Genomic DNA, 230,686 nt, shown 5'->3' with positions numbered 1-230,686 from the left:
TGTTTATTTCTTATTTCAAGATATAGAGAGTTTTTATTAGTAGAACAAAATAAATTTAAAGCTCTGCAACTTGCTATCAAAGAATCGGGTGGGGCAATTATCATGAGTGCTCTTACAGTAGTAGTTGGATTAGGTACCCTTTTACTTGCTCATATTGGTTCTTTCTATAGATTTGCAGTACCATTTAGTGTTGCTGTGTTCCTAATGGGGGTTGCCTCATTGACGCTTTTACCCGCATTACTAGCTATTTTTGGGAGAGTAGCATTTTTCCCATTCATTCCAAGAACAAAAGAAATGAATGAAGACTATGCTAAGAAAAAAAAGAAAACAATTAAGTTAAAGGAATCGAAAGGGTTCTTAAGTAAAAAACTTGGAGATCTTGTTATTCGTAAACCATGGACAATTATCCTGTTAACACTATTCTTATTAGTTGGGTTGGCTTCATTTGTTCCACGTGTCCAATATACGTATGATTTATTAGAATCATTTCCAAAAGATATGCCTTCACGTGAAGGATTTGATTTAATCTCTGATCATTTTTCACCTGGTGAGTTAGCACCTGTACAAATTGTTGTTGATACAAAAGGAAAAGATGTATCTGTCAAAGAAGAATTAACAAAACTTTCTTTTGTAGATCAAGTAACAGAACCAGTGCAAGGAAAACGGAATAATCAATTACAAATGTTTGAAGTTTCAATAAAAGATAATCCGTATTCTATTGAGGGGATAAATAAAATCCCCGAGTTAAGAAAAAGTTTAGAACAGGTAATGAAAAGTGCTGAAATAAGTGATGCTAATAATTACATATGGATTGGAGGAGAAACGGCTACATTATACGATACGAAACAAACAACTGAACGTGATCAAAATGTGATTATTCCTGTTATGATTGGTATTATTGCATTATTATTACTTGTTTATTTACGTTCTGTTGTGGCGATGATCTACTTAATTGTAACAGTGGTATTATCATTCTTCTCTGCATTAGGAGCAGGGTGGTTGCTACTTCACTATGGTATGGATGCTCCTGCAATACAAGGAGCGATTCCTCTATATGCATTTGTGTTCTTGGTAGCATTAGGAGAGGACTATAACATATTTATGGTTTCCGAAATATGGAAAAACAAAAGAAGCCAGCCACACCTTGAAGCAGTCAAAAACGGGGTGGTTCAAACAGGTAGTGTTATTACGTCTGCTGGTTTAATCTTAGCAGGAACGTTTGCGGTTTTAGCTACACTACCAATCCAAGTACTTGTTCAATTTGGTATTGTTACAGCAATAGGAGTACTACTAGATACATTCATTGTAAGACCACTTCTTGTCCCTGCCATTACAGTGGTTCTAGGACGATTCGCATTTTGGCCAGGTAAACTTTGGAAGAAAAAAGAGAGAACAAAAGTAAATGCTTGAGAATATTATAAATTTAAAAAACCAAGGAAAATTCATTTTCCTTGGTTTTTTATTAGAAATAAAATATGTATACAAAATAAAAGTAGTATCTAAATACTAATTATTTTTCAAATTTTCGTTTCGGGGTGTTCTTTGTCTTCTATATCAGTTTCAGGCATTCCGTACAATCCATTCATTGCTTGTTCTACTGGTTGAAGTCCAGTTATTGTAGTCTCAGAATTTAAGTTTTTTGAGTTGTTACTCTTTTCTTTTTTAGAATGTGGAAAATTCATTTTTATACCTCCAAACACTAAATTTTTTTAAAAATAAAAAACGTATGAAAGAGTTTGGCAGATAAACAAATGTATTATCTGTCAATTGAATGAACAATTATTTGAGCTATTAATGTAATAGTATGTTATCTTTTCTAGAAAATATGTAAGATGATAAAGCAAGATTTTAATTTAGATGTGTATTTAGGCCTCACCATATCAGTAAAAGTATTTATATTAGAAGATACCTTGTCTTCTGCAATAAAATCGTATATATCTAAACATCAAAAAGACACTTATCAATGAAGTGTCTTTTTGATGCGAAAGAACAATAAAGTCATTTTTATATAAAAAATAATACTCTGTATTAATTTTTATTTCAATATCCGTATCTCGCGTAGCATTGTGGTTATAATAAACATCGTTAGACAATCATTGAAAAGAATTGAAGTAAAAAAAGAGAGGGAAGGATGATATGAAACATTCATCTGTTAATCCATGGCTTGTCGTCCTCGGTACAATCATTATACAAATGGGCCTTGGAACGATTTATACATGGAGCTTATTCAATCAGCCTTTAGTGAGTAAATTTGGCTGGGATCTTCACGCTGTTGCTATAACCTTCTCAATCACTAGCTTTTCTTTATCATTTTCAACTTTGTTTGCGAGTAAATTACAAGAGAAATGGGGACTTCGCAAACTCATTATGATAGCTGGATTAGCCCTAGGAATGGGCTTAATGCTTAGCTCGCAGGTTTCCTCATTACCAATGCTTTATTTACTAGCTGGTGTTGTTGTGGGTTACGCAGATGGTACAGCCTATATCACTTCACTTTCTAATTTAATAAAGTGGTTTCCAGAGCGTAAAGGCTTAATTGCTGGTATATCTGTCTCCGCATATGGAACGGGTAGCCTAATTTTTAAATACATTAATGCAAAGCTAATTGATTCAGTTGGCGTATCACAAGCGTTTTTATATTGGGGCCTAATTGTTGCAGTTATGGTAGTGATAGGCGCGTGTTTTATACATCAAGCCGCAGAGCAGGATACAGTTCATGAAACAACGACTCATGACTATACAACAAGGGAAATGCTACGTACAAAAGAAGTTTATCTGTTATTTATCATGCTATTTACATCATGTATGAGTGGCTTATATTTAATTGGCATGGTAAAGGATATTGGTGTTCAACTCGTAGGACTTAGCGCGGCAACGGCAGCCAATGCTGTCGCTATGGTTGCGATCTTTAATACGGTTGGCCGAATCATTTTGGGGCCGTTGTCAGATAAAATCGGCCGTTTAAAAATTGTTTCGGCAACTTTTGTTATTATAGCTATGTCTGTTTTTGTTCTCAGTTTTCTGAACTTAAATTATGGTATCTATTTCGCCTGTGTAGCAAGCGTTGCTTTTTGTTTTGGTGGAAATATCACTATTTTTCCAGCCATTGTTGGTGATTTCTTTGGTCTAAAAAATCATAGTAAAAACTACGGAATCGTGTATCAAGGTTTTGGTTTCGGAGCACTTGCAGGTGCCTTTATTGGAGCACTTCTAGGTGGATTTAAGCCAACTTTTATGGTAATTGGCGCTTTGTGTATTGTGTCATTTATCATCTCTATTTTGATTCGATCACCTAATTGGCAAAAGGAAAAACAAAAGATTGATCGTGGAGCAGCGTAAGCATATTAATTTTTATTACATTCTAAAGAAAAGACTCATTTAAAATTTAAAGACAAAAGAAGAGGGATTTGCTTTTCTAATGAAAAGTAAATCCCTCTTCTTTATTCGTATTTATAAATATATATGATTTTTTAAATTTGATTAGTGTCAATTCACATACTTTCAGAATTTGCATCAGCTAATTCATTGATAATGGCATCTACACATTTTATTTTAATTATCTTTTAAGTCTTCAAATAGGGATAGGGCCGAATCAGTTTCATTTTGACCTTAAATTTTTAAAGTTTCTTGTACCTTTCGTCTAAATCTATATATTAAAATCTATTGAAATATATTATTATTTTAATAGATTGACATTTATAACACCTACAATATTATAATAATCGTTGAAAGAGGAAGGTTCTATGAAACAGAAAAAGATTTATAGCAAAGTATTTGTTCCTGTACTATCTCTATCACTGCTTTCAAATCTGTTTATCTCTACAACAGCTCAAGCAAATGAGTCAACAGAAACGAAGCAAGAAGTAGTCGTAGTATATAAAAACAACACTGGAAAGGAAAGAGTATTAGAAGACAGCATAAAAGTTGATCATGAATTCAAGACAGTTCCTGCAGTGTCTGCCACATTAACAACAAATAATATTCACGAACTAAAAAATGATCCCAATATTGCTTACGTTGAACCTAATGTGACATTTACAATTACGGGAAAAGAAGATGTTAAAGCAATGGTAAAAACAGCAGACTCTATTCCTTTTGAAGAGAGTCTTTGGAACTTCCAAACAGTAGATCCATATGCGAAATCATTTAAACAAGGAATTACTGGAAAGGGAGTAAAGGTTGCAGTAATAGATACTGGGATTTATCCTCATCCTGATTTATTTATCGAAGGAGGTACTTCGACTGTTGATTACACACCTTCTTATACAGATGATAATGGACATGGTACACATGTTGCAGGGATTATAGGAGCTAAACATAATGGCGTAGGAATTGTAGGAATTGCTCCTGACGTCCGTCTTTTTGCTGTAAAATCCTTAGACGGAACTGGGCGGGGGAATTTGGATGATGTATTAAAAGGAATTGATTGGTCAATTACAAACCATATGGATATTATTAATCTAAGTTTAGCAACTACATTTAACTCGCAAGCGTTGCATGACATGGTAGACAAAGCGAATAAAGAAGGTATTCTTTTAGTTGCTGCTGCAGGAAATGATGGTGAGGCAGTGAATTATCCTGCAAAGTTTGATAGTGTTATTGCAGTGTCTGCCATAGATGAAAACAAAAATATTGCTTCTTTTTCTTCACATGGGCCAGAAGTAGAGTTTACCGCTCCTGGGAACAATATAATAAGTACATATTTAGATGGATACTACGGTAAATTTAATGGTACATCACAAGCATCACCACATGTTGCGGCGATGCTCGCTTTACTAAAAGAAAAAAACCCTAATATGTCCAACTATGAGCTTCGAACAGAGCTTCAAAAATATGTTGAAGACTTAGGGGTAAAAGGCAGGGATCCATTATACGGATACGGATTAGTCAATTTTTCAGCATTTCAAGATCAAGACTCAAAGACGAATTCCCAAATATTTTCTGATGTACCAACTACCCACTGGGCTTATCCAGCAATTATGGATCTAGTAAACAAAAAAATTGTATCTGGATATGGTAATAGCAGGTTTGGTATGGGTGATCCAGTTACACGTGAACAAGTAGCGGCTCTTATTTATCGTGCATTAGAAATATCTCCAAAGGGAGAGTACCCTAATCCGTACCGTGATTTAAATGAAAATTCTACAATGTTTCTAAATGAAGTTTTAGCTCTCACAGAGATGAATGTTTTCAATGGGGATGAACACGAAAATTTTAGACCAAAAGATTCCTTAACACGTGAGGAAATGGCGCAAGTACTTACTAACGCATTCAAATTAAAAAATAAAGGTCAGCAAAATTTTAACGATGTAAATCCTAATTCTTGGGCAAATGAAGCGATTAGCGCATTACAGTCAAATGGTATTTCAGCTGGTACAGGTGAGGGTAAGTTCGAACCGAAAATGATTGTAACACGTGAACAGTTCGCACAATTTTTATACAAGGCTATGAATTTATAACTTGATGATGGTGCAAACGTTTCAGCCCTTTAAGAAAAATATAAAGTAATGTTTAAAAAATAAAATATAAACACTGTATGAAAGGACAAAAAATATTATGATGGACCAATACGAATTGAAACAAGAGCTACAACATATCAAAAATAACAATTACGCCGTCCCAGATGATGTGGACGCATATCCATATGCACAATGGATGCTTGACTATATTGGATCACCTGATGCTGAACTGCGTGATGAACTAATTTACAGTACGCTAGAACGCTGGATTACAAGTGGGATATTTAGACAAAAAGAACTACGCGGACTACTGCTGCAAGCTCTAAGTCCTGATTATTTGTTTTACCAAATCGATGAAAAGGGAACAGACTCTGTTTTTAAGCGTGCTTTCTCTATTTTAATCCCGCCACTTATTTTATCCGTTCATGAAAAAGAACCGTTCTTGTCTGAAGAACAGCTGTATAGCGTCGCAGAACAAGTTCTTGAGTACGCGTATCTTGAACAGGATGTAAGAGGGTATGTAGAAGGAAAAGGTTGGGCACATTCCACAGCGCATGTTGCAGATGCCCTAAGTGCTCTAGCGCGTACTATACGGAATCGCGAGTTCAATCATGCAATACTTGCTGCTGTTCGTCATAAGGTTCGTCTACATGATTACTTGTACATAAACTTTGAGGATGAAAGATTAGTGACTGCAGTAATGTCTTTACGAAACCAAAGTATCCTGTCCCAAGAGGAATGGGAAAATTGGCTTCACAGCTTTACAGTAATTGAGGCAGCGCCAGCTCCTCAAAATGATATCTTAGTACAAAACATTAAATCATTCTTAAGAAGCTTGTATTTCCGAACTTTAGAGCATGAGGAAAATTCTGCGTTTACAATTTCTGTACTGGAGACTTTAAGAGAATTGAAGAGATTTTAAGTATATATGGACCTTTGGACGCATTGTTCACATATACAGTTTCTCAATATGAATTTACAGTAACTCAATTAGAGAAAATAAAATAAGCGATTTAGAATTTTATAATAAAGAATCACACCGGGGTAAAAGTTTAACAGTTACGTACAAATGAAAAAGCCAGTACACTATTGATAGATAACTCAATTCTTCAGATTTTACCAAGAAGGATAATCTAAAAAATAACAGCCTTTTCTCAATATTCAGTTGGGAAAAGGCTGTTATTTTTTATCAGAAGATGTGATAAGAACATAACAGCCTTGCGTTTAAAATTTTGAACTTGTATATAGATACCATACATACGGTAAAAGAGGAAACAAGAGAGGCAAATTATAATTTGAGAATCGAAGCGATATTGTTACTAATAAATAGGTTTTTAATACTTTTTTAAAAATAGCCCTGTAAAATGCAAAATAGATATTCAAATACATTTAATGATGCAGGAGGTCATGAATATGGCTAAAATGGGAAACAAAATGATTACGTTATGTACAGTTGCTGTAGGAATGATTTATACAGCTGGATATATTACTACGGAATCTCCAAAAGCAGAAGTTGAACAACCTTCCCAAAATATAACGGAATCTACACCGCAACCTAAGGCACCTTCTAGCACTTCCGATATAACAACTAAAAAGGTTAAAAGTACTTATAAAGATGGGACATATAATGGTCAGGGTGCAAATCACATCGGTTCAGTAGCTGTAGCAGTTACAATTCAAAAAGATAAAATTACATCTGTACAAATTACAGATTGCACCACTTCTTATTCTCAATCTTACATTGACGACTTGCCTCAACAAGTCGTGGATCGACAAAGTGCAGATGTAGATGTAGTTTCCGGCGCAACAAGAAGTACGGAAGATTTTCAAGAAGCAGTTCAGAATGCTTTATTACAGGCAAAGCAGGCCAATGTATCTTATAAAACACAAAATACAGGAAGTGTGACAGGAAATGCATAATCGAATAAGAAAAACATATGAACAATCCGCCCTTTACATGGGAACAATTATCCATATCAAAGTAGTCACATCACACACAGAGAGATATATAAAAGAAAAAGTGGAAAAGGCATTTCAAGCATTTTACGCTGTAGAAAAAGTATGCAGCCGTTTCAATCATCAGAGTGAACTTCGACGTCTATGCACTCAAAGTGGTAAAGCAATTCAAGTCAGTCATATTCTTTTTGGGGCTGTTCGCTTTGCTTGGCAAGTAGCTGATTTAACGCAAGGAACATTCGATCTAACATTAGGGCATACGCTTGAGGAGTACGGATTTAACCGTCACTATTTAACAGGTGAAGAACTTGTTTCATCTACGGTAGTTCCTGCAAATTATCAAGATGTGATTCTAGATGAAGAAAAACAGACTATTTTGCTGAAAAAACCGCTGTTGTTAGATTTAGGTGCTGTTGCAAAAGGCTTGGCAGTTGACTTAGCTGTTCAAGAACTACGCGATTTTGAAGGCTTTGTCATCGATGCCGGTGGAGATCTTTTTGCTAGTGGTACGAATGAAAGGGGAGAACCATGGGTCATTGGTATTCAACATCCTTTCCAAAAGGAAAAAACAATTTGTAAAGTTCAGCTAACCAATCAGGCGGTTTGCACTTCTGGCAGCTATGAACGAAAGAGTCCTGTTCATATGAATGAGCATCATCTCATACACCCACATTTAGGAACGTCTCAGTCTAATATCGTAAGCTGCACTGTAATTGCGCCCTTTGCAATGATGGCAGATGCTTTTTCAACAGCAGCTTTTCTATTAGGCAGAAAAGAAGGAGCTACACTGCTGAAAAATGTTGATCTTGAAGGTATATGGATTACATCCTCTTTAGACATAAATATGACACAAGGAATGGAGGAATATTTGTATGAACGTGGATAAAAAAGTAAACGTAATGAGCGGGACGGGGCAAAAATATATTCGTACACCAAAAGGATATTTGATCGTGGACGAAACAAGAGAAAGCCGACAACAAAAGCGAAGCCATAAACCCTTTATGACTCCTAAAAGACTCGTCTTAGTTATGCTGTTTTTATTAATGTTAATAGCTCAGGTAAATATGACCAATTATACTGGTCTTGTTCATGTGGGAATTTCAGCTACAACTGCAATGTTCATAGATACTTTAATTGCTGTGCTAAAAAAACGAAAACTCACATTTCCTGATGGAGCTGCTATAACAGGCCTGATTGTCGCACTCGTATTAAGTCCAATGGTTTCCTCGTATATTTCAGCATTAACGGCAGCGATTGCAATTGTATCGAAACATCTATTTACAGTTAAGAAAAAACCTATATTTAATCCTGCTGCCTTCGGATTAATTGTTACAGCTGTTTTGTTTTCAAGCGGACAGAGTTGGTGGGGGGGACTATCTATGCTTCCTACTTGGTGCATTATGTTTGTATGTATCACAGGATTTTTTGTAACACAGAAAGTAAATAAATTTCCACAAGTTTTTTCATTTTTAGGTGTTTATTTTCTTATCCTTTTGATTATAGGAATTACAGGAACTGCAAATGTGGGAGATATGCTAAGGATCCCTTATATAAATTCAACCTTATTCTTAGCATTCTTTATGCTTACTGATCCACCTACTTCTCTAGGAAAGTATAAAGATCAAGTTATATTCGGGATTATTACAGCAATAGCAAGTATAGTTTCTTATATGATGTTTGGAGGGTTAATTTTTCTATTAGTAGGCATATTGATTGCAAATGGATGGAAAGCATTAAAAATTTCTAAAAACAAAAAAACAACACGTGCATCATCAGCTTCACCAGCTATTTAAGCTTACAAGCTGATCATATCCGTATTTTAAAATACTCAGTTCTATATCAATAAAGGGTGTCAATTTATAGGAAGTAGGTCCTTTTGACACCCTTTATTAGTTATATCGGAAATTTAATGGTAACACATGTCCCTTTATGCCATTCACTCCGTATTTTTATTTCTCCATTATGAGCGTCCGTAATCCACTTAGCTATGGACAGACCTAAACCTGTCCCGCCTTCAGAACGCGTTCTGCTCTTATCACTACGATAGAAGCGGTCAAAGATATGAGGCAGTTCTTCACTTGAAATACCAATACCTGTATCTTCTATTATGATAGTGGCAAAATTCCCATCCTTGTTGCATGAAACTTTAATTTGTCCATTCTTAACATTGTATTTCATAGCATTATCCATCAAAATAACGAGCAACTGATGTATCCGTTCTTTATCTCCTTTATACATGAGTTGCTTGTCGACATCTTCAGTGATTGTAATATATTGCAGCTCTGCAATTGGTTCAAATTGATGAATAATTGTACTGACTAACTCACCTATTGCAAACTCCTTCTTTTGAATAAGTAGCTGATTCGAATCCGTTTTTGCGAGAGTCAGCAGATCTGATACAAGTTTATTCATTCTCTTTACTTCTTGCAGTACTTTATAAATTGTCATGCTTTCTTGTTCAATTGTATATTGCGGATGACGGAATAATAATTCTAAGTGTGTCTGGATAACAGACAACGGTGTTCGAAGTTCGTGGGAGGCATCCGCTGCAAACTGAGTTTGTTTTTCCCAAGATTTTTGAATCGGCACAAGTGAACGATTTGCTAAAAACCATCCTATAAAGAAAGAAATAATTACCCCCGCAAAGCAGCCTCCTATAGTCAACATGAGCAAGTTTTGCAGTATAGTCACCTCAGAATCTATATTTAAGACAATCTCAACCGTATGAGCCGATTTCATCCCAATATCCTCCAAATAACGGGATGGTGGTTCAAATTTAAGGATACGATAACTATGCTTATTGATTGTTTGTGTCCATAGTTTGTTGTCCTGAAATCGAGAAGGGGAGAAATCATTAATATCGTTAGAAAAGACAGCATTTTCAGGTATACTTTTTATGAAATGCCCGTTTTCATCCCAAACTAAGTACACAGTTTTCCGTTCTGATTCTCGTTTGGATTCATGTTCTTTCAAAACATGTTTCATGCCTTCTTGCTGTATTTCTTCAGACACGCTAGCAAGTTTTGAATCAATCTCCGTATAAATAAAATGATTCATGTATACATACAAAACAACACCGAATACACATAAAATCAATGAAAAAACAACCGTATTTAAGGTAACAAGTTGCATCTTTGTTTTTTTAAACATCTTGGTCATTTCCTTTGAATATAAAGCCGACACCACGTACGGTATGAATAAACGATTCATCATGAAATGCGTTTAATTTTTTTCTCAGGTGATGCACATATACATCTACAACACCGAGCCCTACGTCAGAATCTAACCCCCAAATACGGCTGAAAATTTGATCACGGATTAAGATTTGTTCTTTATTTCGTATAAAATATTCAAGTAGTTCATATTCCTTAGTCGTCAAATATAATTTATTGCCGTCTATATACCCATCGTGTTCTTGTATGTGTAATTGGATAGGACCATAGGAAAAATTCTGTTCTCCGATCGTACCTTTTTCTCGTAAAAGTACGCGTATTCTTGCGAGCAGCTCTGGTACTGCAAACGGTTTAATCAAATAATCATCTGCGCCAACATCTAAGCCTTTTACACGGTCTTCTACACTATCTTTAGCAGTAAGAAGAAGAATAGGGGTCTTAACGGAAGCAGCACGTACTTCTTTCACAATTTCAAATCCATTCATTTCTGGAAGCATAATATCTAAAATAATAGCATCATAAATATTTTGCTTGGCCATGAATAATCCTTCATCACCAGCTACAGCGCAATCAATTTCATATCCTTCTTCTTGTAAAACTGCCATAACTCCTTCTAAAAGAGGCTGATCATCTTCAATTATTAAAATCTTCATTATTTCCATCCATTCCGTTAAGTTTTTAATCATATATCCCTTATTATATAGGAATCATGTACCAATGTATAAAGGAAACAGTCAGTTCACAATAAAGTCATCGATTTCAAACAAGTAAGAAGGGTGATAGTATGCTAGAAAATTTAACTACTGAAACTCGCAATAAAAAACAATAAATTTAGACGAAATTTCAGCCATAGATCTATTAGCAATTATGAACGAAAAGAATAACACTAATTTAGAACAAGGTAGATTAAAAGTAAACCCTTATAAATTACATACGAAGACAAAGAATTATTTTTATGAATAGAATACGAAATTTTTCAACAGAAAAAAGAATTTAATGTACAAAAGCTAGTAAATTCAATTATTAGTGATTCTAATATATATGCAGGTTTATCATAAAATTAAACATACAATACACATCGATGTAATCTACAAGTTATAAGTGTGTCTTTTTTACGTGTAAATTAAATGTACAATTCTTAAAACAAAATATATTTTAATAGAAATATTTCAATAAAAACATTTAAATTACTCTATAAAATTGGTAAAATTATATACGTTATCAAATTTTTGGAAGGAGAAAAATGATGAAAAAGAAAATTATTACTTGTTTACTTTCTACTACACTATTAATTCCAGCTGTTGCTCATGCGGAGGAGACTAAGGCAACTCAAAATACTGCTAATGCTTCTAAACCTACAAATGTAAGTATTGCTAGCCAAAAGCCAGGATGGGTACAAGAACGCGGATATTGGTATTACTATGACAAAAATGGTAATAGAGTAACGGGTTGGCTAAATAGCGGCGGAAAGTGGTATTATCTATATGACTATAGCGGTATTATGCAAACTGGCTGGACGGCAATCAAAGATAAAAACACAGGAGTTAAAAAATGGTACTATTTTGATAAAAACACCGGTGCACTGCAAACAGGCTGGATAAAAGAAAATAATCATTGGTATTACTCAGATAATAGCGGGGTACAGCAAACAGGTTGGCTAAATAACGGCGGAAAGTGGTATTACCTTGATTCTTTCGGAATAATGGAAACAGGAAGAGTGTCTATAAACAACGTATATTACTACTTCGATAAAAATTCAGGGGCTATGCAAACAGGTTGGATACAAGAATACGGTTCCTGGTATTATTATAACAACAATGGGGCTCAACACAAAGGCTGGTTATACCTTGGTGGAAGCTGGTACTATCTTGACTCTTATTCAGGTTATATGAGAACTGGTTGGGCATTAATTGATAACAAATGGTATCAATTCAATAATAACGGTGTTTGGATTGGATAATTTTATAATAAACAAAAAATAGGTTGCATTGCTTACTGCAACCTATTTTTTGTTTGTCTGGACAGGCTATAGAGTGAAAGAATCATATCCATTTATACTAGAATTTATATTTAAGTAAAAAATAAAGACTTTAGCATCTTTTTTTAGTTGCTAAAGTCTTTATTTTATTGATTATCTTTTTAATAGCGATAGACAGAACATTCGTTCTTTCGATATGATATAGAAGAAGATATACTCAATTTTTATATCTGTTGAAAGGGGATATTCCTAATGTGTAGACAGGGAAAAAGAAAGTCTAAATGCATGTTGGAAAAGGCCGAAATAATTAAGTTATACTTAGAAGGTTCTAGCACATCAGATATCGCAAACTTAGCTAATGTTTCTTCTAGATACGTTCGCATGGTCCTAACAGATAACAACGTTGAAAAGAGAGCGCGTGGAAGTTGGAAACGTAAATATGATTTAAATGAAGATTACTTTAAAACTTGGTCTAATAACATGGCATATATTTTAGGTTTTTTCGTTGCTGACGGTGTAATAGCAAAAAACAGTCATACAGTTAGTATTTCTCAAAAAGAAAAAGAGATTTTAGAAGATATGAAAAAAGAAATAAATTCAAGCCATCCATTATATAAAAACAAAAATACCGGTGTATATATGTTGAACTTAAATAGCAAAATCATGAAAAATGACCTAATAGGTTTACACGGTATTACTCCTTGCAAATCATATGATGTACAATTCCCGCATGTTCCAGAAGAATACTTACATCATTTTATTAGAGGATACTTTGATGGAGATGGACATGTTAATCCTAAAAAATATTTTGTAAGTTTTGTTAGCGGCTCATATCTTTTTATGAATTCTTTAAAAGAAGTGCTAACCGATCAGAACTACAAACCTAAGTTTATTAACAAAGAAAAACAGTATCGTATATACTTAAGTGGCAAAAACGAAATTCAACATTTTGCAGAATGGATTTATAAAGACAAAGAATTATTCTTACAAAGGAAATATGAAATTTTTCAACTGAAAAAATAAATTATCTTTCAGTTAGTGTACAAACTTTAAACAAGCACACTAACTGATTTTTTATTTGCAACAAGAAGATAAAAATAGGGAGGAATCAAATATAGAACTTACTTAAATTAAGTTAATTTATTTTTTCTAGTTGACATAATATAAATTATAGGAAGTCGTGAAATGAAAGGAGTTTCATATCTCTAAAACCAAGTAAACTATATATTTTGAGACGAAACGGAGATTTTTAAAACGATTTATAGCATGTTTAAATAAGCTTCGAAATTCCATAATCTCAAACAAGCCACAATGATTTCATTCGGCAAAATCCTTCACACACAGCCGGAGAAATTTCTTATTAAATGATCAGAGCCATAATTTATATTTTTATTGCACTTAACAGTTTATTTTCTGGCTGGTTTTTTTATTTTACATTCGATATTGATATCTTATTTTCTAAATATATACAGAAATGTGTTTTATATAAAAATCTTCTATAATCCCCTAAGCTCTGGCCTATTTTTTCTTCACTTAAGTTCAATCGCTCTTAGTTAACATAATGTATTTATAGAACAAAAAAATCCTCCCTTATTATTTTAGGAAGAATTTTAATAAATGACTTGTATTCTATTAGATAAAATCTTTTCTATAAAATGCGCATTTGTTATCTTTTCTGTTTGACGTATTAATGTAAAATACCGCTTTTTCCATTATGATAGATAACTTTGCGCTCTTCATTCCGATATATTTGCACTAGTAATACTCTTTCTAAGTTTATTCTCAAAAAGAGTATCGATTATACGATTTTAACTTAGTTTACTTATCTTCATTTTTTGTGCTGATGATGGACAAGTTAAATTATGTTCGTAAATTTTTTTATTAATCATTTCAACCATTGCAGCAAATTCTTCCTTCTCCATGCATGTATGCAATTTTTCCTTTAACGCATCAATTTCTTTCGAAAGTTCAATCCACCTCGGTAATATATGATTATCTTTCATCGTTTTATATAGTTGTTTTTCTGGATTATAAGAGAGACTTTTATCAATTTGCAGCGGCTTTCCTTTGCCTACTAAGTCATCAAATACGCCTTCTTTTTGAGCGCGTTTAATAATAGAGCTAATATGATCTTCGTACGTATATGACCATACTTTTTCATCTTTCACTAAAATTTCTTGTTTCTTTAATGCTTTATCTAAATCTTTTTCTCTATCTTTCATATGTTTTCTCCTCCCTTTTTATTATTTCATGGGTATTTTAAATTGTTGTAAGGATACTAATCCATGAGCAAACTGTTTATGCCACCACAATTCATCGTGACCACCAGGGAATTCAACATAGGTGATTTGATATTCTTTTTCTTTAAGTACTTGTGATAACCTCCTATTTGCTTCTAACAATGGTTTATTTTCCAGCTCCCCAGCGCTCATATAAATATGTAGTGGTAATGTGCTGCTTCTTTTAAATTGATTTTCGATCCAAGGGTGTGGTCCTGTGTAATTGTCTTTTTTCCAATGCACAGAACCAGACATTGATAAAACATTTCCGAAGAGATCTGGATATTCCAATGCCGCATAAAAAGCTGCTAAACCACCAAGACTGAATCCACCAATTGTTGTATGATATGGATTTGCATTAACATGGTATCTTTGTTGAATCCAAGGAAATAGTTCTTTTGTTAAAAACATATTCATTTCCTCATAAAATGTGAGTTCTGTAAATCGATCTACATGATCAATGCCAATTAGAATACACGACGGAATTTCTTTTGTATGTATAAGGTGATCTAGCGTTGCAGCTGCTGATAACGTCCGCAGCATAGAACTGCCATCAAACATGATAAGAAGGTCGTAAGGAGCTTGTTCAGGTGAGTAATTATGCGGAGTATATATCCAAAGTTGTCGTTCATTCTTCAATATAGAACTATGAAACTGATATGTTTCTACTTTTCCTTTTGGGATATGAGTTTGTTGCTTTGTTTTGTCAGTTTGTGACGATAGGCCTAACTCTAAAACAGATATTGGTCCTGCTTTATGCTCAAATATTTTAGAATTCAATGGATCACGCTTATAGTTTTCACTTCGCTTTGCCCAATCTTGTTCAAAGTCATCATTAATCGAAAAATAATACGTCGAAGCAAACTTTTCTTTTGTTCGAAACGTTTTAAACCATATGTTTGTATGTGAAAGCTTATCCATTTCATTCGCCGCTATATCCCAACCAGGAAAACTGCCAAATACATATGCATTTTCAGCTTGTTCATCACCTAACCAAATATATGTAACAAGATGGTACTCAGCATCAATTGGACAAGTCTCCACAATAGGTGTTTCTTGTTTCTTTATACTTTCTAAAAACAATGTAACAGCAGAAGGATTTCCTTGATTTAATTGCTTCGCCAAATCATGCATAATTGGACTCATTAGATTCTTCATTTTTTGCCTCCTTTTCTCTTTTCAACTCAATACTTAATACTTATTTCAGTACCAAGTTGATTGTTTCCTGGTTATTTACTATGGGTATAGTGTATATTTTGTGAACAAATTTTATATTTAAGACCGTATAGAATAAAGTATTAGACTATAAAAACTTTACAAACTAAAAAGGTGTTTTCTAGACGTGAAAACACCTTTTTTAACATAGATCCAGTTCCAAGAAATTAAAGTGTACTAACCCAACATGTTTCTATGTCATGTTCTTGATTTTTTTTCATAAGTGTTTGTACGGCAGCATCCGGCATGACTTTATATCTTTTCAAATTGTCTTCATTAGGTACAATCCAATAAAAATCCAGATGAGATTCTCTAGATTTAGGAGGTGTTTCCGCGTTTAGTTTATCACTGTTAACTTTAAAGACATGATTAATTTCATAATGTAGTGTGTCTCCATCTTTCCACTGATTTTCAATTACACCAAGGAATTTTTCGATTGAACAATCTGTACCTATTTCTTCTTCCCATTCTCGTATAAGTGCATTTTCAACTGACTCACCTAATTCAATATGTCCTCCTGGTAAAAAAGAATGATGCCCTTTAAAATGTGCTACCAAAAGCTTTCCATCTTTTATAAGTACACCCCTTACAATGTGGTGGAATTGAGTTCGCATCTCTTTATCCTCCTTGTTTACTTATCAGATATTAAATTCTAATGTAAGAAGGCAAATTCCTTTACCGATTGAATATAGATAGGTATCTTTAGAACTATTTAGTTTTATTCTGTAAAAATACGGTAAATGAAATTAGATTGAACATAAGTTGTTCAATCTAATTTCATGGCGCTGCTATGCTTTTCAGTACAATCGCCCAATCTTGACGACCATTTTAACAAAATATTATTTTACTTAATCCATTGTTTTAGCTGCTCAAATTGATTCTTCGCATCATTATAACCAAGTTCATATAAATGAACTAATCTTTCTTTATTCCGTTCTAATCCACCTGCTGGTAATTGAACACTTGGTTGTATAACAAAGAAGTTCTCTTTTTGTTTCTCTGAATAAAGATAAGATATAGTATTGTTATAGATTTCGTAATGCTCCACGAGGCGATTTGCTACATTAGGATAATGTCGATACAACCATTTCGCAATAGATGACAGCTTGTTTCGTTGTTTTTCAAATCCTGCTGGTTTCGTCATAATGACTACATTTTTTTGAAATCCATCAGCCTGTGCTTTCTGAATCGGAATTGGGTCTGTAATTCCTCCATCTAGCAACTTTTTATCATCGTATTCAACTGCCGGAGCAATAAATGGCACTGAACTTGATGCACGAATAATTTTTAAAATATCATTTCCATGTTCATGCTTATTGTAATACACAGCCTCTCCTGTCTCACAATCAGTCGTACCAATAACAAACTGTTCTGCTCCATTTAAGAATGTCTGAAAATCAAACGGAACAACTTTGTTAGGTACTTCATCAAATAAAAAGTCCATGCCAAACAATTCACGTTTTCGTAAAAAATTCCGAAATGATATATAGCGTGGATCGCTTACAAGTTCTGTATTTACTTTCTTATTTCTTCCTTTTTGACGAGATAAATACGTAGCAGCCATACAAGCCCCTGCTGAAACACCTATCACATAAGGAAAATAAAGATCTTTTTCCATGAAAAATTCTAATACACCTGCTGTATAAAGCCCCTTCATTCCTCCGCCTTCTAAAACTAATCCGATATTATTCATATATTATCCCTCTATCATATTTTAAGTTCATAATGTCTAAAAGTTCTTACACAAATATATTAGCATAAGATATTATGATGAAGTATTAAATTGTTTCATTGCAATTGAAAATTAATTCTTATATCGAAAAGTAAGAACCTGCTTTTCCGTTACATGTTACAATAAAAGAAACTTATTCTATACATAAAGGAGGAATTCATAATGGGTTTATTTAATGGTATTTTAGGAAATGCATCTGATGCAGATATAAGTAGCGTAGAACGTGATCTACAAGCGATTATGTTAGACGATGAGCAAGTAGAACACGCTTATAAGTTAATTCGTGATTTAATTGTATTTACAAATCGCCGAATGATTTTAGTAGACAAACAAGGTATGACTGGTAAAAAAACAGAATATCATTCTATTCCATATAAAAGTATTACACAATTTAGCATAGAAACAGCTGGTCATTTCGATTTAGATGCTGAGTTGAAAATTTGGGTATCAAGCATGTCTACTCCGATTACGAAAGAATTTAGAAAAGACGATAGTATTTACAACATTCAAAAAGCACTTGTAGCTTACACAACAAAATAACAATAATGTATTTTTATACAAAAATAAAAGTATTTACCCCGTATATCTTGGAACAACATACACTGATTTTGATTAAAAATGCAAAAAAGACTATCTCTATCACAAGATAGTCTTTTTTGCATTTTATCATATTATCTTTTTTATATTTTAAATAATCTTGTTCGGCTATTATGACCAACGTAATCTATTATTTACTAAAAAAATATTGTAGAAACTTTTTTTAAATGATACTTGTCCAAACCATATCTATTCTATTTCATATAATGATTCTAGTTAGATAATACTAACTAATAATTTAAACCCAATTTGGAGGGATATTGGAATGGATGATTTAAAAAAAATGATTTCTTCAACACTTAATGAAAAACAACAGAACGAATTATTGAATATAGTACTTTCAGATATTTTAAATAGAAATGGTATAACAGATTCATCTCTAAAAAAATTATCCTCAGAGAAAAAAGAACAAATCAAAAAAATCTTTTCTGAATTACAAAATCAAATTAATAATATTTTAGACTAAAAGGAGAGAGTTTATGTCTGGAGTTTGGTATCCAAATCAAGATAAAAAGTGGAACGCACTAGATTCTTCACAGCATCATCCATCATTCTACGATCCAACAATTTCAGAAGAAGCTAAGCAAAAAAATAAAATTTATCAATTATCCGAAGAATATATAGCGATTGTTGATTCCGCTGATGTTCAAGTTACTACAACAGATACAAAAGTGGCACTATCGATTCAAGCCTCATTACAAGCAGCAATTATTGCTATTTTAAGCATATCTATTGCAGATGGCGAAAAAGCTGATAAAATTGCACAAGAACTTTTTCAAAAATCTGCCATTTCACAAATTACTAAACAACGTACTGTTATTAAAAATTCTAGAAATGTTACAGTAACTACTACAGATACTGATATAGCAGTAAATATTCAAATCCTTCTTCAAATTTTACTAGCTTTATTAGTTAAACTAAACGTTTTATAAAGATAATTTAACTTTCCTAGCAAGGTTGTAAATAAAACACTTCCCTAATTTCCCTCCAATTGGGATTTTTCATTTGAAGCTTTGTTAGACTAACTAAACGTTTGTAAACACATCACATACAAAGAAAGAAAGATTTTTCTATTTATTTAGAGCAAATATATTATTAACATTATATAGGAATTAACAGTATTCTTATTAAACTATATCCATTTAGTTTAATAAGGACACTGTTAATTCAAATTTAAATAAATGCCTACTTAGGGGGAAGTAGGCATTTTAAATTTCAATTATTATAGGAAGAATCATTGGCTTTCTTTTTGTATGTTCGTATAAAAATTGTCCAAGTGTTTCTTTTATTTCTTTTTTAAGAACATTCCACTGGTTGATATTAGTTTTTAGTAAATTATTAATGGTTGTTACAGCTAATTGATTAATTTTCTTCATAAAATCTTCTGAATCACGTACGTATACAAATCCACGAGAAATTATATCTGGACCAGAAATCATTTTTCTATCTGTTTTACTAAGAGTTATAACTATAACAAGCATACCATCCTCTGCAAGCTGTTTACGGTCACGTAAAATAATATTTCCAACATCACCAATACCCAATCCGTCTACATATACATTTCCTGCAGGTATTCGTCTAGTTTGATAAGCAACTTGGTTCTTTATATCAACAACATCACCGTTATTCATAACATAAATATTATCTTTCTCAACACCAACGGACTCTGCTAAAAGACGATGATGGTGTAGCATTCTAAATTCTCCATGAATCGGAATGAAATATTTTGGCTTCATTAAAGTGAGCATTAATTTTAATTCTTCTTGATAAGCATGTCCAGAAACGTGCATTCCTGTTGAACTTCCCGATCCATAAATTACATTTGCTCCTAATAAAAATAAGTTGTCTACAATACGCGATACATTTCGTTCATTTCCTGGTATAGGAGTTGCAGCTAAAATAACGGTATCTTCCGGCAGTATATCTACCTGTCTATAGTTTCCGCTAGCTAAACGAGCTAACGCAGCCATAGGCTCACCTTGACTACCAGTACAAAGAATCGCTACCTTTTCTGGTTCCATTTGATTGATTTCATGCGCTTCAATTAACATTCCCTCTGGAATATTTAAGTATCCTTGCTCCAATGCAACAGATACTACATTTACCATACTCCTTCCAAGCAAAGCGAGTTTTCGATTTGTTTTACATGCAGCATCTACCGCCTGCTGTAGGCGATTCACATTAGATGCAAAAGTGGAAAGAATAACTTTTCTACGCGCTTTGAGAAATGCTTCTTCAATATGTTCGCCTACAAATCGTTCTGACGGAGTAAATCCAGAACGTTCTGCATTTGTACTTTCAGAGAGTAAAGCTAAAACACCATTACTTCCGATTTTAGCCATCTTATGAATATCTGGATATTGATTATTTACAGGAGTCAAATCAAACTTGAAGTCACCTGTATGTACTACTGTACCTTCTGGTGTATGAAAAGCAATGCCAAGACAGTCTGGAATGCTATGATTCGTTTTGAAAAAAGTTAGACTTATTTGTCCAAATTCAATTAACGATTCAGAGTCAATAACGAATAGCTCTGTTACATTTTGAAGTTTATGTTCTTTTAATTTAACTTCAATTAAACCTAACGTTAAACGTGTTGCATAAACTGGCACATTCAATTGTTTTAATAAATATGGAATACCTCCAATATGATCTTCATGTCCGTGTGTAACAACTAAAGCCCGAATCTTATCTTGATTTTCCTTTAAATATGTAATATCAGGGATAATCAAATCAATTCCTAATAAGCTTTCATCGGGAAACTTTGAACCACAATCAATTATCACAATGTCATTTGCATACTGTATAACATACATATTTTTTCCTATTTCCTTTATGCCACCTAAAGCAAAAATGGATAGTGTATTTTCTGCTATGTTCACAATGAGTAACCTCCTTTTTCAAACTTATATTGCTTATTAAAAATCTATCTGTTTATATATTTTCCAGCACTTACAAATTTATTATCTGTTACAAGATGAATAAGTATATTATTTACTTCTTTGACTGAACATAGTTAAAGGTGTTAAAAGGTGCATTTAGGAAACTAGGAGGTTCTAGAATTATGAAAGCTGTGACTTATCAAGGGCCAAATTTTGTTGAAGTTAATCAGGTGGAAGATGCAAAACTTGAAAAGAAAGATGATATTATCGTAAAAATTACCTCTACTGCTATTTGTGGATCTGATTTACATTTATATCAAGGGAACATGCCATTACCTCCAGGATATATTATTGGCCACGAACCGATGGGTATTGTAGAGGAAGTAGGACCCGATGTCACCAGGGTCAAAAAAGGAGACCGTGTTGTAATTCCTTTCAATGTTTCATGTGGGCATTGTTTTTATTGTCAGCACGAAATGGAGAGTCAATGCGATAATTCAAATCCTCACTATGATTCTGGTGGATACTTTGGCTATACAGAGAAATTTGGCAACCATCCAGGTGGCCAAGCTGAATATTTGAAAGTTCCTTTTGGAAATTTTACTCCGTTTGTTATTCCTGAATCATGCGAACTTGAAGATGAATCATTACTTTTTTATCCGACGTTCTCCCAACTGCATATTGGAGTGTAATAAACGCAGGTGTAAAACCGGGCGATACTGTCATTGTTCTTGGATGTGGACCTGTTGGATTGATGACTCAAAAATTTGCATGGATGAAAGGTGCTAAACGTGTCATCGCTGTTGATTACTTAGATTATCGTATAAATCATGCTAAAAAAATGAACAAAGTTGAGGTATTCGAGTTTACAAAATATCCTGATATGGGAGAGCATTTAAAAGAAATTACTAATGGCGGTGCCGACGTAGTTATTGATTGCGTTGGTATGGACGGAAAAAAATCACCTCTTGAATATCTCGAACAAAAATTAAAACTACAAGGTGGTACTCTTGGTCCTATTCAAATTGCTACGAAAGCCGTTCGGAAATGTGGAACTGTGCAAATAACGGGTGTTTATGGAGGAAACTACAATGTATTTCCTTTAGGAGCATTTTGGACTAGAAATATAAATCTTAAAATGGGACAAGCCCCCGTCATTCATCTTATGCCAGAACTGTTTCAAAAAATAACGAATAACGAGTTTGATCCAAGAGAAATTATTACACATAAAATGCCTCTTGAAGAAGCAAGTCATGGTTATCAAATTTTTAATAATCGTGAAGACAATTGCATAAAAGTCGTTTTGAAACCATAGTCACACCTATTTTATACAAATAATGTAGAGAATAAGACTTCTATAATCCTATTAAATAATCACTCATATTTAATTTTATGCGCATAAATAAAGCACTGCATTTGCAAATGCAGTGCTTTTAACTTTAAACTATATCAACTACTAAATGTCACAAAACATCTTTAAGTTCTGCTTCAACCATTGAAGTTCAAATGCATTTCAAATAGACGTAACCACAGCAAGCGCAAAGCCGTCATATCCTTTGGAACCAACAGTTTGGATTGCTGTTGCGCTCAAGCGTGGCTCAGTAGCGATCAACTCGTAGAATCGCCGTATCCCTTGAACACTCTGATCAACATTAGAATCTTCTATTACTGCACCATCACGTATGACATTATCTGCGATGATTAAAGTACCTGGACGTGAAAGCTTCAATGCCCACGCTAAATAATACGGATTATTTGGCTTATCAGCATCAATAAAAATAAGATCAAACGGTTCATGCTTTTCATTAACAAGTTGCTGTAATGTATTTAATGCTGGTCCAAGGCGTACCTCCACTATATCACTTAAATTAGCACGCTTAATGTTAGAACGAGCTACTTCCACATGCTTTGGATCTGCTTCTAACGTAAGAAGACGACCATCTTTAGGCAATGCTCGCGCTAACCAAATTGTACTATAACCACCTAACGTGCCAATTTCTAGTATGGTGCGTGCTCCTTTAATTTGCGCAAGCAGCTGCAGAAATTTCCCTTGATTCGGAGAAACATCGTGCGCCGGTAAGCCAGAATCTGCGTTAACTTGAAGTACCGTATCAAGTACAGGATCAGACAGAACCAGTAAATCAGTTATATAGCGATCTACCTCAGTCCATTTATTAGATATCCCCATATAAACTGTCCCCCTTTGCATTTCAACTGCTTAATTTAATTACCATCCTAATCGATCACGAAGAGAAGTAATGTGTGCAGTATGATGACGACCATGCCATGCATAAAGACCAATCGTTACACCTAATTTATTAGATCCTGATTCAGGATGATGAAACATTTTTTCAAAATCATTAGATTTCATAGATCGCAGCAAAGTAACCCATCTCATATGTAGCGATTCTAAAAGTGCTAAGGATACTTCTATTGGTAGCTGTGAATCAGGAAGCTCTGCCCATTTTTCTTCCATATACGGTTTAATCGTTGGATTATTTTCCGTCAACGCCAATTTAAACCGAATATAACTATTCATATGACTATCTGCAATATGATGAACAACTTGGCGCACTGTCCATCCACCAGGACGATACGATGTATTAAGCTGCTCATCTTGTAAATCCTTTATTGCTTCCTTTAGCTTCGCAGGAAGGTTTTCAATTTCTTTTATCCAGTTCTCTATTAAATCTGTGGTAGGATTACCTTCGTAAGTAAATTGACCGATCGGATAACGTAAGTCCATAATTGTATTGCTCTCCTTTTTTAGTTAGAATGTCTCCAAATATAATGGATAAAATCAATTTTTTCGCCGTGTAATTCTGCTATGTTTTCATCAATTAAGATACGCGAAAAATGGTTCTTTTCTAATACTTTTTGAGAAGCAAAATTATTATTTGTTGTTTTCGCGTGAATTTCAGTAACTTGATAGTTTGCTGCTTCATCTAAGAGGAGTTTTACAGCTTTAGTTGCAACACCTCTTCCAACATATTTTTCTCCTAATCGATAGCCAAGATACCCAAATCCCTTATCTTTCTCAATATCTACTAAATTGATTCGCCCGACAATTGTTCCTGCATGATTTCTTATGAGGTGAAAATATGAAATACCTTCAAATTGTTCTTTTAATAATTCATAAAATATCTTTTGAAACGTTTCATATGTATAGTAATCTTCACCACGACTAGGCACCATCTTTTCGAAAAAAGCCCTGTTACTACATTCAAAAGCAAATAATTCTTCTGCATCTTGTTCCTTTAACTTTTCTATGTAGATTTCCATTCGCTAACCATTCCTTTTCAAAATCAATCAACTATATACATTTGCTATTTCGTCACAGAATCCTGCTGAAAAAAGGCTACTTTCCTCGGCCCGTAAATATAGCGAACAGTACTTTAGGATGAAAAAGATGTAAAGGACTACGAATTAAGTTCATAACGTTAACCAATCGAATATAAATTTCCGGATTAAAAGCAGAAAGACGATATATCTTTTTGGTGTACCACTGTTTAAATGGTTGCATAAGAGGTCTGTCCCCTTTAATGTTCGAAACGCGAAATGCTTCTGTTGTAGTCATTTCCCACGGCGTTGCTATCAACTTCGAAATACTTTTATGAAATTTGTAGGTGAAATCTTTTTCAAGATGTTTATTTTCCCGGAGACACCTTTCCAACTCTAAAGCTTCCATTGCAGCGACTGAAATCCCTTGTCCAAAAACAGGATCAAAACGGCAATGAGCATCTCCAATTACTAAAAAACCTTCCGGAACATGCCTTATTAAGTCAAAGCGGCGACGCACTTGATAAGGAATTTTATGTATTCTTATATCTGAAAGAGGCTCTGCTATTTCAAGAAATCTTCGCACATCAGGGGCTGGTAATTTCTGAGCATAAGCAAAAAATTCTTCATCAGTTTGCGGAGCACGCTCATTTGCGTAACCGCTAAAAGTTACATAAAAACGATCGTCTTCAATTGTTTGAATAAGAGCACCATAAGGGTTTTCAGGAAAACTAGGAGAAACAAGAAGGTTACACCAATCTAGCCGTTCTTTTGTTTTTAGACGAAATATTCTAGTAGCATAAAATAGTTGAATCCATACTTTTTCCTCTTTAACCTGTATACCATGTGTTTGTAACCATTCTACACTTTTTGAACCAAACCCGCTTGCATCCACAACTACATTTGCATGAATTTCTTCTTCTGCACCTGTTTCAAGATTTTTCACTCGTACTCCGTATACTTGATTATGCTCTTCATCTATCAAAATTTGTTCAACCATCATTCTATATCTAGTTACAATATTAGCCACTTGATCAATTCGTTTTTTTAAATGCCACTCAAACATAGGGCGACTTTGTTGAACCATAGTTAAATACCCTGTAAATTGTGGTTTCCAATAGCCAAAATGATGCCACTTCACATCTTGTGTAAAATTATTTACAATACTTTTATCCTCGATTAATTGTGAAGTAATTTGAGGGAATAATTTCTCGATTGCTTCTTCTCCGCCTTTTAATAAAACATGTGGATGATAACTTTGCGGCACTCTCTTTCTAGGAGTCTTTTCCGTCCATTCTTCACCTATTTCTAAAATTATTACTTTCTGAAAAGAATGAGATAAAGCCTTTGCAGCAAGTTTTCCAGCAATGCTTCCTCCAATTACAATCGCGTTCTCCAATATGTTACCCCCTATCTACCTTGTTCCCTATTTCTCTATTAATTTTACTACTTTAAAATCTCTCAATTAAACATAACAGATTTAAAAATCCTGTATCATAATAGTAATACAGGATTTTAATTTTTAGCGATATGTCATTCATCTTTACTTTTCATAACAAGAATCGCATGCGCAAATAATCCACAAGCAATCCCAATAAAAATCCCGATGTTAGGCTTTTCTAATAACATTCCTCCTGCTAGACCCAACATAAAAAATCCTCCATACAATAACCTTAGTATTTTCTCATATTTTTTCATGTTCCTCCTCCCTTAAAATACACCAGTAAATTGTAAAATAAGAATAAAAAGTCCAAGAGCCCAAACATAGTACGCAAATGTTTTTAAAGAATGATGTTTTAAATATTGAATCATCCATGAGACGGCAATATATCCGAAGAATGCTGCAGATAGTGTACCAACAATAAGTGACGTATTAGAGATTGCTTCTGCTTTACCTTGAAAAACATCGACTAACTGTAAGAGAATTGCCCCGACAATTGCAGGTGTTGATAATAAAAATGAAAAATAAGCTGCTGTTTCACGATCTAACTTTCTCCAAAGTGCTGCGACGATGGTCATTCCTGAACGAGATATTGCTGGGAAAATAGCAAATGCTTGAAATGAACCGATAATAAATGCGTCTTTATATGTAATATCGTCCATTTTCTTCCGTCCGCTTTTTTGCTTCTCTGCCATATATAAAAATAAACCTGTAATCAAAAATTCCCACCCGATCGTTATACCCGTTTTTGAAATCTCTTCAAAGAAATCTTTAAATAGTAAGCCAATTACGACTGCAGGAATTGTTCCGATAATTAATAAATACGTTAATTTTGAGAACGGATTTTTTATTAAATAGAGAAATTCTTTTTTATAGTAAATAAAAACCGCTACTAACGTCCCTATATGAAGCATCGTATCTAAAAAAAGTCCTGCCTCATCTAAACCAAAAAGGTGTCTTCCTAAATACAAATGACCGGTACTGCTAATTGGTAAAAACTCTGTTAAACCTTGAATAATCCCTAAAATAAAGGCTTCTAACCAATTCATGATTGTCTCCTTTCAAGTTTGCTTGTACCAGTATATGTTTGTCTTTTTTTAGTTATGTAAAGTTACTCGTTTTTAATAGATTCTTATATTGGATGACAATTATGTGATTTAGAAAATAAAGTGATAACAATTGACAATGGAGAACCCTTAAAGATAATATAAATATATACATAAGAATATATGTTCGTTTTATAAGAATGAAAGTTTTTGTCTTTATATTTAATAAAAGGAGTGAATAGGAAATGGAAAACTCAAATCAAAAAATTACTACCTTCTTAATGTTCCCTGGAACAGCCGAGGAGGCAATGAAGCATTACACTTCTATATTTGATCAATCGGAAATCATAAGTATTTCTCGAAACGAAGCTGCTGAAGAGGGAAAAGTGCTACATGCTACATTTTCATTAAAAGGACAACAATTTATGTGTATTGATAATAGCAATAAAGATGTACATCAATTTACTCCTGCTATGTCACTGTTTGTCTCTTGTGATACGGAGGAAGAAATTGATCGAGTTTTTGATAAATTATCCCAAGATGGCGCGGTATTAATGCCGTTAACTGCTTCTCCTTGGAGTGCAAAATTTGCTTGGGTCCAAGATAAGTATGGTGTTTCTTGGCAGTTAAATCTTGCAAAAATGTAGGTTTGAAATAACTTTCATTCAAACCTACTTTTAAAACGCTCAAATTAAGCTAAAATAAAAGAATCCATTTTGAAAAAAGATTAATCAAAATGGATTCTTTTATTAGAAATCTGAATTTAGTGTTTATAAAAGGCTCTGTTAAAGAACAGTGTTGATAATATACCATCATGTATTATTTCTGAATCGTCTGCCACCATTTAGGAAGCACCGCACGCATTGAATAGAACTCCGTCTTTAGTAACCTTGCTTTAACAGCTGGATCGCCTTTGATAAGAGCATGAACTTGGTCTTCTTCCTCTACTTCAATAATTCCTAGCCCATACCCACCTTTGGGATCAAAAACGGGTCCGAACACAATGGCGATTCCCTTTTCAGCCTTGTCTGCCCAATAAGCTATGTGCTGTTGCATGATCGTTCTTTCTTCTGCTGTCATATCCTGTTGAAAAGTTGGTCTTGTCGAAAATGACTTTAAAACATAATGCTTTTTATCTTTCATAGTATTACTCCTTATAAAAATAATCATTTACATATCTTTTTACAGCCTTTACATAGTTTTCTCACGTTTTCTATAAAAATTTACCGAACTACAAATTATTCACCCAACCTTGGCTGTGCAAACCCCATTCTACACATTGACCAATTAAATGTTGTTTTTTGAATTTCATCACAAATATCCCACAAGTTATTTACTAAACGTAATTCAACATTACGTTTAAATAGTTCTTGAAATAAATCAACTACTTCCAATTTGGCAATTGGAAGTAGTGTTGTTTCACTTATATAATAGCCAGCATTCTCGTCTTGAAGTGTGAATTGCATTGTATCAAATTCATACAAGTATAATTTAGTATTTTTCATCGTTTCAAACCATTTGTTTTCAATAACTACTACATGTGAACATGATTTTGATGATATATATGTTTGCTTGTCGATTTCAGATGTATTTGGTCCAGTATGATAGCAAACACGTGGACAATTTCTGGGCGTTAAAAAGTTAGGTAAGCATTTATCATCAATTGCCCATACAAGCCCTTTAGTTTGATCTAAGTCCATTCGAGTAGGTATTCGGGGCTGAAACACTGGAATATGACTCTCTTCACTTACATGGAATATCCGCACACGCTTCCCTCCTTAAAACACATTACCTTACTCCTTATTTTCTTAATTTGAATACAATAAAGTCTGCGCAGTGTAAGTCCTCTTCAAACTGAGGATATTTTTTTAACATCTCTATAGAAGGCATCGGTTCGATAACATCTACCAAAGTAAACCCTACTCGGTGAATGGCTTTAAAATAGCTCGTCAATGTGCGATGATAGAATACGATTTTTTCATCTGAATCTATCGGAAACCTTTGATCATATACCCCTTCATAGAAATAACGTTGGATCTTCCAATATTGTTGATCGACTTTTTCATTTCGTATCCATCCACTATTTGGCGTGATAAAACAAGGATGAAGAATTGAAAAAATGAAAGTACCATCTTGTTTTAAAAGACGATACATCTCGCTTAATGCTGCCTCGTAATTTTCTAAATCTTGAAGAACCATATTAGAAACAATTATATCGTACTGTGCATCTGCTAAAAAATCGAGTTTCTCACAATTTCCTTGTTTGTATTGAATTGTTTCATCATTTTTCGTTCTTTGTTTGGCAATTTCGAGCATCTTTTCAGCATAATCAACAGCCGTCACAGTAGCCCCTTTTTTGGCAAGGATTCTACTTAAATAGCCTTCCCCACACCCAGCATCTAAAAGTTTTTTTCCTTTAACATCTTCTATTAATGAAAAAATCGCAGGATTTAATAATACCTCTCTATGGATGCCGCCATGCTCATCATAATTTGCTGTAAAACTTTCAGCATGTCGATTCCAACGCTTAATTGCTTCATCAGTCGTCATTGTTCTTTTCACTGTACGCCCTCTTTTCTATATTGGTCGTAACGTTACGTTTCTTGTGCACACTCTTATTTTTCCATATCCATAAAAAAAGAGATAGACTTATAATTCACTTTTTTATATCATGTAGATAGAGGCATGTCTCTTTGAATATTAAATTAAGCCAGTAATCCCTAATGGAGATTTCTGGCTTTTCTAATACCTAATTTCACTTTTTTAATGGTTTCTATTCAAATTTTCGCCTTAGATTAAATAGATAGTACCAGGATGATCCAACTAAAATGACCTCGGCACAATACCGAGGTCATTTTTCACAGAATTTTTTATTTAAAAAATACTTTATCTACATTATATTTCGCCTGAAGTTCATTAATAATATATGTTTCGTAAATTTCTCTTTCCATTGGATCTTCTACGATACATGTATCAATTCGATATACTTCATCTCTATGTGCTTTGATTGGTGAAACAGTATCTTCAAAATGCTTTTTAATTCTTTGTCTTAATTTACGTGCTTTTCCAACGAATAAAAGCTCATCATTAATATCATAAAACATAAAAATGCCGCCCTTATCTCTCGGAATTAAATGAAAATCAATAAACCCGCTAATCGGAGTTATTATTGGTTCATCACCTTTTATTACTTGCTTACGCTCTGTAATCGTAACGTCTGGAGTTGGTATCTCAATTTTGATCACTATAAGTCACGTCCTTTTTTGTTATAAAGGAAAATAGTATCACAATTATGTAAAAAAAACCATAATAATGTTATCCCATGTATATATAATATATGTGGGCTGAATAAAGGGCTCTCTCTTTTCAATGAAAACTCACGAATTATTTGAAGAATAGAATCTCCGGTCTCAGAAACATTCATATAACGTTTTTGTTTTGCTTCACCTTCTCTATCTTACGTTTGTGAGCTAACAATTTGATAAGTAGCTGTTATAAGGTTTCTTTTAGGATAGCCCCTTTCTTTTTCCTTAATCTCTTTCTCAATTGTTGATTCTTTACCAATGCTATATCTGAAGTTAAACTCAACTCTTCAATTTCTTTATTATTACACTTATCCAGACATCTGTCTGGTGTTTTCACTTTTTCAACGGATGCTCTGGGCAGAGTGAGGATACTTGTTCCAAGTATAAAGTTAACGACAATAACAAATGCTTGCGGTGTTGTTATTCGGTCTTTAGGTTTGGTAATCACTGAGAGTCACTTCCTTTCGTCATAAGCTATCTTTTGTAGCATGCGAACCATAAAATCTTTTTAACGAGATAAAGTAAATATTCAATGTGGGAGTAAATAATGAAGCAAATGCTGCCAAGAAACGCAATAGACGAAGAAGCGTACTAGAAATCCAACATTCATAATAATCTTCTGGTGATTGCAACAGCATATAAAGTGGAATAAAAAATATGATAAAAGCTTGTACAGACACTTTCTAATCTGAAAAGTAGGAAACAATCATGTTCCACATTTTTATCACCTTATAAATGTACCATCTTAGGAGCAAAATCCGAGAAATCTGGTATTTGCTTAATAAAAAATTCCTAAAAGATTAAAAAACAGAACGGTGAAACATTATTCTCAATCAGTACTGAATGAACGTTGGTTAACATTGAGACTTTCTGTCCTAAATTACGATTTTTAATTACAATTTGCTAAATATTATCTCTTTTTGCCTTATTTATATGCTCAAATTCAAATTATAAATAATATAAGTATATAATGATTGATACCTATTAAAGTAAAAAAGATGCTAGATAGCATCTTTTTTACTTTAATATAACTAACTATTTAGTTATATTTTTAGCTAAATTACTTTTATTTTTCCCGTACGAAATATAAACAACTAGTCCGATCAACATCCAAACTACAAAACGAATCCAAGTAATTTTAGGAAGACTAACAATAAGATACAACGAAAAGCAAATTCCAATTAATGGAATGTAAGGGACTAAAGGCGTCTTAAACTTCCTTTCTAAGTCTGGTCGTTTTTTTCTTAACACAATGATAGATGAACAAATTAGAACAAACGCCGATAACGTACCAATATTAACCAATTCAGCCACTTCACTTATAGGAGTAAAGCCCGATATAATCGCTGTAATAACCCCAATTATCACAGTCGGACGATGAGGTGTTTTGTATTTAGGATGCACTTTTGTAAACCATTTTGGTAATAATCCATCTCGACTCATTGCAAACCAAATTCGTGAACCTGCAAGTGTGAACGAAAATAAAACAGAAAGTATGCCTGTAATAGCTGCGGCAGAAATAAATAAAGTAATCCATTTTAATCCTGCATCACTAAAAATCTTAGCTACTGGTGCAGCATTATTCAATGTATGATATGGTGCCATCCCTGTAATCACTAAAGACATTCCAATATACAGACATAATGCAATAATTAACGATATAACTACAGCTTTTGGTAAATCACGTTGTGGATTTTTCGCTTCTTCTGCCGCTGTAGTTAATGTATCGTAACCAAATACAGCAAAAAACACAAGAGCCGCACCACTCATTACTCCACTAAAACCAAACGGCATAAAAGGATGCCAATTAGCTGAATCAATATAGAAGCTTCCAACAGCAATTACTACTAAAATAATACTTAATTTAATAATAACCATAAGGGTATTAAATTTAGATCCCCATTCCATGCCTAAAGTCAACAAACCGGCAATAGCAAGACTTACTATCATTGCAATTAAATCTATTCTATGACCCGTACCTGTACCTGGAGCCCCTTGTGCCCAAACAGGAATATGAATTCCGATTTGTTGAAGTAGTTCTTGCATATAACCAGACCATCCAATAGCAACTACTCCAACTACTAAAATATACTCAAGTAAAAGATCCCATCCAATTAACCAAGCTACCCCTTCCCCCAATACAGCATAACTATAAGTATACGCACTCCCAGAGACGGGGATAAGTCCAGCAAATTCCGCATAACATAATGCAGCTGCTGCACTAGCTAATCCGGCAATAATAAAAGATAAAATAACTGCAGGACCAGCATGCTTAGACGCAGCCACTCCTGTTAATACAAAAATTCCAACCCCAATAATTCCGCCTAATCCAATTGCAGTCAATTGCCATAATCCTAACACACGATTTAGTCCAGTATTTCTAAAGCCTTCCTTTTGCAAATGATCAATGGACTTTTTTCTAATAAAAGCATTCATTTTTTTCCTCCTGAGATCACATAAAAAATACAAAAATAATTATTTATTTTTATTCAATTGCTTTATCAGTACATGTTTACGTTAAAAAACACATATTCTATTACTTTAGTTAGTACACCTTTATATACGTGCCATTGGATCTTTTCATCTTTAAGTACATATTAAGTAAAAGTGCACAAAAAGGTATACTTTCTTAGATTTTATTAAAAATTGAATAAATAATCTAAACAGCTATAAATCCATCATTTGAGATTAAGAATAAGTACGAGTTCGTCATTGCAATTCCAAGTGTATCCGCTTCGCTTCAAAATAAAGAACCTGAATAAATCTTTTCACATCAATACGGGGAGGGGATGTTGGCTCATTATTCAATTCTGTCATTTTTCTCCTTACGGTTGTAAAATCAAAAAACCTAGAAGCGTAATTTTCGAACTTAGGGTTTAAAAAATCAGTAAGTCCAAGGGATGCTAAATGGTTTAATGATTGGTAAATCGCCCTCCGAATCCGTTGTTTGGAGGCTTCAATGGATCTTTTTAATTCGGCCTCTTCGATTGATTCTCCAAGTCTTTTTTGAGCTAAATTGACAAAAATCACTTTTAGAGAGGGAAACCCTTGTTCAAACGTTATATCTTGTTCATATTTATATAAATAATCCAACATGTCCATTAGATCTTTACTTCCGCTTTCAGTGTCTATCCCTAATTCAGATAGAAGAAAATGAACGGAATTTCGAAAATGGCTGGAAGTACTTATATGTTTTTCGTTACGGTATTTTTCCTGTGGACTTTGATAGTTATCCAATTTAAGCACAGTATTGAGTGATTCTTGAATGTTTTTTATCGATTTTTCCAATTGGATTCGTTCAATTACTTTCTGAACGACTGTTAATACTTCAACCCGGTTAATCGGTTTGATAATAAAGTATTCAACACCAAGTGAATACGCTTCAGCAATCAATTCTTTTGATTCTACTTGAGAAACCATGATGATTTTTCCTTTGAATGACGGTTTTATTTGACGAATCGTTTTTATTCCATCTTGAATCGGCATTAACAAATCGATAAATAAAATGTCTATATTTTTCAAGATTAGCATTTGTTGATCTACCAATGAGCCATTCTCAGCTTCTCCTGCAACCTCTCCAAGATCTTCATCCTCGATAATTTGGGCCAACATTAAACGAACCGCTTTCTCATCATCTACTATATAAAAATTCATAGAATCACCCTTTCCCAATTATGTGATCGATCCCTAATCTAATTATAAAAATCGAGCCTTCTCCTTCGGGTCTGTCCTCAAGCGTAACATCACCTTCAAGTTGTTCGACCATTTCTTTTACATACGATAGTCCGATACCTGTCGATGCGTTACCAGCAGCATCATATTTAGAAGTAAACCCAGGTTCAAAAATTGACTCTTTATACTTTGAGGAAATACCAGGACCGTTATCTCCTATTCGAAATTCAACCAAATCATGCTCTTTATTAATGTCAATTGTGATGGTTCCTATATCTTGGATAGCTTCTACAGCATTTGCAACGACATTGTTTATAATTGATAAAATTGTGTAAATATGATAATGAGGATGCGCACCATCAATCTTGTACACAAATTGGATGTCTTTCTCTAGTAAACGAGCATATTTCTCGTTTGCTCGTACGATGATGTTTATCAATTCATATATGGACATATAATCAGTAAAACTTTCATCAGAAATCAGCTTTGAAAGTCCAGCAAAAATACGTTGGTTATCCTTTTTTATTTCATGGACTTCACCAGCGATTTTCAATGCATGCTGCCGTAAATCCTCAACCTGAAATTTCATCTGGCCATTCTCTAAAGAGTCTAAACTTTTATATAAATCATAAGATTTTTTTGTTATATTTTCAGCATCTTGCAACGTTTTTTTTAAATGAACAGCATCTTCATATAAATTGGAAATGAGGATGAGCATGTGTTCATTTTGTTTTTTAATTTGCCTCTCCCTCGACTGTGCTTCATACAGTTTCATCATATTGAAAAAGCTTATAACTATAAAACTGTGGGAAAATGCGACAACGATTATTTCATATAGTGCTTCTGGTGTAATAGTTGTTTTTAATACGAAATATTGAATCATTAATTCCACACAGTCCGATAATATTTCGATGATGAAGCCAATAAGCCCAACCATCAATGGTTGGTGATGAAAACGTTTGATTTTTGCTAAATAAAAGAGACAAGAATAAGTAAAATAAAAGAAAAAACTAGGATATTGGATATGAAAAGAAGATATCCAATCCATATTCTTCTGTGTGATGAGGTCTATCAGGATACGAAATTCTACAACTGCTATTCCTGTTAAAAAACCCGGGAAAAATGCTGGCATTCGCCGAAATAATAACAAAAAAAAGAAAAATGTTGGTGCACCAAAGCTCATTCGAAACGTCTCATTAAAGGGGAAAAACTTTATTTCACCTGCTAAGGGTACTGTAAATATCATCAGAACCAAAATATAGATGTCTTTTTTTACTAAATTACTGAGATTCAAGATAATCACTTCCCAATTTTGACTAACAATCAGTATACAAACCCGTTGAGATTAATACAACACTTACGCTATTTTTTATAAATACTACATATCAGATACAAACAAAAGAATTGAACATTGTGAGTATTCTTGATATTATTCAACTTTAAAACAGTAAGATGCTATGTAACACAAAAATGTTCAGACACATTATACAGTCTGAACATTTTTGTGTTCGTTCTGACACCAAAACATACATGATGTTTTTTAGAAAATACTTAAATCCCATTCTTGTGCAATACGTTTCAATAACATAACTCCTGGTAAACTATTCCCATATTCATCAATTGCTGGTCCATAAATACCAATACCACATCCATCTGAAAACGGTAGTTCGCTCTTTAGCCTTGACGGGACGAGTGTCATTATCCCTCCAGACACCCCACTTTTAGCTGGCAATCCGATGAAAGCAGCAAATTTGCCAGATGCATTGTACATTCCACAAGTGAGCATTAAAGCTTTTGTTAATTTAGCTACCTCTTTAGGCAAGACTTGTTCTTTACGAATAGGATGATATCCATCATGTGCAAGTATAAGTCCTATTAAGGCTATGTCCTCTGTATTTATTTCTATCGAACATTGTTTCAAGTAAACCTCTAGTGCTTCCTCCACATCCGATTCTAAAAAACCATTCTCCTTTAAATAATGTGCCAAAGCTCTATTTCGATGTGCTGTTTGCCATTCAGATTCAAACACTTTTTCATTAATGGCTGGACGCTTCCCTATCATTTTTTCGATTAATGCATAAACATGTTCTAATTTTTCTTGTGCCGACGTTCCTGGCAGAAGCGAAGCTACCGTAATCGCTCCGGCATTAATCATAGGGTTAAACGGCTTTCCGGGTTTATGCATCTCTAAACGAATTATCGAGTTAAAAGCATCTCCAGTTGGCTCTACATCAACACGCTCTAACACATAAGAAATACCTCGACTTAAACAAGCAGCTATAAAGCCAATTACTTTTGATATGCTTTGTAAGGTAAAAGGTACCTTCCAATCGCCTGACTTTATCATTGTTCCATCTGGCTCTATTATACAAATACCTAATTGCGATAAATTTATCTTTCCTAAAGCAGGAATATAACTGACGTTTTGTCCTTTAGCAGCATAGGATCGATAATGTGCTACCCATTGATCTAAGCAAGCCCTCCTTTGACTCTCAACTTGAACGCTATACTCCTTTATCATTTAACCTTATTCCCCCGTCCTATTAATTTTATACAGTATACATTTTTCTTTATGGAGAATAGACAAAAAGTGCGAAAAAACACTGTCAAGACGGTCACCTTTCTATATAGATTGATAGGTAATAGCACATTCAAATTTTATATAACCTAACCAATTATAAGCTATATTGCTCTTAAGGGTAATGCAATGCGGCTAAATCAAAAACAGCTGTTTTTTCTTTTTCTACCGATATAAGCAGCTAAACATACTTAAACATACTTTTACTTAATAGAACTGTGATGTTTAAAAAATCATTTTAAAGGAATCGGCCATTACTTTCTCTGCTTTTCAGGATCCTCTATTTATGATCTTAATATAGTTGCAATATATGAACACCTTTTACTATTCTGCATCCGTTAGTTGTTAAAGAATCTGTTTCAAAACTCTTGAGTTACAACACTGTTTTTTATTGTAATCAGTTTTATTTGCACTAGAACCAAGAAAGATATTCAGACATATTACAGTCCGAATATCTTTTTTATTACATACTTTTCTTTTCAGAAGTTGAAGCATCCTGATAATGCTCCCAACATTCAACGTTTTCAAGCCCTTTAATGCTGTCTTTATAAAAAATAGGATCTTTACCCGCTTTTTTCTGTTTCATGTAATCATGTAACGCAGCAAAGGCTGTTTTTGATAGGAATGAAATAGCAATTAAATTTATGATAACCATAAAGCCCATAAATAAATCTGCTAAATCCCATACAAATTGGACCTTTGCTACAGAACCGAATACAATCATGGCTAACACGCTTATTCGATATACCATCAACCATACTTTACTATTGTTTAAGAATCGAATATTTGTTTCTCCGTAATAATAGTTACCAATTAAAGCACCAAATCCAAATAGGAAAACAAAGATAGCAAGACAGCCTGATGCCCAAGAGCCGATATGTTCACTTAATGCTGCCTGTGTAAGTGCAATACCAGTTAGCCCTGGTTGTTTGTATGCATCAGAAAGTAAAATAATAAATGCTGTGCTTGTACAGATAATCAGTGTATCCGTTAATACGCCAAATGCTTGAATAAGTCCTTGTTTCACCGGATGGCTTGTTGTTGCCGTTGCGGCAACGTTTGGCGCACTTCCCATACCAGCTTCATTTGAGAATAAACCACGTTTAACTCCATTCATAAGCGCTGCGCCGATTGAACCGCCCGCTATTTGTTTAAAGCCAAATGCGTTTTGAACAATAAGAGAAAGAACCTCCGGCATTTTTGTTATATTCGTAATTACAACAAATAATGCAACACCAATGTATAACACCGCTAGGAACATTACCTTGTATTCAGCCATTTTTGCAATACGCTGCACACCGCCAAAGATAATCACAGCGAAAGCAATTGCCATGATAATCCCTAAAGTTAAACGATCTGTACCAAATGAGTTCTGAAAAGCAAGTGTAACGGTATTTGATTGGACAGAATTGAATACAAGACCGAAAGTAATCGTAATTAAAATGGAGAATAATACTCCCATCCAACGTTTGTTTAATCCTTTTTCCATATAATAGGATGGACCACCGCGGAAACTATTTTTATCTTTCACTTTATATATTTGAGCTAACGTACTTTCAACAAAGCTGGATGCTGAGCTAATAATAGAAATAATCCACATCCAGAATACTGCTCCAGGACCGCCTAATGCAATCGCAATCGCAATTCCTGTGATATTTCCCGTTCCAACGCGAGCGGCCATACCAACACAGAACGCTTGAAATGGTGAAATTTCATCTTTAGAACCAGCTTTCCCTTCCATTAACACACGGACCATTTCCTTTAACATTCGAAACTGTACAAATTTCGATTTAAATGTGAAATAAACTCCGCAAGCAACAAGCATAATAATTAACAATTTAGACCACATAAAATCATTTGTTGATGCCAATAGATCCGACAAAAATTGTCCCATATCATCACCTCATATCAAAATTTAGTAACCCCTAATCCATATAAAATAATCTTATTTTTCCGACACAACTAAACTCGTCTCATATACACATGTAACACAGGTAAAAATTTTCTATGAAAATGGTATTTCCTCGATTATACGAATATCCGTAACATGTAACCGTACAGCTGACATCTTAAAAGGCCTGATACTTCTACATGTGGATGCTCTAGCTCCTCCTGCAGAAAATAGTTTTTATCCAGAAATGTTGCTGCACCATCATGCTTGTTCTGTATGCCGGATTTATAAATTTGAATTATATAGATCCTTTTTGTCTCTATTTATTATTTGCAAAGGGGATTAAATGAATTTTCTGAAAACTAAAGTAAATTCAAGCGCTTTCATATTTGTTCTAGAGTAATGTCTCTTTATTTTCTAATTAAAGCTTCTTAGAAAAGCACTTAACTGCTCTGGTATTCCCCTTCTAAATCAATACATGATATAAATAGATTTACTCCCTTCACTTTTCTTCAAATTTTCGCACCAGAACTTTCATTAATTTATAATCAACACTACAGAATCTAACCAAAAAGTACATGGTTTTACAAAAAAGATTTTTTAACTATCAGAAAAGTGATTTTGGTGCAAAAACTTCAAAAAATCGCAATCAATCTCTAAACCTTTAATATACTGAAACTATTATCCTGAAAAGAGTACATAATTAGTATGGAAAAATAAATCTTGTTTAGCTAAAGGTTTCCTTATTTGAGTAAGTTAGTAGAAGGATCGAATAATAACTAAGGAAATTAACTATTTTAAACTGAAATTAGTTTAACGTTGAAGACCCGTATTTTTCCGACATATCCCACAAAGAATTCAGCGTGTTTGTATCATTTTAAACAACTATATAGCAAAAAAATATAATAAGCCGACGGTTCCTTAGTGTAGGAATCATCGGCTTTCTAGCGTACGAAATAACGGATCTTAAACAAAAACTACACCGAAATCTAGTTCTCTATAGTAAAATTGCATAAAAAAGGCCACTTTTGTGAGTGGCTCCAAAAAAAGGAATGATCACCGCAATCATTAAGCGTACCAATATGAAAAGGAATAAGAACACTATAGGTTTTTTACATTCCCATCGGTAATCATTTTTTTAAAAGATTTTTAGAAATTTAAAGATGAAGTATTGTATACATGCAAGTATGACTAATAATGAAAAGTTGTAAACACTGAATTTGATTAAATACTTTTTGCTCTCTTTACGGTTAGCCTGAATGAATAGTTTATAGGAGATTACACTGGCTAAAGATGCGATAATTGTTCCAAGTCCTCCGATATTTACCCCTAATAATAAGGGTTTCCAATCAGAAGTAAAGTTTGACAGAAGAATCGAAGTAGGCACATTGCTAATCAATTGACTCAAAAATATGGAACTAAAAAAGATCGATGTTCCTCCGCTTAAATTGGCGCGAGCAAATGTGTCCATGGCATTTGAGTTAGATATATTTCCAATAAAAATAAAAAAACAGACAAAGGTTATCAGAAGAAAATAATCAATCTTAAATAGTAATTTTCTATTCAAAATAAATACTGTTATCAATGTGATTATTAGCGCAATGTAATAATTGATGACTCCAAAAATAGACGCGATAATAATGACAAGTATCAGGCTCCAGACTGTAGCTTTTTTTCGATCCTCTATCGTGATAACAGGGAATTCTATTTTTACTTCTGTTTTATGAAGCTTTTGAGTAAACATAAACAACGAACTGATGCCAAGCACAGCAAATAACAGGATTGAACCAAAAAATGGGATGAGCTTAATTCCATAGTAAGAATAGATGTACAAATTTTGCGGATTCCCCATAGGCGTCAAGCTGCTTCCGATATTTGCCGCAATTGTCTGCAGGATAATCGTATCCATCATATTCATTTGTGTCCTTTTACTAATGACAAGTGTTATTGGTACAAAAGTGAGCAAAGCGACATCATTCGTTACAAACATGGAGCAAATAAAGCATAACAAAATCAGAATAACTGATATTGATCTGCTGTTATTGCATTTATTCAATATAGCAACGGCAAGTTTGTCTAATAACCTTAGCTCTTCAAAGGCCTTTATGGCCACCATTAGATTAAATAAACTAACCAGCACTTCAAAGTTAATATATTCGATCCTTGGCGGATATATTAAACAACTTACAATTGCCAGCATCAGTGAAATGGTAAGCACTATATCCTTTTTTAAAAATACAAATTTCATAAGGATTCTTTTTTTATTTTGGACGAATATTAATTCTTTCACAATACACCACCTGTAAACTATGTTAGTAGAAAGAAACAGAAGAGCAATTCTTACCTAAAATAGGCATTCTCTAATATATATCCAACAAAGGCCATGGATTACAATAAATTTAATAGCTTTTCTTGTCCATTAGTTGTTCCATAATCTGACCCTTAAATGGAATAATATGACTAACGTTTTTAAATAACAACAATAAAATAAGGTATTTTTCATGTGTGGCTACTATCAAAAAGCATGCCTTATAACAGGCCCGATATGTCTAGAAAAGGGTATGTCACAAGGTCCTGAATGAGAATTTTGCAATATGTCATCCCTGCAAAAAACTTTATGACATATAGAAACAGTTTTTTAGCGTGGCTGAATTGAGGAATTTTTTCTTCTTAGAGCCCTTAACGTTGTGAATCCGCGTAATGTTGGCGGGACCCTATTAAGGGTTTAGTTGAGAAAAACTAATGTAGGTTTGTTATCCTAAGTATAATATCACATATAAACTAAATATGTTGCTTTTCGAAAATTCCGTAAAAGCAGGTTATCAAACCTTGATTTCAGTTACTGTGTACATGAAGTTTTAATTGTTTGGACTTGCAGCATAAGCTACAAGTCCGCTAGGAATATATACGCTTTATTCTCTTTTATTCTATCTTTGCATCAGAACCAATTTTTTTACTCGCTATTACTTACTTTAACGTTAATCAAACAAAGTGAATTATCGGTTAATCACTTCATCATCTGTTTGAGCATCTACTGGAACACGTTTTCCTATTCCAAAAGCATAAAAACTAATGACAACGATAGCCAGGAAAATAACTCCTACAATAAGTGAGATACGTGTGTCTTTATTAAACCACATACCGATTAATACCAAAATTAAATAGGCAATCGTTAAATAGTTTGTAACAGGCGCAAAAGGCATTTTGAATGGATGATTGTCCATTTCAGCTCCCTTTACTTTTCTGAATCGAATTTGGCTAATTAGAATGACAAACCATGGAATCATACCAGGAAGAACACTTGCACTGTATACATACACGAATAATTTTCCTGGTGCAATATAATTTAAAATAACGCCAATTGCTAAACCAATTAGCACACCAATCGTACCGAATAAAGGCACACCGTTATGGGAGATTTTTGTAAAGTATCTTGGTGCTTGTCCATTCATTCCTAATGTATAAAGCATACGTCCTGCACTGTAAATACCACTGTTACAGCCAGACATTGCAGCCGTGATTACGACAAAGTTAATAAGTCCAGCTGCTGATGTAATCCCAATTTTCGCAAAAGTTACAACAAACGGGCTGCCAATTGAATTTAGTTGATCCCACGGGTAAACAGTTACAATAACAAAAATCGCACCAATATAGAAGATTAAAATACGCCAAATAATACTTTGAATCGCTTCAGTTAACGTTTTTTGGGGATCTTCTGCTTCGCCAGCTGTAATCCCAATTAATTCAACACCTTGATAAGCTCCAACAACTAGTGATAGAGCAAAGAAGAACCCTGACCATCCACCTGTAAAGAAGCCGCCATTTTTCCAAAGGTTAGATAATCCAATTGCATCTCCTCCGTTACCAAATCCGAAGAAAATAAGACCAATCCCTGCAATAATCATCAATATAATTGTAACGATTTTAATTATCGCAAACCAAAATTCAAATTCACCAAATGATTTAACGGAAATTAAGTTCGCTGCACCAAGAATCACCATTGCGATGATACCTGGTATCCAAGCAGGTAGATCTGGAAACCAGTACTGCATGTATGTCCCAACTGCTATAATTTCTGACATTCCAACGATAACCCACTGGAACCAGTTACTCCATGCAGTCATATACCCTGCTAATGGATGTATATATTTATGGCCAAATGTCGCAAATGAACCTGTACTTGGCTCTAAGTACAACATTTCTCCCATTGCACGCATAATGAAGAATATAAAAATCCCTGAAATTGCATAAGCAAGCATTACTGACGGGCCTGTCCATTGAATCGTGCTCGTTGAACCCATAAATAAACCAACACCAATTGTACCGCCCAAAGCAATCATCTGAATATGACGCGCTTTCAAGCCTCTTTTCAGTTCTTCGTGTGCCATTCTATTTCCTCCCCTTACACTATTAATAGCCGAAATTTTAATCAAGATACTATAATAATACAGCCTCTATTCTGTATCGAAATGATGAAGCAAGCGTCCCTTTTTTGAGTCTTTTTTAAAACTCCCCCTAAACTCATTCTTCACTTCTTGTTAAACATTCCTAACAGTTAGAAAGATTCTTCATCTTCCTTTCGTTATTCAGTCGACAAATTACTTATTTATCGAATTGCACGATAAATAAGAATATTCCTCTTCCGTAATCCACTAAAAATGTAACCAGATACCCCCCTATAATAAATGGAAGTATCTAACCTAAACCTACCTTATGCATAGGTAGGAACTAAGTGAAAAAATTATGAATTACTTCAATGTGTATTCCAGCAGCGTTTAAACCATCAAATAGACTCACAATAAATTAACATCAACCTACCTTGATATACTTCCGACCTACCATTAAATGCATGATGTAAGAATGTTAAGAAAATTAAAGAGATAGCAATTGGATACAAGGTCATTAATACAGGGATTGAAACTGTAATTAGTTGTGTTAGTCCTATATTTGCTACAAGTGTACTAAACACAGACAAAATGAAAGCATTTTTTATAAGAGCTGGCTGGAAACAATTCATGAAAAAAAGAAGAACAAGCAGTGATAAGCCCTACACTTGTAGTCAAATATGCCGCTGTAATCATTAAACCTAATAAAATTGCACCTTAAGAACCAAAATAATAGTCCGAAACTTTTGCTAAAACTTTAGCGTCATTATCTAAACGAACTAGTTTTTCAACACTAGAAGCGCCCATATAGGAAAGGTCCGTATAAATAAGAGCTAAGATTGTGGCAACAATAACCGTCGATTTTGCACAAATAATCATAAGCTGTTTTTTAGTGATAACTCCTTTTTCTTTAATTGTATTCACAATAATAATTCCAAAAACAAAAGCCACAACTACGAGCAATTCGATAAATGCCAATTTAATAGGAGTAAAAAAATCCAACTAAATCAATAATTTTTGTAGGATTAAATGATAACAAGCATGCACCTATGAAAAATAAGACTGTAAATATGATTAATGCAACAGGACTTGCATCTTTCAAATGATACATTACCAGATCTAGGGATAGCGAAAAAAGGACCAATTGCTAGATAGAGAATAGTCATAAATACAATACCAAACAACGGATGTACACGTCTAGCTAAAGATTGTAAATTATTTTCACCCAAAAAAACAAATGCTGTGATACCTAGTAATGGTAATCCAACTCCAGTAATTAAAAAACCTGCATTGGCTATCCATACATTCGTTCAAGCTAATTGACAAAACTTAAGCGAAAAAATTAGATTTCCTGCTTCAAGTCTTAGCTTGATGGCGATGTGACGCTATCAAGCTAAGTTTAAGTTTTCTAGAAACCACTTTAATACTAAAAAAGTAATAGAAACTGAAAGCAAAAATAAAACAAAAGGGGCTTTGCATCTGACCTTCTACTTCTTATCCCCGAATCTGCCCATTTCCACGAATCACATATTTTGTGGAAGTCAATGCAGATAGCCCCATCGGTCCCCGCGCGTGCAGCTTTTGCGTGCTGATGCCGATTTCTGCGCCGAAACCAAATTCAAAGCCGTCAGTAAAGCGGGTCGAAGCATTATGATAGAGCGCCGCGGCATCGACGGACGTGAAAAACTTGTTGACGTTTTCCTCGTTCTCTGTAATGATCGCTTCGGAATGCATAGAGCCATAAGCATTGATGTGGCGAATCGCTTCTTCAACAGAGGAAACGATTCTGACTGCCAGCGTAAGAGACAAAAACTCTGTTTCCCAGTCTTCATCTGCAGCAGGTACAAGAGTAGAATCAATTGCCAATGCTTTCTTATCCCCGCGCAGCTCCACTCCTCTTTCCTTCAAGAAAGAAAATAGCTCGGTACCAAATCGCTGCGCCCAATTCTCATGAAGTATAATTGTTTCAATAGCATTGCATACAGACGGACGTTGTGTTTTGGCGTTTACGATAATATCGAATGCCATCTGTTTATCTGCTGTTTCATCAATGAAAATGTGACAATTTCCCGCACCTGTTTCCAATACAGGAACAGACGCTTCCCTCACTACAGTATCTATCAACTGCTTGCCACCTCTTGGAATAAGAACATCCAAGTACTCATTCAATGTAAACAGCTGCTTTGCGCTGTCTCGTGAATTGTCTTCAATGAGCTGTACACTTTCTGGAGGCAAGCTCGTTTGTTTGAGCGCCCGATGAATGACAGCGACGATGGCTTTGTTGGAATAAGCGGCGGAAGAACTGCCACGCAAGATCACTGCGTTGCCTGTTTTCAAGCAAATTGTGGCCGCATCTACCGTCACGTTCGGCCGCGCTTCGTAAATCATCCCGACAACACCGAGCGGCACGCGCATCTCCCGAATAGACAATCCATTCGGCCGTTCCCATGCAGCTACACATTCTCCGACAGGATCGCGCAATTCAATCAGCTGCCGGATACCCTCTGCCATATCAATAATGCGCTGTTCATTCAGCATGAGACGGTCGAGAAGAGAGGCAGACATTCCTTTCGCTTTACCTTGTTCGATATCCCGTTTGTTCTCCTCCAAAATATAGGATGTCTCTACTATCAATTGCTCAGCGACAGCCGCTAGTGCCTTATTTTTTTCATTAGTCGATTTGGTCACAAGCTCTCCCGCAATCTTTTTCGCTTTTTGTCCCTTTGCCAACACTTCATTCATTTTCGTTTCCTCCTTTTAAAGATTAAAAAGTATAAAATTTGAGACGTGTCCAACTCCGCCAACTAGGCACTACGATCCAAGGCTCTCCTGCATAGATGTTAGTTGAATCAATCAGACGCTTAGAGCGAGAAAAGACAAACAGCGCTTTTTAGGACGGAGGACCCTGTGTTCTTCACTTGAACGAGCCATCTCTCTATTCTTACAATGAAACCCAATTATCCCTATGAATGACCTCGTAGCTATGCCTTTCGCCTCGCGCTTGAATGTCGTGGCTCTGCATACCTTTTAACTCCCGCAATTCTTCTGCACTATATCTGCACTGTCCTTTCCCTATCACGCGTCCTTGCTCTGTGATGACCTCCACGACTTCGCCGGCTTGAAAGATCCCAAACACATCAGTAACCCCGGCAGGCAGAAGACTTTTTCCACGCTGAATGATGGCAGCGGCTGCTCCGGCATCCACTTCGACTTGTCCGCTGACAAGCGAATGCAGCGCGATCCATTGCTTGTTCATCTTGATCGCTTTTTGAGGCGTATTGCCGATATACGTTCCATCACCTTTACCCTTCAAAACATCTAAAAACTTCTCCCTTCCACGTCCTGTTCCAATGAATACACTCACACCGAGAGATAGTGCCGTCTTTGCCGCATCGATTTTCGATTTCATGCCGCCAGTACCAAGTTTGGAGCCAGCATCTCCAGCAAGAGAGGCGATTTCTTCCGTAACGGCAGGGAGAAAGTAATACTTTTTCGCGTCCGGATTTTTCTGGGGATTCCGGTCATACAAACCGTTCACATCCGTAAAAATCATGAGCATATCCGCCGAGACAAGCCCGCTTACTAAAGCTGACAGCATGTCATTATCACCAAACGTCAGCTCCTCCAAAGAAATAGAATCGTTTTCATTGATTATAGGAAGAGCGGATCGGTTTAGTAGCTCCGATAAAGTGGCGTAGGCATTGCTGTATTGTTCTTTTCTAGAAAAATCGCTTCTTGTCAGCAGAAGCTGCGCGGTAACAATCCCATATTTGCGGAATTCCTCCGTATACGCCTGCATCAACAGACTTTGTCCGACAGCGGCGGCAGCCTGCTTCCCTTTAATTGTCACAGGTCGGCCGGGATACCCTAGAGCGGAAAAACCTGCGGCGACAGCCCCAGATGTAATCAGCACGATTTCATGTCCTTCCTGTTTCAGTCGCGCCAAGGCGGCAACGTGATCTGAAAGCTGTTCGCCAGAGATGCCGCCATGATTTGCTGCCAAGGAACTGCTTCCGATTTTTACGACAATACGTTGTTTTTTCACTTTTGTACCCCCTAGTCTAAAATAAAAGTTTTTTGTATGTTGTGCTGCTTCTTTTTTCAAATGGAGACAAACTATTCTTCTACCACATGCAGTTTGCAGCAAATAACTCCTCACCAATGATGCCTATCTCGCAATAAAGAGCCAAATAAAAAAGACCGCTCCGCCCTTAAAAAAGGACGAAACGGTCATTGTTCCGCGGTACCACCTTCATTGATATAAACCTATATCCGCTTGTCGCCTGTAACGCAGGCATACGCCTAAACTTTCGTTTAAGACTCAGGGATAGGTTCGATAATTTCTATACGAGGAATCTTTCAGCCTGCGGATTCCACTCTCTGGCGCAAGAAAACATATGTACTAGTTCCCTTCAACGATTTTCACTTTAATTTTTATTTAGTATGCGATATAACGCATTTTTATGTCAAGAGATATTTTAGAAAATAAGGAAAGATAGTGATACGCTTATATTATCCAAAATTATTTAAAATATTATTGAGTGGTATATAACAAAACATATTAAATTATAGAAAATGTACTCGTTTAGCGCATAATAAAAATGATTTCTATATATTTTTTGTATTGCAAAAAGTAATGTACTCTCTTAAAATGTTTTTTTATACGAATCTCGATATAGTTTATAATGTCTATTTCTTCTGTACGGGATATGATTTATTTTTTTAGAATAGCAATTCCAAACCAATAAAATTTATACTAAAAGGAGCAAGAGCGAGTTATTATGAACAAACAAATAGGATTCATCGGATGTGGAAACATGGGTATCGCTATGATAGGTGGAATGATTAATAAAAATATAGTTTCTTCAGATAAAATAATTTGTTCAGATGTAAGTGTCATTAATTTAAAAAATGCTAGTGAAAAATATGACATAACTACAACTACTGACAACAATGAAGTAGCTAACAATGCTGATATTTTAATTTTATCAATCAAACCAGACCTATACTCATCAGTAATTAACCAAATAAAAGAGCAGATAAAAAACGATGTAATAGTCGTAACTATTGCTGCAGGAAAAAGTATTAAGAGTACTGAGAATGCTTTCGGCAGAAAGTTAAAGGTTGTTAGAGTAATGCCTAATACACCTGCTCTTGTTGGAGAAGGAATGTCTGCGTTATGTGCTAATGAAATGGTTACAGAAAGAGATCTAGAAGACATACTAAATATATTTAATAGTTTTGGCCAAACAGAGATAGTAAATGAAAAATTAATGGATGTTGTAACATCTGTAAGTGGTTCTTCTCCAGCATATGTATATATGTTTATAGAAGCCATGGCAGATGCTGCTGTACTAGATGGTATGCCAAGAGCTCAAGCATATAAATTCGCAGCTCAAGCTGTATTAGGTTCTGCAAAAATGGTACTTGAAACAGGAATACATCCTGCCGCACTTAAAGATATGGTTTGTTCTCCAGGTGGAACGACAATAGAAGCTGTAGCAACATTAGAGGAAAAAGGCTTAAGAACAGCTATCATTTCAGCTATGAAACGGTGTACTCAAAAATCTGTTGAAATGTCCAGTTTAACTAATAAGTAAGAAATTACGTTTAGAGGTAACGTCGCATCCATCAATTTAAGCTATCTTAAAGTTAAAATACAATTACTATTTTCTTATAGGGGTACCGAAACATGGTCATCAAGCTAAGAAATCCTTTACTCTTCACAACAAAAAAAGAATCTTACTTCTTATAAATAGTTGTAGAGAAGGAAATTTTTTGTTATGAATTATTTTATTTTTTAGGCTGATGGGTATGTAGTGCTACCCCTATATGTAATACATACTATTTCTCTAATTCTTTGGTTGCTCAATTGCCCCAGCTACATCATAATAACTAAGATCAAGTTCTGTCTGTTCACCAAGAGCAAGTTTCGCAAGCTCAGAACCTAAGTAAGGACCGGCTGTTAGCCCGGAAGCACCAAGTCCGTTGGCAACTAGTATGCCTTCGAAGTTAGGTAATGCACCAATTACAGGAAGGAATCCTGGTGTAAATGGTCTATATCCGACTCGCGTTTCAAGTACCGTGCTATTTGATAGACCTGGAGCAATCGATAACGCTTTATCGAATACTTCATGTAATCCACCTGCTGTTACTCGATAATCAAATCCAGTATCATTTTCATGTGTCGCACCTACTACGACACGACCATCTTCAAATGCAAGAATGTACTGGTCATTTGGCGGCATAACAACCGGCCAACTGTCTGTATTTATTTCTGGCATATGGAGATGAACAATTTGCGCTTTTTGGAATGTAACTAAGAAATTAACACCAAGCGGTTGCAATAACTCATTTGCCCAAGCACCAGCAGTTACGATCACTTGATCAGCTGTTAAAGTCTCCCCATTTACCTTAATGCCAATAACTCGATGATCTTCATGAACTAATGATGCATCTCCCTTGATACATACAGCACCGTGTTTTTTAGCTGCATTTACAAGAGACTGACGAAGTGCTCTACCGTTTACACGAGCAGCACCGCTAATATGTACAGCGCTATATTCTTCTGATAACGGCGGAAATAAGCTCTTTGTTTCAGAACTTGATAGACGCGTAATTTCACCGATTTCCGGAGCATCCTCACGTCGTTTATATGCCCGCTCTTCCATTTGATCTAATTTTTTCTCTTCTGTATGAAGACTGATCGCACCTACACGTTTATAACCTGTATCCGTTTCGCCATCTGCTTCTAATTGCTGAATTAAAGAATCATAGTAACGAGCCCCGCCTTTTGCGATTTGATACCAAGCCTTATTCCGACGCTGTGAAAGCCAAGGACAGACAATTCCTGCCGCTGCATCAGTCGCCTGTCCTAAATCTTGGCGATCGACCAATGTAACACGAGCCCCTGCTTTTGCAAGATGATAGGCAGTAGATGCTCCGAGAATCCCAGCCCCAACTACAATATACGATTTCATTTATAACACCTTTTCCTTTTTAATCTTTTATACGTTCCAGAAATTTGATCTATAAATGATCAAACACACCTTTTTCTTTAAGGTAAATTTCTTTATTCAGTATACTTGAAGGGGAGTTTTTTTCAACTTTTTCATACAGGCATTTATTGATTTTACATTTTATTCTTTCCTCATAATTCGATAGACGAATGACAATATAAAACGATAAATCCCCTACAGCAGTTTTACTTTTCCTATTCGAAACTCCTGTTTAATCTTGTATCATCTGATCGGTAAGTGCTTAAAAAATTATTCTCCCATAACTATTCCCGAAAGTCAGCGGTGTATCAACAACTGGTGGCATCACCTCAATGACTTGAATAAACGTTTTTCCAATCGATAACACCGCTTCTGTTGCACAATAAACCAGCGCTATAACAAATTAAATGCTTATATTTTCTGAAGTCTGTTCAATGTGTAACTTATTTGAAGAACGCATATTAAATAGAAAGAATAACACTCCTCCTGCAATAGGCATGACATAAGAAGGAAGAATATTTAATAGCGCTCCTGATGAAATCATCGCCATAGGAAGCATTATTTTCGCGATACTAATGCCAATGCTTAGCACTCTACCTCTATATTCATCTGGAATCTCTTTTTGCATAAAATAAGCGAGAGGGATATCAATAAGCGCTATGACTACCCCAAACAAGAACATGACGGCAATGAAAAAACAGGCGTAAACGATGGAATTCAGTTGTAAGCTTTTCAGAATAACTGGAACCCCTAATAAAACCATAAAAATCGATAAAGCAAAACTTAAATATTTTAAAAGAGTGGAATAGGACATCCTTTCTGTGATTTTCTTTACCAATAAAGCTCCTATAATCATCCCCACTGGGAAGGCCCCTTGGATCATACCAAACTCTTTTGACCCTAGTTTTAGAACTGTATTGATTATATACGGTAATGGAACAGTCACAGCAAAACCGAGAAAGAAATTAATTAAAATTAAGATCGTAAATGTGCTTTTAATACTCTTTCTTTCAAATAAATAGTTAAACCCATCCTTCATATCTCTTATCAAATGAATTTTCCTATTTGAATGATTTTCATTTGTTTCGTGATTGAAAAGCTTAAAATGAATAAACATCATTGATAATCCGGAAAGAATAAAAGAAATTCCATTTATGATAATAAAAGTTCTCATATCAAAGATTGCAAAAACAATTCCCCCTAGCATAGGTCCCATAATCGAAGAGATTGAGTCGATTATTCGACTAATAGAGTTGATATTCATCAACATTTTTTCAGATACAATGTTTGGCTTCGCTGCTTCTAAACCTATTCCAAAGAAAGTAGCAAACACTGTCAACAGGAACGTAGTAGCGTAAATGATAAGTAAATTCAATTCATATTTCATACATAATATATAAACCGAAACTAACAAGATTCCGCTAAGAAGATCCATACAAATAACTAACGTCTTTTTATTGACCTTATCTACTATCACCCCAGCAAACGGATTGATGATAATCATCGGAATAACACCTAATATGAGAGTAACTGCAAAGCTTAAGGCCGAACCCGTCAGCTTTAAAACGTATAATCCTAACGCAAAATTATAAATAGCTGTACCAAATATTGATACAGTCTTTCCTGCAGAATAGAGGAATAGGTTTTTTATTTCTTTTTTTCTCTTTTCATTACTTATACTCATTTGTAATGCATCCATAAATACTCCACCTCGCTTAACTTTTTATATAACAAAGTGTAAGCTGTGGGGTAAACCCGACAACAATAGGTGCAATCCATAAATTTTTAATGGAAAATGAAAAAAAGATAGGGTTAACCCTACCTTTTACCAAAAAATGAATATGAATATATTTCTTCACCCTGTACAAAGAAATTTTCGTACTTTCCACCTCGCTCAATATATTTTGAAGTCCTTTCCTCAAGAGGGATATACTCTAAACTGTTGATGTTTTCCTTAATTTTTCTAGCTATAAAGTTGTCTCTAAATCTAGCTTCGATTTTGCTTTTAGTGCTAAAATTTTTAAAAGCAATAAATGATCCCAACAAGTAACAATCAGATTTGAATAGGGAAACCACTTCACGAAGCAAAAACTCCTCATGTTCAAAGCTATAATTACTAGTACCTGAATGATCAATCACGATATCGACAGAGTATTCCTGTATAGGTATATCTAAAAAGTCAGCGCAAATAAAGAGAATGTTTCTTTTGAAACCAGTTCTCTCTAATACACCTTTTAAAAATCGATGCCGCTCTAAGTTGCGATCAATGGCAATATACAAGCAACTTTCCGGTAATTCCCGAAAAACATTTCGCAGAAAAAAACCAACTCCAGATCCTAACTCAAGTAATACTTTATTGTTTAAGTCTAATTGACTAAGTTTCCTCTTTGACCATTCTCCAACTTTATGGATATTTTCCAAATAAGCTGGATCAGTTACATGAATATATTCAAGAACAAATTCTTCATGATGAGAGCCAGTAGTCGCTTGAAATGAATTACCAACCTTTAAGATGCCTGATTCAACAAGATATTCTTCACCACAATTGCAAATTAACTTTCCCTCCATAATTTGATTTCTATTTATCATTCCATCTTGAAGAATAAGTTTTTCACTGCATTTTAAACATTTCAGCATATCGAGTACTTTTAAATCAATCCCCATCATTGAGCATGAACCTTTAGATTTTGCTGTTAACTCATCTAATTTCGTCCTTAAATTGTCCTTTATTTCTACTAAATTATTTATTTCCTGCTCAACCTGCTTGTATTTATCCATAAATAAAGATTGATAGTACGTATCATGTTCATAATCCGTAAATTCACCAAAATTTTTATACAGAAAAAATTTTTTAATCTCGTTTAAACTAAAGCCCATCCCTTTAAATTCTAAAATAATCTCTAAATCATTTTGACAGCGCTCATCAAAAAAATAATGCCCTCCCTTCTTTTCAGGTACAATTAACCCTAAATCCATATAATGCCTAATTGTATCAATACTCAATTGATTTACTTCTCCAAATTTACCAATTCTCACTATATCACTACCCGTACATATTATTTATTCATGAGTCCTTCTTTTCTTACACAAAACCACTTTTATATCTACTATACTTTTTCTATTAAACTAGAAGGTTTCCGAAATTTCGTCGCTTGTTCAAAAGCATAACCAATCTTAATTAAAGCTCCCTCACTAAAAGCCGTTCCAGCAAAAGTAATGCCAAATGGACGTCCGTTTTCCATATATCCTGCTGGCAAAGCAATTAATGGATAACCTGCTTTGGCAGAAAGAGTCGATCCTATATATGAAGGAAATAAGATTGCATCTAGATTATATTTTTGAATTGCAAAATCTATCCCTTCATCCAGCGAATAATAAAGGTCTTCTAATTTTGCCATTAAATATTCAGAGTTACTTAATGTATTTGGTAAAGACGCCCTATATTCAAGCATATTCTGTCCATATTTTAATGCCTTATCACTATGTTTCATATTAAATTCTATTAACTCATGGTCATTATGAATAAGAACATGCGATGGTAGTTGATACAGATAGTTTCCTAAACTATGCTTTATCTCATAAGTTGGCACTTCATAACTCCATTTTCTATGAAAAGAAGGGATTTCAATTTTCTCTATTACTTCAGCTCCCGCTTCCTTTAAGACTTGAATGACTTTATAAAATAACGATTCATCAAATTCACCCGGTAGAAAATTCTCTTCGGAAAATTGCTGGAACACACCGATGCGAGCGCCTTTTAATCCATTCTTATCTAAATACATTGTATAATCTTGTACAACATTTCCTTCGCAGCGATAAGTTGCTGGATCTAATTCGTCTTTACCACTTAATATACCTAATAAAAGAGCAGCATCTTCTACAGTTCGAGCGATAGGCCCGGCAGTATCTTGTGAATACGTAAATGGAATGATGCCGGTTCTACTAATAAGTCCAACAGTCGGTTTGATGCCAACTACAGAATTTTGTATTGCTGGACTTAGGATAGATGCATCTGTCTCTGTACCAACTGATAATACTGTAAAATTTGCAGCAACTGCAGCAGCGGAACCGGAGCTGGATCCGCCTACAAAAAATTCTCCAGGACCGTAAGGATTCAAAGTTTGTCCCCCTCTTGCACTATATCCGGCCCACATTTTTAACGACATGCCATTTGCTAGTTCTGTCATATTTGTTTTACCGAGAATAATAGCTCCTGCGTCCCGAAGCTTTTTAACTAGAAACGCATCTTTTTGACTCACATGATTTTCTAAAGCAAGCATACCAGCACTTGTATGCATTTTATCTCCTGTTTCTATATTGTCTTTCAGTAAAACTGGAATCCCATGAAGAGGCCCTCGTTTTCCCTTTTTCTTTCGTTCATGATCTAATGATTCAGCAAGAAAAATTGCATCAGGATTCATTTCAAGTATAGCGTTTATATTAGGTCCAGCTTTATCATACTTGGCAATCCGGTATAAATAATACATAACAAGCTCTCTTGATGTGAACTTACCATTTTCCATTGCTTCTTGAATCATTGTAATTGTTAGTTCTTCTACATCTATATTATGTAAATGAAATTCCATATAATAAACCCCTTTGTTGAATTGTGAAACATAACTTATGTTCGTTATCAAATATGAAATTTCCTCTTTTCCATAAAGGTGCTATAAAAAGTATACTCCTTGTATTTCCCGTGCTTTTTAGCCTTATCTATGTACAAATCCGCATTTTATAGTTATATTATGATTATTGAGTTGTTACGAAAATACAACTATCGCTTTATTTTATATCCATAAACTGTATGAAAATCCATTTGTCATAATGAATTTTATTCGGAAGGAGGTTTGCAGTTTATACGTGAGGATATAAAAGCCAGTTTTGTTTTCCATGACTGGTAAACATATAGGAGGCGAAATGATGTTTCGTACAATTTCAAACTTTATGAGAGTGACTGAGATCAGAAGGAAAATCCTTTTTACTTTAGCAATGTTAATTGTTTTTCGGATTGGCACATTCATTCCAGTTCCTCATACTAATGCTGAGGTATTAAAAGTACAAGATCAAACAAATATTTTAGGAATGCTCAATGTATTTGGCGGAGGTGCCTTAAAAAACTTTTCTATTTTCGCAGTTGGCATCACACCGTATATTACAGCTTCCATCATCGTGCAGTTATTACAGATGGATGTCGTTCCTAAATTTGCAGAGTGGGCAAAGCAAGGTGAAATGGGCCGTAAAAAATCAGCTCAATTTACCCGCTACTTTACAATTGTTCTTGCATTCATTCAGTCAATAGGAATGTCTATTGGCTTTAACAATATGGCAGGTGGACGATTAATAACTGATCCAGGTTGGAAAACTTATTTATTAATTGCTACCGTATTAACTGCTGGTACTGCGTTTTTAATGTGGTTAGGTGAACAAATTACTGCAAATGGAGTAGGTAACGGAATTTCAATTATTATTTTTGCAGGCCTTGTGGCAGGAATTCCGAATATTATGAATCAAATATACCTACAACAAATTCATAATGCTGGAGATCAACTCTTTATGCATATTATAAAAATTGCATTAATTATTTTAGTCATTTTAGCAATCATCGTTGGTGTAATCTATATTCAGCAAGCCAATCGGAAAATTCCTATTCAATATGCAAAAGCTTCTACTGGGAACAATCCGTATCAAGGAGCAAAAAATACACACTTACCTCTTAAGGTAAATAGCGCAGGTGTTATTCCTGTTATCTTTGCTTCAGCATTTTTAATGACGCCGCGGACAATTGCGCAGCTATTTCCAAACTCTGTAGTGTCCAAATGGATTAATACAAACTTGGATTTTACACATCCAATTGGAATGTTTCTATACGTTGGCCTCATTATTGCATTTACATACTTTTATGCCTTTATTCAAGTAAATCCTGAACAAATGGCTGAAAACTTGAAAAAGCAAAACGGGTATGTTCCAGGTATCCGACCAGGGAAAATGACAGAGAAATACGTAACAAAAATCTTATATCGTTTAACTTTTATTGGGGCAATTTTTTTAGGAACCATTTCTATTTTACCAATTATATTTACAAAAGTTTCTGATTTACCAGCTTCCGCGCAAATCGGCGGGACAAGTTTACTCATTATTGTCGGTGTAGCACTAGAAACAATGAAAACGTTAGAAAGCCAGCTTGTAAAACGCCACTATAAAGGATTTATAAAGAAAATAAATTAACACTTCATACATAAACCTCTCATATATCATTAAAAAATTGATATTATGAGAGGTTTTTCTTTTGTAGTAACTCTTACATCTCTTTTTTCAATAGCTTTCCTTGTCTCCAATACACCTCAAGTGTGGATCGATTCGCCATAAAAACACCGATTAAAATGAAACAAGCTCCAATTCCCATTTCTGGTTTAATTGGTTCACCTAAAAATATATATCCTGTTATAACAGCAATTAATGGTGAAACATAAAGCCAAGTAGATGGAAATACAGGATTGGTTTTGGATAATAGCCAATAGTATAAGCCATGCCCACCAATTGAACCTATAAATATTAAATACAGAATGGGCCATTGAACGCTCCATGAAGTTAAGACAGATAGGTTCGGGTGCTCTAATAAGAGAGAAAAAACAATTAGTAATAAACCTCCATAAAACATTTGAATTCCATTAATCAAAAATGGCGAGACATTTGGTAAATTTGATAAAACTTCCTTTGAATGGATCGTACCCATTCCGTAAAAAAATTCTCCTACTAATATAACAAGGCATGCAACACTCCACATATAAGAAAATTGCTGCTGTAAACCCGGTAAAGAAATGCACACTACTCCTATAAGAGCAAGTATAAGGGCAAAAAGTTGTTCCCTTCTCAATTTCATTTTCGTTCGTTTCGTTTGAAGTAATAAAATCATCATTGGACCTGTAGCGGAAAGAACAGCTGCTAATCCCGATGAGATATACTGCTCTGCCCAATATAAAGTTGCAAAGGTCATAAATGTAAGACAAAAGCCAGCAAATATAATTCTTTTTGTTAAAAGGTATGGTATAACTTGTTTCCGTTTCACAATAAAAAACATGATAACAATTATACCTGCTAAAAAGAAACGAATTCCTGCTGAAAAAAGCGGCGGCGCTCCTGCTGCAATTCCTATTTTAATCGTTAAAAATGTCGTCCCAAAAATAATACAAATAAGAAGATAATTAAAAATAACCATAATGCTTCCTCCTTTTCATTGTTGAAATGAGTATAGAGGAAACAGCGTATAACAGTACATCAAGCTATATAACAGTTGTATGAAATTTCAGTTGATTCTAAAGTTTTTTTCGGTTTAAATGAAGATAAAAAAAGACTAGGTGAGATAATGAAGATTGTACTCCGAAAAGAATCTAATGTACCATTCTATCAACAAATCTACGAACAAATCGTTCAGCGTATTCATGGTGGCATGATAGTAGATGGAGATGCCCTCCCTTCTTTACGTACCATGGCAGATGATTTAAAAATAAGTGTATTAACGGTTCGAAAAGCTTATAAATACCTTGAGACAAAAGGGTATGTATATATACAACCAGGAAAAGGAGTTTACATAAGAGGAAAAAGAGATACTTCTCGAAGTATACATGCTCCTTACGACTGGCAACATATGAAAGCTGTTAATGTGATAAGGTCTCAGTATATTATCAATCGTCACAAAAAGTATTATGATTTTTCCCAGGCTATTCTCTACCCACGTCTTTTACCTAATCCGTTTCTATCAGGCGAAATGCAAAAAATATTAGACAAAGACAAAATGATGTTAGCGACATACGGACCTGTACAAGGTGATGAAGAGCTGCGCATAGAAATCAGCAAATATTTAAAAGACTATCAAAGATTAACAGCTGATCCCGCTCATTTATTAATTACTAGCGGTGCCCAGCAAGGGATTGACTTAATCGCTCAAACGTTATTAAAGCCTGGAGACACAGTAATAGTAGAAAGCCCATGTTACGGTGCTGCCATTGATGTGTTTGTTAACAAAGGAATCCATGTTATTCCCGTTGAGCTTGATGAACAAGGCATTCGTGCTGATTTAGTAGATGAGGTATGTCAAAAGAATAATCCAGTTTTGTTATACGTGAATCCTGCTTTTCATAATCCTACTGGAACATTAATGAGTGAACGAAGAAGAAAAGAGCTTATAGAATTAGCAGAATTTTATCATTTTTTTATTATTGAAGATGACTCTTTTGGTGAGATCTATTTTAATGATATTGAGCTTCCGGCTCCTATTAAACATTTTGATAAGAACGGTCATGTCATTTATTTAAAAGGATTCAGTAAAACGTTAGCACCAGGGCTTCGAATTGCAGCCTTAGTCGCAGAAGGGCCAGTATTTGATTGGTTATATGCTGCGAAAGCATTAATGGATATAGGTAGTCCGCTAATAACGCAAAAAGCCATTCTGCCTTTTTTGCGGACGGAAAGAATGAAGAATCATTTAGAAAAACTACGGACTGCCTTACAAATACGTCGGGATGCTACGATAGAAGCACTTGCCCCCTTAACAGATATACTGCATTTTCAAATACCACAAGGTGGCTTTAACTTATGGATTTCCCTTCCGGACTCAATGAATTCATTTGCATTACTTAAAAAAGCAAATGAAGTTGACGTTTCTTTTTTACCAGGAACAGCTTGCTTTGTTCACGAGTCAAAACACGAGTATATGCGTATCAGCTATTCTATGCTAAATGATCAAGATTTAATTGTCGGACTACAAAAACTACGTGAGATAATTTTCGATTTTCAAAAATAGGCATAATTATATTCCTTATTCTTTAGAAATGTATTGACGCAGTACCTTTTCTAGCACTTCACGAGTAACCGGTTGAGCTTGAGCAGTTAATTGATATCCGATACGACCATTTGGCTCTGCAGTTACTTGCTGTAATGTTTGAATGTCATGAATTCCCTGTACTCTTAGATGCATAAATAATTGCTGTTCTGTCATTTTGGCACGTTTTAAATTGTTCTTTAAAAGTTCTCCATCCTTAATAAGAACGATATTATCACCATTTAGAAATTGTTCCACCTTTCGTGATTTCATTTCTAAATAATGAATGATAAGTAAAATCCCAGAAAATATACATGCAGCGAGTATAGTTAGTCCTATTTTTTTATTCAACACTGGTTCTACAATAATTCGTCCAATAGATACAACGATAATAATTTCAGCTCTTGACATTTGACTAAGAGACTTACTTCCCGCAAACTTTAAAACGATAACACCTGTAGCAATTAGTATCATGCTTTCAAGAACAATATTCATCTAGTCCATTCCTTTTACAGCAATTTACACACAGTATTACCATTTTCAAATTAATCTTAATCCTGTTTATGAAATATAAAAGAGTATGTTTAAAACAAATTGTTCCAAACATACTCTTTTTCATTTAGAAGGAAATTATCTTATTCCTCTTGTTTATCCGATTTTGTTTCAATAATTTTCAATCCACTAGCCTCTCCATTCTCAACGATATGTTTCAGAATGGATAATTTATTATTCCAAAATTGTTCGTAAAAAGACAGCCACTGCTTTAATTCTTGTAAAGGTTCTGGTTGCAGCTGATAAATTTTTTCCCTTCCCACCTTTTTTCCACTAACTAGCTTTGCTTCTGAAAGAATGTGAAGATGTTTTGTAACAGCTGTACGACTAATTGGAAAATGAGATGTTATTTCCGAAATAGGTAATTCTTTTTTTGCCAGTAATCGAAGTACCTCTCTACGAGTTGGATCAGCAATCGCCTGAAATACATCATAAGTTTCTGCTGATGGAGACATTTAACCTTCAATAACCTTTTTAAGTTTTTCATTCACAATGGCCATCCAACCATATGCCATTTTATCGCGAACAATAGCACTTTTCTCATTCGCTTTCGGAAGAATAAAGTCAGGTTCTTTCCAACCGCCATGAATGAGTGTGAATTCTGTCTTATCTCCTAAGTCTTTCAAAATAAAAGAAACAATCCAACCGTCTGTATCCCACGCAAAAGAAAGGTGATGAGGCGCATCTATTTCTAATACTTTACATGGAGATGGACCAAAAGGTGATTGGATATGAAATTCATATCCTACTTCTGGTTGAAAATCATTTGGCATAAACCATAGCGCAATACCTTCTGCAGTTGATACTGTTTCCCATACTTTTTGAATAGGTGCTTCTAGCACGATAGTTTGCTTAATATCTTGTAATGTATTCATATTACTTTACCTTCTTTCCTTATTTCAAAATAAAACCTTTTGGTTTCACTTTCATAGAATATAACACCTTATGGTTTCATGTCAATGTTAATTAACCTTTTAGCAATCATTTGAATATTGAAGACGATTGAAATAAATAAAAAACCCGTATGATTACGAGTTTTTATCTATTCTTTCCTAAATCAGTGGAAATTCTTTATAAAGTATGTTGTACATGCTCTTCAAAATATTTTCCCCAATCAGGTTGTCTTCCATCTATATCTTTGAATTTATATTCTCTTGCTAATTCCCACGAGCTAAGCGCTTTTCCTGTTTTCTTATGAACATTCGGATCGCTCGCTAAAGCAGCAATTGCTCTGCCGATAAAAAATGGTGTTTCTGATGCAATAAAGTGCGGATCTTTTTTTGCTCCTTCTTGCCAGTTTTCTTCTGTCACACCGAATAACTCTAACATGGCTTCAGAACGTAGAAACCCTGGGCTCACTGCAACAGATGTTATGTTGTAGGAAACTAAGTCTTTTGCCATTGCTTGTGCTAAATGAATTGTCGAAATTTTAGCAAGACTATAATACAAATTCCCTCGATACTCATAATCAACACCATCTGTAATTTCAATAACAAGCCCTTTCTTGTTTTTCACCATAAGCGGGACACCGTAGTGACTTGTTATCATATGAGAATGTACAGCAGTTGTTTGTATTTGGATTCCATTATCTAAATTATGCTCCCAAAATGGTACGTTCCATTCTGTCAGCGGATCGCCTCCCCATACATCATTCACTAAAATATCTAACTGTCCATTCTGCTCTTTTTCAATCTTCAAAAATAAAGCTGCAACATCTTCTTTCACGGTATGATCGACCCGAACTGCAATTCCTTTTCCGCCTTGTTTCGTTACAAGTTCGGCTGTTTCTTCAATTGTCTCCGCTCTTCCCATGGATGATAAGTTCCCTTTTGTACTTCTTCCTGTCACATACACAGTAGCACCAGCTTCACCAAGCATCATTGCAATGCCTCTTCCGGCACCGCGTGTTGCACCTGCTACTACTGCAACTTTCCCTTGTAGTGGTTTCATAAATTTCTCCTTTGCTTAGTTTTAATTACATTAAATTTTTAAAAACGAACATCTTTCCTCTTCATTCTGCCATCTGATTTCCACATAAGCTACCTTATTTTCAATATTTAGCCCTTAACATGACATATTCCGAATTATACACATGAGAACGTGGTGATATTTGTATATAAGCTCCGGAGTCATCATTTCTGATAAGAAAACATCTCACACAAAGAAGAAGGTGATGTAATGAAATGGAAAGTAAGGCGGGACCGAGAATATTGGTATATGATGGTTGGAACCATCCTGTTATCTAATACACTCCTTTCTCTTCCACTTTGGCTAGACAAAACATTGAATTCTGTAGATTGGCTTATCATCCCAAGTATCATTTTAATATTTGATTTATTTCTGTTATGGGTTATATTCGGGATTCGCTATGAATTACGAGAAAAAAATTTATATGCAAGGTGCGGTCCTTTTTGGTGCAACGTTCCCTATGAAAATATTACAAAGATTCATCCAACTGATGATATGCTTATGGGGTTTCGTCCCGCAGCTGCACTTCATGGTGTAGAAATTCATTATCCAAACGCGATATTTGGCAGTGTCAAACTTTCACCAGAAAACGAAGAATTGTTTATACAAACTTTACTTGCTAAGTGTCCTCATTTACAAAATAGTGAAACAAAACATTTCTAATTCAACAAGTAGTTACTCTTACGACGCAGGAGGAAGTATATCTTTATGGGAAATCATTTTTTTCTAACTGGTAAGCCGAGAGTTGGTAAAACTACAGTTCTAAAGAAAATAATAAGTAAAATTGGGGTAGAAAATTTTAGTGGATTTTATACAGAAGAGATTGTGGAGAATTCTAATAGAACTGGATTTAAAATTGTTTCTCTTAATGGAGAAGAATCAGTAATTGCAGATGTTAATTCTAAAAGTGATATTAGAGTAGGCAGATATGGCGTAAACGTTTCCGAATTTGAAAGGATAGCTATTCAGTCTATTCAAAATAACGCAAAGAAAATTATAGTGATAGATGAGATTGGTCCTATGCAAATTGCCTCCCAAACATTTCTATCTATTATCAATCAATTTATGCAAGATTCACAAACTGTATTAGGGACAATATACTATGATTCTCATCCTAAAATAGATGAAATAAAGACTAATAGTAAAATGAAGATTTATGAATTAACACGGGGAAATTATAATGATGTGCTTTCTAAAGTAATAAATGAATTACGACAGACAAGCCTTTTTCAGCCTAAATAAGCAGATTAAAATCACTGATATATAAATATTAATTATGAATCTATATATTTTTAATTCTTGACTTAAAATATAAATCATGATTATAATAACTCATATTAATTTCATAGCATTCGGATGAACCATACAGGAGAAGATCTTTTGATCTACCGATGGGGCAAAAAGCTGGTCGGACAGCTTTGAAACTCTCAGGTCTTGTATTCAAGTAGAACTGTATGGGGACGAATCTCTGGAGAGACTCCCTCCTATTGCATAGCAAAAAGGAGGAAACAGAGCACCGAAGGAGCAAATCCGCTATTACAGCGGATAATCTCTCAGGTAAAAGGACAGAGACAAGCGACAGAAAATACCGATTCCCGAATCGGTTTATTTTTCTATTCCTTGTATCTCCAGAGACCATTTCGTTTATATGAAATGGTTTTTTATTTTTTGTAAAGGAGAATAAAGATGGAAACAGCAAATCAAGTATTAGAAGTAATCAATCATTACGTATGGGGACTACCTACACTGTTACTGCTTGTTGGAACAGGAATCCTCCTTACAGTACGCCTACGAGGCTTACAATTTATTAAACTATTATATGCACATAAGTTAGCATTCGGAAAATCAGAGGACAAATCTTCTAAAGGAGATATTAGTCATTTCCAAGCATTAATGACTGCGATGTCAGCCACTATTGGTATGGGGAATATCGCAGGCGTTGCAACTGCAGTTGCAATCGGAGGACCTGGCGCAATATTTTGGATGTGGATTACTGCCTTGTTTGGAATGGCAACAAAATATTCAGAAGCTATTCTTGCGGTAAAGTATCGCATTCATGGAGCTAACGGTGAATACTCTGGTGGCCCAATGTATTACTTAGAACGCGGGTTAGGAAAGAAATGGCTCGCTATATTGTTTGCTATTTTTGGTACAACAGCTTCATTTGGAATTGGAAATATGGTGCAGTCCAATTCTGTTGCTCAAGCCATGAAAATTAATTTTTCCTTATCACCTGTCGTGACTGGAATTGTAATGGCGATTTTCATCGCAATAGTCATTTTAGGCGGAGTTAAAAAAATAGGGAAAGTGACAGGTTATTTCGTTCCAATTAAAGCTTTCTTTTATATACTTGCTGGACTTATTATTATTTTTTATCATATAGATCAAATTCCAGAAGCATTTCAGCTTATCTTTTCAGGTGCTTTTAACGGCACTGCAGCTGCTGGTGGTTTTGCCGGTGCAACAGTTGTTTCAGCTATTCAAATCGGGATGGCACGAGGTGTATTTGCAAACGAAGCGGGACTTGGAAGTGCACCAATTGCAGCAGCTGCTGCAAAGACTGATTCCCCCGCTAAACAAGCACTCGTATCTATGACAGGAACGTTCCTTGATACATTTGTCGTATGTACAATCACTGGTTTAGTACTCATTACAACAGGTGCTTGGAATTCTGGGAAAACAGGCGTTGAAGCGACGACCTTTGCATTCCAAACTGTATTTGGAAATGCCGGAAGTATGATTCTTGGCATTGCAATTATTTTATTTGCTTACTCAACAATGTTAGGCTGGTCATACTATGGAGAGAAATGCGTTGAATATCTATTTGGCCGTAATGCCGTTCGATACTACCGTTTCATTTTTGTTGGTATGGTCGCGTTTGGAGCAAATTTAAAACTAGGACTTGTTTGGACATTTTCTGATATCGCTAACGGACTAATGGCAATCCCAAATTTAATTGGTCTTATTGGATTAAGTGGAATCGTAGTTACAGAAACAAAGCGCTTTTTACAAGCAGAAAAATCAAAGAATTCTAACAATCAGATTGCAAGTTAATCTAACTGAAAAGGCTGTAGAGTGTTTATTCATTCACTATACAGCTTTTTCTTATTGGACTATACTTCATGTGCATATCATCTAGAAATGAGATGACATATTTTAAAAGCATAGAGTAGGATTTTCTTAGAAAGTATAGAAGTTATAAAGTAATTAAAAGAGGCAGTTCCCTCAACAGTATCACCACTTAAAAAATTTATAGTTTCTTAAATTGATAATCCACCACAACATACCTAAAAACTCAATTCTTATTTGCATAAATCATAACTACAAAAGAAATTTAAATTAGGAGGTGTACGATGACGCAACTCGATTCATTACATCCAATTGTAGAAAAGATAATCGACAATGTCGAAAAAGTGATGGTCGGAAAACGAAAAGAAGCGATTCTTACCTTGACAGCTCTTTTAGCTGAAGGTCATGTACTATTAGAAGATGTTCCAGGTGTTGGAAAAACAATGCTGGTACGCACCCTCGCTAAGTCAATCGATGCTGATTACAAACGAATTCAATTCACACCTGATTTACTACCGTCAGATGTAACAGGTGTTTCTATTTATAATCCGAAAGAGCTGCAATTTGAGTTCAAGCCAGGACCAATTATGGGGAATTTCGTGCTTGCTGATGAAATTAATCGTACATCACCGAAGACCCAAGCCGCCTTACTTGAAAGTATGGAAGAAGGTAATATTACAATAGATGGCATAACTCACCCGTTACCAAAGCCGTTTTTTGTAATGGCCACGCAAAATCCAGTTGAATATGAAGGAACATACCCTTTGCCTGAAGCTCAGCTCGACCGTTTTTTGCTGAAATTGAAAATGGGCTATCCTACACCAGAAGAAGAATTTGAAGTTTTAAATCGTATGGAAAAAACAAATCCACTCTGACTCCTACAGGCTATTATTACAATAGAAGAATTATTGAAATTACAAAAAAGTGCACGAGAAATATATATAGAAAAAGCAATCAAGCATTACATTGTAAAACTTGTCAATCAAACTCGGTCCTATAATTCTATACAACTAGGTGCAAGTCCACGCGGTTCTATTGCTTTAATGAAGGCTTCACAGGCTTATGCGCTCATCCATGGCAGGAATTATGTGATTCCAGATGATGTTAAATTTTTAGCTCCTTATGTTTTATCTCATAGACTTATTCTAAAAATGGAAGCGAAATTTGAAGGAATAACAGGAGAAAAAGTTATCGCAAAAATCATCGCACGAACTTCAGTACCAACTCAAAGGAAGATGAATTTTTGATGAAACAGATACTACGATCAATTTATAATGTTGGAAAGTTATTGCTGATTCCCGTATCCCTTGTCTTAACATTTGTATATGCTATGCTGCAAGGAGGATTTGTAAGCTGGTTCTTATTTTACAGTATCGTCCCTTTTGGCTTTTATTCATTGCTACTCCCCTTTTTCGCTTTGAGGGATGCTGAAGTGAGACGCATAACCAATCAAAAAGAATACATAGCTGGCGAACAATTTCGAAGCACTATTATAATAGAAAGAAAAATTCCTTTTCCCTTACTTTATATAATTATAGAAGATAAATTGCCCCCACAATTTGCAAATAGTAAACAATCAAGTGCCGCCAAAGTGATATTATTTCCAGGATTTAAACGAAATATTTCGTATCAATATAGAATTGACACAATCCCTAGGGGAGAACACACTTTTTCAAGCGTACGTGTAAAAATTGGAGATATCTTCGGTGTTATTGAAAAAGAAATGATATTTTCAGTTCCTAATACATTTTTAATCTATCCTCGATATGTAGATATAACTTACCGAAAATTAGAAAACCATTTCGAACAAGGGGCGCTCCCAGCAAATATAAATGTAACAAAAGATTCTACAGTCTCAGTTGGTGTCAGAGAATATAAAACTGGTGATCGTTTTTCATGGATTGATTGGAAAGCAACCGCCCGCAGAAACAATATTATGACAAAAGAATTTGAACAACAGCGGGGTCATGATGTCATGATTTTCATAGATAGAACCCCATCTCCCCTATTCGAATCAGTCGTTACGTTTACAGCTTCTCTCGTGAGAGCTGTCTTAAAACAAGATTCACAAACGTCTTTCGTGTCTATCGGAAAAGAACAGACTGTTTTCCCTTTACATTACGGAGATATCCAGTTTCAACAAATCTTTTGTCATTTAGCAAAAGTGCAAGCAGACAGTATATTTCCATTCTCTCAAACTGTAGAAATGGAATTAAGAAAAATGTATCAGCCAGTAACAGTTATACTTGTGACAAGTGATCTTTCCCCTGATATTCTAAAAGCAGCTGAAAATGTTGCAATGAAGAATAGAAGATTGATGGTGTTTGTTGCAAAAGAAAAAGCGAACCAATTCTCAAATCGGGAACTAAGTATACTAGAAACGCTTCAAAAGCGAAAAATATTTGTAAAAGCGATTTATGATAATCATTATGCAAATGTGTTTTTTGAGGTGAACAAATGATAACACTACGTGCAAACAATCAATGGAATATGAGCAGGTTCTTAATGCATGTAAGCGGGTTTCTTCTTTTACTAGAATGGTTAAGACCGCTTATAAACATTACGAACATAGGGAGATTAGATATTTTTGTAATATTTATAGGAATTTGCTTCACTCTCTCTTTTTTTCAAATACGGTGGCAGATTGCAATAAAGATTGTAATCATCTTATTCATCATTCATTCCGTATATTATAAAGGTACTTTTATGAATCCATCTTGGCTGACAGTATTCTTTTCTGATATTTCTCAAAACACCTCCCTGCTTTCTCAGGGGAATTTGCAAGATATTTCCGCTGTTTTTCCTACCTTCTTGCTTTTTCTAGTACTTTGGTTTTTATGTTTTCTCATCTCTTATTGGGTAGTTCGTCAAAAACGCGGACTGTTATTTCTTGTATTAACTATTATTTATATCACGACTTTTCATAACTTACACTTATACAACGCAAATCACGCTATTATTCGTACCGTTGTCATCGGTTTTTTTATGCTTAGTCTTCTTCAAATCGAACGGATACAAATGATTGAACACTTGCAAAATTATTCAAGACACATATCAAAATTACTTAGACCACTTACTATGTTTATTGTATTATCAGCAACCATCGCATACTTTGCTCCAAAGTTTGGCCCTCAATGGTCAAATCCTATGACTTTTTTGAAGTTCGATACATCTACAGCAAGTAAAGAAGTTGAAGTTTCTAAAATTGGATATGGTATGGATGATTCTCAATTAGGCGGACCTTTTAAACCAGATGATACAGTTGTTTTCACCGCGCAAACACAAAACAGTCAATATTGGAGGGTAGAAACAAAAGATTTTTATACCGGAAAAGGTTGGGAAGTTTCTGAGGAACCAAAAAAAAATTCTTTTAAGAGTAAAAATAACGTAGTGACCTGGTACGAATCAAATACAAAAACAGATACAGCCGTAGCAACGATTAACATGCAAAAAAGTTATCCTCATCTTATTTATCCCGCAGGATTAGTGTCAGTTGAAACTGTTTCTGAAAATGTATCATTCAGTATTGATCCATTTTCAGAAAAAATTTATACGATGAAAGAAGGCTCCTCTATCTCTTTAAACAAATATAAAGTGACTTATGAAATCCCTCAGTTTTCCACAGAAAACTTGAAAGCTGCAAAAAAGGATGAGGGTATGGAGACAAGTCCCTATTTCATGACAAAATATACACAGCTTCCCAAATCATTACCACAAAGAGTAAGGGATCTGGCAGTAGACCTTACAAAAGACAAAGATAATCAGTACGATAAAGTATTGGCTATTGAAAGCTACTTCACAGACAATTCCTTTGTATATGAAACAGAACATGTTTTGGTTCCTAAAAAAGACCAAGATTATGTAGATCAATTCATCTTTGATACAAAAAGCGGATACTGTAATAATTTTTCGACATCCATGATTGTGTTACTTCGTTCTGTCGGCATTCCCGCACGCTGGGTAAAAGGCTATACCGAAGGCGCTCTTGATAATTTAGAGAGTGATAGTGTCTATAAAATTACGAATAATAATGCACACTCTTGGGTCGAAGTATATTTTCCAGGATACGGCTGGGTCCCATTCGAACCAACAAAGGGCTTCAGCAACCCATATAATTTTATAAAAGACGCTCCGGCTTCCGGTTCACAAAATAGCGAAGTGATTAATCCTAACAATGAACAAATACAGCAGAAAAATAATGAAACGAAACTCAAAAATTTAATAGAAAATACCGAAGAAGTCTCTGCCAAAAAAATTACGAATTCAAAAAAAGAATTTTCTTGGTGGTACTTATTCCTCTCTATCATATCAATGAGTATAATTGGCTACATTCTCTTTGCAACTAGAATGAAGTGGCTTACATTTTTCATTATTCTCTTCTATAAATACAGAAAAGACGATGCTGTTTATCCAAAAGCTTACGCTGCACTTTTAAAACAATTTGCCAGAATCGGCATTCCACGTAATGAGAGCCAAACATTACGAGAGTATGCAATCCATGTAGATATGCTTTATAACTCGACTGATATGCAAAAGCTCACGCTCAGTTATGAGAATACTATTTATCAAAAGGAGCAGGCCACATCGGAATGGAGAAAATCCATACAATTATGGGAACAACTCATGAAAAAAGCAGCTTCTCTGCCCAAATCACTTGACTTTGATGTAGGAATTTAGTTTTGTTGAAGCAAATGAAAAAAAGACACCTCAACTTATTCTTATCAAGACCTAAACGGTAAATAGTCATAAAAAATTAAGGGTGTTACATATTAGTCATGACTAATATGTAACACCCTTTTACTTTTTGTTCAATAGACGCGCCCAATTGTTGTTTTAGAATAAAGTTTGTTCAAATTAATCCTGTATCATTCAAACCTAAACATCTTCTTTAATAGTAGGAAAACCTTTTGGTCTTATATCATATTCTCATTTAAGAATGTATTCTGTTAATATGTATCCTACTTTTCCTATTAAAAATCCTAATTTCTCAATTTATTGTAGAGAAATTAGGATTTTTTCATCACTCCATTAAAGCGCCCTATAGTTTAATGACTTGATTTACTGATTATATCTTCAATCATTCACTTTGAACTACATAGATATAGTTTTTGTTGCAACTGTTTGTTGAAATGCCTTATCATGCTCAACAATAACCATTGTGGGATTAAATTGTTGAATAAGCTCTTCAATCTGCATACGCGAATAAATATCAATAAAATTTAATGGTTCATCCCATATATATAAATGAGCTTTTTCACATAAACTTTTAGCGATAAGTAGCTTTTTCTTTTGTCCACCAGAATAATGAGATATATCTTTCTCAAATTGAATTCGGTCAAAATCCATCTTACGTAGGATGGATTTAAATAACGTCTCATCAATCTCGTGCTCTTCAATAAAGTCCGATAACAATCCCTTCAAATGAGAAGTATCTTGTTGGACATAGGAAATGATGAGTCCTGAACTTAAATTAACTGAGCCTGTATGCTGTATTGGATCTCCTAGAATTAGTTTTAGGATACTACTTTTCCCGCTTCCATTCTTTCCATCAAGTATAATTCGATCCCCTTGTTCAACTATGAAGCGAATTGGTTCATTTACTATTTGGTCATCATACTTAACAGACACATCAGCCAAAACAACCAATTCATTTGACTGAAATTTCAATTGTTCTAATTTTAACGACTCAGTTTTCTCCACATTTTTTAGTAATTTTGACTTTTCTTCAATAGCTTTTTGTTGCCTTGATTCGAGGTTCTTCGCTTTCTTCATCATCTTGGCCGCTTTATGTCCTACAAAACCCTTATCTAACTTAGATCCTGAATTCCTTGTTCCATTTTTGGAAGCTTCTACTTGATGAGACCAATCTGCTGAACGCTTTGAAGACTGTTTTAATCTCCCTATGTCTTTTTGTAGACGCTCATTTGTAGCCTCTTCATGTTCCTGCTGTCTATCAAAATTTAACTTCCAAGAAGAATAGTTACCACTTTGAACTTCAATATTTGCTCTATTTATAGATAAGATATGGTCAACACATCCATCTAAAAAGATTCTGTCATGTGAAATTAAAATAAACCCTTTTTTCTTCCTTAGATAATCAGAGACCATCTTTCGTGCATCAGTGTCTAGATGATTTGTTGGCTCATCAATTAATAGAAATTGACCCTCATTCAAAAACAGTGCAGCAAGCAACACCTTTGTTTGTTCTCCATTTGATAATGTTTTAAATGGTCGATACATGGCCTCGGCATCAACATTTAAATAAGATATTTCACGCAGAAATTCCCAATCTTCTGCTTGGGGACAAATTTCTTCAAGGATTTCATGAGTAAATTTGTTCTTATCCGAAACTGGATAAGGGAAATAATTAAATTCTACCGAAGCAGTGATTTTCCCACTATACTCATAATTCCCTAATAATAAATTAAAGAATGTCGTTTTACCCCGTCCGTTTCTACCAATAAAACCTAGTTTCCAATCCGTATCTATTTGAAAGTTTACACCTTCAAAAATATTATCAAAGCTACCTGGGTATGAAAAAGTTAAGTCTTGAACATTTATCATTGACATAATAATTCCTCCTTTATATATCAACACTTTTCATATAAAGTCGGAAAATCCATCAATTTTTTAATTCCTCCATATAAGTTTGATGGATATTAACGACTTATATAGAGCATTACATGTGTAACAATAGTGTCTGAATTACTCATTTTTCTCTCTCCTTTATTTGTTAGGTTACAATTACGGATTAATAAATATCAACTTACCTATAAGAGAATAAAAAAATCCTCCCTATTAAATTTGGCAGGATTAGTCGTTTATATTATTGATACCCAATTAAGCTACTTTATTAAATAGCTTTACTTTATTATGAAAAATGGGTAGACTAATCCTATTTTTTATAATTTGAAATTTAAAATATCCAATTTCAACATTTAAAAATAAGATTAGTTAATCATCGTCCACCCATCATCCTTTCTGTCATTAGTAGTAATATTGTAGCATGATAATGTTGTATTAGTAAATGAGACATTTGTAGTACAAAAAGCTTGGTTTTAGAGAAAAGGAGTGTTTTTTTCGTTATCCTTTTTTATATTTTTTAGGCGCAATCCTCTAATAAGGATTGTGCCCGTTTGTTAAAGATCGATTAACTTATTTTAGCTGTTTATTTATCCCGCTATTCGCGGGCAGTAATACTCCCGCCTCAAAATTCGGTGAAAATAAAGAAATTAGGTGGGAGTATTACTGCTCGTAAAATCCCGATTGGTGAAGTCTGATAATCAGTGGGGGAGGAAGAAAGCTCCCACTGATTAAAGTTTCACTTTATTTCAGAACATTATAGAAGCATCTTTATAAGGTATAATGTCAAGAATTTTCGAATTTATAATGTTAAAACTTTTTCAAAAAAAGAGCCAAAAAATTAATCAGATAGTTATTTAACTAATGCTGCTCTTAAATTAACACCATATTCCAAATATCCCTTTAAGCAGGTCAACATATAAACCCAACCCTCTTTATTATCAATCAATTGATTTATTAACTCATTATCATTTTCTCTAAAACCTTCTTCGTTAACTTCAATAATTGTACTCGAATTATCCAATTCTTTTAGCGTAATTGTAACAATATGTCCTTCCGCCCATTGATATACAATTTTCTTATTTATCTCGACTTTCATTATTTCTATATCTACTTGAGCATCATATTCATCATATCTCAATGTAACCGTCTTGCCTTGTTCCCATCTTTCGGAGCTCGATGAGAACCAAAAATCCCTGATTTTCGAAGGATCTACAAATGCTTCAAATACTTCATTAGTTGGCTTTAATATTTTCATTTTTGTAAGGTTGTTCATACTAAATCAACTCTCTTTCTGTTTAGTAACGATCCATCATCTTATTGTCTAGGTTTTCAAGTACAAATGGCCAAGCGTGTTCGGCTTGATTCCTTGACTCCTCATCTGGAAACCCTGCTTGAATAAGATATAGCTTTGTGCCATATCCGTGAGGTTCAAGCTTAACCGTGACAACTGTTTCAGCTCCTTTTGTTCCTTCAGCACCCGTAACCCATGTCATTTCTACGAGATGATTTTGCTCAAGTCTTAAAAATCGTCCGTAATGTGGATGACGCTGCGCCTCACTATGTAAATCAAATTTGTAGATTGTCTCAAAGAAAAAGACTTCATTGACCTCTGCCTTCATTAGTACTGATCCAGGTGCTGCAAACCAGTGATCAATCTGCTCTGTCCACCCTTTGAACAGCGCTTCCGGCGAAGAATTCATTAATCGTTCAACTGTTAGATTAAACGGTCTGGATGAGAGGTCAGGTATTGTAATCGGATTTTTCATTTAAACATATCTCCTTTCGGAAAATAGTGGTGTTTAGTTTGTTACAACAATACTGTGATTGGTTTTGGTGTCAAGAGGTTTCACGTTTTGAAAAAGCTTTTAAATTGCTTAAAATAGCTAGCCATCTATTGTTAAATTCTCAAATGTATCGTCTTTATTCACGATGTCCACAGGTGTCCTTTAATGGGAGATCGTTCTACAACACCTGTGCTACATGGATATTACAGATACATCATCTTTAGTTGAATATTAAATTCACTATAATTGTTTAACTATCCTTACATACTTCTCATGCCATTTTTCCCATTCACCTTTTGGAAAGTCCATATATTGACCGTCCAGTAAAGTACTGAACATATCTAGACATACATGCCATCCAGCTAAATCTTTTGAAGTATGATCACTCAAGGTAGGAATATATTCTTTTAATACTAATAAACAACCATCATCTTTAGGAAATAACTCGAATCGCACCCAACCTTCTCCCCATTCGTACTGCAAGTATTCCAGTTCTTTGAAATCTATAATCGAAATATCAATAGATTTACCCGTCCCGTCGTTCATATTGAACTTAATTATTCCGCCTTTTCGAAGGTCTACAACTTGTAAGTTCGACATCCATTTTTCCAATTTTCCATTTTCAGTTAATGTGGCCCAAACCTTTTCAACTGAATAATGTAGTGGTCGATTATATGTGGCTACATAGCCATCCTCAAACTTCTCTACAACTGCTAGCATACATTACTCCTCCTCGTCTAATAATTGTTCTAGCATATCTAACTTGTCTGACCAGTACTTTCGATAAGGTTCTAACCAGTTATCAATTTCTGCAAGGGGCTCCGCATTTAAATGGTAAATATTTTTTTGGGAATCCTTAATGATTATTACTAGCCCAGCTTCTCTTAATTTTCGAAGGTGTTTAGAAACTCCTGGCTGGCTTAATTGTGTACACTCAACCAATTCTCCAACAGACCTTGGTCGTTTTCTAATAAGATCTATTATTTTTCTACGGTTTTCTTCAGCTATTACTTCAAACAAACTTGTGGTATATTTTTTCTTACTCATATTCATCACATTCCTATACATTTTATAACCACTTAGTTATATTACCGAACGGAAATGAATGAGTCAAATTAATTGATTATACTCCAATTAGCTCACCTCTCTGTAATACGTTTGAGCATATTATTATTTCTGAAGAGACTGGATTCCAGAAACCCAAAAAAGTATTTTCGATTATGCATTTTCCAAGCTACAGATTACAGATAAAGCTAAAGTATTGCTCGTAGGCGATTCTTTGACTTCCGATATTCAGGGAGGCATAAATTACGGGATTGACACTTGCTGTTTCAATCCGCATCTTAAAGAAATCCATTTAGGAATTAAGCCGACTTATGAAATCCGTAACCTAACGGATCTTATAGAGATAATCTAGTCGTTTCATTTTGATATAAAAAAATAATAGCCTTATTACACTTCACTTCATATGTAGCAAGGCTATTATTTTTGTTTTTAAATAAACATAGAAGAAAATAGTAGCTTTTAATCTCCCTCGCCATCTCCTGAACTGCCACATCCACTATCACACCCATTATCACTATCCCAATATCCTCATGATGAGTCTGAAGAACGATTTCCGGAATTTCTTCTCCTGTTCGTATTTTTATTTGTCTCATTTTTAATTTTCTTTAGCATCATCAATATTTATAACTAACTTTTACTTCCTCCAAAGCTTAAGAATTCCTTAATTTGTTTAATATGATGGTTGTCATGTTCCATCATTCCTTTAAAATATTCATTTACTGTCATTTCATTTGACCCTATGTGGAAAATAACCTCTAAATTACTATCTACTAATAAATCTAATAGTCTTCTTCTTGTTTCACATACCTCTTGAATTAGTTGTGCCTTACTAATTCCTGAATGTGCATACTCCTCCGCCAACCTATTCATATCTTCTAGATTCACTTTAGATTTTGGAAGTAAATCCCCATTAACCATACCTTCAAGACGTTCCTCTAAAATATATCGATCCCAATACATGAAATGAGAGATAATTGCAGCCGTTGACCATTTCCCTTCACAAATAGGACTAAAAAATATCTTTTCATTTACTGCCTCTAAAGAAATGAGAAAAAGGATTAACTCATTTAATTCTCCTATAACGCAATGAATTGAATTTCTCAAGATTCTCCTCTCCTATCACAATAGTTTGCTCATATGAACTCATCTCAAAAGTTATGATAAACCCGTTTTGATTTATATACGTTTCATCTCCTCAATCATCTTACATATTCCCTCTGCAATCATTTCTTCCTTTACATTTGATACATTTAATTTCAATATTTTTTCTTTCGGAAACGAAGATAAATAATTTTTTTCAATTGAATCTAGCAATACTTTATTTTTTATTAACTGTCGAAGAAGTGGTTCAACTATAACTCTCTTATCTAAAGTAATATGTGTATGAACACACGGTAAATTCGCATCGTGGTATTGAAACAACTGTTTGTTCGTAATACTCCATTCTTTCAAAGAAGCGGCTAACCTCTTGGATCTTTCATAATAGGAAGCGCGAATTTTTTGTTTATGCCGATCAAACATTCCGCTCTTTATATACACTTCTAAAGCTGCCTGTGAAATCATTGAGCTATCGATATCTAGTAATTTTTTATATGTTAAGAAAATTTTCATTAGACAATTAGGTATAACCGCAACACCAACTCGTAATCCTGGAAAAATAATTTTAGAGTAACTTTTCAAATAAATAACATGAGAGAAGTCATCGTAACTATACATCGGATCCGCTTTAGCATCTCTTTCTAAATCTGCTAAATAATCATCTTCTACAATAAACACATCATATTTCTTTGCTAAACGTACAATAGCTTCCTTGTCTTTCTTTGAATACGATGTACCTAACGGATTATGAAACCTCGGCATTGTATAAAAAAATTTAATATCTTCTGTTTGAAATATATGTTCTAATTCGTTTAAATTTATCCCTTCGGCTGTTCGTTCTATTCCCATAACAGGGATGTTGTGCGTTTCTAAATACTCGATAAATAAATGATAACTTGGCTGTTCAATTAAAATCGTTTTCTTTTTATTTGGAAACGGAATAGAAGTTAACAAAGACAGCGCTTGCTGCACGCCAGATGTAATAAAAATATTCTCTTCATTCGTAAACACTTGATAATTCGTTAATTGTCTTTGAACAACCCGAATTAACGATGGCAACCCTTTCGGAGTCCCGTATATAAATAAGTCATTTTTATATGTATCAATTGCTTTATTAATACAATGCTGAAAATCTAAATATGGAAAAACATCTGGATCAGGTGCAGATGTTGCAAAATCTATTACACCACTATCGCTAACATAACCTTCGTTTATTTTTTTCACAACATAGTATCCGCTTTTCAAAACGGAGTATATCATATGCCGTTTTTCTAACTCTTGAAGTGCACGAATAATTGTACTTTTCGTGCATTGATATTGCGTACTTAAAGATCGAATAGAAGGTAATTTATCCCCTTCTTTTAATTCCCCATTTTGGATTAAGCGTTCTAAATCATTGAAAACGTTTAAATATTTATACACACTTACACCTCTATATATTTTCTGTACCGGTACAGATGACATTTATTTGTATTGTAGCACCCACAAGAAAACATTACCATTTACGTATACTGGCCAGTAAGAAAATTCATTATATGAGGTGTGAATATGACACAAACAAAAAAAGCATACGCCGCAGCTATTCTTTATACATCCATAATTGGTTTTTCATTTATGTTTGTAAAGTTAACTCTTACAGTCACGGGACCACTTGATACGTTAGCTCATCGATTTACCATTTCTTTTCTTGTTGCAACCATTCCAGTAATATTCGGTTTTGTCAAATTAAATATCACATTTAAAAACATGCTTTCTATTTTACCAGTAGCAATCCTATACCCAGCTTTATTCTTTACTTTTCAAGCATTTGGATTAGTGTATACATCATCTTCTGAAGCCGGCATTATTCAAGCTACCATTCCTATCTTTACAATGGTATGTGCCTCTTACTTTTTAAAAGAACGAACAACAATTTGGCAAAAGCTTTCGCTTCTTTTATCTGTATCTGGTGTCATCTACATTTTTGCTATGAAAGGATTTGGTTCTCATACTACTAGTTTTATCGGAGTTATACTCATTCTCTTATCAGCATTATCGTCAGCTGGTTATAGCGTTCTAGCAAGAAAGATGACAAAACAATTTCGATTAGTTGATGTAACATATATGATGACTACAATTGGGTTTGTTTGTTTTAATGCACTGTCTATCGGAAATCATATTGCTTCGAGAACGATAAATTTATATTTTCAGCCCTTTACAAGCCCATTATTTCTAATTTCAATCTTATATTTAGGAATTCTTTCTTCATTGTTAACAGCATTTCTATCAAATTACGCTTTATCCATTATGGAAGCATCAAAAATGAGTGTATTTAGCAATGTATCCACTTTAATTACGATGTTCGCTGGTGTAATCTTCTTGCAAGAAGATCTTGCATACTACCATATCATTGGGGCAGTCATGATTATTCTCGGTGTATTAGGTACAAACTTTTTAGATAAAAAATTCATATTAGCGAAGAAGAAAAATGTTAGTTTGTAAAAGAAAAAGCCTGTTTTGAATATCATCAAAACAGGCTTTTAACTACTTTATTGATAAAGTGAAACTTTAATCAGTGGGGGTTTTCTTCATCCCCCACTGATTATTAGTTGAACCAATCGGGCTTTTACGGGCAGTTTATCTCCCACCTAACTTCTTTGCTTTCACCGAATTTTGAGGTGGGAGTATTACTGCCCGTTAATGCGGGATAAAAATGGATTTCAAAAAAATTATAACGTTACAATAATTACTTAATTACTTAATTATGGATTTCAATGAAGTAGAATATAAGGAGGGGACTTTAAAATCTTAACTTAATATGTGTACGGCAATCCCCCCTAAAATAATAAAAGAGAAAGCAAACGTTATTTTAGTGAATTCGATATTGTCCAGCTAGCTTTTCTTCGCCCATTCGTACTAAGCGTTTTGTAATTTCTCCCCCAACTGTTCCATTTGCGCGTGCTGTTGTATTTGGACCGAGTGTGATCCCGAATTCACGTGCAATTTCATATTTCATTTGCTCAATCGGGCTCTTTGCGTTTGATATAAGAATTTCATTGGTATGATTATGTTCTTGAATATTCATCTTTAGCACCTCCATTTTATTGGTAAATAATGTGCTCATATTCCAGATAAATATGCATATCAACCAAAAAAAGTATAAAACCTGCACGTTATGTAATTTTATATTTTTAAAACTAATTAACCAGATTTTTGAGAGGGAGATTTTGATAAAGAATCTATGAATTGTTTTTTAGTAAAATGGTAAGTTCGGTGAGTGTAATAAACTTTCGCAGTAGCAAGATTATCACAAAGGGAACACTTAATTTGATACGAAGCTTTGCTAACATGGGGAGTTTCTAACAATAGTAATGTTTCTTTCATGTGTGTAGTACAAACCCACATAATTTCACCTCTTCATTAATATTTTTCATCTTACAGTAACACTTACATTATGCTTTATAAGCTAAAAAACTTCTTAACTAATAAAATTTAGCTTTTCACAACTTCTTCAAGTTGCGAATACAGATTATCTCATTCGAACATTATTCACTATTAGTTAGACCGTTCTTCCAACCAGTCACCAATCGTTGGATAAGTTATTTTTGAAGCTTTACTTCCAAAAGCAATAGACGTATGCCCAACTGGTAAATTTATATATTGTTTATCTTTACTTGATATATGATTCATTAATGCTTCTACTTGATGTGGTTGAGCAATAATATCGATTTTACCTGATAAGTTGAGCACATTAGCATTGATTGCTTCAAGTTTAACCTGACGCCCACGAATAACCAGTTCCCCTTTAATCAGTTTATTTTTTTGATAAAAATCGCTAATCCACTGACGATAGGCTTCACCTGGAAATGGAATGCCGTCGTTTAACCATTTTTGCAAAAGTTTAAAGCTCTTTACGAATCTTTCATCTTCAGCACGATCGAAAAGACTAACATATGGCCCATAAAAATTTGCCATCGGTTTGAGTAATTTGTTTCCAATGTCAATCATTTCAGGTGGAATATTACCGAGCGTTTGGACCACTTTATCAATATCAAAATACCGTTCATCTAGCATAGCGCCGTATAGACCTGTTTCTTCAAAATCAAAAGGAGTTGTCATAAAAACAATATTGCGAATTGGCAATTCAGGGTGCAGCGCCGCAAATATTGATGTTATCGTACCGCCCATGCAGTAACCAAGCATGGATACCTCATCAGCATTAGATTTTCGCAATACTTTACGAACTGCACGTGGAATGTAGTCCATAATATAATTATCTAATTTCATATTTTTATCTTCGGGACCTGGTGTACCCCAGTCTAGGAGATAAACATCAAAGTTACGATTCACTAAATATTCTATTAAACTGCCCCCCTTTGTTAAATCCATAATATATGGTTTATTAATCAATGCATAAATCAATAGGATTGGAATTTTATGTTTTTTTGGTTGATCAGAAAAATATCGATAGAGCTTCGTTTTATTCCTAGTCCAAATAACTTCCTTCGGTGTTGGACCTACTTCAGGCTCGGCATCCAATGTTAACACTTGAGTTGCACTTTTTACACGCCCATACATCTGTTGATACTCCTCAGTTATCATTTTGATAAACTTTTCGTATTCTTTTGTCATAAGAACACTCATGACTTCACCCCTTACATAATTAATAATCGACTTATGAATTTGTTTTTTACTGTATTTCTTATACAGTACCTTTTGTACTCATACCTTTTGGGGATTTTAATAAGGTTATAAGTTCATTCAGTTTAATATCAAGGCTCTTCATATCCTTTTTTAAATTTTCCATTTCACGTTGCAATTCCACTGAGTCTCCTTGAGTATCCTTTGTTTCTTGTATAAATTCTTCTAAATCATCCACCTTTGCATCTATATTGACAATCTGAGAAGAAATATGCACAAGGTCATTTCGTGATGGTAGATTAACAAATTCATAATAACGTTCTGTTGTTTCATTCATCATTTTTTTGAATTGAAGATTCATCTCCAACATCTGTCCTATTCCTTGAGCAGGAAATTCTTTAGTCACTTGCTCATCAAAAAAGTTACTGTACCGAGAATAATACTCTTTCCAAATTTTATAAAAGCTAGAGTTTTCAGCCATCTTTCCTCCTCCTATTACCTGAATAATTTATTAGTTGTCATATATTTATGAAAGGTATTCCCTTCTTAAAGAAGCGGAATGCCTCTTTAATACCTACGATTCTGTTAAAAGTTTACTAGTACTCTTTTGAATTTTCCGTTAGATGTGTAACCATCTAAAATAAATCACCCACAATACTATAGTTTGTTATTTTTTACACTTTTTGCTCAAGAAGTTTTCGAGTATAAATGGTTACCCATTTCCTTGGCAGTAGTCCCACAGATTTAGCCATGAGTTTATTTTTAAAACCCGGGATGATTACCCTTTTATTCTTCATTAACCCTTCAAAGCCGCACTTAGCAACCATTTTCGGATCCAACATGTTCTTATTGAACACTTTCGTGCCTGCTCCGGCGAATTGTTGCGTGAGCGGTGTTTTGGTAAAGCCGGGACATAATACGGAAACTTGAACCCCGGTTCCTTTCAATTCTTCTGCAATCGCTTCCGAAAAGGATAATACGTACGATTTGCTTGCTCCATACATTGACATCCGTGGAACTGGCTGAAAGGCCGCTAGTGAAGCCACGTTTAAAATTTTACCTTGCTTTCGTTTCACCATGTCATCCGTAAAAAGTCTAGTTAAATACGTAAGTGAGATCATATTGAGCTGCAGATATTCCATTTCTTTCTGAATATCTGCTTCCGTCATGAATCCGAACCCGCCAGCCCCAGCATTATTAATTAAAATATTGATGTCAATTCCTTCATTTTTCAATTGTTGATGCATACTCTCTATCGTTGTATGGCTGCTCAAATCACCAGCAAAAATATTCACTTGCACGCCATAATCCTTTTTTAAATTCTCGGCTTGTTGTTCCAACAACGTTTCGTCTCTAGCAACTAATACCAAGTTATAACAATGGCTTGCGAAAACTTTAGCGAATTCCAAACCGATTCCTTTTGTAGCACCAGTAATTAAAACCGTTTCTGTTGTCATCCGTCTCCTCCCCATGTATTATTTATCCAGTTGAGAAATCACTTTATCCACTCCTTGAATGACAGATTCAGAATCTGTTACATCCAATGCTAGGATAAGTGCTTATCTCCCTAACGCTTTGACTACTTTCACAACTTTTTTGCAAGCCTTTATACAACGTGAACATGCTACAACGTTCGCATCTTCTTTTGCCAACGTAAGCGTTATCAGCCACCATTAACCAGCTTTCATCTCCTGTGAATATTTCTTTCTGTCCTGTTAAACCAATTGTTTAGATGACATTCTAGCTACCCTTTGTTTATTTAGAATATTCTAAAATTTATAAATATTCGTATTGTTTTTGATTATACTCATAAATTATAATTAAATAAAATTAAAGATTTTAATGTGTAAGTAAGTAATATTAATATTTAAAAAAGGGGGACGGCCATGAACATTGAACAATTGCTATATATTATTGAGGTCTCAAAGTATAGTTCTCTGACTATAGCCGCACAGAATCTTCATGTGACCCAATCCACGATTAGTCAATCCATTACCAGCTTAGAAAAGGAGTTAGGAATTAAAATTCTTAATCGCTCCCGTGGACACGGTGCTGTACCAACAGATGAAGGTAGAATCATTCTAAAACTTGCCTACGAAGTACTGAAAAAAATTGAAGAAATTAAAGAGACAGCCAACTCATTCAATTCCTTGGATGTGGGAGAACTAAGATTATCTTCTTTACCCGGATTGACGACGTTTCTAGTAAAAGCTATAGCCGCTTTTAGACAAGAATATCCACATGTGAATGTGGAGGTGTCCGAAAAAAGTGGATCTGCTGTGATTGAAGATATTCGACAGCATAAGACCGACATCGGACTAATTACATATTCAGCCGATTTGAACATAAACATGGAAGGAATAGCTTTTGAAACACTATTTGAAGGGCAACAGAAAGTGTATGTTTCTAAGCATTCTCCCTTAGCGTTTCTTGGTACAATAGCTCCGCATGATATACTTGATCAAACTCTCGTTACATATAACGGTGAATTTATGCAATATTTTGTTCAAGATTTCTTTAATAAATATAAGCCCTTAAAAATCCTATTTACGTCAAATAATATGGACGGAGTTCTCCAAGCCATCATTGAAAGTTTAGCTATTACATTTGCTCCTGATTTCGTAATGAAAAATTATCCCCCTGTCATCAATGGTGATATCATTCCGATTGATTTGATAAATCATAGGACTGTAAATATTTCTTTAGGGTTGGTTCGATCAGAGAATAAACATTTATCCACTTTTGCCAACAAATATATTCATTATCTAAAATCTATAATTGTTAAGAGTTAAGAACGAAAAAAGAGAAGCATCTTCGTCGCATGTGAACGTCGGGCTTCTCTTTTTTTACGAATCTATCTTTTAAAATTTGGTCACATCTACAGGCTCAATTCCTTCAGCCGCGCAGTGGTCATGGTATTTTTTCAGGAATGACTCAAAATTATCTCTGGCAATAATTTCTCCATTCTCACCTAAATAGTCTAATGTTCCTTCAACAATATTCAACGTAATAACTTCTTCATCGCCTACAGCCTGAGGTGTATGTGAGGAGCCAGCCGGTTCATAAACGACATCACCAGCTTTGGAGATCCAAGGATCTTCGAGATATCTCCAAGTACCTTGGACAGTATAAACAATGACCGTACCAGGATGAAAATGAGCGGGAAGTTGCATAGCCGCAGGAACTTTTAATAACGTAACCGTCTGTCCTGTCACTGGATTGGCTTTAAGCAATTTAAATTTCGCATCTCCAAAATAAGGAATCCAAGGCAAATCATCTGGACAAATATTATTGGCATGGAATGCAGTTACCTCTTTTACACTTTTTACGTTACTCACTTATATCCCCTCTTTCAATTTTTTGAAATCCGCATATTGATAACGTTTACAATAATAAGTTGATTGAATATTGCGAATTTATTATTTTCAGTATATTTATAATTACCAATTAAGTAAAATTATTATTTTTAACATATAATTAAGTTTTATTAATGTACGCTATCAACTTGATATTTACTTAGCGCCAAGTCCCCCATCAAGAGTCAATATTTGTCCTGTACAATAATCAGAAGCTGCTGAAGCAAAATAAAGGACAGCTCCTACTAAGTCATTGTCTCTACCTAATCTCCTTACTGGAACTTGGGAGGCGATAATCGGGCCAGCCTTATGTACAAGTGTTCCCGGTATTTCTGGGTTATTCATTCCAGTAGTAAAAACTCCAGGAGCAATGGAATTCACATGTACTCCATGTCGACCCCACTTAACTGCAAGATCCTTTGTTAAAGTCATAACTGCACCCTTACTTGTTGTATATCCTACAGAATCTACAGCTTCTGGGTCAGTACCTTTAAAGCCGATTGAAGAAGAAATGTTAATGATTTTTCCGTATTCGTTGTCTATCATATGTCTTCCTACAGCCTGACACATCAAAAATGTTCCTGTCACATTTGTATCGAGCATAGCTTGCCATTGTTTTAAAGGCATGTCCGTAGCAGGTGTTTCAAAAACCGTTCCGCTACTGTTAACTAAAATTTCGATTTTCCCAAAATGAGAGACCGCTTTCTCCACAGCTTGAGCGACAGATTCAGGAACTGTTACATCCAATGATATGGCAAGTGCTTGTCTCCCTAACGCTTCGATTTCTTTCACAACTTCTTCGCAAACCTCCATACGACGTGAACAAACTACGACGTTTGCACCAGCCTCAGCCAACGCCATTGCCATTACACGCCCTAACCCACTACCACCTCCAGTAACCATTGCTGTCTGTCCTGTTAAATCAAACAATTGTTTAGATGACATTCTAAATCTCCTCTCGAATTAAGAATATTCAAAATTTTTAAAACATATTATGTTATTGATTATACTCATAAGTTATAATTAAATAAAATTAAAAATTTTAATGTGTAAGTAAGTATTACTAATATTTAAAAAGGGGGACAGTCATGCACATTGAACAATTACTATAAATATGGACGGAGTTCTACAAGTCATCATTGAAAGTTTGGCTATTACATTTGCACCTGATTTCATAATGAAAAATTATCCCCCTGTCATAAAGGGGGAAATCATTCCGATTGATTTGGTGATTCATAAGTTCTTACATATTTCTTTTAGGTTGATTCAAAAAGAGAATCCCCTGCTTTTTTGCTACCAGCCAAGCACTTAATTTTGTTATACAAGCTATTTTACTTCACCTTCTACTTCAGTATAATCATCAGAATAAGTCTCGGACATCTTCTCTTGACAATTCCAACATTCACTGCGATTTCGCTCCATAATGGCTAATTCTTCATGACAATATACACAACGATCCATTTATGCAACCTCCTTTTCATATTTATTTCCCTCATCGATCCATCAATGATTTTTAAATACTTACTTGCTCCTCTGCTTTGATTGTTGTGTGACTTTGCTTCGCGGGACGTACAACAATCAAAAACAATAATCCGATAACGAACATACCTAAAGAAGTTACTTGAAACCCATAACGATATCCCATTGCCTCAGTCGCTGCATATTGGATAAAATACCCGAATACGAGCGGGGCAATAATACTTGTTGAGCTTGCAAGAGCAACGTAGGTCCCTTGTGCTTTTCCGATGTTTTTGGGAGAAAAAAAGTCCATCAATATTGCGGGTGCGAGTGAAAGAATGACATAGGCGAAACCTGGAGCAAGGGTGAAGAACAGGATGGATATAGCAGTTGAATTCACGGTATTTGCCAAATATACACAAAGAGCAGATAGCACCATCATGGAACCGGCAAGAATTATTCGTGCTTTACGAATATCCCCAGTTTTGCGATAAATCCGGTCTGATAGCATAGAAAATCCAATTTGGCTAATGGCAGCGAAAAGAAAAGGTAACGACACAGCTAATTTTAATGTTTGATTATCAAAATGTTGAACTTTGGTAAAGTATGCCGGAAACCATATCGCTTGAACAGACAATAACCAATAGGCACAGCCTCCACACAAAATGATAAAAACAAAATTTGTAGACAACAGATGCGGAAGAAACTGACGCCAAGAAACCTTAGAGAGGGTTGATGAATGCTGCTCCTCTTGATGAAAAGAAGGAAACCCGATTTCTTGTGGACTGTCTTTACCGAAAATGACCCATAAAACTAATACAATAAGTCCAACAATCCCCATGGCTATAAAAGCAGATCTCCATCCATATTGATTGATCAAGGAGATTAATAATGGTGAAGCAATTGCAGGCCCAATTGTTGCTCCACAGAGAACAGCGCCAAAGCCTATACCATGTCTATGTTTTGGGAACCATTTTCCCACTATAGCCGTTGATAGAGCAGGAGCTGCACCTTCGCCTGCTCCCAAGAGCATCCTTGTAAGCACTAGCAGGGACAGACTGGAAACAAAAGGTGTAACAAATTGAACAATCAACCATACCAGCGACATCCAAGTTAACATTTTTTTCGTATTTTTGGAATCAGCCATGCCCCCAATAATGATAGAGGAAAAGGTGAAGAACCAAAAGAAGGAACTTCCCACCAATCCCCATTGTGAAGGACTTAAATGTAACTCTTTCATTACGGGAATGGAAACCAAACCAATGACAATTTTATCAACTTGGTTGATCATACCAGAAGCAACTAGAAATAATAATATTATCCAAGAATATTTTGGGGTGTTCAATATAAAAATCTCCCCTTACTTTTTACTATTTAAGGAAAACCTTTATTTGAATTCTGAAAGGTACTCCCCATCACATGAATGAATTGTTTTTCTTATGAAACGATTTATAAAGGTAAATCCCCAGGGTTTGAACTCATGGCTAAACTCCTGATATTTATTAAATCCATTACTTTATGTTTTCTACAATACCACCAGCTGTTTTTCCACGTACAGGAATACCGCCGCGACCTGCTTTACCTGTTTTCTCATCAATAAACATCGCGAAATCAGGTGCAATTTCGCGGCTATTTGGCATCGTGAGCCACAATCTTAGTAAATGACGTTTGCGTTCTGGTTCTTCATAGTCTTCGTATTGAGTACGTGAGTGAAGAACGGTATAATTATTGACGAATTGCATATCACCTGGTTCCAACATCATATCAATATGCATGTTTTCATCATGAAGGAGGGAATCCATTAAGTCATATGCTTCAATTTCAACTTGTGACAAATGGATACCTGTTTTCGCTTGTGCTGATTCGACATATCCGCGATTATATCTGCAGCTCAATTTACCTTCGTAATAACTAAAGACTGGTGATGAATATACAGGGGATTCTCCTGGTGCTTCCTCACCACGACGATCCAAGAAATATGGACGATAGAGAATTCCAAGATACTCTGGGTATTTCTCCAGAATTTCATTATAAACAGCCATCGAACTTACGATACTACTGAATCCTCCAGATTTAGCTTTTCGAAGACTTAATAATCCGACTACGTCAGATCCATCTGGGTGAAAGGGAAGATGTGCATTCGTTTGGTAACCGCGTACATTTGAATCATTAATGTTGAGACCTTGATCAATGACATGTCCTAAGAGGTCACCTTTTGCGTTTTGCGTTACCGGAATACCTAGATGAAGTCCGAGACCCCAGTAAATGATGCTCGCTTCTTCATCCGTATATCTTTCCATTGGTAATCCACGAATTAATAGGAACCCCCTTCCATCCTCTAGCTCTTCAATAAAATAAGTAATTTCGTCAGAGAGATCCGGAATTGGAAAATCCTCTTTGTTAAAATGAGGTGCTTTTAAACCCTTTTGTTTAACATAATATAAAGCGCTTTCAAAAGATGCGATCGTTTTCTCAGACAAGTAATAAACCCATGAATCATCTTTAGCTAGATCAATACCTTTCCATGCTACTGGTCCTTTAATTTTCTTCTTTAAAATGAACGGCATAGATACGCCTCCTTCGTTTTCTAATGCAATTTTTAAATTTTCCCTATTGTTTTCTTGGGTAACTCTTTTAAAAATCCCACTTGTCTAGGAAGCTTGTACTTTACCAGCTTATCATGATAGCAACAGTCATTTATGACCAAGTTTTGATGAGATAATATCGCAAACTTTTCTTTATTGGTTATTCCTTATGTGTATAGAATTACTGCAAGTCTTTCTAAGAATGAAAATCCCTTCATAAACAGGATAGCTTGTTTCCTAGTAAAAGAGCGACTCTATCTCCCTTCCCAATTTCTTTGTTAAATAAGTTATTACATAATTAAATAATGCTCCCCCCTTTTTACTTACATGGAAGTACTTTGAATAACAACTACTGTGATTGCATTAATTGTTATTTAATTCATTATATTCATAATTTTCAGTTAAATAAAATTAAAGATTTTAATGTGTAAGTAAGTATTATTAATATTCAATAGTAATTAATCAACCTCTTGCATATGCATGAAGTATCAAAAAAAGACAGTGTAATAAATGTTTGTTAATCAAACATCGATTATAATTTACACATCTAGTAATATGCATAAATTCTTTTCTATCATCCTACTAAGAAATAATATAATATGCATTAAAATTCATCTATAATACCATATCTTTGAATAAGTTTCGTTCTTAACTCTTCATTTTCAGCATTTGCAATATGTAACAATTCAAAATCAGGTTGAATTCAAAGATCAGCTACTTCCCTAGCTCGTAATCCCATGTATGCTAAAAATACAAAATAAGAGACGATCTTGGGCGCTATAAATTACACCTAGACAGGTCTCTACATCATTTTTATTGAAAATGGAGCCCGGGACGATAGTTTCATACATCTTATTTTCTAACTGAACTCCTAAATTTCGTAAAAGTGCTTTTGTGTCAAAGCTAAGTATTTTTTCAGCATCTGCTGTTCCAGCAATAAAACTTTTTAATTTTTTTCTTTAACTGGTAATTCACAGCAATAAGCAATATACAGTACATTTATACAGACAATCCAATTGTACATTGTAACTAAAAAGGCAAAAATATTTTCACTTATATCTTTGCACTAGAACCAGTTTTTATATTATATTGAACAAGAAAAAATTTTGTATAGGTATATATTTATAGTTATAAACCTAATAATAATCATTAAGGTTCTATTAATAACCGTACTTTTGAAGGATCATTATTTTTTTTCCATTGCTTGCTAGACACAAAAATTTGTTTTCTTCTAGTTTCTAGGTGTAGAATGTTCTCGATTGTTTCATCGATAATCTTATTGCCATTAGGATATAACTGCTTAAAAATTTTATTCACATTATATAACAAGGCTTTTGTTTTTGAGATGTCACCATCAAATCCCTCCGCAGATATACGGCATATCGCTGCTGTTTGTATATGAGGGCAAGTGTGTTCAACAATATAAAAAGTTTTCCTAAGTAAAATTCCTTCTAAATCAGCAATGCGTTGTAGGAGTGGAAATATACAAGCTTTTATAGTAACAAATACATCAAAATTATTTTCATCTTTATGATGATTTTTTATAGTTGTCATCATATCATGCACCGCATGTAAATACTTGTAAATGGAACTTTCCATATAGAAAATTGATCGTAAGGAAGATACATAGTTCTCTTCAGTAAATAGATTGAACAATACCTTCCCTCCCTTGTTTATTCAAAAGAATATTTGTTTTATTTTGATGGACGACATTTACTGCATAATCCATGCTTTGGGATTAAATCCATTACATTTTCAAACTTTCTTAATAATAACCATTCTTTCATTAAAACTGTTTCAACAAATCTAGTTGCTTCTCTGTTGAATCGAAAAATTTCACTGTTAGTAGGACGTGTAGGGAAATCCAAACGTTTTCCAGCAAAGGCTTGCATTTTTTCAGCTTCAGCGTTTAAAAGATGTGATAAAGCAATCTCTTCTAATGCTATTGACTCCAATAAATCTATAATAATTTCATTACAATCTGGCCGATGGGGCTCTGCGGGTATCGTTGGCATACTCAAGGTATAACACCCCCCTTTTATCACTTTACGTTGCTATTGTATGATTCACTCATACTTTCTGTTCCAAATGCCCTAATGAAAATGTATTCGTATTCATCGGATGCTATTTCCGACTTACACTGGTAACCATAAATTCATACTTCCTTTTTTTATTTTTCATCATAAAAAAAGGAAGTTCAAAGTTTCACTTCCTCTAAAACCTTCAATTTAAGGCCAAAGTCTGTTGTACCAAATGTACTGTGAACGGAAGCAGTTTGATAACATTTTCAAATTTGAACTGAAGTAACATTTTTAAAAATTTTTCGTACTACATTCCTCTTTTTCTAGAGGAAGTAAGGAAAACGAGGATAGATCCCTTTTTTCTATCGATAAACTGGGATGCTTTTTTTCGTTTTATAAAGAAATTTGAACGATACAATAAATTTTTCTTGGAAATATATAAATCCAGGTTCTTTTTTAACATGAAAAGAGCGACTCTGTTGCAAATATTAGGGTATAGCCATCAAATTAATGAAAATACGCTAGGTGCTGAAAAATACCTGGTGTATTTTTATTAACTATAGATGCTCTACTGTTTTTTCCTAAAATTATACATAATCTTAACTTGATATCTATACCCTAGTTCATCGCGTTTTTGTACGATAAGCCTAGAGCAAGGAAAAAATCCAAAACAACCGTTCTCACTCAATACATTAAAATGTAACTCAAAATCACTTAGCTATAGTAGCAAGTGACAGTTTGAGAAATACCGAAGGCAACCATAACTCTAGAAATAGGAACGATTAAAAGTTTCTTAAAGTAGCGGGGAAATTGATATCAAATCAAGGACGTTTTCGAACTTGAACTCTAGTAGCATTTCCTTCTTGATAACATCACGAAGTGTTCTTTGAACACTCGAGTCGATAGCAAGAAGATTGGATAACGAAACCCCTGAAGGAGAAAGCGTAGTTCCATGCGATAATGTTCCGAGAACAAGCTGAATCTTCTCTGCCTCGGCATTGATGATGTGAGCCAGAGCTAATTCTTCAAGGGCAATGGAAGTCAACAGCAATTGTATGGTCTGTGCAGGAGTAATCGAAATAGTTGGCGTAATATTGGGGATATTCGGAAAGGACAATCTGATTCACCTTCTTTCTTTAGCGTCAGTTTTATCTTATTATCCTTATCTTGTAAATGACACAAATTTTTTTCGCGCAGGATTTATGTATCGTCCAATTCGTTCACGGCTCCCTTGGATACCCAAAAGGATAAAAACTCACTTTCTGAACATACCATCTTCTATATTTTGAGGGATTCTTCCATGTTGCACTTGCCAAGGTCTTCACATCTTCCACGATCTTCGTCTATTCGTTCTAGGTTTAACGTCCTTTTGCCCTATTGGTAGGGTGCTCTAAAAAAAGCAAGGTTCACTTTATATTATGGTCTGTCAATCCGCTCGTATTTCTACTAGAAGGTACGTTATCAAAAACCTTCAACCTTAGAATTTCTCTACTAGTCGTCTGTCAGCTACTAGGCGATTAAGCTCTTACCTAGGTTGAAGTTTCAACAGCAAATAGTGCCCAGCTCAACTGGGCACGCAACAAAACAAACAAAATCACTTCATCAGAAACTCCATGTTCAAACCATTCTTGACTACGGTATGTTACTATCTTCTTTATTCTGTACGTTTCTGATGTTTCCACAAATTCTTCGGATCTTGCGATACTATATAAGAAAAATATTGGCTCATCCATTGATTCGAAACAGAGCCATAATTTTTTATACTTGCTCTAATGATTTCTGGTAGTCCAACATCAAAATATTGTGTCATAGTCTTGCTATCATTGTGCATTCTAGAAGTTGCCAAAACATGTTCAATAAAACCGATTGGATAGTGTTTGGAAATTCTCATCCACAAATCGTAATCCATACAAAAATGAAAATTCTCATCTATTCCGCCTACCATATCAAATGCCTCTTTACGTATGAATGCCGCGGGCTGACAAATAATACACCCTTCGTATAGCCGCTTTCGATTAAATGGCTCAATAGGATAGGGACCAATCACCTGATTCTGCTCATCCGTATAGTTAGCCCGTCCATATACCATTCCCCATTCCGTGTTTTGCTGCAATGCAGATACCGCTCTTTTCACCGCATTAGGCATATAAGTATCATCCGAATTCAGCCAACCTATGATTTCCCCTTTAGCCATATTAAGTCCCTTATTAATGGCATGAGATTGCCCCCGATCTTTTTCCGATACCCAGCGAAAACGTTCTCCAAGATAGTTGTATGACTTTAAAACTTCTACGGTGCTGTCTGTTGACCCTCCGTCAATCACTATATGCTCCAAATTAGAATAGTCTTGAGAAAGTACACTTTCAATTGTTTCCTGGATAAACTTACCCTGTTGATAGGAGGGAGTAATAATACTGACAAGCGGTTGGTTCATGCATATACCTCCTTGTTTGTATTTCATTCTTAATAGGAATGTTTATAGGAGCTTAATTGTCTCTTCCGGCCAAATTTTTAGACGACTGACTGCCACTGAAACATTAGAAGAATGATTACCAATAAAATAATTACACTTCATAGCTAGATACGTGTCTTTAATAATATCAATACATTTCTGTTTTGTATCATAATAAGGTACACCGCCATTATGCACAGAAACATGATTATAAGAGGTTCGTTTGGAGTCAGTATAAATTAATTTATTACCATATAATTCTTTATATCTTGTCAAAATACTTTCAGAATCTGTTAGCAAAAAAATGGATGCATCGGGGTTATTCTTTAGATAGCTATCAATTTCTTTTGGATATAAATTATTAAGCTGATATAAATTCGGACACTCCTTAATTTTGTCGCTACCACGAATATGCATCCCTAAAATAGGGTGTTTATTTTTCATATTTTTAAGATAAAAATCTTCAATTTCATTAGATAGATAAGGTTGTAGGTTGAAATATTTTTGATAAAGATAATCGTATACATCTTCAACTCCCAAACCATATGCCAAATGACCTTCTTTAATCCATTGTATAAGTTAGTCTACATAAATGTGTACGTTACTTACCAGCACATCCTCAGACCTGTTAAAAACACTAGCTATAGCTACATCTTCAAAATCCGTTAAATCTTTTGTGCCTGGAAAACGTAAATTACCATAATTCCATCTCGATGGATAGTAGGTATAATTTTCTTTTTCAAGATCATAAACGGAATAACTTGATACAGGCAAAAAATACATTGTAAATGCATCTGTAACTAATGGATCTTCAGAAGCGTACAAAGAATCAGCTCCCCAAAAAATAACAGGAATACGGTTGGTGAGTTCAGCAATTAAAAGTTGACCGGCGACATGGGATTCATCTGACCAAAAACCGTTTTCCCAGGCCTTAATTAGCAAAAATCGATTATTTCCGTTCATAAACGTCCCGTCCCTTAAATACGCTATCCCTTAATTTTCTTACTTAAAGCAGTTTCAGTGATTTATTGAATACACTGAAATTGTGTACGTCATTGCAGTTTCTAGTGCTGAATAAGCTTGATAGCTCCTTCCGACCAATCTTTAAGACGAAACACCGCTAAGGAAACGTTAGAATAATTAGCTCCAATAAAATGATCACATTTCGTGGCGAGATACGTATCTTTAATAATATCAACGCCCTTCATTTTTGTGTCATAATAAGGTAAATGGTGCAAAGGGATATTATCAAAAGGTGTTCGCATACAGTCAGTATAAATGATTTTATCACCATATAACTCTTGATATTTCACCAAAGTCTTCTCAGAATCTGTTAGTAAAAAAATGGATGCATCAGGGTTATTTTTTAGATAGTTATCGATTTCTTTTGGGTATAAGTCATTAAGCTGATGTAAATTTGGAACCTCGTCAATTTTGTCACTACCACGAATATGCACTCCTAAAATTGGGTGTTTACTTTTCATATTCTTAAGGTAAAAATCTTCGATTTCACCAGACAGATAAGGTTGCAGTTTAAAATATTTATTATAAAGATAGCGATGTATATCATGAAACTCTAAACCATATGCCGGGTGACTTTTTTTAATCCATTGTGTAAAGTAAAGTATAGATATGTGAACGTTACTTACCAGTACATTTTCAGACCTGTTAAAAAGATTAGATATATCTTGTGCACTTGAAAAATCTAATTGACCTGGCAAGTGTAAATTATTACGATTCCATCTCGACGAATAATAGGTATAGTTTTCATTAGTAAGATCATTAATGGAATAATTTGATACAGGCAAAAAATACATTGTAAATGCATCTTTAACTAACGGATCTTCGGAAGCATATAAAGAATCGGCTCCCCAAAAAACAACAGGAATGCGATCGGTAAGTTCAGCGATTAAAAGTTGACCAGAGACGTGCTCCATAGCTGACCAGAAACCGCAACTCCAAGCTTTGATTAGTAAAAAACGATTATTTTCAGGCACAAAGCAATCTCTCCATTCGTAAATATTTGAACACTTTTTATCCTGCCCGCTTAAGTTTTCTAGAGTTTTATTATGCTATACTATCAGTGACCGTTACGTTCCTTGAACTATAAGACTGACAAATTACTCTTGTGATGAAGAAATATATCATCAAATGGTAGTTTTTCTACTAATCTGTAACCCTGCATTGTCAAAAATTCTTCCACGCTTTTCTCCTGATAATTATTTTCCGCTACGATACATTCAATCTTCACCTTTTTAAAATCAATCGACTGAAGAACTGCTAATTCCGCTCCTTCAGTGTCTATACTTAATAAATCAATATGGGTAACATTGTGATTATCTAAAATAGATTGCAGGGTATACGTTTTAACTTTGACAACCTTACAACTTCCACCACAATCTTGCAATTCAATGTTTATTCTTTCTTTATGTCTCAAATCAAATTTATCAACTAGGCCACTAAGCATTTCTAATGATCCTTGTATCTGCAAAAAGTCTTGATTCCCATTTTCATTGGATATCGCTCCCTCTATACAAATACACTTTCTATTTTTTCTCAATAATTCAAACACTTCTGGTATTGGTTCAATGCAAATACCATCCCAATTTTTGTGCTTTTCAAAAAAATAACTGTTGCTGATACTTATTCCATCATGTGCTCCAATTTCGACAAAAAAACCTTTTTCCATCCCCTGGAATATTCTTTCATTTACAAACTTATCCTGACCAATCTGGCTATAATATTGCAATAGTAAGTCCCTACTTCCATTTTCTTTAGTTATCTCTAAATTCTGCTCCTGTTCTAATAACCTTACATGCGATACTTCTGTTTCATCCAAGTGTACTTTACTTAATTCGTTCCAAGTCAGCGTCAACCATCATATGCACCAATTGTTCTAAGTTAGTCTTAGCCGTCCAGCCTAATTTGCTCTTTGCTTTAGCCGGATTCCCAAGAAGTAAATCCACTTCTGCAGGGCGATAGAGTTGTGGATCGATAACAACGTAATCTTGATAATTTAATCCCACATAATTGAAGGCGATTTTACACATTTCTTCAACTGTTGCGGTTCTTCCCGTTGCAATTACATAATCATCCGGTGATGGCTGTTGAAGCATTAACCACATTGCTTCTACATAATCCCCAGCAAACCCCCAATCTCGTTTTGCATAAATATTTCCTAAATGAAGTTCTTTTTGCTGTCCGGCAACAATCCGAGCCACAGCGTCGGTAACTTTTCGCGTGACAAACTCGATTCCTCTAAGCGGAGATTCGTGATTGAACAGAATTCCATTACAGGTAAACATATTAAAACTTTCTCTGTAGTTTTTCGTCATCCAGTAACCGAAAACCTTAGATACACCATAAGGGCTTCTCGGATAAAAACGAGTTTCTTCCGTTTGTTCAGACTGCTCAGTCATGCCGAACATTTCACTGGAAGAAGCTTGGTACATTTTGATTTCAGGATTGACCTCCCGAATAGCTTCCAATATGTTCACAACACCAATACCCGTGACTTGTGCAGTCAAAATAGGCTGCTTCCAAGATGAAGCGACAAAACTTTGCGCTGCTAAGTGATACACTTCGTCAGGTTTTGTTAATTTTAAAGCCCTTAGGAGTGATGTGAAATCAGTCACATCTCCTTCCATATATTCCACTTCATCGGCTATGTTCAAGTAATCTAATCTCCAACATGTATTGGAGCTACGGCGTGGAAACAAGCCGACCACTCGATATCCCTTATCTAAAAGAAATTTCGCTAAATAGGCACCATCCTGTCCTGTAACGCCAGTAATAAGAGCTGTTTTCATACGAATGAACCTCCTCCTATTAAATCTTCAGGAACATTACATGTTATATATATCTATGATTCTATGAAACTTAAAAAATTCTGCTGAACAAGACTTACTCCCGAAACATATTTTAGGACACTTATACATCCCTTCAATATAAAAATCATTCCAATGTTTCGATAAATAGAATCTAATTCCCAACACAAATTTGGGAGACAATCTCTTTTTAAGACTTGATTGATTCTGTCCTGCTTTGCTTCGTTATAAAAAACTTTAATCCACTATTACAAGAACTATATTTCTGAATAACAGACCCTCATCATGAGCCAAATATTCTCCTGAAAGTCCTTATTTTCTTGCCCCATGTTATTGAAAATATAGACGAGATGCTCGAGTGCCGATATATAGTTTTTTTGTCTAATATAAATGATTGCTGCATTATACCTTGCCATAAGTAATGAGGGATATGTGGATAGAATATTCAGATATACCCCTAACGCATCCTCGATAAGATTTTTTACATACAATTCATTTCCATATTCCAGTTCCATCTTTATGATATCTTCGTCAGTCAGTTTCGGATTCGGTTCCTTCTCAGCTAACTGTTTTACTCTATCAACAACAACCTGTGCGCTTTTTCCCCAAGTAAATGAGGATAGAATCTGCTGGCTTGCTTTTTGTCCTTTCTCCTTGACCAATACACGATTTTCGTAGGCAAATCGCATTACCTGCTGCAAGTCACTCCTGTCAATTGATAGCCACCATGGATAATCTACTGTATCGAGATTACTTACTTTTTTTTCTGATAAAACAACCTCTTCTGAGGAAACGAAGAATGCTGTTTCCTCGCTACAAAAATCCCGACACGACCCTTTATCTGGTACAATCACTGAAGTGCCGCAGGCCATTGCTTCTGCAATGGTCAAACCGAATCCCTCACCCCTGTATGGATGAACTAAGCAATTACACGCTTTATACAATCTCGCCAGTTCTGCTTCCGAAAATTCATTATCCATGTATACAATACGCGGATTGTTTGGATTAGATATTGCTTCAAGGATCATTTTCTCAAGTGTTATTCCTTTATAAAAAGACCGAGTCCCGGTATCTTTGACGAACAAACAAACATCATCATCCGCTGTAAATTCATTAAGGTAAGCTTGAATTAGAATATCAATCCCCTTTCGTCCGATTGTTCCTCCGACGAATAGGAACCGAAAAGAAAAAGGTTCCAAAGCCATAGCTTCAACACCGTTGTGAAATATTTTTTCATCTACCCCTAGAGGAATCACATGAATTTTGTCCTTAGGAATGCCGCAACGCGTATAGCTTTCCTTGTTGTATAAGCTGTAAACCCATATTTCATCTGCCCAATATTTCATAGGGATATACCATTCTCTAGGGATTGCGCCATATTCCCATGGCTGCATACAAATCCAATGTCTGCTTTTTGGCGTCTTCCAATCGGGCGGCCACTGGTGGACAATTGTAAAATCAGCTTCCGGAAAGGGCAAGAATCTCTTCTTTTCCTCTTCTGCTGCTGTGGGAAATCGAGAAAGCAGCATTTCCGGCTCAGGTACCTTTATTCTAAGGTCAATTTGATGATTTTCCTGAAGATATCTGCAAATACTCCGATTTACGATTGCAAGACTATGATCGACAAACTGAGGACCAACCCAGTTTATTTTAGGTGTTTTTATTTTCAACGCTATCCTCCCCGATTTTGATTATGTCGTATCTTCATCAACTTTTTACTATATTGTATTGAACACGGTTAAATAAGTTTCCAAAAAAGCACTTTTACCCAGATGAAATCATATGATAGAAACTGATGATTTAATTTAATGTTATAGGGGAGGAACGGAATAATGAATTTTCGCCGCCTGTCGTTGTGTATGATTGTAAAGGATGAAGAGAATCATATTAGCAACTGCTTGAACAGTATAAAGAGCGTTGTAGACGAAATGATTATTGTAGATACGGGGTCTTCAGACCGAACTGTCGAAATATGTAAATCATTCGGAGCTCAGGTTTTTGACTTTCCCTGGAACGGGAGCTTTTCTGCTGCCCGCAACTATGGATTGGATCGCGCGACAGGGGATTGGATTTTATGGTTAGATGCAGACGAAGAGATAGATTCTTCAGATGTGTATAAATTACGTGATGCCCTCTACTGTGATGATTATCTCCTGTCCATTCATTTAATTAATTATTATGGTGATCGTCCAGATCCAAATAAAACGTTCGATATTGCTCATACTCGTCTTTTCCAAAACCATAAAGGGTTTAAATTTACAAACAGCATCCATGAAATGCTCAATGCGAATGAAGTTCTGACATCATCGGATGATAATCAGTCCATTAAGGTTGTTCCAATTAAGGTATACCATTACGGATATTTGGATTCTGTGAACAAAAGTAAAAAGAAATTCGAACGTAATTTTAATATGTTAACAGATGAACTCGAACAAAAAAATCGCGACCCTTGGATTGATTATCATATCGCAAGCGAATATTACCGTGTAGAGCAATATGACAAGGCATTTAATCATGTCAATCGCTCCATTGTAGGTTTCCTTCAACAGCTAAAAACACCACCTTCCCTACTGTATAGACTAAAGTATTCGATATTGATCGGTTCAGGGAGCATTGAAGGGGCATGGCCCGGTATCGAAAGAGCGATTTCTCTCTACCCAGATTATGTGGATTTACACTTTTATAAAGGCCTGATCCTATATATCAAAGAATCGTATATAGAAGCATTGGAAGTATTTGAGCACTGCCTCGAAATGGGCGAAGGGAACTTGCATCACCTTACCTTAAAGGGAGTAGGTAGCTTTCAAGCTTTGTATTATAAAGGATGCTGTCTTGAAAAACTTGGACAAATCGAGGCAACTGCGCAGGCTTATGCACTGGCTGCAAATCTATCACGAACATTTTCCCTTCCTATAAGCGCTCTACGTAAGCTGGTGATAAAGCATCAAGATATTTTTGGAGAATTACCAAAAAACCCCACAGACGAAACCATAATTGCTAGAGGATTGTCTATCAATACTCCATAATAGAACTAAAAATTTCATGAAAATAGTATGCTAGCCGTTCCATGTAAAGCACTCAATTTATATAATAAAATGCAATCAAAATTAAAAAAACAGAGGTGAAATAATGTCTTTCCCTAATATCCCTAATATCACACCAACCATTTCGATTACTACTGCACAGACCATACCATTGCTGCTTGCTTCCATTGCCCTTGAGGAATTGGCTCTAGCTCACATCGTCAATGCTGAAGCAGAGAAACTTCAATTTATTCTCGGAACATTACCGCCAGGACGAACTACGCTTTCCCCTCCGGTGGTTACGTTATCCAACCTTCTTGCTATCAACTCGAGTGTTCAAGGAACCCTTCGTGATGTAATCAAGAAAGAAATGCTGCTAGAATTCAAGTTTGAAAATGTACTAGATTTAATAGGTAACAGTGCTAATTCTACGCCAGGAAGCATAACAATCAATCCTATTACCGGTGCAACATGTGGTGTATCGCTTCCTATTTCAGGTACGTTAGTCGGTGCCCTTGGTCTTCCATTGGTAGGCGCCCAAGTAAATCTTGCAGTAACTGGTGCCTCACCGGGTGCTAATGTATCATTCAGTACTACAACACCTATTACAGATTTAGCTGGTAACTTTATCGTTTTAGGAACATTTACCGGCGTACCAGGTCCCAATTTTGTAACAATAACAGCTTCTTCTACTGTTTTAGGTGTTACGGCTAGTACCTCTCTGACTATCAATTTCACATGTTAATAAGTAATTCTATATTATGTTTCGATATATTAAGTGAGGACAGCTGTTTCTTCTCCTTTCCCCCTAGTTTGTTAGGGGGCTTTTTGTGCTTCATGAATAAATTAAATAATCTAGTAAATTCACATAGAAAATATATTGAAAAATTATGTCCCCAAAAAAGCAGTTAATAAATCTGTTCGGAAAAATTAATCACTAAATAAAAATATCAAGAGATACTACAACTAACTAAATAAAGCCTGTCAAAAAACGCTATCTTAGAAGATTTACAATATGATTCAATTTTTCCATAAAGGTATTACAAGGGTCATCACAAATAAGACAATGGTATTAGATCGAATTGATAAACTATGTCCCATTTAAGTAGATACAGAAAAAGTTTATCTAATGTGTCTACTTAAAAAATAAGTTTATCAAACATACTAGAACACGAAAAACAACCAAACGTTTTTTAAAAGCGTTTGGTTGTTTTTCGTGTTTCTCATTTTATTAAGGACCAAGTTAATCGTATTCTTTTTGAATCAATCACAAAATACAAATATGTTCGTTGACCTTTAACTTTACGTTGCATTCACTTTACATGAGTCATTGGTTTTCTTTACATATAAGCCATCTCATAATAGTAGTATGAATGATTAACAAATTACGTTCCCCTATCAATATCCCACATCTTGATTAATATACCAATCTATCGTTTTCTTCAATCCTTCTTCTAGACTAACCCTTGCTTCGAATCCAAAGCATTCCTTCGCTCTCTGTACATCAAGACATCTTCGGGGTTGACCATCAGGTTTCTGGGAATCCCAGTGAATTTGACCTTTAAAACCTGTTTGAGTAACAACTAACTCCACTAAGTCCTTAATTGAAATTTCTATTCCTGTACCGATGTTCACGGGTTCAGCCCCGTTATAACTTTCTGCTGCCAACAGAATCGCGTCTGCTGCATCTTCAACAAATAAAAACTCCCTCGTTGCCTTTCCGCTCCCCCATACTGTAATATGATCCTTTCCCTGTTCTATCGCCTCTAAACATTTCCGTATTAAGGCTGGAATTACATGAGAAGTCTCCAAGTCGAAGTTATCTCGAGGCCCATATAAATTTACAGGAAGAAGAAAAATAGAGTTAAAACTATATTGTTGTCTGTATGCCTGACTTTGTACAAGTAGCATTTTTTTTGCTAAACCATAAGGAGCATTCGTTTCTTCGGGATATCCGTTCCATAATTCGTCTTCCTTAAACGGAACGGAAGCAAATTTAGGATAGGAACAAATTGTTCCGCAAGCTACGAATTTTTCTACGTTGGCTACTCTTGCTGCTTCCATTAGATGGATCCCCATGGATAAATTGTCATAGAAAAATGACCCTGGATTTTTTCTATTGGCTTCAATCCCACCGACTGAAGCAGCCAAATGAATGATTAAATCGGGCCTTGTTTCCTGTATCAGCATTGTAGCTGTTTGTGGATTTCGCAAATCATATTGTTTGCTGCGCGGTACAATAATTTGCTTACAACCTAGCTCTCCCAATCGTTCCACTACATGAGAACCAAGAAATCCCGCTCCTCCGGTTACTATAACTTTCTTATTTTCCCACATTTCCATAATACCCCTATCCCTCTCTATGCGTTAACCTTTCATTTTTCGCTTTTTCATAATATTCTCATCCACTTCCATATATAATTGCTTAATTGTATGTGAGCGAAAAGAATTTTTCCAATAGTTATCTCGAACTTAAATTCAAGGAAATTCACTTATTTTCAATAGATTTCTTCATTTCTTCCCATGACATAAATAAACGAACAATATCTTGTTCTTCAAGTTCACTCCCCATCTGAACCTCGATAATTTCAAGATCTTTAATCGCTTTGATCCCATGTTTTGCACAAACCGGTATGCTTATCACATCACCTATCTTTACGTATGACAATACGTCATTTAGAACAAATTCCCCTTCACCAGCAACAATCATCCATACTTCGCTTCGCTTATGATGATATTGATAACTTAGGTTTTTTCCTGCAAATACACATATTCGTTTTGTCAGAACTTCTATTCCTTCGGCCGATTTTTTATGGTCCAGGACGCGATACCAACCCCAACGACGTTCCTCAAACATGGGTCGTTGCTCTAATCCCTTTACTACCTCTTTGATATAGTGACTTTTGGATTTATCTGCAACTAAAATACCATCCGGACTTGTTGCCACAACCACATTCGAAGTACCTAATACAATTACGGGAATATCTAATTCATTGATTAGATGGGTATTGATGCAATCATCACTCATTGACCCTCTGCCAACGACATTTGTTTGCATATCCTCAGTTAACGTATTCCAAGTACCCAAGTCCTTCCAATAACCATTATACGGAATAACTGCAATCTTCTCGGTCTTTTCCACAATTTCATAATCAAAGCTTATATCTGGTAGCCTTTCATAGTACTGAATTATCTCATCATACTGTGTAGGCAAACCTTGTTTTTTCATCTGGTTAATCATATATTCTAGTTTGAATGCAAAAACGCCACAGTTCCATAATGCATGTTGTTCAATCAACTGTTGCGCCTGATCTTCTGTCGGTTTTTCCTTAAAATCTTTTACTTTGATATATGTTTGTAATGGCTGGCGGTTCCTTTCACCTTTGTCAGGAATGATATAACCATATTTCGTTGAAGCATAAGTTGGGTTTACACCGATTAAAACAATATCCATACCCGATTGCCGAATGACACCTTCTAAATCTTTAACTTTATCAAAAAAATGATCTTCCACAAATAGATCGACAGGCATTACAGTGATTACTTCATGTAAACTTATACCAACGATCGAATATAAATATGTTGCCGCTAATATGATTGCCGGAAAAGTATCTCTTCGCTCTGGTTCGATGATTAATGGTACCTTGGTTCCTAATTGACTTTGAATGATATCCACTTGTGTTTTGTTTGTCGAAATGTAAGAAATATCCAACAATTGATTCGAATCCAATTGTCGCCACAGTCTCTGAACCATGGATTCTAACTCATTCTTTGGACATGTTAACATTTTTAAAAACTGTTTTGATCTAGAATCATTGGAAAGCGGCCATAATCGTTTCCCCGAACCTCCTGACAGTAATATAAGTTTCATACTATACACCTCGATGAAATACATTAGTTGAAATTCTTTCCTTGAGTTAACATATGAGTACATACCATATTGTGCAATAGATAATAATCCATAAAATATCATGCAGTTGAAAATGAAAAAAAAGCGTAGAGAAGTTAAAGAGTTAGAAATCGAAGAATTACAAATAAAACATAAAAGATTATTAGCAGAATACCAAAGACTTAATAATATTTTAAATGCCAATTCATAACTACTATTAATTAATAAAAGCTACTGAACAGAAAATCTACAGTAGCTTTTTATGTGACATTTTCTTTTATTTAAAAGGAGGATTTTCTAGCTAAAAATCCACTATTACATATGGACAAATATGAAACTTTCAAACGCTTGTCGAATAAAATATAGAGAAAAATAATCGAATAAGCTTCGGTTTTATTATTTCTTATATTATAATTTAAGGAAGTGAATAATTTTGTCTTTTCCGAACATTCCCAATATAACTCCAACCATTTCAATTTCTACTGCACAGACTATTCCTTTGCTTTTGGCTTCCATTGCCTTTGAAGAATTAGCTCTGGCTCACATCGTGAATGCCGAGGCAGAGAAGCTTCAACTTGTTCTAGGAACATTAACTCCTACAAGAACTATATTCTCTCCTGCAGTAGTTTCGTTATCTAATCTTCTTACTATCGACGCAAGTGTTCAAAGCACTCTCCGTGATGTCATCAAAAAAGAAATGCTTTTAGAGTTTAAGTTTGAAAATGTTTTGGAATTAATGACACCCCCTTCCCCTCCAGTAACAGGTTGTACCTTAACACGAGGGTTCTTTGCAACTCATCAAGCAGAGACATTACAATTGCTTGCAATGGCAGGTGGTACAATTATACTCGGAAATGATAGTCTAGGCTTCAGTACAATTGTTACTGCTGCCAATATTTTCGATGTCTTAAATGGAAATGTTGGTCCATCACCACAATATCGACAGTTAAATGCTCAATTATTAACCGCTAAACTTAATGTACTAAATGGGGCTAATTGTCAGTTTGCACAAAATACCATTGCTCTTGCCGATGCTTTCCTTACAAATCCAATCCAAAATGATGTAGTGGCATCACAAATTCAACAAATGTTAGCTGAGTTCAACGAAGGTAATGCTCCAGGATGCCCAGGTCATTGTCCAGGAACAGAATTTTAATAAATACAATGCTAAGGCAGAGAAACTTCAACTGATTTTAGGAACATTTACTGGCGTGCTAGGCCCAAACTCTGTAACGATAACAGCTACTGCGATCGCTTTAAGGGTTACAGTTAGTACCTCTCAAACTATCACTTTCATCTGTCCGTATATGAATAGCTGCAACAATCGAATCCTTGCCAAATGGCAGGGATTTTTTTGTTACAAATTTTTCAATCGTTCTCGTGAACTAACCGATGAAGGTAAAATCATTCAATTACTATGCCTTTGGAGTACTAAAAAAACTTGAGGAAACAAAAATAGACAGCCAACTTATTAAATTCCACGAAATAGGTGTACTAAAAATAGCTTCTTTCACCAGATTGATGACATTACTGCTAAAAACTATAGTCGCTTTTAGGCATGATTATCCATATATAAATCTGCTGATTCAGTGCTTCAAATATTGTCATGTATCTCTTCCCCTTCTATCAACAAACGAGCATAGGAGTGAGCCGCTCTCTTGAGGAACCTATTCGATTGTACGAGAAAATAAAAGACTGATATATTTTACTAAGGTTCTATTTTATTTACAAAGTAGTTTTTTCTATTTTATATTAGTAGTACTTAATTACAAATTAAAATCTTTAATTTTATTTAATTATAATTTATTAGTAGAATTAAAAGTATAAATGAGTTAATATTCCAAAAAATTACTTTCGAGTTTGGTCTTTTACGGTTAAATCGAAACAGGAGGTTGAACTATGGACTTAAAGTTATCCGAAAAAAAAGCACTTATTGTTGGAGGAAGCCGCGGGATTGGTAAAGCTACTGCTCGTCAATTGGCTCTGGAAGGTGTAGATTGCACGATTTGCTCAAGAAATGAATCCTCACTCAAAATCGCTGCTGAGGAATTAGCTCAAGAAACAAACAGAAATATCTATCCAATTGTCGCAGATACCACTGATCCCGACTCTATCCTAAATTTAGTTGAAAAATCAGCAGCAGCAATGGGAAGCATTGATATTTTAATCAACAGTGGAGCCCGTGTTGGCGGCTTTGAGCCAGAGGATTTTAATAGTATTAAAGATGAACTTATTTTGAAAGATTTTGAAGAAAAGTATATGGGCTATTTTCGTTGTATGCGAGCTGTAGCTCCTTATATGATAGAAAATAATTGGGGACGTATTATAAATATAAGTGGTCTGGCTGCTAGAATTGGCGGTAATTATTTTAGTTCCGGTCCGCGTAATGCATCTGTTGTCCATTTAACAAAATCAGCATCATTGGAATTAGGAAAGCATGGAATTAACGTCAATGCTGTTTATCCAGGGATTGTCGATACGGAAATGTTTAGAAACCGCGTCACTAACGAAGATGCTGTGCGTCAGATGGCAGGACTCAATGCACTCGGCCGCTTGATTACAGTAGAAGAAATTGCTAATGTCATTACCTTCCTAGCTTCACCTTTGGCGGCATCGATTACTGGTGATGTCATTTCAGTAACCGGCGGAATTGGAGAAACCGTTTTTTACTAAAAAGCTAGGATCGATATTGTAACTGTATCGTAGATTACCAATAATAGTGTATTTAAAAAACGAGCCTCACTAAAAGCTGAGGCTCGTTTTTTTATAATTTTTTAATCCTAATCTATCTCTATTGTATATTTAGCAGCATTCAAGAACTTGTCAATCTTAGAAACAGTTGATTCAATGTTCTTAGAGAAAATAGCCATATGTGCAAAAAAGCCGTGGATCATACCAAGTTCACATGCATATTCAACTTGCACACCAAATTTTTTCAATCGTTCGGCATAAGCCATTCCTTCATCCCGAAGCACATCATTTTCTGCTGTGATTACGAGTGCTGGCGGGAGACCGCTTAAATCTTCAGCAACCAAAGGAGCAGCGTATTCATTATACCTGTCCTCATCATTCCTTAAATAATGATCACGGAACCAAATCAGCTGTTCGCGATCCAGACCAAATCCTTTTGCAAATGCTTGATGGGATTCCGTATTAAACTCAAGATTTGTCGCAGGGTAGATTAAGACCTGTGCAGCGATGTCGGGACCTTTTCTGTCTCTCGCCATCATAGTTACTACTGTCGCTAGATTTCCACCTGAGCTATCCCCTCCGACTGCCAATCTCGTAACATCTCCGTTAAAGGAGGGCCCTTTTTCATAAACCCATTCCAATGCCGCATATGCGTCTTCGACTGGAGTTGGGAACTTATACTCTGGAGCAAGACGATAGTTTACAGATACAACAATACTAGCCGTTCTATTTGCTATCATTCGGCAACTGGCATCCATCACTTCAATGTCTCCTAGAACCCATCCTCCACCATGGTAGTAAATAAATATCGGGAAGGGACCTTGCCCCTCCGGTATGTATACCCTACATTTTATTTCTTCGTCTTTGCTTACCGGTATCATCAAATTCTCTACCGTTGAAACCGGATCTAATTTTACAGCAGGGCGCGGTGCCTTCGAAAGCATCTCTCTTACTGTCTTAGGGTCCATTTTATGAATAGGCGGCATCTGATTAAATGCTTGTAAATATTTTTCTGCTTGCGGATCTAAATTTGCCATGAAACATCATCCTCACTTCCATTTATTTTAAAATTAACTCGGCTATTTCCTAAACCTTGATTCCGATCCTGAAACGCTCACATTCACTTCATCATAAAAAAACATACAATGGTGATTTTATTCACCTTATCTCGATGAATAAAATCACCATATAACTTGATATAAGAGATATTGGTAATTAACATTACCACCCGTTTTTTATCTAATTACAGGTGCTCCTCCGATATAAAACTCGAAATCTGGGGCAATTTTTCGGCCATTTGGCATCATGAGCCACAATCTTAATAAATGACGTTTGCGGTCATCTTCTTCATAATCTTCAAATAATGTACGTGAATGAAAAACCGCATAATTATTAACGAATTGCATATCACCTGGTTCCATCATCATATCAATATGAAAGTTTTTATCATGAGTAAGGGAATCTATAAAATCAAATGCTTCGATTTCCTCTTTCGACAAAGAGATACCTGTTTTCATTTGTGCTGATTCGACATATTGGCGCATATATCTGCAGCTCAATTTACCATCGTAGTAGCTAAAGATTGGTGATTGAACTACCGGAGATTGACCTAGTGCTTCTTCCCCACGAAGATCATGGGCGAATGGACGAAAAAGAATTTCAAGGTACTCTGGGTGCTTCTCCAGAATTTCATTATAGATAGACATTGCACTAGCGATACTGCTTAAACCACCAGATTTCGCTTTGCGAAGACATAGTAATCCGACCACATCAGCAAGATCTGTGTGATAGTCAAGATGCACATTTGTTTGGTAACCTCTTACTTTTGTATTATCATTAAAGTCTTTACCTATGTTTTTGATATGCCCTAAGAGGTCTCCATTTTTGCTTTGGATGATTGGCAGTCCCAAGTGAAGTCCGACACCCCAGTAAATGACGCTTGCTTCTTCGTCAGTATACCGTTCCATTGGCAATCCGCGAATCAATAGAAACCCTCTCCCATTCTCCAGTTCGTCGACAAAGTATTTGATTTCGTCAGCGAGATCAGGAATCGGGAAATCCTCCTTTTTAAAATCTGGTGCTTTTAATCCCTTTTGCTGAACATGTAATAATGCCTTATCAAGAGCAGCAATCGTTTTTTCGGACAAATAATAAATCCATGAATCATCTTTAGCTAGTTCAATGCCTTTCCATGCTGAACGTCCTTGAATTTTTTCCTTTATAATGACTGACATAAATATTCCTCCTTTATTCATTTGATTATTTTCTCACTTGATATTACTGAATATTTTGAATTTTCTTTCCTTTAGTATACTTATAATTATAAGTGAAATAAAATTGTTATTTTTAATTTATAATTAAGTTGTATTAATATATACCGTCATTCAATCTCACAAACTAGCCCTTTCAAAAACTAAGTAATAGATACATTGACCAAATAGTCAATTAACATAGTTATGGTCATTCTACTTCAATTTGGTATATTCACTAACTAAGAAGATCCTTCGTTGAAGTTATTACTGCACCCTGATTTGCTGTATATTTTTTAAATACTCACTTGTTCCTCTGCTTTTATCGTTGTGTGACTTTGCTTCGCGGGACGTACAACGATCCAAAATAATAATCCGATAACGAACATACCCAAAGCAGTTACTTGGAATCCATAACGATATCCCATTGCTTCAGTCGCTGCATATTGGATGAAATACCCGAATACGAGCGGGGCAATAATACTTGTTGAACTTGAAAGAGCAATGAACGTCCCTTGTGCTTTTCCGATGTTTTTGGGAGAAAAAAAATCCATCAATATTGCGGGTGCGAGTGAAAGAATGACATACGCAAAGCCTGGAGCAAGGGTGAAGAACAGGATGGATATAGCAGTTGAATTCACGGCATTTGCCATATATACACAAAGGGCAGATAGTACCATCATGGAACCGGCAAGATTTATTCGTGCTTTACGAATATCCCCAGTTTTGCGATAAATCCGGTCTGATAGCATAGAAAACCCAATTTGGCTAACGGCAGCGAAAAGAAAAGGTAAAGACACAGCTAATTTTAATGTTTGACCATTAAAATGTTGAACTTTAGTAAAGTATGCCGGAAACCATATCGCTTGAACGGACAATAGCCAATAGGCACAACCTCCACATAAAGCAGTAAAAACGAAATTTTTAGACAACAGATGTGGAAGAAACTGACGCCAAGAAACCTTAGAGAGGGTTGATGAATGCTGCTCCTCTTGATGAAAAGAAGGCAATCCAATTTCTTGTGGACTTTCTTTACCGAAAATAATCCATAAAACTAGTACAATAAGTCCAACAATCCCCATGGCTATAAAAGCAGATCGCCATCCATATTGATCGATTAAGGAGATTAATAATGGCGAAGCAATCGCCGATCCGCCTGTTGTTCCTAACAGAACAGCACCAAATCCTATACCATGTCTATGTTTCGGGAACCATTTTCCCATGATAGCCGTTGATAGAGCTGGAGCTGGACCTTCGCCTGCTCCCAAGATCATTCTTGTAAACACTAGCAAAGACAGACTAGAAACAAAAGGTGTAACAAATTGAACAATCAACCATATAAATGACATCCAAGTTAACATTTTTTTCGTGTTTCTAGAATCAGCCATTCCGCCAAGAATGATAGAGGAAAAAGTAAAAAACCAAAAGAAGGAGCTTCCCACCAATCCCCATTGTGAAGGGCTTAAATGTAACTCTTTCATTAGGGGAACGGAAACCAAACCAATAACAATTTTATCAACTTGGTTGATCATACCTGAAGCAACTAGAAATAATAATATAATCCAAGAATATTTTGGAGTGCTCAACGTATAAATCCCCCTTATTTTTACCATCAAGGGAAAACCTTTTCCTGACATCTGAAAAGGTTCTCCCCATCACATGAATCAATTGGTGTTCTTATGAAACGATTTATAAAGGTAAGTCTTTCTGATTTAAGCCCAATTACTTCAAGTTTTCTATAATACCGCCAGATGTTTTTCCACGTACGGGAATACCGCCGCGACCCGCTTTACCTGTTTTCTCATCAATAAACATCGCGAAATCGTGTGCAATTTCTCGGCCATTTGGCATCGTGAGCCACAATCTTAATAAATGGCGTTTGCGTTCCGGTTCTTCATAGTCCTCGTATTGAGTACGTGAATGAAGAACTGTATAATTATTGACGAATTGCATATCACCTTCTTCCAACATCATATTATAATGCATACTTTCATCATGAAGGATGGAATCCAGTAGGTCTAACGCTTCAATTTCAACTTTTGACAAATGAACACCTGTTTTCGCTTGTGCTGATTCTATAAATGTACGAACATATCTGCAGCTCAATTTACCATCATAATAACTAAAAATTGGTGATGTAAATACTGGAGATTCACCTGGCGCTTCCTCACCACGACGATCAAAGATGAATGGACGACAGAGAATTCCAAGATACTCTGGGTACTTCTCCAGAATTTCATTATAAACAGCCATTGAACTTATGATACTACTGAACCCCCCAGATTTCCCTTTTCGAAGGCTTAATAATCCGACGACATCAGATCCATCTGCATGAAAAGGAAGATGCAGTTTCGTTTGATAACCGCGTACATTTGAATTTTCTAAGCTAAGACCTTGATCAATGACGTGCCCTAAGAGGTCACCATTTGCGTTTTGCGATACCGGAATGCCCATGTGAAGTCCGAGCCCCCAGTAAATGATGCTCGCTTCTTCATCCGTATACCTCTCCATTGGTAATCCACGAATTAATAGGAACCCTCTCCCATTCTCTAACTCTTCCACAAAGTAAGAAATTTCGTCAGAGAGATCCGGAATTGGGAAGTCCTCCTTATTAAAATTAGGTGCTTGTAAACCCTTTTGTTTAACAAAAAATAAAGCGTTTTCAAGAGATTCGATCGTTTTCTCGGACAAATAATAAACCCATGAATCATTTTTAGCTAGATCAATACCTTTCCACGCTACTGGTCCTTGAACTTTTTCCTTTAAAATGGACGACATAAATAATCCTCCTTCAATAATATGGTTAGTTAATTTCTTACTTAACTTCAATCAATTGTCTTAACTCTCTTCGCAAAATTTTCCCTGTTGAATTTTTAGGTAACTCTTTAGAAAATTCCACATGTCTAGGAAGCTTGTACTTCACCAGCTTATCCTGACAGAATCGGATAATGTCATTCATGGTGATCTGCTCATCATTGACTACGACATAAGCTTTTACATTTTCTCCGTATTCTCCATCGGAAACTCCGATTACGGCTGCCTCTACAACAGCAGGATGTTGATACAGAACTTCCTCCACTTCACGAGGATATACATTGTATCCACCAACAATAATCATGTCCTTCTTTCGATCAACGATGTAGATGTATCCTTCTTCATCCATTGTTGCTAGATCACCAGTGTAAAACCATCCATCTATAAAGGCAGCTAATGTAGCTTCTGGCATCCTCAAGTATCCATTCATTATATTTGGCCCTTGAACTACTAATTCTCCGACTTCTCCTCTCGGCAATTCTTTTCCTTCCTCATTGACAATTTTGCTCTTGACGCCTGGTATATCTAGACCGATAGATCCTGGCTTGCGGGTTCCATTTAAAGGATTAATAGCAACAAGAGGAGAAGTTTCCGAAAGCCCATACCCTTCCAAGATAAAAACGTTGTACTTGTTTTCAAATTTTTGTAGCAGCTCGACTGGAATCGAGGCACCGCCAGAGATACACAAGCGAATGGATGAGAAATCTTCCGCAGTGGATTCAGGCAATTGAAAGATAAAATTGTACATCGTAGGAACTCCAGCAAACACTGTTGCCTTTTTTTCTCGAATGGTACGGACCACATCAAGAGGGCTGAATTTAGGTATAATCAGCACAGTTGCCCCACAAGCAATTGGCGCATTCAGACAAATAGTCATACAGAAAACATGAAACATTGGTAGAACAGAGACTACACAATCTTTATCATGGAGTTCAATTAATTCTGAAATGGCGTCTGCATTCGAAGCCAAATTCCGATGCGATAACATCGCACCCTTTGGTTTCCCTGTTGTTCCTGATGTGTATAAAATGACTGCAAGGTCCTCCTGATCAATGTAAGGGCTTAGGCAAACATTGAAAGAGCTTAGGCAAACATTATTACTTGTTTCCATCAGATGCTCCCATGTACATTCCTGATCCTCGGCATCTGTATAAATGACTAGCTTTAGATTTTTCAATTGTTCCCTTACTTCTGATAACTTCGGTTCTACTGATATGTGCGCAATAACCGCTTTAGCTTGACTATCGTCTAAAATGTAGTTGATTTCCTCTTTGGTATACAAAGGATTCATCGGAACAACAAATGCACCTAGTCGTAAAATGCCGTAGTACGTAATGAGAAATTCAGGGCTATTTCCTAATAAAAGAGCCACTCCATCTCCCTTCCCGATTCCTCGGGCAGACAAACCAGCAGCTAATCGATCCACCTGCTGATTTAGTTCTTTATAAGTAACACTTTTATCTCTATAGATATAAGCGATACTGTCTGGGAAACTACTTGCACTTCTTTTCAAATTTTCGTCTAAATTATAACTCATTAAATGATCCCCCCTTTTACTCACGTAGAAGCATTTGAATAGCTACTATTGTGAATATTCAAAATATTATTACAATAAGTATACTCATAAATAATAATTAAATAAAATTAAAGATTTTAATTTGTAAGTAAATATTACTAATATTCGAAAAGGGATGCAGCCATGATGTTGGGAGTCCTTTAGCATATGTGGGAAAAATTAAGAGATCATCCTGTATATACTGAAGGGCATATGAAGATTAAAAACGTTATTAGTTGATATAAGAACTATTTTTGACTCTTAAATAACATTTTTCGAAGTTTGTTTAATGCCAAAAAAACAAAATAGAAAACCAAAAAATCAAGTAATAAACCTAATATTCCAAAACTAAATCGTATTTCTCTGTAATATCCCAACCTCTGAGCTGGAAAGCCAAATAAAAAATGGGACCCTTCAATTCGAATCCCGATTTCAAAAATGAAAGAAAAAATGATAGTTGTAATGAGACTAAGATGATATAACACTCTTTTTTCATTTAACAATTTCATATTCTCTCCATGCTATTGGCTTTTTTACAATTTTACAGATTTTAATCGCAAGGAATACTAAGTGCTGATAAAATGCAGGTTTAAAAGATTATTCCGACTATAATACTATTATAACCAGTGTTATTTTTTCATTATTCCAAAAGGTTAAATGCCACCGACAACTTTTCAGAAAAAATTCTTTATTTGGTTCAGTAAACTCCGCCACTACCGGAAGTTATCTACATACTCACACAGAAAATCGTCTAGCGTGCGGGGCTCTCTACCAAGCAAATGCTTCACAGTGTCCATAGGTTTTTCCGGCAGCGCCACCGACATAGCCTGAATTTCCACAATATGATTTACGAGCCAAGGAGGCATATGTTCATGTTCGATTAGATTGCGTCGTAATACTTGAGAATCCATGTTGACATAGCGAATTGACCTCCCCAGCAGAACGGATAGTTTACTTGCAATCTGTGGATAGCTGAATACCTCAGAACCGGTAAGTGTGTATACTTTGCCAGTTACCCTACTGTTAGTCAAAGTTTCGGCAGCAACATCTGCAATATCTCGGCAATCAATGAAGTTACATGCGATATCATCCATGGAACCATAGAAAACATCTTGGGCTATAATCGTCGGTGCAAAGCGCAGTAAGTTTTGCATAAACGCATACGGGCGTAACACCGTATGCTTAATACCCGATTCGAACAAAATTCTCTCAATTTCATGATGCCAACCTGCTACTGCCACTGGAGCATTTCGGTCAAAAACTGGACTGGATATCTTTACGATGTGCTCTATTCCGACTTCCGTGGCAATATGAATAATAGAAGTCTCTAATTCAATTTGTCTTGGACTGTTGGACATCGCAAGGAAGAGCTGGCTTGCTCCTGTAAACGCACGGCGCAGCGATTCAGGATCAGTTGCATCAGCTGATACGATTTCAATAAGTGACGGGTCTAAATCGCCAATCTGCATAAATACCTTCTCAGGATCCCTGCTCAGCGCTCGAACAGGAACACCAAAATTAACTAAACGTTTCAAAAGTGCTCTACCAATTGTACCCGATGCCCCAATAATGACAATCATTTTCTATCCTCTCCTTTGAATGCAAAAATTTTTTTAACATTAAGACGCCATCGCCATGTTATGATTGTGCTCGCAATCATTGCAGATAGCGGAAAATCAATCCATACCCGATCGAACCAAATAAAGTGATTAAACTGCCCTAGTAAACAAGATGCCGACCACGCAGCGAACAGTCCAAACATAGTCCCTATCAAAGCAAAAATCCCCACAACAACTAAGTGATTTGCACCGATGATCCAGCGATTATGAATCCCTCGGCTTCGTAACCAAAGGCCAAGCATCCAGGCTACTATAGCTGATGTCCCTCCAATCGTTGTTAGTGCCCCAATCTGTAGACCCTTGTCGGCAGTGATCAATCCCCCAATCCCTGCCATGATGACAGGGGCAACATAAGCCATCAACACTTCAGGCCACAATACAAAAGGCTTTACATTGGAATCCACATTCGTAATAGCATATACACCTTCTGTTTTATCCAGATATTTCATGTTCCTCATATATTCACCTCCTTTCTTTTTTGAAATCATTTAGCAATCTATTCATATTATATAATTAGGAACCTAACTATATGAGGATGAAAATAGGCTAGCTTTACTAGCCCTTTTTAGCTGTTGTTCATAAGTTTCTTCTATTCGTCTAGTTCATCCGTAAGTGCTGAGATGCCTTCTGTCACTCGGCCAAGCAGGTCGAGAAATACACTGCGCTCCTCGATACTAAGTAAGCCGACCATAGCTTCTAGCCTTGCGAAATGCTCTGGAGCCATTTCACGAAGCTTCTTCGCTCCTTGCTCCGTTAAAATGACCGATTTTTGACGCCCATCTTTTGAGCTAGGTCGACGGGATACGAGGCCATCTCGCTCAAGGGTATCAATTAGACCTGTCACTGTAGCACGTGTCACACCTAGATGTTCAGCTAATTGCGAAGGTAATGCTTCTCCTTCGTTATCTTCAAGGTCTGCCAGTAAACGATAGCGTCCTGTTGATAAACCAAATCTAGAGAAATGAATCTCCGTAGCATGTCCAAGCTTAGTTCCTGCTGCCATTAGCCTAACCGCAACGAGAACAGCTTGGGCGTCAATATCTAAATTATAACGATCAATTTGACGCTTAGATTGTATAAGTGTAGGAACCGCATCATTGTAATTTATTACTTTAGTATCCGAGCCAGCAGGCGGAACAACATAAACATCTTCCGTTTTTTCCGAATCTTTCATATTGCTCATGTATGTACCTTCTTTCTTCTTTTAAATCGTTAAGCAGTTACTTTCATCACCATGTAATTAGGGGACTAATTATATGGTGATGAAAATAGGCTAGCTTTACTAGCCCGCATTATAATCATATATATAGTATGGCACCTAATCATTTTTTATGTCAACAAATTTTATTAACATATTTTCAATTTTAAAATGTTCAGTCTCGAATGATTCCATGACTTGATCCTAGCATTACTTCTTTCCCATTTTGATTGCGATATACTGACTTTATTTCTACCCTTTTAAAACCTTCCATTTGTTCAACATTTGTAAGAGTTATTTCGCATGTAATGGTATCTCCAGTAAAAACAGGTCGAATAAATTCAGTTACCATTTCTCTTGCGATGTAATTTACATCACCACCAATTTTCGTTCCTATACTTGCAGTTAATAAACCTTGTACCATTAAACGACCTTTTTCATCATACTCAATATGATGCCTACCTTGGTCGCCTGAAAAACTTCCGAACTGTAAAACATCTTCTTTAGTAAAAGTTCTTTCCCATGTAAAAACGTCACCTGTTTTAATAATCATATTCTCCTCCTTAATTTTGAATATTCTGTATTTTTAGTTTAGCACAAAAATGAATGAATGACCATTCGTTTTTAATAGTTTCACTACATTGCATACATTAATTTAATAAGAAAAAATCCTGCATGAAACAGGATTTTTAATCATTTCTTTTACGAATTATTAATCTTTATTCAAAAGCCACAATATTTTCTTCTACTCTATTTAACCATTCGTTTATCAATGATTGAAATAAAACATCCTGCTCAATTTGCAAGTTATGCCCTGCTTTATCTAAAACAGCAAAAGTAGCTCGGGGGAATTTATCAAGAATCTCCCAAGCATCCTTGTATCCTGTCACTGAATCCTGTTTGCCCAATAAAAAGAGACTTGGTTTTTCATACAGAGATAGCTGATTATCTACATCAAATGAAAAAGCATATTGCTTCTGTATTTTTGTTAAAAACGCCTCATCTGCTATTTTAATTCCTGGTATAATCTCTTCCAGATAACGTTGCCAATTATTTTCGTTAAGCTCTACAAAATTCAAGCTGAAATTCTCACGTTCCTCCGTACTTAACTGAGATAAAAACTTTTCATCTCGGTAAATGACGGTATGCGGAGGAAGCCGTCTCTTGTTTATGTCCGGAATAATCATAGGACAAATAAATGCTGCGCCATCTATTTTTTCTTTTCTTTTGGATATAACTCCTCTAGTTATGTATCCACCATATGATTCACCTGCAATTAAGAAAGATTCGTTTGGAATAATCGTATCTATAAATTTTAAAACAAGATCTAACATTCCATCTGAGTTTTGAATAGATTCGTTCCCCTTCGTTTGTCCCATTCCTGGTAAATCAATATAAATTCGTTTCCAACCTTCTCTTTTTACAAAAACAGGTTCCATGCACCCTAACATTAGTCTATGATCGGGCGAAAAACCATGAAGCATGATAATCGGCTTTCCAGAACCATAAATCTCATAATGAACTTTTACATCCCCTATTACGCATTCCATAATAATCCACTCCGAATTTTCAGTATTTCTAATACTATAATAGAATAAAAGTTCTAACTTTCAAAATATTAGGCTCATACTCCTTATTATTAGTTAAAGAACATTTTTATCTCTTTACATCTCGTATACAGTTTACATAATATAATTATGATATATATATCTTATTAATTACTTGCAAAAACGTTTCTAAAAGCTGTTTTATTTCTTTTATAGAACATCTTTAACTAGACACCTCAAACATAATACCATTAGCTTTCGCGCGATATTTGTGATCATAATTTTCAAAGTGCCCATAATAAAGTGAATGAAAATATAGAAACGAACTGTTTTTATACATCCCAATGTCTATATTTATTTACCTCACTCTTTTTTCTAAATGCATCTTCTAAGTCAATATCGAGTTTGTTAGCAAGATCAAAAAGATTCCATACCACATCGTATATTTCAGAACCTAACTGTTCCTTTAGTTCATTAATATTATCAGAATCCGGATTGGAAGAAATTTTCAAGACTTCTTGAGCGACCTCTCCAATTTCTGTCACCAAAAATAAAGTTCTTTCTTCAATCGTTGAGTTCTCAAAACCTTTATTTTTACTAAACTCTCTAACCTCTCTTTGTAATGCAGATATTTCCACTTTGCCAACCCTCCCTATTTTGAAACTATCCAAAATCTGTTTTGGAATTTAACTGTTCTTCTTGTACTAGCTAATAATAGAACATTTATTGTAAATTAAAACCTCAACATCTTATTACTCTTCTTCAAATAACTCTAATTCTTTCTCCACAAACTCCATTAACTCTTTAATCGTTTGCGACGAAAAATCAAAACGAATGCCTGCTGCTTCATACACTTCTTTTACTGATCTTGTACTTCCTAAAGATAGCGCCTTTTTATAATTAATTAAAGCTTGTTTTCGATTCTCTTTATATTGTTTATACATCTGTAAGGCACCTATTTGTGCAATTGCATACTCAATATAGTAAAAAGGAGCTTCAAAAATATGTAAAATAGACAACCATTTTGTTGCTAACCAGTTTTCATAACCTTCCCAGCTCACAAAGTTAGAGTCATATGTTCTTGCAAGTTCTTGAAACTTTTCCTTTCTTTCCACATGCGTATGATTTGGATTTTCATACATCCAATGCTGAAATTGATCAACTACGATAATAATAGGTAAATACTCTACCATTAACCTAAGCTGCTCACGCTTTGCCCTGTTAAAATCAGCTTTATTTGTATAGAATGTATCCCAATACTCCATTGTCAGGAGTTCCATTGTTGTACTCGCCAATTCTGCTGATTCCATCGGTACATTTCGATATTGTTGAATCTCAATATCTTTCATAAGCTCATTATGAATGCAATGACCCATTTCGTGTAAAAGCACCACTACATCATCTTGGGTGTTGCAACAATTCATAAAAATAAATGATTGTTTAGAAGTAGGTAAGTATTCACAAAAACCACCTGGAGCTTTCCCTTTACGGCTCTCTAAATCTAAGAGATTATTCTCATTCATCTCCTGCAGTAATGCTGAAAAACGCGGATCAACATTTTCTAAAATATGAAAACTTCTTTTTACTAACTCGTCTACATTTTGTACCGGCTGTAACGGTTTCTCATTTGTCGGAACAGCTCTTACATCCCAAGGTCTAAAAGTATTTACTCCCAAAGTTTTTTGTTGTTTTTCTTGAAATTTCTTCTGTAACGGGATAACATACTGACGCATTGCTTCTGCTAATTCAAAACAGTCTGTTGCTGTATAATCAAAGCGTTCATATTTTTTAAACATGTAGTCACGATAATTTTGTAAACCGACATTTTGAGCTTTTTGATGTCGCAACGCAATTAACTTATCCATAATGAGTTGCAGATCCCCTTCTACCGATAATACACTTTCTTGAATAAGAGTCATTGCATTTTTTCTAACAGTACGTTCAGAATCTTGAAGATACACCTGCATGTCGCTTAACGGCTTTTCTTCTCCTTCCCACATTACTGTTAAGTCACCTGTAATCTCGAAATACTTTGTTACTAACTCATCTTCTTCAATTTCTAAAGCTATATTTTTCTCATTGAACAAACTAATCGCATTTCCTACTTTTTTATTAAATAAACCGAAATATTCAGGATCTAGCTGCAAACGAAATGGAGATTCATAGTATTTATTGTCTAGTAAGCTTTTGTAGTGTTTCACTAATGGCTGCACATGTTTTTGATCAAAATCATATGCTTCTTTCACTTGTTGGTTATAAGTGCTGCATTGAAATTGAATATAATGTTGTTTTAGTTGTTCATCCACTTCATCTAACAATCTAGACTGATGCCGCAACCAATCCTCAAATTCCTTGCTACTTTGAATCTGTGCTTGTAGCAACTCTTCAAATTGCGCTTGTAACACTTTCAAATCATTAATAACAAAATATTCAGTATTATCCATGCGCAAGACGCCCTTTCATACAATATTCTTCGCAACAAGTTTCAAATGCTCGGCAGGAATAATTTGTTTCACTGTTTCCTGCAAATCCTCTGCCATCACTTCTTCAATATGTTCCAAGGCTACCTCTAATATACTGCATTCCATTGTTTCAATATTAAGTAAAGAATAATGGTCATTTTTCTTAATCACTAAATATCTATGATTTTCTGTCACTAGCAAAGCACCCAACTGAATTCCTAGTACTCTGTTATCTTCAAAATTCATGTACAATCCTCCCATCTATAAGTATTTTACAATAAAAGGATATTGGAAGATACAAAAATAAATAGATGTTTTACAACCGCTAATTGTCCCAAATAAAAAAACACCTCTCATTTCGAGAGGTGTTTACTATTAAGATACTAAATCTTCTCCAATAATTTTTACTTCTGTTTCTAATTCTACGTTAAATTTAGATTTGACCGTTTCCTGCACATATCGGATAAGTTTTACATAATCACTCGCTGTAGCTTCGTCTATATTCACCATAAATCCAGCATGCTTAGTAGATACTTGGGCACCTCCTATTTGTTTTCCTTGCAGCCCACTATCTTGAATTAACTTACCAGCAAACATACCTGGAGGACGTTTAAAAACACTGCCACAAGAAGGATATTCTAATGGTTGTTTTGATTCACGCAAAAATGTCAATTCATCCATTTTTTCTTTGATTATATTATATTCACCTTCTTGTAAAGCAAAAGTCGCTTCTAACACAAGATATCCTTCTCTAGAAATAGAGCTGTTTCTGTATTCTAATTCTAAATCATTTTTATTTAAATTAAGAATCTCGCCATCTCTAGTTAAAACTAATACACTTTCAATAACATGTGATACTTCGCCACCATATGCTCCTGCATTCATGTATACTGCTCCGCCAACTGTTCCTGGAATGCCACAAGCAAACTCTAATCCAGTTAGATGATTTTTTAATGCAAATCTAGAAGTATCAATAATAGTTGCTCCGCTTTGAACAATTATCTTATTATCTTTCAATGCGATATTAGTTAATTTAGTTAAATTCAGAACAATCCCTCTAATACCGCCATCTTTAATAATTAAGTTTGAACCATTACCTAAAATAGTAAAATCAATATTATTTTGATTTGCATATTTTATTACGTCTTGTACCTCTTGATACGTAGTAGGTAAAACAAAATAATCCGCATTTCCACCCGTTTTAGTGAAAGTGTATCGTTTTAACGGTTCATCTTTTTTAACTTTATTATCATCTAATATGTTCAATAAATCGTTGTATACTTTATCCATTTTCATAACCTCTTTACTAAAACTTTTTCCTATCCATTATAATAGATTACGTTATTTTTTTAGAATTTCAAGTAATAAATTTTACTAGACTCCATTTTTTATACTAAAATGTGTCAAAAAGAGGTATTTTCACCCCTTGTCGGGATATCTTTCGGAACAGACTGCATTCTTCCATTATTTGTTACTGTATATTGTATAATTGAATCTTGATTTAAGTATTGTTCAATTGTCTTAGGATGAACTCCATCTAATAATAAATTTGTTATTAAATACAAGGTGTAAGTTTTGTTAGCTTTTCTTTTTTCAACGTACTAACTAAAAATTTTAAATTACAATCCTTTATTATTTCAAGCAATAATACCTTTTTAAAACATTTATTATCAAATAATTAAAATATCATAAGTGAAATTCCTACACTTTAATTTCTTTAAAAAAATGCAGTAAAAATGCAATCATATATTCGCACGCTTTCTCACAAGCTAACATCTTAAACACTCTTTGTTCTTCTATTGTTTTATCATTCGCTTGATCTGACGCAGCTTTTAAACAAAGAAATGGTTTTCCATTCACATGACAAACGTAAGAAAATGCAGCAATTTCTTGATCTACTGCAAGTGCTCCGTAAACAGTTTGAAGCAATTCTCTCGTTTCTGAACTACGAATACGTTGATCGCCTGAAATGAATGTACCATAATGAGAGGTATAAACTAGTTGTAACTTTTTCATTTCTTTAATTAAATGTTTTGAAGGCTGAATACACGCTGTTCTTCCTGTATATAAATCAAACGGATCCATTCCAGTTCCCGCTCCAGTTACATCATGTTGCATAACTTTAGTGGCGACAACAATCTCACCATTTTTCACTTTGTTTGATAAACTTCCACAAATCCCTGTCATAAATAGCTGTTCTGGTTGAAATTCACTAATAAGAAGCTGAACACAACTTGCACATTGGACTTTACCAACTCCGGTTATGACAGAAATCAATTCAATCCCGTTCATATTATGAAAATGAAATTCCCAAGCCGCGCGTTCTTCTTTACGATAGCTTGGATAATATTTATGTAAATACGTAAGCTCTGGTTCCCATGCTGCAACAATTGCAATTCGCTTCATAAATAGAATTCCTTTCCTTATATTTCTTTTCTTATATGTAGTACATATCTCATCATAAGCAAACTAAGTATAGTTAACAATAATATGATTATGTATCCTTATCTTATTATAATTACACTATAAATTTGTAATGCAGATTTTGATTTTAATAATATCGTGCAAAAGATTTGTAATATATACACAATCATTTACTTCGCTCTTTGTAACTTATCCCCTTCTTTTTTCGTTACAGCTTATTCGTAAATGTCAATTTGCAGGTAGGAGAGTTATCGTAAAGTTAGTAAACATTAGATTTTTATTTTGAACGCATTTGCAAAGAAAAGGCAAACTTCATTATTTTTTTGTATGTAGTAAATTCAAATATTTGGCATAGTAAAACAATTCAACATAGTACAACTTTCTTATGAAAGGAAGAAATAAAAAAAGCCTTGGATGACACTATGATAGGAGTGAGTCATCCAAGGGTGTGGAGAAAATAACCAGTTTGAATAATAACAATTAATATTAGTTTTGTAGATATTTAGCTGTTTACAATTTCCCCACCATTCACGTGCAGAATTTGCCCTGATATGTAAGATGCATCATCGGAGGCCAAGAATACATAAGCAGGTGCCACTTCAAACGGTTGGCCAGCTCGCTTCATAGGAACATGGTCTCCAAATGTGGTAATCCATTCTGGCGGAAAGGAAGATGGAATTAATGGAGTCCAAATTGGTCCTGGGGCCACACCATTAACTCGAATCCCTTGCGATGCCAGTGACGATGACAGCGAACGCGTAAATGAAACAATGGCTCCTTTAGATGCCGAGTAGTCAATTGCATCTTTATCTCCATGATAGGCACTAAGGGATGTTGTATTTATTATGGAGCTCCCTGAATTCATGTATGGTAAAGCAGCTTTCGTAATAATAAACTGCGAAAAAACATTTGTGTGAAAGGTGCTTGCTCGTTGATTCGAATCTACATCAAGTAGACTATTCCTTATGTATAGTACACCAGCATTATTCACCAAAATGTCAATACGACCAAATTGGTGAATCGTTCGCATTACAGCTTGTTGGCAATGCTGCTCATACCCAATATCACCTGGAATGGTAATGCAACTTCGGCCGTACTTTTTGACATAGAACTCTGTTTCTTTTGCATCGCTGTGTTCATTTAGGTATGAGATTGCAATATCTGCACCCTCTTTCGCGAAGGCTATGGCGACAGCCCTTCCAATTCCACTATCCCCACCAGTTATAAGTGCTACCTTATTTATAAGCTTACCGGCTGGTTTGTAATTGGGGTTATCAAATATAGGTCTGGGTACCATTAAGGATTCAATGCCAGGTTTACTTTGTTGTTGAGGCGGGAAACCCATCACACACACCCCTCTCGGCATTTTTCTATAATGTATTATGATATTTAGGAAAATATATCCTTTTCGAAAAATTAAATAGAGGAAGTGAGGGTGTAAAAATAAGTTTTTGCTACAACGTGAAACAGCTGTAAAATGGCGTTTTTTATGAATCTATCGATTTCTAATAAACTACAATTATGTTCTAACAAATTACAACGTAATATGTCACCATATACTTTGGAACAGTTATCTTGGGAGAGATGATTTGTTAAATGAAAAAGTAAATACTTTGTACAAAATTTAGTAACTTTAGTGTTTGATTAAGCCAAAGCGTACTTTACTCATTTACTAAATATTATAGACATATCATCAGTGCGTCTCTTCCAAATCATATGATCAAATCCCTCACCCCAATAATCCTTCAGCAAATAATCAGGCTCTCCAAATTTCCTCTTCCATATCTTCTGTGCATTTGTATATCCACTATCTAAACAAAATTCTTTAATATCTCTATTCAACAGAGTGAGAAACATTACATTTAAAAGCAATGTTCCTACACCACGCCTTTGATATTCTGGAAGTACAAATACAGTTCCTACCTCATATAACTCTTTCAGTGCTCTATCTGTGCAAATGTTAATCAATTCACTAGCTGGACCATATTCAATTGTACCTATAACTTTATTACAATTTGTATCCACAGCTATCAAAAAATATCGATTTCTCCCATTGCTATCAAAGTCACATTTCAAGTATTGTTTTTTACTTTCAATTTCCTTTTCTATATCATCAACCAACTCCGATAAACCTTCTTTAGCAAACGTATCTTTAATCGTTGTATTAAAGAATTGATGAATCTCTTCAATGTCCTCAATTCGTGGTCTCCTTATCTCAACATTACACACCTAAAATCACTCCTTGATTCTTTAAAAGATTATTAGTAATTAATCTATCATTTTTTTATGTTACCAATTTGGAGACTAGTATCAATTCATACAGCTTTTCTTCAAAATACCTAAAACTTCCTTTTAAAATTGAAATAAACATCCTAAAAACATGAATAAACAATTCTTAAAGCTTTCCTTTTTAACATTTTTATTTTTGAAAAAAAGAAAATAATTTTTTAATTACGTTACGTGAAATTTTAAGTATGAATCTAAAATAAGGAGAGCGTTCATGTAGTTAATGTGGTGTAAAATAAAGTAGATACAGCTATTTTAGTAAGGACCGTAAACATATGTTAACGGTCCTGCTTTTTAATAGGCACTAAATTTTCTAGAACTGCCATTTTGGCAGCTAGAGCCCTGTTTTCGACGTTCAGTTTAGAATAGATAATAGATATATAGTTTTTGATTGTGCCTACTGAAAGAAACAAACTTTCAGCGATGGCTTTGTTTGTTAGTCCTTTAGATAAATAGTATAGAACATCTATTTCCCTATCACTCAATTTGTTTCCCTTTTTCAAAATCCAAAGACATACTATCCCGTAAAGACCTACAACAATTATTCCACTTTCGCCTCCAAGGTATTGGGCAACATTTGATTCAGAATGAGTGGATTGCTCTAATATCAAATTGAAATACACATTATGGACACTATGCATAATCGTAGCAGGCCATACACTACCCGTAGTAATTCTCACATATCCAAAGAAAACGCCGCCAAACATAGTCATCACTACAAAAAGAGGCACAATTATAAATGGATTTCCTTCTGTCAAATAAATTCCTGCAAAAATAATTGGAAAATGAAAAATTGCATGAATGAAACCAGAAAGCCATAATGCATTCTTTGTGCCTACACTTTGTAACTTAAGAAGCAAATATCCGCGCCAACCGATTTCTTCGCCCAATGCGCTGGTAATAGTATACAGTACAAATACAACAAGGAGCTTTATTAAAACAAACCATAGCGGAGCACCATCAAAGTCTTCTGGTTTTACAATAGAAGCATAAGGAGTTAACCAAAACAATATATAACCGGTTGTTAGCACAATGAGTGGGATACATATCGCAAATCTCCATTTACTAAATCCAGCCTTATGAATGCCGAGTTCCTTCCAGCCCTTTTTCGTAAAAGCATCTCCTGTAACTATTAACATAATTACAACAGCTATAAGAGGCGAAAACATATATACCTCCGCTCTAACATGAAACACCAATCCCATAACAGACGCGATTATTAAAACTAAAACCGTAAACATTCCTGCCTTCCCAAGATCACTCATTTTTTTAAACATCCTTACACACTCCTTTGTTTTTTCTATGACAACATCATAAGAAAAAAAAGTACCGGAGCAATAGTGACCTTTGGCTAAGAAAAAGTCATAAAATAAAATTTTCATTATCACATATTTTTCACGTTTTATTAGCAAAATCGTTAGCCTCTTTTGAACAACGTTACTTTTCTTATTTCAAAAAACGCCCCATATTAACATATTTACTTAAAATGGGGCATTTTCATAAAAGAATCACACTTTATGCAGTTGCGATTCTTTATAATGTTTTTCCACTCTATTTAAAATGACATCATGCTCTTTATCCCATACCGAGTGCCATTCAAATGTTCCCGGTTCAAAAAATAACGGAAACCTTTTTCTAAACCAATCTTGCATCGGTAAATTTAGCGCATCTTTTATATCCACCCATACTAATTCTCCTTCAGGTGGATCTTCAAGCAGCTTTCCTTCAAAAGATGTTGCCAAATAATTAAACACCATATATCGTAACTTCGTATTTGGCTCGCAGAACTCAACTATTCCTTTAAAAATAATATCCTTTACAATTAAACCTGTTTCTTCACGTACTTCTCGAATTGCTCCGTCTACAATACTTTCTGGAAAGTCGACTTTTCCACCTGGAGCAATGTACCCTGGAAAACCCAAACGATCTGGACGATTCATTAACAAGACTTTGTCTCCATCTTGCACCATGCACATCGTTAACATTTTACATTCGAAATCATTCATCAAAAAACTCCCTCTCTTATGTAGATTCGTTGTTAGAGAATACATTTTGTTTCTTACCTAAATTTTTATTAAGGATATCCCTTATTATTTTTTTCGCGCTAAATACAACGCAACAAACTGTGGTTTTTCGATGATGCCACCATGTTTTTCGATTACGTTACGAATACTATGAAACAATTTTTCTTTTATATCTTTTTGAAGCAGACGATGAACAGATTGTGTATGTATTAACGCAATATAATCATCACTTGTATACGTATCAGTCCATGTATATGTTTTCACAACTAAATCTTGGAACAAATTATGTTTCATTGTAAGACTTTTTCGTTCTTCAATTAGTTCTTCTGGCGTTGGTAACTTGTTAGGGTGTAAATGCGGGGCATATTTTTCATAGCAAGCTCCAATCTCTCGAAAAATGTCTGTATTAGGTTGTATATGGTATGTCCAGAAAAATGCCATCGTTCCATTTTCCCGCAGTATATTTGCTACTTTCGGATAACCAATTTCAGGATTAATAAAATGAAATGCAGTTGCGGAGAATGCAAGCGAATATTCATTATGTTGGGGAGTCCATTCTTCAAAAGCACCTTGATACACTTGAACGTCTTTTTCATATTTGAATTTATCAGCTGTAAATTGAGCTAATTTCTCTCCAAGCTCAACACAATCAATACATTTATATCCTAATTGAACAAACCCTGCCGTCCCTTTTCCTGTACCACAGCCAACTTCAAGAACAGGAGAATGTTTTTCGATTTTTGAATAATTAATAATATCAACAAAGAGTTCTCCTGGATATGTCGGCCGTATTTTTTCATATTCGTAGACAATATCATCAAAGGTATATTTTCTTTCTTCTAAATGGTGATTCATCTCTTCATCCCCCATTACTTTTTTACTTTGAACAATTCCATTTTCCATATAGACTCATCTGCAATTGCACCAATATTAGAGTGAAAATTCACTATTTTCATTCTCTCATATTATAATAATATTTTCTACAAAGTAGTGTATATGATGAAAGTAGCAACTTATCAGCGGGATATTTATCGTTAAATAGAAAAACCTGCCGAATTCGATTCGTGGCAGGTTTTTCTATTTATTCTTGGTCAGAAACAAATATCCTATGAGACGCAAAGAAATTTGTCAAATCTCTTCCGGTTGATTTCTCCATAATTTGAATAAAATCTTTTGTTGTACTCACACCAAATTTCTTTTCTTTAAAGTAATCTTTCATCGCTTTGTAAAAGGCTTCATCGCCAAGTTCAAGACGAAGATCATTAACTGTTCTTGAACCGTAACCATAAATCATACTATAATATGCTCCAATTCCGCCTTCTGCAGCACGTTCAGCAAATGTTGAAATAGGATATGAAAGATGATAGTCTCCGACAGGTTCCGCTTTTAGTTGATCAAGTTCATTGCTATAGAGCGCAGCTGCAAAGCTAGCAAATGATTCGTCTAGCCATGGTTCATCGTGCTCGTTATTTCCAATAATGCCGTAAAACCATTGATGCCCAATTTCATGTGCAGTAACATGCTTGACCCATTCTTGAGAACGATTGCCAGCGATACTAATCATCGTTAATTGCGGATATTCCATTCCGCCAAACCAGCCTTCCATGCCAACGATATCTAATTCTGGCCATGGATACTCTCCAAAGCGGTCACTGAACAGCTTGATGCTCTCAACCCCTGCCTCAACCATAGAATCAGCATATTTTGCTTGTTCATCTGTATAATACACATTAATTTTTACATTTTTTACTTTCGTTTGTTTTACTTTGTAAGTTGGATCCATTTCTATTGCAAAATCGCGAACTTGTTTAGCTTTATAATGATGCGTTGCTAAATTTCCTGAAATAACTGGTTGACCTACTTCCGTTCCTGTCGTTGCAATGACCTGGGCTTTATCAGTCGTAAGTGTTACATCAAAATCTCCAGTTAAAGAATAAAAGGATTCTCCATATGGAAAATAAGCATCTACATTCCAGCCCTCTTTATCGTAAACTGCTAGAATAGGAAACCAGTTTCCAAGTGAAACCGTGTTTTTATTCCATCCAAAACGATCTTGCTGTTCCGGTACTTGAACGACAAAATCCATCGATACAGTAGATTTTTGATCATTTGGAACTTGAACAGATGAAATATGTACTGCAGTACTATCCACAGTAAATTTTGCTGTTTTCCCATTTACTTTCACATTAGAAACAGACATACTTCCGCCATTTTCTTTAGATGTTTCTGCGTTTCCCCATAAGTTAAAATAAAGTTCGTTCAACTGCGTACGAGTATTGTTCGTAAAAGTGACAGTCATTTCCCCTTTAATAGTGTGATTGGTAGAATCATAGTAAACGTTCATTTTATAGTTTGGATTGGTTGGACCGAATATATCTTGTCCTTGCTTATTCATGAATTGTGACTGGAATGGTGTCTTCAGCTGAACAGGAGATGTAACTGCCGAATGGTAGGCCCCTTTTACAGGATAATCCGTTTCTGCAGCACTTACAATAAGTCCAGAAGGAAATAATATCCCAGCTACAAGTGTCGAAGCTGTTACCCATTTTGCAGTCTGTTTTACAAAACATTTCATAAAAATCCCTCCACTTCCATTTTTCACCACATGAATTCGCTATAAATAGTGAAAATCCCTTCAATTTTTATTTAAAATCACTAGAGAAAGTTATCGAGGGAATTTTTAGCACTTTTTAAAATTTTTAAAGTGTTTAGGATTCAAAGAAAAAAGGCAGCCTCTTACTCTCGTAAGAAATCCGCCTTTTGCTCATTCTATTACTTTGTACATCCTTTATACTCTAATAATTTCTTTTCCTTTTTCCCCATAACTTATATCACCAACATATCCCCCATTCTTTGGATATGTTGGTCTTATTTTTTCGTATTCTTCGACAATGTCATCAAAAGCATATTTTCTATCTTCAAAATTCAGATCTATTTTTTTATTCCACCGCTTTCTTTTAAAGCTTCTAATTCAGCTATTATTTCATCTACAATAGTTGAAATATCTTTCTTTTCCTGCTTCGCCTGTATTAATTTATTTGTCTCATACCATTTTCGACCGATAGCAATGCCTATAGGACAATCTTGCTCCCATGTCTGTAATAACCGATCTACAGAATGACCTCTCCGTAATACAAAATCTGTTTTCAAAACAAATTGCACGATTTCAAGTTCTTTGTGTGGTCCTGAAATATTTATATTTTTCCCTTGTAAATAAGCATTTCCATCTTTTAAGTTAGTTGCTCCGACCAACCTATCTCTTGCTGCATAGTGAATATTTGTAATCCCAGACATTACAATGGCACCAAAACATAAAGGACATGGTTCCATCGTAGAATACAATTCATATTCCTTTCGCATTGCGTTTGTTTCTAAATTGTTTATTTTTAATATCGCGTTAATTTCCGCGTGAGCAATTTTGTTATTACATATTTCATTTGGCATTGCTTCCGTCTCGTAAACTGTATTTCTACCTTTTGAAATGATATTTTCACTGCCATCTACAATAACGGCACCAATTGGGAATGAACCGTTACAATACGATAACCAAGCTTGATTGAAACACTCTTTCCATGGTTCAGATAATGTATGCCACATACTGCATTGCACTCTCCCTTCATGAATTTTTGATTTAGATTATTTTATCTTAAAGAAAAGAAAGCACTTGCCTATATAAATCATCTTTCTCACCTTCAGGTATCCCTTCTATTAATCTTGCTGCCATAATTGGTAGAAGCCACGATTCTATGTCTTTCCATGTACCTTTTGATAAAGTTAAATATTCTTTTACATACTCCTCACAAAATACATGGCGCAGCGTCATAATACTTTGCTTCACTGGTTCTGGTATACTTGCTGGTAGATGAGCATGTTTTAATATAATGACCGTACGTGCTACATCGGCAAATGGATTACCATAACCTGCCGTCATCCAATCGATAATAATCGGCCCCTGCCCTGAGATTAAAATATTATCAGGATGAAAATCCATATGACACACTGCTTGTTTCGTCGGTAATGCCTCTATATACGATACAATCTGCTCTTTTTGTTCAAGTGTAAATCGATTACAAAGATCTACATATGAAATTAAAACTTCACGTATATCTGAAAGTGCACTAGATTTCACGCTATGAATTTGAAAATGCAATTCAGCAAATCTTTTTGCTTCTTTCTCTACATTCATAGGGTCTTTAGCTAGTTGTTCGGTTAAAGTTACACCATCAATTTTTTCATAAATAATACCCATTCTATTTTGATCAAATACCTTATTCCCCACTTTAGGAGCTGGTAGTCCAAGATTTTGAATTTCTTGGCTTACAATAAACTCTTTTTCAATAAGGGATTCATGAATACTGTCATGAAATAGTTTTATAATTTCTTTTTCGTTCCATAAATAAATCTCTGCTGTAATTCCTTCACCTATTTTTTCCTTCACCGATTCTTCCTACTTTCATTATTTTTCCAACCTCTTCTATTTATTTCCTTTCCATAGACTATTTTCCCTTCTTTATTCGACAAGATTCTTTTCATACATAATGATTGTTGCTACTAAATGAAGTAACACGACCGGAGTTTTACAATTTCAACAAGAGCAAAAAAATTCTGTTTAAATTAATAGCGGATTTTTGTTCAGTTTAAAAAATGTTTTCTTTTATCTAAATTACTGATTTGAAATAAATTTTGTAGGATTTTATCCTTTTCTGTCGAATTTGTTTGATATAAGGAGGGACACGATATGTTTATTAAAGATTTTTTTATTAACCTTTTTATTTTTACTTTCCTAGTTAGTTCAACTATATTCATCCAAGTGTTTGTAATGAAATCCAACCAGTTCATTGAAAAAATATATGGGGCAATCATTGCTGTTATTTTGATGGTCTTTTCTTTTAAATACATGGGGTTTTACTATGATCTTCGAGTTGTTCCTCTCATTTTTTCGTTTGTTTACTTTGGTCGTACTGCCGGCTGGATTACGTTACTTAGCATTTTAATAATGCGTATTATTTATATGGATGGATATTGTGGACCTTATGTCGTTACTTTATTAGGAACAGGTATTATATTTACTATTTTTAGAACATATTTTAAAAACTTACATCCGTTTAAAGCTAGCTTTCTTTATCTGATTTGTTATGTGGCTATGATTCGATTGGTAGGCGGATTCTTCATTCCTGCTGTAATATCTAATATTCTTTACATTCAAAGCTTATTATTTATGAGTTTAGGTCTTTTAAGTGGACTTTTTCTGATGGAAGCTTATCAAAAATTATATTCCTTAACAGAAGAGTTATTTAAAATGAATCAAAAATTAAAAAGATCGAAGCAAGAGCTGAAAGATACTGTTCATGAACTGCAAGGAGGAATCTTTAAATTTATTAAAGTAGATACGCACTTTATACATACGATGTGTGATGGACAATTTTATTATCAAAATGGATTTTATTCTGAACAAGTGGTAGGAAAAAGTTTACGTACTATCGATTCTTCCATTATCCCTCCCCATCTCGTTCCTGAATTACTGAAGTATTATGTACAAGCGTGGGAAGGGAATGAAGTTATATTTGAAATACCCTGGCCAGATGATGAAACCATTGCGCTAATCGCACTTAGGCCAATTAAGCGAAATGGAAAAGTGATTGAAGTTGTTGGTTCTGCAATTGATATAACAGAGAGAAAAAAAGTGGAGAGTGAATTACAAGAGACCAAAGAATTACTGGAGTCATTTGTAAATAACAACGCAGATGCGATTGTCATATCTGATCGAGAAGGACATATTTTACAAGTTAATAAAGCTTTTGAAACGATATTTGGTTGGTCAATACAAGAAATTATCGGTAAAAAACTCCCTTCTGTACCCAGTTTCTTAATGGACGAATCTATCGAAATTGTTCGAAATATTCTGTCTGGAAAATCTACAATTACTAGGTTGGAGACCATTAGACAACGAAAAAATGGGGATTTAATTGATGTAAGTATAACGGTTTCACCTGTTCTAGATGTAAGAGGGAATATAATGGCTCTCTCTGCAATATGCAGGGACATTTCCGAACGAAAACAAGCAGAAAAAGAACGACAGCAATTATATCAACAATTGCAAGAAAGCGAATTGAAATATCGTGTCCTATTTGAACAGGCAGCAGATGCCGTATACGTGGTAGAGTTAGATAAAAATCGAACTCCCACTCAATTCATTGAGGTAAACGCGATTGGGTGTGAAAGGTTTCATTTAAGTAGAGATGAAATTCTTAGTACGCCATTTTCTGATCTTGTTTCTAAGGATTCTCCCCTTATAAAAAGATTAATAGAAAAAATTAAAAACGGGGAAGATTCTTTTACTTTGCAAGATGAATATGTTTTTCCTACAGGAAAGAAAATAACGACTGAATTTAGTATTCGTGTATTCAAGTTGAATGGAAAAGAAGTTTTCTTAAGTATTTCTCGAGATATTACCGAACGAATAAAGACGGAAGAATTATTAAGAAAATCCGAAAAACTTGCTGTTGTAGGTCAATTAGCTACCGCAATCGCTCATGAAATTAAAAATCCATTAACTGCAATGAAAGGATTTATGCAATTATTAAAAACAGGGGAAAATAAAACGAATCATCTCTATATAGATATAGTATCATCAGAAATTGATCGAATTGAAAGCATTACGAATGAATTTATGGCAATCGCCAAACCTCAGGCAGTGAAAATTCAGCCTAATGATATAAGTATGTTAATGAATCAAGTTGTCATGCTACTAGAGCCCCAAGCACTCATGAATAATGTACAAATGAAGACAGAAGTTATGTCTACTATTCCAATGATACATTGTGAAGGGAATCAATTAAAACAAGTATTCATTAATATCTTAAAAAACGCCATTGAATCGATGCCAACGGGAGGCGAAATTGTTATTCAAATTGATAGAGCTGATAATAATCAAATCAATATTCGATTTATTGATCAAGGATGTGGAATTCCTCGAGAGCGTATACCATACCTTGGAGAACCTTTTTATAGCATTAAAGAAGATGGGATTGGCTTAGGATTAATGATTTGTTACAAAATTATTGAAATGCACCAAGGAAAGATATGGATTGAAAGTGAAGTGAATAAAGGAACAACGATAGATGTTACTCTCCCTATCTGTAAATTATAAAACAAATGTTGTTACATTTTAAAATGGATACAAAATTATCTTAGATTGATAGGCATATGGTGCTACCCCCTGCCCATCAAACTAACATGTTGAAGTGTCCCCAAAACGAAAATTTTATCTCTTTATAGTTGTCTGTGAGAATCAAGCTCATTTTTTCATTTTGTGGAACAATGAAAAAATGAGCTTGATTGTAATAAGATCCTGCCAACATTTTGAGATTAAGATAATTAACATTTGTTAACACTATCCCACTTATCAATAGCAAGAAAAAAGGCGGACTTCTTATGAAAGTAAGGAGCCGCCTTTTTTCTTGCTATTGCATTATACATCCTTTTATACTTTTACACTTTCTTTTCCGTTTTCAGCATAACTCATATCGCCAACAGATTCGACTTTATATTCTCCATCCTTATAGAGAATTTTAGTTACACTTGCATTTTCTAATCCAAGTTTTGTTTTACTACTATCAAGCATGTCTACTAATGCCATGATCGCAATTCCATGAGATATAACTAAAACGTTACCTCCACCATTTTCGGAAGTCTCTTCACTAATTTTATCAATTTCTTTTTTTATACGAGTTGAAAAGGTTTTCCAATCTTCAGCTTGCTTCGTATGGTCTGCTGCTGCAATGAAATTAATAATTTTCTCAATAGATAACTCCATTAGTTCATCTGCTGATGTAACTCCAGCAGCATCTCCAATAACTTTCCACATAATTTCATTCTTCTCGCCTTCAAAAATCCCAAAATTCAATTCCCGTATGTCTTTTCTTTGTTCAAATTTCAACTTTGATTGCCTGCTATATTTTAATACTAAGTTAGCAGTTTCAATTGCGCGGCCACTATCACTACTGTAAGCATCAACAAAATGAATACCTTTTAATCCATTTCCTAAATCTTTAGCTACTTCAACACCCTTCTCTACTAATGGAGAATCTGCCCAACCCTGCACACGCTCATTAGCATTTAACATTGTTTTACCGTGTCTAGTAATATATAACGTAACTATATTATCTTTATTTCCATCTAATCCATTACTATATTTCCCCATACCACTCATTGATTTCTCCCCTTTAGAATATAATCTATTTCTCTTAATTACTGAATTTAATGGCCACAAAAAAGGTAAATCTAAGCTGCCAAATCCTCTATTGCTTGAGGGGTTTTATAACTAACGCTAACTATGTATTCTCTTACAATTATATCATCCCTCGGTATATTGAAATAGTGCTAGACTTTCTATTGTGTACGATATCTTTAAAAGAGCATGAAATCACGCAATACAAGCGTTACCATACAGACATTTCCTCCTTGAAATTTATCGTAAAGACTTAACTAAGTTATGTCCGTATAACAAAAAAGAGCGAAATCTCGCATTATTAATACAGGATTTCGCTCTTTTTTATAAGCAATCGGACTTTATTCTAAAGCTACAGCTATCGAGTTTTTTCCGACAGCTGTTTTTATTAAGAAATCATGTAAACAATTAATGCTCTGTTAAGCTAGATACAGGAACCTCTTGTTCATTATTTGGTTGGTCAAGAGGATAAATTCTAGCTGTTTCATTATTTTCATCTACATTTTGAATATAGATTTGCACTCCGTTATAGGTTACATTAGCCATAACTGGTGAAGTGGCAATTTCCTGTGCACGTTGTTTATTCATAAGTATAACCTCCTTTTTCTTTTAACAATTATAATATTGACTTCTACTCCATCAAATATTCTTATTATTTTATATTAAATAAACAAGAAGCTAGCCCAAAAAATATATTTGCTCAACTAGCGGTAGAAACTGTTAAAGAATAGAGTTACATGTAACACAATAAAAAACCTTTTTCTTTAATATTCTATGTACAATTAACTGTTCTATTTTTTGTATAATACATTATTACTCTTTCCTACTTTGATCTAGATTAGTGCTCATAAACACAAACTAAAAAGCAAACTCTCTGCATCAAAGAGTTTGCTTTTTAAAATTACAGTTGTTTTTGAGATTGTAGTCCTTGAATATAAGTTACAACCTCAGGATTCACAAGCGAAGATAAATCTCCAAGTTCTTTTCCTAAATACGCGGCTTTAATAACGCGGCGCATCACTTTAGAGTTACGTGTTTTCGGTAAATCCTCAACAACATGAATATCTTTCGGACACAATGCTTTCCCGATATGAGAGTTTACTAGACTCATTAATTCTTTTTTCAGTTCTGGTGTAAACGAAGTGCCCTCGCGTAACACAACAAAGCAATGACACACTTCACCTTTCACTTCATCTGGAACTCCAATTGCTCCAGCTTCCACGACATCATGGTGTTTTACAAGAATCGATTCATACTCCGCAGGTCCAATACGTTTTCCTGCAATATTTAACGTATCGTCCGAACGGCCTGTAATGATGTATTGTTCTCCATCATATAATACCCAGTCACCATGTACCCATTTGTTTTCAAAACGGGACCAGTATGTGCTTACATAACGATCATCTTCTTCCCAGAAGCTTTTCGTCATACCAACCCACGGCTTTTCTAGACATAATTCTCCGACCTCATTTTGAACTGGTGCACCATTTTCATCTAATACAACAGCGGCCATTCCTGGCAGCGATGCATTAAAACTAATTGGTGCAATCGGTTTAATAAGGACGTTTCCAAAAATACCGCCAGAAATTTCAGTACCACCAGAATAGTTACAAATTGGTACTTTCCCCTTACAAACTGTTTCAAAGAGCCACATCCATGGATCTGGATTCCATGGTTCACCTGTGGATCCAATTACTTCTAAACTTTGCAGTGAATGCTCTTCTACCCATGAATCACCTTTTGCCATTAATGAACGAATTAATGTTGGTGAAATACCAAGGTGTGTTACTTTATAACGATCAACCATTTCCCATAGACGATCTGCTTCTGGATAATCAGGCACACCTTCATACATAACCATTGTTGCTCCGTTAATTAGAGAACCAAATAGTAGAAACGGCCCCATCATCCATCCCATATCAGTAATCCATAGTACACGATCACCTTGCTTCACATTCATACCAAAACTAGCATCAAATGCTGCTTTTAATGGAAATCCTGCATGCGTATGCACTGTTCCTTTCGGCTTACCTGTTGTGCCAGATGTATAAATAAGCATAAGTGGGTCGTCGCTTTTCATCTCTTCCGCATGCGTAAATGGTTTCTCTTTTTCAAGAACATTCCATGAAATATCATAATCATGCGGTGTAAATTCGTTCCCCGCATGACGGACAATTACTACTTTTTCAACACTTGGGCAATGCTCACATGCTTTATCCACTTCATCTTTTAAAGAAACTGTTTTACCACGGCGTGCAAATCCGTCTGCCGTAATAATCATTTTGGATCCTGCTGCTTGTACACGCGTCATAACCGCATCGGAAGCAAACCCAGAAAAAATAGGAGAAATAATTGCACCAATTTTCATCACAGCTAACATTGCAACCACTGTTTCTGGTATCATCGGCATGTAAATTGTTACACGATCCCCTTTTTCAATTCCTAAATGCTTTAGACCATTTGCAACGCGGCTCACCCAATGATCTAACTCTTCATATGTAAAAGATTTTGATGTTCCATTTTCTCCTTCCCAAATGAGAGCCTTTTGTGCTTTCGTATCATCTTCTGCAATCCAGCGAGACAGTGCAGATTCTACGACATTACAAGTTCCATCCACATACCACTGTGCAAATGGAATACCGTTTGCCAAATCTAACACTTCTGTATATGGACGCATCCATTGGTAGCCTACAGCTCGCTCTGCTTCTCCCCAAAACCATGCTGTATCTTCAATAGACTTTTTATAAAATGTTTCATAATCATCATAGCCCAATGATTGCATCCACTGATATAAGCGTGTTTTTTCTTTATATTCGTCTGTTGGAAACCAAACTGCTTGCTTCACTATTTTTCCCCTCCTTATTTTTTGAAAAAGAAAGCCCTTCAAAAGGGCTATTTATCTTGCTCACATAGACAAACAAAGCATTGCCTATTACGAACTTGATTCACTGTATTTACCAGCAATGGAAGCTCCATTTAAACTGGGTAAACTGGATGTTTTCGATCTGTAAATACTTGATATTTACTCATATACATTTCAAAACGTTGCTTCAATTCCGCGCGTAATTGATTCGGATGAACAATACCATCAATCACCATTTCTGATGCAAGACGATAAATATCAATATCTTGCTTGTACTCTTCACGTTTTTGAGCGATAAAACTTGGACGTTCTTCTTCTGGAAGTGCTGCAATTTTATTTGCATATACTGCGTTTACCGCTGCTTCTGGACCCATTACTGCAATTGAAGCTGTTGGAAGTGCAAGGCAGCAATCAGGTTCAAATGCAGGACCTGCCATCGCATATAAACCAGCACCGTATGCTTTTCGTACAACGATAGAAATTTTCGGTACAGTTGCTTCGCTCATAGCAGAAATCATTTTTGCACCGTGACGGATAATACCAGCACGCTCTACTTTTGTACCAATCATAAAGCCTGGTACATCAGCTAAGAATAAAAGCGGAATGTGATACGCATCGCATAATGTAATAAATTTCGCTGCTTTATCAGCGGAATCGTGGAACAATACGCCGCCTTTCATACGAGGCTGGTTCGCAATAATTCCAACTGGCATACCGTTAATACGTGCAAGGCCAGTGATAAGTTCTTGTGCAAATAATTTTTTCACTTCAAAGAGAGAGTCTTCATCAATAATACGTTTAATTAAATCAAGCATATTAAAAGGTGCATTTTGATTTTCTGGGATAATTTGTTCTAATGTTTTTTCAAATTCTTTCGGTTCTTGAGGTGCTGTCATTGGAGCTTTTTCTAAGTAGTTACTTGGAAAGTAAGAAATGTATTGACGTGCTTTTGAAATTGCATCTTCTTCTGTTTTGCATAGTACATCTCCGCAACCAGATACAGAGCAATGCATACGTGCGCCGCCCATTTCTTCTAATGTTACTTTTTCACCGATTACCATCTCAGCCATACGAGGTGAACCAAGATACATGGAGGCATTTCCTTCAACCATCATAACAACGTCACAGAAAGCAGGAATATATGCACCACCAGCAGCCGATGGACCAAATAGTAAACAAATTTGCGGTACTTTTCCGGATAATTTTACTTGGTTATAGAAAATGCGCCCTGCGCCGCGTCTTCCTGGGAACATTTCAACTTGGTCAGTAATACGTGCACCAGCAGAGTCAACAAGATAAAAAAGCGGTACACGTAATTTTTCAGCTGTTTCTTGAATACGTAAAATCTTTTCTACTGTACGAGAGCCCCATGATCCTGCCTTTACAGTAGAATCATTTGCCATTACACAAACAGTGCGTCCATTTACTTTACCAGTTGCAGTAACAACTCCATCAGCAGGCAAGCCTTCTTGTTCACAGTTCGCAAATAATGCATCTTCTACGTACTCACCGTTATCAAACAAAAGCGCTAAACGATCACGAACAAACAGTTTTCCTTTTGCTGTATTTTGCTCATGATATTTCGGTGCGCCGCCTTGCTTTATCGTTTCTACGCGTTCTTCTAATGTACGAGATTGTTGTTTTTGATCTAGCATGTTTATTCCCCCTTATAAATCGGCTTCCGTTTTTCGCGAAATGCTTGTAATCCTTCTAAGCGATCTTTCGTATGAATAACTCCTTCATACGCTTGCTTTTCCATTTGTAAACCAGTCTGTAAATCTACTTGCATACCGTTTGTAATCGCTTCTTTCGCAAGACGAACAGCAATTGGACCGTTCTTTGCAATTTGTTTTGCAATTTCAAGCGTTTTTTCTTCAAGTTCTTCAGCAGGAACTACATGTTCAACAAGTCCATACTCCTGTGCTTCTGCAGCTGAAATACGCCTTGCCGTATAAATTAATTCTTTTGCACGTCCAATTCCAATTAAACGCGGAAGACGCTGCGTACCACCAGCTCCTGGAATAATCGCAAGCGAAGTTTCTGTTAAGCCAAGACTTGCTGTTTCAGAAGCGATGCGAATATCACAAGCAAGACTTAATTCTGTACCGCCGCCAAGCGCAATTCCATTTATGGCTGCAATAACAGGTTGTGATAATTGTTCTACCATATCCATTGTTGAACGAATCATCCCAACTGCATGGCGCACTTGTTCTTCGTTCATATTCGCGCGTTCTTTTAAATCTGCTCCTGCACAAAATGCTTTTGCACCTGCACCCGTAATCATTACGACACGGACATCATTTTCTTCATTAATACGACTAAGTGTCTCTTGTAATTCTTCTAAAAGAGCAAGTGATAAAGCATTTGCTTGTCGTTCACGATTTAATGTTACTTTCACAATATGAGGCGTTACGTATTCAACTGAAATATTTTGCAGCTGTAACATGGGATCACCTACTCACTGTTTTATGTTGCAAAGCACGGTATACATGGCTTGGAATCTGCATATCGAGTTTGCTTTGAATAAATTTCGTTGCCTGTAATAACTTTTCTTCATTTACATTTGTCTGCACGCCCATTTTATGAAGCATGTGAACTAAATCATTTGTTGCGACATTTCCAGACGCACCTGGTGCATACGGACATCCGCCAAGACCACCGCATGAGCTGTCAAAAGTTGTGATACCACATTCTAATGACTTTACAACATTGGCAAGTGCCATGCCGTACGTGTTATGAAAGTGCATTGCAAATTTAGAAGAATCATATTTTTTGAGCAAATGCTCTAGCACACGTTCCACTTGTGCTGGATTTGCCACCCCAATCGTATCTCCAAGCGATACTTCATAAATACCGTACGAAAACAATTTGTTACAAAGTTCATCAACGGCATGAACGCTTATTTCACCCTCATACGGACAACCAAACACAGTAGATACGTAACCACGTACCGTTTTTCCAGCAAATAGCGATTGTTTCGTTATATCTTCAATAACAGAAAGTGCTTCATCAATTGATTTATTAATATTTTTCTTATTATGCGTTTCACTGGCAGATAAAAAAACGTTCACCTCATCTACATCTTGCAAAAGCGCCCGTTCCAAACCATTTTGATTTGGAACGAGAGCTGCATATGTAACATGTGGTTTCCGCTCTAGCATTGTAAACACATCTTGTGCATCTGCTAAAGCAGGAATCCATTTAGGGTGAACGAAAGATGAAACTTCAATATAAGAAAGACCTGCGTCTGCCAACATATGAATCCATTTCACTTTATCTTTTGAGCCAACAATTTTCTTTTCATTTTGCAAACCATCACGCGGTCCAACTTCTTTAATAGAAGCATAAGAAGGTAGTTTCAATCGATTACACCCCGTTTCTATTTATTCAATTTCTACTAATACATCTCCCTCATTAACAAAATCGCCTTCTTGTACAAGAATCTTCATAACTGTTCCAGATTCTTCTACAGCGATTGGAATTTCCATTTTCATAGATTCTAAAATGACGACGTCTTGATCTTCCTCTACTGTATCTCCTACACCCACTACAATTTTCCAAACGTTTCCTGCCATCGATGCATACACTTTTGTCATCATTATTTCCTCCTTTAAATTTCGTAACCTTTATTTTTTCACAAGCTGTTTCGTGACAAAGCTTGTTGTGTAAATACCACTTTGAAATACTTCATCTTCTAACACTTGCAGAAGCATTGGCGTATTTGTTTTAATACCTTCCACTTTCAATTCTTCTAATGCTACTTGCAGTTTTTGAATTGCATCTTCGCGCGTTTCACCATGTGCAATTATTTTTGCAATCATCGGATCATAAAACGGTGTAATTGTTACACCATCTTCTAAGAAATGATCGACGCGAACTGATGTCGGAAGAGAAAGAGACTTGATTTTCCCCGGTGATGGGAAAAATGTTTTTGGATCTTCCGCATAAATACGAGCTTCAATGGCATGACCACTGCGCTTTACTTCGTCCTGCGTAAACGAAAGTGTTTCGCCTGATGCGATGCGAAGTTGTTGCTCGACTAAATCAAGACCTGTAATTTCTTCTGTTACTGGATGCTCTACTTGTAATCTCGTATTCATTTCTAAGAAATAGAAATTTTTCTTATCATCAACAAGAAATTCAATTGTCCCTGCATTCGCATATCCAAGTGCTTTCGCAGCTTTTACCGCAACTTCTCCCATCGCCTTGCGCGTTTCTTCATCTAAAAATGGAGATGGCGCTTCTTCGATTACTTTTTGATTACGGCGCTGCACAGAGCATTCACGTTCCCACAAATACACTGTATTCCCCTGCTTATCAGCAAGCACTTGAATCTCAATATGATGCGCATTTGTAATCAATCGTTCCATATACATTTCTCCGTTTCCGAAGAAATTTTTTGCACGCGTTTGATTACTTTCAAATGCTTGAGTGAGCGCTTGTTCAGTTTCAATCACTTGCATACCAATGCCTCCGCCGCCAGCAGATGCTTTTAACATAAGTGGATAACCGATTTGATTTGCAATTTCTTTCGCTTCTTCAACTGTTGGAATGCTAGTAGAAATACCAGGTACAATCGGAACTTCAGCCGCTAGCATTGCTTTACGGGACTCAATTTTACTTCCCATCCTCGCAATAACATCTTTAGAAGGACCAATAAAGACAATACCTTCTTCTTCACAGCGTGCTGCAAATGTTGGATTTTCTGATAGCAATCCATAACCTGGGTGAATTGCTTCTACATTTGTTTCTTTTGCAATTTCAATGATCTTATCAAGATTTAAATAACTTTCTTGGACGCGCGGACCACCAACAAGGTATGCTTCATTTGCCATTTTCACATGAAGCGCAAACTCATCAGCTTCTGAATAAATCGCAACTGTACGAATCCCAAGTTTTTGACACGTCTTTATAATACGAACAGCAATTTCACCGCGGTTAGCAATTAATATTTTTTGAAACATAGTGAACCCCCTCCTATTAACGACATCCTAAATGTCTTGAAATAACGAGACGTTGAATTTCAGAAGTACCTTCACCAATTTCTAATAACTTTGCATCACGAATATGACGCTCTACTTCATACTCACGCATGTATCCGTAACCACCATGAATCTGAACCGCCTGATTTGATACACGACTTGCTGTTTCAGATGCAAAAAGCTTTGCCATCGCAGCTTCTTTCCCAAATGGCTTATCATTGTCTTTTAACCAAGCAGCTTTATGTACCATATTGCGTGCTAATTCAATTTCCATTGCCATATCTGCCAATTTAAATTGAATTGCTTGGAAGTTTGATAGAGAACGACCAAATTGTTTACGCTCCTTTGCGTATTGCAATGCACGCTCAAATGCAGATTGAGCAATTCCTACTGCTAATGAAGCGATAGAAATACGGCCGCCATCTAACGTATATAAAAATTGTTTAAAGCCTTTATTTACATCCCCAAGGATATTTTCCTTTGGTACACGAACGCCATCTAAAACAATTTCACATGTATTCGAAGCACGAACACCCATTTTGTCGTACGGACTAGAAATTGTTAATCCTTCGCTATTTGTCGGTACGATAAAAGCAGAAATGCGTTTCTTACCGCTTTCTTCAACGCCGTTGACAGCGGTTACAATAATCGTATTTGCATACTCAGCATTTGTAATCCAGCATTTCTCGCCGTTAATTACATACTCATCGCCATCTAATACCGCTTTCGTTTGTGTACCACCAGCATCAGATCCAGCGTTTGGCTCTGTTAATCCAAATGCACCAAGTGTCTTACCAGATGCCATTGGAACTAAATATTTTTGTTTTTGTTCTTCTGTACCAAAATAATAAATTGGAGAAGCGCCCAGTGAGATTGTTGCAGCATAACTTAATCCTGTACCACCGCAAGCACGACCAATTTCTTCAACTGCTAATGCATACGATAATGTATCGCCGCCAGAACCACCGTATTCTTCAGGGAATGGGATTCCTAACAAACCAAGTTCGCCCATCTTTTGAAACGTTTCATATGGGAATTCTGCCGTTTTGTCGTAATATACCGCTTTTGGAGCAATTTCCTTTTCAGCAAAGTCGCGTACCATTTCTTTGATCATTTGTTTTTCTCTAGTAAGAGTAAATTCCATTTGTCACACCCCTAATCGAATTCGCTATTTCGACAGCGTGCGCATATATAGTACAAATGTTGCATCGAAAAAAGAATGAACAGTAGTGAGATAATTGCTACAATTCTGTCATAATTCAATTGTAAAACAGAATCTGTACTAATGCACAAAAAAATTCCTACATTGTTCTACAACAACATAGGAATAAAAAAGTCGAATTATGTAGTTTTTTGTTTAATAATCTCTGCCTTTTCCAGAATCTGTAATATCCACTAAAACTTCTGGATATGGTTCAAAATATGTTTGTTTTAGTAAATATGTCTCTTCAAACCGAAGTGCCCACGATTTTAAAATAGTGAGAATACTACTTAATGGTATTTTCTTTTCTGCATACTTACTAAGTAAAGAAAGAAAATGTTCTTTCTCTTCTTTCTTCAGCTTGCTTTTGAAATAACCGAAAATCCGCTGACATACGTTTATATTTGATGTATACCGCGGTGTACGCTTTAACAGCTCATACAATGTTTTTTCATAGTTTGCAAATACTTCATCAATCGGACATTTTTCCTGATTAGCAATGATACGCCCTAATTCTTTTTGCTTCGTTTGATTATACGCCATGAATAAGTATTTATAATCGGATTGAAATTCAACTAAGGCCTTCATGTTTTTCTTTTTCTTTAACGTTTTAAAATGAGCAATCGTAAATAACTGCGTAAAGAAATGTTCACGAATAATGAAATTCGACAATCTTCCTTCTTCCTCAATTGCTAAATGTGAAAAAGTTGCTAATACTGCACTGCCAAATAAACCTGCACCTTTTCCTTTTGTTGGTGCTTTTCCTACTCCTGCATATATTTTCACATCACGAGTTCCGCAACTTGGAGAACGATTTTTTAAAATAAAGCCATCTATATCTGGTAAAGACGATAAAAATACATCTGAAAACCGCTGCATTTTCTCCGTAAAATCTTCACCTGTTGATGGCTGCACTAATCTTTGTGCCCCATCTTGTTCGACAATACGAATTGTTTCCCTTGGAACACCGAGGCCAATTTCTACCTCTGGACAAACTGGAATGAATTCTACATATGGCTGTAAATTCTGTACTGTTGTATCAGAAATCTTGTCACCGTTATAACGACATGCTTCAAATTCTAAACATTTACTTACGACAACTGTTGGTTTTGCGAATTGCCTCATATGTTTACCTCCGAGGTGTTAGCCCGTATAAAATGAATTGAACCGTAGATTCAATCTCAGCCTCATCATCCCACTTTTCTTCTGGTAGTAATAAAAAGCGAGTTAAAATCAAACCAATAACAGGTGATAAGGTAAACCGTAATACTGCTGGTGTTGGAAGTTCAATAATTTGTCCTTGCTCCTGAAAATGATGAACTATTTTTTCAAAACGAGAGTAAATTTCTTTTGCTAATAACTGCTGAATTTCATCTTTCAATTCAGGATGAAACGGTACTTCTTGAATTAAAATTTTCAGCATTGGGAAGTGTTTTCTTGCAAATTCAAAGCGATTCCGAATGACAGTACGTAAAAAATTCTCATATGAATCATACGTATTTTCAAATATTTCTTTCGCAAAAGTTTGCACAAAAAACGGTGCGGCAAATTTCGTCAAAGTCGGCATCACAATGGCAAACAATAAATCTTTTTTCGTTTTATAGTAGCGGAAGATCGTTCCTTCCGCTACACCCGCACGCTTCGCAATTTCACTCGTTGACGTTGCCGAATATCCTTTTTCACTAAACATATCCACTGCCGCTTCTAAAATGCGCATTTGCCGTTCATTACGCTTATCCGTCCCTGTGGCGGCAATTAATTCCTCTAACCAATCCTCTTTCATGATAAGCTCCTTTTTTATTTCCATTATATTCTTCTATGCTTCTTCAAAGCAAATACGTTACCTACTGCAAACACAAGCGCAAATAATAATAAAACTCCAAGATCGGCAGCAATTTCGCTAAACCCTTGATTTCGAATCATAACTTGCCGCATCGCATCTGCACCGTATGTTAATGGAAATAGCTTTCCAAGAAGTTGTAACCACTTATTCATAGACTCAATCGGAAATAAACCCGAAAAGAAAATTTGCGGCACGATGACCAATGGAATAAATTGAATCATTTGAAATTCATTGTTTGCATACGCTGATAAAAATGTTCCAAGTGTTAGTGCTGTTAATGAAAGCATACATGTAATAAGTAACGTGAGCCAAGGTGAACCTGCAACATATAAATCAAGAATATACACAGAAAAACTAACAATGAGTACGGATTGTAAAAACGCAAAGATACCGAATCCAATGATATAACCCGCAACAATTTCCCAGCGCCGAATTGGAGTCGATAATAATCGTTCCAAAGTCCCGCTTAAACGTTCTCGAACGAATGAAACCCCTGATAAAATAAAGACAAAGAAGAATGTAAAGAAACCAATTAATACTGGACCTAGTCCATCAAACATTGTAAAATCAGCTGATCCATGTAAATAAGAAACATCCGGCTTCATAGTCGTCGGTTCTTTTTTCTCCATACTCTTTTGCAAAACTTGCATGACAGCACGATTTTTCGATGAATCGCTACCTTCTAACGTTATTTTCATCTTTCCATGATCTATAGTAACTATGGCATCAATTGCTTGATGTTCTAATTCACTACGTGCTTTTTCCTTATCATACTCATAAAAAGAAGCATCTTGCTTTTTCATTGATTCTACAATTGATGCTGGTACATCAACCAAAGCAATATGAGGCTTGTAATCTTTTTGTGTGAATACAAGTGAAAGAAGCCAAAGAAGTAACATCGGTGCTCCGAACATAAGCGCAAGCGACCTTTTATCTCGGAAAAACTGACGAATAATGCGGATAACAACTCCAAATACTCTCATCACTCCACCGCTCCTTCCAGTAAAAAGACATCTTCAATACGTCCCGATGTTGTTCGCTCTTTTAATTCAACTGGAGAACCCGTTGCGATTAACTTCCCTTCACGAATTAAACCAAGACGTTCACAAAACTCTGCTTCATCCATAATGTGCGTTGTAACAATAATTGTCGTTCCTTGTTTTTTCAATTCATAAAACTTATCCCAAATTGATTTTCGAAGAACAGGATCAATCCCAACAGTCGGTTCATCTAAAATAAGAAGCTTAGGTTCATGCAACAGTGACATAGCAAGTGATAAACGTTTCTTCATCCCACCAGAAAAGTGCTGCACTTGCTTTTTTGCATCCTGAGATAACTGGACAAGCTCAAAAACTTCAGAAATACGCTCCTTCTTTTGCTTTCCTTTTAATCCGTACATTGTCGCAATAAAATCAGCATTTTCATAAGCAGATAGTTCATCATACAATGCATCAGCTTGTGCCATATACCCAATTTGTTTCATTCCATCCAAATTTGGCATAACCGTTTGCAGTGCAGTTACTTCTCCTGTTGTTGCTTCGCTAATACCAGCGATCATTTTAATAAGTGTTGTTTTCCCTGAACCTGACGGACCAACTAAGCCGAAAATTTCAGCTTCTCCGACTGAAAATGAAATCTCTTGAATCACTTGTTTCTTTCCAAAGTACTTGGAAACATCTTTAAGCAATACTGCCTCATTTGTTAGAGACATAAATTTCCCCTCCTCTTCACAATAATAATGAGTGAGTACTCACTTTTATTTTAAGCTAATATTAATATATGTCAAACGTTTCTTTTTATTGTTTATTGCATACATATTTTTCTCTTAATTCCTTATTATTAACAGATTAAGAAGCATTTAAGGACATAAAGAAATACACTATCCTTTCCTGAAGCTTTACAAAAAGAATAGGGTGTTTCTTTTTAGGATATCGTTTTTATGAATTCACACGAGCTGTTCTACTTACTTTACATACTAATCTCATCAATTTTCTGTGGACTGATGGAAATAATGTAAAAATAATATCCATTGTTCTTCGCATTGGCATTGGACAAATGATTGGTTTATTTTTATGAATACCAGCTAATGTAATTTTTGCGAGTTGCTGCGGGGTCATCATTTTTTGCTTTTTCAACTGTTTTGTAATAACTGATTTATCAATATTAACTGCTTTTGCTGTATTAAAAATAGGAGTATCAACGAATGTGGGACATAATGTGCTTACTTTAATACCGTATTCTTCTGCTTCATAATGCAAAGATGTGGTTAAACCTACAACAGCATGTTTCGTTGTAGAATAGGCTGTGGATATTGGAGAGGGGCCAAGTCCTGCTGCTGATGCTGTATTAACAATATGACCAAAACCTTGCTCTTTCATAAGATTATACCCAACTTGAGTTCCATAAATGACTCCCCATAAATTAATGTCCATGATTTCTTTCCAGTCTTCAATCGATATATCATATAATTCGCCATACATAGCAATACCAGCATTGTTAAAGAGATAATCTAATCTACCAAACTCTTTATATATATCCGTAATTGTTCGCTCCACACTTTCAAAATGTGTAACATCTAAGTACACATACCTAGAATTGACTCCATTTTCGTTAAGCTCAGCCTCTACGATCTGTCCTTCTAATTTATTAATATCCGCAATAATTACAAATACATTTTGAGATACCAATTCACTACAAAGCGCCCGGCCTATCCCAGATGCACCACCCGTTACTATAGAAACTTTCCTACCTTCCCCCATTATAACTCCTCCTTCATGCACCCTACCTTATACAAAATTAATTGCTACTACCTAATGCCTGTTGTATAAGAGTCGATCTATAGTCGACGCATATTCGGCTGCAACAATTCTAGCACCTGTACTATTAAAGTGCACGCCATCCATTGTGAAATGAAGTCCTCGTTTTTGGGATAGTTGATCGATTCGATTTGGATTCTTATAGAAGATGACATCTAACATAACTCTCATAACTTTGGTGCTGATATAATCTGAACTTTTAACTTTAGCAAGATGTTCTTCAAACACGGATTGCATATTCAGAAATCTTACATTTGGATACTGACTAGAAATCGATTGAATAATGGTAGACAAATGCTTTATTTCTTTATTCGACACACTCGTAGTATTTTCTCCAACTAATGCTGGTGACACTGTGACCACTTGTTTTGAAGAGGCAAGAACTATTTCTAAAACTTTTTGGTAATAATCTTTAAATTCCTCATGATCTTTTGCGATGGGTTGTGCTTGAACACTTAGTAATTTAGCATAAACATCATTAACTCCAATCCAAAGAAAAGTAAGCTCGTAATCGGTCTCTAACTTTGATTTAGTTAGTCGTGAATGTAAACTTTTTATTGATTCCCCTGGTTTACCAAGATTAACGAATTTATCAGCTACAAACTGTTCTTGTAGAATTTTGACGAAAGAAACTCCTGGTCGCCCTTCAGTTAAACTGTCTCCGATTAAACCTATTTTCACTTTAATTCCCCCTAATTTTCTTTACTAATACCTCCTAAGAAGATAGTAACTGCCTGTTTAAAAATAGACTCTAGGGAACTGAATTCTTGTGTATTAGTGAGTTGGCATAAACCACCCAGCCATGTTCCTAACAATACGGTCCATTCATCTATATTCCCATTTTTGAATTCTCCTTTGTCTACTCCTTCTTGAAAGATGGAGCGATAAGAACCCATCGGAATAATAGATAAATCATATAGCTGTTTCACCGATTCAGGACTTGAACTTGGATTGGAAGCCAATTCTTGCCCCGCTTTTAATAAAGGTGTCTGATAATTGTATAGGACGTGTATGGCCATACCGTACAATTTCTCTGTTGCTGAGGAATAGCTAGGTTCTACCATCAGCCATTTATCATGCCAATTTTGCATCGTTTTTTGCGCTAAAAGAACAAAAAGCTTTTCTTTATTCTGAAAATGATAATAGATATGACCTTTACTATAACCAGAAGCTTTTGAAATATCTGCTACTGAAGTTTGGTTATAGCCTTTTTGAGTAAATATTTGCACTGCCTTTTCCATTATGTCTTTTCTTGCTTGTTCACTGTCATAACGTCTTTTGTTCACTAAAATCAAACCTTCTCACTTGATTTGAACGATTGTTCTAATTTAATTATACATATATTTCCTTAGCAAACAATATGTGTATGATAATATACAATATGTTTTATTTTCCTCTCCAAAATTTTAATTATAAAATTCTTGTTACATGCTTGTTTCACTCCAGAAAAGTCACGCAAAAAAAGACTCTATTTACACAAAGCCTAAAACGAATAATTAATTTTGTGAAAAGAGTTTTTATTAAAATTAATTATTAGACAAGCTAGTGAATATACAATTTATATACAGGAAATAAAGGGAATTCAGAGGAATCATACTTGATACGGCAACAATGTATACATTTCTGTATAAAAATTTGCAAAGGCAAATAGGCTTAATTACTTTATTAAGTTAGAGGTATTTCATTTTTTGACTTTAGATAATGTTGAGTTATATCAACAGGAAATGAATTACACTATTCCTTCTTCAACTAAGGGATGGGCTCTAAGGCATCATAGTTGATCGACCTTCCTCCCCCAGCCATAAAACAGTATGAATGGATAACGGGCAGTTATCTGCAAAAAACAATGTAATTTTTGTATTGATTTAATGGTTCTACACGAGGTAAAATTTGTAAAACCAAGATCATTAGGAGGAAGGTAGAGTGTCAAATGAAATAAAGAGTTACCTTGACTATCCAATGGTAAAAGTTCCAGGGGGAGAAATAGAATTAAGAGACGATAGAATAAAAAGTAAATGGAAAGCTGAAATAAGACCGTTTCTTCTTGCCCGGTATCCTGTAACTATGGATCTATACTATGCTATTACAAATAAATCACCTAATTCTTTTGACGGAGATCTAAAACCGGTTGTGAATATTTCTTGGAATGATGCAATTTCATTTTGTAATCTACTTTCACAGAAAGCTGGACTGAAAGAGTGTTATTTTATAAGTAATGATGGTGCAAACATTATTTGTGATTGGGAATCAAACGGTTATCGACTTCCTTCAGAAGCAGAATGGCAATATGCATGTAAAGCGGGGACCATTGGTTATAGATACGGAGAGCTTGATAAGATTGCCTGGTATAATGAAAATTCAGGTGGCAAAATCCATGAAGTAGGAAGAAAGGAACCGAATGCATGGGGTCTGTATGATATGTTAGGTAATGTTTGGGAGTGGTGTTGGGATTTATATGATGAACAAGTGTACGGCTCCTACCGAATTTTCCGAGGAGGTAGCTGGGCTGAAGAGTCCAGGGGTTGTGGCGCTTCGTGTCGTCGTCGTAGTCATCCGTCATTTAGCATAGACGATCTTGGATTCCGTCTTGCCCAGTCTTTTTAACTTCTACAAACAAGCCAACTTTCGAGATTTTACAACTCAACTAACGAAGTGCTAAAGTTAAATAAAACCCCCGATAAGGAATTATTCCACAAACAAAAAGCCGATTTCCCTTAACATGAGAAAATCGGCTTTCTATTTTTCACTTTCAGACTGGGCGTAGTGATTCTAAGATGGTTGATTACCTAAACTTAAATTGGCATAGGAAATTATATATTGCTTGATGGATTACCGCCTATTCCTCATACATCATTTCCCTCGTCATTCCACCGTCTACGACAAGATTAATACCTATAACAAAATCATTTTCTTTAGCTGTTAAATAAAGACAAGCTCGTGCAATATCATCTGGTTTTCCTACACGTTTTGATAGATGTTGTTCATGATTAATTTTACTTAATTTTGCATAATCTCCTGTTTCAATCCAACTTGGGGAAATGGCATTAACCGTAATCACATCTTCGCTAAATAAGGCTGCAAGCGCATGGATAATTGCAACAATCCCACCTTTTGTGGCAGCATAAGATTCTGAATTTGGCTCAGACATGATAGCCCTTATGGAGGCAATATTCACAATGGCTCCACCTTCCTTGTTATGATGCATATATTTTGCAGCTTCACGTGATCCGAAGAGTACTAAAGTTTACCACAATGCTTACATCGACCGCGTCTTCTTAAATAATAGGCCAGGGTTGCTATCCCTAGTGATATTCCCCAGGGCAGCCAAGATAAAAAAGGAACAAATCCCCCCCAATTTTCGATGGTGATTGTACCATTAACCATCATATATATGAATTGTGGACTAAGCTTTAGACCTGTTAACGTGATAATAGCTGAAATCAACGTGGCAGGAACCACAACAATCCAGATTGGAATTTGTTTACCTGCTAGAAATAAACACCAACGTGGAAAAATCTCTCCCCATCTCTGAATAAGCCCTAGGGTTAGGATTCCACCGCCAATACATAATCCTCCTAAGATGGCTTCAGATATTACACTGTCTTCATTCCCAACTATTGTTGAGCTATTTGTCCCCAATGGAATGCTTAGGGCCCATGCCCAGCGGACGATGCCATATGGCATCGCCATAATGACCGCTAAGTAGGTAAACCACTTTCCCCACTGAGCAACAGATTTCGCTGATGATCCTTCAGAAACGCCCTTCCTGCCGCAGTTGCCACAAGCATCCCGCGTAAGACGAAAATATGCTAATCCAGAAGCACCCCATATGAAGCCACCAACTATACAAAAGACTTGATTAACAACTCTCCAATCAATCAAATCGAAGTGAAGCAAAAATAAATAAGCAAAGTTCTGCACAATTCGAGAATCGGGAACTATCAAAACAAGCGTAACACTCTTTATCCATGCAAAGGAGAGCAATATCACACTAGGAATTCGGCGACCCCATGTACTTACCATCGCAAAAGCTACCACTGTTCCCACTAATCCGGCAATAGCAATGACTTTTCCCCCGATATCTACATTAAGATTTGATAAAAACGAGCCCATCATTTGTCCTCGTAGATCGTTTTTACCAAAAGGAAATCCAGTTCCTCCTAATAACCAGTACAGCCCGAGTAACCCGTATAGTAGGGACCATATAGCTGCAGCATACCCGGTCCATTGCGGCCAGCGCGACAGCCAGGAAAAATGTGCTAAATTCTTGACATTTATTTTCGGCTCCATTTCATCCTCCCTATAGCTAATTTATTATTAAAATAGTAATACTCCAAGATGTAATAACCTCCTTAATTGGTTCACCTCCCATAAAGTTCTTTATCGATTTTACCATTTTTTACTAATTAAGTAACCTCCTGTTAAATTAGAAAATTGCTTTTTTCGTTACTCTATAATCTGGTCCGATTGCTGAATAACATGACTGGGGGTTTAAACAACTTTACAATTTACTCATTGTGGCAAGATTCCAAAGGGATGTTGTAAATACTTCACAATATGTATTGAGAGAACATAGGAAAAGTTTTTTACATCTAAAAAAGCCATTGGAATTAATAAGCATAATTCCAATGGCTTTTTCACTTTACTACGTTACACAGTAAATTCATGAAAAATTATGATTAACTACGTTTTTGTCTCTTATTTGATGAAGGTACTTTCATGGAACCTGTTTCTTGCGTAGTAGTTCCTTGCCCTTCAACTTGTGAAGAACCAAGGCCTGCTCTGGAAGGATCCTGTTTAGTTTTTCGACCCACTTTGCTCACCTCCAACGTTACTTTTTGCTTAGATGTTAGAAACTATGCAGGACAAGGTAAAAAACTCCCTTCCCTTTTGATAAACTTCCTTTTCATAGTTTCTAACAGGAAAATCATGAACACCGGTTGTATATTTAAAGTAAGCAATCCCTTTATAACGTGAAATCAAATGAAATCGGAGGAATTTTTAATGAAGCATCCAGCATTACAAGCGTATGAATATCATGTATGGGCAAATAAAAGAATCTTTGCACACTTAAAAACATTGCCAACAGACGTTTGGTCAACAGAAGTACAAAGTGTATTTCCCTCTATTTCACAAACATTTGTGCATATATATATCACTGATACAATTTGGTTAAGTACTTTATTAGGCAAACCTTTTGATGAAGTGAAGACATCAGCAATACATCTTTCAGAAAAAATAAAAGAAACAAGCATGGAAGAAATGGAACAGTTATTCTTGAATTCTTCCGAAGACTATCATACATTTTTCGCTCGTCAAGAAAACTTAGATGCAGCCGTTTCTCCTGAACACCCTCACTTTGGACGGTTAGAAACGACTGTTTTTGAATTGATACAGCATGTTGTAAATCATGGAACATATCATCGCGGAAATATAACAGCTATGTTAAGACAGTTAGGTTTTTCAGGGACTTCAACTGATTATATTTTTTATTTGTATGCAATGAGTGGATCAAAGAAATAATGTTTATTTTGACCTTTTCATAAGTAAAAATATTATAAGAGGAAATTTTTAACGAATATATCTAAAATATCAAAAGAGATACTCCCTTAAAAATTTACATCATGTAAAATAAAAATGAACTCTAAACAGAAAGACTATAATGTTGAATATCAATGTCCTAAAGGAGTTGTGTATTACAGAAAAATACAAGCGAGTGATATAGAAGAAGCAAAACAACAAATATTAGCTCCACAACCCGACATGAAAATTAGAGCTGTTAACCTTATTGATTCTGATTGAACTCCCCCCCCTACCGCTTCACACTTGAGGTAGAGGGTCTTCTTGCCAGATATGATAAACAAAAATAGCTAGAGTTGAGGTAGATAACGACTACGAGCTCTAGCTATTTTTGTTTCATTCACATAATTGATGGTAGCGGAAGTTAATAATATTATTTTTCAACTTGCTTTATAAACGCAGATACGTTTCCTAAACAACAAGAACCTTGAGGATTATTTACCTCGCATCCACAACGGTTGGCTTTCATATGCATTGATATCTCTTGTACCGCTTGGCTCTTTCCGGTTTGTTTTATTTCTTTATGAATACGTGCTCGTGTCCAATTAAAACAATAACAAGCAGGAACATCTTCCTCTATATCTTTTTGAAAAACAGGAACCTTAAGATCGTTTTTAATAAATACTTGCTGTTCTTCATTAAAGTACACTATGTCACATTCTTGCTCTGAACAAAAATAGTATGTTTTATCTGACTCCAATCGAGCCAAGGCATTAGCATCCAGCAAACTTTTTAAGGTAATCAATTTAACTTGTTTTCCTTTCGTTTTGGATAAAGGACAAACAACATCGTTAGTTGCATTTTTCGAAGCACCGCAGCAGTCTCCCATTTTACATAGAACCCCCTTTTACAAAATTTCACCACCAAACCAAAATGTATATTCGTAACTATCAGGTATGATACTTTAGAAAACCTTTGGACAAGTAAGTGATTTTCCATTGTCTTTGGATGTAATACTAAGTATATATGGTACAGCGACATGTGACCAAGCTTCAGGTGTTGGAGAATTTGATATATATTCCGGTGCACACGAATGCAGCATCGGAGTATTGATGCTACCACCTGGATCCATTGAAACTACTGCCATTTCTTTTGGTAATTCTAATGCCATTGATTGAGTCAAACCCTCTATAGCAAACTTGGAAGCACAGTACGGTGCAAGTTTAGCTTCGCCGGACCTTCCCCAACTAGAGCTAATGTTGATTATGACACCTCGTTTATTATGAATCATAACTGGAACAAATGACCGTATCACATTGACTACTCCATTCACATTGATATTCATAACATTTGCAAATTCTTCTGAAGAAATAGTCCAAAGCGTTGCATTTTTATTAACAATAGAGGCATTATTAATAAGTAAATCTGGTGCACCGTATCGCTGAAGAATGTATTCTCCCCAAACTCTAACAGCCTTATCGTCCGAAACATCAACAGATTGAAAGTCATGTTTGCTATCAAATTGACTCCTAATTTGTTCTATTTTGCTTTTGGAACGGCCACATCCAACAATCAACCAACCTAGTTCAGAAAAACGGTCAATTAATGACCGACCTAAACCTTGCGTTACTCCAGTAATTACTACAAGTTTTTTATTTTTTTCTCTAATCAATTAACTCCCTCCTCATTTCCGAAAATTTAGTCATTTAAATCAATTTTACACTTTTTTAATAACAGACACTTGCTACATATTGACTAAATTTTTTACAACTTTAGTAGTGGATTAAGTATCTATATAAACTAACTTAAATTACTCTGTTCAAGTTTTTCAATATAGAATATTGACCAATATTCCATAAACAAAATAAGTTTTATTTTAAGTCGATACCTTTTTTAAGGTAGAAAAAACAAAAGAGATGCTTTAAATATATAAGCATCTCTCTTAACCTATAACATATTTAAATCAATGACTTCGTTTCGCGTAATACTTCAATAAAATACTCCCAGTTATTCACAACAGAAGGAATACTTACATGCTCATCTGGTGTATGAACATGAAACATATCTGGCCCAAGTGAAATCGCATCTAGTCCTGGAATTTTCTCCATAAATACCCCGCACTCAATTCCCGCATGTACTGCAAAAACCTCTGCGTCTGTGCCATACTTTTCTTTATGCACTTTTTCAAATAAGCTGCGAATTGAGGAATTTGGATTATATGGCCACTCTGGGTACTCAGACTCTTTTTCAAACTGAGCTCCTACCAATTCTGCAATATGCTTAATTTCATTTACAATATGTTGTTTTAAACTTTTCACAGAACTTCTTACTTCGTTTCTTAATTTAATTTCATTATGTAACGTTTCAACAACGCCTAAGTTTGTAGAACTTTCCACTAGTCCTTTTATATCCATGCTCATGCTTTGAATGCCATTAGGGATTAAGAATAATGAAGAAATAAGCTGCTTTTGCGTTTTTTGTGCGAATACATTTTCAACTGTTTCTTCTAATTTCGTAAGTGAAACATATATATCTGGGTCCACAGCACGTAGTTCTTCTTGCAAAATGCCTGTCCACTCTTCTATTTTCTCTTCTACCTTTTGCACATCGCTTGCAGAAAGTAAAATCGTTGCTGCACTTTCACGCGGGATTGCATTTGTTTTTAATCCACCATGAACATCACTCATAGAAAATGCAATTTCATTGGATAAACCATAAAGGACCCTGCCTAAAATTTTATTGGCATTTCCTCTTTCTTTATCAATTTCCATACCAGAATGTCCACCTTTTAATCCGCCAACAAATAGACGATACGGTATTACGTTAGCTGGCGTTTCTTCCCAAGCAATAGGAATTGTTTCAACTGCTTTCGCGCCGCCCGCACTACTTACTAACAATTTATGATCTTCTTCTGAGTCAAGATTAACAAAAATTTTACCGCTAAAATGATTTGGATCAACCGCAAAAGCGCCGCCCATCGTTGTCTCTTCTTCTGTCGTAATAACAACTTCAAGAGCAGGATGTGGAATATCAGTTGCATCTAATAAGGATAATGCATATGCAACTGCAATCCCATTATCCGCACCTAACGTTGTATGATTCGCATACAGCATATCCTCGACAATTCGTAATTGAATTGGATCTTTCTCAAAATCATGAACAGTCGATTGATTCTTCTCACATACCATATCCATATGACCTTGAATAATAATTGTTGGCACCTGCTCATATCCAGCTGTTGCCGGCTTTTTCATAATGACATTTAACGCATGATCCTGCACAACTTCTAAATTTCTATCTTGTGCAAACTTTACTAAATAATCACTAATCTCTTTCTCATTACCAGATCCTCTTGGAATCTTTGAAATTTCTGCAAAATGATAAAATACAGGATGCTTAATTAATTCCTCTAAATTGCTATACATATGCTTCTCCTCTTTTCCATTGAAATAAAATTAAGTTTTGATTTTACCTACACCTTGTTACTATGTAACAAGGTGTAGGTTTATATAAGTATTGTATCATTTTCAAATGATATATGACCTGTTTGTACCTCTTACATATTTCATAACTTCGTCAATTAAGGCTTATAATTCACACACTTTTAATATTTATACACTTCCTAACTGAATTCACATTGCATATAAAATGAAAAAGCTTTTAAAGCAGCGTTATCCTTTATCACATGGAGCTACTAAACTACCGAAAATTCAATATACGTCATGATGAACATAAAATATTATTTGTTTTCATTTTTAAATTTCACAAACGGATATTTTTCTTTATGAAGAGCTGTAAGAAACTTTTTATCTATATCAAACGTTTCAAGAACTAACTGCTGAGGTGTAAGTGCCAACCACTGATTTAATGAAATATCAGCATAATGATCACTTTTAAATATCTCAAGAAAATACAACGGCTCATCACCAATATTTTCCGCATAATGTCCCATTGCGAACGGAACATAATCAACATCACCAGCTTGATAATTAAATGTTCGTGCATGACCTCCAGCAGCAAATACAGTCATTCTTGCCTTACCTGGATGTAATATTGCCATTCGTCAGTATTTGGGTGCCAATGTAACTTACGTATCTTTATAAATCAAAAACAAAAAGGACCAATTTAGGTCCTAGTATAGCTTCTTCAATTAAAGCACCCTTAAGTTGAAAAAAAGAGGACTTTCAGCTACTCCGTTTATTACTGATTTATTACGTACAACCTCTAATATCAGTGATTGGAATAAATAAAATATCCCACGTCACAATATTTCTGTCGTTAACATAAAGATGATATCTCCCATTGAATGATTTTATCAGACTAAAAGAAATCCGCCGATCCGAAGATTCTCCCTCGATTTCAACTCTATTTCCATCGCATCTGACAAAATTGGATCGAGCATCAATGGAGAAATTTAATATCCCTCTTGTTTCAGAAATATACCTAGCGGTTATTAAACCTGTGTTTCTGCATGATGTACAAATTTCAGCGGTCAGTTCTAACCTTCCTTTGTCAGCACTTGGATTAGGAGAATGTAGAGAAATAACTGCGATAACAGTCTGATTGAATCTTACAGTTGCTTGACATTGACAGCCTTCAGCACCACCTACTCCATTACAGTCACAACTACGACGATCTATTCGATTTTTTCGATTTCTTTGGTCTTCCCAACCACGTTCATTTCTTTCACACAATTTCTTCACCTCCCTTTATAGCTTGTACTATTAATATATTCAGGAGTTATTAGAGCTCTTGGACAAACCTTTTAAATTTAAAAAAGCGAAGCTAGCATATCAGGATTTTGACGATTAAGTTCAATGTTACGTGGGATTTTCACAGTTGCTCCTTTATCTCCTCTAATTGGTTGGGGAATCTTTTGTTTTTCATTCTTCACTTAAATTCCCCCTTCTGTTTCAAGAAAACCGCACCTATTTTCTTCTCCAGGTTCTGAAGTGGCGCTTTCTTCTGCTCTCTTTCAATAGATGCTTAGCACAAGTGAGTTGGACACAACTTCCTAACAAGACAATCCCTCTATTCCATCAACAAGAGCCTCAAGAACTACTTTTTTCAATATACTATTAAAAAACACTTACAATATAACTCATCTAAAAAATCCAAAATGGATGTACCTTATGACACATCCATTTTAATAACATGAAATTTTCTATTCATTTTTATGAAAGTGTTATATGCTTCGGAATTTCACCTTCTGGTACTTCTCCATCCATGCTCAAATAATAATGTCTAATCGGTTTTAAATTATCATCTAATTCATACACAAGCGGAATGCTCGTAGGGATATTTAATGTCACAACGCCATCATCAGATAGATTATCGAAATACTTTACAAGTGAGCGAATTGTATTGCCATGTGATGAAATGATTACTTTCTCGCCTTTTTTCAATACTGGTACAATTTCTTCGTGCCAATACGTAAGCACTCGTTTTCCTGTATCTTCTAGACACTCTGTAAGAGGAAATTCACCTTCTTTGAGATATTTATATCTGGGATCTGAAACTTCATAACGCGGATCGTCTTTCGTAAGTGCTGGCGGTCTGACATTTGTACTTCTGCGCCATATATGTACTTGTTCTTCCCCATATTTTTTAATCGTTTCATCCTTATTTAAGCCTTGCAGTGCACCATAATGCCTTTCATTTAAATGCCATGTTTTATAAACAGGTACCCAAGCGAGATCCATCTCATGAAGAATAATCCATAACGTTCGAATTGCTCGTTTTAACACAGAAGTGTATGCTACGTCAAACGTATAACCATTCGCCTTTAAAATTTGTCCTGCCTCTCTTGCTTCCTGTAATCCTTTATCAGACATATCAACATCCGTCCATCCAGTAAACCTATTTTCCAAATTCCATACACTTTGACCGTGACGAAGAAGTACAATTTTAATCATGACGAATTTCCCTCCTAAATAATAAAAATTTTTAACCTTACAATTGTAATCATGCTGTTTCTTTTCATTACTCCTATGATGTGCTATTACAAGATTTGTTCTATTTATGTTGTATAAATCATGTAAATGTTATCCCGGTTTCGATTTAGATAATTCTTCATTAAATCCCCACACTTATTAGTATATCCGTCATTTTTTTACGCACATAAAAAAACATGAGTCCCTATTCAAAGGATACTCATGTTTCATAATTCATATAGCTTCAACTTATCTTCCGCGATTTTTCTGTCCCGGCTTTGCGCTGCGTTTCTTTTTGCTTGGTTGACCAAAACGAGATTTCTCTGTTTTCGGTCCTTCTTTTCTATCACGACGCCCAAATTGACCAGATTGCTTCTTCTCTTTAAACTGTTTCTTTTCTTTTGGCTTTTGCGATCTTTGTTCCTTTTTCTCAGGCTCTTGTTTGTTAGGTAGTTCTACTGCTTGTCGTTGCAAAGATGCGTTAATTCCTTTTTCAATTTGCTGTAAATACATTTTATCTTTTGGCGCAACTAATGTAATCGCAAGTCCACTTCCGCCAGCACGTCCCGTCCGTCCGATGCGGTGAATGTAACTTTCTACATCTTCTGGGATGTCGTAATTAAATACATGTGTAACACCTTCTACATCAAGACCTCTTGCTGCTACATCTGTTGCGATTAAATATTGACTTTCAGCATCTCTGAAGCGTTTCATAACACGCTCGCGTTTTGCTTGTGATAAATCACCGTGAAGTTCATCACAGTTATAGCCGTATCCTTTCAGCGCTTCATACAATTTTGTAACTCTGCGTTTCGTACGGCAGAAAATAACTGCTAAAAACGGTTGGTCTCGTTCCATTAATTGACGCAGTGTATCTTGTTTTGCTCGGTCCGTCGTTTCAACAACGCGCTGCTTAATATTATTTACTGTAACCTCTGCACTTTGAATTTTTATAATTTCAGGTTTTCTCATATAACGCTTTGCAAGCGATTGAATTTGCTTAGCCATCGTTGCAGAAAACAACATCGTTTGTCTCTCTGCAGGTGTTTGTTCAATAATTTCTTCTACCTCTGGTAAAAAACCAAAATGTAGCATTTGATCCGCTTCATCTAAAACAAGCATAGATACATGCGATAATTCCATTGTCCCGCGGCGTAAATGGTCTAATAATCGGCCAGGTGTCGCCACAACAATATGTGTATTTCCTTGTAACTTCTTCATTTGCTGTGAAACGTCTTGCCCGCCATAAACAGCAAGCACATGAATATCCTTTACATGCACAGTCATTTTTTCAATTTCGTTTGTGATCTGCAGCGCTAATTCTCGCGTTGGCGCTACAATTAACGCCTGTACATGACTAGACTGTGGATTTATTTTTTCTAGGATTGGCAAAATAAATGCTAATGTTTTTCCAGTTCCTGTTTTCGCTTGTCCAATAATATCTTTTCCTGCTAGAACTACTGGGATTGCTTTTTCTTGAATCGGCGTCGATTCCGCAATTCCATTTTCTCTTAATGTATCATTTAACGTGGTGCTAATTCCTAATTCTAAAAAACTTTTCAAATCGATCACTTCTTTTCACTATTTTTCATATCAAATATTGATTGTACCATTTATTTAGCTAAATATGAAAAACAAAAATGCACTGTTATTGTATTTATTTAAAATAAGATTACATTTACTCTATTTTTAGTATGTAAAACAATCCCTCTCTTCAAAACGTGTTAACGTTTAAGTGAGGGATTGCTAGTAATTGAATTATATTTCCGTTTACTTTTTTCTCATTTCTTTTTGTATTTTCCTTAATGCTTTTTTAGAACCTCGATCTATATCATGTTGTAGCTTTCTCTCTTTATGACTTACAAACAACGTATTTAAATCATAGCCTTCTGGATACAACTCTGCTGCTTTCAATTCCAGAATAACGCGTTTACAATTCACTTCAATAAACTCTTCCTTGTATAGTACTTCAATATTATTGAAACTATCTTTTTTCTTGTATACAATACCAAAATCATTGTAATCTAATAACTTTACTTTGTCCCCAATCTTATACTCATAAGTTTCTTTCGTTTTCACCACATTCATTTCAGGCTTCTTTATTTTATTTTCTTTTACTAGCTCTAAGCTATAATCTTTATTTTCCATATAACACTGTGCTCGCTCCAAAACATGTTCCCGTAAATTCATCTTTCTAGAAATCCAAAGAGCGTTGCTATCTCCAGATTCCCCAATCATTAACTTATACATCGGCTCTAATGTTTCATTATTAAATTGCATAGCCGCATTCATGAAGTCACTGTGAATTTCTGAGAATCGTTTAATTTCACCATAATGAGTCGTAGCAACTGTTATACACCCCATATGATAAAACTCTTCTAAAATGGCAATTGCAAGTGCAGCACCTTCATTCGGTTCTGTACCACTACCAATTTCATCAAATAATAACAACGTATTATTGTTGGATATTCTCATAATTTCTGAAATATTTTTCATATGTGAAGAAAAAGTACTTAAAGCATTTTCAATACTTTGATTATCACCTATATCTACAAAAATAGAATCAAAAAGGGCAATTTCAGTCTCTTCATCACCATGAATATGAAACCCTGACATTGTTGCTAAAGTTAATAATCCAATTGTTTTCAAGACAATTGTTTTTCCTCCAGCATTTGGTCCTGTAATGACTAAACTGCGATATTCTTTTCCAATCTCAAAATTTAATGGAACAATCTCACCTTGTAAAAGAGGGTGTTTACATTCAACTAGTTTTATATATCCATGACTATTTAATTTCGGCGCTATACCGTCAATACTCTTACTAAATTTAGCTTTTGCAAAAATCATATCATATTGACTTATAAGCTCAATATTAATTTTTATATCACTAACATTCTCAAAAATCATTCCTGATAAAGTTGCTAATATTTGATACTCCTCTATCGCCTCTTCCGATTTTAGACTCGCTAACTCCCCGCTTAATTTTGAAATAACAGCAGGTTCCATAAATACTGTTGAACCTTTAGAAGAAACCTCTACAATTGTTCCTGCAACTTGATTTTTATAAGAAGCCTTAATAGGAACAGTATATCGATCATCTTTTTTACTAATAAAGAATTCTTGAATATACTCCTTGTTTGCACTACTTTTTAAAAATTTATTTAATCGATCTCCAATCTTTCCTTCTGTTGTTTCGATATGATTTCGAATTCGCTTTAACTCCTTACTCGCAGCAGAATCAACTCGATTCCCTTTAATAGAAAAATGAATCTCTTCCTCAATATTTGTAAACTCTGACATAGAGTATGCATAAGAACTTAAAACAGGTGCAAAAAATGCTTTACTTAACATGAATCCCTTAATTTTTCTACATCCTCTTAAAAAATCTGCTACACTAACTAATTCTGTTGGTTCCAAAATCATTCCTTTTTCAAGCTTACCAATTATGTTCTCTATATTGGAAATTCCTACTAATGGAACATGACTTTCTGTATTTAATATTGCTTTTGCTTCAGTCGTTTCATTTAATCGATTCTTCACTACTTTCATATTTGAACTTGGCTGCAATTTATCTAATAATTGTTTTCCTAATCCACTTACACAATATGATTTTACAATTTCCTTTAATTCGTTATACTGCAATTTTTCAAATGTCATGATATTCATTTCTGTTCTCCTCACTATGATTTAATAATTGAATCATGTATGAAGATACCTAATAATAAGATTTCAATAAGTCTATAAATAAAATTTCTCCCAGAGAGGATCGATTCCCATCCATACTAAAGAACTCTTCCTATCCAAAAGTCGTGAGATAAAAATAAAAAAAGCTGCGGAGATACCGCAGCTTTACAGACATTTACAAGACAAGTGTAGAAACAAATATCTATCATTAAACAAACCTTTTTAAAATAAAGGCTTATGTGTTGAATAATAAATACTGCTACATGCTTTATAAATTGTTGTAGGTATCTTCATAGGTAACTTAAATAAATCCATAAACAAATAAGGGGTATATATTTCTAAAAAATACCCTTCATCATTGGATTTACTTAATTAAATTTTTTGCCTATTTAGATACTACTCCACTCACAAAAAGCACCTCGTCTAATTTATTTTTTTATTCTTATTGAAATCTAAATTATGGAATTATTATACTATATGTACAAAATCAAGTAAAGGTACATAAAATTACCTATAAAGCAAATTCACTTCAATGAAGATTCTCATTTCGAAAAACAATTTTCTTATTTTGTTGTAAGTTGTACTTCAAACTCTATAATAGATTCCTCGTTTTCACCTATTCTTTCCACTGTAATTTTATCAATAGTGAATCGCATAGTATCTCGAAGTGGATGAAGATTTTTTATAACGTGAAAAGCTTCTTCTTTATCACCTTTTTTTCCTACTGTAACATGAGGAATATAGGGAATTTCTCTGCGAAGAAACGGTTGAAGAAAATCTGTATATAACTTATTATGTAGCTCAATTATATTTTCTTTTCCTTCTTCTATAAGTAAAAATAAGTACTCATCCGCATTAGTTACACCTGGATTTAACGTAATATGAAAAGTGTTCATGCTCCTTATGATTGTTTCTATATGTTTTTTTAGACACTCGTTTGGCACTTCGCTCACAAAAGGAAATACTAGCGTAATATGAGGTGAAATTAGGCCACATAAAGGATCATGTTTTCTTCTTATCGCTTCAATTTCTTCTAAATCATTATTACCCAAGAAAATTACAATGGTTCTCTCCATCGTAATTACACTTTCTTTCTGAAAAGAGCCGTCCAAAGAAATAATTCTCCAAACACTTCATTCGGTTGCTTAAATTCTTTCATTTTACGCAGTTCAATTACTTCAAATTCTTGAAAAACATCACGTAGTTTTTCTGCTGAATACGCAATTCCTCCCTGTAAACTCCAGCCTCGATATACATCCCAATCTGATATTTCCGAGCCATTTTTTTCATCTAATTCTCCTGCAGCAAAGCATGTTAAACCGAAATAACCGTTTGGTTTTAATGCTCGCTTGACTAACTCAACATAATGTATTCTTCGATGAGGCGGGATATGATGTAAACAGCCCGAATCATATACAAAATCATATTGATTCTCAACCTGCAAATCAAAGATAGACTTACAAATAAAATGAACTGATACGCCTTGCTCAGCCGCTCTTTCTTTTCCCCATTTAATCCCTTCTTCTGATAAATCAACTGCATCTACTTCACAACCTGCTTTTGCTAAATATAGAGCATTTCGACCAGGACCACATCCTAATTCTAACACTTTTCCTTTCTGAATCACGTTTCTATCAAAATAAGAAACTAAATTTTCATCCGGTACATTAGCAAAGAAAGGTACTTCTTTATCGCGATTAGAATAGAAATGATTCCAAAACGGCTCAGATGATCTTAATAGAGAGTCTAACATAGTAATTACATCGTCCATACTATGTAAAGTTTCATTTTTCATAAATGAATTTCACCTCTTATAAATTATAGTTACAATATAATTATACCAAATATTAACTGTGATTTATTTTCATTTTTAAAATAGTTTTAAAATTCGAAATGAGTGATTTTATAACAATGAGGATAGTCATTAACAAATTGTTGTGAAATATAAAGTGAAACTTCCATCAGTGAGGTTCTACTTCCTGTTAATGCGGGATAAATCATCCTAAAATTCTATCTCTAAAACCGCAAGAAGAATGCAAAGTTGTATGTAATGACATTTGCGATAACTTTTTACTTAATGATCATTTTACTTTTCTAGAAGCTTTGGAAAAGAAAGTTCATAAATCCATTACTGGTACTGTCACAGTTTATAACGATATACAGAGCTTACTTGTTGAAGTTAATATGGAACAAAATACAGGAAACCCTATTCTTTTCACAATTCCCACTGGAAATTCGGTTTCTAAAACGAGTCAAAATATCAAAGCAGTTACAATTCGTCTTATCGAACCTGGTAGTACGAGCGGCAAATTCTACTTAGATATATGTTTTGCTATAGGCTGATAAGAATGGTTGGATGAATAGATTTGTAGTAAATGTCAAGCAACTCTAAAAGCAATCTTTATTGTATATTTTTGAGTTACTTGACGTTTACTAAGATGATACATTCGCCATCAGCGTGGATTTCTCAGCCACTCCCTATTTCTCTTGCATGTATACAAAAGAGCCTCTCTCTAAAAGAGTGGCTCTTTTGTATTTAATGTCGTTCTTCGGAATGAAGTTTCGAAGTAAATGATCGGTTGGTAACGCTCCCCCGTCAATTCCAAGAAACGACAGTTGTTCAATTACAGTACCTAATGATGTTTGGACATTTGGCGCAGTTTGAAAGAATAAAGAAAATAATTCCTCTGTTTTTAAACCACGATACGGCAAAGCAAACATTTGACCTTGGATTGAACAAAAGAAACCGATGCACGAAGATAGGATTGCTAGTAGTAAATATATGTTTGTGTCCACCTCCTACCTTCCATGTATGCAAACCTCGTCCTTACAAAACACGTAGCTGTGAATTAAAGTAGGATGTTACAAGTTAACTATTTCATAACCATTTACAAAGTACTCTATTGTTTCTAACTCATCTTCGTTTAATTCTCTATCAAGTTTTTGTTTATACACTGTTTTTATTTTTCCTGCATCGCCTTTATATATTTCCGTGTAGGTACCTACTGTTTTTAGCAAACGAATCTCTTGCAAAAATTCATTTCTATCAATTGCTTTCCCATGTGAAAGAATATAGGTCTCAGCATCAAATTTCTCTAATTCTTGTATTAATTCAAACGTTCGTTTCGTTGTATAGTTCCACTTCGAAGAAAAAATATCTGCATAGATACAATCTCCTAAAAACAATATCTTTTCTTCTTTAATATAAATGACAACGGAGTCATGTGAATGGTCACCTCCCACATGCTTTAACACACATGTCACATCACCAAGGTCTAATTCAAGTTGTTTCTGAAACGTTAATGACGGTAAGACAATTTGAATATTTCTTGGTTGTTCACTGAATTCTTTTTTTATACAATTAGCACAAAATTCAATTTCTGTACCTTCTTTTACTCGTGTGTCCAAGGCCTCATCTGTCCATTCATAAGAAACGAGTGTATTCATCTCTTTTTTTGTTTCACTATGTGCGATAGACAAAGCATTTTTTAAAACAGGTAATCCAAAAATATGATCCCAATGCCAGTGTGTTAATGCAACGAAATCAGGATTTGAGATGTTCCGTTCGTTTAGCATTTCTAAAAACAAATGTGCATGTGCTTCTGAATTACCTGCATCTATCATCAAAGTCTTTTCTTTTCCAACTACCATTCCTAAGATAGGTCTATCTGTTTCAGAAACAGGTGTCATATACCAAAATGAATGTCCTATTTTTTTTATTTGCTGCATAACTATTGCCTCCATTTATGACTGTGTAAGAATTGCCAGCCAAGAAGTTTCTTAGCCTTGTATTTTGATTACTAGTAAACAAATACATCAAAAATATAATCATTCTTCATATTTTTTTATCTAATGCAATACAAATACTAATGATAATTTTGCCGCAGGACAAAATTCCCCCGTTTCAATAGAACTAATTGTTTGTCTAGATACCCCTATCATTTGAGCTAATTCAGACAGGGATATTTTTTCTCAGCTCTTGTTACTTTTAATCTATTTTGCGGTACGAACTCACCTTTCAATTATATTGATTATATTACAATTCATATAAATGAGATACCTTAAAGCATCTGCAATGTCGTCTAATCGTTTCATTTCTTCTTATGTAAGTTCATTCTTATATATTTCACGATAATCTTCTGTTATAAGTTCTAATGTGAGATACATCCAATACGCAACGTCATGTGAACCAATTTGATATCCGTCCAACACTAACACGATCAGCGATGCTATGTTGAATCATATTTTGGAATTCATATCCCAAACAAAAAATTCATTAAGATCAAGAGGAAGAGATTAAAAATTTCGGAAAGACAATTTCCTGATGAGCAACGTTTGTTATTCATTTGCAATCATACATAAAAGTGGTTTATTATAATTTTTTTAGATTATTAAAATTATATTTAATATCATTACAGTACATGAAATTTTCATCATTTTTATTCCTAAACTAAACAAACGAGCAGTGATATATCACCGCTCGTTTGTTTAATTCTTAAATTTCTCCTTCGCTGCACGCATCTTCACTTGTAAATCATAATCGACAGCGTTACGAATATTACGTTCTACTGCTTCCATTTCTTTTTGAAATCCTTTTAGATAGACAGCAAGTTCTTCTTCTTTCTCAGAACGCTGCGCTATTGGAATTTGTGCAATGAGTGACAACATATCTACTAAGTCTTTCATTAAAAAAGTCTCAAGTTTATGTTGCTGTTCAAACATACGATTTTCTTGATAATACGGAATCGCATGTAAAACAGAAATTGTCACATCATCAATACTTTTTTGCAACGACGGATTTACTGAACGTTTGTACATTTCTATACCTTTTAATGCATCAGGATAACGATCATAAAAGTATAGTTTGTAAAACGAGAAATCTTTCGGCTTTGATGGTTGCTGAGATTCCTGTTTCAAGAATTCTTTTACCTTCATCATTGTCATTTCCATATCTTCACTTGTAACTTGCTTTGTTGTTTTTACATTGTAATGTAGTTTTTTCTGTTTTTCCTTCGGCAACATTGAAAAAACCTGTTCCTTTGTGCGCTGATTAGCTGTGCAAAAAAGAACTGTAAATGCTTTTTGACTACTGCTTCCTTCCGTACGAATCCAGCGATAAAACAACGGATGTTGTGTGAATTCTTGTAAAAATGGTACTGTGCTGTGTGATAAACGCTCCATTGATTCTGTCGCTCGTTTATACGGTTTTGTCCATGATATATAAAGCTTTCGTCCAAAGTAAGCAAATAAAATTACTGCGGTAAGTCCTAGCAAAAGAACAATACCTATCAGTATCAAAACAAATTGAAAGAAATCCACGATTTCACCTCCTCTATTGCAACTTATTTAGTTGGACGCTGAATGAGCTTCTTTTTCATTTCATCGTTGAACGAGTCTAGTTCTTTTACAAACATTTTACTGGATTCGATAATTCGCTCTGTTGATTTTTCAGACGCTTCAATCGCTGCAAAGACGTTTTGGAATGATTCACGAAGTTTCTCCATGCCGATTGCTGGATTTTCTAACAACTTAGTTGTTTCTTCTGTATTTTGTTTTAACGCTTGTGAGTTACTTAATATCATAGATTCAATTGCTTCGTTTGTCGCATTCACTGCGTCAATTGTTTTCCTTTGGTTCGTTAATGCCAGTTGAATAGCCGCAGATACGGTTACAACATTTTGTGTCATTGTGATTGCATTTCGAATTGCTTCTGTTAATTTCTCATTATTTTTCTTAATAATATCAACAGAGGCAATGGATTGCAGTAAGACACTCTTTGCTTGCTGCATGTTACGTGTACGTACAAGAATTTTTTCTAACGCATCGTTAATTAACGGAACATCTTTTTGCCGCTCTGGATTTTGTTTCTCTATTTCCAACATGTCCGCAAGCTTCTTACCTAAATATACTTGTTTATCAAGCGCATGAATCTTTTGCTCGGATTGTTCTTTTAACATTTCTAAGCCGACGCTGTCTTCTCGTAAATTATCACGTCCAACTAATAGTGACTTAATAATCTCTTCGATTTGTTTATCAATGGATTGATATTTATGAACATACGTTTCCATCGGATTTTTCTTAAATACTTTGTACATAATTCGTTTCATACCAGTTGCATTTAATGAATTTGGATCTAATTCTGAAACAACTTTACGTAAATCAAGCAATGTTTTAGGAATATCTTCATTTTTCCCATTCATCATCGCCGTTACTGGACGTTTTAATGCCGTTAATGTTTGTCCTGCATCACGTTGTTCTTTATCTCCTAAATCAGCAAGTTGTGCCAATACTTTTGAAAGGTCTGTATTATGCTCACTATTTAACTTTTGTACATACAAATCTGCTTCTTTATTTAGTTCAACTAATTCATCATCTTTAATGACTGTATCAACGACTACTTCTATATTGTCTTCTACTGATAAGGTTTCCTTCTTTTGCAATTCCGTCAACAAAATCGCTCCTTTATATGCATACACTTATAATTATGGTTAGGGTACCATATCTTTAAACGGTCTATATTGCATTCATTCCCCGTTTTATATTATAAGTATACCTACTGTATTTTTGATTGTCCTCAGACTTAAGACTGAGAAACATCCATTCTTAAGTCGGATTCTTAAGTTTACAAGCTAATAATTCTTCTTGTATGCTCTTTTCAACTATTTTTCCTCATTACATAAGCACCCATCTTAAAAGGTAGTAACACTGTTTCAAAGTTTCCCTCCTCTTCAACTAAATCAAAAAAATTCTGTAATTCTTCCGCATGCGAAGTTGCATTGTCAATGACGATGGTTCCTTTAGGGATTAAAATACGTTTTAGATCTTCCCACCACCACATATATTGCGTTCGTTCTGCATCTAAAAAAATAAAATCATATGACTTGTCTAGCTGTTCTGATAAAAATGCACCAGCTTCTTGGTTATGGATATGAATATAGTTTGTGAGGTTTACTTTCTGGAAGTTTTCAATTGCTTGTGCAACTCGTTTCGATGAGAGTTCAACTGTTGTAACAGTTCCCTTTGTTTCCTCTGCAGCATTGGCAAGCCATAAAGTAGAAAATCCATTCGATGTTCCAATTTCTAATATGTGTTTTGCTTCGCACATTTTCACCAAAATAGATAAAAATTGCCCCATTTCTTTGGACACGTTGCGCAATCTTTCTTCTCTCGTTTCTTTTGTGAAATCATGTTCTAATCCGAATGCTTCAAGGTTTTGCAGTAACTTTTCTACTTCTATTCTCATGCATAATCCCCCTTATATACGCTGCATCTGGATGATACTGAAAATGATATGTAGGTCTAATTACAATTATATACCATTAGAAAGGCTTTTTCCTGTACAAAGGCGAACTATTATTCCGTTAAGTAAAAAATAGACAAATGAAGGTGAATTTGTGAAGGAGCAACGATTATCGATTTTGCATTTGCGGTAAACATAGAAATGGCAATATATATGTCTTCAGCAAAAATGAATGGCATTGAAACGTCAGTTATGACAACTGTTTCACATTTAGATATTGTCGAAATGCTTATTAATTCTCATAATATTCAGCTTGAAATAAAATGGTTGAATTTTGCTAATACTTCTAAAACACAGGTGGCAATTCACAGAGCATTACACGGAGAATAAACTTTTTACATATTTAAAACTTCGAAGCAACTGTTTCCTTACATAAAAACATGAGGTCCTTGTTTCCACATCCTCGCTAATAAGTTAAGGAAAAAATAAATTGCGCCAATAACATGTAAAAGGTGGTACAATTACAAAATTGTATCACCTTTTATGCAACGCTTATATCAAAACAAATAATTCCCATTAATCTCTCATATGTTTCCTAATATCCGATGCTATTTTAGTAGGATCATCAATTTCAAAAACAACATACTTATATTTTTCGTGACCCTCTAATTCAATCATTACGAGAGGTACTCTATTTTCATAAGAAAGAAAGTACCATTCATCAGCATATTTAAAACTTCCTTCAAAGATATTAAGAGAAGAAACAGATGTTCCAGGCATCCGAAGCATCCATCGCGGTGCATCAAAATAATCAACATATACACTTTTAATAGTATGAAATGGCATTTTTAAGGCTAGTTTCAACGCAAAAAAACCAGTTACTCCATTCAACTTTAAAACTACACCTTCATCATCAAAGTGTACTTCTCTTCCCATGTTCTCCCTCCTAGCTTTTTCATGCTGTATCCACCACCCAAATTATACCATGTCCATTCCAAGAATGTTCAAAGATACTATCAGAATCCAAATTTAAATCGATTTTCTAAACTACGTATATGAAACCATTTTCGTATATAGATTCGTACTTTTGAACGATATAAACAGCAAAGAAAAAGCATATTATACTATTAAAACCTACGATTTATAAGGAGTGAACTATTATGTCACTTAGCGAAATGATTAAAAAAGAGCTTCTTAGTTGGAACGGTGTAACAGAGAAGCCGCATCGATACGGTGGGGTTGAATTTAATTATAAAAATAAAGAATTAGGTCATGTTCACGGAGACACATTAGCTGATTTGCCATTTCCAAAATCAATAAGAGATGAGATTTTAAAGCAAGGATTAGCTCATCCTCATCATATTTTTCCTGATTCTGGATGGGTTAGTTATTACATGAAAAGCGAAGATGACCTTCCTTTACTCATTCACCTCTTCCGTTTACAGTACGACAGAATCGTAAAAAAATTAGATAACAACCAAATGTAATTTTGTTTATAGGCCTAAAAAGTATTTTTTATTTCCAGTTACTAAAAATTGTAAAACACACCAAAAAAGACTTAACATTACAGAAGCAAAAGCATTAGATAAAGTGAAACTTCCGCCAGTGGGGGTTTTCTTCATCCCACACTGACGGTTAGTTGAACCAATCAGGCTTTTATGGGCAGTTATCCCCCACCTATCTTCCTCGCTTTTCTCTGAATCTTGAGGTGGGGGTCTTACTGCCCGTTAATGCGGGGTAAAGTGAAACTTCCCTCAGTAATTTTTTCTTCATCTTCCACTGAGGGTTAGTTCAACCAATCACGCTCTTACTACCCTTTAGTGCGGGAGAAAAAATCAACAATGCAGCCTTATTCGAAATACATAGCAACCGGTGAAATGATATAATTATTTGCTGTTACCAATCCAAATCCCCCTAGCAAATTTGTAGGAAATCCTAAAAATTTATTTAAAATTTCGTTTGGCTGCTTATCTACCAAATTCGAATAGTCAAGGGCATTTATTTCTTTCTTATTAATTTTTTTTGTTATTTTTCCAATAAGGGTAATTTCGACTGATGTGTCTCCTGATCCGTATTTAAAAGCCAGTTCTTCTATGCTTTCTCTTAAATAACTGTCCTTAACTGGTATTAAACAATTATTCATCTTTATAAACGAGCTAAATGGTATGGCCTCTTTAATGTATACCAACATATCTTTAATTGAATGAATCTTATTCTTTTGAACACCCACCATATTGTCGTAAGTTTTTTCTAGTTCATTCAAAAAAACAGTCCTTTGCTCGAGTGTTAATGTTTGTTCAAGGATATTTTGTACTTCTACATTTTTTGCTTCTTCTAGTTTATTAAAAAGAAACTTAATAAATTTATCATTTATCATTTTTTGAACAACATCAAAATTTATTGGTTGAAAACTTGAAGTGAACTTAATATAAGAACCTAGAGTCACTTCTTCGCTGTCCTTCTTTTCATTAAAATTAACTAAAGAAGAATTTTTAAGAAGGTAATGTTCAAATTGATTCAGAGCACTATATTGCTGCCGTAGCGTATTTTCTTTTGCCTCCATTCTTTGCTCTTGAACCTCTGTACTTTTAGTACCTGTTAATTCATTATTTATTTGTGTAATAAAAGAATATATAAAGTCCTTATCTAAATATATCAATTCTTTCAAAAATAGTTCCTCCCAAAAACATTTATTTATTCAGTTATTATAGTATTTTTTCCGTACGCATAGGTATAAAATTATGAATTAAAATTACTGTGTTTTAACAAAAACCCTTACGGATGCTATCATTTACAGGTATCAATATATTCGTCAACAAAAGTACTTTTTTAAAATTTACATACTAATGTAAATCGAAAAATCTCGTAAAATCATAAAGGGTATATTAGCTCTAACTAATATACCCTGATATCTACCTATCGTCTATTCTTCCTTGCTAATTATAAAGCGCAATAAATCTTCTTCTTGATCAAATTCCCCTGCTTCAACAAAACCAAAACTTTTATATAATTGACGAGCAGCATAGTTTTCTTTATGAACGGTTAAGCGAATTTCTTTACACTGCGTATATTGCTTTATAATCCAATTTACCATCTCTCGTAGCGCAGCTCGACCGTATCCTTTACCTTGATGCTTTTCATCAATGATAAAACCATTGATCCAATACATATCATTAGTATTCTCTACATAAGCATGCATCACAAAACCAATCATTCCCCGCTCTTCTTCATAAATTGCAAAGGGCAGATAATTCACATTATCACCATCTGGTTTAATATACACCTTAGCCAGTGATACTGCTACAGTAGGAACAAAATGATTTTGAACATCTTTTACTTTTAATTTTAGAGCCTCTTGCCAATTATCTCTCGTCACTGCTCCCAATTGCACTTTCATCTTATTCCTCCATCTTTAATTTAATACTATATTTCTCTACTTCTTAAAGTTCTCCTTCTAATATAAATGTGCATCTCATCACTCAGTAAGCTACAGTAAATTATTTACCCTGCATCTTACATGTATTACCAAATAAACCGCATACTAAGTATAAATTTATTTAGTATAAAGTGAGGCCCATTACATGATGAAAACTCCTAAAGCTATTATTGTTATTTTTGGCGCAACAGGTGATTTAGCAAAGCGTAAATTGTTTCCTTCTATTTATAGATTGTATCGTAACGGGGATATTTCTGAAGATTTCGCTGTTGTTGGTGTTGCAAGAAGACCTTGGTCTAATGAAACATTTCGTGAAAATGTCAGACAATCTGTTAACCACTTTCCAGATGATGATGGAAGTCAGGATACATTTGCTTCCCATTTCTATTACCATCCTTTTGATGTAACAAACATATCTTCTTATCAAGAGCTTAAAAGTTTGTTAAGCACTCTTGATGAAAATTATAATACGAGTGGAAACCGCATTTTTTATTTAGCAATGGCACCTGATTTTTTCGGTACAATTGCTACAAATTTAAAATCAGAAGGATTAACTTCTACGGAAGGATGGATTCGTTTAGTTATTGAAAAGCCGTTTGGCCATGACTACGAATCAGCCGAAGAACTAAACAATCAGCTTCGCCAAGCGTTTACAGAAGAACAAATTTATCGAATTGACCATTATTTAGGAAAAGAAATGGTTCAAAATATTAAAGTCATTCGCTTTGCTAATGCTATTTTCGAACCACTTTGGAACAATCAATACATTGCTAACGTTCAAATTACTTCAAGTGAAACATTAGGAGTTGAGGATCGCGGACGTTATTACGAGTCCTCGGGTGCTCTCCGTGATATGGTACAAAATCATATGCTGCAAATGGTTGCACTTCTTGCAATGGAGCCGCCCATTAAATTAACAGCAGATGAGATTCGAAGCGAGAAAATAAAAATTTTTCGTGCTTTAAAACCTCTTTCTGAAGACGAGGTCGAACAATATTTTGTTCGCGGACAGTACGGACCAGGCATCGTAAATGAAGAAAATGTGATTAGTTACAGAGAAGAAAATGCAGTAGATCCAGCATCAAATACAGAAACATTTGTCTCTGCTAAGCTAATGATTGAAAACTTTAGATGGTCAGGAATTCCTATTTATATTCGAACAGGTAAACGTATGCAAGAGAAGTCGACTGAAATTGTCATACAATTTAAGAACTTACCAATGAACCTATATTTTAATAAAGAAAAAAAGACTCACCCTAACTTATTAATTATTCATATCCAACCCGATGAAGGAATTACACTGCATTTAAATGCCCAACAAACAAATAGCAGTGTTATATCAACACCAATTAGATTAAGCTATTGCAATAACTGTGCAGATAAAATGAACACACCTGAGGCATATGAAGTTCTCCTATATGATTGTATGCGCGGTGACTCAACCAATTTTGCGCATTGGGAGGAAGTGGCTCTTTCTTGGAAATTTGTTGATGTTATCTCAAATGTTTGGGAAAATAAAAAAGCTGAAGACTTCCCTAACTATGAATCTGGATCCATGGGTCCTAAGGAATCTGATGCTTTATTAGAAAAAGATGGTTTTCATTGGTGGCCAACTATAACAACTCGTTTCAAAGAAGAGGACGATCATGAAAACGTATAATATAAAGCACCTATTTTTGAAGGGATGATAGTTTACAAAAACAAACCTGAAAAACAACTGAAATTTTGAGATTAACCTAAAGTTTCGATTTAACAGCAGTTGAATATAGAATTACAAAAGCCGAGTTAGAAACCTTGTAAATTGGATAGAAGAAAAATTCGTTACAACAAAAAACACTCATCAATTATAATTCGATGAGTGTTTTTTACTTATTTCCATAAAGTACTGTTCTATCGATATAGTACTTTACGCTTTATTTTCCTGTAACCAATATATCATTTCGTTCAAAAGCTTTACATTATATCGATCATACAAATTAAAATTAGCAGAGAATACTGTATCCATGATTTCTTCTACCGTTTCTTGTACAAGGTTCGCTTCTATCATTGTACAATAATTTGCTTTTATCTTATTAAGAGCAGTGTAGTATTTTTTATGCGGTTCTGTAATATGTATATGTTTCTCAAAATTCCCACGTCTACGTGTTACATCATGCTCTTTTCTCTGACGTAAAGTATCATTATTTATATATAAATAAAAATAACAATCTGGTAACCCAATCTCCTTATGAAACATCTTTTCACAATAAAATGTTTCTAATGAAGATAGTGTTTGTCCAAAGACTTGAAAGTGAAAACACCAGTTATAGCTAAATGGCTGATATATATCTCCATCTAACACAACAAGTTCATTATTCCTTGACTGCTCTAATGCAATTTTCCAGCGCTCAACTTGCCGATCCAAATACCAATTCTTCTGTTCATCAGCAGGACGTTTAAAAAGTAAGTTTACTTCAGGAACAATGTATGCACCGTATCGTTTTTCCAACTCCTTACCAATCGTTGTTTTTCCGACGGCACTAGCACCTTCTAAACATAGAATCGGCATCATTTCCACCTACTATACTTTGAATCATTATATATGTATTATCATTGTAAACGCAGTAGCAAAGTCGTTATATTCCAACTATTCCAAATAAAAAAATTAAAATTCTGCTAAGATTGGAAACTTACACTCGTTAATTTCAATAGGAAGTTCGCCTCTTACCATAAAATACTTATTTGATTCATATAATTTTAACTTGAAATCTTCGACTCCTAATTGATCAGGAGAAAAATAAAAATCTATCGTATGAAATGCTTCCGGAATTACCGCACATAATTCATCTAAAACAGGCATAAATTCACTTATTACTCCGTATAACTTCAACACACCATCTACAACTTCGTATATAAGTATAGCTTTGATTTCTTCCGAAAAGTAAAGTTTATCGTTCCACTTTTCATCATACATATGTAAATAAAAAGAAGATTGATAGTGCAGCGGTGCAAAAGCTCGCGAAAGATATTCTTTGTTTTCAAATACATCTTTTATAAGCTGCAAATCTTCTCCATCAAAAAAATCTAATTTTCGAATTGCCGATAACTGTAGTTCATTCTTTTCATACTGCATAGTTGATATATATTCTTTCACTATTCGAAAACCAAATAATGTATACAGTTCTGGTGTTTCTGTAAATAAGAATGAATATGTATACTCTTCATCGATGCTTTTCAATGCTTCACAAAACAATTGCTTCATCAATCCTTTATTACGATAATCAGGATGTGTCATGACAGACTGAATACCAGCTGCTTTTATACGCTCTCCCCCAACCATCATTGGCATTGAAAACATAGATACATTTGCAATTGCTTTATCTTCTTCAAATAAAGTAAACGGAGAGTATGTTTCATCCCAAAACCCCTTTTTATAAAAATCTTGTAATGTATGTACTGGAATGTGAAATACTCGTTCGAACAACCCATATAATTGCTCTCTTCGTTCATTTTCAAATGCATAATTAACACAAATTGTAAGATTATCCATGTTGTTCCTCCACTTACAAATCACTACTTATATTCCCCTTATTTAACATAAAACGTAAGAAGTGACATAAAGATTAAATTTTATCTTACATTATATTATCATAAATTTTTTAAAAAAGTTTATGTTCACAAAAATATAATTATCATATAAAAAGTGGAATAAAAGGATATTACTATATATTTATATTTAATTTATAGGTTTTTATTTTCTCATAATTTTAAAAAGTGTTTTAGGTTGAATGTTGTTTTCTAATTAAATTTTTCTAATCCTCAAGTATCATTTCCAACAAATTCTTACTTCTATATTTAATACAGTCCCTTCATACTATTCTTCTTAATTAATAAAAAAAACAAAAAAACAAATTTTTCTGATTTTCATATTCACTAATCTCTGTTAAAATTTTACAATAACCCTTAAGATATTTCATTGATATTCTATTAGAAAGGAAATGTACATATATGTATCACTATGTAACAGACATTTAGTAACTTCATTTCATGTCGTGGACCTCCTCTTATATATTACAGCTATTAATATATAACTTAGGAGGAATTACAATGAAGGACACTTTTTACAATTTCATTAAACAGGCCGATAAACCTTTTCATGGATGGAACTTCTCGTTTTTAGCAGATACTGGAAGACTAAGTGCAGAGCCTCTGCCGTGGAGTTATGCAGCAAATGTATTACACTATATACCAAAAGTAGATAACATGCTAGATATGGGGACTGGTGGCGGTGAGTTTTTATCTTTGTTAACCCCTCTTCCGGCTAGAACTGCAGCAACAGAAGGCTACCCACCAAATATAACTTTAGCAAAAGCAAAATTAGAGCCTTTAGATGTCTCTGTTTATCCTGTCGAAGATGATACATGTTTACCTTTCGCAGATAACCAATTTGATTTAATTATTAATAAACATGAATCATATTCTGAGACAGAAATAAAAAGAATTTTAAAGCCAAACGGCGTTTTTATCACACAACAGGTGGGCGGATTAGATAATTTAGAACTAAATCACCTGCTTCATGCAAATACCGAAAGTGAATATAGTTATTGGAACATGCAGTACGCCTCTTCACAACTAAAACAAGCTGATTTTCAAATTCTTAAGCAATAAGAAGCATTCCCGTATCAACGCTTTTACGACATCGGAAGCATTGTGTATTATTTAAAAGCAGTTCCATGGCAGATCCCTGATTTTTCAGTGTCCAAATATGAAGATCGCTTACTTTGGATCCATAACTCCATTCAACAAAATGGGTATATTGAAGTAAAAGCACATCGATTCTATATCGTAGCTTCCTTATAATGCATCCACCTCCCCTAGCAAGTTAATCCTGCATGGGGAGGCCATTTGTTAAGACAGCTAAAAATGTTACCATCACTTGCAATATTTCTCATTTCGTTGTAAAATGAAACCGTAGAATACAATATGCAAGCAAATCCACTTCACATATTATCAAGCATCAATAGGGATGATATGCGTTCCTTATGGGTTTTTGATAATATGTGAATTTTTATTTTCTTAGAAATAAGACGGATCATATTACATTTATTTTTTTATTTTTAGGAGGCATTTACCATGACATTAACAGGTAAAGTAAAATGGTTTAACAGCGAAAAAGGTTTCGGATTCATCGAAGTTGCAGACGGAAACGACGTATTCGTTCACTTCTCAGCTATCACTGGCGATGGCTTCAAAACTCTTGACGAAGGTCAAGAAGTTAGCTTCGAAGTTGAAGAAGGTAACCGCGGACCTCAAGCTAAAAACGTTGTAAAGCTATAATTTAGACAATAAAAAGGTTGTTAACACGAACGGTTAACAACCTTTTTACTTATATAAACAAATATTTCACATAAAAGGAGTGATCTCATGTATCGTAACAAAAAGAATGACGTTGCAGAAGTAGCACCAGAAGAAATCCCAGTTTGGGAATGTGAGTCAGAAGAGTGCTTAGGATGGATGCGAAAGAATTTCGCATTTGAAGAACATCCGAAATGTCCTTTATGTGGAAGTGAAATGAAAAGCGGAGAACGTTTATTGCCTCGATTGGGATAAACCATTGGTTGCCCTTGCAGGATGTTCTCTGCAAGGCTTTTTCTTCCATCTCCCCTAATGATGATTCAAATGATTTCCAAGCATACATAATTGCTAACAACTATTGAGCTCTCTTCCTCCCTTATTATCACCAGCATAAATACATAACATTTCTAACTATATGAATCATCGAGTATTTTCTATTTCCCCTTATACTTCATTACAACAAAAAGCAAAGCAGTAAATAAACTACTTTGCTTTTTTGTTGCCCTTACCTTTATGTGAGTCTTTTTCCTACACAGTACTTCTATTCCCCTTCTATATCGTATCAATGCGGATTATTGTACTTGAATAAGCTTGCTTCTCCATACCTTCTATTCATTTGTATATTTTACCTATTTTATCAAAAAATAAAGTGAAACTTCCATCAGTAGGGGTTCTTCATCCCACTGATGGTTAGTTGAACCAATCGGGCGCATGCCAGCAGTTATCCTCCACCTATCTTCTTCGCTTTCTCTGAATCTTCAGGTAGGGGTCTTACTGCCCGTTAATGCGGGATAAATTTAACTTAAGAATAAAGGAGTGAGCATATTGTTTCGAAAAACAGCCGGTGAAGAACTAGTCGATTTACTAATCGAATGGGGTGTTGATCACGTATATGGCATGCCGGGTGATTCTATTAATTCTATTATCGAACCCCTTCGTAAAGCACAAGATAAAATTAAATTCATTCAAGTCCGTCACGAAGAAGCCGGTGCTTTAGCAGCTGCTTCTTATGCAAAATTAACTGGAAAACTCGGCGTATGTATGGCAATCGCAGGACCAGGTGCAATTCATTTACTAAATGGATTGTATGATGCCAAATTAGATCAAGCACCTGTCCTCGCTATTACCGGTCAAATTGAGTCTGATTTAATTGGAACTGGTTTTTTCCAAGAAGTAAATTTAGAAAGAATGTTTGATGATGTCGCAGTTTATAACCAGCGAATTATGTCAGCTGAACAATTGCCTGCTGTTGTAAATCAAGCAATTCGCATGGCTTATACAAAAAAAGGCGTGTCAGTTCTTACAATTCCGGATGACATTCAAAAATTTGAGGTAGATGCAAAAGCACGGATTACTACCTCTTCTTTTACGATGCCAGAATTATTTCCGCAAAAACATGATTTAGAAAAAGCAACGTCTGCATTGAATAAAGCAGAAAAGCCCGTTATTCTAGCAGGAAAAGGCGCAAAAGATGCAAGGGAATCTTTGCTTGCTTTTGCGGAACATATTGGAGCTCCTATTGTGTTAACACTTCCAGCTAAGGGAATTATTCCAGATGAGCATCCGCTTTGTATTGGTGGTTTAGGTTTAATTGGAACGAAACCTTCATATGAAGCGATGAAAAATGCTGATACACTCATTATGGTCGGCACTTCTTACCCATTCACAGGATTTTTACCAGACAAAGCAAAAACAATTCATATCGACACAGATCCAGCACAAATTGGAAAGCGTTATCCAACTGATATTGGTCTTGCTGGTAATGCTGATAAAACCTTAAAATGGCTCACACAAAATATTGAAAAACATACTGATCGCTCTTTCTTAGAACATCATCAAGAACTGATGAAGAAATGGGAAGAAAAACTGCACAATCAAGAAAACGACACTTCTATTCCAATTAAACCACAAAGAGTAATGTATGCTGTGCAACAAGTTGCACACGATGATGCTATTTTATCAGTAGATGTAGGCAATGTAACAGTTTGGACAGCGCGCCATTTCCGTATGACAAATCAGCGCTTTATTTTGTCGAGCTGGTTAGCAACACTTGGCTGTGGTCTTCCCGGCGCAATTGCTGGGCAGATTGCGTATCCAAATAAACAAGTTTTCGCAATTTGCGGAGATGGTGGATTTGGTATGACGATGAACGATTTTGTAACAGCTGTGAAATACAACCTTCCAATCATTGTAGTCGTATTAAACAACCATAAAATCGCTATGATTAAATTTGAACAAGAAGTAATGGGAAATATTGAGTTTGGTACAGAACTTACAAATCCAAACTTCGCGAAATATGCTGAAGCATGTGGTGGAATCGGTTACCGGGTGGAAAAACTTGAGGAATTAATGCCCGCTTTTGAAAAAGCTGTAAAGCAAAATAAACCATGTATTATTGACGTTATCGTTGATGTCAATGAAGCCCCTATGCCGGCAAAAATTACATTCGCACAGGCAGCTGGCTATACAAAGCACATGCTGAAAGAATTATTTGAAGAAGGAAAAATTGATTTACCTCCTCTGTAAAAATACAAATATAAAACAGCGGTTTATTTTTCAATAACCGCTGTTTTATATAAAAATATCGATATCTATCCTGTTATCTCATTAAAAAGTCACCAAAAATGGTTGTTTCTTTTCATCTAAACAATGTAAAATACGCTCTTTGAAATTTGTCCATGTTACCATTTGTAATGCTTCTTCAATAGGAAAATACCCTACATCTAAGCTTTCACTACTTGTTGAAAATTGTCCCCCGACTGGCTTTCCTAAGAACAAATGGTTACAAATACATTGTGAAACATTTTGATATACTCCGCAATATTTTATAATCTCAATGTCGATTCCAGTCTCTTCTTTCGCTTCTCTAATAGCACCTATTGGAATTGCTTCTCCTTCTTCCACTTGACCACCAGGGATTTCCCAGCCTCGCTTTGGACTTTTTAAAAGTAAAATTTCTTTTTTATCATTTAACACGACCGTTGCAGCCGTTACAATATGTTTCGGATATGGCATACATACCCCTCCTTTGTATAAAGTTCAACTTCCATCACTGGCCAGTGATGGAAGTTGAACCAATCAGTAATCCCCCACGAATAGCGGGATAAATTAATGAATTTTATACACAGTGAATAGGTAATACAGACCAAGAATTGACAAGTGTAATTTGTTTCCCCTCTATATGTAACAATTGTTCAGATGGGTTTGCTATATGGTGTAATTGAGGGAATATTTCTTTCACATAATGTTGGTGAGCTGCTGCATCTTTCCATAAAGACAGAGCAATATAACGGTTCGAAGAAAGGGATCTTCCAACAACTCCTCCCATCATTCCTTCTGCTCTTACTATACCTGGATTCCAAACAGTTTCTTGCATATGTAAAAATTGCTTTTCATGACCTTGCTTCACATCACATATTGCTACTCGTAAGAAGGAACTATGCGCTAGTGCTTCTACAAATGAAGTATCCGTTATATCAAATAAAGATTGATACAGTTCTGTTTCACATAATGTATATGTATCTTTTTGATTGCTATCATAAAAAATATTATCATGTGTTTCATTCATAAACCTTTGATACGCTCGCATATTTTCCCAGCATCCTACAATATACGCTTCCGATTCATTCCATCCCCCGATTTGTCCATGAAAGCCCTCTAATTCTTTCAACTCGCCCCACTGCTCTTGAGCAGTTGAAAATCGTTCCTTTTTTTCTTCATCAACTTTACAATTAATAGACTTAATTAACATACTCGTATCCCCCTTATTTTCTCCAAAACTTTCATACAGCTCTCTCTTCATTTACATCACTAAAATCTTATATTTTTATTTTAAATAAATTAGATGAAAAAATCAAAATTATAAGAAAAATAAAACCACAATAACAATACATTATATAAAAAAACAAGGGTCAAAATCCCCTTGTTTATTCCGCTTAATCAAATGTAAGTTCTATTTGAATAATCTCTGATCGACTCCCAAGTCTTAAAGCCGGTCCCCAAAATCCAAATCCCGAGGAAACAATCGCATGAAATAAATCTTTCTGTACATATCCCCAATCTAATTCGTACATTCTTCTTGTAATGATATGATTCGGTGCCATTTGTCCTCTATGAGTATGTCCAGACAATAATAAATCAACACCTGATGCTTCAGCTTGCTTTAATTCAAATGGCTGATGATCCATTGCAACGATTGGAAAACTCTTATCTACAGCACTCATTAACTCCTCAAAACTTTTACGATTTCGATCCGTCTTATCTCTTCTTCCTACAATATAAAAACAATCTTCAATTTTTACAACTTCATCTAATAATATCTTTACATCAATCTTATCCATTTCCTGCAAAAACTCCGGAATAGCCCCACCGTAATATTCATGATTTCCTAGCACCCCATAGATACCAAGCGGAGCATGCATTTGTTTCATCACTTGTCCCATATTCTTTTTTATAAAATATTCTGGATGATCGTCAATAATATCTCCCGGCAAAAGTATGATATCCGGTTTCATATCATTTACATGATGAACCAATCTTTGAAGGTGCGACAAGCCAGACAGCTTACCGAAGTGCATATCTGAAGCCATCGCAATTCGAAGTGTCTTACGATTATTAGCTTTTTTAGGTACGTGAATCTCGTATTTTCGAACGATTGGACTATACGCATTAAATGTTCCATAGGCAAAAATAAGAACAAAAATAAGAAGAACGATTATTCCAGTCCAAAAAATAGATTGTTCTTTCGGAATAGAGAACCACTCTAAAATGAACACTGTTACATCCGCCATTGGTAATAGTATGACTGCATATTGTATGACTGCAAACCAATAAGAACCAATTGTTCTAAGAGGTGAATCAAATTTAATCAATCGATCTAAAATATACGCGTATGAAAATAATCCAACTATAATCGCATAATATCCCCAAGATTGAACACCAAAAGTTGTATGAATCCAAACCCAGCCATTCCATCCAATGTAAATCATTAACAACGTATATAGAGTAAATAAAATAAAAATATTAAATAAATTTCTCGTTTTCAAAGTATCCCCCTCTTCTATATGTTTCATTATAACCGTTCATTTACGAATATTTACATACTATAATGAATTAACAATTAGTATGTAATGAGAATTTTATTTTGACATAAAAACTTTTATAATTCCACTGATACGCAGTAAAACAAAAAAGAGACTAATTCAGAATTGTTTACGAATCAATCTCTTTTTTTATTTTCATTTTCATTTACAATTTCATATTTCAGCTGGATGGATAAGCATCCGAACTCAAATAACGTTCTTTTATAATTTGACGATGATGAAGCTCATGACCAGCAATTATGTTTGCTAATGCACGAACCGTGACTTCAGAATTGTTCGCAATTCCCCTTTGTAACCAAGCTTCTTTATCTAAACTTTTAAGCAAATGCACAGTAGATTGACGAACAACTGTTAAATTCTCAAGAAGATCTTGCATAGATTGCTTATCAAATGCAGCTCTAAGAACATACATATCATCGTTATATCCAGGAAGTTCCGCTGTCTCGCCTCTCGCTATAGAAAGCAGTCGATAACCCATAATACGTTCAGTATCCGCAATATGACCGATTACTTCTTTTATACTCCATTTATTAGGAGCGTATCGAAAATATCCTTCATCATCAGAAATACCTGTCAGTAAAAGAATTGTTTCCTTCATTTGCTGCTCTAGAATATGTATGATATCTCCATCTGGCAATAAGTTTATGTATGTTGCATAATATGGGTTATATTCATTTGCTTCTGGTCTTTTTTGCATTTTTACCATCCTTTTTATTTTATCTTTATACATACACCTTATCATAAAATATTATCATATTAATCCGAAAAATTTAAATTCTAAAACAAAAGGTCCCCATCCTTCTAATCTTGAAATAAATCTCAGCCATCCTACAAAATAAACTTTCTCAGCCTATGACCTATAGACTGCACTATTATCAACTGCTAACATAATAGGTAAACTCCTAACGAGTTTCATTATCTAACGAAGGGACCTGCTTCGGACGCAGGTCCCTTTTCTTTTTATTTGAACTACTTGATGATACTTTCAACAAAGTAAAGCAATTAGAGGTTAGTTACGTTTATGAAAGTTATCTTTCTTACATCTATCATTACCTAATCCTATCCTTCTTTTCTTAATATTCTCCTTGTTACAATCGCTATTACTATCATTATGAAACTTACAAACAATATAGGTAAGTAAACTTTTATACTGAAGGTTTCAAAAATAAATCCATATATGACCTGCCCTATAGGTGCCATACATTGCGCAATCGCTGTAATAATTGCCATAACTTTTCCTAAATTTTCATCAGGTGTTTTCTTTTGCACAACTGTAATGACAAAGATAGAAATAATGGTCATTACTATTGCAATAAGAATTGCACACAAGATAAAGAGAATAAATGACGAGTAGTATCCAAATCTAAGAACAAGGGGCATAACGGAGACAGCCATCGGTATAATCAATAAAGCAATAATAAGTAACCACTGGTATATTGTGTTCATTTTCATCTTTTTTGCAAAGAAACCAATAGATAAAGCCCCTAAAATTGTAGCAAACTCTATAAGTCCCATCCCGATACCATACAATGTATCGCTGCTTTGCATCGTTACCCGCAAAATGATGGGACCACCTACAACAAAAAGTGGTGTAAGAATTAAGTTAAGAATTGCTGCCAGAATCATAGATTTCAATATATAAGGCGCTCTAATAGCAAAAGTAAATCCAACTTTCATGTCTTTTATAATTGTTGGTACAATATGTGTGTCTTTATTTCTTTTCGTAAATGGGATTTTAATAAACATTTCTAATATTGCTGATAAAAAGAAAGCGATACAGCTCATGAAAACAAGAGTTTTTAACCCTACCATACTATATAGTACCCCTCCTAAAACAGGAGCTGCCACACTTGACAATGCTTGAACACCATTTACAATTCCATTGGCCTGTTCTAATCTTTTTTCCGCAACGAGTAGCGGAATACTCGCCATAACAACAGGAGAATACATTGCACTAATAATTGCTAACAAAATCATGACAATACCAATCAATATCACAGAAGTATTGTCGATGGACAGTAACAAAAGAAAACCGAAAATAATAATACTACTTAACATATCATAGATGACCATTAAATTGCGTCGATTAAACCGATCAGCGATAGCACCACCAAGAGGAGATAGCAAAAGAGGCACACTGGATATAGCATATAAAGTAGCATAAATATCTGCACGACCTGTTATATCCAAGACATAAAGTGATAAAGCAAAGCGTAAAAGGGTGGAACCTAAGAGCGATACAATTTGCCCGATTACCATAAGATTAAAATCTTTAGCAGAAGACTTTATGCTCGCACTGCTTTCCATCGTATACACACCTTTCAGTAGAACGCTAGACCAACTGTCGGTCTAACGAATTTATAAAACAATTTTGCTATGACTGTCCCAGCAAAATAGCTAGCATGTAATCAAAGGTACCTTTTTCAGCTCCGAGAGTGGTCTCCATCATGTTGATGAACGCCTTGGCCCTTTGCATCGCTTCATGAGGCTGCCATTGAAACAATCCTTCATCAAATATGACTTGTGCAGACGCAATTAAAAATTCTATTGTTTCTCTGGGATACACAGTCACAAAAACCCTTTCCTTGATCCCCTGTTCAATTACCTCTGTTAAAACAGGTGTTAAATGCACAATAGCTTGCACTAAACTTTTTTGATGCATCTCTGCATTATTTGGTTGATGGAATTGTTCAATCATTTTTTCTTTATTCTCACCCGCTTTCGGCATTTGAGCCATTAAAATTTGAAACAACTTATCAATTACAGGGATATTTGGATTTGAAGCAATCTTTTTCGCTGCTGCGACATCCGTATTTACAATTCTTAAAATAATAGCATCCATCACTTCCTCCTTTGATTTGAAGTAATGATAAAATGTCCCTTTTGCAATACCAATTTCTCGTAGAATGTCATTCACGGTGGTTTTCATATATCCTTTAGAAACGAACAGCCTTTCTGCGGTATCTAGAATTTCATTTCTACGTTCTTCATATTCCTTTACAATCCTCATAAAGAAACTCCTTTCATCTAGACCGACTGTCGGTCTAATGTAAATATATGTTCCTTCTGTAAAAAAGTGTCATACTTATCTATAAAATTTATTGCACATCACAAACGGTCACTCACACTTCCTTTTTCAATTCTTTGACTAGTCATTCCATAACCCTATAGTTGATTTGAATGTGAAAGTGCTGCTTTCATAGATAAATAAATTCGGAAAAATCATCCAAATTCCTTTTTCATATCTGATTTTTATAGAACGGTTCTCGTATGTACAGCTTGATTCCCTTGTTCTTGGTGAATAGCAAATCCATCAAGAACATAAAAAAGACCCTGCAATTTTACAGAGTCCAAAGTTGAAAAATATAAACCTATTTAATATGATTAAAAACCAAAGACGGAACGAGTATTCCTAAAAAAATGAAACACGTACCGTCTCCGAGAAATTAGATGCCGTATTCGAAATGCATGACCAAAATTGTGACCGCTGATTAAAATCAAGTACTCTATCTATTTCACAACAAACCTTGTCTTACTACATCCATCTTTCTGTTTCATTACTTCCAGCACTGCCGGCATAGCGTTTTTCAATTCTTGTACGTGCGAAATTACACCGATAAATCGGCCTGATTTTTGTAAGTCTATCAATGCATCGACTGCTTTTGTTAACGATTCTTCATCTAATGAACCGAAGCCTTCGTCAATGAACATCGTTTCGATTGAAATACCACCTTCGTATGATTGAATGATATCAGCCATACCGAGCGCTAAGCAAAGAGATGCGTTAAATTTCTCACCGCCGGACAATGTTTTTACATCACGCGTTTGTCCTGTGTAAGCGTCATACACATCTAACCCTAAACCGCTTTGACGATTTCGCTTTTCCACACGTTCACTTCGTTTTAAGTAAAATTGTCCATTCGATAGTTTACGAAGTCGTTCATTGGCTACTTGAACAATTTGCTCTAGATATTCTATTAAAATGTAACGTTCAAACGAAATGCGACTTTCATTATCACCTTTCATAACCTCATATAAATCAACAAGTTCTTGGAATGCTGCTTCTTCTTCGTGAATTTGTTCATCAATGCGGCGAATATTCTCATGCAAATCAGAAATATATTCATTGGCACTTTTTGTACGCTGACGTTGTTCTTTTATAATATCAAGCTGAATTTCTAGTTCCTTCAACTGTTCTTCTAGTTGCGTTAACTCTGTCCATTCTTTTCCTTGTAATTGCTCTGTTAATTCTTCAATTTGTTTTGTTAATACTTCGAGCGCCCCGTAATACGATTGAATACGCTGTTGTAAGTCTGTTCGCTCTGCTTCTGACAATTTAGCCTCTGTGTATGCTTGCTGACTCGCAAAACCACTTGCTTCAAGTTCTGTCATAAAACGTGCATACTTTTCTTCTTTGTTCTCATTTCCTTTTGTATATTGTTGCTGCGCTGCTTTATACGCTTCTTCAACACGAATTTTTTCACTCATGCAACGCTGAAATTCCTCTTGTGCTCTTTGCCATGTTTCGTGCAAACGACGAAGTAAAGAAGCTTTTTCTTCATACGTTTGTTGCCACGCTTCTAATGTTTGCATCTCTGCTGGAATCTTTTCTTTGTCATTTTCATACGATGTTCGAAGTTGAATCGATTCCATTTCAGAGCGATGCAATTTTTCTTCTACATCACGTTTAGTTGCTTGCATCATATCTAATTGTTCTTCTAGCTTCTGAAGCTGCGGTAATAATTGTTTACGCTCTTCTTCACTTGCTTTTAATTCATTTACTTCTGCAGCTAGCTGTTTTCCTTGTTGAATTAACGTTTGATATGCATCTGCTAACTCTGATACAGCGTACCCACGAGCCTGTACTTCTTTACATAATTCTTCATATTGAGCTTTATAAAAATTACATTTTTCTTCTATTTGAACGTGCTGCTTTTCAGCTTGTACCTTTTGTTCACGAAGAATATTTAACTGTTCTTCATCAATAGACAATTCTTGTTCAGTCGCTTTGTTTGGGTGAGAAGTACTACCACAAACAGGACATGGCTTGCCATCATGTAAATGAATTGCTAACTGACCAGCTTGTTCGCTTAACCATGATTTCTCCAGTGTTTCATATGCTTGCTGAGCCGCATTCATATGTTCTAAAGTACCTTTTCTTTCCCTCTCATACTTTTGTACTTCTTGCCATACTTGATATGCATCTTTTAATACTTTTACATCTTCACGCATGCGACTTAACTGCTCTACTTTTGCTATATATTGCTCAAGCGCTTGTTCGATCTGTTTTAACTTACTTGAAAGCTGCTGCTTTTGTGCGCTGCTGAATTCTTGCTGCTTCTCTAACTTACTTTTCTCAACCTTAAACTGCTCCATTTGTTTTTCTGACGCAGCTAATTTTATTTTTTTATCCGCAAATGTGGCAATAACCTCTTTTAATTCTTCTAACCTTTGTACAGTTCGCTTCGCTTCTTCGCGAACTTCTTCATTGTTTTTTTCTTGTTCGTACTGCTGCTCCGCACGCTCATAGGCTAATACAAGTTGTTCTTGTTTTGCAGCGATTTGTTTCATATATTGCTCGGCTTGCTTAACACTTTGAACCGCTTCGTCATACCACTGCTCAAACGGCAATAACCGGCTTGCTTGCTCGGCTTGTTTAAATTGCCGTTCTTTTCCTTCAATAGAAGAACGTTCCTGTTGCAATGAGTCGTAACGATTTTGTTTTGTTTGCAAATCTTGCAACCTATCATTTAAAGCCTTCGCTTCATGATATCCTGTTTCCGCTTCTTTTAATTGCTTTAGCTGTATTGATTCTTGTTTTTCTAATTGATTTTCTTGTTTTTCATAAAAAGTGATTTCTTGTTGAAGCGCTTCTACTACTTGATGTGTATTCACATGTTCTTGATTTGCTAATATTTCAAGCAGCGCACCGTCCCGCACCGGAAGTTTAAAAACGTTGCGAAAATACAATTCTCGTTCTTTTTGCTTTTCTTGCAGCACATCTTTCCATTCTTTACGCTTTTGATCTAATAACTCTCGCATTAATTTATATCGATCCGTTTTAAAAATACGGCGTAAAATTTCTTCTTTATTTTCTGTTTCAGACGTTAATAGTTTACGAAATTCACCTTGTGGAAGCATCACAATTTGACTAAATTGATGCTTACTCAGACCAATTAAATCTTCCACTTTTTTGTTTACATCTGTCACATGGAAACGATCTACACAAGGGATTTGCTCGTCATTAACGACTTCATAAAATTCGATCGCATGACCTGTAATCGTTTTGTTACCTTGCTTTTTATGACCAAGTTGCCTTTTTATGCAATATGTTTTTGCCTTTAATTGAAATAGTAATTCAACGCTTGTATATACGTTATCATCAGCAAATTGACTACGAAGCATACTCGTATCATTTCGTTCTTCCCCGCTCGCTTCTCCGTACAACGCATAACAAATTGCATCAAAAATCGTTGTTTTTCCTGCACCTGTATTTCCAGAAATCGCAAAGATTCGATGTTCACCTAATTCTTCAAAATCAATCGTTTCCTGCTGCTTATATGGACCAAATGCTGTCATAATAAGTTTGATAGGTCTCATGCTCTCTCCCCCTCTCGCTCATGAACTGTCTTTAATACTTCTAAGAAGAGACGTTCTTTTTCTACCGATAACTCAGTCCCTTTCATTTCTTTATAAAAAGCTTTCACAAGAGAAAGGTCATCCATTTTATGACGTGAAACGACTGTAGCATTTTCATTGGCTAACTCTTTTCTTTGAATAACCCGCTCTACATGCATCGCATTTGGATAAACCGAACGAATCTTTTCCATCGGCTGTAGTACAGGGTTTTCATCTAATAATTTCACAAATACGTAGTCTTCACAAACAGGATGCTGCATCAATTCATCAATTTTCGCTTCAACTGTTCTCATTCTACGCTTTGGTGTTAATAACCGTTTCTCAATTGTTATTTCTCCTGCTTCATTTAATTCAACAATGTAATATCCTTTTTTGTGATGCTCTTCCGAGATTGAATACGCGAGCGGTGAACCTGCATAACGAATTGTTTCATTACGTACGTAATGCGCTTGGTGTAAATGACCAAGCGCTGTATAATGAAAAGCATCAAAATAATGACTATTTACATATTCTGCTCCGCCAATTGATAATGGTCTCTCAGCATCACTTGTATTTTCTTCCGCTTCCCCGGACGATGTTACGAAAGCATGTCCGATAAAAACATGACGCGCCTCTTTATCGATACTTTCCGATAACTCATTCATAAAAATACGCATTGCATCATCATGACTACGAATATCATCATTTTTCATCACATGACGGACAATGCTCGGATCCACATATGGAACTAAATGAAAATGCACTTCTCCATATTCATCATTCATTACAACAGGTTCATATGGATATTGAAATTGTCCAATAATATGCAGCCCTTGCTTCTTCATTAAGCCGCTCCCAAAATGAATACGATCTGGACTATCATGATTCCCGGCTATCGCAAGTACTGGTGTCTGTAATTCAATCACAATTTTTTGTAATACTTCATTTAATAAATCTACCGCTTCTGTTGGCGGAATTGCACGGTCGTATAAATCTCCCGCAATAATCACGGCATCTGGTTTTTCTTCTTCAACAGCTTGTACAAATTGTTCTAATACATAACGCTGATCTTCTGTCATATAAACACCGTGAACAAGCTTTCCTAAATGCCAATCGGCTGTATGAAAAAATTTCATTTTTTCCTTCCTTTCCTTTTATTAATTCACCGAATGAAGTGAAATAAGCTGATATAAAATGGTTGTCTTTCCTTCTTCCCATTCCACTTTCTTCACAACTGCACTTCCAATAAGTTCTTGTCCTGCTTTATACACTGGCAATATTTCATCAACTACAAATAAATGATATCCATCTAACATTAACTGAAAGATATTATCTTCCATATGTAATCGCTTCTCTGTTTCGTTTACAATAATTTTTGTATGCATCTCAAGTTTCATGCGAAAACACCCCTTTTTTATGTCTCTATTTTAATAGTATAGCGGGCATTACTGATTGACAAGAGAATCAATAAGAAAGGTATGACTTCCCTAATGAAAATCTCCTCCACTTACAACATAATAACTGCAATATATCTCCAACTTTTCATTTGTAGTATGAGAAAAGTAAGAAAAGAATATGAAAACTCCCGCCACTTATCTCATTCGAATCTTGTAGTGAGAGTTTTCTATATACCATCTTTGGCAGACACCTTTGAAACTGCTTTTTTCAATACGTTATAGGAACCCATTCACATCTACGAATAACATAATAGACGCAAATAATATTGTTGATGTTTTTGTTAAAATTTTTATCCTCAATACGGTATGTGAAATTAATTATTTATTAAAAATAAAAATGCCGTTCACGGCACTTTTATTTTTGTAAATAATCCTTCATTACAAAGTATAAAACAACAAATAATAATACTGTTGTCAAAAGCCACGAAAGAATCGCGATGTAATCATTTTGATTTACTGCAAAACTAATCACAATTGTTAAGATAAAGACCGGGAATACAAACCGTACTTTATCTTGTATAGTATCATGCTGTGCATCTTCTTGATGAAAATAGAAAGTTAAACCAATCATAAGAGAAGATAAAATAATGACCGATAATAACAAAGGCCCTGACATTCCGATCTCCCCTTTCTTTCCTTTCTTTGGGCACATTAGACATTCTATACTTTTGATAAATAAAACTTATAAGTGAACCTAGTACATAGGACATAATAACAACAAAATAAAAAACCTAAATATAGAAAATATACTATACATATTTATTAAAACCTTTATTCTAAAAAATTACAAATTATATATTTAATAACAATTTTTCAAAACAATATTAATTTATCGTTAGAAGTTGTATATTCCTTTTTCTTTAATGAAAATCCTTCAAAAATAACTCGTCAAAATATGCCAGGTTTTCGTTTCATAAAGTGAAACTTCCATCAGTGTAGGGTTCTCCATCCCCACTGATGGAAAGCTCTCACCAATCGGGCGCATGCCAGTAGTTATCCCCCACCTATCTTCTTAAATTCTCTCTCAATCTTGAGGTGGGGGTCTTACTGCTCGCAAATAGCAGGATAAATTCTCAAACTTTCCTTCCTTGCATATTTTTGATTGTTTGTCACTTTTTTATTTTAAAAGACGTATTCTTTCAGTCTAAAAACTTTAGCAGGTTGATATACAAAACACGAAAGAAAGAACGTACTACTATTGAACATCTCTTTTACTTTCTACAGTATACTCATTTGCTCTTCATTTTAAAACAAAAAAAGACATATAAATTTGCAGGATTCAAGAAATAAAACGAGAAATTTATATACAAAAGCCGAGTTCTTTTTACACCCTTAGACATCGATTTTCATTGTATAATCATTACATAATATGCTCACTCTGTTTCCTTACAAAATGTCTATTTGTTTAGACATTTAAACACTTTGTGTTCAATTCCTCCTTGTTAACGTATAACATTTGAATTGGCACAATTCTTGCAAAAAAATAGATGATCAAAAAGGAGGATATATATAATGGAAACTAAATTTGCAAATGTAAAAAAACAAAACTTTATTACAATAGTAGAGGTAAATAATGCCCCGGCAAATGCCTTATCATCTGCGTGCATAGCTGAATTACGCTCTATCTTTTCAATGCTTGCTGAAGATGACGAAACAAGAGCTATTATTCTAACTGGTGCTGGACGTTTTTTCGTAGCAGGTGCCGATATTAAAGAGTTTGTTTCGGCACTGGGAGACCAAGAGAAAGGATTAGCAATGGCAACAGCAGGACAGGCACTTTGTGACGAAATAGAAGCCATGAAGAAGCCGGTTATTGCTGCCATAAACGGTCCTGCTCTTGGCGGTGGATTAGAGCTAGCTATGGGATGTCATTTTAGAATTACATCAGATAATACTATCCTTGGTTTACCGGAATTAAAACTTGGATTAATTCCAACCTTTGGCGGTACACAACGCCTTAGCAGAATAACAAATATGGCAACGGCTTTAGACTTAATTTTAACGAGCAAACAAATAAGCGGAAAAGAAGCGGCCGAGCTTGGTCTCGTTCAATTAGTCGTTTCCCAAGAGGAACTGTTACCAACCGCTCTCCTAATTGCTCAATCATACTTAGATGGAAAAAGCATGACTAGCATCACCCGTGCGATAGAATGTATTACACAAGGATATAACGAAAATATGGTTGAAGGCTTGAAAAGAGAGCGCGAAAAATTCTCTGAGTTATTTGTAACTGATGATGCTAAAGAGGGCATTCAAGCTTTCGTAGAGAAGCGAAAACCTAATTTTAGACATTCATAAAAGGAGGACATATTATGACTGATCAAGTTCTATTTTCGATTCACGCAAATGGCGTAGCTACTATTACGTTAAATCGCCCAAAAGCATTAAATTCAATCTCATATGAGATGATAGGACCTATTACACAAAAACTAAAAGAATGGGAATCTGACGATCAAATTCATCTTGTCATTATAAAAGGCGCAGGTACGAAAGGACTTTGTGCTGGCGGTGACATTAAAACTCTTTACGAAGCTCGTTTACATGAATCTGCTATGCAAAAAGCTGAGCAATTTTTTGAAGATGAATTCCAATTAGATATGCTTGTTCATAAGTTTTCTAAACCGATTGTCGCATGTTTAGATGGTTTTGTTATGGGCGGAGGCGTTGGGCTCACTTACGGAGCTAGTCATAGAATTGTAACTGAGCGAACAAAATGGTCTATGCCAGAAATGAATATTGGTTTTTTCCCTGATGTCGGAGCTGATTATTTCTTGAATAAAGCTCCTGGATATACAGGACGTTATCTAGCATTAACAGCTTCTGTCATTAAAGCTCCTGATGTATTATATATAAATGCTGCAGACTTTTACATGACAAGTGAAAATTTGAATGCTTTTCTTAATCACATCGAACAAATAGATTGGCATGCAAAAGACATACATACAGCATTAACACAGCTTATAGATAACTATTCTGAGCTTCCTGCCAATGAAGGTGAACTATTGTCAATCCAAACAGAAATTAATAAGCACTTTTCTTTTCACACTGTTGAAGAAATTATCCATTCTTTAGAAAAAGATGGGACCCATTTTGCAACTCAAACAAAAGAAATAATGTTATCAAAATCTCCATTCTCCTTAAAAATAACTTTAAAACAATTTATTGATGGAGAAGAAAAGACATTAGAGGAGTGTTTTGCTACTGATCTTGTGCTCGCTAAAAACTTCTTGAAGCATGAAGACTTTTTCGAAGGAATACGCTCCATTGTCATAGATAAGGACCAAAATCCGCAATATAAATATAAACATTTAGAAGATGTTTCAGAAGAGATTGTAAATAATTTTTTTAACCTTCTAAGAAGCTAATTATCCAAAATAAAACTTATGTTATTTCAAAAAAAAGTGTCCAATATCATGGACACTTTTTTTACATTCTTCTTAGAACCAGCGCTCTGTTACTACTTTTTTACGTGTATAAAATTGTACACCATCTTTTCCATTTGTGCCTAAGTCACCGTAGAAAGAAGCTTTATTTCCTGCAAATGCGAAAAATGCCATTGGAGCTGGAACGTTTACGTTTACGCCAATCATCCCTGCATCGATATTATCACGGAATGTTTGTGCGTGTTTACCACTTGACGTATAAATGACTGCACCATTTGCAAATTTTGATTGGTTTGTAACCTTAATTCCTTCTTCTAAATCCTTTACTCTCACAATGCTTAATACTGGAGCAAAAATTTCATCTTGCCAAATTTTCATATCTTGATTTACACTATCAAAGATTGTTGCTCCAACGAAATACCCTTCCCCAACTTCTTCATTAATTTTACGGCCATCTACTAATAAAGTAGCTCCATCTGCTACGCCGCTATTAATATAGCCTAGTACACGCTCTTTATGAGATTCACGAATTAATGGACCTACATAATTCTCTTCATGGAAACCATCACCGACTTTTAATTTACGCGTTTCTGATACAAGAACATCAATGAATTCATCAGCAATTTCATCCACTACCGCTACAACAGAGCATGCCATGCAACGCTCTCCACTACTCGCAAATGCAGAACCAATGACACCTTGTACTGTCTTTTCAATATCGCAGTCCGGCATAACAATTGCATGGTTTTTCGCTCCTGCAAGTGCTTGTACTCGTTTTCCATATTTTGTTCCTGTTTCGTATACATAGCGTGCAACTGGCTCAGATCCAACAAATGAAACAGCTTGAATATCTTTATTTTCTAAAATGCTATTTACAACATCTTTTCCACCTTGTACTAAGTTTAAAACTCCTTTCGGGAAGCCCGCTTCATAGAATAATTCTACTAGTCTTTCTGCTAAAAGCGGCGTTCTTTCAGATGTTTTTAATACAAATGTATTACCGCAAGCGATTGCTAATGGGAACATCCATAGTGGAATCATCATCGGGAAGTTGAACGGTGTAATACCAGCAACAACTCCAATTGGGTATCTCCAAATTGAACCATCAATTCCACCTGCAATATTTGGAAGCGCTTGCCCCATCATTAAATTTGGTGTTGATGTTGCCAGCTCTACAGCTTCAATCCCTCGCTGCACTTCCCCAGTTGCATCTTTTAATGTTTTACCATTTTCTAATGTAATGATTTTTGCAAGCTCATCTTTGTTTTCTTGTAAAAGTTGTAAATATTTATATAGCTGTCTTGAGCGATTTGGAACTGGTACTTTAGACCATGTTTCATATGCTGCCTTTGCAGCTTCAACAGCACGATCCACATCTTCTTTTGGAGAAAGTGGAACATAAGCAATTATTTTCCCAGTCGCAGGATTCGGAACAGCTTCCACTTCTGTTCCAGTAGATTCTACCCATTCACCATTAATATGATTTTTCACGCGTTTAATTTCTGTTGTAATCATTGTATTCGCTCCTTTTTATTTTTTATATTTGCTAGTATTCATTGTTATTTATGACTAGAGATTAATTGTTCACTTACCTTTTGATATAAAGCAGCCATGTCTTTTTCACCATATCCCGCTTTATCAGCTTCATCATACAAATCCAAAAGCATTTCACTCACTGGTAAGTGAAGCTCACCCTCTTTTGCTAAATCAACTGCAAATCCTAAGTCTTTCTTTAGTAGATTTACAGTAAATCCTGGTTCATAGTTTTCTGACGCAATAAAGCTTTTATAATTGCGCTCATAAATTCTACTTTGTCCATAACTCACATTTAAAATATCAAACATTTTATCTAAATCCATATTGTTTTTCTTTGCTAATGTCAGAGCTTCACTAACACCTGCTGTATAAAAACCAATTAATAAGTTATTAATCAATTTTACAGTTGTACCACTATCAATTTGCTCACTCACATGAAATATATTTGCTCCCAATACTTCCATCACTGGTAAACCTTTTTCATATACTTCTTTTGGTCCACCAACCATAAAAGTTAATGTGCGGTTTTCCGCTCCAATCACTCCACCGCTAACCGGTGCAGCCAAGAAATCGACTTTTTTATCCTTCGCAGCATCTGCAAGCTTTTTATTTAGTTGCGGAGCTACTGTGCTTGTATCAATTAAAACAACATTCGAATGACTATTCTCAATTAAACCTTCTTCTCCAAAATAAACAGCTTCAACAGCTCGCGGTGACGGTAAACTTGTAAAAATCAAATCACATGTTTCTGCTAATTTTCTAATTGATAAACCGATGATTCCCCCTTCTTTCTCGAAGGAAGCTTCAGCATCTTTATTTAAATCGACTCCATATACCGTATAATCTGATTTAACCAAATTTTTAGACATCGGAAGACCCATATTACCTAAACCGATAAAACCAATCTTTTTCATACTGCTCTCCTCCTATTTAAACAATATATTTCCCGCGATTTATAATCGTTTTTGCGATTTCTCTCTTTTTCGTAAACAAGTTCGTGTATAGAGGTACTGACAGTTGACGAATTTCATCTAGAATGGCGTTTCTAGTTTGCTCTTCTTGCACCGCTGCAGAAAGAAGAACAATTGCTGCTGATTCTACTTTTCGATATCCTTCTTCACAAAGCACATCCGTTATAAACTGTTTTGTACGTTCTTTTTCTTCACCATTTTTACTTATCGCTTTCTTTGTACGTAAAAATGCCGATTCCATTACATATACATCTTTCAACATGTCTGCTAACACGCGTGAATATTCTTGTTCTTGTTCGATTTTTAATTCAGGAGTTCGAGATAGCGTTTTCAAAGATTGCTTTAATAATTGTTTCGATAATAAAATATAACGATGATTTCGTTCTACATTTTCAAATGTGTCTTCATCTACTTGGTCCCCTAATTGTTTCGTTTGTTTCATTAACATTTTTGCAACTGTTAAGCGGTTAATTTCATTCGTTCCTTCAAATATACGGCTAATTCTAGCATCACGATATAATCGTTCTACTTCATATTCTTGCATATAACCATAACCACCATGAATTTGTACCGCTTCATCCACAATATTTCCAAGTGTTTCTGAAGCATTCACTTTGTTGATCGCACACTCCATTGCAAATTGAGACATTTTCTGCATAATACCTTCATCACTCTCATGAATTGCTTCATCAATTACGCCTGCTGTTCGATAAGCTGCGCTCTCTGCACCGTATGTAGCGATTATCATATTTGCAATTTTCTCTTGAATCATCGTGAAATCAACTAATTCTGTTTGAAACTGTTTTCGTTCTTTTCCGTATTGAACAGATAGGCCAATTGCTTGCTTTGCTGTTCCAATATTTCCGAAAGCAAGTTTCAATCTAGCAAAATTGAGAATATTAAGAGCTACGTGATGTCCCTTTCCTACTTCGCCTAGTACATTTTCAGCAGGAATGACGACATCCTCTAAAATCAGTGTCGCAGTTGAAGAACCTTTAATACCCATTTTCTTTTCTTCTAGACCAATCGAAACGCCTTCACATGTTCTTTCGACAATAAATGCTGTCATTCCTTTATTTGTCTTTGCAAAAACAACATATACGTCAGCCATATGAGCATTTGTAATCCACTGTTTTTCACCATTTAATGTCCAAGCTGTTCCTTCTTCATTTAAGACAGCACTTGTTTTTGCACTTAATGCATCAGATCCAGCATTAGGTTCTGTTAAAGCATAAGCTCCAATCCATTCGCCTGATGCAATTTTAGGTAAATATTTTTCCTTCTGCTCTTTTGTTCCGTAATATATATATGGCAGCGTTCCTACTCCAGCATGAATATTAAAGGAAACACTAAAGGCTCCTGCATATCCCATCTTTTCTGCCACAAGTCCAGAAACTGCTTTCCCTAATTCAAATCCGCCATACTCTTCTGGAACCTCTATACTCAACAATCCAAGTTCTCCAGCCTTTTCAAACAACCTGCGGGAAACTTGATAATTGTGCTGCTCGATATTTTCAATTTGAGGAACAATTTCCTGTTTCACAAATTGTTCAGTTGTTTTTGCGATTAAATCTTCATCCCCTGAAAAATCCTCAGGTGTAAAAAAGGTTGTATTAAGCTCCTGATTCAGCGAAAAAAATTCGTCCCATTGCAACTTTGTTTTCTCCATCTGTATCCCCCTATCATTTCGGTCTTCATTTTATTTATAAGCAAAATCTATGCCAATCTAAAAACTTGATAGAACAAGGGCAAAATGAAAAGAAAACGTAAAACTGTCTAGACAGTTTTACACTTGATATAACAATTGTTTAGATTTTGAATCTTGACAATTTATTATAAAGGGTCGCCCTAGAAATCCCTAACAATGCCGCTGCTTTTGACTTATTTCCTTTTGCTTCTTTTAAAACGCGTTCAATTAATCCTCTTTCTTCCTCTTCACGCACCACTTTCATCGCTTCTTGTTTTGCTGGTAAAGACTGAATCATAGGTACTAATTTCTTTTGCTCCATATCCTGATAATAAAATTCTTCTGGTAAATCCTTAGCCCGTATATGTGCATCATCTGATAGTGCAAATAGCCTTTCTAACACATTGATTAATTCCCTAACATTACCCGGCCAATTATAATGGAACATAAGGCGTAATACCTCTTTATCAAGTGTCTTTTCTTCGGCACCATACATTTGACATAACTTTTGTAAATGTTCTTCGACAATGAGTGGTATATCTTGTTTTCGAAAGCGAAGCGGTGGAATATGAATCGGAATAACATGAAGACGATGATATAAATCCTCCCTAAAGGTTCCTTCTCTAACCATTTGTTTTAAATCTTTATTTGTCGCTGCGATTAGTCTGAAATCAACAGGAATTGGATGTGTACCACCTATTCTTTCTATTTCCCTTTCTTGTAAAACACGTAAAATTTTCACTTGCGTTAATAGAGACATATCGCCAATCTCGTCTAAAAATAATGTTCCATGATTTGCAAGTTCAAACTTCCCTGCCTTCCCATTCTTTTTCGCACCTGTAAAAGCACCTTCTGCATAACCAAACAATTCAGATTCTAGTAAATTATCAGGAATAGCAGCACAGTTCACACTAATAAACGGACCGTTTTTTGTTATACCGGTATCATGTATAGCACGTGCAAATTGCTCTTTACCAACACCGCTTTCCCCAGTAATTAATACGGATGCTTTTGATCCAGCTGCTTTTCGAGCCATTTTTTTCGTTTCAGAAATTGTTTGGCTTTCTCCAAGAATATCTTCAAATCGAATCTGCTTCTTTTTCGGTTTAGAAAACGTTGGTTTGATTGTCCTATCCTTTTGATCAAATCGTTCTAGTATTTTATAAATATCTGAAATCCCTTCATGAATAAGCATCCCTACAGCACCTATCACTCTTCCCTGCTTCCAAATTGGCATCCGGTGCACAACTAGATTCTGTCCTTGCAGACGGTGTACTTGATTTCTTTCTGGTACTCCTGTTTTTAATACAACTGGAAGCCGCGTATTCTCAATTACATTTTCAGCGTGCTGTCCAATTGCTTCTTCTTTTGTTACACCAACAAAGCGACTGTACGTTTCATTAAACATTTGGATAACTCCATTTTCATCTACAATCGCGATTCCTTCATATGCAGTATCAAAGCAAAGTTTAAACCACTCTATCGTTTGATGTGCACATTCGATTTCTTGAACCAAACCTTTGTGAAACGCTAATAATTCCTTGTTACTGACCACTCCTTTGAGCTCTCTGTTTTCCTCACAAGTAACATAAAGTGGGATATTCTCCAACTCGCTTAAAGAAAACTCTTCCCGTACCTTATAGAAAGAATGCCTGAGTATAGTAACAATTGGTTCATCCCACTCTGAGTGATTCTCTAACCACTTTACACAATCAATGAGTTTCACAACTCCAATCACATGATTATTTTCTAAAACAGGGAGTTCTGTACTCTCTGATTCAGCTAGTAGTCGTAATGCTTCTCGAATCGTATTATCTTTCCTCAAAATATACGGATCCTGCTTCATCCAGTTTCGAACAGAGTCATATTTTGCAGCCATCATAACTTGATTTCCCCTCCTTTAGAATGTCTATTCCTCTCTTTTACTATCTGTACACACGCTAGTTTCTTTTTAGAAAGGAACTAATATTATGATAAAGTGGAACTACATAAATAAAGATTTTGTTTCTTCTTCGTTCAAAAACTTTTATCAATCTCATTTTTACTATCCGTTAATATGACAAAAAAGCGATGATTTATTTCACATCAAGCAGGTATTTTTGCTAAAAATGTGTATCATCGCTTTCTTATTTTATCCCGCTATTTTGGGGCAGTAAGACTCCCATCCTCCACGATTCAAAGAAGAGCGAGGAAGATAGATGGGCGACAACTGCTGGCATGCGCCCGATTGCTTTAACATATCCAGCAATGAGGGAGATGCCCCTCTACTGCTAGAAGTTTCACTTTATCTATTGCCCCTCAGATAAGATTGTTTTTGCAATTCCTTTATCTAATTCTTCAAAATCATGATACGAAATCGTTTCATATAATTCACTTCTTGTTTGCATATCAGAAAGCCCTTCTTTTTGCGATCCTTCTTCTTTTATAAGATGAAAAATACGCTCATAAGCTTTTGCTGCTACGCGAAGAGACGTCACTGGATATATGACCATTTGATAACCGATATTAGCAAACTCTTCAGCAGTATAATACGGTGTTTTTCCAAATTCGGTCATATTAGCGAGTAAAGGTACTGTTACTTTCTTCGTAAATAAACGAAACTCTTCTTCTGACTGCAAAGCTTCTGGGAAAATAGCATCTGCACCTGCTTCAATGTATGCAATTGCTCTCTCAATCGATGCATCTAAACCTTCAACTGCACGAGCATCCGTACGAGCTACAACAACCATTGATGGTGCTACTTCTTTTATTACTTTAATTTTTTGTTGCATTTCTTCAATGGAAACAAGTTTTTTCCCATTGAGATGTCCACACTTTTTAGGAAGTTGCTGATCTTCAATTTGAACAGCGGCTACATTTGCTTCCACCATCTCTACAGCAGTTCTCGCTACATTTAACACTCCACCAAATCCTGTATCAATATCGACAAGAAGAGGTAAATCCGTTGCTCTAACAAGATCTCTTGCTCTTTCAGCTACTTCAGTAGATGTTACAATACCTAAATCTGGTAAACCCTTACTTGCTGTATAAGCAGCTCCTGATAAATAAAGAGCTGAAAATCCAGCATTTTTCGCAACAAGAGCAGCCATCGCATCATGTGCACCAGGAATTTGCAAGATTTCAGGCGCCTCTACTAAAGCCCGGAATCGATTGGCAAGTTCTTCTTGTGTTGACTGTTTATTTACAACCCAAGCCATTCTTATTCCCCCTATACTTAAATTAAGAAAAGATCTACAAATTCATTCACATTCATATTTTCTAATTTTTCTTCATTCAAACAAGCTTCATGAATTTTTTCTTGTTGTTTATTAGAATAATGAACAGCCATATTTGCAGAGAACTTTTGAACTACCTTTGGAATCGCTTCGTCTCTACGGAAACGGTGACCTAATGGATATTCACATTCTACGTTTTCTGTTACTGTACCATCTTTAAAATGAATTTGAACAGCGTTGGCGATTGAGCGCTTGTTCGGATCAAGGTAATCTAAACTGTATTGTTTATTTTCAACAACAACCATCTTATTTCGTAATTCATCTACGCGAGGGTCAAAAGCTACTTCATCCTCATAATCATCTGCAACAATGTCGCCTTTTAATAAACCGATTGCAGTAATGTATTGCAAGCAATGATCGCGGTCAGCTGGGTTATTTAATGGACCCTCTTTATCAATAATACGAACTGCTGATTCATGTGTCGTAATTGTAATACGGTCAATTTCATCTAATCGTTCTTTCACTTCGGGATGTAATTTCACTGCACATTCTGCAGCTGTTTGAGCATGGAATTCTGCTGGATATGATACTTTAAACAATACATTTTCCATTACATAAGAATCTAAAGGTCTTGCTAATTTTAGTTCTTGCTTGTTAAACAATACATCTTGGAATCCCCATCCTGGAGCAGATAATGCTGTTGGGTAACCCATTTCACCTTTTAATGCAGTAAGTGCAAGATGAACACCACGGCTTGTTGCATCCCCAGCTGCCCATGACTTACGTGAACCTGTATTTGGAGCATGACGATATGTACGAAGACTAGAGTTATCAATCCACGCATGAGACAATGCATTAAAGATTTCTTCACGCGTGCCACCAAGCATTTTAGTAACAACTGCTGTTGTCGCTACTTTTACGTATAACACATGGTCAAGACCAACACGGTTTAAACTATTTTCTAACGCAAGTACACCTTGAATTTCATGTGCTTTAATCATCATTTCAAGTACATCTCGTACTTTTAATGGTTCTTTTCCTTCTGAAATACGAACGCGGCTCACATAATCTGCAACAGCTAAAATACCACCTAAATTATCAGACGGATGTCCCCATTCTGCTGCAAGCCATGTATCGTTATAATCTAACCAACGAATCATACATCCGATATTAAAGGCACCGCGTACTGGATCAAGTACAAATGATGTTCCCGGTACACGTGTACCATTTGGCACAATTGTTCCTGGTACAACTGGTCCTAGTAATTTCGTACACTCTGGATATTGCAGTGCTAGAATTCCACATCCAAGCGTATCAAGTAACACATAGCGTGCTGTACTGAATGCTTCTGAGCTTGTCACCTCTTTATTTAGTACATAATCCGTAATTTCTTCTAAAATTGCATCTTTTTGTTTAATTTCATTTGTTTTAATCACGCTATCCTTCCCTTTCTGTCGACAATTCGTTATTATTAAGAATGGGTGTCGGTCAAACACCCACCTGGCGGGCGGCCTTAACAACTCCCCAGTTGTTTTTATTTGCTAAGCACATGTCGCTCGCCAATATAATTTACACGTGGGCGGAACAATCGATTATTTGTATGTTGCTCAATCACATGCGCACATAAGCCTACCGTTCTTGAACTGAAAAAGATTGGTGTGTACAGTTGAATTGGAATACCTAACATCCAATAGACTGGAGCAGCATAATAATCTAAGTTTGGATAGATTCCTTTTTCCTTCTCCATAATCTTTTCTCCAGCTTCACACATTTCATATAATGTATAATCGCCTTTCACATCACATAACTGTTTTAATGCTTCCTTCATCATGAGTGCTCTTGGATCTATCTTCTTCATGTAGACGCGATGTCCAAATCCCATAATTTTTTCTTTGTTATACAGTTTCTTTTGCAGTAATTCTTCAAATTTCTCAACAGTACCCGCTTCAAGCAGCATGTACATTACTGCCTCATTAGCGCCCCCATGTAAATTACCTTTTAAAGAAGCAACTGCTCCGGTTAAAGCACCGTATAAATCTGATTGTGTAGACGCAATTACTCTAGCTGTAAAAGTAGAATTAGGCATCTCGTGTTCACTATACAAAACAAGTGATTTATCAAATATTTTTTCTTCTAATTCAGAAGGCTTCTTACCCGTAAGCATATGGAAGAAGTTCGCACTATAAGATAACTCTTGGATTGGTTCAATCGGTTCTTCATTATTCAAAATTCGATAACTGTTAGCTACTATATTCGGTACTTTACTTAACAATTTATAAGCACGTTTTTTATTTACATCCAATGAGCGATCATCAATTTCATTGTCATAACCTGAGAGTGCTGAAATTCCCGTGCGTAACCCGTCCATCGGGTGCGTTTGTTTTGGCAATGCTTTTAAAACATCAAAAACACCAGTAGGAACTTCATATTCATGCTTTAGCGTTTCTTCCAATGCCGCTTTTTCATCTGAATTAGGAAGTTTCTCCTCTAATAAAAGGTGAACAATATCTAAATAACTTTTCGTCTTAGATAGCTCAATCAGATCATACCCTTGAATAACGATTTCTCCTTTTTTTGTATCAAGAAAAGAAATCTTTGTCTCTGCTGCAACTACCCCATCAAGTCCTGGAAAATAATTATTTTCAGTTCCCATTTTACCTTCCTCCCATCCAAATAGATCTTCGTTTACATTTCTGTAAGCCTTTCCAATATTGCACAAATATATTTTCCACAGTATTCTCTTCTAGCTATTTCATCCACTAATAAAGAATACGTGGTAAGCAGCGTACAAGGTTTTTCTATGTTTTGATTGTTCATATAGTAGTTTTGAAAGAGTTGAAAAACCTAGCACATGTTCTAAACAAAGAACTACCTATAGCTTCATACTTATTAATCAATTTCGAAAATAAAAAAGCAACTTCCCAAGAAGCTGTTACTATACGAAGAGATACTAAAAAATACAGTTTCTACCTTCGCACTTAACACCTCCTATCCACGTAGGCTATGATGTGTACTAAAACGGGCAAGGACCTAAGACTCGATTTCAAATACAGTTTACTAGGCAGCGTAACTTCCCTTTTAAAAAGCTAAAACAACCATTGTATCTCTACCCGTTTTACATCTCTTTCATTTTCCACTCAAATATATCAGACTTTTTAAACAATTACAATTTATTTTATTTTCTAAATTTTTAGATATATCAACAGTTTATTTTATTAAAATATTTTTTATTCTTATTTAGCTTCTGACTTCCTAATGATGAATTGTAACTTTCATCAATGAAGAGCATCTACTTCTTACATCATGATTTTCAATAAAAAAAGGATAGCTATACGCTATCCTTTTCACATTAATAATCAATAAGGCACCCGCCTCAAGATTGGAGAAATTCAAAGAAGGTAGGTGGAAGATAAACTACCAACAAAGCCCAATTGGACAAGATTTCCATCAGTGACGGATGTCCTCCATTGATAGAAGTTTCACTTTATACTTGTAAATTCTACTTCAACCATGACCCAACAATCGGATATTGAAAAGGTCGATCTTTTAGCGCACGAATGATACCGATGATTGGAGTAATTAAAGCCATTAATCCAAAAATAATTAAGAACGGAATTCCAATTAATATCCAAGAAAAAAATACTGAAATAGCAATTAATACACCTATCACAAAGTGAAATATAACTGCCTGTAATGATAAACTTTTAATTTCTCGATTGGAACTAACAAGAAATATAATAAACGGAACTAATACAGGTGCAAACCAAGTACTAGCATGAATGAATATTTTCAGTCCTTTATGCTCCATTTAAAAATTACTCCTTTTCATTTATTTTTCCTTATTATGTAATATTTTATATTATATTCTATTATATGTGAATGAATCTTAAGACTGATTTATATTCATTCAAAAGTTGGATGATTTTATTAGCTTTTATTAGCACTATTTTGATTGCCACGAGACCAGACAATGACTGGGATAAGCAGTAGTGAAAGGATAGCTCCGGCAAATGAAAGGGTTGTGTAACTAGAATGAGCGACGACCATGCCAGATAGCGCCCCTCCAGATGCCCCCGCCAAAGCGATCAATACATCAACAGATCCTTGCGTCTTTGCACGAATGGATGGAGTAGTTGCATCCACAATGAGCGCAGTACCGCTAATCAAACCAAAGTTCCAACCAAGCCCAAGCAAGGCGAGAGCGATGATGAGTACTAACATAGAATCAGTAGGTGCAACAGCGGCAAGAACACCAGCAGTAAGTAAAGTGGCACCAGAAGCGATTGCCATCGCAGTACGTCCAATCTTATCTACGAGGATACCAGTCAAAAGAGATGGTAGGTACATTGCGCCGATATGAAAACCAATTACCAGTCCTATCTCTTTCAAGCCATGTCCATGATGTCCCATATGTACAGGTGTCATTGTCATAATTGAAACCATGACAATCTGAGTTAAGACCATGATTGTGGCACCAACAACAATTCCTCGTTTTTTTATCGCTAGTTTACTAGAACTCACATCTAAATCATTACTCTCGTTCGTTCTCTGCACATCTGCAATTGCTTTCGCAACAACAAGAGGGTCTGGACGAAGTAGAGCTAGAAGTACCAAACCGGCAAGGATATAAGCTGCAGCTGCCAAAATGAACGGACCGGCTAGTGCAGGAACTTTAATCATTATTGCAAATCGCCCCATTGCATCAACTAAATTTGGCCCTGCGACAGCACCTAAGGTGGTTGATACCATTGCAATGCTGATTGCTGTTGCTCGCTGTGTAGAATTTGCTAGATCTGTACCTGCATAGCGCGCTTGTAAATTTGTAGCAGTCCCAGCACCATAGATGAGTAATGAAGAAAAAAGAAGTACAAGATTATTAGTTAATGCTGAAATCACTACTCCAATTGCGCCGATACCGCCAGCCAAAAATCCTGTCGCGAGTCCTAAACGTCGTCCAAAACGCTGAGAGAGTCGTCCTACAAGTAGTGCTGCCCCAGCAGAACCTAAAGTGAACAACGCAGACGGAACCCCTGCAAAACTATCTGTACCTAGCATGTCTTGTGCAAGAAGTGCTCCGACGGTTACACCTGCTGCAAGTCCCGCGCCACCGAAAATTTGTGAAATAACAACGATGATCAACGTCCGTCGATATAACTGTCGCTGCTTTTCTGGAGAATCAATGTAACTTTGTAACCGAGCCAGTTGGTTTTCTAAAGATTTTGAATCATCAACTTTTTGTAACATCACTCAGTCCACCTTTCATAGGAACTGACTTTGCATATTGTATAAACCAATTGTTAAAGTCTTCTTTCCGATAAGATCTCAATACGAATCTCTCATTTTCAGAACACAAGCTAAATTCTCTCAAATTAATTCTCCTAACCTCACATTATTTACACTTATTCACTAAACAGAAAGTTCCGATAATAACAATTTATCATATTACTTCAATACCCACTAATATTCATTTCACTTTAATCAATTTTTCAGCTATTTTGTGTCTCCTTTATATTTACCATTCTAAAAAAACGCTCCAATTTTGTTCCTTGTTTTATTAGCTATTTTTAATGCTCCTACTCCAGAAGTTATTTTTGGATTGGATATTTTAACGTAATGGCCCATACTTATTGTCTTGATGAACAACAATGGAAACAAGCAGTAGCTCCTATTCAATCTACTACTGTAATCAAAGGCAAAATCGAAATACAATACATGATCTACCATATCAAAATCAAACACATGCCCAACATCCATCATATTATTATCAATCCCAAATTCCATATCAATATTGGGGATATTGATATGACAAACTACCTTTAAAGCTCATTTATGATGTATGCTTTTACAAACACACCATACTTAACTGTTAGCTGTCCAATTTCTTTATACTTTTTATAAGCACAATAATAATGTAAGTAAAAAAGCTGACTCTCATGAGCCAGCTTTTCTTATTATATTTATGAAATCCACATTCCATCCCCCGGATACACTGCTTTCAACTTCAAAAATGTCTCATCGCACCATGTTTTTGAATTAAAATCACCAACTACAATGCGGTGATTTCCATCATTTAGACACTGTACCCAAACACCATATCCTGGTAATATTTCTTTAATTTTTCTCAATACATCTGCAGTCCACTCAACAGAATTGAAATTCCCTACATAAATACGATAGGACTCTGTGCCTATAAACCATTCTAACGGCTTGTCCCCTGTTAATAGGTTCACATCAACTTTCCCAATCCCTTCAACATAACCATTATCACTGTATTGCCACAAGTCACTCGCATAATCAGGTTTTACTTGTGGTGTTCCGTCATTTGTTCCATAACGAGGTAACCATATGAAATCTGCATTCACATTTTGCAATCCGTAAGATCCGTACATATAGTGCGATACATATAACCCTACTTTCCATCCAGCCTCCTTACATGTATCAATAAATGTCTGCGACGCTTCAGCTAGATTAGCAGCTCCGCAGCTTGTTAAAGTATCATTCTCAACATCTAGAACAAGAAATTTAGCATTAGGGCTTACTCGGTTCATAAAATCTTTCGCCTCTACAATAGCATCTGCCACAGATACATAGCATCCGTAAGCATAAGCTGCATGGGGAATACCTCGTGCTTCTAAATGTTCCACATGGTCTGTATATATCTCGTCTACTTTTCTGGAACCATATTGTACACGACAGATTGCTAAATCAATGTGGTGAGCAGCTATATTCCAATTTATATTTTCATTCCATTTTGAAAGATCTATGATATATCCCATGATTTATTTTCTCCTTGTGGATTATTGTATTCGATAGCTTGTCTCATGATCTGTATAAACACTTAAAACAACAACAAATCCTTCTTGTTTTATCACTATCTCAGTACATCCCGCTTAATTTTGTTCTTCTTTTTTCATCAGGACATATCATACTTTATAAGCTGTTCCATTCAATATATATCTCCTCCTCTCACACTACTTTTCTACTTCAATTGCAGTTCTTTATATATATAAAACACTATGCTATAATTTGGTAAAACAATATTGCATTTGCTTTTAAATTCTTCACCTAGTAAACGTAATTCTTCTTGTGTAACATTAGTAAGCTTAGACATAAAATGGGTCATCCTTCCATGCATACTGCGTGGAAGGATGACCCATTTAGTTAAATTTTATCCATTTCCTTAACTTGATGGCTATAACCCGTTATGGATACCTTTTTAATTCCATCACTTATATACATTAAGTATTACTGTAAAACGCTGATTGCCATGAGGTACAACTTGATGAATCTCAACGTATTGTGCTTCAGCCTCTCGACGAGTATTCTCATTCAATTTTAACAAAGCTTGAGTCAACGTTTCTCCTTCATGAAGTTCTAACTCATCATAACCTTGTTGTTTAATCATCCATCCCACTCCTTTCACCAATTTAATTTACATTTTGCAAATGTTGAGTTCATCAGAACAAATGGAAATGTTGCAAGTCATTTCCAAGATGTTGGTTTTACATTTTTTAAACATAGCATTAGTGTAACTATGCTCAGTGAGATGCAAAACAGTATGACGAATACGATTATTATCACACTCGCCGCACTGGAATATGTCTTAATTTGTTTTAATCAACTTCAATAATTCAAGTAAGGGAATCTTACCACCCTAATCGCGGGTTCCTGCCGCCCTCCGCAATCCCATGAATAAATTGCAGTCGAACCCTTTTGGAGAATGAATCATATAGTAATTTAAGCAATCCCTGATAAAGTAGGTGAAAATATGCCGTCTGTTGTTGGGAACTTAGTCGTTCAAAATAGTAACGGTTCTTTTAACTTAGGAGACTTCTATAATGTATCTCCGAAAGAAAATACGAAAGCTTATAACGGATCCGGTTCATCTAACGTTGCTTTTGTTCTTAATACCTTTAACGGTGTAAGCGGTACGAATACATTTGATTCAGATGTAGCTGATCAAAATCAAATTGGAACAGTCTAAAATTATTTATCCTTTTCTCTCCACTGCATAATATTTCAAATCCCGTTTATACTACAGCTAATTTTAGCGAAGCGACACCATATTTCTTTTGTAGAGCAGTTAGCTTTTGTTAGCTGCCCTTTTTATTGAACTTGTACCACTTTCGTTTTCCTTCATTACGATAATCCTCAAACGGATCAAATTTTACTGACATGAATAAGTTTCCATTAAACAGCTATTATTTTTTATTATTAATTACTATGAAAACTCCCGCCACTTATCTCCTTCGGATCTTGAAGTGGGGGTTTCTCGTGTATCACCTTCAAAAGATGCTTAACACGAGTGGAGTTGACACAGCTGCCTGATGGCACAACCCCTCTATTCCATCGGCAAACGCCTTTGGAACTGCTTTTTTTAAGATGTTATAGGAACCATTCACATCTGCGTTTAATAATTTGTTTTCTTTCGTTCGATACAAGCCACGCGTGATTCGTTTACCACTAAATACAGGAATGTCTTCTTCACCAAAGGCTGGGATATCATCATTGTCTAAAAAGGATGCTTTACTTGTATACGATTCTTCCACAACTTGTACCGTAATTCCATGCCGATTCGCCTTGTACTTGATCATTTCAATGAGTAGATTATGTGGGATATGGCAGAAGGATTGATTCTGTCGTTTTCCCATATTACTGTTTTGTTTCCATGATGTATTTTTCCCAATCACAATCATAGAAATCTCATGTTGAACAGCGAAATGAACAATGTTGTAACTGATTTTGTGAAAGAAATCTTTTATTTTGAGAAACCGTTTCTCATGAAGCCTCTCTAAACGCTTTGATGTATGTGGTCCTTCTTTTGGTTCTTTTCCATGACGAAGAATACTCAGTAAATGAGCCTTTTGTTTGTTGTAGTATTGATTGATGCTTTTGATCACATTGCCCTTTACCAACACAGGAATGGCCCCTGTATTCGTTGTGATAGTTGCAACGTTATTGATTCCTAAGTCAATACTCATATAACGCTTGTTGTCGACATGCTCAGGTGCTGGTTCAGATTTTTCTGTTATAATTTCTACTTTAAACTTCCCATAAGCAGGAGAAACGTGTATCTCTTTGAGATTTTCGATATGCCCGAACAATTTACCGATATTTAATTTCATGCTTGTTTTTGGAAAACGAATGTACTTATCTTGGAGTTTACATACTTGATTGGTGAATACAATTTCTTTCATAGATGATTTGATATATTTGGGAATGCGAAGTCTGCCCGTAAAAGTGGAAGGATGTTTTTGATATGTTTTCATGGAAGCAAAGAATGATTTCCAGTTTTGATATAGCTTCTTCATGACTGCTTGATTTGTTTGTGCTGGCAAATTCATATAATCTTGTTGTTTCATTGTTTTAAACAAACAATCTAGAAAGTTATAGGATAGAAAAGATTTCTCTTTTGTCGGGAATGTAAACAAGTTACATTTTATGTCTTTCTGTTCTTTAACAGGTTTTTCTTTTTGTTTTTGCACGCGTTTTCGATACGCATGAAGTTGATTTTCATTCATGGCTTCAATATGTGTTTGTAATGTATGGAGAACTTCTTGTTGAAGTGGCTGTAAAGTTTTCTCTGTACGTAAAGCCGTATACACTTGGCGAATATAGAAATTTGTCGTATTGTATAGATTTTTTGCATTTTGACACATTTCCATGAAGTAGATGTGCAATTTATGACCTTTCTTGATCCAAATTTGATAGGTTGCATATTCTTTTTCTTTTGTCATCATGTTCACCTTCTTCTTTCCTTCATAATACTACAAAACAGCCAAAAAGAACATACATTCGCCATGCTACGAAAATATTTTTACAAATGCGATGACAATTCATCTCCACCTTAAACTGGGCTATGCCCTACACGTTTTGAAGATGGAGTTTTCTTGCCAATTTTCCGATAAAAGTTTCACAAAAGTTTTATCTACACTTTCATTTAACACCAAGGGCTTAATCTTTCCCATTGATCCCTCACCTTCTCATTAAAAAGTTTATTTCACCATCTTCAAAAATGTATCCAACGGCATAACCACCAACCACGGTTTTCTATCCGTCTTGATCGCTAATGCATCAGGCCGTTCTCGGTCATCTTCCAACCAATTGTACAGAGTCTTGAATCCATCTTTTCTAGCCTTTACTTCCCAATCAAGACAAATCCCTTCACATCATTAGAGTACCCGTCAACCGCCCCAGAAAGCGGCACACGAGAACCTCCAATCAAACTAGCAAATTCACGTTCACGTCTTGCTCTTTTATCTCGTTGACTCTTTTCTATTAGTAAATCTCCGTTTCTTTAAACAAGTTATTTTATATATTCCAAAGGTCACTATTTATATCACTGTTATATTTATATTCAATCTTTTCTTTTCCACACTTTTCACACTTATAAAAACTAGCTGTCCCTATCTGCCCTGTTTTAAAATTTTCACTATCCTGAGTTTTAATGAATTTATATTTGTGTATACATTTAGGTTCTCTTACTTTATTCATCCATTTTCCTAACATAAAGTAATCCTCTCCTTTAAAAAGTATTCCACCTGCATTTATATATTTAGAATATCCTACAAAAGATTTCCAATCAACGAATGCGTTATCTTACTCTCTTTGCATCATATTTGACTCATGGTGTACAAAAGTATTATTTTGTTAAGTTTTAAATATACCCGAAACAAAATTCGTTTGATGATATAACGTTTTAAATTGGAATAAAATTACTATTAAATTAAAAGGAAAGGAGCTAACGAAAATGAATAAATGGATAATCGCTCTTATATACTCTTTCCTCTTCACAATCCAATGTTATTTTTCAATTAAAATATTACTTCTATCAGCTATTAATGCCACTACATTTCCTAATCCCCATCTTTTCTATAGTACATTTGTATTAATATGTGGAATTTGGATATTAGCATTTGGAATTAGAAAATATATCTCTACTTCTACAAAAGATGAAAAAGAGCGCCAGAAGCTTAAAATCATATTTTCTATCTTTTCAGTTTTATCTGGACTGACTACAATAATGATATTTTTTATTTGAGCCTAATTTTTAATTACTTGTACAATCTTCACCTTCCTCCTGAATGAATTTCAATATTCCATTGGTAAACAATTAATTTCTACTCATGAAATAACATTACAAGCACTGGAAAAACATTATGAAAAAATACAAGAGGAAAAGAAACGCTATACTTTGAATTAGTGCGTCTTATCTTTAACAGGAATCTCTGCAATTTCAAAAGTTTGACACATTTGTAGAAAAGGCTTATAAAGAAAAGTGAAGTACCTATTATTCGTTTCCCTAATCTTCGGCATAACCATGCAACTTTAATGCTAAAACAAGGTATTCATCCGAAGATTATGAGTGTGTAATTAGGACATAAAAGAATAGGCATCACATTAGATACCTACTCTCACGTTGTGCCAGGTCTTCAAGAAAAAGCTGTAGAAGATTTTGCAAACAATCTATTGTTTGCAAATACGAGTTTTGCATAAAAATACTAGCAAATTCGTGTGACATTGAAAGGAGTCAAAACCATGAAAGAAATCAAATCTGAACAAGAGTTTCGTGATCTTATCGCAAAGGAAAATCCAGTAGTAGTTAAATTCTTCACAACATGGTGCCCAGATTGTGTACGTATGGATAACTTTATCGATGACGTAATGGAAGAGTTCAATAAATTTGAATGGTATTCTATTAATAAAGATGAGTTCCCAAGCATTGCTGAAGAATATCAAGTAATGGGAATCCCAAGTTTATTAGTGTATCAAAACGGTGAAAAACTTGGCCATTTACATAGCGCAAATGCAAAGACAGAAGAACAAGTTACTGAGTTTTTAGAAGTATATTAAAATAATATGAATAGCATATAAGCAAAAACCTCTTCTTTTTGATATCGAAGAGGTTTTTACTTATACGAATTATATCACTTGAAGCTATTGTTTATTTCTCAAAAATCTTTTTAGTCAAAACATACCAGACATTATTTACACCTTGTCCATTTATATCACCGACCTGCTTATCTTTATTAAAGTAATAAAGAGGATGGCCTTTATACGTTGTTTGCTTCTGTCCATCTTCTCTTGTGATAGTTCCAAAATCGCTTTTGTTAAATCCACTAGGAGCTACTATATTTTCTGCATGGAATGAAGGCCAAATTTCAGAACATTTACCTTTACAATTACTTACTCCTGGTTCATCCTTTGTGAAGTAATAAAGTGTCATTCCTTTATCGTCTGCTAAATATTTTCCGATTCCGTCCGATTCTAACACTTGAAGCTTGTATTTGTTTGACTTTTCACTGATCGTATCGGTTATGGAAAGGGTTTTTACATTCACACGGGTAATGGAAAGATCTCGATTAAGGACATAAGCGCGTTCTCCATCCTGGTTAAAGACAATGGCTTGCCGGGGCTCTGTGAAACCGCTGATTGTCTTAATGACATGGTTGTCAGAGACATCGATCACATCGATCGTATTGTCTGCCTTGCTGCTTGCAAAAAGCAGTTTACCATCAGGCGACAAACCTGCACCGTATGGCTCACGTCCAACTTTTACCTCGTTGATGATTTGTCCTTGAGAGATGTTCACCACAGAAATGCTGTCACGACCGCTGTTTGCGGCATACATTGTTTGACCATCAGCACTCACGGAGATTCCACGAATCATAGAGAAACCAGTAATCTCACGTACGATGTTCTTAGTGGCTGCATCAACTACGGACACCTTATCTCCTTTAAAGTTTGTTACAAACACATATTTTCCGTCCGGAGAGACTTTAATACCTTGGCGCGGTTGAGCGAAACCAGTGATGACCGCAGTCGGTTTACGTTTCTCAAGGTCCACGATGGTTACAGAGCTGTGCGCCTGATTGTTCACGTACAATGTCTTTCCATCAGGGCTGACGGCGGTGCCGAATGCACCGGGACCGACCACGACCTCATCTTTTAAAGTTAAGCTTTTTGTGTTGTAGAAGCGCAAAGTGCCGAGCGTGCTGTCCGAGACAACGAACTCTGAGCCATTGTCAACAAACACGATGTTTCTCGGTGTGACAAAGCCATTGATTTCCTTGCGTAAAGTACCTTTAGCAAGGTCATAGATACGGATGGATCGTTCGCGACTATCTGAAACAATCGCTATCTGCTCATCGGGACTTATAGCGAGAGAGTTATTCGTGATGCTGCCATCGAAGCTCTCCTCTGCCATAGGGCTTTTGTTTTCAGTAAATGAGGCAAAAATGGCAGTCGGAAGAAGAACAACAAATATCAAAGCTACAACCAATACAACTTTAAATTTCATTTTTCTTAACATTTCTTCACCTCGTTAAAAAATTTTTTGTATGATAAATTTTCAAGATACGCGAATAAACCCCATAGGACCACGCAAGCTCGGCAGGTAAACAGGACATTTGAATCTCTGTATATACCCTATACGTTTTTTGATTCCCTCCTTTTGTAATCGTATCTGAATTTTTATCCCTTCATTTTATGTAAACGTATAAATGGACAAATTGGTTCGAATATTATATGATTTTTTTCAAAAAATTTTGTATTACACTTTCCCTTTACAAAGGATTCATGTTCTACTAATTTTGATAAAGCAGAATAGTTGTTTTAATTCCGCTAATGACAAATTCATTAAGCGACCTTTTCTACATTTAAAAACATTCTTAACGTGTAATTATTTCATTTTTTCTGCAAGAATTTATTGTACTCTAATAGATCTTTAACAAAATTTTTAAAAACCTAATCATATTCGGCACCAAAACTCATACCTAAAAACAAAGTTCCTTATTTTAGTTCGATGAGATTTTTGGTACTTAACCACAAAAAGTCGATTACCTCAATTTACAGGAAATCGACTTTTTCTATGTTTATTTTGCTTAAATATATCTAAGCGTTTTTTTTCTGTTTTTTACGAGCGACCTTTTTTTGCCCTTACGAAACAATGTTCTCTCTTCCTTAAAAAGCTAAAAGTACACAACAATGTTTGTATAGACCCACACGACTTTCATTTGATACGCTTATACGTAGAGATTCCTTGAAAGAAAGGTGAGTGAAAGGTATGGAGTCACTTTCTAACAAAGCTGCTGATAGAGGAGCAATGCTCAGCATTGTTGCATATATTTTTTTGTCAACTATTAAGATTGTAATAAGCTACATAGCTGTTTCTAGCGCATTACGTGCAGATGGTCTAAATAATTTAACCGATATTGGAGCATCACTAGCTGTTTTAATTGGATTAAAAATTTCCCGAAAGCCTCGCGATCTCGATCACCCCTATGGTCATTCACGGGCTGAACAAATTGCATCACTCGTCGCGTCATTTATCATGATGACTGTCGGATTAGAAGTTATTGTGAATGCTGTTCAATCTTTTTTCAAAGAAGAACAAACAACACCTAGTTTACTTGCAGCTTGGGTTGATTTATTTTGCGCTGCTGTCATGTATAGCGTATACATATATAATCGTAAAATTGCAAAACAAACAAAAAGTAAAGCTCTGGAAGCTGCAGCGAAAGATAATTTATCTGATGTACTCGTAAGTCTTGGGGCAGTTGTTGGTATTTTTGGTTCACAGTTTCAGATGCCACTTCTTGATCCAATTGCGGCACTTATCGTTGGTATCATTATTTGTAAAACTGCATGGGATATTTTTAAAGAAGCATCACATATGCTAACAGACGGTATTGACCCAGACAAAATGGAGAAATACGTTGAAACAGTAAAAACAGTTGCAGGCGTTGAACACATTGTGGATATTCGAGCACGAATGTATGGAAATCAAACTTATGTTGACATCACAATTGAAGTAAATGCACACATGGATGTAAGTGAAAGTCATCGTATTACCGATGAAATTGAAGAAAAGTTGCAACATAATCATAATATTTGGTACACACATATTCATGTGGAACCTATGCAAAAAGAACCTATGCTCACTTAAACATACTATAATTAAAAGAGGATATTATGTTCAATATAGAGCATAAATCTTCTTTTTTTATACATAATAGAATGAAAACAATTAATTGACTATTTTTATTATGAAAAGGTCGGAGCAGGAAATTCATCAATTTTGATACGAAGTAAACTATAAGGTTTCTGTCGTAAGTCTTTTCCATAATGAAATCTAGGCTGTCGATGTAATTGGTTCACAATGACATACAAATATTGATCCGGACCAATTGAAAAAGTATCCGGCCACAAAATTCTCGGATCATGTGCGATAGTTTCCATTATGCCATTTGGCAATATCTTACGGATACTGTTGTTTTCATAATCTCCAGCATAAACAGTTCCCTTTGCATCGGTGATCATTCCATCAGACGCACCTTTTTCTCCCCAATACTCCACATGATAAGGTAAATTCATGTCCGGTATCGTTCTGTCTCTCAGGGCTTCTGTTGAGATCGAGAACAAATGCCGACTGGTTAGTGGAGCAAAAAATAATATCTTTCCATCGGGAGAAATCGCAAGACTATCAGACGCCAATCTAAATGGAGAAGTTGAACCGTCTTTGTTTCGATTCATTAAAATTTGACCTTCTACTTTCGGTAAAAAATAGGGATCGGGTGAAGTTGAATTTGCTCCATTTAACCGTCTAAACGCGTTTCCATTTGATAAATCTACGACGATAATAGCTCCTGATCCTCTTGAAGAAGAATCCGTTATATAGGCATAACCTGCTTTTCCAACACGAAAATCAAAACGGACATCATTCAGATAAGTTGTAGGCAGGACAACATCTTCTGTAAAGGTATATACTTTTCTTATTGTATTGGTTTCTAAATCAACAGCGACTAATTTTGCCCCCCCTTTAATAGGTTCAGAAAAATTGGGTGCCGCTGTATCTAATATCCAAAGCGTTCCCCCTCCATCAGCAACTACACTTTGGACACTGATGAAAGTCATTGGGATATTCTCGGGGTTAACCAAATTGGTTTGTAAATTAGGATAAGGCTGCAATTTATCCTCAAAAATTTCCGCCACCGTAAATTTAACATCGTCTCCCCATTTCGGAAAGCAAATGAAAATACGACCGGTTTCTGAAACAGTAACACCTGTAGGCATAGCCCCATAAAATGCATAAACTAGTTCTAAATTACCGAAATATTTTTCACTAGGTAACATAGGTTTCATAATATCCTCCTCAAGCATTCAAACGGGATATCTCCTATATATGATTTATATTTTTTCTAGTGCATGTTTCTTAATAAGTTTTTCTATACGAAAAGATGATTGAATTGATTGTTTTCGAAATTTAATAAGTCTGTCAGAAGAAAGGAAACATTTTAATTTAAAGGTCTCCAGATGAAGTAGAATTCAATTAGCAGGTAGCGAAGTTCAATATTCCCGAATCAACGTTAAGCTGGTATAAAAAATGGGGAAATTTTCCCCTTTAAATTTGTGAAAAAATGTACTTAAGCTAAACTGCCCGTTAGTTTAAGTGTAACACTTCACAAACAATCTTTTGAGTATTCTTATTATTCCTGTTTCCTCAACAATCTGGCCCTTTAATTGAACAATACAACTGAAATTTAAGGGGCAAAAGAAAAACCTTATATTAATACAGGGTTTTATCAATCTCTTTTATAAATTATCAAACTTTATTTTAAATCAATACCACACTTTATTCCATGTTCCATGAGTGACTAACGGGTGCTTTGAACAAGAAAATAAAGGTGAGTACATATTATACATGACTAATATGCGCTCACCTTTATTTTTTTAGGATTTTTAGCTTTTAGGTCTTGATAATAATTTATAGGTTCTTTTTGCATAAAGTAAATCTTCCATCATTACCTTCAGCGATTACTTACTATCTTGATACAGAAGATTTACTATCCACTGAGTGCGGGATAAATGTTTGATGAAACATGATACACAAAATAAGCCAACTTCCTCCAGCAGCCCAACCTGCTAAAATATCAGACGGATAATGTACACCTAGATATATACGACTGATAGAAATTGAAAAAATAAGAAAACAAGCAATGAAAATAATTAATATTTTTTGATGCAATTGTATACGATGTTCGGTAATCGTAATGTATGCAATAAACCCAAGAAATGCAACAGCATTCATCGAATGTCCGCTCGGAAAACTGTAACCTGTCGCAGTAACAAGTTGTGATATATCAGGTCTTGGTCGTTCATACCATAGTTTTAACATATAGTTCATATGGCGTGAACCGTAAAAATTTATCATTAACAAGATCGCTGTCATGTAGCGTCTTCGAATCAAAAAATACATAAGCAGAATAAACAATACAGGAAAATATACCTTTTTTGATCCAATATAAGACATCCATATAAAGTAAGAAGTAAGATTTTCATTACGAAAACTTTGTATATAATTACTCACTGCATGATCAAGCTGATCAATGAAAGATGTTTGATAAGAAAAAGACAACACGATAAAGCAAATGAGCAAAACAAATAGTAACGTATATAAATGTCGATATCTCTTCATCTGCATAACCTCACTATATAGAAATGGAGGGGATGTTTTATTTTCCCTCTCCATTTCTTTTTTATGCATGCATTATCGAGAAATATAATTGTTAATTTTTTGCTGCATTACCGGAATATCTTCACGTTTCACTGTGAAACGTAAAACTTTTTCGTCCATATCTAGAGCTTCAGCCAATAATCCAGCAAGGCCTCGTGCTTTACGGTCTACTTCCATCATAATTTCTAGACTATCGTACGAGCGCGGTATGATAAGGAGCTCTAATTCATCAAGCTTTCCGTAATATTGTCCGGATACAGGAACAAATTCAAACTCTTGTGCAAATGGTACATGATCACGCAAACGATATGGAAGTTCTTCACATTCCGCTTGGCGAAGACGAAATCCAAGATTTTGGACTGCATCTAATACACTTTTCAACAATATATTAGGGAGTACTTGAATATAATCACGGTCACTCGGATCAATGCTGCGTTTAATATCCAAACCAGTATGCACCCAAACGGTTTTCATACCAAATGTTAATGGTACTTCAATCGGCATTGGAAAAGAAAATGGGATTTCTCGTTTTTCATTTATTCCAATTGTAATTGGAGTTGTTAAACGAACTTTCTTTAAATCATATGTTGAACTCATTTTTTTATCATCCACTTCACGAATATATGTTGTAGATAATGTTAAATAAATACTATCAATTTCTTGTTCTACCGATCCACCAGTAATATGTACAACCCCTGTAATTTCTTCCCCAATTAGCCATTCCTCTTGTGTTAATACAGTATCAACTTTTGCACTACCAATGCCAACGCTTGCTAAAAACTTTTGAAACATGTATTCCCCATCCTTTCTATTATACAACGCACATCTTCTATTAGCTCTTGTACATTTTCATAATAAGGCTCTTTCATTTGCAGCATCCGCATAATTACATCACAACTATTTACTGATAATGTTAATTCTTTATACCAAGGCTGTTCTTCTTTTGAAGATTCATAACTAGAATACAACAAAAACAAAACAAAATGACCTAAGGCATAAAAATCACTACGATACTGAATTTCACGCATATATGCTTGTTCACCTTTATAATACTGAGCGCGCTCATCACTTTCACCAATAAATCGAGCTAATCCAAAATCAATGATAGATATATCATCATCTCTCATTAAAATGTTAGGAATTCGTAAATCACGATGAACGATACCTTGACTATGAAAATATGAAACCACATGAAGCACCTTATATAAAATAAGAAAAGTTTCTTTCTCCGTATATACTTCTCCATCTCGAAAAATAAAATCCTCAAATGTTTTCCCACACATTTCCTCCATCACAAAAAATGGTTCTTTTCTCCATATAAAACTATGAAAGAAACGAGGAATTGCATGGTGCTCTAACTGCTGTAAAATGGTTTGCTCATATGCGAACGATTTCCTTCCTGATGCATACCTTTGCTTACTTTTTCGAAGCTGTTTTAATACTTTTTTCTCACTAGACAGCATGTCAGTAACAAGATATGTAAAACCATAACTTCCCATACCGAGAATACTCTTAATTTGATACCGCTGTGCAACGACGGTATCCATGGGCAGTGGTCGATCAAACCATGTCAATATTTTACGAAAAATCATCAGCTACTAGAGAAAAAACTGTGGCTTTTATGTTTTCTTTTGTAATGGTGATGCCCATACTCATGAGATGGACGACGCTTATGATAATCGCTGCTAGAATAAGAACGATGTCTATGACGATAATCACTACTGGAGTATGAGCGATACTTATGCTTATTTCCTAGCAAAGAATCAATAATTTTTTTAAACATTTCTTCACCTCTTTAGAAAGTTTTCACTTTTATTATACCAAATACAACACGATATAGTTATTGCTGTCTTAAAAGTGAAGCTTCCATCAGTTGAGGATTTTCTTCATCCCCTACTAATGGTTAGTTGAACTAATCAGGCTTTTACGGGCAGTTATCCCCCACCTATCTTCTTCACTTCTCTCAGAACATTAAGGTGGGGATTTTACTGCTCACGAATAGCGGGATAAACATGGACAAGCCATGTACGATATAAAAAACGACGAGTCTATCCCGTCGTTACTTTCATTCATCATCTTCGTCAAATATTTCATCAATCATACATTTCTCTAACAAATAATCGAATGCAATATCCGCAAGATCTTCAATTTCTTCGCGCTTTGGTACATACCCTCTCACAATTAATTGCTCATAAAAAAATTCCGCAATTTCTTCCGTATCAATCACGACCTCTATTTCCTTCATGAGCATCACTCCTTTAATTCTGTTTTATGAAGAAAAATAGAAATTATGTATAAGAATAGAAAAACATTTTTCTTTTTATACTAGATATGTAGGTTATATGCAGAGAAACTTTTGCATAGGATGTAGTACAAGCTATATAAAGGAGGAAAACACAATGAAATATGAAGAAGAAATGATGCATGCAAAAGGAGAGTTCATACATGAGGACGAATGGGTGGACAAGCTTATTTCTATATTTATTATCTTTTTAACAATTGTAGGCATACCATATACAGCTTATATTTTCTTTCAATTCCTTCTCTCTTTCTAGATTATTTTTTCTCAGATAATTTGATTAAATAGTTACGTACAACTTCCATCACAATCTTATATTCTTCATCTTGAAATGTTTCATATAATGTTCTGTAATCATTAAAAATATCTAATAAACCGTCGATAATTTCTTTTCGATTCGTTTTTATACTTACTTTTTTCGAGTTATTAATAGACTTTAATTTACCTAGATCAAGCTTATTCATTCCCGCCTTATCTTGTTTTATCTTCTTTAAAATTACGTTTGCTGTTTGTGCATTCGCAATAAGTGTCAAATCTGATTCATCTGCTTCTAGCCACTCGCCATCAGTAATACGTGATAATTCATAAATCGTGTCTTCCCAAGCATCATTTTTATAACGCCATACTTCCGTCCGGTATCCGACAACGCGAAATACATCTTTTTCATAGCCTGTTACTTGAACAAGATCGCCAAATGTAAATTTATAGCGCAGTTCAATCCATTCTGATTCGCCATCTTTCATCTCTTGTTCTGTCACAAGCTGCAATGTATGTTCTACATAAAAACCATCGTGATTGTTCACTTCATATACATAAACACCGTCTAGCATTTTTATATTTGTAACTTTACCGACCGTACCATATAACGTAATCACGACTATATCTCCTATATTATATTTTGGCTGCTTTTTTCTCATCATTTCTCTCTCTCCTTTTTAAGTCGTGATTTTAAGTATGTGACGCTAACAGTATATGCGGCTCACTACGAAAACGCTTATCACATGAGTTTGTATAATTGAATATTTTTTTATAAAGTGAAACTTCCATCAGTGGGGGTCTTACTACCCGTTAATACAGGATAAAAAAATACACTCCGCTATTGGAGTGTACATAACACAAATTGAAAATGATTAGTGATAAAATGACCTACGAATAGACACTTCACTCTATCGTTCTTGCATATATAATTCCCATGCACGATCAAAAATGGTCATACTTTCCAATGAACCGCTCAGCTCTAAATATGAACTAATCTCATCATAATCCTCCGACTGTTTTGGAAAACTATGATCTTCATACATTGTTTCTGCCAAGTCTGATAGTTCATCTTTCAGTAAAGAAGCACGATGCTTCATCATATAGTGATAAAATGACTTTTTCAACAATATTCCCTGCCTTTCTAACTTGGCTACATTATACAAGGCCAACAAGAAAAAAACCAGCATAAAAATGCCGGTTAAAAATCAAAATAATTTCGCTTTAGTAAACGCGGACGCTCCATAAGCTCTGTATAAGTAACTTGTTTTGGCAAATCTTTCGTATAAATCAAAAAGAGCTGATCTTCAATTTCTTTCACAATATTCTCTGATTGATACTGCATTCCACAATTTGGACATGCGATACAAGGTGTTTCTTGAATTATAACTGTTTGTGTTCCATCTGGTAATTCCCAGTACACAGTGTTTACACTCTCAGTTGCTTCCTCACCTTCACACCACATACACCTCATACTGCATCTCCCTCAGTTTTTGTGCTCTCATTTAGTTTTGCCATTTGCGATTGATATTTTTTATCCTTCAACTGGTCACGCTTGTCACGTTTATCTTTTAATGAAGCATGTTCTGTATTTGTTTCGTAATCTTTTCGGCGATTCATACGCTGCAAGCCTTCTGGTACAAGGTTAAACTTCTTATCGCTCATCAGCCCTGCGATTCCAACATCAGAACGTTTTTCTTCGTAAGTTGGATAAATTTCTTTAAAGTATCCTTCCGCTCTGCCTGCCACATAATTCTCTGGCTCTGGATACGTTGTAATTACACCTTCAAAGTTACGAAGAACAACTTTATCAGCACTTTGTGAAATAATGTAGTTTGGCTGAACGGCAATTTTACCACCGCCGCCCGGTGCATCTACAACAAATGTTGGAACTGCATAACCAGACGTATGTCCACGTAACCCTTCAATAATTTCAAGACCTTTGGAAACTGGTGCGCGGAAATGACCAATTCCTTCTGATAAGTCACATTGATAAATATAGTAAGGACGCACGCGAATTTTTACTAAATCATGCATCAATTTTTTCATAATCGGTACGCTATCATTAATACCTGCTAAAATAACAGCTTGGTTACCAAGTGGCACACCTGCATTTGCAAGCATTTCACAAGCAAGTTTTGATTCTTCCGTGATCTCAATAGAAGTATTAAAGTGTGTATTTAACCAAACTGGATGATATTTCTTAAGAATATTGCAAAGATTTTCTGTAATACGCTGTGGAAACACAACAGGAGCTCTCGTTCCAATACGGATAATTTCCACATGCGGAATTGCACGTAAATTCTTTAAAATGTACTCTACAATATTATCGTTAATAAGAAGACCATCACCGCCAGAGATTAAGACGTCGCGTACTTGCGGCGTTTCGCGAATATACGCAATTGCATCGTCTAATTGCTTCTTCGGAACACCCATTCCAATTTGTCCACTAAAACGACGGCGTGTACAATAGCGACAATACATAGAACATTGGTTTGTTACTAAGAAAAGAACACGGTCTGGATAACGATGTGTTAATCCTGGAACTGGTGAATCTTCATCTTCATGAAGCGGATCTTCTAAATCATACTTCGTTTTATATAACTCCTCTGAAATCGGTACAGATTGCATACGAATCGGACAACGTGGATCATCTGGATTCATAAGAGATGCATAGTATGGTGTAATGTTTAATGGGATTGTTTTTGTTGAAATTTTAACACCTTCTTCTTCTTCCGGTGTTAAATTGATGACTTTCTTTAAATCATCTAATGTTTTAATTGTATTTGTTAATTGCCAAATCCAATCATTCCATTGTTCATCTGTAACATCTTTCCATAATTCAATCTCTTTCCAATGACGTTCTGGTTTATATACGTCGTGTAACATTGCAATTCCCCCTTTTTTTCAAACGCTCGCTATTTATTAAAGCAATAATCATGCCAATTATAACTATTAAATCTAAATTTCTATTTATCTCTACTAGTACAACCTTGCTATTACACGTTTCTTTACTATAAAAATATTGTTTTATACGAAAATTAAATAAAAAATAATTCTCAAAAAACTGAATTTTCTTTTATTTTCTATATATGAGAGCACTTATTTATTGGTGCAAATGCACAAAAGCTGCCAATTATTCGGCAGCTTTCGCATTTTTATTTAATTTATACTGCAACGTTTGTCTTGGAATGCCTAACAACTTTGCAGCTTGTAGAACATTGCCTTTCGTTTCTAACATTGCTTGTTCAATCAATTCTTTTTCCGTTTCATGAAGCGCCTCTCGCAGCGGTAATATCGGCTTTATCTGCGGGTGCGGCACTTGTCGAAACGAACGCGGTAAACAAGATAACGTTAATGTTTTCCCTTCTGCAACAATGACTGCATGTTCTATCATATGCTTTAATTCACGCACATTACCCGGCCAATGATACTGAAGCAATTGCTTTTTCGCATCTTCATTCATATCAATCACATGCTTTTTATATTCCTCGTTATAAGCCTTCAAAAAGTGCGGGACTAACAATAAAATATCTTCTTTTCGCTCGCGAAGCGGTGGAATAAATAAAGAAAACACATTTAATCGATAATATAAATCCGTACGAATTTTATTTTCACGAAGGCACTCATCTGGTGGTTGATTCATTGCTGTAATAACGCGTACATCAACCTTTCTTGTTTTGTTATCACCGATGCGGCGAATGACACCATCTTCCAATATTCGTAGCATTTTTGCTTGTAAATCTAAAGGCATCGAGTTTAATTCATCTAAAAATAACGTACCACCATCCGCTAGCTCAAATAAACCTGCACGTTCTATAGCACCAGTATAACTACCTTTTGTGGTTCCAAACAGTAAACTTTCAAGTAATGATTCTGGCAAAGCAGCGCAGTTTTGAGCGATAAATGGATTATTCCTTCTATTCGAGGCTTCATGTATCGCTTGTACAAATAACTCTTTTCCCGTTCCCGTTTCACCGTAAATGAGTACGTTCGCATTAGTAGTAGCAACCTTGTGTGCAAGCTGTTTCGTCTGCAAAAAGCGCTTATCATTCGTTATAATCGTATCAAATGCTACATGCTTGTACGGTGTTTTTTTCGCTGGTGATCGCCTCATTTTTGACTGCAAATCAGCAATACTTTCCGTCAGCTTTTGAATAGTAGAGTAATCTTTTGCAATCTCAACAGCACCAGCAATGCGCCCTTCTATAAAAATCGGAAGCGTTGTATTTACCGTATAAACATCTTTCCCACTTTGATTTTGATATCGCTGCACTTGATGCTGGATTGGCTTTTTCATTTGCAGTACCTTTAGCAATGTACTCGTTTCTGACGTTAGCGAAGGAAACGCTTCTAATAAATGCTTACCAAGTACATCTTCTACATTTGATCCGTCATGTTTTGCTGCTACTGTGTTATAAAAAATCGTAACCCCATTTTCATCCACTGCATGAATAGCTTCATCAATGCTACTTAAAATTGCTTCAATCACTTCTTGTGTTGAAATCGCCAGCAACGCATTTCCCTCCTTTGCTAAAAAATCAGCATTTATCGTGCCGAATTTTAAGCACCTAACGGTAAAATGAAACTCCCATCAGCAAGGGCTTTTCATCCCAAACTTATGGAAGTTGAATAAATTGATTCTTTACGAACCTTTATTTCTATTCTGTCATGTCGATTAAATACGAGATAAAGTAAAACTTCCCTCAGTGGGAGTTTTTTTCATCCCACTGATGGTTAGTTGAACCAATCGGGCTTTTACGGGCAGTTATCCCCCACCTTTCTTCCTCGTTTCTCTTTGAATCTTGAGGTGGGGGTCTTACTGCCCGTTAATGCGGGATAAAGTAAAACTTCCCTCAGTAAGGGGCTTATTGCCCGTTACTGTGGGATAGATCTTTTACCCAAACGTTCATATCCTCTAATTTATCGAAAATATAACAGTTATTTGCTAATCTACCTGTGTACGTATATCCAAGCTGATAAAACGCTGCATTCATACCAAAAGAAAGCGACCGTGCAATTGTATACGAACAAAAAATAGATCTATCTCGCAGCTCTTCTTCTAACTTCATAAGTAAGCTTTTCATGAATCCATGCTTTCGATACTCTGGTAATGTTGCGCAATTTGTCAACTCCGCGTTTCCTTCTTTTACATTCATTTCTGCTGAAGCTGTGCTAATAATCTTTCCTTCCATTTCATACACATAATAAATCGTATCTTCCTTCATCGTTTTCACGATGTAGTCTGCCTCATTCAAAGGTGTTGGGTAAATCTCAAATACCTTTCCAAATACGTCCGCAAGCTGCTGTGCATCTTGTTCTGTCGCTTTTCGCAAAACAAACTGTGCTGGTATTTCCTTTTCTATTACTTTCTTCGCAATTACACCACTTATAATTTCATCTTCCTTCACCCACTGCACACTATTACGGCGTTCATCATCCCGATATTTCACCATAAAAAATGCATCATGCCCTTGGAAGTATTGCGGAATACTAGCTTCAAGCATAAAGCCAAGAGAGAGCCACGCAGAAACGTGCTCTCTTTTTCCTTTTATAATTAATTTAGTGAAAGAATGAGAATTTGCGAGTTCTTCCACTTTACGCATTACTTGCTCGACATTTCCTTTATAATGATCAACACGAATACGTTTATTAAAATAATCTAACGAGCATTCTAATGTATAGTACTTCGTCTGTTCTACAAATTCTTCATAATATTTCATTCGTCCACCTCGCACCAGTCTAGTAATGTACATGCGATAATCTTTGCCGCCGCAATCATTTTGTCAATTTCAATATATTCATTTGGATAATGGGCAACTTTCGTTTCACCTGGACCAAACACGATAGTTGGAATATTCGCGATTTGTGTAAATAAACCACCATCTGTTCCCCATGGCGATGCCTCAACAACCGGTTCTGTGTCTTCAATATGCATAAAATTGTCCTTCAGCGTTGTAATAAGTGGATGCTTTTCCTCTAATTCGCCCGGAACCCAACGTGCGCCAAACCATTCTATTTCTACCGGGTGTTCTATAAACCATGGATCTACCTTACTTAATTGTCCTACCCAATTTTCAAACTCTATTTTTGCTTCCTCCATACTTTCATTCGGCGCAACACCATATCTGCCTTCTAAAGTAATAAAATCTGGCACAGAACTCGGCCAACTGCCACCTTCAATTTTCCCAATATTAATCGGAATTGGAATTGGAATTCCTTTATATAACGGATCTGTAATTCTTTCATTTCGTTTTTCTTCTAGCTTTCTCATATACTCTACAACAAGCATACTTTTCTCAATGGCACTCACACCTTCATAACGCGTACCACCATGAGCAGCTTTCCCTTTTACGAATAAACGAAACCACATTGAACCTTGTTGTTTCGGAAAAAATTTCATGTTTGTCGGCTCTGGGATAATTACACCATCCGCCTCGTAACCTCGTAAAATTGCCGCAAGCGTACCTGCGCCGCCGCTTTCTTCTTCTATTACACTTTGAAAATATACATCTCCTTTTAAACGGATTCCCGTTTCTATAATGGCTTCCATCGCCAGCATGAGCGCAACATTACCGCCTTTCATATCTGTTGTGCCACGCCCATATATACGATTCCCAACTTTTTCTCCTGCATATGGATGATGATCCCACTGGTTTAAATCTCCTTCAGGCACAACATCGATATGCCCATTTAAAATCATCGACTTTCCGCCGCCGCTTCCCTTTAATGTCGCCACAATATTCGGACTATCAGTAAAGTTTGTACGCGGTGAAACGAAATATGGATGATCTTTCATTTTCGTAAATGAAGGCTCCCAAATATCCAAATCTAAACCAAGTTCACGCAATTTTTCAATCACAACCGCCTGCGCACCGCTTTCATCCCCACTCGTACTTTTCTCTTGGATTAAACGTTTTAATAATTTCACACTCATATTTTCATTAATTTCAATATATTCACACACTTGTTTTTTATATTGCTCCAATTGTTACATCCCCTTTCATTCAATTACTAGTAAAGATGGACTCACATGAAAAGCAGCTTCTGTGCATTTTTTTACATCTTCTACTGTGTACGGACTCATCAATTCTTGCAGCACTAAGCCTTCCGGTGTCACTTCCATTACTGCCATGTCTGTAATAATTACATCAACACATCGTTTTGACGTGAGCGGAAGTGTACACTCTGAAACAATTTTCGCATTCCCATATTTATCAATGTGATTCATCACAACGACAACACGCTTTGCCTTTTGTGCTAAATCCATCGCCCCGCCAATACCTGGTACACGCTTACCTGGTACAATCCAGTTTGCTAAATCTCCGTTTTCACTTACTTGCAATGACCCAAGAATTGTAATATCAAGCAACCCTTTTCGAATCATCCCAAATGCCATGCTGCTATCAAAATAACTAGCCCCGGCAATAATCGATGTTGGCAATCCAGCCGCATTACATAGATTCTCATCTTCTTCACCCTTTGCTGGTGTCGGCCCCATACCAACAATGCCATTTTCCGCATGAAACATAACATGCATATCATCTGGCAAATGATTCGGAACAAGAGATGGAATACCAATCCCTAAATTAACAATCATTCCGTTTTGAATTTCCTTTGCAGCACGCTTTGCAATTTTATTACGAACCTCTACTCCCATGCCCATTTCCAATTCACTCCTCCCGATGGAACGATATAATCAACAAATACACCAGGTGTTATAATTTCTTCTGGATCCAGTGCCCCAAGTGGAACAATTTCTTCCGCTTCCACAATCGTAATATCCCCAGCCATTGCAACGTGTGGATTCATATTGCGTGCACTTTTATCAAACACCAGATTACCAAAAGGATCCGCTTGTTTCGCAAACACAATGGACACTTCCGCTGTTAATGCTGTCTCAATTAAATATGTCTTCCCATTTATTTCAACAGTTCGTTTCCCTTCTTCTACAATCGTATCCATCCCAACATCAACAAGAACACCACCAAGCCCAACACCGCCAGCTCGAATTCGTTCTGCTAATGTACCTTGAGGAGAAAATTCAATATGTAATCTTCCTTCATTTAATTGCCGTCCTGCATTTGGATTTGAACCGATATGCGATGTAATTAACGACTTTACACGCTCATTTGTCACAAGGCGGCCAATTCCCACATCAGGAAAACCAGTATCATTACCGATTAAATGCAAATCGGTAATTCCTTTATCTAAAATCGATTGAATTAAAGAGGGGGGAGAGCCGATGCCTCCAAACCCTCCAAACATAAGTGTCATCTCATCATGAAAATATGGCATAACATCTTGCACTGTTTTTAATTTCCCAAATGTGTTTGTAATAGTTGTCATACGATACTATGCCCTCCTTTTTGAGTTATTTCCTCTACACTTTTCGCAAAAATATGAAGTAACTCATCAAGCTCTTCATATGTAGTAGTAAGCGGCGGTGCAACTAACAATGCACTATCTTCTTTGCCTGCTTGTCCTGATACAGCTTGGTATAAAAGAAGACCATTTTTTGCCGCAACCGAAATAAGTTCAGACGCCTTTGTAAACGGTTGCAATTCTACTCCAATCATCAAACCTTTCCCGCGTACATCAGCAATAATTGTCGATTCTTGCTGCACTTTTTGCAGTCCTGCGATTAAATAATCTCCTTTT

At 35.2% G+C, this 230,686-nt stretch carries 211 protein-coding genes, 18 pseudogenes, 1 riboswitch and 1 other annotated feature (2 of these 231 cut by a window edge); of the genes and pseudogenes, 53 read left to right on the top strand and 176 right to left on the bottom strand.

Annotation, left to right across the window (positions count from 1 at the left end):
* Positions 1-1,410 carry the 3' portion of an MMPL family transporter gene (locus WAX78_RS02300; protein WP_336480678.1) on the top strand. 819 nt of this gene lie to the left of the window's left edge, so the window shows 1,410 of its 2,229 coding nt (coding positions 820-2,229); its start codon lies off the left edge, out of view; its stop codon occupies positions 1,408-1,410.
* Between the two features lie 107 nt (positions 1,411-1,517).
* Here WAX78_RS02300 and WAX78_RS02295 read toward each other — a convergent pair whose 3' ends face one another.
* Positions 1,518-1,682 carry a DUF4021 family protein gene (locus WAX78_RS02295; protein WP_336480677.1) on the bottom strand — a complete coding sequence of 55 codons (165 nt, stop codon included), beginning with the start codon at positions 1,680-1,682 and terminating at the stop codon, positions 1,518-1,520.
* A gap of 454 nt (positions 1,683-2,136) precedes the next feature.
* On the opposite strand from WAX78_RS02295, the gene WAX78_RS02290 reads away from it, so the two are divergent.
* From WAX78_RS02290 to WAX78_RS02265, 6 genes are all read left to right on the top strand, one after another.
* Positions 2,137-3,339 carry an L-lactate MFS transporter gene (locus tag WAX78_RS02290; protein WP_336480676.1) on the top strand — a complete coding sequence of 401 codons (1,203 nt, stop codon included), beginning with the start codon at positions 2,137-2,139 and terminating at the stop codon, positions 3,337-3,339.
* A gap of 404 nt (positions 3,340-3,743) precedes the next feature.
* Positions 3,744-5,459 carry a S8 family peptidase gene (locus WAX78_RS02285; protein WP_336480675.1) on the top strand — a complete coding sequence of 572 codons (1,716 nt, stop codon included), beginning with the start codon at positions 3,744-3,746 and terminating at the stop codon, positions 5,457-5,459.
* A 97-nt stretch (positions 5,460-5,556) separates the two neighbouring features.
* Positions 5,557-6,381 carry a DUF2785 domain-containing protein gene (locus WAX78_RS02280; RefSeq protein ID WP_336480674.1) on the top strand — a complete coding sequence of 275 codons (825 nt, stop codon included), beginning with the start codon at positions 5,557-5,559 and terminating at the stop codon, positions 6,379-6,381.
* Between the two features lie 491 nt (positions 6,382-6,872).
* Complete coding sequence (locus tag WAX78_RS02275) at positions 6,873-7,379, top strand: FMN-binding protein (RefSeq protein ID WP_336480673.1); 507 nt, start codon at positions 6,873-6,875, stop codon at positions 7,377-7,379.
* A complete protein-coding gene (locus WAX78_RS02270; RefSeq protein WP_336480672.1) occupies positions 7,372-8,301 on the top strand; it encodes an FAD:protein FMN transferase in 930 nt (309 codons plus the stop codon). Before WAX78_RS02275 ends, WAX78_RS02270 begins: the two co-directional genes overlap by 8 nt.
* Positions 8,288-9,208 (top strand): RnfABCDGE type electron transport complex subunit D, encoded by a 921-nt coding sequence (locus tag WAX78_RS02265; RefSeq protein WP_336480671.1) that lies wholly within the window; start codon positions 8,288-8,290, stop codon positions 9,206-9,208. Before WAX78_RS02270 ends, WAX78_RS02265 begins: the two co-directional genes overlap by 14 nt.
* Positions 9,209-9,308: 100 nt before the next feature.
* Here WAX78_RS02265 and WAX78_RS02260 read toward each other — a convergent pair whose 3' ends face one another.
* Both WAX78_RS02260 and WAX78_RS02255 read right to left on the bottom strand, forming a co-directional pair.
* Positions 9,309-10,565, bottom strand: coding sequence for a sensor histidine kinase (locus WAX78_RS02260; protein WP_336480670.1), 1,257 nt, complete (start codon positions 10,563-10,565; stop codon positions 9,309-9,311).
* Entirely contained in the window at positions 10,558-11,241 is a 684-nt protein-coding gene (locus tag WAX78_RS02255) for a response regulator transcription factor (protein WP_336480669.1), read from the bottom strand. Before WAX78_RS02255 ends, WAX78_RS02260 begins: the two co-directional genes overlap by 8 nt.
* Positions 11,242-11,834: 593 nt before the next feature.
* Here WAX78_RS02255 and WAX78_RS02250 point away from each other — a divergent pair.
* On the top strand, positions 11,835-12,548 hold the full coding sequence (locus WAX78_RS02250) for an N-acetylmuramoyl-L-alanine amidase family protein (RefSeq protein WP_336480668.1): 714 nt from the start codon (positions 11,835-11,837) through the stop codon (positions 12,546-12,548).
* Positions 12,549-12,818: 270 nt separating this feature from the next.
* Positions 12,819-13,589 carry a helix-turn-helix domain-containing protein gene (locus WAX78_RS02245; protein ID WP_336480667.1) on the top strand — a complete coding sequence of 257 codons (771 nt, stop codon included), beginning with the start codon at positions 12,819-12,821 and terminating at the stop codon, positions 13,587-13,589.
* Between the two features lie 785 nt (positions 13,590-14,374).
* Here the strand turns inward: WAX78_RS02245 and WAX78_RS02240 are convergent.
* From WAX78_RS02240 to WAX78_RS02225, 4 genes are all read right to left on the bottom strand, one after another.
* Positions 14,375-14,788, bottom strand: a complete 414-nt coding sequence (locus WAX78_RS02240; protein ID WP_336480666.1) for a DnaJ family domain-containing protein — start codon at positions 14,786-14,788, stop codon at positions 14,375-14,377.
* A 21-nt stretch (positions 14,789-14,809) separates the two neighbouring features.
* Complete coding sequence (locus tag WAX78_RS02235) at positions 14,810-16,003, bottom strand: alpha/beta hydrolase (RefSeq protein WP_336480665.1); 1,194 nt, start codon at positions 16,001-16,003, stop codon at positions 14,810-14,812.
* Positions 16,004-16,227: 224 nt separating this feature from the next.
* Positions 16,228-16,674, bottom strand: coding sequence for an NUDIX domain-containing protein (locus WAX78_RS02230; protein ID WP_336480664.1), 447 nt, complete (start codon positions 16,672-16,674; stop codon positions 16,228-16,230).
* A gap of 230 nt (positions 16,675-16,904) precedes the next feature.
* Positions 16,905-17,753: a patatin-like phospholipase family protein gene (locus WAX78_RS02225; protein WP_336480663.1), complete on the bottom strand. Its 849-nt coding sequence runs from the start codon at positions 17,751-17,753 to the stop codon at positions 16,905-16,907.
* A 201-nt stretch (positions 17,754-17,954) separates the two neighbouring features.
* Between WAX78_RS02225 and WAX78_RS02220 the strand changes: the two genes are divergently transcribed.
* From WAX78_RS02220 to WAX78_RS02210, 3 genes are all read left to right on the top strand, one after another.
* Positions 17,955-18,332 (top strand): PH domain-containing protein, encoded by a 378-nt coding sequence (locus WAX78_RS02220; RefSeq protein ID WP_336480662.1) that lies wholly within the window; start codon positions 17,955-17,957, stop codon positions 18,330-18,332.
* A gap of 322 nt (positions 18,333-18,654) precedes the next feature.
* A complete protein-coding gene (locus tag WAX78_RS02215; RefSeq protein ID WP_336480661.1) occupies positions 18,655-18,855 on the top strand; it encodes a spore coat protein in 201 nt (66 codons plus the stop codon).
* Between the two features lie 13 nt (positions 18,856-18,868).
* Positions 18,869-19,321, top strand: a complete 453-nt coding sequence (locus WAX78_RS02210; RefSeq protein ID WP_336480660.1) for a spore coat protein — start codon at positions 18,869-18,871, stop codon at positions 19,319-19,321.
* A gap of 276 nt (positions 19,322-19,597) precedes the next feature.
* Here the strand turns inward: WAX78_RS02210 and WAX78_RS02205 are convergent, their stop codons facing one another.
* Positions 19,598-21,271, bottom strand: a complete 1,674-nt coding sequence (locus tag WAX78_RS02205; RefSeq protein ID WP_336480659.1) for a ribonuclease J — start codon at positions 21,269-21,271, stop codon at positions 19,598-19,600.
* 182 nt (positions 21,272-21,453) lie between these two features.
* Between WAX78_RS02205 and WAX78_RS02200 the strand changes: the two are divergent.
* A pseudogene (locus WAX78_RS02200) lies at positions 21,454-22,586 on the top strand (zinc-dependent alcohol dehydrogenase).
* Positions 22,587-22,784: 198 nt separating this feature from the next.
* Here the strand turns inward: WAX78_RS02200 and WAX78_RS02195 are convergent.
* From WAX78_RS02195 to WAX78_RS02170, 6 genes are all read right to left on the bottom strand, one after another.
* On the bottom strand, positions 22,785-23,459 hold the full coding sequence (locus WAX78_RS02195) for an O-methyltransferase (RefSeq protein ID WP_336480658.1): 675 nt from the start codon (positions 23,457-23,459) through the stop codon (positions 22,785-22,787).
* A 39-nt stretch (positions 23,460-23,498) separates the two neighbouring features.
* Positions 23,499-24,020 carry a YfiT family bacillithiol transferase gene (locus WAX78_RS02190; protein ID WP_336481339.1) on the bottom strand — a complete coding sequence of 174 codons (522 nt, stop codon included), beginning with the start codon at positions 24,018-24,020 and terminating at the stop codon, positions 23,499-23,501.
* A gap of 17 nt (positions 24,021-24,037) precedes the next feature.
* On the bottom strand, positions 24,038-24,553 hold the full coding sequence (locus WAX78_RS02185; RefSeq protein WP_336480657.1) for a GNAT family N-acetyltransferase: 516 nt from the start codon (positions 24,551-24,553) through the stop codon (positions 24,038-24,040).
* 76 nt (positions 24,554-24,629) lie between these two features.
* The gene (locus WAX78_RS02180; RefSeq protein ID WP_336481338.1) at positions 24,630-25,952 is read right to left on the bottom strand and encodes an NAD(P)/FAD-dependent oxidoreductase; all 1,323 of its coding nucleotides are present in this window, start codon (positions 25,950-25,952) and stop codon (positions 24,630-24,632) included.
* A 131-nt stretch (positions 25,953-26,083) separates the two neighbouring features.
* Positions 26,084-26,248 carry a hypothetical protein gene (locus WAX78_RS02175; RefSeq protein WP_336480656.1) on the bottom strand — a complete coding sequence of 55 codons (165 nt, stop codon included), beginning with the start codon at positions 26,246-26,248 and terminating at the stop codon, positions 26,084-26,086.
* A gap of 12 nt (positions 26,249-26,260) precedes the next feature.
* Positions 26,261-27,040 (bottom strand): undecaprenyl-diphosphate phosphatase, encoded by a 780-nt coding sequence (locus tag WAX78_RS02170; protein WP_336480655.1) that lies wholly within the window; start codon positions 27,038-27,040, stop codon positions 26,261-26,263.
* A 242-nt stretch (positions 27,041-27,282) separates the two neighbouring features.
* On the opposite strand from WAX78_RS02170, the gene WAX78_RS02165 reads away from it, so the two are divergent.
* Complete coding sequence (locus WAX78_RS02165) at positions 27,283-27,684, top strand: VOC family protein (protein ID WP_336480654.1); 402 nt, start codon at positions 27,283-27,285, stop codon at positions 27,682-27,684.
* Positions 27,685-27,856: 172 nt separating this feature from the next.
* Here the strand turns inward: WAX78_RS02165 and WAX78_RS02160 are convergent, their stop codons facing one another.
* The 18 genes and pseudogenes from WAX78_RS02160 to proB all read right to left on the bottom strand — a co-directional run bounded on the left by WAX78_RS02160 (position 27,857) and on the right by proB (position 46,913).
* Positions 27,857-28,180 carry a YciI family protein gene (locus WAX78_RS02160; protein WP_336480653.1) on the bottom strand — a complete coding sequence of 108 codons (324 nt, stop codon included), beginning with the start codon at positions 28,178-28,180 and terminating at the stop codon, positions 27,857-27,859.
* A 95-nt stretch (positions 28,181-28,275) separates the two neighbouring features.
* Positions 28,276-28,803, bottom strand: a complete 528-nt coding sequence (locus WAX78_RS02155; protein WP_336480652.1) for a DUF6886 family protein — start codon at positions 28,801-28,803, stop codon at positions 28,276-28,278.
* Between the two features lie 34 nt (positions 28,804-28,837).
* Complete coding sequence (locus WAX78_RS02150) at positions 28,838-29,587, bottom strand: class I SAM-dependent methyltransferase (protein ID WP_336481337.1); 750 nt, start codon at positions 29,585-29,587, stop codon at positions 28,838-28,840.
* Positions 29,588-29,907: 320 nt separating this feature from the next.
* On the bottom strand, positions 29,908-30,282 hold the full coding sequence (locus tag WAX78_RS02145) for a nucleotide excision repair endonuclease (RefSeq protein ID WP_336480651.1): 375 nt from the start codon (positions 30,280-30,282) through the stop codon (positions 29,908-29,910).
* Between the two features lie 89 nt (positions 30,283-30,371).
* A pseudogene (locus tag WAX78_RS02140) lies at positions 30,372-30,679 on the bottom strand (hypothetical protein); the annotation flags it as partial.
* Positions 30,665-30,790: pseudogene (locus WAX78_RS02135) on the bottom strand (GerAB/ArcD/ProY family transporter); the annotation flags it as partial. The pseudogenes WAX78_RS02140 and WAX78_RS02135, both read right to left, overlap by 15 nt.
* A 64-nt stretch (positions 30,791-30,854) precedes the next feature.
* Positions 30,855-30,980, bottom strand: a pseudogene (locus WAX78_RS02130) (spore germination protein); the annotation flags it as partial.
* Between the two features lie 397 nt (positions 30,981-31,377).
* Positions 31,378-32,778 (bottom strand): amino acid permease, encoded by a 1,401-nt coding sequence (locus tag WAX78_RS02125; protein WP_336480650.1) that lies wholly within the window; start codon positions 32,776-32,778, stop codon positions 31,378-31,380.
* A 273-nt stretch (positions 32,779-33,051) separates the two neighbouring features.
* Positions 33,052-33,996 carry a response regulator gene (locus tag WAX78_RS02120; protein ID WP_336480649.1) on the bottom strand — a complete coding sequence of 315 codons (945 nt, stop codon included), beginning with the start codon at positions 33,994-33,996 and terminating at the stop codon, positions 33,052-33,054.
* Positions 33,997-34,000: 4 nt separating this feature from the next.
* Positions 34,001-35,317, bottom strand: coding sequence for a sensor histidine kinase (locus WAX78_RS02115; protein ID WP_336480648.1), 1,317 nt, complete (start codon positions 35,315-35,317; stop codon positions 34,001-34,003).
* Positions 35,318-35,554: 237 nt separating this feature from the next.
* Positions 35,555-36,535: a glutaminase gene (locus tag WAX78_RS02110; protein WP_336480647.1), complete on the bottom strand. Its 981-nt coding sequence runs from the start codon at positions 36,533-36,535 to the stop codon at positions 35,555-35,557.
* 520 nt (positions 36,536-37,055) lie between these two features.
* Entirely contained in the window at positions 37,056-38,486 is a 1,431-nt protein-coding gene (locus WAX78_RS02105) for an alanine/glycine:cation symporter family protein (protein ID WP_336480646.1), read from the bottom strand.
* Positions 38,487-39,621: 1,135 nt separating this feature from the next.
* On the bottom strand, positions 39,622-40,773 hold the full coding sequence (locus WAX78_RS02100; RefSeq protein WP_336480645.1) for an SLC13 family permease: 1,152 nt from the start codon (positions 40,771-40,773) through the stop codon (positions 39,622-39,624).
* 706 nt (positions 40,774-41,479) lie between these two features.
* A complete protein-coding gene (locus WAX78_RS02095) occupies positions 41,480-42,871 on the bottom strand; it encodes an amino acid permease (protein ID WP_336480644.1) in 1,392 nt (463 codons plus the stop codon).
* A 395-nt stretch (positions 42,872-43,266) separates the two neighbouring features.
* Positions 43,267-43,792, bottom strand: a pseudogene (locus WAX78_RS25125) (branched-chain amino acid transport system II carrier protein).
* A 55-nt stretch (positions 43,793-43,847) separates the two neighbouring features.
* Positions 43,848-44,115: pseudogene (locus WAX78_RS25120) on the bottom strand (branched-chain amino acid transport system II carrier protein).
* A 247-nt stretch (positions 44,116-44,362) separates the two neighbouring features.
* On the bottom strand, positions 44,363-45,610 hold the full coding sequence (locus WAX78_RS02085; protein ID WP_336480643.1) for a glutamate-5-semialdehyde dehydrogenase: 1,248 nt from the start codon (positions 45,608-45,610) through the stop codon (positions 44,363-44,365).
* Positions 45,611-45,809: 199 nt separating this feature from the next.
* A complete protein-coding gene (proB, locus tag WAX78_RS02080; RefSeq protein ID WP_336480642.1) occupies positions 45,810-46,913 on the bottom strand; it encodes a glutamate 5-kinase in 1,104 nt (367 codons plus the stop codon).
* Between the two features lie 169 nt (positions 46,914-47,082).
* Positions 47,083-47,293, bottom strand: a binding site (T-box leader).
* A gap of 356 nt (positions 47,294-47,649) precedes the next feature.
* On the opposite strand from proB, the gene proC reads away from it, so the two are divergent.
* Positions 47,650-48,468, top strand: a complete 819-nt coding sequence (proC, locus tag WAX78_RS02075; RefSeq protein ID WP_336480641.1) for a pyrroline-5-carboxylate reductase — start codon at positions 47,650-47,652, stop codon at positions 48,466-48,468.
* Between the two features lie 252 nt (positions 48,469-48,720).
* Here the strand turns inward: proC and WAX78_RS02070 are convergent, their stop codons facing one another.
* The 4 genes from WAX78_RS02070 to WAX78_RS02055 form a co-directional block, all read right to left on the bottom strand.
* The gene (locus WAX78_RS02070) at positions 48,721-49,848 is read right to left on the bottom strand and encodes an NAD(P)/FAD-dependent oxidoreductase (protein ID WP_336480640.1); all 1,128 of its coding nucleotides are present in this window, start codon (positions 49,846-49,848) and stop codon (positions 48,721-48,723) included.
* Between the two features lie 421 nt (positions 49,849-50,269).
* A complete protein-coding gene (locus WAX78_RS02065; protein ID WP_336480639.1) occupies positions 50,270-51,565 on the bottom strand; it encodes an MFS transporter in 1,296 nt (431 codons plus the stop codon).
* A 119-nt stretch (positions 51,566-51,684) separates the two neighbouring features.
* Entirely contained in the window at positions 51,685-52,902 is a 1,218-nt protein-coding gene (locus WAX78_RS02060) for a MerR family transcriptional regulator (RefSeq protein ID WP_336480638.1), read from the bottom strand.
* Between the two features lie 71 nt (positions 52,903-52,973).
* Positions 52,974-54,452 carry an amidase family protein gene (locus WAX78_RS02055; protein WP_336480637.1) on the bottom strand — a complete coding sequence of 493 codons (1,479 nt, stop codon included), beginning with the start codon at positions 54,450-54,452 and terminating at the stop codon, positions 52,974-52,976.
* Between the two features lie 334 nt (positions 54,453-54,786).
* On the opposite strand from WAX78_RS02055, the gene secY reads away from it, so the two are divergent.
* Complete coding sequence (gene secY / locus WAX78_RS02050) at positions 54,787-56,091, top strand: preprotein translocase subunit SecY (protein ID WP_336480636.1); 1,305 nt, start codon at positions 54,787-54,789, stop codon at positions 56,089-56,091.
* 73 nt (positions 56,092-56,164) lie between these two features.
* On the opposite strand, the gene WAX78_RS02045 is transcribed toward secY, so the two are convergent.
* A complete protein-coding gene (locus WAX78_RS02045) occupies positions 56,165-57,082 on the bottom strand; it encodes a DMT family transporter (RefSeq protein ID WP_336480635.1) in 918 nt (305 codons plus the stop codon).
* A gap of 147 nt (positions 57,083-57,229) precedes the next feature.
* Here WAX78_RS02045 and pdxR point away from each other — a divergent pair, with 147 nt between their 5' ends.
* A complete protein-coding gene (pdxR, locus tag WAX78_RS02040; protein WP_336480634.1) occupies positions 57,230-58,666 on the top strand; it encodes a MocR-like pyridoxine biosynthesis transcription factor PdxR in 1,437 nt (478 codons plus the stop codon).
* 15 nt (positions 58,667-58,681) lie between these two features.
* Here pdxR and WAX78_RS02035 read toward each other — a convergent pair whose 3' ends face one another.
* The 4 genes from WAX78_RS02035 to WAX78_RS02020 all read right to left on the bottom strand — a co-directional run bounded on the left by WAX78_RS02035 (position 58,682) and on the right by WAX78_RS02020 (position 61,186).
* A complete protein-coding gene (locus tag WAX78_RS02035; RefSeq protein WP_336480633.1) occupies positions 58,682-59,179 on the bottom strand; it encodes a DUF421 domain-containing protein in 498 nt (165 codons plus the stop codon).
* Between the two features lie 140 nt (positions 59,180-59,319).
* Entirely contained in the window at positions 59,320-59,691 is a 372-nt protein-coding gene (locus WAX78_RS02030) for an ArsR/SmtB family transcription factor (RefSeq protein WP_336480632.1), read from the bottom strand.
* Positions 59,692-60,111, bottom strand: coding sequence for an SRPBCC family protein (locus tag WAX78_RS02025; RefSeq protein WP_336480631.1), 420 nt, complete (start codon positions 60,109-60,111; stop codon positions 59,692-59,694).
* Between the two features lie 196 nt (positions 60,112-60,307).
* Positions 60,308-61,186, bottom strand: a complete 879-nt coding sequence (locus WAX78_RS02020; protein WP_336480630.1) for an SDR family oxidoreductase — start codon at positions 61,184-61,186, stop codon at positions 60,308-60,310.
* 228 nt (positions 61,187-61,414) lie between these two features.
* Here WAX78_RS02020 and WAX78_RS02015 point away from each other — a divergent pair, with 228 nt between their 5' ends.
* The 6 genes and pseudogenes from WAX78_RS02015 to WAX78_RS01990 all read left to right on the top strand — a co-directional run bounded on the left by WAX78_RS02015 (position 61,415) and on the right by WAX78_RS01990 (position 68,950).
* Positions 61,415-61,867 (top strand): PH domain-containing protein, encoded by a 453-nt coding sequence (locus WAX78_RS02015; RefSeq protein WP_336480629.1) that lies wholly within the window; start codon positions 61,415-61,417, stop codon positions 61,865-61,867.
* 45 nt (positions 61,868-61,912) lie between these two features.
* Positions 61,913-62,446 carry an NTPase gene (locus WAX78_RS02010; protein ID WP_336480628.1) on the top strand — a complete coding sequence of 178 codons (534 nt, stop codon included), beginning with the start codon at positions 61,913-61,915 and terminating at the stop codon, positions 62,444-62,446.
* 216 nt (positions 62,447-62,662) lie between these two features.
* Positions 62,663-62,783: riboswitch (glycine riboswitch) on the top strand.
* A 107-nt stretch (positions 62,784-62,890) separates the two neighbouring features.
* The gene (locus tag WAX78_RS02005; protein WP_336480627.1) at positions 62,891-64,258 is read left to right on the top strand and encodes an alanine/glycine:cation symporter family protein; all 1,368 of its coding nucleotides are present in this window, start codon (positions 62,891-62,893) and stop codon (positions 64,256-64,258) included.
* A 299-nt stretch (positions 64,259-64,557) separates the two neighbouring features.
* Positions 64,558-65,520: pseudogene (locus WAX78_RS02000) on the top strand (AAA family ATPase).
* Positions 65,520-66,734, top strand: coding sequence for a DUF58 domain-containing protein (locus tag WAX78_RS01995; RefSeq protein ID WP_336480626.1), 1,215 nt, complete (start codon positions 65,520-65,522; stop codon positions 66,732-66,734). The pseudogene WAX78_RS02000 and the gene WAX78_RS01995 overlap by 1 nt, the downstream one beginning before the upstream one ends.
* Complete coding sequence (locus WAX78_RS01990; protein ID WP_336480625.1) at positions 66,731-68,950, top strand: DUF4129 domain-containing transglutaminase family protein; 2,220 nt, start codon at positions 66,731-66,733, stop codon at positions 68,948-68,950. The genes WAX78_RS01995 and WAX78_RS01990 overlap by 4 nt, the downstream gene beginning before the upstream one ends.
* 414 nt (positions 68,951-69,364) lie before the next feature.
* On the opposite strand, the gene WAX78_RS01985 is transcribed toward WAX78_RS01990, so the two are convergent.
* From WAX78_RS01985 to WAX78_RS01965, 5 genes are all read right to left on the bottom strand, one after another.
* On the bottom strand, positions 69,365-70,843 hold the full coding sequence (locus WAX78_RS01985; RefSeq protein WP_336480624.1) for an Lsa family ABC-F type ribosomal protection protein: 1,479 nt from the start codon (positions 70,841-70,843) through the stop codon (positions 69,365-69,367).
* 865 nt (positions 70,844-71,708) lie between these two features.
* A complete protein-coding gene (locus WAX78_RS01980; protein WP_336480623.1) occupies positions 71,709-72,131 on the bottom strand; it encodes an SRPBCC family protein in 423 nt (140 codons plus the stop codon).
* Positions 72,132-72,153: 22 nt separating this feature from the next.
* A complete protein-coding gene (locus WAX78_RS01975; protein WP_336480622.1) occupies positions 72,154-72,624 on the bottom strand; it encodes an SRPBCC family protein in 471 nt (156 codons plus the stop codon).
* Between the two features lie 258 nt (positions 72,625-72,882).
* Entirely contained in the window at positions 72,883-73,362 is a 480-nt protein-coding gene (locus WAX78_RS01970) for an SRPBCC family protein (protein ID WP_336480621.1), read from the bottom strand.
* 3 nt (positions 73,363-73,365) lie between these two features.
* Positions 73,366-73,689: an ArsR/SmtB family transcription factor gene (locus WAX78_RS01965; protein WP_336480620.1), complete on the bottom strand. Its 324-nt coding sequence runs from the start codon at positions 73,687-73,689 to the stop codon at positions 73,366-73,368.
* Positions 73,690-73,778: 89 nt separating this feature from the next.
* On the opposite strand from WAX78_RS01965, the pseudogene WAX78_RS01960 reads away from it, so the two are divergent.
* Positions 73,779-74,059: pseudogene (locus WAX78_RS01960) on the top strand (HAD-IA family hydrolase); the annotation flags it as partial.
* Here WAX78_RS01960 and WAX78_RS01955 read toward each other — a convergent pair.
* The 3 genes from WAX78_RS01955 to WAX78_RS01945 all read right to left on the bottom strand — a co-directional run bounded on the left by WAX78_RS01955 (position 74,043) and on the right by WAX78_RS01945 (position 76,227).
* Positions 74,043-74,300, bottom strand: coding sequence for a hypothetical protein (locus tag WAX78_RS01955; protein WP_336480619.1), 258 nt, complete (start codon positions 74,298-74,300; stop codon positions 74,043-74,045). The pseudogene WAX78_RS01960 and the gene WAX78_RS01955 sit on opposite strands and share 17 nt — an antisense overlap.
* A gap of 34 nt (positions 74,301-74,334) precedes the next feature.
* Entirely contained in the window at positions 74,335-74,811 is a 477-nt protein-coding gene (locus WAX78_RS01950) for a DinB family protein (RefSeq protein WP_336480618.1), read from the bottom strand.
* A gap of 72 nt (positions 74,812-74,883) precedes the next feature.
* Entirely contained in the window at positions 74,884-76,227 is a 1,344-nt protein-coding gene (locus WAX78_RS01945; RefSeq protein ID WP_336480617.1) for an aminotransferase-like domain-containing protein, read from the bottom strand.
* Positions 76,228-76,353: 126 nt separating this feature from the next.
* Between WAX78_RS01945 and WAX78_RS01940 the strand changes: the two genes are divergently transcribed.
* A complete protein-coding gene (locus WAX78_RS01940) occupies positions 76,354-77,286 on the top strand; it encodes a DMT family transporter (RefSeq protein ID WP_336480616.1) in 933 nt (310 codons plus the stop codon).
* A gap of 367 nt (positions 77,287-77,653) precedes the next feature.
* Here WAX78_RS01940 and WAX78_RS01935 read toward each other — a convergent pair whose 3' ends face one another.
* The 4 genes from WAX78_RS01935 to WAX78_RS01920 all read right to left on the bottom strand — a co-directional run bounded on the left by WAX78_RS01935 (position 77,654) and on the right by WAX78_RS01920 (position 80,882).
* Entirely contained in the window at positions 77,654-77,869 is a 216-nt protein-coding gene (locus tag WAX78_RS01935) for an alpha/beta-type small acid-soluble spore protein (RefSeq protein ID WP_336480615.1), read from the bottom strand.
* A gap of 470 nt (positions 77,870-78,339) precedes the next feature.
* The gene (gene phaC / locus WAX78_RS01930; protein ID WP_336480614.1) at positions 78,340-79,428 is read right to left on the bottom strand and encodes a class III poly(R)-hydroxyalkanoic acid synthase subunit PhaC; all 1,089 of its coding nucleotides are present in this window, start codon (positions 79,426-79,428) and stop codon (positions 78,340-78,342) included.
* A gap of 58 nt (positions 79,429-79,486) precedes the next feature.
* Positions 79,487-79,906 (bottom strand): hypothetical protein, encoded by a 420-nt coding sequence (locus WAX78_RS01925; RefSeq protein WP_336480613.1) that lies wholly within the window; start codon positions 79,904-79,906, stop codon positions 79,487-79,489.
* 193 nt (positions 79,907-80,099) lie between these two features.
* Positions 80,100-80,882 carry an SDR family NAD(P)-dependent oxidoreductase gene (locus WAX78_RS01920; RefSeq protein ID WP_336480612.1) on the bottom strand — a complete coding sequence of 261 codons (783 nt, stop codon included), beginning with the start codon at positions 80,880-80,882 and terminating at the stop codon, positions 80,100-80,102.
* A gap of 429 nt (positions 80,883-81,311) precedes the next feature.
* On the opposite strand from WAX78_RS01920, the gene WAX78_RS01915 reads away from it, so the two are divergent.
* Positions 81,312-82,217 (top strand): LysR family transcriptional regulator, encoded by a 906-nt coding sequence (locus WAX78_RS01915; protein WP_336480611.1) that lies wholly within the window; start codon positions 81,312-81,314, stop codon positions 82,215-82,217.
* Positions 82,218-82,286: 69 nt separating this feature from the next.
* On the opposite strand, the gene WAX78_RS01910 is transcribed toward WAX78_RS01915, so the two are convergent.
* The 15 genes from WAX78_RS01910 to WAX78_RS01840 form a co-directional block, all read right to left on the bottom strand.
* Positions 82,287-82,763 (bottom strand): 2,4'-dihydroxyacetophenone dioxygenase family protein, encoded by a 477-nt coding sequence (locus tag WAX78_RS01910; RefSeq protein WP_336480610.1) that lies wholly within the window; start codon positions 82,761-82,763, stop codon positions 82,287-82,289.
* A 174-nt stretch (positions 82,764-82,937) separates the two neighbouring features.
* A complete protein-coding gene (locus WAX78_RS01905; protein ID WP_336480609.1) occupies positions 82,938-83,726 on the bottom strand; it encodes an SDR family NAD(P)-dependent oxidoreductase in 789 nt (262 codons plus the stop codon).
* Positions 83,727-84,107: 381 nt separating this feature from the next.
* A complete protein-coding gene (locus WAX78_RS01900) occupies positions 84,108-84,242 on the bottom strand; it encodes a hypothetical protein (protein WP_336480608.1) in 135 nt (44 codons plus the stop codon).
* Positions 84,243-84,294: 52 nt separating this feature from the next.
* Complete coding sequence (locus WAX78_RS01895) at positions 84,295-85,584, bottom strand: MFS transporter (RefSeq protein ID WP_336480607.1); 1,290 nt, start codon at positions 85,582-85,584, stop codon at positions 84,295-84,297.
* A gap of 166 nt (positions 85,585-85,750) precedes the next feature.
* Positions 85,751-86,806, bottom strand: a complete 1,056-nt coding sequence (locus WAX78_RS01890) for a TauD/TfdA family dioxygenase (RefSeq protein ID WP_336480606.1) — start codon at positions 86,804-86,806, stop codon at positions 85,751-85,753.
* Positions 86,807-87,973: 1,167 nt separating this feature from the next.
* Positions 87,974-88,378, bottom strand: a complete 405-nt coding sequence (locus WAX78_RS01885) for a hypothetical protein (RefSeq protein ID WP_336480605.1) — start codon at positions 88,376-88,378, stop codon at positions 87,974-87,976.
* A 140-nt stretch (positions 88,379-88,518) separates the two neighbouring features.
* Positions 88,519-88,839 (bottom strand): hypothetical protein, encoded by a 321-nt coding sequence (locus tag WAX78_RS01880; protein ID WP_336481336.1) that lies wholly within the window; start codon positions 88,837-88,839, stop codon positions 88,519-88,521.
* A 799-nt stretch (positions 88,840-89,638) separates the two neighbouring features.
* The gene (locus tag WAX78_RS01875; RefSeq protein WP_336480604.1) at positions 89,639-89,962 is read right to left on the bottom strand and encodes a hypothetical protein; all 324 of its coding nucleotides are present in this window, start codon (positions 89,960-89,962) and stop codon (positions 89,639-89,641) included.
* Positions 89,963-90,499: 537 nt separating this feature from the next.
* Positions 90,500-91,279 carry a glycosyltransferase family 2 protein gene (locus WAX78_RS01870; protein WP_336480603.1) on the bottom strand — a complete coding sequence of 260 codons (780 nt, stop codon included), beginning with the start codon at positions 91,277-91,279 and terminating at the stop codon, positions 90,500-90,502.
* A 42-nt stretch (positions 91,280-91,321) separates the two neighbouring features.
* Complete coding sequence (locus tag WAX78_RS01865) at positions 91,322-91,849, bottom strand: O-fucosyltransferase family protein (protein WP_336480602.1); 528 nt, start codon at positions 91,847-91,849, stop codon at positions 91,322-91,324.
* Positions 91,850-91,876: 27 nt separating this feature from the next.
* The gene (locus tag WAX78_RS01860) at positions 91,877-92,260 is read right to left on the bottom strand and encodes a hypothetical protein (protein ID WP_336480601.1); all 384 of its coding nucleotides are present in this window, start codon (positions 92,258-92,260) and stop codon (positions 91,877-91,879) included.
* Positions 92,261-92,361: 101 nt separating this feature from the next.
* Entirely contained in the window at positions 92,362-93,294 is a 933-nt protein-coding gene (locus tag WAX78_RS01855; protein ID WP_336480600.1) for an O-fucosyltransferase family protein, read from the bottom strand.
* 107 nt (positions 93,295-93,401) lie between these two features.
* Positions 93,402-94,136, bottom strand: coding sequence for an FkbM family methyltransferase (locus WAX78_RS01850; protein ID WP_336480599.1), 735 nt, complete (start codon positions 94,134-94,136; stop codon positions 93,402-93,404).
* 7 nt (positions 94,137-94,143) lie between these two features.
* Positions 94,144-95,106, bottom strand: a complete 963-nt coding sequence (gmd, locus tag WAX78_RS01845) for a GDP-mannose 4,6-dehydratase (RefSeq protein WP_336480598.1) — start codon at positions 95,104-95,106, stop codon at positions 94,144-94,146.
* A gap of 275 nt (positions 95,107-95,381) precedes the next feature.
* Complete coding sequence (locus WAX78_RS01840) at positions 95,382-96,794, bottom strand: glycosyltransferase (protein WP_336480597.1); 1,413 nt, start codon at positions 96,792-96,794, stop codon at positions 95,382-95,384.
* Positions 96,795-96,956: 162 nt separating this feature from the next.
* Between WAX78_RS01840 and WAX78_RS01835 the strand changes: the two genes are divergently transcribed.
* Both WAX78_RS01835 and WAX78_RS01830 read left to right on the top strand, forming a co-directional pair.
* The gene (locus WAX78_RS01835) at positions 96,957-98,150 is read left to right on the top strand and encodes a glycosyltransferase family 2 protein (protein WP_336480596.1); all 1,194 of its coding nucleotides are present in this window, start codon (positions 96,957-96,959) and stop codon (positions 98,148-98,150) included.
* A 103-nt stretch (positions 98,151-98,253) separates the two neighbouring features.
* Positions 98,254-98,559 (top strand): annotated as a pseudogene (locus WAX78_RS01830) (hypothetical protein); the annotation flags it as partial.
* A gap of 986 nt (positions 98,560-99,545) precedes the next feature.
* On the opposite strand, the gene WAX78_RS01825 reads toward WAX78_RS01830, so the two are convergent.
* Positions 99,546-100,484, bottom strand: coding sequence for a GDP-L-fucose synthase family protein (locus tag WAX78_RS01825; protein ID WP_336480595.1), 939 nt, complete (start codon positions 100,482-100,484; stop codon positions 99,546-99,548).
* Between the two features lie 151 nt (positions 100,485-100,635).
* The gene (locus WAX78_RS01820) at positions 100,636-102,018 is read right to left on the bottom strand and encodes a sugar phosphate nucleotidyltransferase (protein WP_336480594.1); all 1,383 of its coding nucleotides are present in this window, start codon (positions 102,016-102,018) and stop codon (positions 100,636-100,638) included.
* A 106-nt stretch (positions 102,019-102,124) separates the two neighbouring features.
* Here WAX78_RS01820 and WAX78_RS01815 point away from each other — a divergent pair, with 106 nt between their 5' ends.
* From WAX78_RS01815 to WAX78_RS01805, 3 genes are all read left to right on the top strand, one after another.
* Positions 102,125-102,247 carry a hypothetical protein gene (locus WAX78_RS01815; RefSeq protein WP_336480592.1) on the top strand — a complete coding sequence of 41 codons (123 nt, stop codon included), beginning with the start codon at positions 102,125-102,127 and terminating at the stop codon, positions 102,245-102,247.
* A gap of 222 nt (positions 102,248-102,469) precedes the next feature.
* Positions 102,470-103,192: a hypothetical protein gene (locus tag WAX78_RS01810; RefSeq protein ID WP_336480591.1), complete on the top strand. Its 723-nt coding sequence runs from the start codon at positions 102,470-102,472 to the stop codon at positions 103,190-103,192.
* A 743-nt stretch (positions 103,193-103,935) separates the two neighbouring features.
* Positions 103,936-104,709 carry an SDR family NAD(P)-dependent oxidoreductase gene (locus WAX78_RS01805; protein ID WP_336480590.1) on the top strand — a complete coding sequence of 258 codons (774 nt, stop codon included), beginning with the start codon at positions 103,936-103,938 and terminating at the stop codon, positions 104,707-104,709.
* A gap of 107 nt (positions 104,710-104,816) precedes the next feature.
* Here the strand turns inward: WAX78_RS01805 and WAX78_RS01800 are convergent, their stop codons facing one another.
* The 23 genes from WAX78_RS01800 to WAX78_RS01690 all read right to left on the bottom strand — a co-directional run bounded on the left by WAX78_RS01800 (position 104,817) and on the right by WAX78_RS01690 (position 129,343).
* Positions 104,817-105,764: an alpha/beta hydrolase gene (locus WAX78_RS01800; RefSeq protein WP_336480589.1), complete on the bottom strand. Its 948-nt coding sequence runs from the start codon at positions 105,762-105,764 to the stop codon at positions 104,817-104,819.
* A gap of 198 nt (positions 105,765-105,962) precedes the next feature.
* Entirely contained in the window at positions 105,963-106,961 is a 999-nt protein-coding gene (locus tag WAX78_RS01795) for a TauD/TfdA family dioxygenase (protein WP_336480588.1), read from the bottom strand.
* 311 nt (positions 106,962-107,272) lie between these two features.
* On the bottom strand, positions 107,273-108,562 hold the full coding sequence (locus WAX78_RS01790; RefSeq protein ID WP_336480587.1) for an MFS transporter: 1,290 nt from the start codon (positions 108,560-108,562) through the stop codon (positions 107,273-107,275).
* Positions 108,563-108,698: 136 nt separating this feature from the next.
* Complete coding sequence (locus WAX78_RS01785) at positions 108,699-109,754, bottom strand: TauD/TfdA family dioxygenase (RefSeq protein ID WP_336480586.1); 1,056 nt, start codon at positions 109,752-109,754, stop codon at positions 108,699-108,701.
* A gap of 37 nt (positions 109,755-109,791) precedes the next feature.
* The gene (locus tag WAX78_RS01780; protein WP_336480585.1) at positions 109,792-111,327 is read right to left on the bottom strand and encodes a long-chain-fatty-acid--CoA ligase; all 1,536 of its coding nucleotides are present in this window, start codon (positions 111,325-111,327) and stop codon (positions 109,792-109,794) included.
* Positions 111,328-112,058: 731 nt separating this feature from the next.
* Entirely contained in the window at positions 112,059-112,925 is an 867-nt protein-coding gene (locus WAX78_RS01775; protein WP_336480584.1) for an SDR family oxidoreductase, read from the bottom strand.
* The gene (locus tag WAX78_RS01770; RefSeq protein WP_336480583.1) at positions 112,922-113,422 is read right to left on the bottom strand and encodes a hypothetical protein; all 501 of its coding nucleotides are present in this window, start codon (positions 113,420-113,422) and stop codon (positions 112,922-112,924) included. Before WAX78_RS01770 ends, WAX78_RS01775 begins: the two co-directional genes overlap by 4 nt.
* Positions 113,423-113,553: 131 nt before the next feature.
* Positions 113,554-114,147 (bottom strand): MarR family winged helix-turn-helix transcriptional regulator, encoded by a 594-nt coding sequence (locus tag WAX78_RS01765; RefSeq protein WP_413789146.1) that lies wholly within the window; start codon positions 114,145-114,147, stop codon positions 113,554-113,556.
* A gap of 190 nt (positions 114,148-114,337) precedes the next feature.
* Positions 114,338-114,715 carry an FAS1-like dehydratase domain-containing protein gene (locus tag WAX78_RS01760; protein ID WP_336480581.1) on the bottom strand — a complete coding sequence of 126 codons (378 nt, stop codon included), beginning with the start codon at positions 114,713-114,715 and terminating at the stop codon, positions 114,338-114,340.
* A gap of 166 nt (positions 114,716-114,881) precedes the next feature.
* Positions 114,882-115,715 (bottom strand): alpha/beta fold hydrolase, encoded by an 834-nt coding sequence (locus WAX78_RS01755; RefSeq protein WP_413789163.1) that lies wholly within the window; start codon positions 115,713-115,715, stop codon positions 114,882-114,884.
* 326 nt (positions 115,716-116,041) lie between these two features.
* Positions 116,042-116,347, bottom strand: a complete 306-nt coding sequence (locus tag WAX78_RS01750; RefSeq protein ID WP_336480579.1) for a MazG nucleotide pyrophosphohydrolase domain-containing protein — start codon at positions 116,345-116,347, stop codon at positions 116,042-116,044.
* A gap of 114 nt (positions 116,348-116,461) precedes the next feature.
* Positions 116,462-118,153: a M3 family oligoendopeptidase gene (locus WAX78_RS01745; RefSeq protein ID WP_336480578.1), complete on the bottom strand. Its 1,692-nt coding sequence runs from the start codon at positions 118,151-118,153 to the stop codon at positions 116,462-116,464.
* A 15-nt stretch (positions 118,154-118,168) separates the two neighbouring features.
* Positions 118,169-118,417 carry a hypothetical protein gene (locus WAX78_RS01740; RefSeq protein ID WP_336480577.1) on the bottom strand — a complete coding sequence of 83 codons (249 nt, stop codon included), beginning with the start codon at positions 118,415-118,417 and terminating at the stop codon, positions 118,169-118,171.
* Positions 118,418-118,546: 129 nt separating this feature from the next.
* Positions 118,547-119,467, bottom strand: coding sequence for a UDP-N-acetylmuramate dehydrogenase (murB, locus tag WAX78_RS01735; RefSeq protein WP_336480576.1), 921 nt, complete (start codon positions 119,465-119,467; stop codon positions 118,547-118,549).
* 405 nt (positions 119,468-119,872) lie between these two features.
* Positions 119,873-120,577, bottom strand: a complete 705-nt coding sequence (gene mtnN / locus WAX78_RS01730) for a 5'-methylthioadenosine/S-adenosylhomocysteine nucleosidase (protein ID WP_336480575.1) — start codon at positions 120,575-120,577, stop codon at positions 119,873-119,875.
* Positions 120,578-121,097: 520 nt separating this feature from the next.
* Positions 121,098-121,940, bottom strand: coding sequence for an SDR family oxidoreductase (locus tag WAX78_RS01725; protein WP_336480574.1), 843 nt, complete (start codon positions 121,938-121,940; stop codon positions 121,098-121,100).
* A 320-nt stretch (positions 121,941-122,260) separates the two neighbouring features.
* Positions 122,261-122,824, bottom strand: a complete 564-nt coding sequence (locus WAX78_RS01720) for a GNAT family N-acetyltransferase (RefSeq protein ID WP_336480573.1) — start codon at positions 122,822-122,824, stop codon at positions 122,261-122,263.
* Positions 122,825-123,159: 335 nt separating this feature from the next.
* Positions 123,160-124,158 (bottom strand): LuxR C-terminal-related transcriptional regulator, encoded by a 999-nt coding sequence (locus WAX78_RS01715; RefSeq protein WP_336480572.1) that lies wholly within the window; start codon positions 124,156-124,158, stop codon positions 123,160-123,162.
* Between the two features lie 231 nt (positions 124,159-124,389).
* Positions 124,390-124,887, bottom strand: a complete 498-nt coding sequence (locus WAX78_RS01710) for an 8-oxo-dGTP diphosphatase (protein WP_336480571.1) — start codon at positions 124,885-124,887, stop codon at positions 124,390-124,392.
* A gap of 84 nt (positions 124,888-124,971) precedes the next feature.
* Positions 124,972-125,808 carry a class I SAM-dependent methyltransferase gene (locus WAX78_RS01705; protein ID WP_336480570.1) on the bottom strand — a complete coding sequence of 279 codons (837 nt, stop codon included), beginning with the start codon at positions 125,806-125,808 and terminating at the stop codon, positions 124,972-124,974.
* Between the two features lie 178 nt (positions 125,809-125,986).
* Positions 125,987-127,480, bottom strand: a complete 1,494-nt coding sequence (locus tag WAX78_RS01700) for a M1 family metallopeptidase (RefSeq protein WP_336480569.1) — start codon at positions 127,478-127,480, stop codon at positions 125,987-125,989.
* 356 nt (positions 127,481-127,836) lie between these two features.
* Positions 127,837-128,502, bottom strand: a complete 666-nt coding sequence (locus WAX78_RS01695; RefSeq protein WP_336480568.1) for a nucleoside deaminase — start codon at positions 128,500-128,502, stop codon at positions 127,837-127,839.
* Between the two features lie 49 nt (positions 128,503-128,551).
* Positions 128,552-129,343 carry an aminoglycoside phosphotransferase family protein gene (locus tag WAX78_RS01690; protein WP_336480567.1) on the bottom strand — a complete coding sequence of 264 codons (792 nt, stop codon included), beginning with the start codon at positions 129,341-129,343 and terminating at the stop codon, positions 128,552-128,554.
* 300 nt (positions 129,344-129,643) lie between these two features.
* On the opposite strand from WAX78_RS01690, the gene WAX78_RS01685 reads away from it, so the two are divergent.
* Positions 129,644-132,055 (top strand): PAS domain S-box protein, encoded by a 2,412-nt coding sequence (locus tag WAX78_RS01685; protein WP_336480566.1) that lies wholly within the window; start codon positions 129,644-129,646, stop codon positions 132,053-132,055.
* Between the two features lie 333 nt (positions 132,056-132,388).
* Here WAX78_RS01685 and WAX78_RS01680 read toward each other — a convergent pair whose 3' ends face one another.
* The 16 genes from WAX78_RS01680 to WAX78_RS01605 all read right to left on the bottom strand — a co-directional run bounded on the left by WAX78_RS01680 (position 132,389) and on the right by WAX78_RS01605 (position 148,126).
* Positions 132,389-133,108 carry a histidine phosphatase family protein gene (locus tag WAX78_RS01680; protein WP_336481334.1) on the bottom strand — a complete coding sequence of 240 codons (720 nt, stop codon included), beginning with the start codon at positions 133,106-133,108 and terminating at the stop codon, positions 132,389-132,391.
* A 435-nt stretch (positions 133,109-133,543) separates the two neighbouring features.
* Positions 133,544-133,723: a small acid-soluble spore protein H gene (locus tag WAX78_RS01675; protein WP_336480565.1), complete on the bottom strand. Its 180-nt coding sequence runs from the start codon at positions 133,721-133,723 to the stop codon at positions 133,544-133,546.
* Between the two features lie 313 nt (positions 133,724-134,036).
* Complete coding sequence (locus WAX78_RS01670; RefSeq protein WP_336480564.1) at positions 134,037-135,980, bottom strand: AMP-binding protein; 1,944 nt, start codon at positions 135,978-135,980, stop codon at positions 134,037-134,039.
* 131 nt (positions 135,981-136,111) lie between these two features.
* Entirely contained in the window at positions 136,112-137,653 is a 1,542-nt protein-coding gene (locus WAX78_RS01665) for an acyl-CoA carboxylase subunit beta (protein ID WP_336480563.1), read from the bottom strand.
* A gap of 2 nt (positions 137,654-137,655) precedes the next feature.
* The gene (locus WAX78_RS01660; protein WP_336480562.1) at positions 137,656-138,444 is read right to left on the bottom strand and encodes an enoyl-CoA hydratase; all 789 of its coding nucleotides are present in this window, start codon (positions 138,442-138,444) and stop codon (positions 137,656-137,658) included.
* Positions 138,445-138,448: 4 nt separating this feature from the next.
* The gene (locus tag WAX78_RS01655) at positions 138,449-139,360 is read right to left on the bottom strand and encodes a hydroxymethylglutaryl-CoA lyase (RefSeq protein WP_336480561.1); all 912 of its coding nucleotides are present in this window, start codon (positions 139,358-139,360) and stop codon (positions 138,449-138,451) included.
* A 21-nt stretch (positions 139,361-139,381) separates the two neighbouring features.
* The gene (locus WAX78_RS01650) at positions 139,382-139,597 is read right to left on the bottom strand and encodes an acetyl-CoA carboxylase biotin carboxyl carrier protein subunit (protein WP_098307438.1); all 216 of its coding nucleotides are present in this window, start codon (positions 139,595-139,597) and stop codon (positions 139,382-139,384) included.
* A gap of 27 nt (positions 139,598-139,624) precedes the next feature.
* Entirely contained in the window at positions 139,625-140,962 is a 1,338-nt protein-coding gene (locus WAX78_RS01645; protein WP_336480560.1) for an acetyl-CoA carboxylase biotin carboxylase subunit, read from the bottom strand.
* A 16-nt stretch (positions 140,963-140,978) separates the two neighbouring features.
* On the bottom strand, positions 140,979-142,124 hold the full coding sequence (locus WAX78_RS01640; protein ID WP_336480559.1) for an acyl-CoA dehydrogenase: 1,146 nt from the start codon (positions 142,122-142,124) through the stop codon (positions 140,979-140,981).
* A gap of 213 nt (positions 142,125-142,337) precedes the next feature.
* Positions 142,338-143,306, bottom strand: a complete 969-nt coding sequence (locus WAX78_RS01635; protein WP_336480558.1) for a YbgA family protein — start codon at positions 143,304-143,306, stop codon at positions 142,338-142,340.
* Between the two features lie 4 nt (positions 143,307-143,310).
* The gene (locus WAX78_RS01630) at positions 143,311-143,964 is read right to left on the bottom strand and encodes a TetR/AcrR family transcriptional regulator (protein ID WP_336480557.1); all 654 of its coding nucleotides are present in this window, start codon (positions 143,962-143,964) and stop codon (positions 143,311-143,313) included.
* 23 nt (positions 143,965-143,987) lie between these two features.
* Positions 143,988-145,007 (bottom strand): ABC transporter permease, encoded by a 1,020-nt coding sequence (locus WAX78_RS01625; protein ID WP_336480556.1) that lies wholly within the window; start codon positions 145,005-145,007, stop codon positions 143,988-143,990.
* A complete protein-coding gene (locus WAX78_RS01620) occupies positions 145,007-145,735 on the bottom strand; it encodes an ABC transporter ATP-binding protein (protein WP_336480555.1) in 729 nt (242 codons plus the stop codon). The genes WAX78_RS01625 and WAX78_RS01620 overlap by 1 nt, the downstream gene beginning before the upstream one ends.
* 226 nt (positions 145,736-145,961) lie before the next feature.
* A complete protein-coding gene (locus WAX78_RS01615; RefSeq protein WP_336480554.1) occupies positions 145,962-146,783 on the bottom strand; it encodes an SDR family NAD(P)-dependent oxidoreductase in 822 nt (273 codons plus the stop codon).
* A 51-nt stretch (positions 146,784-146,834) separates the two neighbouring features.
* Positions 146,835-147,521, bottom strand: a complete 687-nt coding sequence (locus tag WAX78_RS01610) for an SGNH/GDSL hydrolase family protein (protein WP_336480553.1) — start codon at positions 147,519-147,521, stop codon at positions 146,835-146,837.
* Positions 147,522-147,532: 11 nt separating this feature from the next.
* Complete coding sequence (locus tag WAX78_RS01605) at positions 147,533-148,126, bottom strand: TetR family transcriptional regulator C-terminal domain-containing protein (RefSeq protein WP_336480552.1); 594 nt, start codon at positions 148,124-148,126, stop codon at positions 147,533-147,535.
* A gap of 673 nt (positions 148,127-148,799) precedes the next feature.
* On the opposite strand from WAX78_RS01605, the gene WAX78_RS01600 reads away from it, so the two are divergent.
* On the top strand, positions 148,800-149,444 hold the full coding sequence (locus tag WAX78_RS01600) for a formylglycine-generating enzyme family protein (protein ID WP_336481333.1): 645 nt from the start codon (positions 148,800-148,802) through the stop codon (positions 149,442-149,444).
* Between the two features lie 232 nt (positions 149,445-149,676).
* Here WAX78_RS01600 and WAX78_RS01595 read toward each other — a convergent pair.
* The 3 genes and pseudogenes from WAX78_RS01595 to WAX78_RS01585 form a co-directional block, all read right to left on the bottom strand.
* A pseudogene (locus tag WAX78_RS01595) lies at positions 149,677-150,078 on the bottom strand (SDR family oxidoreductase); the annotation flags it as partial.
* Positions 150,078-151,130, bottom strand: coding sequence for a hypothetical protein (locus tag WAX78_RS01590; RefSeq protein WP_336480551.1), 1,053 nt, complete (start codon positions 151,128-151,130; stop codon positions 150,078-150,080). The pseudogene WAX78_RS01595 and the gene WAX78_RS01590, both read right to left, overlap by 1 nt.
* Positions 151,131-151,519: 389 nt before the next feature.
* Positions 151,520-151,654 carry a YuzL family protein gene (locus WAX78_RS01585; protein ID WP_098307419.1) on the bottom strand — a complete coding sequence of 45 codons (135 nt, stop codon included), beginning with the start codon at positions 151,652-151,654 and terminating at the stop codon, positions 151,520-151,522.
* 190 nt (positions 151,655-151,844) lie between these two features.
* On the opposite strand from WAX78_RS01585, the gene WAX78_RS01580 reads away from it, so the two are divergent.
* Together WAX78_RS01580 and WAX78_RS01575 are read left to right on the top strand one after the other, a co-directional pair.
* Entirely contained in the window at positions 151,845-152,363 is a 519-nt protein-coding gene (locus tag WAX78_RS01580) for a DinB family protein (protein ID WP_336480550.1), read from the top strand.
* Positions 152,364-152,477: 114 nt separating this feature from the next.
* Positions 152,478-152,642: a hypothetical protein gene (locus WAX78_RS01575; protein ID WP_336480549.1), complete on the top strand. Its 165-nt coding sequence runs from the start codon at positions 152,478-152,480 to the stop codon at positions 152,640-152,642.
* A 151-nt stretch (positions 152,643-152,793) separates the two neighbouring features.
* Here the strand turns inward: WAX78_RS01575 and WAX78_RS01570 are convergent, their stop codons facing one another.
* From WAX78_RS01570 to WAX78_RS01520, 11 genes and pseudogenes are all read right to left on the bottom strand, one after another.
* Positions 152,794-153,249 carry a putative iron-sulfur cluster-binding metallochaperone gene (locus WAX78_RS01570; protein WP_336480548.1) on the bottom strand — a complete coding sequence of 152 codons (456 nt, stop codon included), beginning with the start codon at positions 153,247-153,249 and terminating at the stop codon, positions 152,794-152,796.
* Between the two features lie 75 nt (positions 153,250-153,324).
* Positions 153,325-154,032, bottom strand: coding sequence for an SDR family oxidoreductase (locus WAX78_RS01565; RefSeq protein ID WP_336480547.1), 708 nt, complete (start codon positions 154,030-154,032; stop codon positions 153,325-153,327).
* A gap of 286 nt (positions 154,033-154,318) precedes the next feature.
* Positions 154,319-155,785: an aminoacyl-histidine dipeptidase gene (locus tag WAX78_RS01560; RefSeq protein WP_336480546.1), complete on the bottom strand. Its 1,467-nt coding sequence runs from the start codon at positions 155,783-155,785 to the stop codon at positions 154,319-154,321.
* Between the two features lie 314 nt (positions 155,786-156,099).
* Positions 156,100-156,455, bottom strand: a pseudogene (locus WAX78_RS01555) (cupin domain-containing protein); the annotation flags it as partial.
* A 116-nt stretch (positions 156,456-156,571) separates the two neighbouring features.
* Entirely contained in the window at positions 156,572-157,054 is a 483-nt protein-coding gene (locus WAX78_RS01550; protein WP_336480545.1) for a hypothetical protein, read from the bottom strand.
* Positions 157,055-157,146: 92 nt separating this feature from the next.
* Positions 157,147-157,254, bottom strand: a pseudogene (locus WAX78_RS01545) (hypothetical protein); the annotation flags it as partial.
* A gap of 280 nt (positions 157,255-157,534) precedes the next feature.
* Complete coding sequence (gpmA, locus tag WAX78_RS01540) at positions 157,535-158,275, bottom strand: 2,3-diphosphoglycerate-dependent phosphoglycerate mutase (RefSeq protein ID WP_336480544.1); 741 nt, start codon at positions 158,273-158,275, stop codon at positions 157,535-157,537.
* Positions 158,276-158,542: 267 nt separating this feature from the next.
* Complete coding sequence (locus tag WAX78_RS01535) at positions 158,543-159,865, bottom strand: DEAD/DEAH box helicase (RefSeq protein ID WP_336480543.1); 1,323 nt, start codon at positions 159,863-159,865, stop codon at positions 158,543-158,545.
* A gap of 198 nt (positions 159,866-160,063) precedes the next feature.
* Positions 160,064-161,959 (bottom strand): endonuclease MutS2, encoded by a 1,896-nt coding sequence (locus WAX78_RS01530; RefSeq protein ID WP_336480542.1) that lies wholly within the window; start codon positions 161,957-161,959, stop codon positions 160,064-160,066.
* A 581-nt stretch (positions 161,960-162,540) separates the two neighbouring features.
* Entirely contained in the window at positions 162,541-163,053 is a 513-nt protein-coding gene (locus tag WAX78_RS01525; RefSeq protein ID WP_336481332.1) for a 2'-5' RNA ligase family protein, read from the bottom strand.
* A 5-nt stretch (positions 163,054-163,058) separates the two neighbouring features.
* Positions 163,059-163,772 carry an SAM-dependent methyltransferase gene (locus WAX78_RS01520; protein WP_336480541.1) on the bottom strand — a complete coding sequence of 238 codons (714 nt, stop codon included), beginning with the start codon at positions 163,770-163,772 and terminating at the stop codon, positions 163,059-163,061.
* Positions 163,773-163,969: 197 nt separating this feature from the next.
* On the opposite strand from WAX78_RS01520, the gene WAX78_RS01515 reads away from it, so the two are divergent.
* The gene (locus WAX78_RS01515; RefSeq protein ID WP_336481331.1) at positions 163,970-164,320 is read left to right on the top strand and encodes an S-Ena type endospore appendage; all 351 of its coding nucleotides are present in this window, start codon (positions 163,970-163,972) and stop codon (positions 164,318-164,320) included.
* 135 nt (positions 164,321-164,455) lie between these two features.
* On the opposite strand, the gene WAX78_RS01510 is transcribed toward WAX78_RS01515, so the two are convergent.
* The 6 genes and pseudogenes from WAX78_RS01510 to WAX78_RS01485 all read right to left on the bottom strand — a co-directional run bounded on the left by WAX78_RS01510 (position 164,456) and on the right by WAX78_RS01485 (position 169,220).
* Positions 164,456-164,773 carry a hypothetical protein gene (locus tag WAX78_RS01510; protein WP_336480540.1) on the bottom strand — a complete coding sequence of 106 codons (318 nt, stop codon included), beginning with the start codon at positions 164,771-164,773 and terminating at the stop codon, positions 164,456-164,458.
* Positions 164,774-164,839: 66 nt separating this feature from the next.
* On the bottom strand, positions 164,840-165,706 hold the full coding sequence (locus WAX78_RS01505; protein ID WP_336480539.1) for an MBL fold metallo-hydrolase: 867 nt from the start codon (positions 165,704-165,706) through the stop codon (positions 164,840-164,842).
* A gap of 106 nt (positions 165,707-165,812) precedes the next feature.
* Positions 165,813-165,999 (bottom strand): annotated as a pseudogene (locus WAX78_RS01500) (helix-turn-helix transcriptional regulator).
* 466 nt (positions 166,000-166,465) lie between these two features.
* Complete coding sequence (locus WAX78_RS01495) at positions 166,466-167,296, bottom strand: DUF3974 domain-containing protein (RefSeq protein ID WP_336480538.1); 831 nt, start codon at positions 167,294-167,296, stop codon at positions 166,466-166,468.
* 23 nt (positions 167,297-167,319) lie between these two features.
* Complete coding sequence (locus WAX78_RS01490; protein WP_336480537.1) at positions 167,320-168,426, bottom strand: toxic anion resistance protein; 1,107 nt, start codon at positions 168,424-168,426, stop codon at positions 167,320-167,322.
* A 206-nt stretch (positions 168,427-168,632) separates the two neighbouring features.
* Positions 168,633-169,220: an O-methyltransferase gene (locus tag WAX78_RS01485; protein ID WP_336480536.1), complete on the bottom strand. Its 588-nt coding sequence runs from the start codon at positions 169,218-169,220 to the stop codon at positions 168,633-168,635.
* 210 nt (positions 169,221-169,430) lie between these two features.
* Here WAX78_RS01485 and WAX78_RS01480 point away from each other — a divergent pair, with 210 nt between their 5' ends.
* Positions 169,431-169,607, top strand: a complete 177-nt coding sequence (locus WAX78_RS01480; protein WP_336480535.1) for a hypothetical protein — start codon at positions 169,431-169,433, stop codon at positions 169,605-169,607.
* 186 nt (positions 169,608-169,793) lie between these two features.
* Here the strand turns inward: WAX78_RS01480 and WAX78_RS01475 are convergent, their stop codons facing one another.
* Positions 169,794-170,153, bottom strand: a complete 360-nt coding sequence (locus WAX78_RS01475) for a hypothetical protein (protein ID WP_336480534.1) — start codon at positions 170,151-170,153, stop codon at positions 169,794-169,796.
* Positions 170,154-170,377: 224 nt separating this feature from the next.
* Between WAX78_RS01475 and WAX78_RS01470 the strand changes: the two genes are divergently transcribed.
* On the top strand, positions 170,378-170,704 hold the full coding sequence (locus WAX78_RS01470) for a luciferase domain-containing protein (RefSeq protein ID WP_336480533.1): 327 nt from the start codon (positions 170,378-170,380) through the stop codon (positions 170,702-170,704).
* 362 nt (positions 170,705-171,066) lie between these two features.
* Here the strand turns inward: WAX78_RS01470 and WAX78_RS01465 are convergent, their stop codons facing one another.
* The gene (locus WAX78_RS01465; RefSeq protein WP_336480532.1) at positions 171,067-171,885 is read right to left on the bottom strand and encodes a DUF6414 family protein; all 819 of its coding nucleotides are present in this window, start codon (positions 171,883-171,885) and stop codon (positions 171,067-171,069) included.
* 255 nt (positions 171,886-172,140) lie between these two features.
* A complete protein-coding gene (locus WAX78_RS01460) occupies positions 172,141-172,614 on the bottom strand; it encodes a GNAT family N-acetyltransferase (RefSeq protein ID WP_336480531.1) in 474 nt (157 codons plus the stop codon).
* Between the two features lie 184 nt (positions 172,615-172,798).
* Here WAX78_RS01460 and zwf point away from each other — a divergent pair, with 184 nt between their 5' ends.
* Positions 172,799-174,313 carry a glucose-6-phosphate dehydrogenase gene (zwf, locus tag WAX78_RS01455; RefSeq protein ID WP_413789145.1) on the top strand — a complete coding sequence of 505 codons (1,515 nt, stop codon included), beginning with the start codon at positions 172,799-172,801 and terminating at the stop codon, positions 174,311-174,313.
* A pseudogene (locus WAX78_RS25115) lies at positions 174,300-174,376 on the top strand (cyclase family protein); the annotation flags it as partial. The gene zwf and the pseudogene WAX78_RS25115, both read left to right, overlap by 14 nt.
* Before the next feature lie 183 nt (positions 174,377-174,559).
* On the opposite strand, the gene WAX78_RS01450 reads toward WAX78_RS25115, so the two are convergent.
* Together WAX78_RS01450 and WAX78_RS01445 are read right to left on the bottom strand one after the other, a co-directional pair.
* Positions 174,560-175,201 (bottom strand): AAA family ATPase, encoded by a 642-nt coding sequence (locus tag WAX78_RS01450; RefSeq protein ID WP_336480530.1) that lies wholly within the window; start codon positions 175,199-175,201, stop codon positions 174,560-174,562.
* A 96-nt stretch (positions 175,202-175,297) separates the two neighbouring features.
* Complete coding sequence (locus WAX78_RS01445) at positions 175,298-176,182, bottom strand: GNAT family N-acetyltransferase (protein ID WP_336480529.1); 885 nt, start codon at positions 176,180-176,182, stop codon at positions 175,298-175,300.
* A gap of 557 nt (positions 176,183-176,739) precedes the next feature.
* Between WAX78_RS01445 and WAX78_RS01440 the strand changes: the two are divergent.
* The 4 genes and pseudogenes from WAX78_RS01440 to WAX78_RS01425 all read left to right on the top strand — a co-directional run bounded on the left by WAX78_RS01440 (position 176,740) and on the right by WAX78_RS01425 (position 180,513).
* A pseudogene (locus WAX78_RS01440) lies at positions 176,740-177,492 on the top strand (class I SAM-dependent methyltransferase).
* A gap of 273 nt (positions 177,493-177,765) precedes the next feature.
* Positions 177,766-177,969, top strand: a complete 204-nt coding sequence (cspD, locus tag WAX78_RS01435) for a cold-shock protein CspD (RefSeq protein WP_090911503.1) — start codon at positions 177,766-177,768, stop codon at positions 177,967-177,969.
* Between the two features lie 87 nt (positions 177,970-178,056).
* Positions 178,057-178,242 carry a cold-shock protein gene (locus tag WAX78_RS01430; RefSeq protein WP_020061359.1) on the top strand — a complete coding sequence of 62 codons (186 nt, stop codon included), beginning with the start codon at positions 178,057-178,059 and terminating at the stop codon, positions 178,240-178,242.
* 570 nt (positions 178,243-178,812) lie between these two features.
* Positions 178,813-180,513 carry a pyruvate oxidase gene (locus WAX78_RS01425; protein WP_336480528.1) on the top strand — a complete coding sequence of 567 codons (1,701 nt, stop codon included), beginning with the start codon at positions 178,813-178,815 and terminating at the stop codon, positions 180,511-180,513.
* An 81-nt stretch (positions 180,514-180,594) separates the two neighbouring features.
* On the opposite strand, the gene WAX78_RS01420 is transcribed toward WAX78_RS01425, so the two are convergent.
* From WAX78_RS01420 to WAX78_RS01375, 10 genes are all read right to left on the bottom strand, one after another.
* Complete coding sequence (locus WAX78_RS01420; protein ID WP_336480527.1) at positions 180,595-181,002, bottom strand: NUDIX hydrolase; 408 nt, start codon at positions 181,000-181,002, stop codon at positions 180,595-180,597.
* A 103-nt stretch (positions 181,003-181,105) separates the two neighbouring features.
* On the bottom strand, positions 181,106-181,738 hold the full coding sequence (locus tag WAX78_RS01415) for a YdbC family protein (protein WP_336480526.1): 633 nt from the start codon (positions 181,736-181,738) through the stop codon (positions 181,106-181,108).
* Positions 181,739-181,922: 184 nt separating this feature from the next.
* The gene (locus WAX78_RS01410; RefSeq protein ID WP_336480525.1) at positions 181,923-183,059 is read right to left on the bottom strand and encodes a metallophosphoesterase; all 1,137 of its coding nucleotides are present in this window, start codon (positions 183,057-183,059) and stop codon (positions 181,923-181,925) included.
* A 190-nt stretch (positions 183,060-183,249) separates the two neighbouring features.
* Positions 183,250-183,786 (bottom strand): DinB family protein, encoded by a 537-nt coding sequence (locus WAX78_RS01405; protein WP_336480524.1) that lies wholly within the window; start codon positions 183,784-183,786, stop codon positions 183,250-183,252.
* 362 nt (positions 183,787-184,148) lie between these two features.
* Positions 184,149-185,396 carry an MFS transporter gene (locus tag WAX78_RS01400; RefSeq protein ID WP_336480523.1) on the bottom strand — a complete coding sequence of 416 codons (1,248 nt, stop codon included), beginning with the start codon at positions 185,394-185,396 and terminating at the stop codon, positions 184,149-184,151.
* 67 nt (positions 185,397-185,463) lie between these two features.
* Positions 185,464-186,099, bottom strand: coding sequence for a TetR/AcrR family transcriptional regulator (locus WAX78_RS01395; protein WP_336480522.1), 636 nt, complete (start codon positions 186,097-186,099; stop codon positions 185,464-185,466).
* A 500-nt stretch (positions 186,100-186,599) separates the two neighbouring features.
* Complete coding sequence (locus WAX78_RS01390) at positions 186,600-189,689, bottom strand: SMC family ATPase (RefSeq protein ID WP_336480521.1); 3,090 nt, start codon at positions 189,687-189,689, stop codon at positions 186,600-186,602.
* On the bottom strand, positions 189,686-190,843 hold the full coding sequence (locus WAX78_RS01385) for an exonuclease SbcCD subunit D (RefSeq protein ID WP_336480520.1): 1,158 nt from the start codon (positions 190,841-190,843) through the stop codon (positions 189,686-189,688). Before WAX78_RS01385 ends, WAX78_RS01390 begins: the two co-directional genes overlap by 4 nt.
* Positions 190,844-190,864: 21 nt before the next feature.
* Positions 190,865-191,104: a DUF2584 family protein gene (locus WAX78_RS01380; RefSeq protein ID WP_336480519.1), complete on the bottom strand. Its 240-nt coding sequence runs from the start codon at positions 191,102-191,104 to the stop codon at positions 190,865-190,867.
* Positions 191,105-191,519: 415 nt separating this feature from the next.
* Positions 191,520-191,780: a hypothetical protein gene (locus tag WAX78_RS01375; RefSeq protein WP_336480518.1), complete on the bottom strand. Its 261-nt coding sequence runs from the start codon at positions 191,778-191,780 to the stop codon at positions 191,520-191,522.
* Positions 191,781-192,676: 896 nt separating this feature from the next.
* On the opposite strand from WAX78_RS01375, the gene WAX78_RS01370 reads away from it, so the two are divergent.
* Both WAX78_RS01370 and WAX78_RS01365 read left to right on the top strand, forming a co-directional pair.
* On the top strand, positions 192,677-193,462 hold the full coding sequence (locus tag WAX78_RS01370; protein ID WP_336480517.1) for an enoyl-CoA hydratase-related protein: 786 nt from the start codon (positions 192,677-192,679) through the stop codon (positions 193,460-193,462).
* A 14-nt stretch (positions 193,463-193,476) separates the two neighbouring features.
* A complete protein-coding gene (locus WAX78_RS01365) occupies positions 193,477-194,529 on the top strand; it encodes an enoyl-CoA hydratase/isomerase family protein (RefSeq protein ID WP_336480516.1) in 1,053 nt (350 codons plus the stop codon).
* A 72-nt stretch (positions 194,530-194,601) separates the two neighbouring features.
* Here WAX78_RS01365 and WAX78_RS01360 read toward each other — a convergent pair whose 3' ends face one another.
* The 9 genes from WAX78_RS01360 to WAX78_RS01320 form a co-directional block, all read right to left on the bottom strand.
* Positions 194,602-196,062 carry a CoA-acylating methylmalonate-semialdehyde dehydrogenase gene (locus tag WAX78_RS01360; RefSeq protein ID WP_336480515.1) on the bottom strand — a complete coding sequence of 487 codons (1,461 nt, stop codon included), beginning with the start codon at positions 196,060-196,062 and terminating at the stop codon, positions 194,602-194,604.
* Positions 196,063-196,106: 44 nt separating this feature from the next.
* Entirely contained in the window at positions 196,107-196,997 is an 891-nt protein-coding gene (locus WAX78_RS01355) for an NAD(P)-dependent oxidoreductase (protein ID WP_336480514.1), read from the bottom strand.
* 16 nt (positions 196,998-197,013) lie between these two features.
* Positions 197,014-198,723 carry an acyl-CoA dehydrogenase family protein gene (locus WAX78_RS01350; RefSeq protein WP_336480513.1) on the bottom strand — a complete coding sequence of 570 codons (1,710 nt, stop codon included), beginning with the start codon at positions 198,721-198,723 and terminating at the stop codon, positions 197,014-197,016.
* A 139-nt stretch (positions 198,724-198,862) separates the two neighbouring features.
* Entirely contained in the window at positions 198,863-200,623 is a 1,761-nt protein-coding gene (locus tag WAX78_RS01345; RefSeq protein WP_336480512.1) for a sigma 54-interacting transcriptional regulator, read from the bottom strand.
* A 406-nt stretch (positions 200,624-201,029) separates the two neighbouring features.
* Entirely contained in the window at positions 201,030-201,938 is a 909-nt protein-coding gene (gene prpB, locus WAX78_RS01340) for a methylisocitrate lyase (protein ID WP_336480511.1), read from the bottom strand.
* Positions 201,939-201,955: 17 nt separating this feature from the next.
* Positions 201,956-203,392: a 2-methylcitrate dehydratase gene (gene prpD / locus WAX78_RS01335; protein WP_336480510.1), complete on the bottom strand. Its 1,437-nt coding sequence runs from the start codon at positions 203,390-203,392 to the stop codon at positions 201,956-201,958.
* 98 nt (positions 203,393-203,490) lie between these two features.
* Positions 203,491-204,609, bottom strand: a complete 1,119-nt coding sequence (gene mmgD / locus WAX78_RS01330) for a citrate synthase (RefSeq protein WP_336480509.1) — start codon at positions 204,607-204,609, stop codon at positions 203,491-203,493.
* A gap of 846 nt (positions 204,610-205,455) precedes the next feature.
* A complete protein-coding gene (locus WAX78_RS01325) occupies positions 205,456-205,764 on the bottom strand; it encodes a DUF4870 domain-containing protein (protein ID WP_336480508.1) in 309 nt (102 codons plus the stop codon).
* A 119-nt stretch (positions 205,765-205,883) separates the two neighbouring features.
* Complete coding sequence (locus WAX78_RS01320; protein WP_336480507.1) at positions 205,884-207,200, bottom strand: MFS transporter; 1,317 nt, start codon at positions 207,198-207,200, stop codon at positions 205,884-205,886.
* Positions 207,201-207,507: 307 nt separating this feature from the next.
* Here WAX78_RS01320 and WAX78_RS25110 point away from each other — a divergent pair.
* Positions 207,508-207,757: pseudogene (locus WAX78_RS25110) on the top strand (cupin domain-containing protein); the annotation flags it as partial.
* A gap of 156 nt (positions 207,758-207,913) precedes the next feature.
* Here WAX78_RS25110 and WAX78_RS01310 read toward each other — a convergent pair.
* From WAX78_RS01310 to WAX78_RS01300, 3 genes are all read right to left on the bottom strand, one after another.
* Positions 207,914-208,732 carry a GH25 family lysozyme gene (locus WAX78_RS01310; protein ID WP_336480506.1) on the bottom strand — a complete coding sequence of 273 codons (819 nt, stop codon included), beginning with the start codon at positions 208,730-208,732 and terminating at the stop codon, positions 207,914-207,916.
* Positions 208,733-208,935: 203 nt separating this feature from the next.
* Positions 208,936-209,067 carry a hypothetical protein gene (locus WAX78_RS01305; protein ID WP_336480505.1) on the bottom strand — a complete coding sequence of 44 codons (132 nt, stop codon included), beginning with the start codon at positions 209,065-209,067 and terminating at the stop codon, positions 208,936-208,938.
* 114 nt (positions 209,068-209,181) lie between these two features.
* The gene (locus WAX78_RS01300) at positions 209,182-209,361 is read right to left on the bottom strand and encodes a hypothetical protein (RefSeq protein WP_336480504.1); all 180 of its coding nucleotides are present in this window, start codon (positions 209,359-209,361) and stop codon (positions 209,182-209,184) included.
* Positions 209,362-209,724: 363 nt separating this feature from the next.
* Here WAX78_RS01300 and WAX78_RS01295 point away from each other — a divergent pair, with 363 nt between their 5' ends.
* Positions 209,725-209,940: a spore germination protein gene (locus WAX78_RS01295; RefSeq protein WP_035434858.1), complete on the top strand. Its 216-nt coding sequence runs from the start codon at positions 209,725-209,727 to the stop codon at positions 209,938-209,940.
* Positions 209,941-210,241: 301 nt separating this feature from the next.
* Here the strand turns inward: WAX78_RS01295 and WAX78_RS01290 are convergent, their stop codons facing one another.
* From WAX78_RS01290 to WAX78_RS01280, 3 genes and pseudogenes are all read right to left on the bottom strand, one after another.
* Entirely contained in the window at positions 210,242-211,693 is a 1,452-nt protein-coding gene (locus WAX78_RS01290) for an RNA-guided endonuclease InsQ/TnpB family protein (RefSeq protein WP_336480503.1), read from the bottom strand.
* A gap of 258 nt (positions 211,694-211,951) precedes the next feature.
* Positions 211,952-212,235 (bottom strand): annotated as a pseudogene (locus WAX78_RS01285) (hypothetical protein).
* Positions 212,236-212,267: 32 nt separating this feature from the next.
* On the bottom strand, positions 212,268-212,465 hold the full coding sequence (locus tag WAX78_RS01280; protein ID WP_336480502.1) for a hypothetical protein: 198 nt from the start codon (positions 212,463-212,465) through the stop codon (positions 212,268-212,270).
* A 241-nt stretch (positions 212,466-212,706) separates the two neighbouring features.
* Between WAX78_RS01280 and WAX78_RS01275 the strand changes: the two genes are divergently transcribed.
* From WAX78_RS01275 to WAX78_RS01265, 3 genes and pseudogenes are all read left to right on the top strand, one after another.
* Positions 212,707-212,997: a DUF308 domain-containing protein gene (locus WAX78_RS01275; protein ID WP_336480501.1), complete on the top strand. Its 291-nt coding sequence runs from the start codon at positions 212,707-212,709 to the stop codon at positions 212,995-212,997.
* 75 nt (positions 212,998-213,072) lie between these two features.
* Positions 213,073-213,452, top strand: a pseudogene (locus WAX78_RS01270) (tyrosine-type recombinase/integrase).
* Between the two features lie 42 nt (positions 213,453-213,494).
* Positions 213,495-213,809, top strand: coding sequence for a thioredoxin family protein (locus tag WAX78_RS01265; RefSeq protein ID WP_098307302.1), 315 nt, complete (start codon positions 213,495-213,497; stop codon positions 213,807-213,809).
* A gap of 91 nt (positions 213,810-213,900) precedes the next feature.
* On the opposite strand, the gene WAX78_RS01260 is transcribed toward WAX78_RS01265, so the two are convergent.
* Positions 213,901-215,268: a beta-propeller fold lactonase family protein gene (locus WAX78_RS01260; RefSeq protein ID WP_336480500.1), complete on the bottom strand. Its 1,368-nt coding sequence runs from the start codon at positions 215,266-215,268 to the stop codon at positions 213,901-213,903.
* 753 nt (positions 215,269-216,021) lie between these two features.
* Here WAX78_RS01260 and WAX78_RS01255 point away from each other — a divergent pair.
* Positions 216,022-216,903, top strand: coding sequence for a cation diffusion facilitator family transporter (locus tag WAX78_RS01255; RefSeq protein WP_336480499.1), 882 nt, complete (start codon positions 216,022-216,024; stop codon positions 216,901-216,903).
* Between the two features lie 98 nt (positions 216,904-217,001).
* Here WAX78_RS01255 and WAX78_RS01250 read toward each other — a convergent pair whose 3' ends face one another.
* From WAX78_RS01250 to WAX78_RS01225, 6 genes are all read right to left on the bottom strand, one after another.
* Positions 217,002-218,099: an L-dopachrome tautomerase-related protein gene (locus tag WAX78_RS01250; RefSeq protein ID WP_336480498.1), complete on the bottom strand. Its 1,098-nt coding sequence runs from the start codon at positions 218,097-218,099 to the stop codon at positions 217,002-217,004.
* A 679-nt stretch (positions 218,100-218,778) separates the two neighbouring features.
* Complete coding sequence (locus tag WAX78_RS01245; protein WP_336480497.1) at positions 218,779-219,432, bottom strand: phosphatase PAP2 family protein; 654 nt, start codon at positions 219,430-219,432, stop codon at positions 218,779-218,781.
* 72 nt (positions 219,433-219,504) lie between these two features.
* The gene (locus WAX78_RS01240; RefSeq protein ID WP_336480496.1) at positions 219,505-220,263 is read right to left on the bottom strand and encodes a sporulation protein; all 759 of its coding nucleotides are present in this window, start codon (positions 220,261-220,263) and stop codon (positions 219,505-219,507) included.
* Complete coding sequence (locus WAX78_RS01235) at positions 220,245-221,063, bottom strand: serine/threonine protein kinase (RefSeq protein WP_336480495.1); 819 nt, start codon at positions 221,061-221,063, stop codon at positions 220,245-220,247. Before WAX78_RS01235 ends, WAX78_RS01240 begins: the two co-directional genes overlap by 19 nt.
* On the bottom strand, positions 221,063-221,254 hold the full coding sequence (locus WAX78_RS01230) for a hypothetical protein (RefSeq protein WP_336480494.1): 192 nt from the start codon (positions 221,252-221,254) through the stop codon (positions 221,063-221,065). The genes WAX78_RS01235 and WAX78_RS01230 overlap by 1 nt, the downstream gene beginning before the upstream one ends.
* Before the next feature lie 282 nt (positions 221,255-221,536).
* Positions 221,537-221,716: a YozD family protein gene (locus tag WAX78_RS01225; protein ID WP_098307290.1), complete on the bottom strand. Its 180-nt coding sequence runs from the start codon at positions 221,714-221,716 to the stop codon at positions 221,537-221,539.
* 154 nt (positions 221,717-221,870) lie between these two features.
* Between WAX78_RS01225 and WAX78_RS01220 the strand changes: the two genes are divergently transcribed.
* The gene (locus WAX78_RS01220; protein WP_336480493.1) at positions 221,871-222,026 is read left to right on the top strand and encodes a DUF3930 family protein; all 156 of its coding nucleotides are present in this window, start codon (positions 221,871-221,873) and stop codon (positions 222,024-222,026) included.
* Between the two features lies 1 nt (position 222,027).
* On the opposite strand, the gene WAX78_RS01215 is transcribed toward WAX78_RS01220, so the two are convergent.
* The 10 genes from WAX78_RS01215 to WAX78_RS01170 all read right to left on the bottom strand — a co-directional run.
* The gene (locus WAX78_RS01215; protein ID WP_336480492.1) at positions 222,028-222,690 is read right to left on the bottom strand and encodes a hypothetical protein; all 663 of its coding nucleotides are present in this window, start codon (positions 222,688-222,690) and stop codon (positions 222,028-222,030) included.
* Between the two features lie 246 nt (positions 222,691-222,936).
* Positions 222,937-223,152 carry a YozE family protein gene (locus tag WAX78_RS01210; protein WP_336480491.1) on the bottom strand — a complete coding sequence of 72 codons (216 nt, stop codon included), beginning with the start codon at positions 223,150-223,152 and terminating at the stop codon, positions 222,937-222,939.
* A 74-nt stretch (positions 223,153-223,226) separates the two neighbouring features.
* Positions 223,227-223,499 carry a YokU family protein gene (locus WAX78_RS01205; RefSeq protein ID WP_336480490.1) on the bottom strand — a complete coding sequence of 91 codons (273 nt, stop codon included), beginning with the start codon at positions 223,497-223,499 and terminating at the stop codon, positions 223,227-223,229.
* The gene (kamA, locus tag WAX78_RS01200) at positions 223,496-224,914 is read right to left on the bottom strand and encodes a lysine 2,3-aminomutase (RefSeq protein WP_336480489.1); all 1,419 of its coding nucleotides are present in this window, start codon (positions 224,912-224,914) and stop codon (positions 223,496-223,498) included. Before kamA ends, WAX78_RS01205 begins: the two co-directional genes overlap by 4 nt.
* Positions 224,915-225,161: 247 nt before the next feature.
* Complete coding sequence (locus tag WAX78_RS01195; protein ID WP_336480488.1) at positions 225,162-226,541, bottom strand: sigma-54 interaction domain-containing protein; 1,380 nt, start codon at positions 226,539-226,541, stop codon at positions 225,162-225,164.
* 352 nt (positions 226,542-226,893) lie between these two features.
* Entirely contained in the window at positions 226,894-227,748 is an 855-nt protein-coding gene (gene ablB / locus WAX78_RS01190) for a putative beta-lysine N-acetyltransferase (RefSeq protein WP_336480487.1), read from the bottom strand.
* Positions 227,745-229,013, bottom strand: a complete 1,269-nt coding sequence (locus tag WAX78_RS01185) for a peptidase (RefSeq protein ID WP_336480486.1) — start codon at positions 229,011-229,013, stop codon at positions 227,745-227,747. Before WAX78_RS01185 ends, ablB begins: the two co-directional genes overlap by 4 nt.
* Before the next feature lie 15 nt (positions 229,014-229,028).
* Positions 229,029-229,691 carry a CoA transferase subunit B gene (locus WAX78_RS01180; protein ID WP_336481329.1) on the bottom strand — a complete coding sequence of 221 codons (663 nt, stop codon included), beginning with the start codon at positions 229,689-229,691 and terminating at the stop codon, positions 229,029-229,031.
* Positions 229,676-230,374, bottom strand: coding sequence for a CoA transferase subunit A (locus tag WAX78_RS01175; RefSeq protein WP_336480485.1), 699 nt, complete (start codon positions 230,372-230,374; stop codon positions 229,676-229,678). Before WAX78_RS01175 ends, WAX78_RS01180 begins: the two co-directional genes overlap by 16 nt.
* Positions 230,371-230,686 carry the 3' portion of an aspartate aminotransferase family protein gene (locus WAX78_RS01170; RefSeq protein ID WP_336480484.1) on the bottom strand. Its footprint extends 995 nt past the window's final position, so the window shows 316 of its 1,311 coding nt (coding positions 996-1,311); the start codon falls outside the window, past its right edge — the gene reads right to left on this strand; its stop codon occupies positions 230,371-230,373. The genes WAX78_RS01175 and WAX78_RS01170 overlap by 4 nt, the downstream gene beginning before the upstream one ends.

The sequence above is a fragment of the Bacillus yunxiaonensis genome (assembly GCF_037104695.1).
Classification (GTDB): domain Bacteria; phylum Bacillota; class Bacilli; order Bacillales; family Bacillaceae_G; genus Bacillus_A; species Bacillus_A yunxiaonensis.
This window is presented reverse-complemented; position numbering and strand designations above follow the sequence as displayed.

Bases quoted from the DNA above. Each gene is read 5' to 3' on its own strand.
- WAX78_RS02295 (WP_336480677.1), bottom strand. From the start codon at position 1,682: ATGAATTTTCCACATTCTAAAAAAGAAAAGAGTAACAACTCAAAAAAC.
- WAX78_RS02290 (WP_336480676.1), top strand. From the start codon at position 2,137: ATGAAACATTCATCTGTTAATCCATGGCTTGTCGTCCTCGGTACAATC.
- WAX78_RS02285 (WP_336480675.1), top strand. From the start codon at position 3,744: ATGAAACAGAAAAAGATTTATAGCAAAGTATTTGTTCCTGTACTATCT.
- WAX78_RS02280 (WP_336480674.1), top strand. From the start codon at position 5,557: ATGATGGACCAATACGAATTGAAACAAGAGCTACAACATATCAAAAAT.
- WAX78_RS02275 (WP_336480673.1), top strand. From the start codon at position 6,873: ATGGCTAAAATGGGAAACAAAATGATTACGTTATGTACAGTTGCTGTA.
- WAX78_RS02270 (WP_336480672.1), top strand. From the start codon at position 7,372: ATGCATAATCGAATAAGAAAAACATATGAACAATCCGCCCTTTACATG.
- WAX78_RS02265 (WP_336480671.1), top strand. From the start codon at position 8,288: ATGAACGTGGATAAAAAAGTAAACGTAATGAGCGGGACGGGGCAAAAA.
- WAX78_RS02260 (WP_336480670.1), bottom strand. From the start codon at position 10,565: ATGTTTAAAAAAACAAAGATGCAACTTGTTACCTTAAATACGGTTGTT.
- WAX78_RS02255 (WP_336480669.1), bottom strand. From the start codon at position 11,241: ATGAAGATTTTAATAATTGAAGATGATCAGCCTCTTTTAGAAGGAGTT.
- WAX78_RS02250 (WP_336480668.1), top strand. From the start codon at position 11,835: ATGAAAAAGAAAATTATTACTTGTTTACTTTCTACTACACTATTAATT.
- WAX78_RS02245 (WP_336480667.1), top strand. From the start codon at position 12,819: ATGTGTAGACAGGGAAAAAGAAAGTCTAAATGCATGTTGGAAAAGGCC.
- WAX78_RS02240 (WP_336480666.1), bottom strand. From the start codon at position 14,788: ATGAAAGATAGAGAAAAAGATTTAGATAAAGCATTAAAGAAACAAGAA.
- WAX78_RS02235 (WP_336480665.1), bottom strand. From the start codon at position 16,003: ATGAAGAATCTAATGAGTCCAATTATGCATGATTTGGCGAAGCAATTA.
- WAX78_RS02230 (WP_336480664.1), bottom strand. From the start codon at position 16,674: ATGCGAACTCAATTCCACCACATTGTAAGGGGTGTACTTATAAAAGAT.
- WAX78_RS02225 (WP_336480663.1), bottom strand. From the start codon at position 17,753: ATGAATAATATCGGATTAGTTTTAGAAGGCGGAGGAATGAAGGGGCTT.
- WAX78_RS02220 (WP_336480662.1), top strand. From the start codon at position 17,955: ATGGGTTTATTTAATGGTATTTTAGGAAATGCATCTGATGCAGATATA.
- WAX78_RS02215 (WP_336480661.1), top strand. From the start codon at position 18,655: ATGGATGATTTAAAAAAAATGATTTCTTCAACACTTAATGAAAAACAA.
- WAX78_RS02210 (WP_336480660.1), top strand. From the start codon at position 18,869: ATGTCTGGAGTTTGGTATCCAAATCAAGATAAAAAGTGGAACGCACTA.
- WAX78_RS02195 (WP_336480658.1), bottom strand. From the start codon at position 23,459: ATGGGGATATCTAATAAATGGACTGAGGTAGATCGCTATATAACTGAT.
- WAX78_RS02185 (WP_336480657.1), bottom strand. From the start codon at position 24,553: ATGGAAATCTACATAGAAAAGTTAAAGGAACAAGATGCAGAAGAATTA.
- WAX78_RS02175 (WP_336480656.1), bottom strand. From the start codon at position 26,248: ATGAAAAAATATGAGAAAATACTAAGGTTATTGTATGGAGGATTTTTT.
- WAX78_RS02170 (WP_336480655.1), bottom strand. From the start codon at position 27,040: ATGAATTGGTTAGAAGCCTTTATTTTAGGGATTATTCAAGGTTTAACA.
- WAX78_RS02165 (WP_336480654.1), top strand. From the start codon at position 27,283: ATGGAAAACTCAAATCAAAAAATTACTACCTTCTTAATGTTCCCTGGA.
- WAX78_RS02160 (WP_336480653.1), bottom strand. From the start codon at position 28,180: ATGAAAGATAAAAAGCATTATGTTTTAAAGTCATTTTCGACAAGACCA.
- WAX78_RS02150 (WP_336481337.1), bottom strand. From the start codon at position 29,587: ATGACGACTGATGAAGCAATTAAGCGTTGGAATCGACATGCTGAAAGT.
- WAX78_RS02125 (WP_336480650.1), bottom strand. From the start codon at position 32,778: ATGAATGCTTTTATTAGAAAAAAGTCCATTGATCATTTGCAAAAGGAA.
- WAX78_RS02120 (WP_336480649.1), bottom strand. From the start codon at position 33,996: ATGAATTTTTATATAGTAGATGATGAGAAAGCGGTTCGTTTAATGTTG.
- WAX78_RS02110 (WP_336480647.1), bottom strand. From the start codon at position 36,535: ATGATAAAGGAGTATAGCGTTCAAGTTGAGAGTCAAAGGAGGGCTTGC.
- WAX78_RS02105 (WP_336480646.1), bottom strand. From the start codon at position 38,486: ATGGGACAATTTTTGTCGGATCTATTGGCATCAACAAATGATTTTATG.
- WAX78_RS02095 (WP_336480644.1), bottom strand. From the start codon at position 42,871: ATGGCACACGAAGAACTGAAAAGAGGCTTGAAAGCGCGTCATATTCAG.
- WAX78_RS02085 (WP_336480643.1), bottom strand. From the start codon at position 45,610: ATGAATGAAGTGTTGGCAAAGGGACAAAAAGCGAAAAAGATTGCGGGA.
- proC (WP_336480641.1), top strand. From the start codon at position 47,650: ATGAACAAACAAATAGGATTCATCGGATGTGGAAACATGGGTATCGCT.
- WAX78_RS02070 (WP_336480640.1), bottom strand. From the start codon at position 49,848: ATGAAATCGTATATTGTAGTTGGGGCTGGGATTCTCGGAGCATCTACT.
- WAX78_RS02065 (WP_336480639.1), bottom strand. From the start codon at position 51,565: ATGGATGCATTACAAATGAGTATAAGTAATGAAAAGAGAAAAAAAGAA.
- WAX78_RS02055 (WP_336480637.1), bottom strand. From the start codon at position 54,452: ATGGAATTTCATTTACATAATATAGATGTAGAAGAACTAACAATTACA.
- secY (WP_336480636.1), top strand. From the start codon at position 54,787: ATGTTTCGTACAATTTCAAACTTTATGAGAGTGACTGAGATCAGAAGG.
- WAX78_RS02045 (WP_336480635.1), bottom strand. From the start codon at position 57,082: ATGGTTATTTTTAATTATCTTCTTATTTGTATTATTTTTGGGACGACA.
- pdxR (WP_336480634.1), top strand. From the start codon at position 57,230: ATGAAGATTGTACTCCGAAAAGAATCTAATGTACCATTCTATCAACAA.
- WAX78_RS02035 (WP_336480633.1), bottom strand. From the start codon at position 59,179: ATGAATATTGTTCTTGAAAGCATGATACTAATTGCTACAGGTGTTATC.
- WAX78_RS02030 (WP_336480632.1), bottom strand. From the start codon at position 59,691: ATGTCTCCATCAGCAGAAACTTATGATGTATTTCAGGCGATTGCTGAT.
- WAX78_RS02025 (WP_336480631.1), bottom strand. From the start codon at position 60,111: ATGAATACATTACAAGATATTAAGCAAACTATCGTGCTAGAAGCACCT.
- WAX78_RS02020 (WP_336480630.1), bottom strand. From the start codon at position 61,186: ATGAAACCACTACAAGGGAAAGTTGCAGTAGTAGCAGGTGCAACACGC.
- WAX78_RS02015 (WP_336480629.1), top strand. From the start codon at position 61,415: ATGAAATGGAAAGTAAGGCGGGACCGAGAATATTGGTATATGATGGTT.
- WAX78_RS02010 (WP_336480628.1), top strand. From the start codon at position 61,913: ATGGGAAATCATTTTTTTCTAACTGGTAAGCCGAGAGTTGGTAAAACT.
- WAX78_RS02005 (WP_336480627.1), top strand. From the start codon at position 62,891: ATGGAAACAGCAAATCAAGTATTAGAAGTAATCAATCATTACGTATGG.
- WAX78_RS01995 (WP_336480626.1), top strand. From the start codon at position 65,520: ATGAAACAGATACTACGATCAATTTATAATGTTGGAAAGTTATTGCTG.
- WAX78_RS01990 (WP_336480625.1), top strand. From the start codon at position 66,731: ATGATAACACTACGTGCAAACAATCAATGGAATATGAGCAGGTTCTTA.
- WAX78_RS01985 (WP_336480624.1), bottom strand. From the start codon at position 70,843: ATGTCAATGATAAATGTTCAAGACTTAACTTTTTCATACCCAGGTAGC.
- WAX78_RS01980 (WP_336480623.1), bottom strand. From the start codon at position 72,131: ATGAACAACCTTACAAAAATGAAAATATTAAAGCCAACTAATGAAGTA.
- WAX78_RS01975 (WP_336480622.1), bottom strand. From the start codon at position 72,624: ATGAAAAATCCGATTACAATACCTGACCTCTCATCCAGACCGTTTAAT.
- WAX78_RS01970 (WP_336480621.1), bottom strand. From the start codon at position 73,362: ATGCTAGCAGTTGTAGAGAAGTTTGAGGATGGCTATGTAGCCACATAT.
- WAX78_RS01965 (WP_336480620.1), bottom strand. From the start codon at position 73,689: ATGAGTAAGAAAAAATATACCACAAGTTTGTTTGAAGTAATAGCTGAA.
- WAX78_RS01955 (WP_336480619.1), bottom strand. From the start codon at position 74,300: ATGAGACAAATAAAAATACGAACAGGAGAAGAAATTCCGGAAATCGTT.
- WAX78_RS01940 (WP_336480616.1), top strand. From the start codon at position 76,354: ATGACACAAACAAAAAAAGCATACGCCGCAGCTATTCTTTATACATCC.
- WAX78_RS01935 (WP_336480615.1), bottom strand. From the start codon at position 77,869: ATGAATATTCAAGAACATAATCATACCAATGAAATTCTTATATCAAAC.
- phaC (WP_336480614.1), bottom strand. From the start codon at position 79,428: ATGAGTGTTCTTATGACAAAAGAATACGAAAAGTTTATCAAAATGATA.
- WAX78_RS01925 (WP_336480613.1), bottom strand. From the start codon at position 79,906: ATGGCTGAAAACTCTAGCTTTTATAAAATTTGGAAAGAGTATTATTCT.
- WAX78_RS01920 (WP_336480612.1), bottom strand. From the start codon at position 80,882: ATGACAACAGAAACGGTTTTAATTACTGGTGCTACAAAAGGAATCGGT.
- WAX78_RS01915 (WP_336480611.1), top strand. From the start codon at position 81,312: ATGAACATTGAACAATTGCTATATATTATTGAGGTCTCAAAGTATAGT.
- WAX78_RS01905 (WP_336480609.1), bottom strand. From the start codon at position 83,726: ATGTCATCTAAACAATTGTTTGATTTAACAGGACAGACAGCAATGGTT.
- WAX78_RS01900 (WP_336480608.1), bottom strand. From the start codon at position 84,242: ATGGATCGTTGTGTATATTGTCATGAAGAATTAGCCATTATGGAGCGA.
- WAX78_RS01890 (WP_336480606.1), bottom strand. From the start codon at position 86,806: ATGCCGTTCATTTTAAAGAAGAAAATTAAAGGACCAGTAGCATGGAAA.
- WAX78_RS01885 (WP_336480605.1), bottom strand. From the start codon at position 88,378: ATGACAACTATAAAAAATCATCATAAAGATGAAAATAATTTTGATGTA.
- WAX78_RS01880 (WP_336481336.1), bottom strand. From the start codon at position 88,839: ATGCCAACGATACCCGCAGAGCCCCATCGGCCAGATTGTAATGAAATT.
- WAX78_RS01870 (WP_336480603.1), bottom strand. From the start codon at position 91,279: ATGAACCAACCGCTTGTCAGTATTATTACTCCCTCCTATCAACAGGGT.
- WAX78_RS01860 (WP_336480601.1), bottom strand. From the start codon at position 92,260: ATGAACGGAAATAATCGATTTTTGCTAATTAAGGCCTGGGAAAACGGT.
- gmd (WP_336480598.1), bottom strand. From the start codon at position 95,106: ATGAAAACAGCTCTTATTACTGGCGTTACAGGACAGGATGGTGCCTAT.
- WAX78_RS01835 (WP_336480596.1), top strand. From the start codon at position 96,957: ATGAATTTTCGCCGCCTGTCGTTGTGTATGATTGTAAAGGATGAAGAG.
- WAX78_RS01825 (WP_336480595.1), bottom strand. From the start codon at position 100,484: ATGTGGGAAAATAAGAAAGTTATAGTAACCGGAGGAGCGGGATTTCTT.
- WAX78_RS01820 (WP_336480594.1), bottom strand. From the start codon at position 102,018: ATGAAACTTATATTACTGTCAGGAGGTTCGGGGAAACGATTATGGCCG.
- WAX78_RS01805 (WP_336480590.1), top strand. From the start codon at position 103,936: ATGGACTTAAAGTTATCCGAAAAAAAAGCACTTATTGTTGGAGGAAGC.
- WAX78_RS01800 (WP_336480589.1), bottom strand. From the start codon at position 105,764: ATGGCAAATTTAGATCCGCAAGCAGAAAAATATTTACAAGCATTTAAT.
- WAX78_RS01795 (WP_336480588.1), bottom strand. From the start codon at position 106,961: ATGTCAGTCATTATAAAGGAAAAAATTCAAGGACGTTCAGCATGGAAA.
- WAX78_RS01785 (WP_336480586.1), bottom strand. From the start codon at position 109,754: ATGTCGTCCATTTTAAAGGAAAAAGTTCAAGGACCAGTAGCGTGGAAA.
- WAX78_RS01780 (WP_336480585.1), bottom strand. From the start codon at position 111,327: ATGAGTTATAATTTAGACGAAAATTTGAAAAGAAGTGCAAGTAGTTTC.
- WAX78_RS01775 (WP_336480584.1), bottom strand. From the start codon at position 112,925: ATGATTGTCATTATTGGGGCATCGGGTACAATTGGTAGAGCACTTTTG.
- WAX78_RS01770 (WP_336480583.1), bottom strand. From the start codon at position 113,422: ATGAGGAACATGAAATATCTGGATAAAACAGAAGGTGTATATGCTATT.
- WAX78_RS01765 (WP_413789146.1), bottom strand. From the start codon at position 114,147: ATGAGCAATATGAAAGATTCGGAAAAAACGGAAGATGTTTATGTTGTT.
- WAX78_RS01760 (WP_336480581.1), bottom strand. From the start codon at position 114,715: ATGATTATTAAAACAGGTGACGTTTTTACATGGGAAAGAACTTTTACT.
- WAX78_RS01745 (WP_336480578.1), bottom strand. From the start codon at position 118,153: ATGGATAATACTGAATATTTTGTTATTAATGATTTGAAAGTGTTACAA.
- WAX78_RS01740 (WP_336480577.1), bottom strand. From the start codon at position 118,417: ATGAATTTTGAAGATAACAGAGTACTAGGAATTCAGTTGGGTGCTTTG.
- murB (WP_336480576.1), bottom strand. From the start codon at position 119,467: ATGAAAATGGATAAAGTATACAACGATTTATTGAACATATTAGATGAT.
- mtnN (WP_336480575.1), bottom strand. From the start codon at position 120,577: ATGAAGCGAATTGCAATTGTTGCAGCATGGGAACCAGAGCTTACGTAT.
- WAX78_RS01725 (WP_336480574.1), bottom strand. From the start codon at position 121,940: ATGGGTTTCCCGCCTCAACAACAAAGTAAACCTGGCATTGAATCCTTA.
- WAX78_RS01715 (WP_336480572.1), bottom strand. From the start codon at position 124,158: ATGTTTAAAAAAATGAGTGATCTTGGGAAGGCAGGAATGTTTACGGTT.
- WAX78_RS01710 (WP_336480571.1), bottom strand. From the start codon at position 124,887: ATGAATGATTTCGAATGTAAAATGTTAACGATGTGCATGGTGCAAGAT.
- WAX78_RS01705 (WP_336480570.1), bottom strand. From the start codon at position 125,808: ATGGAAAATGGAATTGTTCAAAGTAAAAAAGTAATGGGGGATGAAGAG.
- WAX78_RS01700 (WP_336480569.1), bottom strand. From the start codon at position 127,480: ATGAAATGTTTTGTAAAACAGACTGCAAAATGGGTAACAGCTTCGACA.
- WAX78_RS01695 (WP_336480568.1), bottom strand. From the start codon at position 128,502: ATGTGGCATACATTATCTGAACCATGGAAAGAGTGTTTCAATCAAGCT.
- WAX78_RS01685 (WP_336480566.1), top strand. From the start codon at position 129,644: ATGTTTATTAAAGATTTTTTTATTAACCTTTTTATTTTTACTTTCCTA.
- WAX78_RS01680 (WP_336481334.1), bottom strand. From the start codon at position 133,108: ATGGGGAAATATAGTAATGGATTAGATGGAAATAAAGATAATATAGTT.
- WAX78_RS01675 (WP_336480565.1), bottom strand. From the start codon at position 133,723: ATGAATAAACAACGTGCACAGGAAATTGCCACTTCACCAGTTATGGCT.
- WAX78_RS01665 (WP_336480563.1), bottom strand. From the start codon at position 137,653: ATGCTAGATCAAAAACAACAATCTCGTACATTAGAAGAACGCGTAGAA.
- WAX78_RS01660 (WP_336480562.1), bottom strand. From the start codon at position 138,444: ATGTTACAGCTGCAAAATATTTCAGTTGAATACGTAACGCCTCATATT.
- WAX78_RS01650 (WP_098307438.1), bottom strand. From the start codon at position 139,597: ATGATGACAAAAGTGTATGCATCGATGGCAGGAAACGTTTGGAAAATT.
- WAX78_RS01645 (WP_336480560.1), bottom strand. From the start codon at position 140,962: ATGTTTCAAAAAATATTAATTGCTAACCGCGGTGAAATTGCTGTTCGT.
- WAX78_RS01640 (WP_336480559.1), bottom strand. From the start codon at position 142,124: ATGGAATTTACTCTTACTAGAGAAAAACAAATGATCAAAGAAATGGTA.
- WAX78_RS01635 (WP_336480558.1), bottom strand. From the start codon at position 143,306: ATGAGGCAATTCGCAAAACCAACAGTTGTCGTAAGTAAATGTTTAGAA.
- WAX78_RS01630 (WP_336480557.1), bottom strand. From the start codon at position 143,964: ATGAAAGAGGATTGGTTAGAGGAATTAATTGCCGCCACAGGGACGGAT.
- WAX78_RS01625 (WP_336480556.1), bottom strand. From the start codon at position 145,007: ATGAGAGTATTTGGAGTTGTTATCCGCATTATTCGTCAGTTTTTCCGA.
- WAX78_RS01620 (WP_336480555.1), bottom strand. From the start codon at position 145,735: ATGTCTCTAACAAATGAGGCAGTATTGCTTAAAGATGTTTCCAAGTAC.
- WAX78_RS01615 (WP_336480554.1), bottom strand. From the start codon at position 146,783: ATGGGGGAAGGTAGGAAAGTTTCTATAGTAACGGGTGGTGCATCTGGG.
- WAX78_RS01600 (WP_336481333.1), top strand. From the start codon at position 148,800: ATGGTAAAAGTTCCAGGGGGAGAAATAGAATTAAGAGACGATAGAATA.
- WAX78_RS01590 (WP_336480551.1), bottom strand. From the start codon at position 151,130: ATGGAGCCGAAAATAAATGTCAAGAATTTAGCACATTTTTCCTGGCTG.
- WAX78_RS01580 (WP_336480550.1), top strand. From the start codon at position 151,845: ATGAAGCATCCAGCATTACAAGCGTATGAATATCATGTATGGGCAAAT.
- WAX78_RS01575 (WP_336480549.1), top strand. From the start codon at position 152,478: ATGAACTCTAAACAGAAAGACTATAATGTTGAATATCAATGTCCTAAA.
- WAX78_RS01570 (WP_336480548.1), bottom strand. From the start codon at position 153,249: ATGGGAGACTGCTGCGGTGCTTCGAAAAATGCAACTAACGATGTTGTT.
- WAX78_RS01560 (WP_336480546.1), bottom strand. From the start codon at position 155,785: ATGTATAGCAATTTAGAGGAATTAATTAAGCATCCTGTATTTTATCAT.
- gpmA (WP_336480544.1), bottom strand. From the start codon at position 158,275: ATGATTAAAATTGTACTTCTTCGTCACGGTCAAAGTGTATGGAATTTG.
- WAX78_RS01530 (WP_336480542.1), bottom strand. From the start codon at position 161,959: ATGAATATCATGACATTTGAAAAATTGCAGTATAACGAATTAAAGGAA.
- WAX78_RS01525 (WP_336481332.1), bottom strand. From the start codon at position 163,053: ATGGAGAGAACCATTGTAATTTTCTTGGGTAATAATGATTTAGAAGAA.
- WAX78_RS01520 (WP_336480541.1), bottom strand. From the start codon at position 163,772: ATGAAAAATGAAACTTTACATAGTATGGACGATGTAATTACTATGTTA.
- WAX78_RS01505 (WP_336480539.1), bottom strand. From the start codon at position 165,706: ATGCAGCAAATAAAAAAAATAGGACATTCATTTTGGTATATGACACCT.
- WAX78_RS01485 (WP_336480536.1), bottom strand. From the start codon at position 169,220: ATGAGAATAGAAGTAGAAAAGTTACTGCAAAACCTTGAAGCATTCGGA.
- WAX78_RS01480 (WP_336480535.1), top strand. From the start codon at position 169,431: ATGTCTTCAGCAAAAATGAATGGCATTGAAACGTCAGTTATGACAACT.
- WAX78_RS01475 (WP_336480534.1), bottom strand. From the start codon at position 170,153: ATGGGAAGAGAAGTACACTTTGATGATGAAGGTGTAGTTTTAAAGTTG.
- WAX78_RS01470 (WP_336480533.1), top strand. From the start codon at position 170,378: ATGTCACTTAGCGAAATGATTAAAAAAGAGCTTCTTAGTTGGAACGGT.
- WAX78_RS01460 (WP_336480531.1), bottom strand. From the start codon at position 172,614: ATGAAAGTGCAATTGGGAGCAGTGACGAGAGATAATTGGCAAGAGGCT.
- zwf (WP_413789145.1), top strand. From the start codon at position 172,799: ATGATGAAAACTCCTAAAGCTATTATTGTTATTTTTGGCGCAACAGGT.
- WAX78_RS01450 (WP_336480530.1), bottom strand. From the start codon at position 175,201: ATGCCGATTCTATGTTTAGAAGGTGCTAGTGCCGTCGGAAAAACAACG.
- WAX78_RS01445 (WP_336480529.1), bottom strand. From the start codon at position 176,182: ATGGATAATCTTACAATTTGTGTTAATTATGCATTTGAAAATGAACGA.
- cspD (WP_090911503.1), top strand. From the start codon at position 177,766: ATGACATTAACAGGTAAAGTAAAATGGTTTAACAGCGAAAAAGGTTTC.
- WAX78_RS01430 (WP_020061359.1), top strand. From the start codon at position 178,057: ATGTATCGTAACAAAAAGAATGACGTTGCAGAAGTAGCACCAGAAGAA.
- WAX78_RS01420 (WP_336480527.1), bottom strand. From the start codon at position 181,002: ATGCCATATCCGAAACATATTGTAACGGCTGCAACGGTCGTGTTAAAT.
- WAX78_RS01415 (WP_336480526.1), bottom strand. From the start codon at position 181,738: ATGTTAATTAAGTCTATTAATTGTAAAGTTGATGAAGAAAAAAAGGAA.
- WAX78_RS01410 (WP_336480525.1), bottom strand. From the start codon at position 183,059: ATGAAACATATAGAAGAGGGGGATACTTTGAAAACGAGAAATTTATTT.
- WAX78_RS01405 (WP_336480524.1), bottom strand. From the start codon at position 183,786: ATGCAAAAAAGACCAGAAGCAAATGAATATAACCCATATTATGCAACA.
- WAX78_RS01400 (WP_336480523.1), bottom strand. From the start codon at position 185,396: ATGGAAAGCAGTGCGAGCATAAAGTCTTCTGCTAAAGATTTTAATCTT.
- WAX78_RS01395 (WP_336480522.1), bottom strand. From the start codon at position 186,099: ATGAGGATTGTAAAGGAATATGAAGAACGTAGAAATGAAATTCTAGAT.
- WAX78_RS01390 (WP_336480521.1), bottom strand. From the start codon at position 189,689: ATGAGACCTATCAAACTTATTATGACAGCATTTGGTCCATATAAGCAG.
- WAX78_RS01385 (WP_336480520.1), bottom strand. From the start codon at position 190,843: ATGAAATTTTTTCATACAGCCGATTGGCATTTAGGAAAGCTTGTTCAC.
- WAX78_RS01380 (WP_336480519.1), bottom strand. From the start codon at position 191,104: ATGAAACTTGAGATGCATACAAAAATTATTGTAAACGAAACAGAGAAG.
- WAX78_RS01375 (WP_336480518.1), bottom strand. From the start codon at position 191,780: ATGTCAGGGCCTTTGTTATTATCGGTCATTATTTTATCTTCTCTTATG.
- WAX78_RS01370 (WP_336480517.1), top strand. From the start codon at position 192,677: ATGGAAACTAAATTTGCAAATGTAAAAAAACAAAACTTTATTACAATA.
- WAX78_RS01365 (WP_336480516.1), top strand. From the start codon at position 193,477: ATGACTGATCAAGTTCTATTTTCGATTCACGCAAATGGCGTAGCTACT.
- WAX78_RS01360 (WP_336480515.1), bottom strand. From the start codon at position 196,062: ATGATTACAACAGAAATTAAACGCGTGAAAAATCATATTAATGGTGAA.
- WAX78_RS01355 (WP_336480514.1), bottom strand. From the start codon at position 196,997: ATGAAAAAGATTGGTTTTATCGGTTTAGGTAATATGGGTCTTCCGATG.
- WAX78_RS01350 (WP_336480513.1), bottom strand. From the start codon at position 198,723: ATGGAGAAAACAAAGTTGCAATGGGACGAATTTTTTTCGCTGAATCAG.
- WAX78_RS01345 (WP_336480512.1), bottom strand. From the start codon at position 200,623: ATGATGGCTGCAAAATATGACTCTGTTCGAAACTGGATGAAGCAGGAT.
- prpB (WP_336480511.1), bottom strand. From the start codon at position 201,938: ATGGCTTGGGTTGTAAATAAACAGTCAACACAAGAAGAACTTGCCAAT.
- mmgD (WP_336480509.1), bottom strand. From the start codon at position 204,609: ATGGGAACTGAAAATAATTATTTTCCAGGACTTGATGGGGTAGTTGCA.
- WAX78_RS01325 (WP_336480508.1), bottom strand. From the start codon at position 205,764: ATGGAGCATAAAGGACTGAAAATATTCATTCATGCTAGTACTTGGTTT.
- WAX78_RS01320 (WP_336480507.1), bottom strand. From the start codon at position 207,200: ATGTTACAAAAAGTTGATGATTCAAAATCTTTAGAAAACCAACTGGCT.
- WAX78_RS01310 (WP_336480506.1), bottom strand. From the start codon at position 208,732: ATGGGATATATCATAGATCTTTCAAAATGGAATGAAAATATAAATTGG.
- WAX78_RS01305 (WP_336480505.1), bottom strand. From the start codon at position 209,067: ATGTCTAAGCTTACTAATGTTACACAAGAAGAATTACGTTTACTAGGT.
- WAX78_RS01300 (WP_336480504.1), bottom strand. From the start codon at position 209,361: ATGATTAAACAACAAGGTTATGATGAGTTAGAACTTCATGAAGGAGAA.
- WAX78_RS01295 (WP_035434858.1), top strand. From the start codon at position 209,725: ATGCCGTCTGTTGTTGGGAACTTAGTCGTTCAAAATAGTAACGGTTCT.
- WAX78_RS01290 (WP_336480503.1), bottom strand. From the start codon at position 211,693: ATGACAAAAGAAAAAGAATATGCAACCTATCAAATTTGGATCAAGAAA.
- WAX78_RS01280 (WP_336480502.1), bottom strand. From the start codon at position 212,465: ATGTTAGGAAAATGGATGAATAAAGTAAGAGAACCTAAATGTATACAC.
- WAX78_RS01275 (WP_336480501.1), top strand. From the start codon at position 212,707: ATGAATAAATGGATAATCGCTCTTATATACTCTTTCCTCTTCACAATC.
- WAX78_RS01265 (WP_098307302.1), top strand. From the start codon at position 213,495: ATGAAAGAAATCAAATCTGAACAAGAGTTTCGTGATCTTATCGCAAAG.
- WAX78_RS01260 (WP_336480500.1), bottom strand. From the start codon at position 215,268: ATGTTAAGAAAAATGAAATTTAAAGTTGTATTGGTTGTAGCTTTGATA.
- WAX78_RS01255 (WP_336480499.1), top strand. From the start codon at position 216,022: ATGGAGTCACTTTCTAACAAAGCTGCTGATAGAGGAGCAATGCTCAGC.
- WAX78_RS01250 (WP_336480498.1), bottom strand. From the start codon at position 218,099: ATGAAACCTATGTTACCTAGTGAAAAATATTTCGGTAATTTAGAACTA.
- WAX78_RS01245 (WP_336480497.1), bottom strand. From the start codon at position 219,432: ATGAAGAGATATCGACATTTATATACGTTACTATTTGTTTTGCTCATT.
- WAX78_RS01240 (WP_336480496.1), bottom strand. From the start codon at position 220,263: ATGTTTCAAAAGTTTTTAGCAAGCGTTGGCATTGGTAGTGCAAAAGTT.
- WAX78_RS01235 (WP_336480495.1), bottom strand. From the start codon at position 221,063: ATGATTTTTCGTAAAATATTGACATGGTTTGATCGACCACTGCCCATG.
- WAX78_RS01230 (WP_336480494.1), bottom strand. From the start codon at position 221,254: ATGTTTAAAAAAATTATTGATTCTTTGCTAGGAAATAAGCATAAGTAT.
- WAX78_RS01225 (WP_098307290.1), bottom strand. From the start codon at position 221,716: ATGAAGGAAATAGAGGTCGTGATTGATACGGAAGAAATTGCGGAATTT.
- WAX78_RS01220 (WP_336480493.1), top strand. From the start codon at position 221,871: ATGAAATATGAAGAAGAAATGATGCATGCAAAAGGAGAGTTCATACAT.
- WAX78_RS01215 (WP_336480492.1), bottom strand. From the start codon at position 222,690: ATGATGAGAAAAAAGCAGCCAAAATATAATATAGGAGATATAGTCGTG.
- WAX78_RS01205 (WP_336480490.1), bottom strand. From the start codon at position 223,499: ATGAGGTGTATGTGGTGTGAAGGTGAGGAAGCAACTGAGAGTGTAAAC.
- kamA (WP_336480489.1), bottom strand. From the start codon at position 224,914: ATGTTACACGACGTATATAAACCAGAACGTCATTGGAAAGAGATTGAA.
- ablB (WP_336480487.1), bottom strand. From the start codon at position 227,748: ATGAAATATTATGAAGAATTTGTAGAACAGACGAAGTACTATACATTA.
- WAX78_RS01180 (WP_336481329.1), bottom strand. From the start codon at position 229,691: ATGGGCATGGGAGTAGAGGTTCGTAATAAAATTGCAAAGCGTGCTGCA.
- WAX78_RS01175 (WP_336480485.1), bottom strand. From the start codon at position 230,374: ATGACAACTATTACAAACACATTTGGGAAATTAAAAACAGTGCAAGAT.